A 210307-nucleotide genomic window follows, 5' to 3' on the forward strand; every position below is an offset into this window, starting at 1 on the left:
TTCCGAGGATGAAATGGAATGTCCCCCAAGAAGACCCACCTTGCTGCTGCACTGACATTGGCGCTGAACGGACTAACGGCTCAACACGTGCTGGCTCAGGACTTACGACACCGACAAATTCTAGAACCAGGCGCCTACACGAAAGTCAGCACAGCGCCCACCTCTGCCGGCGTTTTTCTGGTCAAGCCTCACGCGGGCCCAGGGGGAGCCTATGAGGCATACATCCAGCCCGACGGTTCTGCTGTTCCGGTATACACACCTGCGCTCCCGCCACCCTGCCTGTCATGCATGCCTCCAAATGTCGCCGTCCCTCCATTACAAGTCAGCCAGCCAACGCCAATATTCAGCCGGCCTGTCAACCCGAATGCCAGGTACCTCGGAACGACCGCAGAGGGCGGTACGTGGTGGGAAGCTCCGATTGCCCCCACTTCGCAGCCACCGCTCTCTCAAGGGACGCCGGCGCCCCAGCCTATCGCCACGAACATCGGTATTGTCGAAACCAATCTGAGCAATATCGCGGCCAATACGGCTGCTATCCAAGCCAGCGCCCACAGCATCGCAGGCCATGACAAAAGGATCACTGACAACACCACCGCCCATCAAACCAACGCCAGCAACATCGCGGACCATGACAAAAGGATCACCGACAACACCACCGCCCATCAAACCAACGCCAGCAACATCGCAGGCCATGACAACAGGATCACCGACAACACCACCGCCCATCAAACCAACGCCAGCAACATCGCGGACCATGACAAAAGGATCACCGATAACACCAGCGCCCATCAAACCAACACCAGCAATATCGCGGGCCATGACAACAGGATCACCGACAACACCACAGCCCATCAAACCAACGCCAGTAGCATCGTGAGCCATGACAAAAGGATCACCGATAACACAAACACTATCGAAAGAATGGATGCCGAGGATAAAGCCTTCCGCGAAGAAATCAGGAAGAGTAATGCCCAACTGGAAAAACGGCTCACTGCCGCCGAAACCATAAACAAGCCTCAGCAGGATGATCCAAAAAAAGGAGGACAAGGCGGCAATGTCGGCAAGCCCATCCCCAAACCGATCGAATCCCCCCTGCAAGATTCCCTGGCCGGCCTGAACGCCACGGCCAAAAGAGATGCCTGGGCACAGCTGTCCGGCGCGGCCAACGCCAACCTTGGCCGGGCGACCCTCAAGGGCGCCAGCCAAGTGGGCAACAGTGCCCTCTCGGCCATGCGCCAGCTCGGCAACGCCCCCTCGGAGCGCCTGCTCGCTGGAGCAAACGGCGCGCCCGGCCAGGTCTCGCTGTCGGGTCATTCGCAGATCAAGCCCAATGACACCCGCCTGTGGGTACAGGCCCTGAACAACGCCAGCACCTTCGACCAGCCCACGGAAACAAAGGCTTTCGAACAGAACACCAAGGGCCTGGTGATGGGCGTCGACTGGGCCCTGGACAGTGAATGGCGGGTGGGCCTGCTGGGTGGCAAGTCGCAATCGGAGCATAAAGCCAACCGCTTCGAAGGCGATCTCGACAGCTGGCATGTCGGCACCTACGCCCTGCACCAGAGCGGGCCGGTGGCCTTGCGCCTCGGCGCGATCCATAGCGACCACTCCGGCAAGACCAAGCGCAACGTGGAGTTCGGCAGCTACAAGGACCGTCTCGCCGGCGACTACGACGCCACCAGCCAGCAGGCCTTCGCCGAACTCGGCTACAACCTGGGCAGCGGCAGCCTGATCGCCGAACCTTTCGCCAACCTCGGCTACGAGCGTTACTCGCGCAAGGGCTATACGGAAAAAGGCGGCGAAGCCGCACTGAAGGCCAGTACCCAGACCCTGGACAACTTCAGCACCACCTTCGGCCTGCGCACCGCCAGCATCAGGAACATGGACAGCGGCATGAGCCTGGCCCCACGCCTGAGCGCGGGCTGGAAACATCTGTACGGGGCGCTCGACGACACCAGTACCCAGGTCAACCAGGTGACCGGCAGAACCTTCAACACCAAGGCCATCGGCCAGGACCGCGACAGCCTGGTGGTCGAAGCCGGCCTGGACCTCAACCTGTCGGCCAGGCATTCCATCGGCGTGGCCTACAACGGCGAAATGGGCAGCAGCAGCCGCAGCAACGGGGTCATGGGCCAGTGGAAGATGGCTTTTTAAGCAGAACCCACCGCCCGCTCGGTTGAAAAAACGGGCGATTGAAAACACCCCATGACCCGTAGGAGCCGGCTTGCTGGCGATGGCGCCCGCCAGAACGCAGCAAGGCGCGCGGGCCTCATCGCCGGCGATCCGGCTCCTGCACGGCCCCTGTACGACCTCGACTGACCGCTGATCAGGACTGTCATTTCTGACAGTAGATGAGCCTCTCCAAACCCTCGTAGCCTGAAGACGTCGCCCGCTCGCCCACCCGGCAACGGGCATGGATGAACTTCAGCAATGAGGTGCGAAATGTTTGATAAGACACTACAAGACAGCCCCAAAGCCGATCTGCCCGAAGAGGCGATCGTGGGGAAGAGAGTCATGATCACGGGGCGGGCCGTCAACGCATTCAGCGGAATCCATGAGCTCGAATTTCGCGGCCCCGACGAAACCTTCTTCGTCCCCATCCACCGCTCGTACTGGGACAGCATCTCGTTCATCGTGCCCGACAAGCTCGGCGAGCACGTTGTCGAAGGGTACTATTCCAGTGGCACCTCCGTGCCGGAGGAGGCACACATCTTCGGAACGCTCGACATCAAGCCGGCGTGAGCCCGCCAGAACCTGATCATCAATGAATGTTCGATGCCGTCATCCAGGCCCGACCGTTGATCGGGGCTGTCATTTCGCAGGAGGTGCCAAATGATTACCAAAACACTGCAGGCAAAACCCAGAGTCGAACTGCCGGATAAAGCGACCGTAGGGGAGGTCCTCACGCTCAGGGGCCCAATCGTAAACGCATTCAGCGGGCTCTATCAGTTCCACTTCTCGAAGGGCGGCGACGATGCCCCCAATCTCGTCAGTTTCGACATCATCGATTGGCAAACCATCTCGTTCATCGTTCCCAACAAAGTCGGCGAGGTCACTGTTACAGGCTACTATGCCACCGTCAGCGCCGTGCCGGAGGAGATACAGCTGTCGGGGCGTATCACGATAGTGCCAGCCTGAATCCGCTGGGCAGCCGCGACGTTGTTGCTCCGGGCAGGAGGCAAAAAAAAGGGGGCACATGCCCCCCGAGGTATAAATCGTTGTGAGTCGAAGGCTGCTGTTCAGCCTTCGATCTCGATAAGGATTTCGCCAGGGTTGACCCGGTCGCCCTTGGCCACGTGGATGGCCGTGACCTTGCCGGCAACCGCTGCCTGCACTTCGGTCTCCATCTTCATCGCTTCGGTGATCAGGACGGCCTGGCCGGCTTTCACGGTGTCGCCTTCCTTGACCAGCACGTCGACGATATTGCCCGGCATGGTGGTGCTGACATGGCCCGGCGCGCTGGCCTGCTTGCGCTTGCTGCTGCCGCCACCGACGAATTCGTTGAGCGGCTCGAACACCACCTCTTCCGGCATGCCATCGATGGACAGGTAGAAGTGCCGCTTGCCTTCGGCCTTCACGCCGACACCGGTAATGTCGACGCGGTAGGTTTCGCCGTGCACGTCGATGACGAACTCGGTCGGTACGCCCTCGCCGCCTGCCGCACGCACGCCGCCGGCTTCAGGAATCGGCAGCAGCGCTTCGGGCACCAGGGTGCCGGCCTCGCGCTCTTCGAGGAACTTGCGCCCGATATCCGGGAACATGGCGTAGGTCAGCACGTCCTCTTCCGACTTGGCCAGGGCACCGATCTCGCCCCGCAGCTTGACCATTTCCGGCTTGAGCAGGTCGGCCGGACGCACGTCGATAACGTCCTCGCTGCCGATGGCCTGGCGCCGCAGCTTCTCGTTGACGGTACCCGGCGCCTTGCCGTAGCCGCCTTGCAGGTACAGCTTCACCTCGTTGGTGATGGTCTTGTAGCGCTCGCCGGCCAGCACGTTGAAGAACGCCTGGGTGCCGACGATCTGCGAGGTCGGGGTTACCAGCGGCGGGAAGCCGAGGTCTTCACGCACCCGCGGAATCTCCGCCAGCACTTCGCCCATGCGATTCAGGGCGCCCTGCTCTTTCAGCTGGTTGGCCAGGTTGGAGATCATCCCGCCCGGCACCTGGTTGACTTGCACGCGGGTGTCGACGGCGGTGAACTCGCTTTCGAACTGGTGGTACTTCTTGCGCACGGCGTAGAAGTACAGGCCGATTTCCTGCAGCAGTTCCAGGTCCAGGCCGGTGTCGAACTCACTGCCCTTGAGGGCCGCGACCATCGACTCGGTGCCCGGATGGCTGGTGCCCCAGGCGAAGCTGGAGATCGCGGTGTCGATGTGATCGGCACCGTTTTCCACTGCCTTGAGCTGGCACATCGCGGCCAGGCCGGCGGTGTCGTGGGAGTGGATGAACACCGGCAGCGACTGCTCGGCCTTCAGCGCCTTGACCAGTTCGCCCGTGGCGTAAGGGGTCAGCAGGCCGGCCATGTCCTTGATCGCCACCGAGTCGCAACCCATGGCTTCCATCTGCTTGGCCTGGGCCACGAACGCCTCGATGGTGTGCACCGGGCTGGTGGTGTAGGCGATGGTGCCCTGGGCATGCTTGCCCGCCGCCTTCACCGCTTCGATGGCCACGCGCAGGTTACGCACATCGTTCATCGCGTCGAAGATACGGAACACGTCGATACCGTTGACCGCCGCCTTGGCGACGAAGGCCCTGACCACGTCATCGCTGTAGTGGCGATAGCCCAGGAGGTTCTGCCCGCGCAGGAGCATCTGCAGGCGGGTGTTGGGCAGGGCCGCGCGCAGTTGGCGCAGACGCTCCCACGGGTCTTCCTTGAGGAAGCGCACGCAGGCATCGAAAGTCGCGCCGCCCCAGACTTCCAGGGACCAGTAGCCGACCTTGTCGAGCTTGTCGCAGATCGGCAGCATGTCTTCGGTGCGCATGCGGGTGGCGAGCAGCGATTGGTGGGCGTCGCGCAGGATGGTGTCAGTTACATGGATCTTCTTGGACATTGTCATATTCCTCACAGGCCTGCGTGGGCGGCAATGGCGGCGGCGATGGCCAGGGCCAGCTCTTCGGGTTTGCGCTTGATCGAGTAGTTGGTCAGTTCAGGATGGCTTTCAACGAAGCTGGTATTGAACTGGCCGCTGCGGAATTCCGGGTTGCGCAGGATTTCCTGGTAGTAGGCGGCGGTGGTCTTCACGCCTTGCAGGCGCATGTCGTCCAGGGCCCGCAGGCCACGGTCCATCGCTTCTTCCCAGGTCAACGCCCAGACCACCAGCTTCAGGCACATGGAGTCGTAGAACGGTGGAATGGTGTAGCCGGTGTAGATCGCCGTATCGGTGCGCACGCCGGGACCGCCGGGCGCGTAGTAGCGGGTGATCTTGCCGAAGCTGGGCAGGAAGTTGTTCTTCGGGTCTTCGGCGTTGATCCGGAACTGCAGGGCAAAACCGCGATGGATGATGTCTTCCTGCTTGACCGACAGCGGCAGGCCGGAGGCGATGCGGATCTGCTCACGGACAATGTCGATGCCGGTGATTTCTTCGGTGATGGTGTGTTCCACCTGCACCCGGGTGTTCATCTCCATGAAGTACACCTCGCCCTCGGCGAGCAGGAACTCCACGGTACCGGCGTTCTCGTAGCCCACCGCCTTGGCCGCGCGCACGGACAGGTCGCCGATATAGGCACGCTGTTCCGGGGTCAGCTGAGGGCTGGGGGCGATTTCGATCAGCTTCTGGTTGCGGCGCTGGATCGAGCAGTCGCGCTCGAACAGATGCACCACGTTGCCGAAGCTGTCGCCGAGGATCTGTGCCTCGATGTGCTTGGGATTGACGATGCATTTTTCCAGGAACACTTCCGCCGAGCCAAAGGCCTTGGTCGCTTCGGAAATCACCCGGGGAAACGCCTGTTCCAGTTCTTCGCGGCTGTTGCAGCGACGGATACCGCGACCGCCACCACCGGAGGTGGCCTTGAGCATCACCGGGTAACCGATACGGTCGCCTTCGGTGAGGGCTTCCTCGATACCCGAGACGTTGCCTTCGGTGCCCGGAGTGACCGGCACGCCGGCCTTGATCATGCTGCGGCGGGCTTCGGTCTTGTCGCCCATGCGACGGATCACTTCCGCCGACGGACCGATGAACTTGATTCCACGTTCGGCGCAGATGTCCGCCAGCTCGGCGTTTTCCGAGAGAAAACCATAGCCGGGGTGCAGCGCGTCGCAACCGGTTTCCACGGCCAGGTTCACCAGCTTGCGCGGGTTCAGGTAACCGGCCAGCGGCTCGGCGCCGATGCTGTGGGCCTCATCCGCGCGCTTCACATGCAGGGCATGGCGATCGGCGTCGGAATAGATCGCGACCGAGCGAATGCCCATCTCGGCGCAGGCACGCACGATTCGTACGGCAATTTCACCACGGTTGGCGATCAGGATCTTTTTTATCACTTGGAAATTCCTAAGCCGCTGGAACAAACGACCCGGTTTACAGCCGGAAAAACGGGTCGGCGCGTGACCAGATGTTTCAAGCCAGTCGCGTCATCACACTAGTCCTACCCAGCGATAAACCAAAATCAATAATTATTGGGTCGCTCATAAGCAATGACTTATAGTTGGCCGACCCGAGACCCGAGAGTGTTCGCCGAAAATGCGTAAGTCATTGATGCGTATGACATTGCGTCAACTGCAGATTTTCAATGAAGTCTGCGACCTGCGTTCCTATAGCCGCGCAGCCGACGAAATGTCTCTCACACAACCTGCCGTGAGCCTACAAATTCGTCAGTTGGAAGAGCTGATCGGCCAGCCCTTGTTTGATTATGTCGGCAAGAAGCTCTACATGACCGAGGCAGCTGAAGCGTTACAGCGCGCGAGCCGGGACATTTTCGGCCGCCTGGAAAACCTCGATATGCAGCTCTCGGACATGCAGGGTTCGCTGCAGGGGCAACTGAAACTGGCGGTGGAATCCAGTGCCAAGTACTTCGTGCCGCACCTGTTCGCCGCGTTCAAGCGCCAGCACCCCGAGGTCAACCTGCACCTGACGGTGGTCAACCGCGCGCAGGCGCTGCGCCGCCTGTCGGACAACCGCGACGACCTGCTGATCATGTCCATGGTGCCCCAGGACATGGGCCTGGAGTTCCTGCCGTTCCTGAACAACCCGATCGTGGCGGTGGCGCGTCCCGACCATCCGTTGTGCCACATGGGCCCGCTGCGCCTGCAGGACCTGGAGCCCTACACACTGCTGATGCGCGAACCGGGATCGGGCACGCGGATGGCCTGCGAGGAGTACTTCAAGGAAAAGCGCGTGCACTTCTCGCAGACACTGGAAGTGACCTCGGGCGAGGCCCAGCGCGAGTGCGTGGTGGCGGGGCTGGGCCTGGCGCTGTTGACGCGCCATGCCCTGAGCCTGGAACTGGCGACCGGCGTGCTCCGGGAACTGCCGGTGGAAGAACTGCCGCTCTATCGCAGTTGGTGCGTGGTTCAGGCCAGGGATAAACGCCTGTCACCGGTCGCCCATGCGTTCCTGGGGTTTATCCGTAGTGAACGCTTGCAGATCAGCGGGCTGGTTGAGCGCTTCGACGGTCGGATGCCGAGTCCGCCTGCCAGTAATTGAGTGCGGCGATTTCCTGTTGCAGTTGGCGCAGTTCGGTGCGGTCTTCGATCGCGCGACGGAATTCCATGCGGCGCTGATCTTCCTGCTGCCGACGGGTCTTGACGCTGCTTTGCTCTTCGTGGTGCCGGGCCATTTCGAGTCTCCCAGGGTAGGTAAGAGACTTTCAAGATGGACGCCGGGCGTTACGATTTGGCGGCAGGCGGGTGACAGGCAGATGAATATTGCCTTGGATAATGAAGCGCCTGTTCGGTCGTCTTCGCGGGCAAGCCCGCTCCTACAGGTTTTTTCGGGCTTTGTGGGAGCGGGCTTGCCCGCGAAGGGAGCACCGCGCACCCAACGGCTATCAGTCGTCCAGCGCCTTCACCGACTTGGGCGACAAGCGCAGGCTGCGCAAGCTGCGCTTGACGCTCTTGAGGTGGTTCACCAGGCTCGGGCCACGGGCCATGGCCACGCCCATCGCCAGTACATCGATCACCACCAGGTGGGCGATCCGCGAGGTCAGCGGCGTATAGATCTCGGTGTCTTCATGCACATCGATCGCCAGGTTGACCGTCGACAGCTCGGCCAGTGGCGTCTGGCTCGGACACAGGGTGATCAGGGTCGCGCCGCTTTCGCGCACCAGGTTGGCGGTGATCAGCAGGTCCTTGGAACGCCCGGACTGGGAAATGCAGATCGCCACGTCGGTGGGCTTGAGCGTGACCGCCGACATCGCCTGCATGTGCGGATCGGAATAGGCCGCGGCGGTCAGCAGCAGGCGGAAGAATTTGTGCTGGGCATCCGCCGCCACCGCGCCGGACGCGCCGAAGCCGTAGAACTCCACGCGCTGGGCCGCTGACATGGCCGTCACCGCCCGCTGCAGCGCGGCCGGGTCGAGCTTCTCGCGCACTTCCATCAGGGTATGCAACGTGGTGTCGAAAATCTTCAGGCTGTAGTCGGCGACCGAATCGTCTTCGTGGATCGCGAACTGCCCGAAGCTGGCGCCGGCCGCCAGGCTCTGCGCCAGCTTGAGCTTGAGATCCTGGAAACCCGAGCAGCCGATGGCCCGGCAGAAACGCACGATGGTCGGCTCGCTGATACCCACGCTGTGGGCCAGATCGGCCATGGAACTGTGCATCACCGCCGCCGGGTCGAGCAGCACGTGATCGGCAACCTTGAGCTCCGATTTGCGAAGCAGGTTGCGGGACTGGGCGATGTGTTGCAACAGATTCAAAGGACTGGACTCGATTGTTATGGGCGAACGCCTGGGATGTAGCAGTCTTGTAGTTATACTACATGAAATCGCCGATTGCCCGTTCCATTGCGTAACCAGGCTCCCTGTTGCCGCGCCGCATAGGCCATGTAGCCGCTGTGGCAAGCCACTCTCGCCGAGGCCCAACGGAATAAAAATTTCTTTCGGGACGATTTTCCATCCCTCGTTTCATCACGACCGGGTATCGCTGTCGGCGCGCAGCAACTGCACCAGTTCCGTCGCCTCCACCGGCCGACTGATCAGGTAGCCCTGCACCTCGTCGCAGCCATGCAGCTTGAGGAACTCCAACTGCTGCGGGTTCTCCACGCCCTCGGCCACCACCTTCAACCCCAGGCTGTGGGCCATGGCGATGATCGCGCGGGTGATCGCGGCGTCTTCCGAGCCCTCGTCCAGGCCGCGGATAAAGGTCTGGTCGATCTTCACGTAGTCCACCGGGAAGCGCTTGAGGTAACTCAAGGACGAATAGCCGGTGCCGAAGTCATCGATGGCGAGCTTCACCCCCAGGTCGCGCAACTGCTGGAAGGTCGCGATGATGTGCTCGACGCTGTCGAGCAACTGGCTCTCCGTCAGCTCCAGCTCCAGCAGGTGCGGGGCCAGACCGGTTTCCTCGAGCACCTGGCGCACCAGGCTGACCAGCTTGCCCTGGCGCAACTGGTGCACCGACAGGTTCACCGAAACCCGCACCGGCGCCAGGCCCTGGCGCTGCCACTCGCAGGCCTGCCAGCACGCCTGGCGCAGCACGAACTCGCCGATGGGGCCGATCAGCCCGGTCTCCTCGGCCAGCCCGATAAAGTCCCCGGGCGGCACCCGGCCCATGGACGGATGATCCCAGCGGACCAGGGCTTCGGCGGCGTTCAGCCGGCCCGTCGCGAGGCAGAGCTTGGGCTGGTAGAAGACTTTCAATTGTTGCTCGTCGATGGCCTTGCGCAGCTGGTTTTCCAGTTGCAGGCGTTCGAGGGTGCTGGCCTGCAGGCTGTCGGTGTAGAACTGGAAGTTGTTGCCGCCCAGGTGCTTGGCATGCTGCATGGCGATGTTCGACTGGCTGACCAGCGCCGGGATTTCCCGCGCACTGTCCGGCAACAGGCTGATGCCCATGGACGCGCTCACCACCAGCTCATGCCCCTCCACCGTCAGTGGCAGCCGCAGCTTGCCGAGCAGGCGGGTCGCCACCCGGGCCAGGCTGGAGAGATTGCCGTAGGCATCGAACAGCACGGCGAACTCATCGCCGGACAGCCGGGCGATGGTGTCCGCCTCCGGCAGTGCATTCACCAGGCGCCGGGCCATTTTCTGCAACAGCTGGTCGGCGACTTCATGGCCGAGGCTGTCATTGAGCAGCTTGAAGCGGTCCAGGTTGATATGCAGCAACGCCAGGCTGCGCCCGCCCTGCCGGGCGCGCTGGTTGGCTTCGCGCAGGCGTTCCTTGAACAGCGAGCGATTGGCCAGCCCGGTCAGCTCGTCGTAGTGGGTCAGGTAGCGCATGCGCTCTTCAGATTCGCGCCGGGCCGAAAGATCGGCGAAGAAGCCCACAATATGACTGACTTTTCCCCGAGCATCGCGCACGACATTCAGTTGCAGCCATTGCGGATACAGTTCGCCGTTCTTGCGCGCTTCCACCAGTTCGCCCTGCCAGCTGCCATGCTGCTCGAGGGACTGGTGGATCATCGAGTAGTGCCGCCGGGCATCGCGACTGCAGGGCAGTTCGACGACATTGCGCCCGAGCATGTCCTCGATCTGGTAGCCGGTCACCCGGCTGAAGGCCTGGTTGACCGCCAGCAGGGCGTAGTTCGGGTCGAAGATCACGATGCCTTCGCTGGCGGCCTCGAACACCGTTGCCGCCAGTTGTCGCTGCCCTTCCAGCTCCTTGTGGGAACTGATATCGCGGCGGGTGCCGACCATCCGTAGTACGCGACCACTGGCACTACGCTCCACCGCCCGTCCACGGTCTTCGATCCATACCCAGTGGCCGTCGCCATGGCGGACCCGGTATTCGATCAGGTAGTCCTCGGTGCGGCCCTTCAGGTGCTCCACCAGGGCGCGCTTGAGCGCCGGCAGGTCTTCGGGGTGCAGGCGCGGCTTGAGGTGACTGAGCATCGCCGTCACGTATTCGGGATCCAGGCCGAACAGTTCCTTGATCTGGGTGTGATGCACCTCGTCGGTCTGCAGGTTCCAGTCCCACAGGCCGAGTTCGCTGGCCTGCAGGGCCAGGGCCAGGCGCGTCTCGCTTTTGCTCAGGGCGCGGTTCGCCAGGTCCAGCTCCAGGCTGCGCTGGGCGACGCGGCTTTCCAGGCCGACCTGGGCTTCGCGCAACTCCAGCTCGGCGCGGCGCCGCTGTTCGACCTCCCGGGCCAGCTCCTGGTTGAGCTGCTCGCTGCGGGACTGGGCCTGTTGCAGGTTCTCGATCAGCGCCTGGTTCTGGAAACGCCGCAACAGGCCGCGCTGGATCAGCCGGTTGATCTGCAGGGCCACCACGCTCAGGGATACCAGCAGGATCAGGCCGAGCCAGCCCCAGCCCTGTTGCGCGCCGCTTCCGCCCCAGAACAGATAGGCGATGGCCGGCAGCAGGCAGGGCAAGGTGAAACTCAGGAAAGCCGTGATGCTCACGGCGTAGGCGACGCTGGCGGACAGGGTCGCTGCGCCGATCAGGCCGAAGACCCAGGCCTGCTCGAGAAAACTGTCGGTGGGCACCAGGGCGATACCGGCGCAGGCCAGGGTCAGGCCGCTGACGGCGGAGCCCAACAGGAACATGCGGCGCCAGATCGGCTGGGCCTGGCGGCTGGGAATCGCCGAATCGAAGGCCGCGACCTGGATCACCCGCAGGGCCACCAGCGCCATCAGCCATACCAGCCAGGTGCTGACCAGCAGGTAGCGCTGCGGGCTCCAGAGCAACCAGGCGCAGACCAGGCCATTGATCAGCATGAACAGAGTGGGCAGCAGCGAGCCCTGATACAACAGGCGCGTACGCTCGACCGCCAACTCGGTGGCGAACTGCTTGCGGATAACCCGCCCAGCCTCCACGGAGGGGCTCAGCGCATCGAAGCTGTGAGTCATGGGCATTGTTCTTATAATGATTGAGCCATAAACGTCGCAGGAGCATACACAAGCATCCGGTCGGACCAAACTGCTCCAGGTCATAAAATGCAACGGATTTACCCACGGCAAAACCCTTCGATACAGGGCGAAGTCAGAGCCGGCGCCGCCTGCGGGCAGTGACCGACCGGTCGTCATCGGCGCTGTTTTTTCTCCGGCCGGGCCTCTGGACCCGATTGCCCCCCTGCGACTGTCCGATATCGACCACCCGGCATTAGGGTTTGCCCGCCCGCAGCCAGCACCCTAGAATGCGCCGATGCGCGATGATCTCTCCCTTCTGCTGAACTCCCTCAACGATGCCCAACGCCAGGCCGTAGCAGCCCCCGTTGGCCGTCAGTTGGTCCTGGCCGGTGCCGGCTCCGGTAAAACCCGGGTGCTGGTGCACCGTATCGCCTGGTTGATCCAGGTCGAAAACGCCTCGCCCTACTCGATCCTGTCGGTGACCTTCACCAACAAGGCCGCTGCCGAGATGCGTCATCGTATCGAGCAGTTGATGGGCATCAGCCCCGGCGGCATGTGGGTCGGCACCTTCCACGGCCTGGCACACCGCCTGCTGCGGGCGCACTGGCAGGAGGCCGGCTTGAGCCAGACCTTCCAGATCCTCGACAGCGACGATCAGCAGCGGCTGGTCAAGCGGGTGATCCGCGAACTGGGCCTGGACGAACAGCGCTGGCCGGCGCGCCAGGCGCAATGGTTCATCAACGGCCAGAAAGACGAAGGCCTGCGCCCGCAGAATATCCAGGCCAGCGGCGACCTGTTCCTGGCGACCATGCGCGGCATCTATGAGGCCTACGAGGCCGCCTGCGCCCGCGCCAACGTGATCGACTTCTCCGAACTGCTGCTGCGCGCCCTCGATCTGTGGCGCAACAACGAAGGTCTGCTCAAGCACTACCAGAAGCGCTTCCGGCACATCCTGGTCGACGAGTTCCAGGACACCAACGCCGTGCAGTACGCCTGGTTGCGCCTGCTGGCCAAGGGCGGCGACAGCCTGATGGTGGTCGGCGACGACGACCAGTCGATCTATGGCTGGCGCGGGGCGAAAATCGAGAACATCTACCAGTATTCCGAAGACTTCCCGGACGCCGAGACCATCCGCCTGGAGCAGAACTACCGCTCCACCGCCGGTATCCTCAAGGCGGCCAACGCCCTGATCGCCAACAACACCGGGCGCCTGGGCAAGGAGCTGTGGACCGACGGCGGCGAAGGCGAGGCGATCAACCTCTACGCCGCCTTCAACGAGCACGACGAAGCGCGCTATGTGGTGGAAACCATCGAAAGCGCGCTGAAGACCGGCCTGGCCCGTAGCGACATCGCCATTCTGTACCGTTCCAACGCCCAGTCGCGGGTGCTGGAAGAAGCCTTGCTGCGCGAGCGCATCCCTTACCGGATCTACGGCGGCCAGCGCTTCTTCGAACGCGCCGAGATCAAGAACGCCATGGCCTACCTGCGCCTGCTGGAAGGCCGGGGCAACGATGCGGCGCTGGAACGGGTGATCAACGTCCCGGCCCGCGGCATCGGCGAAAAGACCGTCGAGTCCATCCGCGAGCACGCCCGCCACAGCGATGTGTCGATGTGGGAAGCCATGGGCCAGCTGATCGCCAATAAAGGCCTGACCGGTCGCGCCGCCAGCGCGCTGGCTGCCTTTATCGAGCTGATCGAGAACCTGGCCGCGAAAACCAGGGACACGCCGCTGCACCTGATGACCCAGATCGTCATCGAGCAATCCGGACTGATCGCCTATCACGAAGCGGAAAAAGGCGAGAAAGGCCAGGCCCGGGTGGAAAACCTCGAGGAACTGGTCAGCGCCGCGCGCAACTTCGAGGCCTCCGAAGAAGAGGAAGACCTGTCGCCGCTGGCCGCCTTCCTCGGCCACGCTTCGCTGGAAGCCGGCGATACCCAGGCCGACGAGCACGAAGACAGCATCCAGCTGATGACGCTGCACAGCGCCAAGGGCCTGGAATTCCCCTACGTGTTCCTGGTGGGCATGGAAGAAGGCCTGTTCCCCCACAAGATGAGCCTGGAAGAGCCGGGCCGTCTGGAGGAAGAACGGCGCCTGGCCTATGTCGGGATTACCCGGGCCATGCAGAACCTGGTCATGACCTACGCGGAAACCCGGCGCCTGTATGGCAGCGAGACCTATAACAAGGTGTCGCGCTTCGTCCGCGAAGTGCCGAAGGGACTGATCCAGGAAGTGCGGCTGTCCAACAGTGTCAGCCGCCCGTTCGGCGGCGGCCAGCAGCAGAGCAGCAGCCTGTTTGGCGGCAGCGATATCCCCGATACCGGTTTCAGCCTGGGCCAGGCGGTGCGTCACAGCGTGTTCGGCGACGGGGTGATCCTCAACTTCGAGGGCGCCGGCGCCCAGGCCCGGGTGCAAGTCAACTTCAGTGAAGGCAGCAAGTGGCTGATGCTCGGCTACGCCAAGCTGGAAGCCATCTGAGGCCGGTGGAACGATCCGTCGACGGAGAGCGCAATATCATGGGTTCGGGCTTTTTTTCCTCATGGACATTCTGGGCCCTGCTGTCGGCGACTTTCGCCGCCCTGACCGCGATTTTCGCGAAGATCGGCATCGATAACGTCAACTCGGACTTCGCCACCCTGCTGCGCACCGTGGTGGTCCTGATCAGCCTGGCCTTGATTTTGTACGCAACGGGCCAATATCAGTCATTGAGCTCGATATCCGCCAGGAGCTATCTGTTCCTGCTGCTGTCGGGCCTGGCTACCGGTGCCTCCTGGCTCTGCTACTTTCGCGCCTTGAAAGTCGGCCCGGCTTCGCTGGTGGCACCGGTGGACAAGCTCAGCGTGGTGCTGGTGGCGATCATCGGTGTCCTGCTGCTGGGAGAGAAGCTCGACCTGCGGCAGTGGGGCGGCATCGGGATGATTACGGCCGGCGTGGTATTGCTAGCTTTCCGACGCTAATCCAGAAGCTTTCATACAAAGCTTGATGACATGCATGACAGACCGATGAGTATTGGTCCTGTTGCCTTTCATGAAATGTTCAGCTTTGGAATGAGAGGATCAGGCAAAAGCCGGAAACACTCTCTCGCTAGCCAGTAACATTTCACCTGTGCAGTATGGCGCGCGTGCACTCCACAAACGGGAATTCCCTTATGCAACGTTTTCTTAGCATCGCCCTGGCGCTCTGCATCGGCCTGACGATGAGCCTCGACGCCAACGCCAAGCGCTTTGGCGGCGGCAAAAGCATGGGCTCGGCTCCGAGCCACCAGACCAGCCAGATGGCTCCTGCCGCTGGCGCAGCCGGCGGTGCGGCGGCTGTAGGTGCGGCCGGTGCCGCGGGCGCGGCGGCCAAGGCCGGCGGCGCCTCGCGCTGGCTGGGCCCATTGGCCGGCATCGCCGCCGGTGGCCTGCTCGCCTCCATGTTCATGGGCGGCGGCTTCCAGGGCATGCAGTTCTTCGACATCCTGATCATGGCGGTCATCGCTTTCGTGATCTTCCGCTTTATCGCCGCCCGTCGCCGCAAGCAGCAGGAGCACCTGGCTCCGGCCGGCGCGCCGTACCAGCGTGAAGTGTTCGAACAACCGGCCCCGGCACAGAACTCGATCTTCGGCGGTTCGGCTGCCCCGGCAGCGCCTCGTCGCGTGATCAACGCCCCGGCCTGGTTCAACGAGGAGCGCTTCCTGGAAGCCGCCCGCAGCCACTTCCAGTCGCTGCAGCAGCACTGGGACGCCAATGAAATGGACAAGATCGCCGAGTTCGTGACCCCGCAGATGCTGCAATTCCTCAAGCAGGAACGCGCAGACCTGGGCGACGGCTTCCAGTCCACCTACATCGACAACCTCCACGTGCAACTGGACGGCCTGGACGATCGCGCCGACAAGACCATCGCCACCCTGACCTTCAGCGGCGTGTCGAAAACCTCGCGCTTCGACCAGGGCGAGGCCTTCAGCGAAAGCTGGAACATGGAACGCCCGCAAGGCGACAACCAGCCTTGGCTGGTCGCAGGTATCCGCCAGAACGGCTGATCCAGGCGCTTTGCCTACAGCAATAAAAAACCCCGGACTTGTCCGGGGTTTTGCATTTCACGATTGCACTTGTAGCAAGCTACTGTATAAAACGCGTCATACACACCGCGCCATGAAGCAAGAGGATTGAGGCCGTGGAAGAAGTCATCGAACAATTGCGTGAAGCCAACGAACCGGTACCGGTGCCCCTGGAGTTGCCCGACGAGGACCAGTTGGTCGAAGTGGAAGAGGAGTTGTTCATCAACATTCCCTTCGTCTTCAAGGAATTCCTCCTGACCGTCAGCGACGTGGTCTATGGCAGCCTGGAGCCGGTGACCGTCACCGACCCGCAGTCCCATACCTACCTGCCCGACGTGGCCGCGAACGCCTGGGACAGCGGTGTACCGCGGGACCTGATCCCGATCTGCCAGGACGGCGACAACTACTACTGCGTCGAGGAAGACGGCACCGTGGTGCTGTGGTCCGGCGAAGAAGAGCTGATCACCGAGGAGTCCTGGGAATCGGTCTGGCACTGGGCGCGGGACGTCTGGCTGGAAAGCTGATCAACGCGACATCGCTGACCCGTGGGAGCCGGCTTGCCGGCGATCGCAATCTTGCGGGTGCCAGAGATCCATCGCCGCATGGCCGCCTGTGGCGGATCGCGAGCAAGCTTGCTCCCACAGGTGGAAATCGGTGCCTGGACCTCAGTGCCCTGCCGCATCCTTGTTGTTCTCCAGGGTCTCCAGCAGGGCGACCTGCATCCGCGTATGCACGCGGATGAACCAGCGCCACAGCACCGCCGCCACAGCCGCCGCGACCACGGCGATCAGCATGAGCAATTCGTTGGTCGGCAGGATGCTCGCCGACAGTGCCGACAGCAGCAGGAAAATCACCAGCAGCGAAAGGATCGGGATCACTTCGGCGATCACCCGGCGTACGCGCTGGGTATGCCGCCCGGCCATCTCCGGCTTCACCCCCATCTCCGCCAGCAACATCGACAGCGCCTTGAGCTTGCGATAGGCGGCGATCAGGAACGGCAGCGACAGCAGCAGCGCTCCGCCCCAGATCAATGCCTTGTGCCAGCTCGGCTCGCTGACCCAGCCTTCCAGGTAAGCGGCGATCGGCAGCGCAAAAAAGCCGCCGGCAAAGAAGATCGCCACCACCAGCGCCAGGTTGACCCCGACCTGCAGGAGGATTCGCCGGATCATCGAAGCCAGCAACGCGCCTTCGCCCTGGGGCTGAATGCTGCGCAACCACTCGCCGTAGAGGCTGAACACCCGCCCGATACGACGCGGCACCACCGCGGCCAGCTTCAGCGACAGCGGGTCCGCCGCCCGGATCAGGTAGGGCGTGAGCAAGGTGGTGATCACCGATACCGCCACGGCCACCGGATAGAGGAAGTGGCTGGTCACCTGCAGGGTCATGCCCAGCGCGGCAATGATGAAAGAAAACTCGCCGATCTGCGAAAGCCCCATGCCGACCCGTAGCGAAGTACGGCCGTCATTGCCGGCGATAAAGGCCCCCAGGCCGCAGGAGAGCATCTTGCCCAGCACCACCGCCACGGTGATCACGGCAATCGGCCAGGCGTAGTCGAGCAGCACCGCCGGATCGAGCATCAGGCCGATGGCGACGAAAAAGATGGCGCTGAACAGGTCGCGAACCGGCTCGATCAGGCGTTCGATCTTCAGCAACTGGCGCGATTCGGCCATGATCGCGCCGATCAGGAACGCCCCCAGCACCATGCTGTATTCGAGCCTCACCACCAGCAGGCAGAAACCGAAACACAGCCCCAGCACGGTGATCAGCAGCATCTCGTTGCTTTCGAAGCGGGCCACATAAGCCAGCAGCCGCGGCACCAGCAGGATCCCGATCACCAGGGCGACAATCATGAACAACGACAGCTTGCCGACGGTGGAGAAGACTTCGCCGGAACTCACCGTGCCGCTGACGGCGATGCTCGACAGCAGGGCGATGATGCCGATGCCGAGGATATCCTCGACGATCAGCACGCCGAAGATCAGCTGCGCGAAGCGCTGGTTCTTCATCTTCAGGTCATTGAGCGCCTTGACGATGATGGTGGTCGAGGAAATCGCCAGGATCGCCCCGAGGAACAGCGAATCCATGGTGTTCCAGTCGAACCAGCGGCCGATCTCGTAGCCGATCCAGATCATCAGGACGATTTCCAGGAACGCCGCGATAAACGCCGTCGCCCCGACCTTGAACAACTTGCCCAGGCTGAACTCCAGCCCCAGGCAGAACATCAGGAAGATCACCCCGAGTTCGGCCAGGGTCTTGATGGTCTCTTCGTCATGGATCAGGCCGAAAGGCGGCGTGTGCGGGCCGATGATGAAACCGGCGACGATATAGCCGAGGACCACCGGCTGCTTGAAGCGGTGGAACAGAATGGTGACTACACCCGCCACCAGCATGATCACGGCCAGGTCCTGAATAAAACTGATGGCATGCATGGCGTGACGCTCCTTGTGTTTTCGCGAACAACCGGACAACCGCTCACAACTCCATCAGTTGTGAGCGATCACCGTTCCAGGTGTAAGAATTTTCTATGGCATGGCTTTTTGAAGGTTAACACCGGGACTTCCGACAAAAAGCCGGTGCAATATGTAGAAACAGATCCCCGGGTGCGTGACGATGGCCCGATCGGCGGCGTCCCGTTATCGAGCGTCTGAGAAAATGAAGCAAGCGCCCGCAGAGGTGCCTGAACCCGTCCCTGCCTACCCTACCGTGAGCGTGCTATGGAACCCGGAAATGCCCAGCTGTCGATGACCGTTTTGATGACCCCGGATATGGCCAACTTCTCCGGCAATGTCCACGGTGGCACCCTGCTCAAGTACCTCGATGAAGTGGCTTACGCCTGCGCCAGCCGTTATGCCGGCCGCTACGTGGTGACCCTGTCGGTGGACCAGGTGATTTTCCGCGAGCCGATCCATGTCGGCGAGCTGGTGACCTTTCTCGCCTCGGTCAACTACACCGGCAACACCTCGATGGAGGTGGGCATCAAGGTGGTGACGGAGAACATCCGCGAGCGTTCGGTGCGCCATACCAACAGCTGCTTCTTCACCATGGTCGCGGTGGATGACCAGCGCAAGCCGGCGCCGGTCCCGCCGTTGCAGCCGCAGACCAGCGAGGACAAGCGGCGCTTCATCCAGGCGCAGCAGCGCCGGCAGATTCGCCAGGAACTGGAAAAGCGCTACCAGGAAATCAAGGCCGACGCACCCTAGCGGTAAGGGCCTGGGAGCTGTGCTTTCTGGGCGCAGTCTTGCGCAGGAACAGGCTTGTTGTGGGAGCAGGCCTGTGTGAGAGCGGGCTTATGTGGGAGCAGGCTTGTCTGAGAGCGGGCTTATGTGGGAGCGGGCTTGCCCGCGAAAGGGCCCTGAAGGGCGCAACAAGCTTCGCGGGCAAGCCCGCTCCCACAGGATCCAGACAACGCCCTACACGCTGATCGGCAACGCCTCGAAGCGCACCCGTGGATGGGCAATGCGATCCTGGGCGCGCACCAGTTCCAGTTCGTAACTGGCGCAGGCCTGGGTTTCCAGCAGGACCTCATGCACCGCGGCGGCCGTGAACTCGAATGCCGCCACCAGGCTGTCGCCCAGCAGCACGCGCGCCAGGAACAGGCCCGAGGTCAGGTCGCCGACACCCACCGGCTGGCGTGGAAACGCCAGCAACGGACGGCGCAGGTGCCAGTTGCCTTCGGCGGTCACCAGGAGCATTTCGAAGCTGTCCTCGGGTTTGCCCGGGTAGGCCAGGTGCTTCACCAGCACCACCTTCGGCCCGCGAGCCAGCAGGCTGCGCGCCATTGCCAGGCAATCGAACAACGACTGTGGCGAACGCCCGCAGAAACTGTCCAGCTCCAGCTGGTTGGGGCAGAGGATATCGGCCATCGCCGCCGCTTCCTGCAGCAGGAAATCGCTGACTTCCGTCGGCACGCTGCAACCCTTCTCCGGATGGCCCATCACCGGATCGCACAGGTACAGGGCCTTCGGGTTGGCCGCCTTGATCCGCGCCACACCGCTGAGAATCGAGCGGCCCTGGGCGGCACTGCCCAGGTAACCCGACAGCACCGCATCGCAGTTGCCCAGCTCGCCGATGGCGGCAATGCCCTCCACCAGTTCGGGAATCTGATGGGGCGCCAGCACCTCCCCGGCCCACTGCCCGTACTGGGTGTGGTTGGAGAACTGCACGGTGTTCAATGGCCAGACATTCACCCCGACTCGCTGCATGGGAAAAACCGCCGCACTGTTGCCGGCATGGCCGAAAACCACATGGGATTGAATGGCGAGCAGATGAGGAGTGCGTTTCATTCCGGATTCCCGAAAGGCAGATGGATTCAAGCCGCGCAGTATGCGACGAAACAGAGCCTGTACGACAGGCCGGCGAGCCAGTTAAGCTGCTCTCAACTTGTTGGAGTGGCGTTCATGCTGACCCTGGGAAATATGTTCGTGCTGATGTTGCTGGCGACCGGCGCAGCCTGGCTCTGGCACAACCACGGCCTGCGCGAACGGGCCCTGGAGCGGGTCAAGCAGCACTGCGCCCGACTGGATCTGGAATTGCTCGACGGCGCGGTAGCCCTCAAGCGTATCGGCTTCGTCCGCGACGCCAATGGCCGGCGGCGCCTGGCCAGGATCTACAACTTCGAATTCACCGTCACCGGCGACCAGCGCCATGTGGGCACCATTACCCAGTTCGGCGCCCACAGTGCGCAGATCGAGCTACCGCCCTACCCGTTCGACGCCAAGCCCGACCTGCCCAGCGCCGAGGTGATCGAGCTGAGCCAGTGGCGCCAGGATCATCCCAAGGACCACAGCCGGTCGCACCACTGAACCGTCGGGGTTAGCGCTGGTTTGCCAGCGATCGCGCTGCCGGTCTTATTGCCATCATCGCCAGCAAGCCGGCTCCCACCAGGGCCGGTCAAGGCAATATCTCTGCGGTGAAACACCGACCTGTGGGAGCCGGCTTGCTGGCGATAGCGATATCCCGCTCACCCTGATCAACCCTGCAAACGACAACCCGCCATTCCCGCCTTAAGCCGTTCGATCTCCTGCTTTTCAGCGAAAATCAGCTCAAGTCGCGAATCCCGCCGCCATTCACTGGGTTGCCAGTGCCACGACGAGTTATCCACAGCGTTGCTGGAAACCCACCCGGCGGGGCTGTGGATAACCAACTTGGCCCTGAGCCAGTCCAGGCCTGACAACCACTGGCGGATACGCTCGGGGTCCAGTTGCTGGCTCGGATGCCAGCGCCAGCCGATGCTCCAGTTGCCTTCCTGGACATGCTCCAGGCAGATCGGCTGGGTCGGATCGGTCCAGATCGCCGACAGCACCACGTTCGCCGGGGCCGCCGGCAATGTCTCCGGCTCATGCGCCTCGCCCGCTGGCGGCGCGGCCAGCGCCAACAACTCGCCCAGATCCAACGCCCCTTGCTCGGTCCAGCGCACCGGACATTCCGGCAAGCGTGCCAGGGCCCGCCCGCGTTCAACCTCGTCCAGCCCCTGCGACTTGTTCAACAGCAGCAGGCCGGCGAGCGCCAGGGCCTCCTGCTGCGAGTCGGGCAAGGGTTTGCCCGCCGCCAGCGCCCGCGCATCGAGCACCAGTACACAGGGCTGCAAGCTCAGGACCCCGAGCCAGGGCGCCGCCCCCAGCTGCCGGAGAATCTGTGCCGGATGACCGAGGCCGGAGGGTTCGATGAACAGTCGGTCCGGCCTGGCCTTGCGCAACAGCCGGCCGAGTCCGACCTGGAAGGGCGCGCCATTGACGCAACACACGCAACCGCCAGCCACCTCGCCCAGTGCGATACCATCGTCGGCCCGGGTCAGCAGCGCGGCATCGAGGCCGATCTGGCCGAACTCGTTGATCAGCACCGCCCACCGCTCGCCCTGGGGTTTCTGCGCCAGCAGGTGGCGAATCAGGCTGGTCTTGCCGGCACCGAGGGGACCGGCGATGACATGCGTGGGAATGTTCTGCAACATAAGTGGACCGATAGGCTTGAAGGGGTGAATGAATGATGCGGTCGATTGGCCTGGGGCTGCTGCTGGCGCTGGGTTCGAGCCAGGTCCTGGCGCAAGCCTGCGTAGTCCGCAGCCATGGCGAACGGCTCGACGTCAAAGTCTGCCAGGAAAACCTCAATATCCCGGCCAAGCTGTTCAGCGATGGCTTCTGCCAGCCGAACCTGCCGGGACAGAAGGTCGAGGTCGAATACGTCGAACAGTGTCCGGGCGGCTCGTTTGGCGTCTGCCGCAACGCCCAGGTAGCCAATATGCCTTACCGCCAGAATATTCACTATTACGGCGTGGCGACGGACGCGGCGTACCTCAGGCCGTTCTGTGAAGGCCAGAGCGGCGGACAGTGGCAAACGCCATAGCGACCGCGGCTCAGGCCAGCCAATCCAGGGTCAGGATCAGACGGCGCCCGCCTTCGGCCACCTGCGGCGAGCGGTGCACCAGGCCAAAGCCTTCGTTGCCATGCCAGCGTTCCCCCTTGAGCAACGCCACCGCACCGCTGTCCACCTGGCGGATCAGCGCCGCCGCCGTGGGCTCTGCCGCCGGATTGCCCAGCTGCCGGCGATCGATCGCGCCCTCCTCCAACCATTCGCTGCCCACCCCGGCGTAGGTGGTGATCAACCTGACCGGCACATGGTCGACGTGAAAGCGCGGGCACATGGCCTTGTCCAGCACCCGCAGGCGCAAGCCGATCCGCCGCGCCCCCAGCAGGCAGGCGTAGGCACTGACCAGCCAGGACACGTCGGTCAGAAAACCTTCGTAGCCTTCCAGGTCATTGAAGCCCGACGCCAGCCCCTGCAGATTCGGCATGGCGTCGTCATCGGCCATCTCCAGGATCAGGGACTCCGCCAGCGGCTCGCCCAGGGACAGCAGCAGGTGGGCGAAATCGGCGATATGGCTGGGCAACTGGCGCTGCCAGACTGCCAGGTTGACGCCATCTTCAAAGATCTCGCCGAGTACGGTGGGGGTCTCGCCCCGGACCTGGCGAACCGATGTCTGCGCCTGCAAGCGCGGCGCCAGCATCAGGCGGCCGCCTCTTCGTCGTGCCACGGCCCGAACGGATCGCGCAACCGTTGCCAGCCTTCGACCCCCAGGGCCATCTCGTCATCGGTCAGCAGGCAGGTGTCGAGGCGCGCGGTCATCTGCGCGAAATCGATGTTCTGCCCGATAAACACCAGCTCCTGACGGCAATCGCCGGTGTCGGCGGTCCAGTTCTGCATGATCGCCGCCGTGCTTTCGGCGTCCTGCGGCCAGTGCTGCTTCGGCACGAAACGCCACCAGCGCCCGGCGAAACCATGCCGCATCAGCCCGCCGGCCTGGGACCAGCTGCCCGCCTCCTGGTATTTGCTCGCCAGCCAGAAGAAACCCTTGGAGCGCAGCAGCTTGCCGTTCACCCAGGGCCGGTTGATAAAGTCGAAGAAACGCTCGGGATGGAACGGCCGCCGCGCGCGGTAGGCGGTGGAGGCGATGCCGTATTCCTCGGTTTCCGGCACGTGTTCGCCGCGCAGCTCCTGCAACCAGCCGGGGGCCTGGGCCGCGCGCTCGAAGTCGAAACGACCGGTGTCGAGGATCTTCGCCAACGGCACTTCGCCCATCACCATCGGGATGATTTCGGCCTGGGAGTTCAGGCGTTCGAGGATCGCGATCAGCTCTTCGCGCTCCTGGCTGCTGATCAGGTCGATCTTGCTGACCAGGATCACATCGGCAAACTCGACCTGCTCGATCAGCAGGTCGGTGATCGAACGCTCGTCTTCCTCGCCGAGGGTCTCGCCACGGGAAGCCAGGCTTTCCGCGGCCTGGTAGTCGAGCAGGAAGTTCATCCCGTCGACCACCGTGACCATGGTGTCGAGCCGGGCGATATCGGCCAGGCTCTGGCCCTCTTCGTCGCGAAAGGTAAAGGTCTCGGCCACCGGCAGCGGCTCGGAGATACCGGTGGATTCGATCAGCAGGTAATCGAAGCGGCCGTCGCGGGCGAGCTTGCCGACCTCTTCCAGCAGGTCCTCGCGCAAGGTGCAGCAGATGCAGCCGTTGCTCATCTCGACGAGTTTTTCCTCGGCGCGGTTGAGGCTGACGTCGCGCTGGACCTCGCTGCCATCGATATTGATCTCGCTCATGTCGTTGACGATCACCGCCACCCGCAGGTTCTCGCGGTTGCGCAGGACATAGTTGAGCAGGGTACTTTTACCGGCGCCAAGAAAACCGGACAGCACGGTAACGGGAAGACGTTGGGTCATGGTTGATTCCTCATCAGGTCGGCCGGGTCAAAGCGCCCGTTTATGGCGTTCGCGCAGCTCTTCACGTTCTTTGGCTTCGATGCACAGGCTCGCGGTGGGCCGCAGCAGCAGGCGCTTGAGACCGATCGGTTCGCCGGTCTCGCGGCACCAGCCGTATTCGCCACGGGCCAGGCTGTCGAGGGTCTGGTCGATCTTGTCCAGCAGCTTCTTCTCCCGCTCCAGCAGGCGCAGTTGCCATTGCCGCTGCTCTTCGGCGCTGCCGATATCCGCCGGATCGCTGCTCGGTTCGTGTTCGCGCAGGACGTCGAACTCGCCGCTGATACGCTCCTGCAGCTCACGGCGCTGGCTCAGCAACAGCTCGCGGAAGAACCCTTGCTGCGCATCGTTCATGTAATCCGCCTCGGGCTGGGCGAGCAGTTCTTGTTCAGTCATGGGAGGTCAGGCGTCGGGGATTTATTTAATGTTATATTATAACAATGCAATTTAGCCAATCCCCGCTTGCTCGCCGCGACGAAGGGCGCAATGCTGGAGCCGATACCTTCCACGAGAACGCCGATGCGCCCTGTCCTGAAACGCTCGCTGCTGAGCCTGCTGCTGGTTGCCGCCAGCGCCTCGGCGCAGATCCCCGGCCCGCTGACCAACTGCACCCGCAGCGCCACGCTGCTGGCGTGCAAGGACGCCGCCGGCAACGCCTATGGCGTCGCCACAGTGGGCAAGACGATTTACCTGCAAGGTTTCGAAGTGATCGGCAAGCGCTACTGGGCGCAGACCAGCAGCCGCTACGGGCAACTGACCTTCTTCACCGGCATCGCCTCGGATGGCGAAGCCTGGGTGGGCTACAGCCGGCGCGTCGGCTGGACCACCCAGAACCGGTTTTCCAGCTCAGGCGGCTTGAGCAGGAAATTTGTCTGCGATCGGATGGTGGGCTGCTAGCGCCCTCGAGAAATGACGCCCTCCCGTGCAGGAGCCGGCTTGCCGGCGATGGCGGCCGAACAGTCGATGCAAGACTTGCCGGCCTCATCGCCAGCAAGCCGGCTCCTACAGGGGTAGCGGTTATCCAGACACCCCGCAGCGACGGATCTATACCAACCCTTCCTGCACCTGCTGTTGCCGCCAGGCGATATAGCTGTCCTGTGGCGGGTTCTTCTCGAAGTAGGTCTTCAAGCCCTGGAACAGGCCATCGGCAATCGCCTGCTGGTGCCGGGCGGTGACCAGGCGTTCGCTGTCGCGGACGTTGGAAATGAAGCCGGTCTCCACCAGGATCGACGGCACGTCCGGCGACTTCAGCACCGCGAAGCCGGCCTGCTCCACGCGTTTCTGGTGCAGGGTGGTGATGCCTTCCAGGCTGCCGAGAACGGTGTGACCCAGTTGCAGGCTGGCGGCAATGGTGGCGTTCATCGACATGTCGAGGATCACCCCGGCCAGCATCGGGTCCTTGTCCTTGAGGTTGAGCAGACTCTGGGCCCCGATCAGGTCGGCGCCGTTTTCGCGCTGGGCCATGAACCGCGCGGTGGTCGAGGTCGCGCCGCCTTCGGACAGGCAATACACCGAGGCACCCGATGCGGTGATGCGTGGCGCGGCGTCGGCATGCACCGAGATAAACATGTCGGCGTTGTTCTTGCGGGAAAACTCCACGCGCTTGCGCAGCGGCACGAAGAAGTCGTCGTTGCGCACCAGGCGCACATCGAAGCCCTTCTCGCGCTTCAGGCGCTTGGCCAGCAGTTGGGCGATGGACAGCACCACATCTTTCTCGCGCTGGCCCTTCGAACCCAGGGCCCCCGGGTCCTTGCCGCCATGTCCCGGATCGACCACCACCATGATGGCGCGCTTGGGATGCGGCTTGCCGGGCGCGGTTTCCTGCCGTACCTGGGGAGCCGCGGCCGCCGCCAGGGTCTGCGGCGCCACGCCGGCGGTGCCATTGCTGGTCAGGTCGAGCACCAGCCGATGGCCCTGGCCGTCCTGGGGCGGCAGCAGGAAGCTGTTGAGCTGGATCGGCGTCGCCAGGTCGAGGACGATCCGGGTGTCCCCCTGGCCGAAATGCCCGGAGCGGATCGAACGGATCACCGTGTTCTTCAAGGCCAGCTGGCTGAAATCGCCGGTCAGCTTCGCCCCGCTCAGGTCGATGATCAGCCGCTCGGGCGAGGTCAGGGAAAACGTCTTGTATTGCACCGGGCCGCTGAGATCGAGCACCAGGCGCAGCTTGTCGCCGGTACGCCACAGGCGCGCATTCTGGATCTGTGCCGCGGACAGGCCCAGGGGTATGAAGGCCGCACCGGCCAACAGGAAATTGAGCAGCTGACGTCTATGCATGAACCGATAACCAAAAATTAAGGGAGCGTCCGTACTCGATATCGCTGTGTGAAAGCCCCAGCAAAAAAGGCATCGTCGACCGAATAGTTATAATATAACATGTCATTTTATTTCCGACGATGGACCTGCTCATGAATGCGTTGACGCTGCCGGATATCGCCGCGCAGTCATCCCGGCAAGCCTTGCCCCTTGAGTGGGTGGGCATGTGCGGCATTGCTCTACCGGTCGCAATTGGCGGCCACCGTCTCAATGCGAAAGCCGACGCCGGCGTCAGTCTCGACGACGGCGAAGCGCGTGGCATCCACATGTCGCGCCTGTACCTGGCCCTGGAGCGCCTGGAACAGCAAGAGCTGACGCCCGCGCTGATCCGTGAGGTGCTGCAGCAGTTCCTCGACAGCCACGACGGCTTGTCCCACAACGCCTACCTGCGCATTCATACCGACCTGTTGCTCAAGCGCCCAGCGTTGGTCAGTCCGCTGGCCGGCTGGAAAACCTATCCAGTCAGTGTGTTAGCCGAACTGAAAAACGGAATGTTCCACGTGGAACTAAAAATTGACGTGGCTTATTCCTCGACCTGCCCCTGCTCGGCAGCCCTCGCCCGACAACTGATCCAGCAACAATTCGCCAACGACTTCGCCAACAAGCCTCTGGAGCACAGCGATATCCTCAGCTGGCTCGGCGGTACCCAGGGCATCGTCGCTACACCGCATAGCCAGCGCAGCATTGCACACCTGCAAATTCATCTTGATGAAAAAACGTATCGGTTTCCCTTCGAGGACCTGATCGACGACGTCGAGGCCGCCCTCGGCACCGCCGTGCAGACCGCCGTGAAACGCGCGGACGAGCAGGCCTTTGCCCTCGCCAACGGCCAGAACCTGATGTTCTGCGAAGACGCCGCACGCCGTCTCAACCTGGCGCTCAAGCGCTCGGAAGCGGTACAGGGTTTCCAATTGCGGGTGGTGCATGCCGAAAGCCTGCACGCCCATGACGCGGTGGCCGAAAGCCGCTGGAACTGGAGGCAGTCATGATCCGCTGCCAAGGCCTGCGCTGGGGCGCACCGGGCCAACCCCTCACGCCCGCGGTGGATTTCGAACTGGCCGCCGGTAGCCTGACGGGCGTGATCGGCGCCAACGGCACCGGCAAAAGCAGCCTGCTGAAGGTGATCGCCGGGCTGCAAAAACCCTTGGCGGGCAAGGTCATCCTCGATGTTCCACGGCGTGGCAACCTGTCTTTCCTGCCGCAGCAACAGCACCTCGACCGGCAATTTCCCATCAGCCTGCAAGAGCTGGTAGCGGCCGGCTTCTGGGGCATCAAGCTGACGCCGCAGCAACGTAGCGAACGCCTGGAGGCGGTGCTGGAAGACTGGTGCCTGAGCGGCCTGGAGCACCGTCCGTTGATGGCCTTGTCCGGTGGCGAATTGCAACGCGCCCTGCTCGCCCGCCTGAGCCTGGCCGAAGCGCCGATCCTGCTGCTCGACGAACCCCATGCCGCGCTCGACGAGGATGGCAATGCCCTGCTGTGGAAACATATCCATGCCTGGCACGCGGCGGGTCGCACCCTGGTGGTGGTCTGCCATGACCTGGCCTCCGTGCGTCACCACATCCCCGACGCCTTGCGAATCAAGAGCAGCGGCTGCGTGCTGGCCCCGAGCACCGAACTGATCGTGCAACAGCCGATCACGCGGGTGGCCTGATGCTGATGTTTGCCCACCATCTCTGGCAGCCGTTCCAGGATTTCGTCTTCATGCGCCGGGCGTTGCTCGGTGGCCTGGTGCTGGCCTGCAGTACCGCGCCGCTGGGGGTGTTCCTGATCCTGCGGCGCATGAGCCTGATCGGCGACGCGGTGGCCCACGGCATCCTGCCGGGTGCCGCCCTGGGTTTCTGGATCGCCGGGCTGAGCCTGCCGGCCCTGACCCTCGGCGGCCTCGGCGCGGGCATGGGCATGGCCGGCCTGTCGGCCTGGATCACCCGCCGCACCGGCCTGCGCGAAGACGCCAGCCTCGCGGCGATCTATCCGATCTCCCTGGCCAGCGGCGTGCTGATCCTCGGCATCGCCGGCAAGCGCCTGGACCTGCTGCACCTGCTGTTCGGCTCGGCGCTGGCGGTGGATGGACCGACCCTGACCGGCATGCTCTGGGTCTGCAGCATCAGCCTGGTGCTGCTGGCGGCGATCTACCGACCGCTGCTGCTGGACACCCTTGACCCGCTGTTCCTGCAGACCGTCAGCCGCCTCGGCCCGTTGGCCCACGGGGTGTTCCTGACCCTGGTGGTACTCAACCTGGTGATCGGCTTCCAGGCCATCGGTGCGCTGATGGTGGTCGGCCTGATGATGCTGCCGGCCATCGCCTCGCGTTTCTGGAGTCGGCGCCTGCCGGTGCTGATGGCGATCGCGGCGCTGATCGGCTGTGTCTCGGTCACCCTCGGATTATTGCTGTCGTTCTACTACTCGCTGCCCAGCGGCCCGGCCATCGTGCTGGTGGCAGGCGGCTTTTACCTGCTGTCCGTGGTTTTCGGTCCGGTGCACGGTCTGCTGCGCCGACCGCCCTTGCCTACATCCCAATGAGGTGTCACCCGATGCGCGCTTTACTCGTGTTGTTCAGCTCCATGCTGGCCTTGTCATTGAACCTGTCCAGCGCCCAGGCGGCGGACAAGCTTCCCGTGGTCGCCAGCTTCAGTATCCTGCGAGATATCACCCAACAGATCGGCGGCGATCATATCGAGGTCACCGGCATGGTCGGCCCGGATGCGGACGCCCACACCTACGAGCCGACCCCGGATGACGCCAAGGCGCTGCTCAAGGCCAAGCTGATCGTCAAGAACGGCCTGGGCTTCGAACCCTGGCTCGACCGCCTGGTGACCAGCACCGAAACCAAGGCCACCGTGGTCACCGCCAGCAAGGGCGTGATTTCCCACACCATGGAAGAGGACGGCGAGACCATTCCCGATCCGCACGCCTGGCACAACCTGGCGAACGCCGAGCTGTACGTGAACAACATCACCAAGGCGCTGATCCAGGTCGACCCGGCGAACAAGGACGACTACACCCGCAACAGCCAAGCCTACCTGAAGCAGATCTATCGTCTGCTGGCCGAAGCCAAGGTCAAGCTCGGCAACCTGCCTGCCGGCAACCGTCGCATCGTCACCTCCCATGACGCCTTCGGTTACCTGGGCCAGGCCTACGGTATCCAGTTCCTCGCTCCCCAGGGCCTGTCCACCGAGCGTGAACCCTCCGCCGCCGAAGTCGCCACGCTGATCACGCAGATCCGCAAGGACAAGGTCAAGGCCGTGTTCATGGAGAACATCAAGGACGCCCGCCTGCTCAAGCAGATCGCTGACGAGAGCGGCGCGCAGATCGGCGGCACCCTGTACTCCGATGCCCTCGCGGCCGAAGGCCCGGCGAGCACCTTTACCGGATTGTTCGAATACAACATGAACACCCTGCACGCGGCGCTGAGCAAATGACCGCGCGGCCGCCCCTGTCGATGCTCGATCTGGAGAGCGCGGCGACGGGCAGCCGCTGGCCCCTCGCGGCAGTGCTCGAGGCACTGCCGTGGAACGATGACGGCCTGATCGCCGCCATCGCCCAGCAACACGACAGCGGCGAAGTGCTGATGCTCGCCTGGATGAATCGCCAGGCCCTGGCCGAAACCCTCGAGCAACGCCAGGTCTGCTACTGGTCGCGCTCGCGCCAGCGGCTGTGGCGCAAGGGCGAAAGCTCGGGACATCGCCAGCGCCTGGTGGAGGCCCGCCTCGATTGCGACGGCGACGCCATCCTGCTGTTGGTCGAGCAACAGGGCCCGGCCTGCCATACCGGGCGCCCCAACTGTTTCTACAACGCGATTCGTGGTGGCGCGGTGGAAGTCATCAGCGCCCCCGAGGAGACCTCTGCATGATTCGCAAGAACCCTTCCGGCGACCTGCCGGTCATCGCCGAGTCCGCCTATGTGGACAAGACCGCGATCATCTGCGGCAAGGTGGTGATCGGCGAGAACGTCTTTGTCGGCCCCTACGCGGTGATCCGCGCCGACGAAGTGAATGAACGCGGCGAGATGGACCCCATCGTCATCGGCGCCAACTCGAATATCCAGGACGGCGTGGTGATCCACTCCAAGTCCGGCGCGGCGGTGACCATCGGCGAGTTCACCTCCATCGCCCACCGTTCGATCGTCCACGGCCCCTGCACGGTCGGCAACCGGGTCTTCATCGGTTTCAACAGCGTGCTGTTCAACTGCGCGGTGGGTGACGGCAGTGTGGTGCGGCACAACTCGGTGGTCGACGGTCGCGACCTGCCCCCTGGTTTCTATGTGCCCTCCACTACCCGCATCGGGCCAAGCACCGACCTGTCGCAGTTCCCTCCGGTGAGTGTCAGTGCCTCGGAGTTTTCCGAGGATGTGGCGCGCACCAACGTCGATCTGGTCCGGGGCTACAAGGCCCTGCAAAACGAGTTCTGAACATGAGCAGCCTGCTGATCCGCAATGCCCGCGTGGTGAACGAGGGCCGTGAGTTCGACGCCGATGTCCGGGTGCTCAACGGCCGCATCGAACATATTGCCCCACAGATCAGCAATGCCAGCGCCGACCGGGAAATCGACGCGGCCGGCGACTGGCTGCTGCCGGGAATGATCGACGACCAGGTGCACTTCCGCGATCCCGGCGCGCCGCACAAGGGCAGCCTCCATACCGAGTCCCGGGCGGCAGTGGCCGGCGGCATCACCAGCTACATGGACATGCCCAACACCCGGCCGGCGACCCTGACCCTCGACGCCCTGGCCGACAAGAAGCGGCGGGCGGCGATCAACTCGGTGGCCAACTACGGTTTTCATTTCGGTGTCAGCAACGACAACCTCGACACCGTGGCGGCCCTCGATCCGCGGCAGGTGGCCGGGGTCAAGGTGTTCATGGGCGCCTCGACGGGCAATATGCTGGTGGACGACCCACGGGTGCTCGAACGGCTGTTCGCCGAGGTCCCGACCATCCTGCTGGCGCATTGCGAACACACGCCGACCATCGACCAGCGCATGGACAATCTGCGCGAACTGTTCGGCGACATGATCCCGCCCGGCGCCCATCCGCTGATCCGCAACGCCGAGGCCTGTTATCGCTCCTCGTCGCTGGCGGTCGAGCTGGCCAGGCGACATGGCACCCGCCTGCATGTCCTGCACCTGACCAGCGAGCGCGAACTGGCACTGTTCGAAAACAAGCCGCTGAGCGAAAAACGCATCACCGCCGAGGTCTGCCTGCATCACCTGCTGTTCGATGACCGCGACTACCCGCGCCTGGGCAACCTGATCAAATGCAATCCGGCGATCAAGCACCAGTCGGATCGCGACGCCTTGCGCGAAGCGCTGCTGAGCAACCGCCTGGATGTGATCGGCAGCGATCACGCACCGCACACCTGGGAAGAAAAACAGCGGCCCTACAGCGAAGCACCTTCCGGCTTGCCGCTGGTCCAGCACGCGCTGCCGGCGCTGATGGAGCTGGTGGCGGCCAAGGTCCTGCCGCTGACCACCCTGGTGGCAAAGACCAGCCACCGGGTTGCCGACCTGTTCGCCATTCCCGAGCGCGGCTACCTGCGCGAAGGCTACTGGGCCGACCTGGTGCTGATGAACCGTCAGCCGGTGAACCGCGCGGTCAGTAACGAACCGATTCTCTACCAGTGCGGCTGGACCCCGTTTGTCGAACGCAGCTTTCGCCATCACGTCGGCACCACGGTGGTGTCCGGGCAGATCGCCTGGCATGCCGGACAGATCCATGACAACTGCCAGGGCCAGCCCCTGCAGTTTCTTCGCTGATCCACCTTTATCGCCTGATCGACCAAGGACACCCCTCGATGATCCGCATCACCCTCCCCGACGGCTCGCAGCGCGAGTACGACCAGCCGCTCTCGGTCTTCGAAGTGGCCGCCAGCATCGGCCTCGGCCTGGCCAAGGCGGCGGTGGCCGGCCGGGTCGACGGCAACCTGGTGGATTGCGCCACCCTGATCGAGCGGGATGCGCGCGTGAGTATCGTCACCGGACGGGACGACGAAGGCCTGGAAATCCTCCGGCACTCCTGCGCGCACCTGCTGGCGATGGCGGTCAAGCAACTGTATCCCTCGGCCCAGGTGACCATCGGCCCGGTGATCGAAGACGGCTTTTTCTATGACTTCGCCTACGAACGGCCCTTCACCCCCAAAGACCTGGAACTGATCGAAGCGCGGATGCAGGCCCTGGCCGCGACCAATCATTCGATACGCCGACGCACCTTGCCGCGCGCCGAAGCCATCGAGTACTTCGAAGCCCTGGGCGAGCACTACAAGGCCGAGCTGATCCGGGCGATACCGGAAGGGGAAACGCTGTCGCTGTACCGCCAGGGCGATTTCGAGGACCTGTGCCGTGGCCCCCACGTACCTTCGACCGGCATCCTCCAGGCGTTCAAGCTGACCAAGGTGGCCGGCGCCTACTGGCGCGGCGATGCGAACAATGCACCGCTGCAGCGGATCTACGGCACCTGCTGGGCCCGGCCTGCGGACCTCAAGGCCTACCTCACCCGCCTGGAAGAGGCCGGCAAGCGCGACCACCGCAAGCTCGGCGCACAACTGGACCTGTTCCACTTCGACGACTGCGCGCCGGGCTCGGTGTTCTGGCATGCCAAGGGCTGGACCCTGTTCCAGCAACTGATCGGCTATATGCGCCAACGCCAGGAACAGGCCGGCTATGTCGAAGTGAATACCCCGGATGTCATGGACCGTGGCCTGTGGGAAACCTCCGGGCACTGGCAGAACTACCGCGATCACATGTTCACCACCACGACCGAGGATGAGCGGGTATTCGCCCTCAAGCCGATGAACTGCCCCGGCGCGGTGTCGATCTTCGGCCACGGCCTGAAGAGCTACCGCGACCTGCCGTTGCGGATCGCCGAGTTCGGCAAGGTGCATCGCTACGAACCGTCCGGGGCCTTGCACGGGCTGCTGCGGGTACGCCACTTCACCCAGGACGACGCGCATATCTTCTGCACCCCGGCGCAGATGCAGGCCGAATGCGAAACGGCGATTGCCCTGGTGTTCGATATCTATCGCGAGTTCGGCTTCGAGGATGTCGTGGTGAAGCTGTCGACCCGCCCGCTCAATCGCATCGGCAGCGACGAGACCTGGGACCAGCTGGAAGGTGCGCTGATCGGCGCCCTGGGACGGATGGGGATCGAGTACCGGCTCAATCCCGGCGAAGGCGCCTTCTATGGGCCGAAGCTGGAATTCGTGTTGCGCGATGCCATCGGCCGCGACTGGCAGTGCGGGACCTTGCAGGTGGACCTCAACCTGCCGGAGCGTTTCGACATCGGCTACATCGGCGAAAACGGCGAGCGCCAGCGACCGGTGATGTTGCATCGGGCACTGTTCGGCTCGCTGGAACGGTTTATCGGGATCCTGATCGAGCACTACAGCGGTGCCCTGCCGCTATGGCTGGCACCCCGCCAGGCGGTGGTGCTGAATATCAGCGAGGGCCAGGCCGACTATGCCCGGGAGGTCGCCGAGGAGCTGAAGCGCCGTGGTGTCCGCGTCGTCGCCGACCTGCGCAACGAGAAGGTCGGCTACAAGATCCGCGAGCACAGCCTGCAGAAGGTGCCGTACCTGCTGGTGGTGGGTGAGAAGGAAAAGGCCGCGCAGCAGGTCAGCGTGCGCAGCCGGCAGGGCGAAGACCTGGGGACGATGGGCGTCGAGGCGGCGTTGCAACTCCTGGCTTCGTGACCTTGTCACCGGACTTCTGTGGGAGGGGGCTCGCCCCCGAAGCTTTTAGTGCCCTCAAGGCCCTCTTCGGGGGCAAGCCCCCTCCCACAAGGCCCGTTGCTGCCTGCAAGGCGATCAGGAACGGGGCTTGACCACGCCGCAATCCTGCCCCAGCCAGACGGCCTTGGTGTCCATGCTGCCGTTCTGCTGGACACCCGTGGCATTGAAGGTGCCGCTGACCTGGGTGGTGAACTCGCGATCACTGACAAAGTGCGCCGTGCCCGCCCCCTGGGCCTTCGGACAGCTGAACCTGAACTTCCAGTTCGGGCCGTTGCGCTCGGTAATCTGCTGGCTGCAGCCGGACTGCGGATCGGTCAGCGGAATCGAGTCGGAAGCCACCTGCTGTGGGGTCAGGCACATCCGGACACCCTGCCCGCCCAGATTGATGCCCTGCTTTTCCAGGGCCGCCCGCTGCTCCGGCGTGGTGTTCTGCTTGAGCACGCCGAGCAGCATGCCGACATCCAGCGACTGGTTTTCGACCTGCACATTGCTTGAGGTCAGCTCCCACAAACCGGGCTGCAGCACTTGCGCCTGGGCGACGGGAATCACGAAGGCACAGGCGATGGCCAGACCCGGCAGACGAAGGTTCATCGTATTGCTCCTAGAGAATTGTCCTGCTTAGACGTCAGAATGATGCTTGGGTTGCGTGATGAATTAAATAGCGACAATCGTGATGGAACATGGTCTGTTAGGCATTGGGAAATCAGGACCTGGAGCTTATGGATTATTTTGGCCCCCATGTTTTCGGCTATCTGATCGCACTGATTCATTCACTCGGGACCATCGCGGCAATCCACGCCGTGCTGACCGTGCGCACCGCACAGGGCTCGATTGCCTGGGCCCTGTCGCTGATCTTCATTCCCTATCTGACGCTGATTCCCTACCTGGTCTTCGGCCGTAGCACCTTCGACGCCTATATCAAGGCCCGGCGCCAGGCCAACGTGGAAATGCGCAAGGCCATCGCCGACCTGAACTGGCGCCCCTGGGTCGAGGAAGCGCTCACCGCCCGCAACTCCCAGGCCTATGCCGCGCTGCGGGCAATGCCCAAGCTCGGTCGCATGCCGTGCCTGGCGAATAACCAGGTCCGCCTGCTGATCAATGGCGAAGCCACCTTCGAGGCGATTTTCCAGGCCATCGGCCAGGCCCGACATGCCGTGCTGGTGCAGTTTTTCATCGTCCACGACGACAAGCTCGGGCGTCGCCTGCAAAGCCTGCTGCTGGAAAAGGCCGCCGAAGGCGTCGAGGTCTACCTGCTGTATGACGGCATCGGCAGCCATGCCCTGCCCCACGGCTACGCTGACGTCCTGCGCGAGGGCGGTGTGCGGGTGAAGGCCTTTGCCACCCGCAGCGGCTGGCTCAACCGGTTCCAAGTGAATTTCCGCAATCACCGCAAGGTGGTGGTGGTCGATGGCCTGACCGGCTTTGTCGGCGGACATAACGTCGGTGATGAATACCTCGGCTCCAGGCCGCCGCTGTCACCCTGGCGCGATACCCATGTGCAGGTCAGCGGCCCGGTGGTGGCCTGCCTGCAGGAGTCGTTCGCCGAGGACTGGTTCTGGGCTTCGCGACAGTTGCCGCCGCTGATCCTGCCGGATGCCTATCCGGATGACGGCGTGCTCTGCCAACTGCTCGCCAGCGGGCCGGCCGATCCCTTCGAAACCTGCTCGCTGTTCTTCGTCGAGGCGATCCACGCCGCCCGGGAGCGGGTCTGGATCACCAGCCCCTACTTCATCCCCGACGAAGCCGTGTTCGCCGCCCTGCGCCTGGCGGTGCTGCGCGGCGTCGACGTCCGCCTGCTGCTACCCTCGCGGCCGGATCACCGGATCGTCTACGCCGCCTCCAGCCTCTATGCCTTCGAAGCGGTGCGCGCCGGGGTCCGGGTGTTCCGCTATGGCCCGGGGTTCCTGCACCAGAAGGTGGTGCTGGTGGACAACGAAATCAGCGCCATCGGCAGCGCCAACCTGGACAACCGCTCGTTCCGGCTGAATTTCGAATTGATGCTGCTGACGGTCGACGAAGCCTTCGCCAGCGAGGTGGAAAACATGCTCTTGAAGGACTTCGACCTGGCCCGGGAGGTGACCCGCGAAGACAGCCGGGAAACCCACCGCCTGCAACAGCTCGGCATGCGGGTCGCCCGGTTGATCTCGCCGATCCTCTAGTGGCTTGTGGCGCCGGGGTTGACCGACAGAACAGGCCACCCGGTCAGCGGTACAGGTCCTCGCGGGTCCAGGGCAGGTCATGGCTGCCATCGGCGAAGGGTTTTACCGCGAGGATCTGGTGCAGGTTGATCCAGCCTTTCTCGAAGGCGTAGGCGCAACCGGCCAGGTACAGCCGCCAGATTCGCAGGGCCTTTTCCGGAACCTGCCGGGCGGCGGCCTCCAGGTTGTTTTCCAGGCGCTGGCTCCAGAAGTTCAGGGTCTTGGCGTAGTGCAACCGCAGGCTTTCGACATCGACCACTTCCAGGCCGGCCTCGCTGATAAACGCCGAAATCATCGACAGGTGCGGCAGTTCGCCATTGGGGAACACATAACGATCGATGAAGTCCCCGGCCCCGCGCCCGACCGGACGCCCGTCGGTGTGCTTGGCGGTAATGCCATGGTTCATCACCAGGCCGCCCTCGCGCACCGCGCCGAAGAGGATATCGCTGTACTGCTTGAGGTTGGCGTGGCCGACATGTTCGAACATGCCGACACTGACCACCTTGTCGAAACGCCCGTCCTGCGGTAGGTCGCGGTAATCGAGCAGTTGCAGGTCGACCTTGTCCTGCAGGCCTTCGGCGATCACCCGCTCCTTCGCCAGGGCCAGTTGCTCCTTGCTCAGGGTGATGCCGAACACCTTGACCCCGAACTCACGGGCCGCGAAACGCGCCAGGCCGCCCCAGCCACAGCCGACATCCAGCAGGTATTCGCCCGGTTGCAGGCGCAGCTTGCGGCACAGGTGACGGAACTTGGCCTGCTGGGCTTCCTCGAGGGTGGCGTCCTCGGTTTCGAAGTAGGCGCAGGAATAGACCATCTCGCGATCCAGCCAGAGCTGGTAGAACGCGTTGGACAGGTCGTAGTGATAGGAAATGGAAGCCGCGTCGGTTTCCTTGTCGTGGGCCTGGCGCACCGGAAGGCTGTCCCCTTCATCCTCCAGCAACGCCTGGCTCAACTCGTCACAGACCCGCACCACTTCGCTGACCGAGCCTTCGAGCTCCAGCTTGCCCTCGACGAACGCGCTGCCCAGCAGGTCCAGCGTGGGGTGCGTGAATTGCGCAACCAGCTGCGGGTCCTTGACGATGATGGTGACACTGGGTTCCGGCCCCAGATTGAATTCATGGCCGTCCCAGAGTCTCAGGCGTAGCGGAAGCTGAAGATTCTGTAAGGCCGGTGGAAGTTGCGCGAGCATGAGTGATCCCCCCTTGTTTCAGACGTCTGATTAAAGGGTAGCGCATCCACGGAAACTGTCAGCCTATCGAGATAATAGTCCCGAACTATGATGTTCGCCGCTGCACCAGGCCGTCGTTCACCCATTGTTTGAGCCAGGTCACGGCCTGCAAGGGCGCACCTTCGCCCAGACTCTGCGCCAGTTCGCCGCATAGCTGCGCGAAACTCCAGCCATCGCGGGCCATGCCGCCCAGGGCCAGGGCTTCGGCGGGCTCCAGGCTGCGGTAATGACAGACCAGGCCGGCGCGCCAGACCAGGCAGGTCTGTGGCGAATCCAGCGGCTCGCTGGCCGGAAAATCGGTTTCGGCCTTCACCGCCCGCCACATCGCCAGGCTGTTGAACGCGCATTCGAGCCAACGGACGCTGGGCACCAGTTCCAGTTGCAGCCCCGGCCAGTCCTCGGGCGGCAAGCTCGCCATGCGCTCCAGGGTCATGGGGTCGCCGGGCAAGGCATCGAAGGCCAGGGTGAAGGCCCATTCCAGGCGTATCAGGTCGGCCAGCGGCGCACTTTGCTCCGCTATCAGGTGACGCTGGACAAAGGCCTCGAACCCCGCGCCCAGCCAGCGCAGGCTGTAGCTGGACGAGGGACATTGACGCAGGTAGGCGTGGGTCAGCGCATCGAACTCATCGTCGCCCAGCCAGTTCCAGACCGTCGGAAAATCGCTGAGCAGGGTTTCCTGCAACCGCGAGCGGTAGGCATTGTGGTAGATCGCCAGGCCAGTCTCGACATCCAGCGTCGGACCGCCGATCAGGCTGCCACTCAGGGCCGCCTCGGCCTCGGACGCTTCGCCCAGCAGGTAGCGTTCAAAGGCCAGTTGCCAATCGTTCAGGCGCATAGCGGTCTCCGCGCCAGCGCGGCGGTGCCCAGCTCGCGGGCCTTGTCCAGTTCCGTCACCAGCTCTTGCAGCGGCGGAAAGTGATCGTCGCGCTCCAGCAGGGTCGCCACCGGCCCGAGGTATTCCAGGGTGCGCTGGTAGAGCTCCCATACCGGATCGCAGACCGGATGGTCATGGGTATCGATCACGTAGTCGCCATAGTCGGCATGCCCGGCCAGGTGCAACTGGCGGATCTTGCGCGCCGGCAGGCTTTGAATGAAGGTCCAGGGATCGAAACCGTGGTTTCGCCCGCTGACATAGACATTGTTGACGTCGAGCAGCAGCTCGCAATCGCTGAGACGGCTCAGGGCCTCGAGGAATTCCCATTCGCAGAACTCGTCGGAAGCGGCGCGCACGTAGCTGGAGACATTCTCCAGCACCAGCGGCTGTTGCAGCACGTCCTGCACCTGGCGCACACGGCCGGCGACGTAGTACAGGCTTTCTTCGGTGTAAGGCAGCGGCAACAGGTCGTGCAGTTGATGGGCGTTGCCACGGCTCCAGCACAGATGGTCGGAAATCCACGCGGGCTTTACCCGGTCGGCCAGCTGCTTGAGGTTCTTGAGGTACTGCGCATCGAGTTCATGGGGGCCGCCGATGGACAGCGACACGCCATGCATCACCAGCGGATAACGCTCGGCGATGGCGTCCAGGTAATACAGCGCCTTGCCGCCCTGGACGAGGTAATTCTCGGAAACGATCTCGAACCAGTCCACGGCGGGCGACTGCTCGAGAATCTCCTGGTGGTAGTGACTGCGCAAACCCAGGCCATAACCCAGGAAAGGACGGGAAGCGGACATGCAGGACTCCTCGCGAAGTGTCCGCAGCGGCGTGGGGGGGCCGGCCGCTGCGGGAGCACTCGGTCGCCGATTATTCGCCGACTTTACCGCCAGCCGCGTCGCAGGCCGACTTGCTCATTGCCTTGAAGCCCTGGCCTTTGCAGGAGCCCTGGCCTTTGCAAGCGTGATCCTTGGTCTTGCAGTCGTTCTGGCCCTTGCAGGCGTTGACGCCATAGCAGTGAACCTGAGCATCGGCAGCCGACGCCTGGGTAACAACGCCCGCAAACATGGTGGCAGCAGCGAGAGCGAGAGCAGCACCGGCAGCAGCAGTTTTGATGTTCATGTTTTGTTTCCTCGAAATGATCGCTAGGGGTGTCGGTCCGAACGGAATGTTCAGTCTCGACATAGCACTAGAGAGCGGTCGCTTTCGGCTGTTACAGCGCGCGACAAATATTTTCGAGAGAAACCCTGAGTCCTGCTTTTGGGGGGTGACGCGGAGCGTCACAGGCTGCATTCCCACGCAGAGCGTGGGAACGATCAAAGCCCTTTGTGTACCCTCGGAAAACAGTAAACCCTGTGGGAGGGGGCTTGCCCCCGAAGGCGTCCTCGGGAGCGCCAGAAGCTTCGGCGGCAAGCCCCATCTACAAGATCGAGGTCATTCGGGCAATTTGAGCAGCGGCTCCTGGAACCGCAGCAGGCGCCCGGCGTTGCCCAGCACCAGCAAGGTACTGAGGTTGTGCAGCAGCGCCGCGATCATCGCCCCTGCCGCCCCCAGCCAGCCGAAGGCCGCCGCCGCGACAATCGCCAGGGTCCAGCCGAGACCGATCACCACGTTGACCTGCAAGGTCCGCCGGCACTGGCGACTCAGCCGGACACAGGTCCCCAGCCGGCGCAGGTCGCTGCCGATCAGCACGACATCGGCCGAGGCCAGGGCGATATCCGCCCCGCCGGCCCCCATCGCCACGCCGACGACCCCGGCCTTGAGCGCCAAAGAGTCGTTGATGCCGTCCCCCACCACCATCGGCCGGAAACCGCTGCCGATCTCGCCGAGCACGCGGGTGAGCTTGTCCTCGGGCAAGGCCTGGGCCTCGATATCGCTGATCCCGACTTCCCGCGCCAGGCTGTCCGCCACACTCTGGCGGTCGCCGGTCAGCAGCAGTTGTCGACCCAGGCCCAGTTCGCGCAACTCGGCCAGTGCCTGCCGCGCCTCGGGCTTGACGCTGTCGGCCAGCAACAGCCAGGCGAGAAACTCGCCGTCGAGCGCCAGCCCGGCAATTGGCCCGTCGTGCTCGGGCACCGCCGGCGTGGCGATCGCCAACTGCTTGAACAGCTCGGGCCGACCCAGCGCCGCCTGCCCGTGGGCCGTACTCGCCACCACACCGAGGCCCTGGCGTTCATGGACTTCACTCAGTTCGATCCACTGCGTCGGCGCCACCAACCCGGCCAGCGCCCGGCTGACCGGATGGCTGCTGGCAGAACCGAGGCTCGCCGCCAGGCTCAGCAATGGCGCCTGATCGACAACCTCGGTCTGCAGGGACTGCAGGCGCAGGGTGCCGTAGGTCAGCGTACCGGTCTTGTCCACCACCAGCGAGGTCAGGTCCGCCAGCTCTTCGAGAAACGCCGAACTGCGAATCAGGATCCCGTGCCGTGCCGCCACGGCGATCCCGGCAATCGCCGTCGCCGGGGCCGACAGCACCAGCGCGCAGGGACAGGCCGCCACCAGCACCGCGAGCATCGCCTGGGCATCGTTGGTGATAAACCAGGTGACCGCGGCGATCATCAGCACCAGCACCATATAGCTGCCGGCATAACGTTCCAGCAGCCGGGTGATCGGCGGCTTCGAGCGCTCGGCGCTCTGCATCAGCGCGATCACCTTGCCCAGGGTCGACTCGTGGCCGGTGCGGGTCACTTCGATCCGCAGCAGCCCGTCGAGGTTGATCGCCCCCCCGAATACCTGGACCCCGGGGCTGGCCTCCAGCGGCACCGATTCGCCGGTGATCGGCGCAGTGTCGAGACTCGCCTGACCCGACAGCACCACGCCATCGGCCGGCACCCGGTCGCCGGCGCGCACTTCCACCTGGTCGCCGGCCTTGAGCGTGGCGTTGTCCACTTCCTCCACGCTGCCATCGGCCCGCACCCGGCGGGCGTGGCTGCGGGTCAGGCGGCCCAGGGCGCCGATGGCCTCCTGGGAGCCGATGACACTGCGTTCTTCGAGCACATGACCGAAGATCATGATGATCGGCAGCAAGGCGGCGGTCAGCAGGTCGCCGGTGGCCCAGGCACCGAGCATCGCCAGGGCGATCAACTGGTCGGTGATCCCGTGCAGGCTCGGGTAACGCAGGCTGTACCAGGCCGAGCGCATCACCGGCACGGCCACCAGGACCGAGGCGAAGCCCAACAGCAACTGGCTGACACCGACCTGTCCGGGCGCCAGCCAGCGCCACACCAGGCCCAGGCCGAGCAGGCCGAGGGCAAGCATCGCCAGCACCAACTGGCGCGCCGCGCTGCGTTGTTCGGCGCTGCTCAACAGGCTTGGCGCGGGGGTCGCAACGTGGCTACTCATTGTTCAGCTCCCTGAATGATCAGGCGGGAATCATCCCGTGGATCGACCGTGGTCACCGACCCGGCCTGACCGAGAATCTTCGGCAGGCGCTCGCGGTACAGGCGCAGCAGCATGCCCGGATCGCTGCCATCCTGTTGCGCCCTGGCCAGGCTCACCACCGTCGCCGTATCGGCCTGGGCCTTGGCCAGGCGCTCACTGGCCTGGGCCTCGGCGACCCGCACCAGGCGATCGGCGTCCTGGGTGGCCGACTGGCTGAGCTTGGCGGCTTCGTTATGGGCATTGGCGACCGCCTTGTCGGCCTGCTGGCTGGCGGTCAGCACCGCGTTGAAGGCATTCACCGCCGGGCCCGGCAGGCTCGACTGGACGTCGACCCGCGCCACTTCGACACCGATCCCCTGCCCCGTGGCCGCCAGTTCGGCCAGCCGCCGGTTGACGCCCTGCAACAGGTCGCCGCGCAGGCGCTCGCGGCGTTCGGCGGCCTGGCTGTCGCTGCCGATCAGTTCCGGACGGGCCACGAGAATGGTGTCCAGGTCGCGCGCCGCCGTCAGCGCCACGGCGCTGCGGGTGACGATGCGGTCGAGGGCCGGCAGTACATGCCCGGCCTGGAGGACGAAAGCGTAGGGGTCGGTGACCTTGTAGAACACCCGCACATCGAGCTGCACCACCCCGGCATCGCCGGTCAGCAGGTACCCGGAGCCGGCCAGCGCGTCGTTGACCGGCGTCGCCAGGGTCGCCTGGCGATCGGCCTGGAGGGCCGCGTCGGAGCGCAACAGGCCTTCGACCCGCCGCTCGATCACCCGGTCCGCCGCCGGCAAAATCACCACCTGCTCGAACGGTCGCGGCCAGGCCAGCAGCAGCCCGGCATTCTGGATCCGCTCCAGCGCACCGAGGCGCAGGACCACCGCGCGGTCCTGTGGATCGATCTGCCGGACATTGGAGAAGGCCCAGGCCAGCGCCGCCAGCACCGTCACCGCATACAAGCCGAGAAACGCCAGGCGCCCGGCCTGGATCCACGGGCTGCTCAGGCCCGCTTCCTGTTCAGGCCGCTCGCTCATGGCTGCGATCCGTTCTTGCCATCGGTGCCGGGAGGACCGTCCACCAGCACCCGGAACGGCGCCGCGTCGGTGCGCAGGATCAGCTTGGTGCCAGGGGTGACGATGGTGCCGAGGGTATCCAGCGAGCGCAGCAGGTTGTACAGCTGCGGCGAGCCGGCGTAGGCGCGACCGTAGATCTGCGCCGCCTCGACCCGCGACTGCGCCTCGATATCCGCCGCCTTGACCGTGGCATCGGCCTGCAGGATACGCGCGTCGCGTTCGGCGGCGGAGCGGATCTGCGCGGCTTCGCGCTTGCCGATCGCCGTGCGTTCGGTGGCGATGGTTTCCCGTTCGGCACGCATCCGGTCGACGGTGGCCGAGAGCGTGACCGACGGCAGGGTCAGGCGCTCGACGCCGACCTGCAGGACCCGCACGCCATAGGTCGAGAGCAGTTGCTGGTCGATCTGCTGGCGCAGTTGTGCTTCGAAATCGGCGATGCGCACCTGGCCGGCGTCGGTGTTGACCAGGCTCGACAGGTCGAAGCTGGCCGCGGTGGTTTCCAGCGCCGAGCCGACGAAGGTACGAATCTGCCGCGCCGCTTCGTCCGGCTGGTTCTGCACCGCCCGCATGAAGCGCTCGACGTTCTGCGGGTCGCCCTGGACCTGCCACGCGACATAGGCCTGGATGATGATGCGCAGGCCGTCACGGGTGCCGACATCCTGCAGGCCGCTGGAGGTGGTCCGCAGGCGCAGGTCGACCGGGATCGCCGCTTCGAACGGTGCCGGCCAGCGCCAGCCGAGGCCCGGCTCCAGCAGGACCCGCGACGGGTTGCCGAAACGGGTGATCACCGTGGCCTCGCCGGAGCGCACCTGGACCAGGCTCGCCGCCGCGACCGCGAACAGGATCAGCAGCAGTGCCCAGCCCATGCGTCGCCACGGAAAAGGCCCGCCACTCTCGCCCGCGCCATGGTGATGATGGTGGTGGCCGTGATGATGACCATGACCGGCGTGATCGTGGCCCGCGTGATCGTGATGATCGTGTGAATGAGACAGGCTCAAGGGGTGACTCCTTGCTGAACGGCTTTACGCGGCGGCGCGGGATCGGCCGGCGGCGTGAATGAACGCAGATCGATGGTGGGCGCGCTGTTGCCCCCCAGGCGATGATCGAGGATCAGCAGCCTGGCCTTGCCCAGCCCCTGGCTCAGTTGCGCCAGGTACTGCTCCAGCACGAAGGCCCGGCCGGCCTGGGCATAGGCTTTCTGTTCGGCGCTGAAACGCAGGTCGGCCGCCCGGGCGCCGGCCTGCACTTCGTGCGCCGTGGCCCGGGCCTGGTCGCGCACGATGCTGGCCTGCAGTTGCGCCTGGTTGGCCTGTTCGCTGGCAGCGCCGCGCTCGCGGGAGATCAGCGCCTGGGCGCTGATCTGCGCGGCCTGCACCGCGTGATAGGCATTGGCCGCGCCGGCCGGCGGGTGAATCGCCTCGACCACCGTGGCGAGGATCTCCACACCGCTGTCGAGTTGCCGCAGGTCGGCCTGCACCGCGCGGCCGATATCGTCGGCCAGGGCACTGCGCTGTTCGCCCAGCAGGCCATCGAGGGTGCGGGAAGCGAAGTCATGCACCAGCACCCGGCTGGCGGTGCTGCGGATCAGTGTCGGCACATCGGCGCTGTTATAGGTGGCCGCCAGGGCCGCCTGGTCGCTCAGGCCGATACGGTAGACAAACCGCACGTCCATGTTGACGATCTGGAAGCCCTGCTTGTCGCCGCTGCTGCTGGCGATCACCTGGGATTTTTCGTTCACATGGCTGGCATCCCACAGGCGGTTGGCGCTGGCCGGCGGCAGGCCTTCGGCCGGTTCGAGCTCGGCGGGGGCGGCAGCGTCGACGCTGGTCGCCAGCTCATGGACCACGCCGTTTTCCACCGCCAGCACGCGGCCCAGCGGCCAGGGCAGGCCGATGTGCAATCCGGGGCCGAAGACTTCCACGGGCTTGCCGAAACGCTCGTAGATGCCACGGCCCTGGAGCGGCACTTCGCTGATCCCGCTCAACAGCCAACCCACCGCGAGGACCACCGCCAGCACCGGGGCAAACGCCCGGCGCATATAGCTGAAGGCCCAGATCTGGCGCAGGTCGATGCCGAAGCGGTTGTGCAGTTCATGTTGCAATGCCATCAACGGCTGCGGCGGCCAGCGCAGCAGGCCGGCGACAAAGCTGGTGGCGATCAGCCGTGGCTCGAGGCGTTCACGGCGGGGGCTGAACAGCGACAGCAGCGCCCGCAGCAGCAACTCCGCCGCCACCAGGGCCGGCAACAGGCCGATCAGCGTGGCCAGGCGCGCCGGCCACAGGGTTTCCGGCCCCGTGAACAACAGGCACAGGGCACTGAGCACCAGCACCGTGATCGCGACCCTGATCACCTGGGCCAGGGCTTGCGCCTCCGGCCATTCGGCAACGTGGGCCTGGGCGAGCTGACGCTCCAGCACCAGCAGGGCGAATCCCAGCGACAGGCCCAGCGCCGCCGCGACGGAAGCGCTCAATCCCAGGCTCGCCCCGACCAGCGCCAGGTTCCAGCTCTGCTCGACGCTCAACAGCGCCAGCAGCGACCACCCGGCCAGCCACAGCGTGTCGGGGCCGATCTGCGCCAGGGCATTGCGCCAGGCACCGTTGAAGCGCTCGACCAGGCGCTCGTAGATTCCCACCGCCTCAAGCGCTGGCGACACCAACTCATCGCCCGCGACCGTGACGGGAGCCCTCGCCTGCTCGCGCCAACGCGCCACGCCGGCGGCCGACTGCAACGCCGCGACCACCACCAGCAGCGCGGCGGCGTTATTGCTCAGCAGGGTCGGCCAGATCGAAGCTGGCGCAAAGAGCCCGACAAAGAACCCCAGCACCAGGCCGCTGAGCGCGAGCACGGCCAGGCCGATGCCCAGGTGTCGCAGCCGGCGGGCGTGGAAGCCCGCCCGTTGGAAGCGCGGCAGACCTTCCAGATCGGCCCCCGGCGCTTCAAGATCCACTCGCATGTCCACTCCAGACCCGATGCAACCACCGAGGTCATCCATCGTCAAAATCACCGGTACACCGGCACGCACATCGAGCCGCCATGAGAGGCAGCGTCACCGGGCACCTTGAAGCATTTGGTTACGATATAACAGAAAGAGTGAATTTTCTGTTCACAGAACACTTTTTATTCACATCACCGACAAATCCCGACGGCGTTCCGGCCTGCCGCCAGAACCCATGGGCTTATTACACGAAGGATGTCGGCCCTGCACACCCGGTATCGCCCACGACGAATGGACAATAACCCGAACGACAGACTCCGGAAAAAGTCCGTTTTTATTTTTCTGTTATAAAACTTCAGAACTAACCTGCTTGCTCTTACATGGTCTTAAAACAGTTCCTACAAACCGACATATCCAGATAAATAGCCACACGATAAGACATTACCAATGTAACAAAATTCAACAACTACGCCGCTTGATTGACGAATCACCAGTGACTACCATCCTGCCACTTGAATATTTATATGACACCTTTTCCGCAGATTTCCCATTAAACACAAAGTCCCTGAAAAGGTTGAAGATAAAGCCTGCAAACTGATAACAGAGCGAAAAAAATGGCTGTTATCCGTTGCAGTATTCATGTAATCGAACAGATGAAATTCGATAACCCATAACTATAGGCCAAACGGCCAACACACTTGATACCCCTGTGCATGCCGGTGACCAATAATATCGCCAACACCCGGCATGTACCCCGAGCGACGGAGCCGCCATGAGTCGAGATCTGAGTCACTATCGTTATTTCCAACGGCCTACCCGGCCTGTGGGGCATTCCAGCAAAATGAATTGCCTGACCATCAATCAACCCGGGGCACGCCTGGCACTGAACAACCTGCTGGACCTGATCAGCCACGAGATTCGCCAGGAAGATGATGAAAAAGTTCATCGCCTGACCTTCAAGAGCGGACAGACACTGTGCATAACCGTCGAGGCCAGCCTGATTACGGTTCGAGGCCAGCGCATCGATTTCCACGCCGACTCGCATTATCCGTATACCACCTACCTTGAAGATCCTGCCTTGATCGGTAGTAGCAATAAGCTATCAATTTGATCTTCCCGCCCATGAATCCAGAGGCCTGACAGCTGGATTCAGGGTCCGGTCTGCGCGTTCTGCGCGGACTGCCCGAAGTTTGTTTCCCGAATATGTCCAACCGCACGCATTTTTATCCGGAAGCTGATGCCAGCCCCTGTCATTTGTGGCAATAATTCAGTTGCCCAAAAAGCAGGCGTGCCTGCTTGCGCAAATCCCCCGGACCCGCTTCCCTCCCAGACAAGGACCGTCGCTTCCATGCCTTCGATCTACCAGCTCAAGCCGCGCTTCCAGAACCTGTTGCGGCCCATCGTCCAGCGCCTCTTCGACAATGGCACCAGCGCCAACCAGGTCACCCTGAGCGCCGCGCTGATTTCCCTGCTGGTGGGTGCCGTGGTGGCGACCTTCGCCGTCCATCCCTGGGTGTTCGCGATCATCCCGCTGTGGATGATCCTGCGCATGGCCCTGAACGCCATCGACGGCATGCTGGCCCGGGAGTTCGGCCAGCAATCGCAGCTGGGGGCCTACCTGAACGAGCTGTGCGACATCATCGCCGACAGCGCGTTGATCCTGCCGTTTGCCTTGTTGCCCGAAGTCAGCCTGCTGGCGGTGCTGCTGGTGACCCTGCTGGCGCTGTTCAGCGAGTACGCCGGGGTGATGGGTCCACTGGTCGGCGCCTCGCGGCGCTATGACGGCCCCATGGGCAAGAGCGATCGCGCCTTCGTCCTCGGCGTTATCGCCACCGCCGTGGCCTTCGGCCTGATCAATGCCCTGTGGATAAACGGCTTGTTCCTGCTGATGGCGGCGCTGTTGCTGGTCACCCTGATCAACCGGGTACGCCAGGGCCTGAAAGAGGTCGCCACGCCGCCGACGCCATGACCGCGACTCAAGAATAACCCTGCAAACCTGCCCCCCAGGCTCTCCCCCCTGATCTGCGACACAGCACAAGGATATTGCAATGCGCGACGAGCAAGCCCTGACCTTCAGTACCCACGATGGCGTCGAACTGTTTTATCGTCACTGGCCGGCCAGCGCGCCCGTCGCCGGCGAGCCGCGCAAGGCGATCCTGCTGTTCCACCGGGGCCATGAGCACTCCGGGCGCATCGCCCACCTGGTGGATGAACTGAACCTGCCGGAGTTCGATTTCTTCGCCTGGGACGCCCGTGGCCACGGCCAGTCGCCGGGCGCACGGGGCGACAGCCCGAGCTTCGCCACCAGCGCGCGAGACGTACAGACCTTCTGCGATCACCTCGGCGCCACGTTCAATATCGCCGAGGAAAATATCGCCGTGGTCGCCCAGAGCGTCGGCGCGGTGATCGTCGCCACCTGGGTGCACGACTACGCGCCGAGGATCCGTGCCCTGGTGCTGGCCTCGCCGGCCTTCAAGGTCAAGCTCTACGTGCCTTTCGCCCGCCCGGGCCTGGCCCTGATGCGGCGCTTTCGCGGCAACTTTTTCGTCAACAGCTACGTCAAGGCCAAGTTCCTCAGCCATGACCCGGAACGCGTTGCCTCCTATGACAGCGATCCGCTGATCACCAAAGCCATTTCGGTGAATGTCCTGCTCGGACTCTACGAGGCCGCCGACCGGGTGGTCGCCGATGCCAATGCGATCCAGGTGCCGACCCAGTTGCTGATCTCCGGCGCCGACTTCGTCGTCCACCGCAAACCCCAGGAGCAATTCTTCCAGCGCCTGGGCAGCCTGAAAAAGGAACTGCACATACTGCCGGGGTTCTTCCACGACACCCTCGGCGAGCGCGACCGCCACCTGGCCGTCAGCCGGGCCAGGCGCTTCATCGAGCAGAACTTCCTTTCGCCGGTCAATCGCCCGGCCCTGCTCGACGCCGACCGCATCGGCGATACCTGCGCCGAATCCGAGGCCCTGGCCGCGCCCCTGCCGCACAACTCGCCACGCGATCTCTACTGGCGCCTGACCCGCGCCAGCATGGGCCTGGGCAGCAAGCTGTCGGCCGGGGTCAAGCTCGGCTTCGACACCGGTTTCGACTCCGGCAGTACCCTGGACTACGTCTACCGCAACACCCCCACCGGGCATACCGCCCTGGGCCGGATGATCGACCGGAACTACCTGAATTCGATCGGCTGGCGCGGTATCCGCCAGCGCAAGCTGCATGTCGAGGAACTGTTGCGCCTGGCCATGGCCCAGCTGCGCGAGCAGGGTCGCGAAGTGCGCATCGTCGATATCGCCGCCGGCCACGGGCGCTATATCCTCGAAGCCCTGCAAGGGGTCGAGCCGCTGCCGGAATCGATCCTGCTGCGCGACTACAGCGATATCAACGTGCGTGACGGCAGCGCGCTGATCGTCGAAAAGGGTCTGGAAAATATCGCCCGCTTCGTCAAGGGCGACGCCTTTGACCGCGCCGACCTGGCCGCGCTGGACCCCAAGCCGAGCCTGGCGGTGGTGTCCGGCCTGTACGAGTTGTTCGCCGACAACGGCATGGTCGGCAATTCCCTGGCCGGGCTGGCCGAGGCCTGCGAGCCGGGTGCCTACCTGGTCTACACCGGGCAGCCGTGGCACCCGCAGCTGGAACTGATCGCCCGGGCGCTGACCAGTCACCGCCAGGGCCAGGCCTGGGTCATGCGCCGGCGCAGCCAGGCGGAAATGGACCAGTTGGTGGAAGCCGCCGGGTTCCGCAAGATCACCCAGCGGGTCGATGAATGGGGGATCTTCAGCGTATCCCTGGCACAACGGGTGCAATGATGGGCGCCACCGCGCGCGAAGCCGGCCTGCTGAAGCGGGCCGTGCTCTGGCTGCTCCTGCTGGCGCCGTTGTTCTTCGCCAGCTACGGCTTTGCCACCTGGTACACCAGCCAGCGCAGCGATGTCGGCAGCTATGTGTTCGACTGGGAAAGCCACATGCCGTTCTGGGCCTGGACCATCGTGCCCTACTGGTCCATCGACCTGCTGTACGGCCTGTCGCTGCTGCTGCCCACGAGCAAGCGCGAACTCGACCGGCACGCCCTGCGCCTGCTCACGGCCCAGGTCATCGCCGTCTCCTGCTTCCTGCTCTGGCCGCTGACCTTCACCTTCGCCCGGCCGCCGCTGGACGGCGTGTTCGGCTGGCTGTTCGCGGTACTGGCGGGCTTCGACAAACCCTTCAACCAGGCGCCGTCGCTGCATATCGCGCTGCTGGTGATCCTGTGGGTCATGTACCGCCGGCATTTCGCCGGGGCCGGGCGCTGGCTGGTGCATGGCTGGTTCGCCCTGATCGGCGTGTCGGTGCTGACCACTTATCAACACCACTTTATCGATGTGCCCACCGGCGCCCTGGCCGGCTGGTTGTGCGTCTGGCTATGGCCGGACGATCGTTCCAGCCCCCTGGCCGTGGCGCGGCTGGCCCGTGACGGCAAACGCTTCAGCCTGGCCGTGCGCTATGGCCTGGGAGCGGTGCTGCTGGCTATCGCCGCCTTCGGCTTCGCCGGTGTCGCGTTGTGGCTGCTGTGGCCGGCGCTGGCCCTCGGGCTGGTGGCGCTCAACTACGCGCTGCTCGGTGCCCAGGGCTTCCAGAAGCGCGCCGACGGCAGCCTGAGTCCCGCCGCCCGCTGGTTGTTCGCTCCGTACCGGGCCGGCGCCTGGATCAACTCGCGGCTGTGGACAAGATCCCATCCACAACCCGACCAGGTTGTGGATAACCTCTGGCTGGGCCGCCTGCCGAGCCGCCGCGAGCTGCGGGCCGGTCCGTTCAGGGCCATTGTCGACCTGTGCGCGGAGCTGCCGCTGGCCGCGCAAGACCGGGCCTACCAGAGCATCCCGGTACTGGACCTGATCGCCCCGTCCGCCGAGCAATGCCGGCAAGCCGCGCTGAGTATCGAAGCGTTGCGCCAGCACGGGCCGCTGCTGGTCTGCTGCGCCCTGGGCTATTCACGCAGTGCCACGGCGCTGGCGGCCTGGCTGCTGCACAGCGGCCGGGCGGCAGAGATCGATGGCGCCCTGGCGCTGATCCGCGCGGCGCGTCCCGGCGTGGTCCTGCATCCGCAACATCGCCAGGCGCTGGAAGCCATGATCCACCTGGCGCCCGAGCCGGCGCCCGGCAGCCTGGGGGTCGCCGATGTCCGCTGACATGCCGCTGCAAGTGGTCGCCAGCCTGCTGCGCCGCGGCCGCTCGCTGGATCAGTTATCCACAGGGCTGACGGTCCTCGGCGTGCTGTCGGGACTGGCGCCGCTGCTGATCGGCACCCTCAGCTCCTGGTGCCTGCTGCTCAGCGCCTGGCTGGTGCTGACCGGCCTGCTGCAAAAATACTGGGCCTTGCGTGTCGCCTTCGATGCCGACCTGTTCCAGCTGATGGCCGGGGAACCCAGCGGCCTGGGCGACCGGACCGAGGCGCTGGACCAGGCGCTGCACGACCTCGGCCTGCAACCACGGCACACGCCCGCACGGCCCTGGGCCGAGCGCAGCCGTGGAGCGCTGGGTCTGCTCAAGCGCCAGGCACTGCTGCTGATAGTGCAAATTTCCCTGCCACTGATCGTCATTCTGGCCAGCCCCTGGCTGCCCTTCGCCAGATAAGGAATCGTCATGTTCGAACCCGTGGTTGCCACCCTGATCACTTCCGGCGCCCGCCTCGTCACTGGCGCCCGTAGCCTGTGGATAGGTTCCGGGCCCGATCCGGTGCAGCGGATCTACTTCGCCAACCACAGCAGCCACGGCGACTTCGTGCTGCTCTGGGCCTCGTTGCCGCCGGCGCTGCGCAAGCTGACGCGGCCGGTCGCCGGCGCCGACTACTGGAACAGGAGCGCGTTGCGCCGCTACATCATCCGGCGGGTGTTCAACGGCGTGCTGATCGACCGCGAGCGCAAGGAGCCTGGGGATAACCCGCTGCAACCGATGCTCGACGCGCTGGAACAAGGCCATTCTCTGATCATCTTTCCCGAGGGCACGCGCAACCAGGAAGACGGCCTGCTGCCGTTCAAGAGCGGGATCTTCCACCTGGCGCGAACTTATCCACAGGCGCAACTGATCCCTGTATGGATCGCCAACCTCAATCGGGTCATGCCCAAGGGCCGGGTATTGCCCCTGCCGCTGTTATGCACCACCAGCTTCGGTGCGCCGCTGCGGCTCGAAGAAGACGAAAGCAAAGAACACTTCCTGCAACGCAGCCGCGATGCGCTGCTGGCCCTGGCACCGGAGCAACACTGAAATGGATAGGCAGACCCTGATGTTGTTCGCCGGGATCGGCATGATCCTGGTCCTGGCTTCGCTGATCGGCTTCGTTCTGCAGTGGCGGACCCGCGGTACGCCGAACGCGGTGATCGACAACCTCAACGCCCGGATCAACGCCTGGTGGGTGATGGTGCTGGTGATCGGCGTGGCCTTCTGGCTCGGCACCGGCGCGGTGATCCTGCTGTTCTATGCGGTGTCGTTCTACGCCCTGCGCGAGTTCCTGACCCTGACGCCGACTCGCCGCAGCGACTACCCGGCACTGGTGGCGGCGTTCTACCTGGCCCTGCCGCTGCAGTACCTGCTGATCTATTCCGACTGGTACGGGCTGTTCTCGATCTTCATCCCGGTCTACGTGTTCCTGCTGCTGCCGATCCTCGCCTCGCTGGGCGGCGACAGCACGCACTTCCTGGAGCGGGCCTCGAAGGTGCAGTGGGGCCTGATGATCGCGGTGTTCTGCGTATCGTTCGTGCCAGCGCTGCTGACCCTGGACATTGCCGGCTACGAGGGCCGCAACCTGCTGCTGATCGCCTACCTGGTGATCGTGGTGCAACTGTCGGACGTGCTCCAGTACGTCTGCGGCAAGCTGTTCGGCAAACGCAAGATCGCCCCCAACCTGTCGCCCTCGAAAACCGTCGAGGGCTTTGTCGGCGGCATCGCCCTGGCCTCGCTGATCGGCGGCGCGCTGTTCTGGATCACCCCGTTCAACCCCTGGCAGGCGGTGCTGATCGCGTTGCTGATCAACCTGCTGGGCTTTGCCGGCGGCATTGTCATGTCGGCGATCAAGCGCGACCGCGGGGTCAAGGACTGGGGCCACATGATCGAAGGCCATGGCGGCATGCTCGACCGGCTCGACTCGGTGTGCTTCGCCGCGCCGATCTTTTTCCATCTGGTACGTTACTGGTGGACCTGAAGGAGCGGGGCTTGTCGGGACACCGCACCGCCGTGTTCCCGGCAAGCCAGGCTCCTTGTTCACCTTGATGGACAGACATTGAACCTGCCACCAGGGTGACTGCCTGGCCGCTTGACCGGCCCTGTTCAATACGCTCATATTATACTGATAATATTTTACTCCCTTCGCCCCAGGACTTGCAGGAGAACAGCCATGAGCAGCTACGACGTGATCATCATCGGCGGTGGACCAGGCGGTTACAACGCGGCCATTCGTGCCGGCCAGCTGGGCCTGAAGGCCGCCTGCATCGAGGGTCGGGAAACCCTCGGCGGCACTTGCCTGAACGTCGGCTGCATGCCGTCCAAGGCCTTGCTGCACGCTTCCGAGCTGTATGAGGCGGCCACCGGCGGCGAATTCGCCAACCTCGGGATCGAGGTGACGCCAAGCCTCAACCTGGCGCAGATGATGAAACAGAAGGATGACAGCGTTGCCGGGTTGACGAAGGGCATCGAGTACCTGTTCCGCAAGAACAAGGTCGAGTGGATCAAGGGCTGGGGCCGCATCACCGGACCGGGCCAGGTCGAAGTGACCGACGCCAGCGGGCAGAAGACGGCACTGCAGGCCAAGGACATCGTCATCGCCAGCGGTTCCGAACCGACGCCATTGCCCGGCGTGGAGATCGACAACCAGCGCATTCTCGATTCGACCGGCGCCCTGTCGTTGCCGCAAGTGCCCCGGCGCCTGGTGGTCATCGGCGCCGGGGTGATCGGCCTGGAGCTCGGCTCGGTGTGGCGACGGCTGGGCAGCCAGGTCACGGTGGTCGAATACCTCGACCGTATCTGTCCCGGGGTCGACGCCGAAGCCGGCAAGACCTTGCAACGCGCCCTCGCCAAGCAGGGGATCGACTTCAAGCTGGGGACCAAGGTGACCAGCGCCACGACGTCCGCCGATGCCGTGCAACTGCGGCTCGAACCGGCGGCAGGCGGCACAGCCGAGCTGATCGAGGCCGACTACGTGCTGGTGGCGATCGGTCGTCGCCCCTTCACCCGCGGCCTCGGCCTGGAAAATGTCGGCCTGGCCACCGACTCGCGCGGCCTGCTCGCCAACCACGGGCACCGTACCGAGGCCACCGGGATCTGGGTGATCGGCGATGTCACCTCGGGCCCGATGCTCGCCCACAAGGCCGAAGACGAGGCCATGGCCTGTATCGAACAGATCGTCGGCAAGGCCGGCGAGGTCAATTACGCGCTGATCCCCAGCGTGATCTACACCCGTCCGGAACTGGCGAGCGTCGGCAAGACCGAGGAACAACTCAAGGCCGAAGGTCGTGTCTACAAGGTCGGCAAGTTTCCCTTCAGCGCCAACAGCCGGGCCAAGATCAACCACGAGACCGAAGGCTTCGCCAAGGTCCTGGCCGATGCCCAGACCGACGAGGTCCTCGGCGTGCATCTCGTAGGACCGAGCGTCAGTGAAATGATCGGCGAATACTGCGTGGCCATGGAATTCTCGGCTTCCGCCGAGGACATCGCCCTGACCTGCCACCCCCACCCGACGCGCTCCGAGGCGTTGCGCCAGGCGGCGATGAATGTGGAAGGGCTGGCGACGCAGATCTAGTCGGGCAGATGATCCAGCGGCAGCGGTCCGGGCGTCTTCACCGCCTGGATCGCAAAGTTGCTGCGGATATCCCGTACCCCCGGCAACCTCAGCAACTCACCGGTGAGAAAGCGCTCGTAGGCGCGCAGGTCGGGGACCACCACCTGCAGCAGGAAGTCCGACTCGCCCGACACGAGGAATGCCGAGATCACCTGCGGCAAGGCCGTGACCGCCAGGCGGAAGGCCTCGGCGTCGGCTTCATGGTGCCGCTCGACCTTGACCCCGACAAACACCGTCAACCCCAGGCCGACTTCATCGCGGTCGAGGTTCACCTGGTAGCCCCGGATCACTCCCGCCTCTTCGAGCATGCGCACCCGCCGCAGGCACGGTGATGCCGACAGGCCGATCTGGTCCGCCAGCTCGACATTGCTCAGGCGACCGTCCCGTTGCAGTGCGGCGAGAATCTTGCGGTCGTAGGCATCGAGTTTTATTTTTGGCATATCCGACTACCCCTGTCGTCATGATTGGCATGAAGTGCCAAGTCTAAGGCTTTAACGGGTCGAATACGCAAGCACCTGCCCCGCTCTTCCAGCATAGACTTTTCCCTGGTTTCCCCTCGGGCTTTTACCCTGACCTCGGAGAATGGCAACGATGCTCCTCTACCTGCTCGCGCTGGCGATGATCTATCTGCTTCCCGGCCCTGACATGATCCTGCTGCTGCAAACCGGCGCCCGCCACGGACGCACCCTGGCCCTGACCACCGCGCTGGGCCTGGGCATGGCCCGCGCCTGCCATGTCGGCCTGGCCGCACTGGGCCTGGCGGCGCTGTTCAAGACCGCGCCCTGGACTTTCGATACGGTGCGCCTGGCCGGGGCCGCCTACCTGCTATGGATCGGCGTACGCATGCTGCGTCCCGGAACCCTGACCGCGCTGGGCACCGATACCGAAGGCGAGCGAGCGAACCGGCTGGGCTGGCGCGGGGCGTTGCGCCAGGGGCTGCTGACCAATCTGCTGAATCCCAAGGCGCTGCTGTTCTGTTCCGTGCTGCTGCCGCAATTCATCGACCCCCGGGCAGGGGCGGTCGGCACCCAGTTTCTCGGGCTCGGCGTGACGCTGGTGCTGGTCGGCCTGCTGTTCGACAGCTGCTATGCCCTGGCGGGAGCCTGGATCGGTCGCTGGCTGGATAACAGTCCTCGGGCCCAGCGCCTGCAACAATGGCTGTTCGGCGGCTTGCTGATCGGTTTCGCCGCCCGCCTCGCCTTTATCCAGCAGGCCTGACCGCCCCTGTAGGAGCCGGCTTGCTGGCGATAAGGCCTTCGTGCCGTGCGCCGCCGTATAGGCCGCCGTCGCCAGCAAGCCAGCTCCCACGGCACGGCTCCACCGAGGATGCACCAGAGCGCAAAAGAAACGCCGTTAGCAGGTGAGCCGACGGCGTTTTTCTTATACATTTTGCCCTTCCTTTCCTGACTAGTTTGCGAACCATGACCAGCACGCTCGATCGTCTTATCGCCGGCACTCCCATTCTCTACGCGGGTAACCGGGTTTCCCCGGTGCCGCCGGAATTGGCCGCGCGTTTCCAGCCGGGCGATCACCTGCTGGTCGACCAGGGCAGCGGTGAACTGCTGTTGATCCCGCAGGCGGTGCAACAGATCGCCGCCAGGGCCATCGACACCGCGCAAGGCGCGTTCGCCGCCCTGGCGCAGGTATCGGACGAAGCCATCAGCCGCTTCTTCGATCTGTTCGCCGGGCATCTGGAAGCGCCCGCCTCCTGGGCACTGATCGAAGCGGCGAACCAGGCCGACCTGGCCCGCGCCAAATCGCTGGGGCGCTCCACCACCCGCTTGCTGGCCAGCGAAGCCATGCGCCGCGACATGATCGCCGGACTGCGAGCCTGGCGCGATGCACCGCTGATTCGTGGGCGGGTCCGCGAGTCCGTGGAACATGCCGGCTGGAAGGTCGAGCAGGTGGTCGCGCCGCTGGGCGTGGTGGCGTTTGTCTTCGAAGGTCGGCCGAACGTGTTTGCCGATGCGGCCGGGGTCTTGCGTACCGGCAATACCGCCGTGCTGCGCATCGGCAGCGATGCCCTCGGCACGGCCCAGGCGATCGTCAAGCATGCGCTGGACCCGGCGCTGCGCGAGGCCGGCTTGCCGGCTGGCGCGGTATCGCTGGTGGAAAGCATCGACCGCGCGGCGGGCTGGGCGATGTTCGCCGACCGTCGCCTGTCCCTGGCCGTGGCGCGGGGCTCGGGCCATGCGGTGAAACAGCTCGGTGGCATCGCCCAGCAGGCCGGTACCGTGGTCAGCCTGCACGGCACCGGCGGTGCCTGGCTGGTGGCGCATCAGGATGCCGATGCCGCGCGTTTTGCCGAGGTGGTGCGCAACTCCCTCGACCGCAAGGTCTGCAACACCCTCAATGTCTGCGTGATCCACCGCCAGCGCGCGGCCGAACTGGTGCCGCTGTTTCTTGAAGCGCTGACCCAGGCCGGCGTGGCCCGTGGCCAGAGCTGCAAGCTACACATCGTCAGCGGTGACGAAGGTGTCCTGCCCGAGCAGTGGCTGAAGGCCCGCGTCCGAATCCAGCGCGCCGAAGGGTATCAGGAGGAAGCGCAGACCGAGTCCCTGGCCGAAGACCAGCTTGGCCGCGAGTGGGAATGGGAAGAGACGCCGGAAGTCAGCCTGAAGATCGTCGACGACCTGGACCAGGCCATCGGCCTGTTCAATCGCTACAGCCCGCAGTTCACGGTGTCGCTGATCAGCGCCGACCGCCAGGCCCACGACTACTTCTACAACAGCATCAATGCCCCGTTTGTCGGTGATGGCTTTACTCGCTGGGTCGACGGGCAATACGCGCTGAACAAACCGGAGCTGGGGCTCTCGAACTGGGAGAACGGACGGCTGTTTGCCCGCGGCGCCATTCTGTCGGGCGACGGCGTATTCACCCTGCGCAGCCGCATGAGCCAGATCGATACCGCTTTGCGTCGATAAGCGGTTGGAGCGGGCTTCTTTGGGAGATGCTTCTGCGGGAGTGGGCTTGCCCACGAAGAGGGCCTGGAGCCCGCTAAAAGCTTCGTCGGAATGCCGCCCAGACCAAGCCCGCTCCCACAGAAGCACCCACCACACACAAAAAACCACCAAGGGCGACTTCAGAGCTCCAGCACCAGCGGCTCCGCGCTACTGGCCGGGATCGCACAACAGATCAGCACCTGCCCCTCGCCCGGTAATTCGGCCGGGGGATAGGGGTAATGCACCTGTCCACTGATCAGGCGTGTGCTGCAGGTCCCGCATGAGCCGCCCCGGCAACTGAATTCCGGACGCAACCCACGGCTTTCCGCCAGTTCCAGCAGGCTGCCGCCCTCCGGCTGCCAGCGCGCCTCCTTCGCCGACTGATGGAAGATCACCGGTACCGCGACCGTGGCTGCCGGTGGCTGCTCGATCGGACTGAGCCCCGGGTCCAGTTGCCGCCGCAAGGTCGATGGGCCGAAGGTTTCTGCGTGGATATGATCATCGCGAATATCCATCCCGCGCAGTTGATCGTACATCCCCTGGGTAAAACCGCCCGGCCCGCAGAGCACGAAATCCACCGCGTCATAGTCCTCGATCAGAAACAACGAACGCATGACTTCGACACTCAGGCGTCCAGGCAGGTCGTAATCCTCGCCCAGCACCGCCTGCGGTTCAGGCTGGCTCAACAGGCGCAGCACCTGCACCGATTCGCCGCCGCGCTCGCGCAGTTCATCCAGTTCCTCACGGAAAGGCAATTCCGCCTGGGATCGGGCGCTGAGAAACAGCACGGTGGGCCGCATGCGCCGCGTGCGTTTGCCCTGGTAGACCACTTCGCGCAGCATCGACAGCAATGGTGTGATGCCCACGCCCGCCGCGAGCAGCACCAGTGGCCGTCGTTCATTAGCCTCTACGGTGAAGTGCCCCTGGGGAGCGCGGGCTTCGATCCTGTCCCCCACTCGCAATTGGTCATGGATATGCGAAGACACCCGGCCATCACGCTTGACGCTGATCCGCAGAAACGAATCCGAAGGTGCGCCGGACAGACTGTAGGTGCGGATGTGGGTTTGCCCGTCGATGTCGAATCGCAGAGGCAGATGCTGCCCGGCCAGAAACACCGGCATCCCCGCCCCATCGGTCGGCTCCAGGTACAACGAACGAATGGTCGCGCTTTCCTCGACAATCCGGCTGATCTGCAACGGCCGCCAACTGTTGCCCAGGGCTTCAGCCTGCAAACGGGCGGCGGCTTGCGGCCAGTTGCCGGTCATCAGGCTGTTGGGTGAAAAGCCTTCGAACTTCCAGCGCAGGGTCGTTGCAGCCGGACGACGCACACAATGTTCCACGTGGAACGTCCACAACCGCTCGGCACCCTGGAAGGCTTTCACCTGCGGTCCCTCAAGGATGACTTCCGTACGCCCGCTGAGCTGCAACAGATCACCCGTATTGAAGTCGATAAACAGCAGCCCGGCGCGGGGATTGAGCAGCAGGTTACCCAGGGTGTTGAAGAACAGGTTGCCGGCAAAATCGGGGATGGTCAGGCGGTCGCCTTCCACCCGGACAAACCCGGTCTGCCCGCCCCGATGGGAAACATCCACCGAGCGTTTACCGTCGATATCCACATAGCTGGCAACAAAGAAGGTGTCGGCATTGCAGATCATTGCCGTGGCCGCAGCGTCCAGGGTCTGGGAGCGGTGAACCACCTGAAGAGCCGGATCGACGACCGGCACCCGCTCGAACTGACGCAGCTGGATATATTGTGGGCAGTTGCCGAAGCTCTGCTCCACGGCGATCTCCAGGCCTTGGTCACCCAGGCTCTGGATATGCCCATTGAGGCGGTTGCGGCGCCGTGTGTGCAATTCGATCCCCAGCAAACCCAGGGCAGCGCCCGCTCGCAGCGCCGAGTACGCCGGGTCCTGGGGTTGCGCAAAGCTGTCGAGTTGCAGGTGCCTGGGGTCCGGGGAAACGGCAAAGCCGGGATCACCCTCGAACAGGCTTGCCCAGGGGCGCCCTGCCTCATCCACCGCACCAAACAACATGAAAGGCAGTTGGCGATAGAAGTCGCGATGCTGGTCCGGCATGTAGTCACGGACCACCCTGGAGCCCAGCTCAGCCATCCGTTCGGCCACGCCGACTTGCGTCTGCATCTGCCGTTCGCCTGCGTGCCAGGGTGAAACGCCGGGTTCGTTCATCGCGACTTCTCCACTGTAAGGGGCCCGGCCTGGATAAGCCGGGACTTTATCCGTCTCAGGCGGTCTGCAAACCGGCAACGGTCCGCGGCATCGGCACAAAACCTGGCAAGGCTTCGATACGCGCCAGCCAGGCCCGTACATTCGGATAGTCCGCCAGCGAGACATTGCCTTCCGGTGCGTGGGCGATGTAGCTGTAGCTGGCGACATCGGCAACGGTCGGCTCGCTGCCCGCCAGATACGGCGTATGGCTCAGTTCCTGTTCGATCACCTTGAGCAGGGCATGGGAACGGCTGATGGCTTCCTCGGCATCGAAGGCGGCACCAAACACTGTGATCAACCGGGCCCGCGCCGGACCGAAGGCGATCGGCCCCGCCGCCACCGACAACCAGCGTTGCACGCGGGCAGCGCCCACCGGATCGGTCGGCATCCAGCGACCGTTGCCGTACTTCTGCGCCAGGTACACGATGATCGCGTTGGAGTCGGCCAGGACCACGCCCTGGTCGTCGATCACCGGGACCTGACCAAATGCGTTCAGCGCCAGGTACTCGGGCTTCTTGTGGGCGCCGCTGGGCAGGTCCACATGGATCAGTTCGACCGGAAGGCCAAGCAGGGACAGCATCAATTCGGCACGATGGGCGTGGCCGGAACGGGAGAAGTTATAGAGCTTGATGGCGGTCTGGGACATGACGGACTCCGTGGGGCAGCGGCACGAACCGGGATGGATCGCGCCAATGGAGTTATCTTCCGCCTTCGATGAAAACAACAGAATCACCATAAATGGCAATCCAGTATTTCATCTGGTGAAATAAATCCCGCCTCTGTGGCTCAGCCTTTCAGCGCCGGATGTTCGCGCAGTGCCGCCACCACGAAGTCGACAAAACTGCGCACCCGGACCGGGGCCTTGCGCCCGCCCTGAAACACCACGTGGATCGGCAGCGGCGGCAGTTCGAAGGCGGCCAGCACCACCTCCAGTTCGCCGCAGGCCAGCTTGTCGGCCACCTGGTAGGACAGCACTCGGGTCAATCCCGCCCCCAGGCAGGCCGCACGAATCGCCGCCTGGTTCGCGGTCACCGCCAGGCGCGGGTCCAGGCGGATGCTCAGCGGCTTGTCGCCATCGACAAACTGCCAGGTGCGCACTTGGGACGCCGCCGAGGTCATGACGATCCGCGCCTGGCGCAGTTCGTCGGGATGGGCGGGCCGGCCATGCATGGCGAGGTAGGCAGGGGACGCACAGACCACCCGGCGCACCTGCCCTACCCGCACCGCGTGATGACCGCTGTCCGGCAATTCGCCGATGCGTATCGCCACATCGATGCCGTCCTCGACGATGCGCACCACCCGGTCGACCAACAAGGCGTTGATGTCGACGGCCGGGTACTGATCGAGATAACGCACCATCACCGGCGTGACGTACAACTCGCCGAACAACACCGGTGCGGTCACCGTCAGTTGCCCGCTGGGCTGGGCATGGCTGGCTGCCGCCGAAGCCTCGGCCTCCTCCATTTCACCGAGAATCCGCCGGCAATCCTCGAGGTAGCGCAAGCCGGGCTCGGTCAGGTGCACATTGCGCGTGGTGCGGATCAGCAACTGCGCGCCGATGCGTTTTTCCAGTGCCGCCACCGCCCGGGTGACGCTGGGTGCCGACAGGTTCAGGCGCCGCGCCGCCGCCGAGAACCCCTGCTCCTGGGCCACGGCAACAAACGCCTGCATTTCCTGGAATCTGTCCACGGCACGCCCTCGGTCAAATCAGTCAAGAAAAGAGCCGCATCGGCGGCTCTGTCTGTTCCATCAGCGTACCCAAAAGCCGGGCCGATTACCCGGGCAGTTTCGCCAGGAAAGCCAACAGTGCCTGGTTGACGAACTCCGGGTTCTCGATGCTGGAGATATGACCGGCCTCGGGAATGCCGATATACGGACACCCGATCAGCTCGGCCATTTCCCGTGCTTCGCTCGGTGGGCGCGGCTTGTCCTGCTCGCCACACATCACCAGCGTGGTCCCGGCATCCAGGGCTGCAAGCGCCGCCAGGCGATCGTCCCGGCCAAAGATCAGGCGGCCCAGGGGCACGATGCTGTTGCGCAGGCGCTCGCTGGAATAGGTCGTCAGGGAACTGCGGAAGGTCTGGTAGAACGAGGCTTCGGGGTCGACACCGGCCTTGAAGAAAATCGGCACGATGGCGTCGAGCAGCGGTGGCGGGATACTGCCGGCGTCCTCGATCGTCTTCAGCATCGAGAAATAATACTGCCGGGTGGCTTCCGGTTCGGCACCGGCGTAGGTATCCATCAGCACCAGCCCGCGAATACGCTGCGGTGCGGCCAGCGCCAGGCGCGCGCCCCACATGCCGCCGACCGACAGGCCGACCAGGCTGAAACGCTGGATATCCAGGTGATCGAGCAATGCCAGGGTCTGGTTGGCGAGATCATCCAGGCTGCGGGTACTTTCCGGCAGCGCTCCGGACTGCCCATGACCCCAGAGTTCCGGCACGATCACCCGGTAGTGCCGGGCCAGGACGGCGATCTGCGGTGCCCACATGGCGCTGTCCCACAGATAGCTGGAGCCGAGGACAACCACCTCGCCCGCGCCCTGGTCCAGATAATGAAGCGATTGCCCCTCGATAGTCACAACTGGCATTGAATCCCCCTGCGGTCATGAATCAGACAACGAATGCCCAAAGGCAGCGATAAAGTGATCGGACAGTATTGGCCGTCCATGTCGGGCGCGCCACAACCCTGATGTAACAGAACATCCGGCTGCAGATTTTTATTCCATGACGAGCGCACTTTTACACTTTGAAACCTTCGTTTTCCGCCTTGTCCAGACGACTGCGCTAACCTCGTGGGCTTTCCAGCACAGAAATTGCCTTCATGACTTCTACCCAGTTTCTCTGCGCTGTACTGCTGTTTTCGCTTGCCGGATGCGACCAGTCAACGGCCTCCAAGGACGTTGTTCCGAAAAGCGCTCTGTCAGATCAGGCGCTCAGCGATCCGGACTCGCCCTGGGCCCAAGCCAGAAAACGCAATATCAGCTTTCGCGCCGTGGGCAATGAACCGGGCTGGTCGGTGGAAATCGGCCGTGGCGAAACGCCGGAACTGCATCTGCAGATGAACTATGGCGAACAGAAGACCGACATCGCGAAAACCGAGGCGACGCCCGAGGGGTTCTTCGGCAATGCCGCCGACGGCACCGAGATCCAGGTGCTGATCGACAGGGAAACCTGCACCGACGATATGAGCGGCCAGGAATTCGAGGCGAGCGTGCTGCTCAAGGTGGGAGACAGGGACTACCGCGGGTGCGGGGTTTCCCTGGTGGACTGAAAGCGTTGGGGCATGGACCCGTCGCTGAGGAAGAGCTCCTGGCCTTCATTGCACTCCGGCAACGTTCCCCATCAACTGCTCCACATAAGCGATAAATGCCCGGGCCTTGGCGCTTGCCATGCGCCCGGTCGGGAAGATGGCCCAAAGGTCCATTTCGGGCAGTTCCCAATCCTCGAGCACCGGCACCACCTCGCCGCTGGCCAGCTCAGGCGCGAACATCCATTCCGAAGAGAGCGTAAGGCCGTAGCTCGACAAGACGGTGGTCCGCACGCCCTCGGCGGCGCTGACCCGGACACGACCGCTGAGAGTGACCAGCTGCTCGGCCTGGCCTTTTTTGAACAGCCATGACGCCCCTCCTCCGCCCAGCGAATAGATCACCGCTTCATGATCTGTCAGGTCCGCGGGGGATTCGGGTATACCACGCCGTTCAAAATAGGCGGGCGTTCCCAGCACAAGCCGTCGGCAGCGGGCGATCTTTCTCGCCGTCAAACCCGAATCGCTGAGGTTGCCCATTCGCAAGGCGACGTCGACCCCCTCTTCGACAAGGTTCACCGAGCGGTCATCCAGCAGCACATCGACGTCCAGCAGGGGGTGCATCTCCAGGAAGCCGCCCAGATGGGGAAGAATGTGCAATCTGGAGAACGTCACCGTGGTGGAGATGCGCAGTGTTCCGGTCAGCCCGGCACCCGCCCCGCGAGCGGCGAGCTCGGCTTCACCGGCCTCCTCGATGACCTTCCTTGCCCGCTCGAAAAACAGCGTGCCGGCCTCGGTCGCGGATAACCCGCGCGTCGAGCGGGTCAGCAGGCGAACCCCCAGGCGCTCTTCCAGCTGGGCGATGGTTTTCGAAACAGCCGGCTGCCCGACGTCCAGGCGCCTGGCTGCCGCGGAAAAAGAACCTGTCTCCACGACGTAGACAAAGGTTTCCATGGCAGCCAGCCGATCCATCCCGATTACTCCACGGTGACCGACTTCGCCAGGTTGCGCGGCTGGTCGACGTCGGTGCCCTTGAGCACCGCCACGTAGTACGACAGCAGTTGCAGCGGGATGGTGTAGAGGATCGGCGCCAGGGTGTCGTGGATATGCGGCATGGTGATGACGTGGGTGCCCTCGCCATTGCTCATCCCGGCCTTCTCGTCAGCGAAGACGATCAGCTCGCCACCGCGGGCTCGGACTTCCTGCAGGTTGGATTTGAGCTTCTCCAACAGCTCGTTGTTCGGCGCCACGGTGACGATCGGCATGTCGTTGTCGACCAGAGCCAACGGGCCGTGCTTGAGCTCACCTGCCGGATAGGCCTCGGCGTGGATATAGGAAATTTCCTTGAGCTTGAGCGAGCCTTCCATCGCCACCGGGTACTGCGCGCCACGACCGAGGAACAGGGTGTGGTGCTTGTCGGCGAACAGCTCGGCGATTTTCTCGACCTTGGCGTCCATCGCCAGGGTCTCGCCCAGGCGGGTCGGCAGGCGCCGCAGTTCGTCCACCAGCTCCGCCTCGACAGCCGGCGCCAGGGTGCCGCGTACCTGGCCCAGGGCCAGGGTCAGCAGCAGCAGGCCGACCAGTTGGGTGGTGAAGGCCTTGGTCGAGGCCACGCCGATTTCACGGCCGGCCTGGGTCAGCAGGGTCAGGTCCGATTCACGCACCAGCGAGCTGATACTGACGTTGCAGATCGCCAGGCTGCCGAGGAAGCCCAGCTCCTTGGCATTGCGCAGGGCCGCCAGGGTGTCGGCGGTTTCGCCGGACTGGGAAACGGAGACGAACAGGGTGTCCGGTTGCACCACCACCTTGCGGTAGCGGAACTCACTGGCGACTTCGACCTGGCACGGGATACCCGCCAGGCCTTCGAGCCAGTAACGGGCGACCATGCCGGCATGGTAGCTGGTGCCGCAGGCGACGATCTGCACATTGCGGACCTTGGCGAACAGCTCGGCGGCCTGGGGACCGAAGGCCTGGACCAGTACCTGGTTCTGGCTCAGGCGCCCTTCCAGGGTACGTTGCACCACCGACGGTTGCTCGTGGATTTCCTTGAGCATGAAGTGGCGGAAGGCGCCCTTGTCGGCGGCCTCGGCACCGTCGCGGTACTGCACGGCCTCGCGCTCGACGGCCTGGCCGTCGACATCCCAGATCTGCACGCTGTCACGGCGGATCTCGGCGATATCACCCTCTTCCAGGTACATGAAGCGGTCGGTCACCTGGCGCAGGGCCAACTGGTCGGAAGCGAGGAAGTTTTCCCCCAGGCCGAGGCCGATCACCAGCGGGCTGCCGCTGCGGGCCGCAACCAGGCGGTCGGGCTGCTGCGCGTTGATCACCGCCAGGCCATAGGCCCCGTGCAGTTCCTTGACCGTGGCCTTCAGCGCCTTGGTCAGGTCGCCGAGGTCCTTGAGCTTGTGGTTGAGCAGGTGGGCGATCACTTCGGTATCGGTGTCCGAGGTAAACACATAACCCAGGCCCTTGAGTTGCTCGCGCAGGACTTCGTGGTTCTCGATGATGCCGTTGTGCACCACGGCGATATCCGAGCCGGAGAAGTGCGGGTGGGCGTTGCGCTCGCACGGCGCGCCATGGGTGGCCCAGCGGGTGTGGGCGATCCCCAGGCGACCGGCCAGCGGTTGACCGGCGAGGGCCTGGTCCAGTTCGCTGACCTTGCCGGTGCGACGGGTGCGCTCCAGCGTGCCGTTATGGGTGAAGACGGCGACACCGGCGCTGTCATAGCCGCGGTATTCCAGACGCTTCAGGCCTTCGACCAGGATGGCCGTGATATTACGTTCAGCAACTGCACCGACAATTCCGCACATGCTCTTTTCTCCTAGCTGACAGCCGCGCAAATCAAATGTATGCCGCGGGCCTGAATCTGTTCGCGTGCCTCAAGCGGCAAGCGTTCATCGGTAATAAGGGTGTGGACGCTGCTCCAGGGCAGTTCCAGGTTGGGGATGCGTCGACCGATCTTGTCGGCCTCGACCATGACCACCACTTCCCGGGCGACCTGGGCCATGACCCGGCTCAAACCCAGCAATTCGTTGAAGGTGGTGGTACCGCGCTCCAGGTCGATGCCGTCGGCACCGATAAACAGCTGGTCGAAGTCGTAGGAACGCAGCACCTGTTCGGCGACCTGGCCCTGGAACGACTCGGAATGCGGGTCCCAGGTGCCACCGGTCATCAGCAGCACGGGCTCGTGTTCCAGCTCGCTCAGGGCCCGGGCGACGTGCAGGGAATTGGTCATCACCACCAGGCCGGGTTGCAGGCCCAGTTCCGGGATCATGGCGGCGGTGGTGCTGCCGCTGTCGATGATGATCCGTGCATGCTCACGCAGGCGCCCGACCGCGGCCCGGGCAATCGCCTGCTTGTACTTCGACACCGAGTGGCCGAGATCGCTGACCAGTTCATGGGGCATGCTGATCGCGCCGCCGTAACGACGCAGCAGCAAGCCATTGCTTTCGAGAGCGGCCAGATCCTTGCGAACCGTAACTTCGGAAGTTTCGAAGCGCCTGGCCAGCTCGTCCACGCTCACTTCGCCCTGCTCATTGAGCAAGGCGAGGATGCTATGGCGACGTTGAGGTGTATTGCGTTTCGACATGGGAGTCTAAGTTTCGATTCGAAAGATAACGAACGCAATCAAAACCTGAAATCGAAACTTCGTCAAGTGACAGATGCAAGAACTTACCGGCGAGAGGGCCTTTGAGGCTTGCAGCGCTCATGACACCCCATCGCTGGCAAGCCAGCTCCCACGGATAACTCAGCTCTTCTTGATCTTCACCGGCCGTTTCCAGCCTTCGATATTGCGCTGGCGCGCACGGGCCACGGCCAGTTGCCCTTCACCGACGTTCTGGTTGATGGTCGAACCCGCCGCCGTGCTGGCGCCGTTGGAGATATCCACAGGCGCCACCAGGGAGTTGTTGGAACCGATGAAGACGTCTTCGCCCAGCACCGTCTGGTGCTTGTTGGCCCCGTCATAGTTGCAGGTGATGGTGCCTGCGCCGATATTGGTCCGCGCGCCGATCCGCGCATCGCCCAGGTAGGCGAGGTGGCCGGCCTTGGCATCGTCGGCCAGGTGCGCGTTCTTCAGCTCGACAAAGTTACCCACATGGGCGCGGGCACCCAGCACGCTGCCGGGACGCAGGCGGGCGAAAGGACCGGCGTCGCTGCCTTCGCCGAGGATCGCGCCGTCGAGGTGGCTGTTGGCCTTGACCGTCACGCCCTTGCGCAGCGTGGTGTCCTTGATCACGCAGTTCGGACCGATCACCACATCGTCCTCGATCACCACGCGACCTTCCAGGATCACGTTGATGTCGATGAGGATATCGCGCCCCACGCTGACTTCACCGCGCACATCGAAGCGGGACGGGTCGCGCAGGGTCACGCCCTGGGCCATCAGGCGCAGCGCGGCGCGCTTCTGGTAGTGACGCTCGAGTTCGGCCAGTTGCTTGCGGTCGTTGGCGCCCTGCACTTCCATGGCGTCATGGGGTTGCTCGGTTTCCACCACCAGGCCGTCGCCGACCGCCATGGCGATCACGTCGGTCAGGTAGTACTCGCCCTGGGCGTTGTTGTTCGACAGGCGACTCATCCAGTCACCGAGACGCCGGGCCGGCAGCGCGAGGATGCCGGTGTTGCCTTCGGTGATGGCGCGCTGCGCCTCGTTGGCGTCCTTCTGCTCGACGATCGCACAGGCCTTGCCCTGATCGTTGCGCACGATGCGGCCATAACCGGTCGGGTCCGCCAGTTCGACGGTCAGCAGCGCCACCTGCTCAGGCGTGGCGTGGCGCAGCAGGCGCTGCAGGGTCTCCACTTCGATCAGCGGGACGTCGCCGTAGAGCACCAGCACCGTGTCGCCGGTGATGAAAGGCACGGCCTGGGCCACCGCATGGCCGGTCCCCAGTTGCTTGTCCTGCAACACGAAGTTCAGGTCGTCGGCCGCCAGTTGTTCACGTACCCGGTCCGCGCCGTGGCCAATCACCACGTGAATGCGCTGTGGATTCAATTGCCGGGCGCTGTGGATAACATGTCCAAGCATCGAATTGCCGGCTACGGGGTGAAGAACCTTCGGCAACGCCGAACGCATGCGAGTGCCTTGACCTGCAGCGAGGATAACGATTTCGAGAGACATGACTGGCTACCAATCCTGGGTGGTCAGCGGCTGCGACCAGGTGATGAACATCGGAAAAGAAAAAAGGGTAGCCGAGGCTACCCTTTTTAATCAATCACACAACAAGCAGCGGATTAACCGCCGAACTTCTTGCGGATCTGCTGGACGGTGCGCAGCTGGGCTGCGGCCTCGGCCAGACGTGCAGCAGCGGAACCGTAGTCGAAGTCCGCGCCTTTTTCATTCAGGGCCTTCTCGGCAGCCTTGACGGCTTCCTGAGCGGAGGCTTCGTCCAGGTCGGCAGCACGTTGCACGGTGTCGGCAAGAACCTTGACCATGTTCGGCTGAACCTCGAGGAATCCACCGGAGATGTAGAACACCTCGGCTTCCCCGCCCTGCTTGATCAAGCGGATCGGACCCGGCTTGAGATTGGTGATCAGCGGCGCGTGGCCCAGGGCAATACCCAGGTCACCCAGTGCACCGTGCGCAATCACCATCTCGACCAGGCCGGAGAAGATTTCCCCTTCCGCACTGACGATATCGCAATGGACTGTCATAGCCATCTGATTGCCTCAACCTAAATTAGCGCCCGTTGCCGGGCGCCGGGATTACAGTTTCTTGGCTTTCTCGATCGCTTCTTCGATGCCGCCAACCATGTAGAACGCTTGTTCTGGCAGGTGGTCGTAGTCACCGTTGAGGATGCCTTTGAAGCCAGCAATGGTGTCTTTCAGGGAAACGTATTTACCCGAGGCACCGGTGAAGACTTCAGCCACGAAGAACGGCTGCGACAGGAAGCGCTGGATCTTACGAGCACGGGATACCAACTGCTTGTCGGTTTCCGACAGCTCGTCCATACCCAGGATCGCGATGATGTCCTTCAGTTCCTTGTAGCGCTGCAGAACGTACTGGACGCCGCGAGCGGTGTCGTAGTGGTCCTGGCCGATCACGTTCGGGTCCAGCTGGCGCGAAGTCGAGTCCAGTGGATCGACCGCCGGGTAGATACCCAGGGAGGCGATGTCACGGGACAGTACGACGGTGGCGTCCAAGTGGGCGAAGGTGGTCGCTGGCGACGGGTCGGTCAAGTCGTCCGCTGGTACGTATACCGCCTGGATCGAGGTGATCGAACCTTCCTTGGTCGAAGTGATGCGCTCTTGCAGCACGCCCATCTCTTCAGCCAGGGTCGGCTGGTAACCTACTGCCGAAGGCATACGGCCCAGCAGTGCGGATACTTCGGTACCGGCCAGGGTGTAACGGTAGATGTTGTCGACGAACAGCAGAACGTCGTTACCTTCGTCACGGAACTTCTCGGCCATGGTCAGGCCGGTCAGGGCTACGCGCAGACGGTTTCCCGGCGGCTCGTTCATCTGGCCGTAGACCAGTGCCACTTTGTCCAGAACGTTGGAGTCCTTCATCTCGTGGTAGAAGTCGTTACCCTCACGAGTACGCTCACCCACACCGGCGAACACGGAATAACCGCTGTGCTCGATGGCGATGTTACGGATCAGTTCCATCATGTTTACGGTCTTGCCGACACCGGCACCACCGAACAGACCGACTTTACCGCCCTTGGCGAACGGGCAGACCAGGTCGATAACCTTGATGCCGGTTTCCAGCAGGTCGTTGCCGCCTGCCTGTTCGGCGAACGACGGCGCCGCGCGGTGGATACCCCAGCGCTCGTCGGTGTCGATCGGACCAGCTTCGTCGATCGGGTTGCCGAGGACGTCCATGATCCGGCCCAGGGTCGCTTTACCGACCGGTACGGAGATGGCAGCGCCGGAGTCGACAACGTCCAGACCGCGCTTCAAGCCTTCGGTGGAACCCATCGCAATGGTACGAACCACGCCGTCGCCCAGCTGCTGCTGAACTTCCAGGGTGGTTTCCGCGCCTTGTACTTTCAGCGCGTTGTAGATGCTCGGTACGCTGTCGCGTGGGAATTCCACGTCGATAACGGCGCCGATGATTTGAACGATACGTCCGCTACTCATAGCTGGATCCTCTGAATATTTGAACCGTTAAACCGCGGCAGCGCCGCCGACGATTTCCGAGATCTCTTGGGTGATCGCAGCCTGACGCGCCTTGTTGTAGATCAGCTGCAAATCGCTGATCAAATCACCGGCGTTGTCGGTAGCGTTCTTCATCGCGATCATCCGCGCAGCTTGTTCGGCCGCGTTGTTCTCGACCACCGCCTGGTACACCTGCGACTCCACGTAGCGCACCATCAGGCCGTCAAGCAGCTCTTTGGCGTCCGGTTCGTAGAGATAGTCCCAGTGGTGCTTGAGTTCTTGATCCGGGGTTGCCACCAGTGGAATCAACTGCTCCACGGTAGGCTGCTGGGTCATGGTGTTGATGAACTTGTTGGACACCACGGACAGGCGGTCAATACGGCCATCCAGGTAGGCATCCAGCATCACCTTGACGCTGCCGATCAGGTCATTGATCGACGGCTCTTCACCCAGGTGGCTGATAGCTGCAACGACGTTACCGCCGAAGTTGCGGAAAAACGCCGCACCCTTGCTACCCACTACACACAGATCAATCTCGACGCCGTTTTCGCGGTTTACCGCCATGTCCTTGACCAGGGCCTTGAACAGGTTGGTGTTCAAGCCGCCGCACAGACCACGGTCACTGCTCACCACGACGTAACCGACGCGCTTGATTTCGCGGTCGATCATGAACGGGTGGCGGTATTCCGGGTTGGCGTTGGCCAGATGCCCAATTACCTGGCGGATACGCTCCGCATAAGGACGGCTAGCAGCCATGCGCATTTGTGCCTTGCGCATTTTGCTGACCGCCACTTTTTCCATGGCGCTGGTAATTTTTTGCGTGCTTTTGATGCTCGCAATCTTACTGCGAATCTCTTTTGCGCCTGCCATGTAACACCTATCAGGTTAGCAAGCGGGAGCCTTGCGGCTCCCGCTGCGGCTTACCAGGTTTGGGTGGCCTTGAACTTCTCGATACCGGCTTTCATGCCAGCGTCGATTTCGTCATTGAAGTCACCCTTCACGTTGATCTTGGCCAACAAATCGGCGTGATCGCGGTTGAAGTAAGCAATCAGCGCTTGTTCAAAGCTGCCGACCTTGGCGATTTCGACGTCAGTCAGGAACCCACGCTCAGCGGCATACAGCGACAGCGCCATGTCAGCGATCGACATTGGTGCGTATTGCTTCTGCTTCATCAGCTCGGTAACGCGCTGACCATGCTCAAGTTGCTTGCGGGTCGCTTCGTCCAGGTCAGAAGCGAACTGGGCGAATGCCGCCAGTTCACGGTACTGGGCCAGGGCGGTACGGATACCACCGGACAGCTTCTTGATGATCTTGGTCTGAGCGGCACCACCTACACGGGATACCGAAACACCGGCGTTCACAGCAGGACGGATCCCGGAGTTGAACATGGCCGATTCCAGGAAGATCTGACCGTCGGTGATGGAGATCACGTTGGTCGGAACGAACGCGGAAACGTCGCCAGCCTGGGTTTCGATGATCGGCAATGCGGTCAGGGAACCGGTTTTGCCAGTCACTGCGCCGTTGGTGAACTTCTCGACGTACTCTTCCGAAACGCGGGATGCGCGCTCCAGCAGACGGGAGTGGAGATAGAACACGTCGCCTGGGTAGGCTTCACGGCCTGGTGGACGGCGCAGCAGCAGGGAAATCTGGCGGTAGGCCACTGCTTGCTTGGACAGATCGTCATAAACGATCAGCGCGTCTTCACCGCGGTCGCGGAAGAACTCGCCCATGGTGCAACCGGAGTACGGTGCCAGGAACTGCAGCGCAGGAGATTCGGAAGCACTGGCGGCCACGATGATGGTGTTGGCCAGGGCGCCGTTTTCTTCCAGCTTGCGAACCACGTTGGCGATGGTCGATTGCTTCTGACCGATCGCGACGTAGACACAGAAGATGCCGCTGTTTTTCTGGTTGATGATCGCGTCGATCGCCAGAGCGGTCTTACCGATCTGACGGTCACCGATGATCAGCTCACGCTGGCCACGGCCGACCGGGATCATGGCATCGACAGCCTTGTAGCCAGTCTGTACAGGCTGGTCTACCGACTTACGCCAGATCACGCCTGGAGCAACTTTCTCGACCGCGTCGGTCTCGGTGTTGTTCAGCGGACCTTTGCCGTCAACTGGGTTACCCAGTGCGTCGACAACGCGACCCAGCAGTTCCTTACCAACCGGAACTTCGAGGATGCGGCCGGTGCACTTGGCGCTCATGCCTTCAGCCAGACTGGTGTATGCGCCCAGTACCACGGCACCTACGGAGTCTTGCTCCAGGTTGAGGGCCATACCGTAGACGCCGCCCGGAAACTCGATCATCTCGCCGTACATGACGTCGGCCAGACCGTGAATCCGCACGATACCGTCAGATACGCTGACGACAGTGCCTTCGTTACGGGCTTGGGAGGTCACATCGAGCTTGTCGATGCGGCCCTTGATAATTTCACTTATTTCGGAAGGATTGAGTTGCTGCATTGCTCTGCTGCCCCTTCAAACTCAAGATTTCAATGCTTCGGCCAATTTCGCGAGTTTGCCGCGAACTGAGCCATCGATAACCAGGTCGCCGGCGCGAATGACTACACCCCCGATGAGGGATGAATCTTCCGCAACTTGCAGGCGCACTTCCCGGTCGAGTCGTGCACTGAGAACCTTGGCGAGTTTGTCTTGCTGTTCTTGGTTCAATGCAAAAGCACTGGTGACTTCCACGTCTACCGATTTCTCTTGCTCGGCCTTGTACAGGTCGAACAGAGCGGCAATCTCCGGCAACAGCGGGAGACGGTCGTTTTCAGCAACGACGTGGATGAAATTCTGTGCCTTGGCATCGAACTTGTCGCCACACACGTCAATAAACGTGGTGGCCTTGTCTGCGCTCGTCAGTCGCGGGGCCTTGAGCACGCGCCGCATGGTGTCGTCTTGCGACACCGCTGCAGCCAGGCCGAGCATGGCTGACCAATTGGCCAGTTGCTGGTGGGCCTGAGCGTGCTCGAAGGCCGCCTTAGCGTAAGGTCGGGCCAACGTGGTCAGTTCTGCCATGATCGCCCTCGCTTAAATTTCAGCAGCCAGTTTGTTAACCAGCTCCGCGTGCGCGTTTTGATCGATTGTGGCACCCAGGATCTTCTCGGCACCGCCAACGGCCAGGCTACCCAATTGGGCGCGCAGCGCGTCTTTGACGCTGTTCAGTTCCTGTTCGATCTCGGCCTGAGCCGAAGCCTTCACGCGTTCAGCTTCGACGCGGGCTTTATCAACAGCCTCTTCGACGATCTGGTTACCGCGTTTCTTGGCTTGCTCAATGATCTCGGCTGCCTGTGCTTTTGCATCGCGCAGTTGGTGACCCGCTTTCTCTTGGGCCAACTCCAGGTCGCGAGCTGCACGGGTGGCAGCGTCCAATCCATCCGCGATCTTCTTCTGACGTTCGTGCAAAGCCGCGATGACCGGAGGCCACACGAACTTCATGCAAAACAGTACAAAAATGAAGAACGCAACGGACTGGCCAATCAGGGTTGCATTAATGTTCACGCCAACACCTCGCTCGTTCGTTGTCCATCACACCAATCAACTCGAAAATTCGAGTGATCAGCCAGCGAGTTGACCAACGAAGGGGTTCGCGAAGGTGAAGAACAGAGCGATACCAACGCCGATCATGGTTACGGCGTCGAGCAGACCGGCCACGATGAACATTTTAACTTGCAGCATTGGAACCATTTCTGGCTGACGCGCTGCGCCTTCCAGGAACTTGCCGCCCAGCAGGCCGAAACCAATTGCGGTACCCAGTGCGCCCAGGCCGATCAACAGTGCAACAGCGATAGCGGTTAGACCAACTACAGTTTCCATCTTTCCTCCCGACTTTTACGTCGTATGGTTTAGGTTTTTTAGATTTTAAAGCGGTAAAACAAATCGTTTCATAGCCCAGGAGGGCCACCTTCCCGTTTTACCGGGAAGGACATCAGACTAGTCGAGACTGGTCTTAATGGTTTTCTTCGTGCGCCATCGACAGATAGACGATGGTCAGCATCATGAAGATGAACGCCTGCAGGGTGATGATCAGGATGTGGAACACGGCCCACGCCCACTGCAGTACGACGCCCAGGCCACTGAGCCAGAGCAGGCCGCTGCCGAACATCACAGCGATCAGGATGAATACCAGCTCACCGGCGTACATGTTGCCGAACAGACGCAGTGCCAGGGAGATCGGCTTGGCGATCAGGGTGACGAATTCCAGCAGGAAGTTCACCGGGATCAGCAGGGCCTGGATGAAGATGTTCTTGCTACCGAAAGGATGCAGGGTCAGCTCGCCGATGAAACCGCCGATGCCCTTGACCTTGATGCTGTAGAAAATGATCAGCGCGAACACCGAGAAGGCCATGGCCAGCGTGGCGTTCGGGTCGGTGGTCGACACGGCGCGGAACGGAATCTCGTGGTTGCCGGAAATGGCCGCGGCCAGTTGCGGGATCCAGTCGACCGGTACCAGGTCGACGGCGTTCATCAGGAACACCCAGACGAAGATGGTCAGCGCCAGCGGTGCAATCACCGGGCTACGGCCGTGGAAGCTGTCTTTCACGCTGCCGTCGACGAATTCGACCAGTACTTCGACGAAGTTCTGCAGGGCGCCCGGCTGACCGGAGGTCGCCTTTTTCGCCGCCATGCGGAACAACAGGATGAAGATCAGCCCCAGTGCGACAGACCAACCCAGGGTATCCAGGTGGAATGCCCAGAAGCCCATTGCCTTGGCTTCTGCTGCGGAATGGGCAAAACCCCAGCCGCCGGTAGGTAGCTGACCGAAGGTCAGGTTCTGCAAGTGGTGCTGGATATAGCCCGAAGCGGATTCTGCTGCCATGGTTGCCTCAAACGCCCTAAGGTCTCGAAAGTCTTGTTTTCATTAGCAGGGGAGCGAACCAGCTGACCGACTGGGTCAGCACGAAGACGCCGAAGACTGCTATCGGCGCCAGTGGCTTCACACCTGCGAACGTCAGTGCAAACAGCACTGCCGTCAAAATTAACTTGCCCGCCTCGCCGGCATAAAAAGACCGGACGATGGACTGGGCTGCTCGGGCGCCGGAAAACCGAAAGGCCCTGTGAGCAAAATACACATTGGGTAGCAAGGCTATCAGGCCTCCGCAGAGTCCTGAGTATCCGGCAACGACACCGTGCCATTGCCAAAGCGCCACCGCGGCCACCAGCAATACGACCAATTGAGCCAATAAAACCGGAAATACCGCCAAGCGATGGAACGGCAACCTGTTTGGCCTGCGGGTTTCCATCACTCACGCTCCTCAAGGGTCGGCTGCCAGAAATCAATAACTTGGCATAAATTGTGCCGACAAAATGCGCGCAGAGTATAGGGGCGGTTCAGCCCCTATTCAACTGCCGGGTAGTGATTTCCGACTGCGCGCTACATGAGGAAATGTTTCAGCGGATGTGGGCAAGTACCCCTTGTAGTTCATCCAAGGAGTTATAGCGAATCACCAACTGACCTTTTCCCTTCTGCCCGTGGCGAATCTGCACCGCAGAGCCCAGGCGCTCGGCGAGGCGCTGCTCGAGGCGGCTGATGTCCGGGTCAGCCTTGGGGGGGTCGACCGGGGCCGGTTTGCCGCTCAGCCACTGGCGAACCAGTGCCTCGGTCTGGCGCACGGTGAGGCCGCGTGCGACAACATGTCGCGCCCCTTCGACCTGCCGGTCATCCGGCAAACCGAGCAAGGCACGGGCATGTCCCATTTCCAGGTCGCCGTGGGACAACATGGTCTTGATGACTTCGGGCAACGCGATCAGGCGCAGCAGGTTGGCCACGGTCACGCGGGACTTGCCCACGGCTTCGGCGACCTGTTGCTGGGTCAGCTGGAATTCCTGCTGCAGACGCTGCAGGGCCACGGCTTCCTCGATCGGATTGAGGTCTTCGCGCTGGATGTTCTCGATCAGCGCCATGGCGATGGCGGTTTCATCCGGCACATCGCGGACCATGGCCGGGATGGTTTCCTGGCCAGCCTGCTGGCTGGCACGCCAGCGGCGTTCACCGGCAATGATTTCAAAGCGCCCGCTGCCGATCGGACGGACCACGATCGGCTGCATCACGCCCTGGGCCTTGATCGAGTTCGCCAGTTCCTCCAGCGCCTGCGGGTCCATGTCGCGGCGCGGCTGGTATTTGCCGCGCTGGATCAGGTCCAGCGGCAGGTGCTGCAGTTCACGTTCGTCGGCCTGGACGGCCTGCTCTTCCAGCGAGCTGACGGTCGGACCACTCAGCAGTGCATCCAGTCCACGTCCGAGACCTCGTTTCTTGACGGCCATGGGGATTCCTTAAGTTGCCGGAGCGGCGGCGCGTGAATTTTTACGTTGCCGACGAACCATCTCGCCGGCCAGGGCCAGGTAGGCCACGGCACCACGGGATTGCTTGTCGTACGCCAGGGCCGGCATGCCGTAGCTCGGGGCTTCGGCCAGACGGATGTTGCGTGGAATCACGGTGTCGTACAGCTGGTCACCGAAATGTTCCTTGAGCTGTGCGGAAACGTCGTTCATCAGACTCAGGCGCGGGTCGTACATGGTCCGCAGCAGGCCTTCGACCTTCAGTTCCGGATTGAGCAGTTCGGCGATGCGCTTGATGTTATCCACAAGGTCGCTCAGCCCTTCGAGGGCAAAGTATTCACACTGCATGGGGATAATCACCCCGTCAGCGGCGACCAGGGCGTTGAGGGTCAGCATCGACAGCGACGGCGGACAGTCGATCAGGATGAAGTCGTAGTTCTCGCGGATCGGCGCCAGGGCGCTGCGCAGACGGCTTTCCTTCATCTGCATTTCCAGCAGCACCACTTCGGCCGCCGTCAGGTCACGGTTGGCCGGCAGCAATTGATAACCGCCGTGTTCGGAGAAGTGCATGGCCTGCGCCAGATCGCATTCGCCGATCAGCACATCGTAGATGGAGTTTTCCAGGCCGTGTTTATCCACACCGCTACCCATGGTGGCGTTGCCCTGTGGATCGAGATCGATCAACAGCACCCGGCGCTTGGTCGCGACCAGGGATGCTGCGAGGTTGATGCAGGTGGTGGTCTTGCCCACGCCACCTTTCTGGTTCGCTATCGCGAATACCTTAGCCATTCTTGCTTGTGTTCCCAATCATGCCGTGCGGCGCAGTATCAGCAGATGACGTTGGCCTTGGCAACCGGGTACGGCCAAGGCGTGTTCGCTATCGAGGTGGAAGTCTGCCGGCAATGCTACCAGCTCATCCGCCGGATGGACGCCCTTCATTGCCAGCCAGCGTGTGTCAGTGTCGCCGAGATGGCGGGTCCAGTTGCTGAAGTTCTCCATGCTGCTGAACGCCCGGGAAATGATCCCGTTGAACGGCTGCGGCGGCTGGAAGGCTTCGACGCGACTGTGGATAACTTGCAGGTTATCCAGTTGGAGTTCGAGTTTGACCTGGGTCAGGAAGCGGGTTTTCTTGCCATTGCTGTCCAGGCAGGTCACTGGCGACCGGGGAAACAGGATCGCCAGGGGAATACCCGGCATGCCGCCGCCGCTGCCAACGTCGAGCCAGCGGCCGTCTTCGACAAAGGACATCACGCTCAGGCTGTCGAGCAGGTGCCGTGAAACCATTTCGTCCGGATCGCGCACCGCGGTCAGGTTGTAGGCCTTGTTCCACTTGATCAACAGGGCCAGGTAGCCCAGCAACTGTTCGTGCTGGGTTGCGCTCAGGTTGACACCGAGCTGGCGAGCACCTGTGGATAACTCTTCGGCGTGTTGCGAGGTGACCAACGAACTCAAGCGCTTTGCTCCAACTGACGGCCCGCGCCGCGTTTTTTCAAGTGAATCATCAACAGGGAAATCGCCGCCGGCGTCACACCGGGGATCCGCGAAGCCTGGCCCAGGGTCTCGGGCCGGGTCGCGCCGAGCTTGCTCTGGATCTCTTTCGACAGGCCGGAGATGTTCGAGTAATCGATATCCACAGGCAACCGGGTGTCTTCGCTGGCCCGCAGCCGGGCGATCTCGTCCTGCTGGCGGTCGATGTAGCCGGCGTACTTGGTCTTGATCTCGACCTGCTCGGCGACCTGTGGATCCTGCGCGCCCTGTCCGGTCACTTCGACCAGACCAGCGTAGTCGATTTCCGGACGGCTCAGCAGATTCAGCAAATTGTATTCATGGGTCAGCGGCGTACCGAACTTCTCGGCGATGGCATCGCCCTGCTCGGTGCCCGGGCGTACCCAGGTGCTTTTCAGGCGCTGTTCTTCCAGATCGATGCTCTCGCGTTTCTTGCAGAAAGCCGCCCAGCGCACGTCATCCACCAGGCCCAGCTCGCGACCTTTTTCGGTCAGGCGCAGGTCGGCGTTGTCTTCGCGCAGGATCAACCGGTATTCGGCGCGGGAGGTGAACATCCGATACGGTTCCTGGGTACCTAGGGTGATCAGGTCGTCGACCAGTACCCCGATGTACGCCTCGTCGCGACGCGGACACCAGCTGTCCTTGCCCTGGGCACGCAGCGCGGCGTTGGCGCCGGCCAGCAAACCCTGGGCACCGGCTTCTTCGTAACCGGTGGTGCCGTTGATCTGGCCGGCAAAGAACAGGCCGCCGATCACCTTGGTTTCCAGGCTGTACTTCAGGTCACGCGGATCGAAGTAATCGTATTCGATGGCATAGCCCGGACGAACGATATGGGCGTTTTCCATGCCACGGATCGACTGGACGATCTGCAACTGCACGTCGAACGGCAGGGATGTGGATATCCCGTTCGGATACAGCTCGTGGGTGGTCAGGCCTTCCGGCTCGATGAAGACCTGATGGCTTTCCTTGTCGGCAAAGCGATGGATCTTGTCTTCGATCGACGGGCAGTAGCGCGGGCCGATCCCTTCGATCACACCGGAATACATCGGCGAACGATCGAGGTTGGCCGCGATGATCTCGTGGGTCCGGGCGTTGGTGTGGGTAATCCAGCAACTCACCTGGCGCGGATGCTGCTCTTTCGAGCCCATGAACGACATCACCGGAATGGGCGTATCACCCGGTTGCTCGCTCATCACCGAGAAATCCACGGAACGGCCGTCGATCCGCGGCGGCGTGCCGGTTTTCAAGCGACCGACGCGCAATGGCAGTTCCCGCAGGCGGTGAGCCAGGGCAATCGACGGCGGATCGCCGGCGCGGCCACCGGAATAGTTCTGCATCCCGATGTGGATAAGTCCACCGAGGAAGGTCCCGGTGGTCAATACCACGGATTCGGCGAAGAAACGCAGGCCCATCTGGGTCACGACACCACGAACCTGGTCCTGCTCGACGATCAGGTCGTCGGCGGCCTGTTGAAATATCCACAGGTTCGGCTGGTTTTCCAGGATTTCACGGACGGCGGCCTTGTACAGCACGCGGTCGGCCTGTGCACGGGTTGCACGCACGGCCGGGCCCTTGCGGCTGTTGAGAACCCGGAACTGGATGCCGCCTTTATCGGTGGCGATGGCCATCGCGCCGCCGAGGGCGTCGATTTCCTTGACCAGGTGGCTCTTGCCGATGCCACCGATGGCAGGGTTGCAACTCATTGCACCGAGGGTTTCCACGTTATGCGTCAGCAACAGGGTTTTTGCCCCCATGCGTGCTGATGCTAGTGCTGCCTCGGTACCGGCATGACCGCCGCCGATGACGATCACTTCAAAACGGGAAGGGAAATCCACCACGCACCTCGTGCCTGCTTCCAGGTAGGTAAATAAGAAAAATTTGGACTGAATGAACAAGTATAGGGAATTCGCCCTTCCTAAAGAACCCTTTGCACAAAATTTAACCAGCTGTGGATAATCGGAGGTAATAGAAATTAAAAAGAGAGAAATTTATTAAAGCTTTGTTTTTATGTTTATTCTTAGTGAGCACCCATTCTGTGGATAAGGTTCTACAGACCTTGTTTTACGGTGTGTACAGAGATTCATAAGTCTGTGGTCATGTGCCAGGGAGGGTTTGGGATAACCGATGTAAGCCTGTGGATTAAAGCGCCGCTTATCCACAAGCGGGTTCATCCTCAGTTTTCAGGCCTGGTTATCAACCGAGCTGAAGGGCAGTTATTCACAGGGCTTAATCCACAGAAAATCGCTTTCCCGGTGAATCGCAGGCACGCGCAAACCCTCCGCGAGCCGGAATTCATCAAGAGAGCGGAAGGATCAGTGCAGCAGAAAGAGAGGAGACGCCGGGATCAGGCCCGGCCCCCATGCAAGACAGGAAGTGGAATCAGACATCGTCCCAGCGATGAAATACGGCAGCCTGGCCGTGAATCACGCCTTCGGCATCCTGCAATTGCCAGACAAGGCCTTCGCGGATCCAGAAGCGCCTGCCCGTCCTGGAGATACGGATCCCGGTGTAGCCGCTGGCATAACCCTGTTGATGGACGCGATCCAGCAAGGACTGGCGTTCCGCACGGTTCGGCGCCTCGGCGGACAGTCGCGAGGGCAACTGGGTGAACTGCGCCCAGTCATAATCGAAACAGTGCTGCGCAGCCCGATTGGCATAGATGAAACGTGGATCGGCATCGGTGTTGTGGGACAGCACGCAAAAGGGCGCCCGCTCGTACAACCAGGTCGCATCACTGCCCTGCGGCACCAGTGGCTGACCGACAAGCCGTTGATAACTCCCGGTCAGAAGCTCGAAAAAGGCTGGATCAATGGACAACGAACTCATCATTTCCCCGCTACGTCGGTGTGTAAGGTTCAAGGACGCCCTCCCTGTCCCGTCGTGCTCCTGATGCGTTCACGGCAACTGTGGATAACCGGACCGTCTCCGCTTGGTCATTTCCCGATACAAAAACTCGAAAAGATTCTTCCCAGCAGATCGTCGGAGCTGAAGGCACCGGTGATTTCCCCAAGGAATTGCTGTGCCTGACGCAAATCTTCGGCCAGCAGCTCTCCGGCACCTGCCAGGGTCAACTGTGCATGACCGTGCTCGAGGGCCGAACTGGCGAAGCGCAGGGCTTCCAGGTGCCGGCGGCGAGCGCTGAAGCTGCTTTCCGATGTCTGTTCATAACCCATGCAGGCCTTGAGGTGGTCGCGCAGCAGCTCCAGGCCATCGCCACCGGCCTTGGCGCTGAGGCTGATGGTGACGTGGCCATCCGCGCTGACCTCCAGGGCGATGCCCTCTCCCGTCAGGTCGGCCTTGTTGCGGATCAACGTGACTTTCGCCGGATCCGGTCGCTGTTCGAGAAACTCCGGCCACAAGGCAAAAGGATCCACAGCCTCCGGCGCGGTGGCGTCCACCACCAGCAATACCCGATCGGCCTCGCCGATGGCCTTGAGGGCTCGTTCCACACCGATCTTTTCCACATGATCGTCGGTATCCCGCAATCCGGCCGTGTCGACCACGTGCAGGGGCATGCCGTCGATGTGGATATGTTCGCGCAGGATATCCCGGGTGGTCCCGGCGATCTCGGTGACGATTGCCGCTTCGCGACCCGCCAGGGCATTGAGCAGGCTCGATTTGCCGGCGTTCGGCCGTCCGGCGATGACCACGGTCATGCCATCCCGCAGCAGTGCCCCCTGCCCGGCCTCGCGGATCACTGTGGATAACTCGTCGCGCACGGCGTCGAGCATCGTCAGCACATGGCCGTCGGCGAGGAAGTCGATTTCCTCCTCGGGAAAATCGATGGCCGCCTCCACGTAGATCCGCAGGCCAATCAATTGTTCGGTGAGGTTATGCACACGCTGGGAGAACGCCCCTTGCAGCGAGCGCAAGGCATTGCGCGCGGCCTGGGCCGAACTGGCCTCGATCAGGTCGGCGATCGCCTCGGCCTGGGCCAGGTCGAGCTTGTCATTGAGGAATGCGCGCTCGCTGAATTCACCGGGGCGAGCCAGCCGACAGCCCAGCTGCAGGCAACGCTGCAGCAGCATGTCGAGGACGATCGGGCCGCCGTGGCCCTGCAGTTCCAGGACATCTTCGCCGGTGAACGAATTCGGCCCCGGAAAATACAGCGCGAGGCCTTCATCGAGTACTTCGCCGGCGTCGCCGTGGAACGGACCGTAGTGGGCGAAACGCGGTTTCAGCTCACGACCGCTGATGGCCAGCGCCGCACTTTGCGCCAGAGGCCCGGAAATACGGACGATGCCGACCCCGCCACGGCCCTGGGCGGTGGCAACGGCGGCGATGGTTTCCCGAGGGACGTTCATGGAGCGGGCCTCAAAGCAGAAAGTGACAGATAGCAAAACGCCCCACTAGGGGGCGTTTTGAGTGGTTATCCACAGAGTAAGTTACGCAGCGGCTTTTTTGGTAGCGGCTTCGATCTTACGTGTGATGTACCACTGCTGGGTGATCGACAGGCAGTTGTTCACAACCCAGTACAGCACCAGACCGGCAGGGAACCACAGGAAGAAGAAGGTGAAGATGATCGGCATCAGCTTCATCACCTTGGCCTGCATCGGATCCGGCGGAGTCGGGTTCAGACGCTGCTGGATGAACATGGTCGCGCCCATGATGATCGGCAGGATGAAGAACGGGTCCTTGATCGACAGGTCGGTAATCCACAGGATGAACGGTGCCTGACGCATTTCCACGCTTTCCAGCAGAACCCAGTACAGCGAGAGGAAGACCGGCATCTGCACGAGGATCGGCAAGCAACCCCCCAGCGGATTGATCTTCTCCTTCTTGTACAGCTCCATCATGGCTTGCGACATTTTCTGCCGGTCATCGCCATGTTGCTCTTTCAGCGCAGCCAGTTTCGGAGCAACGGCACGCATGCGCGCCATCGACTTGTAGCTGGCGGCCGACAAGGGGAAGAAAAGCCCTTTGATCAGCATGGTCAGGACGATGATCGAGAAGCCCCAGTTGCCGAGCAGGCTGTGGATATGTTGCAGCAGCCAGAAGATCGGCTGGGCAATGAACCACAGGATGCCGTAGTCAACGGTCAGTTCCAGACCCGGGGACAACTCTTTCAGCACCGCCTGGCTCTTCGGACCGGCGTAGAGGACCGCGCTGGTCTCGACTTTCTGGCCTGGAGCCACGGTCAGCGAAGGACCGGTGTAGCCGATGATGTAGTTACCCTGGCTGTCCTTGCGGGTGGTCACGACATTGCTGTCGCCCTTGGCAGGGACCCACGCGGTCACGAAGTAGTGTTGCAGCCAGGCAACCCAGCCACCCTGGACGGTTTCTTTCAGCGGGCCCTTGTCGATATCTTTCATCGACACTTTCTTGTACGGCTCGGAACTTGTCCACAGGGCGGCGCCCAGGTAAGTCGCGGTACCGGTGGCGGTGCTGGAAGAAGGATCGGCGCTGGCGTCGCGTTTCAGCTGGGCGAACATCGCGCCCGACCATGGCTGGGCGCTTTCGTTGTCGATCAGGTAGGAAACGGTCACGTCATACAGGCCGCGCTTCAGGCTGAAACGCTTGATGTAGTTGACGCCGTTTTCGCTGAACTTCAGGTCGACGACCAGTTTGTCCTGACCGTCAGCCAGTTGATAACTCTTCTGTTCGGAGGAGTACAACGGGCGACCGGCGGAGCTGGAGTCCGGGCCGTTGGCACCGATCAGGCCGCTTTGAGCCAGATAGGTACGCTCGCCACCGTTGTCGAACAGCTGGAACGGAATTTCCGGGTGATCCTGGCGACGTGGATAAAGCGGCAACTTCAGTTGCGCGACATCCCCACCTTTTGGATCGATAGCCAGGTCGAGCACATCCGTCTTGATATGGATGAGGTCTTTGCTGGCGGCCACCGGCGCTTCAACAGGAGCACTGGTGTCATTGGCAGCTCGTGGAATGTCATCACTGGCGGCGGCATTGCTGCCGGTTGCCGTATCCGGCAAGCCAGAAACGGTGGTGCTGGCAACATTCTGAGTCGGCAGGGCAGCCTGACCGTAGTCCTGGTTCCATTTGAGAACCATGACGTAGGACACGATTGCCAGGGCGACGATCAGGATCGTGCGTTTGATATCCATGATTACTCGGCCATCGAAGAAGAACGGGAGGTAGGGATAGGTGGAACCGGGTCATAACCACCGGCATTCCACGGATGACAGCGACCTAAACGACGAAAGGTCAGCCAGCCACCGCGCAGGAGTCCATGAGTTTCGATGGCTTCGTACGCGTAGCAGGAACAACTGGGGTAGAAACGACAGTGACTGGCCATCAGGGGACTGATGGCATAGCGGTAAAACTGGATCGGAACGAGCGCCAGTTTACGCATCTGGACTGTCTACCCCTGCAGGTTCGGTTTTGACGGTGGCTGCCGGCGCATTACGGGCCAGGCGTTTCCACAGTTTGCCGAAATGCTGAATCAATTCGGGGTTTTCTACGTCCCCCAAACCTTTGCGCGCGACGATAACAATGTCCCAGCCGACCAGTGAATCCTGGTGCAGACGGAACGATTCGCGCATCAGACGTTTGAGGCGATTGCGCTCAACGGAGAGCTTCACGCTCTTTTTACCGATAACCAGCCCCAGGCGGGGATGATCGAGGTCGTTGTTGCGCGCAAGGAGCAGGAGATTTTTCCCCGGAACCTTGCCGGTAGGGGAGTCAAAGACTGCCTTGAAATGTCGTGGCGTAAGCAGACGCTTTTCCCGACTGAAGTCCTGACTCACCACCAGTGCCGGATTATCAAACTGCCAGACGAGCGCGGCCTTTGGCGCGACGACGCGACAGGACGGCACGGCCGTTCTTGGTTGCCATGCGAGCACGGAAACCGTGGGTGCGGGCGCGTTTGATAGTGCTGGGTTGGAAAGTACGTTTCATGGCGTTGCTACCTGGTTCGTCACAACGGGCCGGAATGGCCCCCGTTTTAAGAGACCGGGGATTCTAGAGAAAGCAAGCCTCTAGGTCAATTTCCAACCAGCTTTTACTTCATATAGGTATTCAGGGTCCGTGCGCTTGATCGGCTCGCGACCTAGATATAGAAATAAAGAAGGGAATTATTTAAAGCTTTTCTGTAAAGCTTATAAAAGCTTAGGAAGCCATCCTCTGTGGATAAGTGCCCCGAGGCCTTTAACTGCCTACTGTACAGAGAATGACAACACGGTGGGGAAACGGTGTCCTGCCTGTGCTGCGCTGTCGGATAAGCTGTGTGTGGAATGGCATGTTATCCACAGGCCGGTTACCCACAGACTTTCGACCCCACTTGTGCAACGACCTCAAGGGCGGTTATCCACAGAGCTTATGCACATACCATTTGTCGCTTTGTTCACAGATAAGATGTTGATTCCTTGGGTTCTCCCTTCAATCGACGTGTGGATAAGTGCTCTGCCTGCCGGTACAATGGCCGCTTGTTTTTGCCTCACCGGCTTTCAACTTAGGGGATATCCGTGTCAGTGGAACTTTGGCAGCAGTGCGTGGAGCTTCTGCGTGATGAGCTGCCTGCCCAGCAATTCAACACCTGGATCCGTCCACTACAGGTCGAAGCCGAAGGCGACGAGTTGCGTGTCTATGCACCGAACCGTTTTGTGCTCGACTGGGTGAATGAAAAGTACCTGGGACGTTTGCTCGAACTGTTGAACGAGCATGGCAATGGCCTGGCGCCTGCCCTTTCCTTATTAATAGGCAGCAAGCGCAGTTCCGCTCCACGGGCGGCTCCCAATGCACCATTGGCCGCTGCCGCCTCCCAGGCCATGGCGGCCAGTGCCGCTCCGGCACCGACACCTGCGGCCACACCGGCACAACCTGCCCCGGCGCAGAAACCGGTGGTCGAAGTCAGCGAAGAACCGTCCCGCGACAGTTTCGACCCCATGGCCGGCGCCAGCTCGCAGCAGGCCCCGGTGCGTTCGGAGCAACGGACCGTCCAGGTCGAAGGTGCGCTCAAGCACACCAGCTACCTGAACCGTACCTTCACCTTCGAGAACTTCGTCGAGGGTAAGTCCAACCAGCTGGCCCGCGCTGCGGCCTGGCAGGTGGCGGACAACCCCAAGCACGGCTACAACCCGCTGTTCCTGTATGGCGGCGTCGGCCTGGGTAAGACCCACTTGATGCACGCCGTGGGTAACCACCTATTAAAGAAGAACCCGAATGCCAAGGTGGTCTACCTGCATTCGGAGCGTTTCGTCGCGGACATGGTCAAGGCGCTGCAACTCAACGCCATCAACGAATTCAAGCGTTTCTACCGTTCGGTGGACGCCCTGCTGATCGACGACATTCAATTCTTCGCCCGCAAGGAACGTTCCCAGGAAGAGTTTTTCCACACCTTCAACGCCCTGCTCGAAGGCGGTCAGCAGGTGATTCTCACCAGTGACCGCTATCCGAAGGAAATCGAAGGGCTGGAAGAGCGCCTGAAATCGCGCTTCGGCTGGGGCCTGACGGTAGCGGTCGAGCCGCCGGAACTGGAAACCCGGGTCGCGATCCTGATGAAGAAGGCCGACCAGGCCAAGGTCGAACTGCCTCACGATGCGGCGTTCTTCATCGCCCAGCGTATCCGTTCCAACGTCCGTGAACTCGAGGGCGCCCTGAAACGGGTGATCGCCCACTCGCACTTCATGGGTCGCGATATCACCATCGAGCTGATTCGCGAATCGCTGAAGGATCTGCTGGCACTGCAGGACAAGCTGGTGTCTGTGGATAACATCCAGCGCACCGTGGCCGAGTACTACAAGATCAAGATTTCCGACCTGCTGTCCAAGCGCCGCTCGCGCTCGGTGGCACGTCCGCGTCAGGTCGCGATGGCCCTGTCCAAGGAACTGACCAACCACAGCCTGCCTGAAATTGGTGATGTCTTTGGCGGACGCGACCATACTACGGTCTTGCATGCATGCCGCAAGATCAACGAACTTAAGGAATCCGACGCGGACATCCGCGAGGACTACAAGAACCTGCTGCGTACACTGACCACTTGAGAACTGCAGCGCAGCTTACTAAGGCAAGGGACTAGACCATGCATTTCACCATTCAACGCGAAGCCCTGTTGAAACCCCTGCAACTGGTCGCAGGCGTCGTCGAGCGCCGCCAGACCTTGCCGGTGCTCTCCAATGTGCTGCTGGTCGTCGAAGGCCAGCAACTGTCGCTGACCGGTACCGACCTGGAAGTCGAGCTGGTCGGTCGCGTCCAGCTCGAGGAGCCCGCCGAGCCGGGGGAAATCACCGTGCCGGCGCGCAAGCTGATGGATATCTGCAAAAGCTTGCCGAACGACGCCCTGATCGACATCAAGGTCGACGAGCAGAAACTGGTGGTGAAGGCCGGCCGTAGCCGCTTCACCCTGTCGACCCTGCCGGCCAACGATTTCCCGACCGTGGAAGAAGGCCCGGGCTCGCTGACCTGCAGCCTGGATCAAAGCAAGCTGCGCCGCCTGATCGAGCGCACCAGCTTTGCCATGGCCCAGCAGGACGTGCGCTACTACCTCAACGGCATGCTGCTCGAGGTCTCTGCCGGGGTGATCCGTGCCGTGGCCACCGACGGCCACCGTCTGGCAATGTGCTCGATGCAGGCCGATATCGGTCAGCCCGACCGTCACCAGGTGATCGTGCCACGCAAGGGTATTCTTGAACTGGCGCGCCTGCTGACCGAACCGGAAGGCAATGTCAGCATCGTGCTGGGCCAACACCACATTCGCGCCACCACCGGTGAGTTCACCTTCACCTCGAAGCTGGTCGACGGCAAGTTCCCGGACTACGAGCGCGTGCTGCCCAAAGGTGGCGACAAGCTGGTGCTGGGCGATCGTCAGGCGCTGCGCGAAGCGTTCAGCCGCACCGCGATCCTGTCCAACGAGAAGTACCGCGGTATCCGTCTGCAACTGGCCAATGGTCAGCTGAAGATCCAGGCCAACAACCCGGAGCAGGAAGAAGCCGAAGAAGAAGTGGGCGTCGACTACAACGGCGGCTCCCTGGAAATCGGCTTCAACGTCAGCTACCTGCTGGATGTACTGGGCGTGATGACCACCGAGCAGGTTCGCCTGATCCTGTCCGACTCCAACAGCAGTGCGCTGGTCCAGGAATCGGATAACGACGACTCGGCCTACGTCGTCATGCCGATGCGTCTGTAACGGTGCCTCGCCTCTCCATGTCCAGCACACGCTAGATGTCCCTCAGTCGTGTTTCGGTCACCGCGGTGCGCAACCTGCACCCGGTGACCTTCTCTCCCTCCCCGCGTATCAATATCCTTTACGGCGCCAACGGCAGCGGAAAAACCAGCGTGCTGGAAGCCATCCACTTGCTGGGGCTTGCCCGTTCGTTCCGTAGTACCCGCCTGTTGCCGGTGATCCAGTACGAGCAACTCGCCTGCACGGTATTTGGCCAGGTCGAGCTGGCCGAGGGTGGACACAGCGCGTTGGGGATATCCCGTGATCGCCAGGGTGAATTCCAGATCCGCATCGACGGCCAGAACGCCAAGAGCGCGGCGCAGCTGGCGGAGATCCTGCCGCTGCAACTGATCAACCCGGACAGCTTTCGCCTGCTGGAAGGCGCGCCGAAGATTCGTCGACAGTTCCTCGACTGGGGAGTGTTCCACGTGGAACCACGATTCATGTCGACCTGGCAGCGCCTGCAGAAGGCCCTGCGGCAGCGGAACTCGTGGCTGCGGCATGGTACACTTGACGCCGCTTCGCAAGCGGCCTGGGACCGGGAATTGTGCCTGGCCAGCGCCGAAATCGATGAATACCGCCGCGCTTATATCAAAGCCTTGAAACCAGTCTTTGAGCAGACCTTGAGCGAGCTAGTCGAACTCGAGGGCTTAACGCTTAGCTATTACCGTGGTTGGGACAAGGACAAAGAGCTGAGTGCAGTGCTCGCCTCGTCCCTGCATCGGGACCAGCAAATGGGTCATACCCAGGCCGGACCACAACGAGCTGATTTGCGCCTCCGATTGGGTGCACACAATGCCGCGGACATCCTGTCGCGGGGTCAGCAGAAATTGGTGGTCTGTGCATTGCGTATCGCTCAGGGGCACCTGGTCAGTCAGGCCCGGCGCGGCCAATGTATTTATCTGGTGGATGACTTGCCGTCCGAGCTGGACGAGCAACACCGTCGCGCACTGTGTCGCTTGCTTGAAGACTTACGCTGCCAGGTCTTTATCACCTGTGTAGACCACGAATTATTGAGGGAAGGCTGGCAGACGGAAACGCCAGTCGCTTTGTTCCACGTGGAACAAGGCTGTATCACCCAGACCCACGACCATCGGGAGTGAAGGCATGAGCGAAGAAAATACGTACGACTCGACCAGCATCAAAGTGCTGAAAGGTTTGGATGCCGTACGCAAACGTCCCGGTATGTACATTGGCGACACCGATGATGGCAGCGGTCTGCACCACATGGTGTTCGAGGTGGTCGATAACTCCATCGACGAAGCACTGGCCGGTCATTGCGACGACATCAGCATCATCATCCACCCGGATGAGTCGATCACCGTACGCGACAACGGTCGCGGCATTCCGGTCGACGTGCACAAGGAAGAAGGCGTTTCCGCGGCCGAGGTCATCATGACCGTGCTGCACGCCGGCGGTAAGTTCGACGACAACTCCTACAAGGTATCCGGCGGCCTGCACGGCGTGGGTGTGTCGGTGGTGAACGCGCTGTCCGAACTGCTGGTGCTGACCGTACGTCGCAGCGGCAAGATCTGGGAACAGACCTACGTCCACGGTGTGCCTCAGGAACCGATGAAAATCGTCGGCGAGAGCGAAACCACCGGTACCCAGATTCACTTCAAGGCTTCCGGCGAAACCTTCAAGAACATCCATTTCAGCTGGGACATCCTGGCCAAGCGGATTCGCGAACTGTCCTTCCTCAACTCCGGTGTCGGCATCGTCCTCAAGGACGAGCGCAGCGGCAAGGAAGAGTTGTTCAAGTACGAAGGCGGCCTGCGTGCGTTCGTTGAATACCTGAACACCAACAAGACTGCGGTCAACCAGGTGTTCCACTTCAACATCCAGCGTGAAGACGGCATCGGCGTGGAAATCGCCCTGCAGTGGAACGACAGCTTCAACGAGAACCTGTTGTGCTTCACCAACAACATCCCGCAGCGCGACGGCGGTACTCACCTGGTGGGCTTCCGTTCTGCACTGACCCGTAACCTGAACAACTACATCGAACAGGAAGGTCTGGCGAAGAAGCACAAGGTCGCCACCACCGGTGACGATGCCCGTGAAGGCCTGACCGCGATCATTTCGGTGAAAGTGCCGGATCCGAAGTTCAGCTCCCAGACCAAGGACAAGCTGGTTTCTTCCGAAGTGAAGACCGCGGTCGAACAGGAAATGGGCAAGTATTTCTCCGACTTCCTGCTGGAGAATCCGAACGAAGCCAAGCTGGTGGTCGGCAAGATGATCGATGCCGCCCGTGCCCGTGAAGCGGCGCGTAAAGCCCGTGAGATGACCCGCCGCAAAGGTGCGCTGGATATCGCCGGCCTGCCGGGCAAACTGGCCGACTGCCAGGAAAAGGACCCTGCCCTTTCCGAACTGTACCTGGTGGAAGGTGACTCTGCTGGCGGTTCCGCCAAGCAGGGCCGCAACCGTCGTACCCAGGCGATCCTGCCGTTGAAGGGCAAGATCCTCAACGTCGAGAAAGCCCGTTTCGACAAGATGATCTCGTCTCAGGAAGTGGGCACGCTGATCACCGCACTGGGCTGCGGTATCGGGCGCGAAGAGTACAACATCGAGAAGCTGCGTTATCACAACATCATCATCATGACCGATGCTGACGTCGACGGTTCGCACATCCGTACCCTGCTGCTGACCTTCTTCTTCCGTCAGTTGCCGGAGTTGATCGAGCGTGGCTACATCTACATCGCCCAGCCACCGTTGTACAAGGTGAAGAAAGGCAAGCAGGAGCAGTACATCAAGGACGACGACGCCATGGAAGAGTACATGACGCAGTCGGCCCTGGAAGATGCGAGCCTGCACCTGAACGAAGATGCCCCGGGGATTTCCGGCGAGGCGCTGGAGCGCCTGGTGAACGACTTCCGCATGGTGATGAAGACCCTCAAGCGCCTGTCGCGCCTGTACCCGCAGGAACTGACCGAGCACTTCATCTACCTGCCGGCGGTGAGCCTGGAGCAGTTGGGCGATCACGCGGCGATGCAGGAATGGCTGGCCAAGTATGAAGTCCGCCTGCGCCTGAACGAGAAGTCCGGACTGGTCTACAAGGCCAGCCTGCGTGAAGACCGTGAACGTAATGTCTGGCTGCCGGAAGTCGAACTGATTTCCCACGGCCTGTCGAACTACGTCACCTTCAACCGCGACTTCTTCGGCAGCAACGACTACAAGACCGTGGTGACCCTGGGCGCGCAACTGAGCACCCTGCTCGACGAAGGCGCCTACATCCAGCGTGGCGAACGCAAGAAAGCCGTGACCGAGTTCAAGGAAGCCCTGGACTGGCTGATGGCCGAAAGCACCAAGCGCCATACGATCCAGCGCTATAAAGGGCTGGGTGAAATGAACCCGGATCAGCTCTGGGAAACCACCATGGACCCGGCGGTCCGTCGCATGCTGAAAGTGACGATCGAAGACGCCATCGGCGCCGACCAGATCTTCAACACCCTGATGGGCGACGCGGTAGAACCCCGCCGCGACTTCATCGAAAGCAACGCGTTGGCGGTGTCCAACCTGGACTTCTGATCAGGTAGCCTGGCTGTAAGAGAAACTCCCCGGTCCCGACGGTCCGGGGAGTTTTTTATTGGCTGTTGAATAACCCCCTGCTCTGTGGCCCGGGACTTTAATTGGCCAACAGGACATCCTGCTCTTTCGCGCACAACGCCAACAAGAAATCCCAAACCACCCTCAGCCGCACCGATTTGTGCAGTTCCCTGCGGGTGCTCATCCAGTAACTGCGCTGGATCGTCTCCTGGGGCAGTATGCGCACCAGTTCAGGATCGTCCTTGGCCATGTAGTTGGGCAGCACCGCGATGCCCAGGCCGGCCCGTGCGGCGATCTGCTGGGCAATCACGCTGGTGCTGCGGAAGGTCACGTTCGGCGAGCGGCAGAAGTCGTCGAGAAACAGCAGCTCCTGGCTGAACAGCAGGTCGTCGACATAGCCGATCCACTGGTGTTGCGAGAGGTCGTCGCGATTCGCCAGGCGCGGTGCCCGGGCCAGGTACGCCGGGCTGGCATAGAGGGCCAGGCGATAGTCGGTGAGCTTGCGGGTGATCAGCATATCGGCGTGGGGCCGGTCGAGGTGGATGCTGATCTCGGCTTCGCGGTTGAGGATGCTGACGAAGCGTGGCACCGCCACCAGTTCGACTTCCAGTCCGGGGTAACGCTCGAACAGGCCGCCCATGCGCGAAGTGAGAAACATGATGCCGATGCCTTCGGTCACGCCCAGGCGAATCTTGCCCAGCGGCGCGATGGCCTGGGTGATTTCCTCCTGGGCCAGCAACGCAACGTTCTCCATGGCCTCGGCGTGCTTGAGCAAAGCCTGGCCCGAAGGCGTCAGTTCATAACCCTGGGCGTGCTGGACGAACAACGCGGTGCCCAGGCTCTGCTCGATGGTTTCGATATGCCGGGCGACGGTGCTGTGGGTGGTATTCAGCCGTTTGGCCGCGGTCAGCAAACGTCCGCTACGCTGTAGTTCGAGGAAAAATCGCAGGTCGTTCCAGTCAAACATAGGGCTCCTTGTGAATCGTCGGGTTCACTTGCCTTGCTTGAAAACGCACAGCACTTGCGCAAAAACGAACGTTTTCATCTCGAAATTAATCAATAACATGAGCTGATACAAGAACAATAAACGGCGAGGTCGCTGATGCCATCTGCCCATTTGCCTTATGACTATGTGATCGTCGGTGCCGGACCTGCCGGCTGCGTGCTGGCCAACCGGCTGTCCGCCGACCCGCAGAACAATGTGCTGCTGCTCGAAGCCGGCGGCCAGGATAACTACCCATGGATTCATATCCCGGTCGGCTACCTGTTCTGCATCGGCAATCCCCGCACCGACTGGTGCTTCAAGACCGAGTCCCAGCCCGGCCTGCAAGGTCGCAGCCTGAGTTACCCACGGGGCAAGGTGCTCGGTGGCAGCTCGTCCATCAACGGCATGATCTATATGCGTGGCCAGGCCGGCGACTATGATCGCTGGGCCGAACAAGGCAATCCGGGCTGGGCCTGGAAAGATGTGCTGCCGCTGTTCAAGCACAGCGAAAACCACTTCGGCGGTGCCGGCGAATTCCACAGCGACCAGGGCGAATGGCGGGTGGAACAGCAACGCTATTCCTGGCCGATCCTCGACGCCTTCCGCGACGCCGCCGCTGAAAACGGCATTGCCAGCGTCAGCGATTTCAACGCCGGGGATAACCAGGGCTGTGGATATTTCCAGGTCAACCAGCGTTCCGGCGTGCGCTGGAATTCAGCCAAGGCGTTTCTGCGACCGGTACTCAAGCGCCCCAACCTGACCATCCTGACGGGCGTGCAGGTCGACCGGGTCAGCCTGGAAAATGGTCGGGCGACGGCGGTCCTGGCACGGTGGCAAGGTGAGGAACACCTGTTCCCGGCCCGCCGGGAAATCATTCTCTGTGCCGGCTCGGTCGGATCTCCGGGGATCCTGCAACGCTCCGGCATCGGTCCGCGGCCGCTGCTGGAAAACCTCGGGATTGGCGTACGCCACGAACTGCCGGGCGTAGGCGGCAACCTGCAGGACCACCTGCAACTGCGGCTGATCTACAAGCTCAGCAATGCCCGCACCCTCAACCAGGTGGCCAACAGCCTGTGGGGCAAGGCCGGCATGGGCCTGCGTTATCTCTATGACCGCAGTGGCCCGCTGGCGATGGCGCCGAGCCAGCTGGGAGCCTTTGTGAAATCGAACCCGGAGCAGCCTTCGGCCAACCTGCAATATCACGTGCAGCCATTGTCGCTGGAGCGTTTCGGCGAACCGCTGCACCGCTTCCCGGCATTCACCGCCTCGGTCTGCAACCTGCGTCCGCTGAGTCGTGGCCGCATCGATATCCGCTCGGCCAACCCGGACGACGCACCGCTGATCGATCCCAACTACCTCAGCGATCCCGAAGACCTGAAGGTCGCCGCCGAAGCCATTCGCCTGACCCGGCGCATTGTCGACTCCCCTGCTCTGCGCGTGTTCAAGCCCGAGGAGTACCTGCCCGGCGCGTCCCTGCAAAGTGAAGAGCAACTCTACGAGGCCGCCGCGAAGATCGGCACCACCATCTTCCACCCCGTCGGCACCTGCCGCATGGGTAACGGTCCGCAGGACGTCGTCGACTCCCGGTTGAGGGTGCATGGCGTACCCGGATTGCGCGTGGCGGATGCCTCGATCATGCCGCAGATCACCTCCGGCAATACCTGCTCGCCGACGGTGATGATCGCTGAAAAAGCCGCGCAGATGATTCTGCAAAGTCGCCAGGCGACCGATGAAGGAGGATTGGGCATCACCCGTGAAACCGCACTACCGACCGCCTGAACGAGGCGATCGGGATCAGGATTCCGGTGGCAGTCAGCCGGAATTCACAGTGGAACAACAACAATAATCACTGTGGCCCACAAGGCCGAGGACATAACGCATGTCGGACTATATCGAGCAACAGTCAACGCCGGTGGCTGCCAGCACGGGCAAGGAAGAACGAAAGATCATTTTTGCGTCATCCCTCGGGACCGTTTTCGAGTGGTATGACTTTTTTCTCTATGGCGCCCTGGCGGCGGTGATCAGCAAGCAGTTCTTTGCCGGGGTCAACGACACCACTGCGTTTATCTTCGCCCTGATGGCCTTTGCCGCCGGCTTCCTGGTGCGACCGTTCGGCGCGCTGGTGTTCGGTCGGCTGGGGGACATGATCGGGCGCAAATACACCTTCCTCATGACCATCATCCTGATGGGCCTGTCGACCTTCGCCGTCGGCCTGTTGCCCACCTACACCACCATCGGCATCGCCGCGCCGATCATCCTGGTGCTGTTGCGCATGCTCCAGGGCCTGGCGCTGGGCGGTGAATACGGCGGTGCCGCGACCTATGTGGCCGAGCACGCGCCGGCCGGCAAGCGCGGTTTCCACACCGGCTGGATCCAGTCCACCGCGACCCTCGGCCTGCTCCTGTCGTTGCTGGTGGTCCTGGCCAGCCGCTACATCAGTGGCGATCAGTTCGAAGTCTGGGGCTGGCGCCTGCCGTTCCTGCTGTCGATCTTCCTGCTGGCGATCTCCACCTGGATCCGCCTGAGCATGCACGAGTCGCCGGCCTTCGTGAAAATGAAGGCCCAGGGCAAGGTCAGCAAATCGCCGATCCGCGAGTCCTTTGGCTCCTGGCCGAACCTGAAGATCGTCCTGACCGCGCTGTTCAGCATCAACGCCGGGCAGGCGGTGACCTTCTACACCGCCCAGTTCTACGTGATGTTCTTCATGACGCAGATGCTCAAGATGGACCCGACCCAGGCCAACACGCTGCTGATTATCAGCGTGGTGATCGGTGCGCCGTTCTTCGTGCTGTTCGGCTGGCTCTCGGACAAGGTCGGGCGCAAGCCGATCCTGATGCTCGGCCTGCTGCTGGCGACAGTCTGCTACTTCCCGCTGTTCAAGGCGCTGAGTCACTACGCCAACCCGCAGGTGGATGCCGCCAGCCGGCAGGCGCCCATCGTCGTGATGGCCGACCCGGCCGGTTGCACCTTCCAGTTCGATCCCGTGGGCAAGGCCCGTTTCGACAGCCCTTGCGACAAGGTCAAGACCTTCCTGGTCAAACAGGGTCTGCCGTATGACTCCCAGGCCGCGGCGCCGGGTTCGACGGTGACGGTTGCGGTGGGCGAGCAGAAGATCAACGGCTTCGACGAAGCGGCCATGCGCGCGGCCATCACCCAGGCCGGCTACCCGGCCAAGGCTGACGCCGGGTCGGTGAACGAACCGATGGTGGTCCTGCTGATCGTGCTGCTGATCCTGATCGCCACCATGACCTATGGCCCGCTGGCGGCGGTGATGGTCGAATTGTTTCCGACCCGGATCCGCTATACCTCGATGTCGCTGCCCTACCATATCGGCAACGGCTGGTTCGGCGGATTCCTGCCCACCGTCTCGTTTGCGCTGGTGGTCTACACCGGGAATATCTTCTACGGGCTCTGGTATCCGGTGCTGGTAACCGGGATCAGCCTGGTGGTCGGGCTGTTCTGTCTGAAAGAAACCCGGGATGTGGATATCGATAAGGTCTGAGGTTTTCGCAGGCATGAAAAAACCGGCATTAACGCCGGTTTTTTTATCGCCGAGAAAAACTTATGCACGATTTTGGTTGAAAAGTCATACCGAGAAATAAGTATTTAAATCAGCTACTTACGACATTTTTTCGGAAGAAATCCAAATCTTGTGCACAAGTTATCCACAAAACCGTCAGGCCGCGCTCGGCGTTTCCGCCACCGCGTGGGGCGGTAATGAACCCATCTCGCGCTGGGTGTTCTCGTTCCAGGCCTGGACCCGGTCGTTCAACTCGGCAATGGCCCGTGGGCCGCTGCCTTCGGCGAACATCGGGGCACCGATCACCACGGTGATGGTGCCGGACTTTTTCGCCCAGCCGGTCTTCGGCCAGAACTTGCCGGCATTGTGGGCAATCGGCAGCACCGGCAGCTCGGCGTTGACTGCCAGCGCCGTACCGCCGCGGGAAAACTTGCCGACAGTACCGAAGGGCACGCGGGTGCCTTCCGGGAAGATCAGCACCCAGACGTTGTCCTTGAGCAGTTCATCGCCCTTCTTCGCCACGTGCTTGAGCGCCGCCTTCGGGTTGTCGCGGTCAATGGCGATTGGCCGCAGCATGGCCATGGCCCAGCCGAAGAACGGCACATAGAGCAGTTCACGCTTGAGCACCTGGCTCAACGGCGAGAAATAGGCCGACAGGAAGAAGGTCTCCCAGGTGCTCTGGTGATTCGACAGGATCACGCAAGGGCGCTCGGGCACATTCTCGGCACCCTTGATCTCGACCGTGATGCCCAGGAAGACTTTGGTCAGCCACAGGGCGCAGCGGCACCAGTACACGTTGATGAAGCGATAACGTGCCTTGAACGGCAGGAACGGGGCGATAAAAAAGCTCAGGGAGCACCACAGCAGCGAACTGGTGCCCAGCAGCAGGTAAAAGAAAAAGGTTCTGATGGCCTGCAGGATCGACATAGCGGCATTTACCGTTGCGGGCACTGCCCGCCTGTTAATAAGTGCACCCCCGAACAGTCCTTGGTCAGGAAGTCAGAGAAGCGCTAATTGTGGATAAGTTCAGCGGCAACCGCCGCCAGATCGTCAAAAATCAAAGTGCCCACCGGCAGGGTTTTCCCCAGTGTCTTCTCGCCTTTACCGGTTTTAACCAAAACTGGCTGACAATCGACGGCGCTGGCGGCTTCCAAGTCACCCAGGCTGTCTCCGACAAACCATAGCCTAGACAGATCGACGCCGTAATGCGCGGCGATGGTCCTGAGCATGCCCGGCTTGGGCTTGCGGCAATCGCAGCCCTCGTCCGGACCATGGGGACAGTACACCACCAGGCCGAGCTCGCCACCCTGTTGCGCCACCAACGAACGCAGGCGCTCGTGCATGGCGTCCAGGGTCGCGAGATCGTAGTAACCGCGAGCGATGCCGGACTGGTTGGTAGCGACGGCTACCGTCCAGCCGGCCCGGCTCAACTGCGCGATGGCCTCGATCGAGCCGGGGAGTGGAATCCACTCCTCCAGCGACTTGATGTAAGCGTCGGAGTCGTGATTGATCACTCCGTCCCGATCGAGAATCAGCAGCTTCAAGACCTGTCCTCAGCCCAGCAGCGAAATGTCGGCGACGCCGAGGAACAGGCCCCGCAGGCGTGCCAGCAGCGCGTAGCGGTTGGCCCGCACATTGGCGTCGTCGGCATTGACCATCACCGCTTCGAAGAACGCGTCCACCGGCTCGCGCAAGGCGGCCAGGCGGGCCAGCGATTCGTTGTACTGGCGCGCTGCGGCCATCGGCTGGACAGCCTGGTCCGCTTGCTGGATCGCCGAGTACAGCGAGAACTCGTTGGCGTTGTCGAAGTACTTCGCCTCGACGGTCGTCGGGATGTTGCCTTCGGCCTTGCTCAGCAGGTTCGATACGCGCTTGTTCACGGCGGCCAGGGCTGCGGCTTCCGGCAACTGGCGGAATTTCTGCACCGCTTGCACGCGCTGGTCGAAGTCCAGGGCCGAACCCGGCTTCAGGGCACGTACCGACAGGTAGGTCGCGACGTCCACGCCTTCGTCTTCGTAACGGGCACGCAGGCGGTCGAAGATGAACTCCAGCACCTGTTCCGAGAGGCCGGCGGCCTTGACCTTGGCACCGAAAGCGCTGACCGCGAAGGCCACGGTTTCGATCAGGTCGAGGTCGAGCTTCTTGTCGATCAGGATCCGCAGCACGCCCAGGGCGGCACGGCGCAGGGCATAGGGGTCCTTGCTACCGGTCGGCAGCATGCCGATACCGAAGATGCCCACCAGGGTGTCGAGCTTGTCGGCGATCGCCACGGCCGCACCGGTCAGGGTGGTCGGCAGTTCGGCACCGGCACCGCGCGGCATGTACTGCTCGTTCAGGGCCAGGGCGACGTCTTCCGGCTCGCCGTCATTGAGGGCGTAGTAGTAACCGGCGATACCTTGCATCTCCGGGAACTCGCCGACCATCTCGGTCGCCAGGTCGCACTTGGACAGCAGGCCGGCACGGGCCGCGCGCTGGGCGTCGCCGCCGATCCGTGGGGCGATGAAGGCGGCCAGTTTCGAGACGCGCTCGGCCTTGTCGTAGACGCTGCCCAGCTTCTCCTGGAACACCACGTTCTGCAGGCGCAGGTTGAAGTCGGCGAGCTTCTGCTTCTTGTCCTGCTTGAAGAAGAACTCGGCGTCGGTCAGGCGCGGGCGTACGACTTTCTCGTTGCCGGCGATGATCTGCTGCGGGTCCTTGCTCTCGATGTTGGCGACCGTGATGAAACGCGGCAGCAACTTGCCATCGACGTCCAGCAGGCAGAAGTACTTCTGGTTGTCCTGCATGGTGGTGATCAGGGCTTCCTGGGGCACGTCGAGGAAACGCTCTTCGAACGAGCACACCAGCGGCACCGGCCATTCGACCAGGGCGGTAACTTCGTCCAGCAGGGCCGGCGGCACGATGGCGGTGCCTTCCTGCAGGGTCGCCAGCTCCGCGGTACGCTTGCTGATCAGCTCGCGACGCTCGTTGGCGTCGGCCAGCACGTAGGCGCCGCGCAGGTCGTCGAGGTAGCTGGCCGGCGAACCGATACGCACGCTTTGCGGATGATGGAAACGGTGGCCACGGGAATCGCGACCGGCCTTCTGGGCGAGGATGGTGCAGTCGATGACCTGGTCACCGAGCAGCATCACCAGCCATTGGGTCGGACGGACGAACTCTTCCTTGCGCGCGGCCCAGCGCATGCGCTTGGGAATCGGCAGGTCGTTCAGCGAGTCTTCGACGATGGTCGGCAGCAGGCTGGCGGTCGGCTTGCCGGGGATGTTCTGGCTGTAGCGCAGCTTCGGCCCGCTCTGGTCGATTTCGCTCAGCTCGACGCCGCACTTCTTGGCGAAGCCCAGGGCGGCCTGGGTCGGGTTGCCTTCGGCATCGAAGGCGGCCTGGCGTGGCGGGCCGTCGAGGTTGATGCTGCGGTCTGGTTGCTGGGTCTGCAACTGGCTCAGCAAGACGGCCAGGCGCCGTGGCGCGGCGTAGACCTGCTTGGCTTCGAAGCTCAGGCCGGCGCTCTGCAGGCCTTTTTCGATCCCGGCGAGGAACGCCTCGGCGAGGGTATTGAGGGCCTTGGGTGGCAGTTCTTCAGTGCCCAGTTCTACCAGAAAATCTTGCGCACTCATTGTGCCGCCTCCAACTTAGCCAACACTTCATCACGCAGGTCCGGGGTTGCCATCGGGAAGCCCAGCTTGGCGCGTGCCAGCAGATAGGCTTGGGCGACGGAACGCGCCAGGGTGCGCACACGCAGGATGTACTGCTGGCGTGCGGTCACCGAGATGGCCCGGCGCGCGTCCAGCAGGTTGAAGGTGTGCGAGGCCTTGAGGACCATTTCATAGCTCGGCAACGGCAGCGGCTGATCCAGTTCGATCAGGCGCTTGGCTTCGCTTTCATAGAAATCGAACAGTTCGAACAGCTTCTCGACGTTGGCGTGTTCGAAGTTGTAGGTCGATTGCTCCACTTCGTTCTGGTGGAACACATCGCCATAGGTCACCTTGCCGAACGGACCGTCGGCCCAGACCAGGTCGTAGACCGAATCGACGCCCTGCAGGTACATCGCCAGACGTTCGAGGCCGTAGGTGATTTCGCCGGTGACCGGGTAGCACTCGATGCCGCCCGCCTGCTGGAAGTAGGTGAACTGGGTGACTTCCATGCCGTTGAGCCAGACCTCCCAGCCCAGGCCCCAGGCGCCGAGGGTCGGCGATTCCCAGTTGTCTTCGACGAAACGGATGTCGTGCACCAGCGGGTCGAGGCCGACGCGCTTGAGGGAGCCCAGGTACAGTTCCTGGAAGTTTTCCGGGTTCGGCTTCAGGACCACCTGGAACTGGTAGTAGTGCTGCAGGCGGTTCGGGTTTTCGCCGTAGCGGCCGTCAGTCGGGCGGCGGCTGGGTTGTACGTAGGCGGCGTTCCAGGTTTCCGGGCCGATGGCGCGCAGGAACGTGGCGGTATGAAAAGTGCCGGCGCCTACTTCCATATCGTAGGGCTGAAGTACCACACAACCTTGCTCAGCCCAGTATTGCTGGAGGGCGAGGATCAAGTCTTGGAAGGTACGCACGGCTGGCGTAGGCTGGCTCACGAAATTCACCTGTTACTTGGGCTGCGATTTAAAAGGCGGGAGTATACCCGATTCGGTCGCGCCTCCACCCCCTTGGAGCCTTATGCCACGCTGCTTTTGGTGCAACGACGAGCCTTTGTACATGGACTATCACGATCAGGAGTGGGGCGTACCGCTGCGCGACGAGCAGCGATTGTTCGAGTTGCTTTTGCTCGAAGGGTTCCAGGCCGGGCTTTCGTGGATCACGATCCTGAGAAAACGCGAGCACTATCGCAAGGTCCTGTTCGGCTTCGACGTGCGCGAAATCGCGCAAATGAGCGACGACTACATCGAGACCCTGATGCTCGATCCGGGCATCGTGCGCAATCGCCTGAAGCTCAACGCGGCCCGGCGCAACGCCCGGGCCTGGTTGCAGACGAAGGACCCGGTGGCCCTGCTCTGGTCGTTTGTCGGCGGCCTGCCGCGGATTCACCACTTCAAGGATCGCAGCGAGGTCCCGGCCGTCACGCCCGAGGCCGAAGCCATGAGCAAGGCCCTGAAGAAGCTCGGCTTCAGCTTTGTCGGCCCGACCATCTGCTACGCCTTCATGCAGGCCTCGGGGATGGTCATGGACCACACCACCGATTGTCATAGCTATGCCGCGCTGGCCGTGCCACGGCTACAATAGCCGGCTGACGAGTGAGCACACCGGGAGTGACCTGTGGAAAAGTTTAAAGGCGCCATGCTGGTGGGGGCGTTGCGGTTGTTCGCGATGCTGCCCTGGCGTGCCGTGCAGCGTGTCGGCGCGGCCATCGGCTGGCTGATGTGGAAGCTGCCCAACCGTTCCCGCGAAGTGGTGCGGATCAATCTGGCGAAGTGTTTCCCCGAGCTCGACCCGGTGGCCCGCGAGCAACTGGTCGGACAGAGCCTCAAGGACATCGGCAAGTCCCTGACCGAAAGCGCCTGTGCCTGGATCTGGCCGGCCCAGCGTTCCATCGACCTGGTGCGCGAAGTCGAAGGCCTCGACGTGCTCAGGGACGCCCTGGCCTCGGGCAAGGGCGTGGTCGGCATCACCAGCCACCTGGGCAACTGGGAAGTGCTCAATCACTTCTACTGCAACCAGTGCAAACCGATCATTTTCTACCGCCCGCCCAAGCTCAAGGCGGTCGATGAGCTGCTGCGCAAACAGCGGGTGCAACTGGGCAACCGGGTGGCGGCCTCGACCAAGGAAGGCATCCTCAGCGTCATCAAGGAAGTGCGCAAAGGTGGTGCGGTGGGCATCCCCGCCGACCCGGAACCGGCCGAATCCGCCGGGATCTTCGTGCCTTTCCTGGGCACCATGGCCCTGACCAGCAAGTTCGTGCCGAACATGCTCGCCGGCGGCAAGGCGGTCGGAGTGTTCCTGCATGCGCTGCGCCTGCCCGACGGTTCGGGTTTCAAGGTGATTCTCGAAGCGGCTCCAGAAGCCATGTACAGCGCCGATACAGAGACTTCGGCGGCAGCCATGAGCCAGGTCGTCGAGCGTTATGTGCGGGCCTATCCGAGCCAGTACATGTGGAGCATGAAGCGCTTCAAGAAGCGTCCGGCGGGTGAACAACGCTGGTACTGAAACACCTCATTGGCATGATCTGTGGATAAAATCGCCAGTGATTTATCCACAACGGCTTTATCCAAGGGCGCAATAGATGTCCGATAACAAGAATTACCTGCGTATCAAGATCCAGCACCCGAGCATTGGCGAATGCCTGGGGCAGACGCGCAATCTTTCCAGCAAGGGTGTATACGTGCAGCACCCGGGCCTGTCGCGCCTGCCGACCGGGACGGTGGTCTATGGCCAGGTGCAGGACTTGCCGGTGGCCGCGCCGCGTATTCGCATGGAAGTGATCCGGGTCGACGCCGAGGGCATCGGCCTGCGCTTCATCGATCTTTGAGCGCGGCCTTTTCCAGCTTTTTCAGGAACACCGTCATTTCCTTTTCCGCCTGCTTGTCGCCATGGGCGCGGGCGGCGTCCAGTCCCTGTTCCCAAGCCTGTTTCGCGGCGTCGGTGTCGCCGGCGGCCTGATGGGCCTTGCCCAGCAGTTTCCAGGCGGCGGAGTATTTCGGATCGAAGGTCACGCAGTGTTGCAGGTGCTCGGCGGCCCTGGCGTTGTCGCCAAGATCCAGGTAACCCTTGCCCAGGCCGAAGCGCAGCAACGAGTTATCCACACCCTTGGCGAGCATTTTTTCCAGTGATTCGAGCATCGGTGCCTCCCTTCAGAAAAAACTCAGGCCGACGTGGAACAGCTTTTCCACATCGCGGATATGTTTCTTGTCCACAAGGAACAGGATCACATGGTCGCCGGCCTGGATCACCGTATCGTCATGGGCGATCAGCACTTCTTCGTCGCGGATGATCGCCCCGATGGTGGTCCCGGGCGGCAGCGCGATATCTTCGATGGCCCGGCCGATCACCTTGCTCGACTTCGCATCGCCATGGGCAATCGCCTCGATGGCTTCCGCCGCGCCCCGGCGCAACGAGTGCACGCTGACGATATCGCCCCGCCGTACGTGGGCGAGCAAGGTGCCGATGGTCGCCAGTTGCGGGCTGATGGCGATGTCGATATCGCCGCCCTGGATCAGATCGACATAGGCCGGGTTGTTGATGATGGTCATCACCTTCTTCGCCCCCATGCGCTTGGCCAGCAGCGACGACATGATATTGGCCTCGTCGTCGTTGGTCAGGGCCAGGAACAGGTCGGCGTCGTTGATGTTCTCTTCCATCAGCAGGTCGCGGTCCGAAGCGCTGCCCTGCAGGACCACCGTGCTGTCGAGAGTATCGGACAGATGACGGCAGCGTGCCGCGTTCATCTCGATGATCTTCACCTGGTAGCGGCTTTCGATCGCTTCGGCCAGGCGCTCGCCGATCTGCCCGCCGCCGGCGATGACGATGCGCTTGTAGCTCTCGTCGAGCCGGCGCATTTCGCTCATCACCGCACGGATATGCGCCTTGGCGGCGATGAAGAACACCTCGTCATCGGCTTCGATCACCGTATCGCCCTTGGGCATGATCGGCCGGTCGCGACGGAAGATCGCCGCCACCCGGGTGTCGACATTCGGCATGTGCGCGCGCAACTGGCGCAGTTGCTGGCCTACCAGCGGCCCGCCGTAGTAGGCCTTGACCGCCACCAGCTGGGCTTTGCCCTCGGCGAAGTCGATCACCTGCAAGGCGCCGGGGTATTCGATCAGGCGCTTGATGTAATGGGTGACCACCTGTTCGGGGCTGATCAGTACGTCCACCGGGATCGCGTCGTTGTCGAACAGGCCGGCGCGGGTCAGGTAGGCGGCCTCGCGCACCCGGGCGATCTTGGTCGGGGTATGGAACAGGGTGTGCGCGACCTGGCAGGCGACCATATTGGTCTCGTCGCTGTTGGTCACCGCCACCAGCATGTCGGCGTCATCCGCGCCGGCCTGGCGCAGGATCGTCGGGAACGAGGCACGGCCCTGGACGGTACGGATATCCAGGCGGTCGCCGAGGTCGCGCAGGCGCTCGCCGTCAGTGTCGACCACGGTGATGTCGTTGGCTTCGCTGGCCAGGTGCTCGGCCAGGGTGCCGCCGACCTGTCCCGCGCCGAGAATGATGATTTTCATCGGATGACTCCGTTCAACCCGGTTAGCCGCGCGCGGCAGCGATCTTGATCAGTTTGGCGTAGTAGAAACCATCGTGGCCGCCTTCCTGGGCCAGCAGTTGGCGACCGTGGGGCTGCCTGATGCCGAACGGACCGGCGATATCCAGCTCGCGGGCCCCGGAGGTGCGGGCCAGGAACGCTGCGATCACCTCGGTGTTTTCCGTCGGCAAGGTCGAGCAGGTGGCATAGAGCAGGATGCCGCCGACGTCGAGGGTCGTCCACATCGCGTCCAGCAGCTCGCCTTGCAGGGCGGCCAGGGCGGCGATGTCGTCGGGTTGGCGGGTCAGCTTGATATCCGGATGGCGACGGATCACCCCGGTGGCCGAGCATGGCGCATCCAGGAGAATCCGCTGGAACGGCTTGCCATCCCACCAGGTCGCGGTGTCCCGGCCATCGGCGGCGATCAGCTCGGCGGCCAGGCCCAGGCGCTCGAGGTTCTCGCGCACCCGTACCAGGCGCTTGGCCTCCAGGTCGACGGCGACCACACCGGCCAGTCGCGGCTCGGCTTCGAGGATATGACAGGTCTTGCCGCCAGGAGCGCAGCAGGCATCCAGCACCCGTTGGCCGGGGGCCAGGTCCAGCAGGTCGGCGGCCAGTTGCGCGGCTTCGTCCTGGACACTGATCCAGCCTTCGGCAAAGCCCGGCAGGTTGCGCACGTCGCAGGCTTCGTCGAGGACGATGCCGTCGCGGCTGTAGTCGCAAGGCCGGGCGGCGACCGCGGCATCGGCCAGCAGCTTGAGGTAGGCATCGCGGCTGTGGTGACGGCGGTTGACCCGCAGGATCATCGGCGGGTGGGCGTTGTTCGCCGCGCAGATGGCTTCCCACTGCTCGGGCCAGAAGGCCTTCAGGGATTTCTGCAGCCAGCGCGGGTGGGCGGTACGCACCACCGGGTCGTGTTCCAGCTCGGCCAGCAACGCTTCGCTCTCCCTTTGCGCGCGACGCAGTACGGCGTTGAGCAGGGCCTTGGCCCAGGGCTTCTTCAGTTTTTCCGCGCAGCCGACGGTTTCGCCAATGGCGGCGTGGGCCGGGATGCGGGTATAGAGCAACTGGTAGAGACCGACCAGCAGCAGCGCCTCGACATCGGCGTCAGCGGCCTTGAAGGGTTTCTGCAGCAGCTTCAGCGCCAGCGCCGACAGCCGAGGCTGCCAGCGGGCGGTGCCGAACGCCAGGTCCTGGGTCAGGCCACGGTCGCGGGCCTCGACCTTGTCCAGTTGCAGCGGCAACGAACTGTTGAGCGAGGCCTTGCCGTTGAGCACGGCGGTCAGGGCCTTGGCGGCGGCCAGACGCGGATTCATTGGCCGAACACCGTGCCGAGGGCGAATTTCTCGCGGCGGCTGTTGAACAGATCGCTGAAGTTCAGGGCCTTGCCGCCGGGCAGTTGCAGGCGGGTCAGGCACAGGGCGGCGGCACCCGTGGCGACGATCAGGCCGTCCTTGCTGGCGGCGAGGATTTCACCCGGCCGGCCCTGGCCTTCGGCGACGCTGGCGGCGAGGACCTTCACCGCTTCGCCGTTGAGGCTGCTGTGGCACACCGGCCAGGGATTGAAGGCGCGAACGAGTCGTTCCAGCTCGACCGCCGGACGGCTCCAGTCGATGCGCGCCTCGTCCTTGTTCAGCTTGTGGGCGTAGGTGGCCAGGCTGTCGTCCTGGACTTCACCGTCGAGGGTTCCGGCGGCCAGGCCGGCGATGGCTTGCAGGACCGCCGGCGGGCCGAGTTCGGCCAGGCGATCATGCAGGCTGCCACCGGTGTCTTCGGCGCTGATCGGGGTGACGGTCTTGAGCAGCATCGGCCCGGTGTCGAGTCCGGCTTCCATGCGCATCACGGTCACGCCGCTTTCGCGGTCGCCGGCTTCCACCGCGCGCTGGATCGGCGCGGCACCGCGCCAGCGCGGCAGCAGCGAGGCGTGGCTGTTGATGCAACCCAGGCGCGGGATATCCAGCACCACCTGCGGCAGGATCAGACCATAGGCGACCACCACCATCAGGTCCGGCTCAAGTGCCGCCAGTTCGGCCTGGGCGTCGGCGTTGCGCAGGGTCGGCGGCTGCAGCACGGCGATGCCGTGTTCCAGGGCAAGTTGCTTGACCGGGCTCGGCATCAGCTTCTGCCCGCGCCCGGCCGGACGGTCCGGCTGGGTGTAGACCGCGACGATCTCGTAAGGGCTGTCGAGCAGGGCCTTGAGGTGTTCGGCGGCGAACTCGGGGGTGCCGGCAAAGACGATGCGCAATGGCTCAGTCATAGATAAAGCTCGCTTGAAAAAGAAAAGGCTTGCCGCAGCAAGCCTTTGGGATGAAGGGATCAGGCGTTCTGGCGGTGTTTCTTTTCCAGCTTCTTCTTGATCCGGTCGCGCTTGAGCGTGGACAGGTAATCGACGAACAGCTTGCCGTTGAGGTGATCGCATTCATGCTGGATGCACACCGCCAGCAGGCCATCGGCCTCCAGTTCGAACGGCTTGCCGTCGCGGTCCAGGGCCTTGATCCGTACGCGTGTCGGGCGTTCGACGTTCTCGTAGAACTCCGGCACCGACAGGCAGCCTTCCTGGTACTCGCCCATTTCGTCGGTCAGCGGTTCGAACTCGGGGTTGATGAACACCCGTGGCTCGCTGCGATCTTCGCTCAGGTCCATGACCACGATACGTTGATGCACGTTGACCTGGGTGGCCGCCAGGCCGATGCCCGGGGCTTCATACATTGTTTCAAACATGTCATCGATCAGTTGCCGCACCTTGTCGTCCACCACGGCCACGGGCTTGGCGATGGTGCGCAGGCGCGCGTCTGGAAATTCGAGGATGTTTAAAATGGCCATAGGCGTAATTGCTGCACATGTGAGGTAAAGTCAGAGACGGCTGCCGAATATCCCGGCGGGATTCGGCTACCGTTGTAAAACGTTCTCCCTGGGAGCGAGCCGCGGGGGCTCTGGCGTTTCACGCGAAGGCACATAATAAAGGGATTCACTGCATGAGGAAAACACTACTCGCCCTGCTGCTGGCCTTTACCGGTGTCGTGCAGGCGCAAGTGCAACTCAAGGACGGTTATCCACAGCGCTATACCGTGGTGCGTGGCGACACACTCTGGGACATTTCCGGGAAATTTCTCCGCGAACCCTGGAAGTGGCCGGAAATCTGGCACGCCAACCCACAGATCGCCAATCCGGACCTGATCTACCCGGGCGACATCCTGACGCTGCAGTTCGTCGACGGCCAGCCGCGGCTGGTGGTCGAGCGCGGCGCTTCGCGCGGCACCATCAAGCTGTCGCCGCAGGTGCGCAGTTCGCCGGTGGCGGACGCGATCCCCAGCATTCCGCTGGAAAAGATCAACGCGTTCCTGCTGAGCAACCGCATCGTCGACAGCCCCGAGGACTTCAAGAAAGCCCCGTATATCCTCGCCGGCAGCAACGAGCGGGTGCTCAGCGGCATGGGCGACCGGATCTATGCCCGTGGCGCGTTCGACCCGACGCATTCGGTGTATGGCCTGTTCCGCCAGGGCAAGGTCTACACGGATCCACAGACCAAGGAGTTCCTCGGCATCAACGCCGACGACGTCGGCACGGGCGAGCTGTTGGCGACCGAAGGCGATGTCGGCACCCTGACGCTGCGCCGCACCACCGAGGAAGTGCGTCTCGGCGACCGGCTGTTCGTCAGCGAGGAACGGCCGATCACCTCGACCTTCATGCCCAGCGCTCCCCAGGCGCAGATCAGCGGCGTGATCATAGATGTGCCACGGGGTGTTACACAGATCGGGGTCATGGACGTGGTCACGATCGACAAGGGCCGCCGCGATGGACTGGCCGAAGGCAATGTTCTCGCGGTGTACAAGACCGGCGAGACGGTTCGCGACCGCGTCACCGGGCAGCCGGTGAAGATTCCCGACGAGCGTTCGGGCCTGCTGATGGTGTTCCGCACCTACGAAAAGCTCAGCTATGGTTTGGTACTCAATGCCACGCGGTCGCTGGCAGTGCTGGACAAGGTGCGCAATCCGTAATGCCTGTCTGTGGGAGCTGGCTTGCCAGCTATGACTGTGGTGAATCTTGCATCGCTATCGCTGACAAGCCAGCTCCTACAGGTGTCTTCAGCTTGGGCGGATTTCGTTAGCAGGCTAAACAGGTTACTCACAGAGTTATCCACAGCTTGTTCCTGCCGGATCACGACCGCCACGGATCAAGGATGATCGAATGTCGCTGTCTGTGAGTCCCTCCCTGTCGCCGGCGGAACTGGAAGCCCGCCTGCGCCTGCATCGCCTGCCGGATATCGGTCCGAGGCGCTTTCGCACGCTGATCGAAACCTTTGGCTCGGCCTCTTCCGCCCTGAGCGCGCCCGCCGCCGCCTGGCGTTCGCTGGGGTTGCCCGCGAGCAGTGCCGAGGCCCGCCGCAGCCCTGCCGTGCGCGACGGCGCCAGCGCTGCATTGGGCTGGCTAGAGCGCTCGAACCAGCATCTGCTGATGTGGGACCAGGCTGATTATCCGGCCTTGCTCGCCGAGGTGGACGATGCTCCGCCGCTGCTGTTCGTGGCCGGCGACCCGACGATCATGGACAAGCCGCAACTGGCGCTGGTCGGCAGTCGGCGTGCCTCGAAGCCGGGCATGGACACTGCCACAGCGTTCTCCCGCAGCCTCGCCGGAGCCGGTTTTGTCATCACCAGCGGCCTTGCCCTGGGCATCGATGGCGCTGTCCATCAGGCCGCGCTGGATGTCGGCGGGCTGACCATCGGCGTGCTCGGCACCGGCCTCGGGAATTTTTATCCACAGCGCCACCGGACGCTGGCGCAGGCCATGATCGAGCGCGGCAGTGCGGTGGTTTCCGAGTTCCCCCTGGATACCCCGCCGCATCCGGGCAACTTCCCCCGGCGCAACCGGATCATCAGCGGCTTGTCCCTTGGCGTGCTGGTGGTGGAGGCCAGTGTCGCCAGCGGCTCGCTGATCACCGCCCGGCTCGCGGCGGAACAGGGCCGCGAGGTCTACGCGATTCCCGGATCCATCCACCATCCCGGTGCACGGGGCTGTCACCAGCTGATCCGCGATGGCGCGGTGCTGGTGGAGACGGTCGACGATATCCTGCAGAACCTGCGCGGTTGGCAGCGGGTTGCCGCCAGCACGCCGTCCGCCGCCTCCGATCACCCGCTGCTGGCCTTGCTGCACGCGGCGCCGCACACCAGCGAAGGCCTGGCGCTGGCCTGTGGCTGGAACCTGTCGCGGGTGCTGGCGAGTCTGACCGAGCTGGAACTGGAAGGCCGGGTTGCCAATGAAGGCGGACGCTGGTTAGCTCGCATGAGGTAGCCGTACCTGAGTAAACTGCGAGCAGCGTTGAATCCGGAGAAACGAGCAATGGTCAAGAGTTGGCGTGTGCAAGAAGCCGCACGAGAAGTTCGCGCAGGAGCGGTGATTGCCTATCCAACCGAGGCGGTCTGGGGCCTGGGCTGCGATCCCTGGAACGAAGAGGCGGTGGATCGGCTGCTGGCGATCAAGAATCGCTCGGTGGACAAGGGCCTGATCCTGGTCGCCGACAATATCCGGCAGTTCGATTTCCTGTTCGAAGACTTTCCGGAAACCTGGCTCGATCGCATGGCCAGCACCTGGCCGGGGCCCAATACCTGGCTGGTGCCGCATCAGGATCTGTTGCCGGAATGGGTGACCGGCCAGCACGACACCGTGGCACTGCGGGTGAGTGATCATCCGTTGGTACGCGACCTGTGTTCGCTGGTGGGGCCGCTGATTTCCACTTCCGCCAACCCGCAAGGGCGCCCTGCGGCGAAGACCCGTCTGCGAGTGGAGCAGTATTTCCGCGGCCAGCTCGACCTGGTGCTGGGTGGCCGCCTCGGCGGGCGCAAGAACCCGAGCCTGATCCGCGACCTGGCGACCGGCAAGGTGGTGCGCCCGGCCTGAGTCCGGTGTGAGCAGATTCATTGATCGTTCCCACGCTCTGCGTGGGAATGCAGCCCGTGACGCTCTGCGTCACAACAGCGGACGCGGAGCCTCCCAAGAGGCGTTCCCACGCGGAGCGTGGGAACGATCGATGCGGATGCCTCTGTCTTAAGGCAACAGCACCGTCGAGCCAGTGGTCCGCCGTGCCGACAGCTCGGTCTGCGCCTTGGCCGCCTCGGCCAGGCTGTAGCGCGCGCCGATCTCGATCTTCAACTGCCCGCCGATAATCAGCCCGAACAACTCATCGGCCATGGCCTGCAGTTGCCGCGGGTTGCTGGCGTAGGTGCCCAGGGTCGGCCGGGTCACGTACAGCGAGCCCTTGGCCGCGAGGATCCCCAGGTTGACGCCGTCCACCGCCCCGGAGGCGTTGCCGAAGCTCACCAGCAGGCCCCGTGGCGCCAGGCTGTCGAGGGACGTCAGCCAGGTGTCCTTGCCGACCCCGTCATAGACCACCGGGACCTTCTTGCCGTCCGTCAGCTCCAGCACCCGCTTCGCCACGTCTTCATGGCTGTAGTCGATGGTTTCCCAGGCCCCGAGGGACTTGGCATAGGCCGCCTTCTGCGGCGAGCTCACGGTACCGATCAGCTTCGCCCCGATGGCCTTGGCCCACTGGCAGGCCAACGCCCCGACCCCGCCAGCCGCGGCGTGGAACAGCACGGTTTCGCCGGCCTTGAGCTCATGGGTCTGGCGCAGCAGGTACTGCACCGTGAGGCCCTTGAGCATGACGGCCGCCGCCTGTTCGAAGCTGATCTGTTCGGGCAGTTTGACCAGGTGGGCCGCCGGCAACAGGTGGAAATCGCTGTAGGCGCCCAGCGGGCCGGTGCCATAGGCGACGCGGTCGCCGACCTTGAACCCGGTGACTTCGCTACCCACCGCGTCGACGATGCCCGCGCCCTCGCCACCCAGCCCGGACGGCATGCTCGGCGGTGCATACAGGCCGCTGCGCCAGTAGGTGTCGATGAAATTCAGGCCGATGGCCTTGTTCTGTACCCGTACCTGCTGCGGGCCTGGCTCGGCGGGGGTGTAGTCGACATATTCGAGGACTTCGGGGCCACCATGGGCACGGAACTGGATGCGTTTGGCCATCGATACTCTCCTTGGGCAGTTTTCATCTTGAGGCTGCGCGAAGAGTCTATCGGACTCTTTCATTTGACCTTCGTCAACTGCGACGGTGGCGAGGGCAGTGTTATGCTACGCCCCCCCTTGCCGCCGGCCGCCCGACGTGCCGCGTAGCTTTGCCCGATTCAAGGTGATGCCATGACTACCCGCACCGAGGCCGTTAAAGCCTATTTGCTCGACCTGCAAGACCGTATCTGCGCTGCGCTGGAAGCCGAAGATGGCGGTTCGCGCTTCGTCGAGGATGCCTGGACGCGCCCCGCCGGCGGCGGTGGCCGGACCCGGGTGATCGAGAACGGCGAGGTCATCGAGAAAGGCGGGGTGAATTTCTCCCACGTCTTCGGCAGCGGCCTGCCGCCGTCCGCCAGTGCCCACCGGCCCGAGCTGGCCGGGCGCGGTTTCGAGGCGCTGGGGGTGTCCCTGGTGATTCACCCGCACAACCCCCATGTGCCGACGTCCCACGCCAACGTGCGGTTCTTCATCGCCGAAAAGGCCGGTGAAGAACCGGTCTGGTGGTTCGGTGGCGGCTTCGACCTGACGCCCTACTACGGCAACGAAGAGGACTGCGTGCACTGGCACCGCGTGGCCGAGCAGGCCTGCGCACCGTTCGGGGCGGATGTCTACCCGCGCTACAAGGCCTGGTGCGACAGCTATTTCCATATCAAGCACCGCAACGAGCCACGGGGCATCGGCGGCCTGTTCTTCGACGACCTGAACGAGTGGGACTTCGACACCAGCTTCGCCTTCATGCGTGCCATCGGCGATGCCTATATCGAGGCGTACCTGCCCATCGTGCAGCGGCGCAAGGCGGCGGCCTGGACCGAACAGCAGCGCGAGTTCCAGGAGTTCCGCCGTGGCCGTTACGTGGAATTCAACCTGGTCTATGACCGCGGCACCCTGTTCGGCCTGCAATCGGGCGGGCGTACCGAATCGATCCTGATGTCGCTGCCGCCGCAAGTACGCTGGGGCTATGACTGGAAAGCCGCTCCGGGCAGCGAAGAGGCACGCCTGACCGACTACTTCCTGCAGGATCGCGACTGGTTGGCGCAGGGGGCTGCCTGATGGATCGTTATGTCGTCTTCGGCAACCCCATCGGCCACAGCAAGTCGCCGCTGATCCACCGTCTGTTCGCCGAACAGACCGCCCAGCAACTGGACTACAGCACCCTGCTGGCGCCGCTGGATGACTTTTCCGGCTGTGCCCGGGCGTTCTTCCAGGACGGGCGCGGCGCCAACGTCACGGTGCCGTTCAAGGAAGAGGCCTTTCGCCTGGCCGCCAGCCTGACGCCACGGGCGCAGCGCGCGGGAGCGGTGAATACCCTGAGCAAGCTGGCCGATGGCAGCCTGCTGGGCGACAACACCGACGGTGCCGGGCTGGTCCGCGACCTGACGGTGAATGCCGGCTTCAGCCTGCAGGGCAAGCGCATCCTGTTGCTGGGCGCCGGTGGCGCGGTGCGCGGGGTCCTGGAGCCGTTGCTGGCGCAGCAGCCCGCATCGGTGATCATCGCCAACCGCACCGTCGAGAAAGCCGAGTTGCTGGCCGAACTGTTCGCCGACCTGGGGCCGGTGTCCGCCAGCGGCCTCGACTGGTTGCGCGAACCGGTCGACCTGATCATCAACGCCACCTCGGCCAGCCTGTCGGGCGATGTGCCGCCGATTGCGCCGAGCCTGATCGAGCCGGGCAAGACCTTCTGCTACGACATGATGTACAGCAAGGAGCCGACCGCGTTCTGCCGCTGGGCCAGCGCGCAGGGCGCGGCCGTGGCGATGGATGGCCTGGGCATGCTGGCCGAGCAGGCGGCGGAAGCCTTCCTGCTGTGGCGTGGCGTGCGCCCGGACACGGCGCCGGTGTTGGCGGAGCTGCGGCGCCTGCTTGCCCTTTGAGCCGAAACCTTCTGAACTGAAACCTGTGAGAGCGGGCTTGTCGGAACGCCGCTCCCACAGGATGAGTGTCTGAGGGGACGAGTGCGTTCAGTCCTCGAAGCGGATCGGGCACTTATCCACACCCTCCAGCTTGACCAGTTCCTCGATCACCGGGGCCCGTGCCTTTCTCAGGGTCAGGCTGCGCCCGTCCCGCGCCAGGCGCCGGGCTTCCTGGTGCAGCATTTCCACCCCGGAATAGTCGATGAAGTTGATCTGCTGCGCCTCGATCACCACCCGCGGGCCATGCAGCCGTTGCAGGCGCACCTGCAGGTAATGGCTGGCGCCGAAGAAGATCGACCCGCCGACCCGCAGCACATCTTCGTCGCCATCGCGCCAATGCTGCACCCGTGGCTGCGAGGTGCGCTTGAGGTAGAAGAACAGCGACGCCAGCACCCCGGCATAGATCGCCGTCTGCAATTCCAGGAGCAAGGTCGCCACGCAGGTCAGGGCCATCACCGCGAACTCGGCATGACTGACCCGGAACAGCGCGCGGATCCCGCGATGATCCACCAGGCCCCAACTGATCAGCAAAATACTGCCGGCCATGGCCGGAATCGGAATATGGGCGATCAGCGCCGAGCCGCACACCGCGAACAACGCCACCCATAACGCCGAGAACACCCCGGCCAGCGGCGAGCAGGCCCCGGCTTCGTAGCTCAGGGCGGCGCGGGTGAACGAGCCGGCGGACAGGTAGCCGGAAAACAGGCTGCCGACAATGTTCGACAGGCCCTGGGCGCGGACTTCCTGGTTGGCGTCGAGCAATTGCTGGGAGCGCGCGGACAGCGACCGGGCGATCGACAGGCTGGTCACCAGTCCGAGCATACCCACGGCGACGGCACTGGGCAGCAGCCGCAGGACCGTCTCGATATCCAGCGGCAGCGGGCTGAACGGCGGCAGGCGCCCGGCGAAGCCCTTGACCAGCTGCACATGGCCGAACATCCCCGGCCACAACCAGACCAGCAGGCTGGCGAGGACCAGGGTGATCAGCAGGGTCGGCCAGCGCGGCAGCAGCGACTTGAGGCCGAGGCCGACCAGCAGCGTGCCGAGCCCGAGGGCCAGCGACGGGCGATCCAGCTCGCCGACATGCCGTACCAGCGCCAGCAGGCTGTTGAGGGCGGTGGCCTGGTTCGCCACGTCGATGCCCAGCAGGTTGGGCAGTTGTCCCAGGGCGATGACCACGGCGGCACCCAGGGTGAAGCCGAGCACCACCGAATGGGAGACGAAGTTCACCAGGGCGCCGAAACGCAGCATGCCCAGGAGCCACTGGAAGATGCCGGCGATAAAGGTCAGCAGCAGGATCAGGGTGATGTAGTCCTGGCTGCCGGGCACCGCCAGGGGGCTGACACTGGCGAACAGGACAATGGAGATCGCGGCGGTGGGGCCGCAGATCAGGTGCCACGACGAGCCCCAGAGGCAAGCGATCAGCACCGGAATGATCGCCGCGTACAGCCCGTATTCCGGCGGCAGGCCGGCGATCAGGGCGTAGGCGACGGATTGTGGCAGCGCGAGAATGGCGCCGCTGAGCCCCACCACCAGGTCACGGCGGACGCTGGTGCGGGTTTGCCGGGGCAGCCAGCTGAGAAATGGCAGGATTTTGTGGCGGTTGGTCCAGCCCATGGGTCTCTCGGTTGGTTGAGTCGGCGTCAGGGTGAAGGGTGTTTGTGACAACCGCGAGGGCGCCCGCGCGCCTGCAGAAGCCGGGCTTGCCCGCGCAGCGGCCGTTGAGGCCGCTGAAAAGCTTCGCGGGCAAGCCCGCTCCCACATTGAGGCCTGCGGTGTGTCGGGAAGCGCGTCAGAGCTTGGCTTTCACCACCGGCAACGCGTCCTGGCCATCGGCGGTCTTGACGCCGTCCAGCCATTTGTCCAGCACCGCCGGATTGGCCTTGATCCAGGCCCTGGCCGCATCGGCATTGCTCAGCTTCTTGTTCGCCACTTCGGCCATGATGCTGTTTTCCATGTCCTGGGTGAAGCTCAGGTTGCTCAGCAACTTGCCGACGTTCGGGCAGGCCTGTGCATAACCCTTGCGGGTCACGGTGTAGACGCTGCCGGTATCGCCGAAATATTTCTCGCCGCCCTTGAGGTAGTGCATCTTCATCTGCACGTTCATCGGGTGCGGAGTCCAGCCGAGGAAGACCACGAACTTCTGCTTCTTCACCGAGCGGGCCACCTCGGCCAGCATCGCCTGTTCGCTGGACTCCACCAGTTTCCACTGGCCCAGGTCGAACTCGTTCTTCTTGATGATCTCCGCCAGCGAGGCGTTGGCCGGCGCACCGGAGCCGATGCCGTAGAGCTTCTTGTCGAACTTGTCGGCGTATTTGTTGAGGTCGGCGAAGTTATGCACACCCGCGTCCCAGACATAGTCCGGGACCGCCAGGGTGAACTCGGTGCCTTCGAGGTTCTTCGCCAGCTGGGTGACATCGCCGCTGGCCACGAACTTGTCGTAGAAGCCCTGCTGCGCCGGCATCCAGTTGCCGAGGAACACGTCGACCTGGCCGTCCTTGAGGCCGCCGTAGGTGATCGGCACCGCCAGGGTGTCGACCTTGGCCTTGTAGCCCAGGCCGTCGAGCAGCAGGCTGGTGATGGCGTTGGTCGCGGCGATATCGCTCCAGCCCGGATCGGCCATCTTCACCGTGTCGCAACTCTGCTCGGCGTACGCGCCCAGGCTGCTCACGGCCAGCAGCCCGGCGGTCAGTACTGTGGATAACTTCTTCATGGCCTTCCCCTTGTGTTCGTTATTGGTTTTGGCAGGGTTGTGGATAACGAGCCTTGCGCTCCAGATCGTCGAGGTCGATATGGTTGCGCATGTATTGCTGACTGGCGTCTACCATCGGCTGGTGGTCCCAGCTCTTCAGCTTTCCGAGGGTCAGGGCGTCGGCGACGAAACGCCGGCGTCGCTGACTGGCGAGCACCTGTTGGTGGATCGCCGGGATATTCCATTTCGCCCGGGCTTCGGCCAGGAAGTCGTTGAACAGCGTCTGGTGCCGCGGTGACTGGCTGAGCTCTTCCTCCTCCCGCGGATCGTTGTGGACATCGAAGAGCAGGCAGGGATCGTCTTCGCTGTAGATGAATTTGTAGGCGCCGCGGCGAATCATCATCAACGGGCTGATGGTGCCTTCGGCCATGTATTCGCCGAACACTTCGTCGTGCCCGCCCTCGCCTCGCAGATGCGGCAGCAGCGAACGGCCGTCCAGCGGCAGTCGCTCGTTCAGGTTGCCACCGGCCAGTTCCACCAGGGTCGGCAGCAGATCGGCGGTGGAGACCGCGGCGCTGACCCGTGCGGCGGCGAATTGCCCCGGTGCGCTGATCAGCAGCGGCACCCGCGCGGCCATCTCGAACCAGTGCATCTTGTACCAGAGGCCGCGCTCGCCGAGCATGTCGCCGTGATCGCCGGAGAACACGATGATGGTGTCGTCGGCCAGGCCGGTGTCTTCGAGGGTCTGCAGGAGCTTGCCGACATTATGGTCGATGTAGCTGCAGGCGCCGAAGTAGGCCCGGCGGGCATCGCGGATCTTGTCCACGGGCAGCGGCTTGTCCCACAGGTCGTAGACCTTGAGCAGGCGTTGCGAATGCGGGTCGAGACTGTCCTGGGCCGGGGTCTGCGGCAGCGGGATATCCTCGTCGCGGTACAGGTCCCAGAACGCCCTGGGAATGGTGTAGGGGTCGTGCGGGTGGGTCATCGACACGGTCAGGCAGAACGGCTGGTCGCCGTCTTCACGGATATGGTCGAACAGGTACTGCTGGGCCTTGAACACCACCTCCTCGTCGAAGTCCAGCTGGTTGGTGCGCACGCAGGGCCCGGCCTGCAATACCGAGGACATGTTGTGGTACCAGCTGGGGCGTACGTCCGGCTCGTCCCAGTTCACCGCCCAGCCGTAGTCGGCCGGGTAGATGTCGCTGGTCAGGCGTTCTTCATAACCGTGCAACTGGTCCGGCCCGCAGAAGTGCATCTTGCCCGACAACGCGGTGCGGTAGCCGAGGCGACGCAGGTAGTGGGCATAGGTCGGCACATCGGCGGGGAAATCGGCGGCGTTGTCATAGGCGCCGATCTTGCTCGGCAACTGGCCGCTGACCAGGGTGAAGCGCGAAGGCGCGCACAACGGGCTGTTGCAGTAGGCGGAGTCGAATACCACGCCGTCGGCGGCCAGGCGGTCCAGGTTGGGCAGCTTGATCGGCGACGGACCGTAGAACGGCAACAGGGGCGCGGCCATTTGATCGGCCATGATGAAGAGAATGTTCTTGCGCTTCATGGTGTCGCGGCATTCCATAGTGAATTGTTATGCGATAGTGCTGCGATCCAGCATGTGGCCCACGCCATGTGCGGTAAAGCCCATGCCACACAATGACTAGGATAAGTACAGCTTATGTTTGATGCGTTGGGTGACCTGTCCCTCGACATGCTCCGGGTTTTCGAAGCGGCAGCCCGTCATCGCAGCTTTACCGCGGCAGCGGTGGAACTGGGCACCACCCAGCCGGCCATCAGCCAGCAGATCAAGCGCCTGGAAGAACAGCTGGCGACGCGCCTGTTTGACCGCATCTACCGTGGCATCGAACTGACCGAGGCCGGCTCGATCCTGTTCGAGCAGGTGCAGGCCGGCTTGCAGAGCATCGACAGCGGCCTGAGCGCGGTGACTGCCCACAGCCAGCATGAGGTGTTGCAGGTCGCCACCGACTTCGCCTTTGCCGCCTACTGGCTGATGCCGCGCCTGCACCGCTTCCACGCGGCCAATCCGCAGGTCGATGTCAGCCTGGTGACCAGCGAGCGCAGCCACAACATGCTGCGCACCGATATCGACGTGGCGGTGCTGTTTGGCCAGGGGCGTTTCAAGCAGGGCGAGAGCCATTGGCTGTTCAGCGAGGAAGTGTTCCCGGTGTGCAGCCCGCAACTGCTCCAGGGCCGCGAGCGACCGCTGTCGACCCAGTGCCTGCTGGATTTTCCCTTATTGCACCTGAAGGGCGAGAACAGCAGCCACTGGTTCGACTGGAGCGGGGTATTTCGCGAACTCGGCCTGACCACCGCGCCGGCCCCGGGGCAGCTGCGCTTCGACAACTACACGTTGCTGATCCAGGCGGCGATCGGCGGCCAGGGCGTGGCCATCGGCTGGCGGCACCTTGTGGATAACTTGCTGGAGCAGGGATTGTTGTGCCGGCCGATCAACGAGACGGTGCTTTCGACCTTCGGTTATTACGTGGTGCTGCCGCCGCGCAAACGCCGGGGGCCGTTGATCCAGCGCTTTTTCGACTGGCTGATGGCCGAGCAGGCCAACAGCGCCCAGTCACTGGTGGGACTGGGATTGCCGTCGATTGCGGTGTAGCGTTGAGCCATTACTGAGGATCAATGAAAGAGAGCGGTATGCAACGTATCAAGGGCTACCACGCCCATGTCTATTTCGATGCTTCGACCATCGATCAGGCCCGTGAACTGTGCGAGCTGGCGGCGGCGACCTTTCCGTTGCGAATGGGGCGCATGCATGAGCGTCCGGTGGGGCCGCATCCGGACTGGAGCTGCCAGCTGGCCTTCGACGCCGAGTACATAGGCGTCGTCCTGCCGTGGCTGGCGCTCCATCGCAAGGGCCTGGTGGTGTTCCTGCACCCGTTGACCGGCGATGATCGGGCGGATCACAGCGACCATGCGATCTGGATGGGCGCGATACGGCCGCTGGACCTGTCGATATTCCGGTGATCCCGCCTGCAAGGGATCGTGGTAGGCGATCAGATCAATAGAGCACGCTGTTGAGCACCTCATAGACGATCCCCGTGCCCACCTCGATCAGCGCGACATCGCCGCCGACCCGGCGCCACTCATAGCCATGGTAGGCCGGCAGGCGCGCCACGGCGCGTGGGTCCAGGCGTTCGCCGTAGTACCCGTGGGGCAGTGGCTGGCCGCGCACGACACGGATGCCTGGCGGTGGTGGCGCGCCACGGGTGAAGTGTTCGCGGTCGTCATGGATGATCTGGCGAACCGGGCCGAAATCCTGTGGCGGACGGCGCCAGTTCTGCTCCCCCGGGCCCCGGTCGGGGCCTCTTCCCTGCTCCTGTTGGCCATGACCGCCGCGATCGTGATCCGGACCGCGTCCGTCATCCTGCGGTGCCGCTTGCAGCAGCGAACTGGCACCGAGCATCAGCACGCCAAGACCGGCAACCAGGCGTTTGGGCATTTTCATCGGGGTATTCCTCACACACAGCCAATACAGCGAAAAGAGGTTTGAAGACAGGGCTTCAAACCTCCAGGGTCTTGCTGTTTAGTCTGCGTGCGAAAGCATAGATTCCTTTGTATCAGGAACTTTACCTTGGCCGACTGCGGTGGTTATCCACAACGTCGAAAACAGGAAGTAACGCCCTCGGATTCAACCCTTGGCCATCGAGCTCCTTACCTGCCGCAGGTGAATGTGAGTCTTGCCATCGTCCTCGACTTTCACCGACTCGGGAATGTACCTGCAGCCATGTCTGAATACCTTGTAGCGGCTGCCGCCGACCTCGGCCTCACTGGGAGCGCCCTCGATAATGAGCACGACATTGGTATCCTTCCCGGCTGAGGGCGCGGGCTCTACCGGCATGAATTTGTCGATGAGAACGGAGCCCTTGTCGCCTATCCGGTTTTTGTACAGATTGATTTCCTTTTTGGATAAACACGTCTCATAGCGATAGGTGCTTGTCGATTCCGAAGTGCGATCCGAAAACCCGTCATTCAAAAGTTGTATGATATCGTTACGAGAAACATTTTTTAGAATCTCTGGAAGTTTCGGCTTTTTATCTGCTTCCCTGTTCAAGTAGTCGACGGTGCCCGGTTCGACGAATAGATGGAAAGCGGCCTGGGTCATCTCCTGTTTAATAGCCACCCGCTCCTGGTACTTTTGTTCTTTCAGGTATTTTTTATCCAAGGCATTTTCATGCTTGTGCATGCAGGTTTCGTTTTTTTCCAATGCCCTGCGCTGTATATTGACGTTGGATATCTCTTCAAGAATATCGATAGGTGTTCTTTTTTCGACACCATCGATTCTCGCTCCCAGGTACTCATTAAGCTGGCTTATCTTGGCAGAGGCCTGATTGTATCCACCGTCATACTTTGAGGGGGCGACAGTTAGTTGAGTGTTGAACGCTCTGTCAAGTTTTTCTGCCCAATATATCTTTACTCCTTTTCGTGGGGTTATATATATCTGATTATTTTTATGGCGAACGAAAGGGCGTGTGTTCTCGCTCAATTTCCAGAAGGATGTATATTTCCGATAGGACTTGCAGCGTGATCTGGCATCGGCTACGGCACCTTTCAGCTCGCTGGCAATGGCCCTGTGTTCAACGATGCGCTTTTCTTGTTCGACGATTATCCTTTCGCGGTTACGGACATGTTCCAGCCCTGCCACCAGATTACTGATCTTGTCTTGGCATTTCTTGAGGTCCTGAGGGGCGCTCAGTATGTCCTGAATATTACGGCTTCCGATTCTGAATGGCATATTCAACTCTTTTATCGGGAAGTGAAAAGCGGGCGGGAACAACCATTACCAAAGATAATGGCTTTCCCCCCCTTTTTTATTTTTCGAAAAGCTTTATGGGTTACTGCTTACCTGTTAGCTCTGTCGAACCTTCCTTGCTTTTGTTTTCCCAGAAAGTTTTCAGTTGGTTGACCTGGAGCCGCGTTGGTTCGATTGTCTCGTTTGTAGAGGGGCTCTGGCTTTTCTTCAAGTCTTTCAGACCATCTATGAATCGTGGTGGTCGAATGGGTGTAGAGCTCGTGCCGACTTCCGAAGCACTACGTTTGACGGGTTGCTCTTTCAGCGAATTCTGGTGCACAGCGTCATTGGCTATTGGATCGCTATTAGACAGACCAAACACTGACTGCTCCGGTTTGGCTTGTGGGCTATTGGCAGGATCGCTCAGGCTTCTATCCATAACTCTTTTACGTGGTTTTGGGATTGGCGCGATGCCAGGGACAGCGTCCGAATCGATACCTGTGTCTGACGACGAGATGGAGTTTGGAGAATTGAATGCATCATTTTTCAGGCTCTCAGCTGAGACCGATCTTAGCTTTTTCTGCTGGGCGGCGTCGATTTCAACAAGACCCTCTCTCAGTTCTTTACTACGGTTTCTGTGAAGATCCAAGCATTCTCTGAGATTCTTCTGAATGGTGATGCATTTTATTTTTTTGCCAAACTCGGCGAGCTTAAAGTCTTTCATGTATTGAGGTGCTTCTGAGGCACCGCCATCACGGAGCTTGAGCGTTTCCAATATGCTTCTATTGGGGCTGAAATACAGACCGCCGTTGTCTTTATTAAAACGGAGGTAGCCGCCACCTTTTTTGTTTTGAACTTCACTGACCTCTTTTACCAGTCTTTCAAGAAGCTTTATATTACCTTGGTTAACCTTGAACTCGGCATCAAATTCGGTGCGCTTTATGCTCCCTGACTGACTGAACCACTCAGTATTTTGAACCGCGCCTGCGGTAGATATTGAACCTGGACCCATTTTATAAACTCCTCTGCCCTATTCCATTATGGATGTCTTTCATTCTCCGAACGGACATGAAAGACAAGCAGAAGATGCTCAGCCACTTTTGTCCCTCAGCGCTTTCAATAAACGCACACCGAGGCAATGGCCGGCTTATTCACTCATGAAAAAAGGCCTCGGCGCTGTAGCGCCGAGGCCTTTTGAGTATTGCCTGTGACCCGATGGGTCAGTGGCGTGCGGTACGTACCCCTTGCGCCAGTGCCGCGCAGAGGCTCAGCACGCCATCGACGGCCTGTTCGTCGCTGGTGGCGTTGGCGATATGGTCGATCAGCGCCGAGCCGACTACCACGCCATCCGCCAGCCGGGCGATGGCCGCGGCCTGTTCCGGGGTACGGATGCCGAAGCCGATGCTGATCGGCAGGTCGGTGTGGCGACGCAGGCGGCTCACCGCTTCTTCGACGTGTTCCAGGGTCGCCGAGCCGGCACCGGTCACGCCCGCCACCGACACGTAGTAGACGAAGCCGGAGCTGCCGTTGAGCACGGTGGGCAGGCGCGCATCATCGGTGGTCGGCGTGGTCAGGCGGATAAAGTCCAGGCCGGCGGCCTGGGCCGGGTCGCACAGCTCGCCGTTATGTTCCGGCGGCAGGTCGACCACGATCAGGCCATCGACACCGGCGGCCTTGGCGTCGGCGATGAAGCGCGGCACGCCGTAGTGGTGGATCGGGTTGAAGTAACCCATCAGCACCAGCGGGGTCTCGGTGTTGTCGACGCGGAACTCGCGAACCATCTGCAGGGTTTTCGCCAGGTTCTGTTTGGCGGCCAGGGCGCGGATGTTCGCCAGCTGGATCGCCGGGCCGTCGGCCATCGGATCGGTGAAGGGCATGCCCAGTTCGATCACGTCGGCACCGGCCCTGGGCAGGCCCTTGAGGATCGCCAGGGACGTGTCATAACCCGGATCGCCGGCGGTGACGAAGGTCACCAGGGCGGCGCGGTTCTGTTGTTTCAGCTCGGCAAAGCGCGTTTGCAGGCGGCTCATCAGTGTTTCTCCTGCTGGGATTGCTGCATGTGGTGCATGACGGTTTGCATGTCCTTGTCGCCGCGACCGGACAGGTTGACCACCATCAGGTGATCCTTGGGCAGGGTCGGTGCGCGCTTGAAGACTTCGGCCAGGGCGTGGGCGCTTTCCAGGGCCGGGATGATGCCTTCGAGGCGGCAGCACTGGTGGAACGCGGCCAGGGCTTCGTCATCGGTGACCGAGGTGTACTGGACGCGACCGATATCGTGCAGCCAGGCGTGTTCCGGGCCGATGCCGGGGTAGTCGAGGCCGGCGGAAATCGAGTGGGCGTCGATGATCTGGCCGTCGTCGTCCTGCAGCAGGAAGGTCCGGTTGCCGTGCAGCACGCCCGGTACGCCGCCGTTCAGGCTGGCCGCGTGCTTGCCGGTCTCGATACCGTGGCCGGCGGCTTCGACGCCGATGATTTCGACGCTGGTGTCATCGAGGAACGGGTGGAACAGGCCCATGGCGTTGGAGCCACCGCCGATGCACGCCACCAGGCTGTCGGGCAGGCGCCCTTCCTGGGCCTGGAGCTGGTCGCGGGTTTCCTTGCCGATCACGGCCTGGAAGTCGCGGACCATGGCCGGATACGGGTGTGGACCGGCGACGGTGCCGATCAGGTAGAAGGTGCTGTCGACGTTGGTCACCCAGTCGCGCAGGGCTTCGTTCATCGCGTCCTTCAGGGTGCCGGTACCGGCCACGACCGGAATCACTTCGGCGCCCAGCAGCTTCATGCGGAACACGTTGGCCTGCTGGCGCTCGATGTCGGTGGTGCCCATGTAGATCACGCAGTCCAGGCCGAAGCGCGCGGCCACGGTGGCGGTGGCCACGCCGTGCATGCCGGCGCCGGTCTCGGCGATGATGCGTTTCTTGCCCATGCGCCGCGCCAGCAGGATCTGGCCGATGCAGTTGTTGATCTTGTGGGCGCCGGTGTGGTTCAGCTCTTCGCGCTTGAGATAGATCTTCGCGCCGCCGCAGTGTTCGGTCAGGCGTTCGGCGAAATACAGCGGGCTTGGACGACCGACGTAGTCGCGCTGGAAGTAGGCCAGTTCCTCGATGAACGCCGGATCGGTCTTGGCGGCTTCGTATTCACGATTCAGGTCGAGGATCAGCGGCATCAGGGTTTCGGCCACGTAGCGGCCGCCGAATGCGCCGAACAGGCCGTTGGCGTCGGGGCCGTTGCGCAGGTTGGACTGGGTCATGGGAGGCTCCAGGTGGGCGATTGAACAAGCGATGGGTTCACTCTAACCATGACAGGCCCGGATGAAAACCGATAAGATTGCCGTAACCTGTCAGGAAAACTCACAGATACCATGAGCCGCGACCTGCCCCCGCTCAATGCCTTGCGCGCCTTCGAGGCCACGGCCCGGCTGAACAGTGTCAGCCAGGCCGCCGAACAACTGCACGTGACTCACGGCGCGGTCAGCCGGCAGTTGAAAGTCCTTGAGGAACACTTGGGGCTGAGCCTGTTCGTCAAGGATGGACGCGGCCTGAAACTCACAGATGCCGGCATTCGCCTGCGCGACGCCAGCGCCGAGGCTTTCGAGCGCCTGCGGGCGGTGTGCGCCGAGCTGACCCGGGATTCGGTGGATGCGCCGTTTGTCCTGGGGTGTTCCGGCAGCCTGCTGGCGCGCTGGTTTATCCCGCGTCTCGGCCGCCTGAATGCCGACCTGCCGGACCTGCGCCTGCACCTGTCGGCGGGCGAAGGCGATCTCGACCCGCGCAAGCCGGGGCTCGATGCCCTGCTGCTGTTCGCCGAGCCGCCATGGCCGGCGGATATGCAGGTCCAGGAGTTGGCGAGCGAGCGCATCGGGCCGGTGATGAGCCCGCACTTCGCCCGCTACGCGGCCTTGCTCGAGGCGCCGGCACGGGAACTGGTGGGCGAGCCGCTGTTGCACACCACCTCGCGGCCACAGGCCTGGCCCAGCTGGGCACGGCAAAACGGCATCGAGGCGACGCAGCTGAAATACGGGCAGGGATTCGAGCATCTGTACTATCTGCTCGAGGCGGCGGTAGCGGGGTTGGGCGTGGCGATCGCGCCGCAACCGCTGGTGGCGGATGACCTGCGTGCCGGTCGCCTGGTGGCGCCCTGGGGCTTCGACGAAACGCCCGGGCGACTGGCGCTGTGGCTGCCCCGGCGCGCCGCGGACGGGCGCGCCGGACAGTTGGCGCAATGGCTCAAGACCGAGCTGGAAAACAGCGTTAGCTGACAGCACCGGACCTTATGCAGGAATCGGCTTGCCGGCGATGGCGTCCGCAAAGGCGGTGCAAGGCTCAAGGCCCCCTTCGCCGGCAAGCCGGCTCCCACAAGGGTGCGCGTTCTGTCTGGTCACCGCGTTTGCACGGCAGGACGAGGCCTCCATCGCCGGCAAGCCGGCTCCCACAAGGGCGTCAGGCGTGTCGCTCAATCCCCGCGTTTGCACAACAGGTAGGCGGCCAGCAGGCCGAGGGCACCGACCGCGACACCAGCTGTCGTCCATGGGTGTTCCTGGGCGTAGTCGCGGGTGGCGATCCCGGTTTCGCGGGTCTTGACCTTGACCTCTTCGTAGGCGTCGCTGAGCAGGTGACGGGAGTGCCGCAGGGCGCTCTCGGCATTGCTCTTGAGGGCCTTGAGGGTTTTGCGCGACTCGTCCGAGGCGTCGTCCTTGAGGCTTTCCAGAGACTTGAGCAGGCTCTCGATCTCGGCTTCCATGCTTTGCAACGAAGCTTTACGTAATGATGAACTGGCCATGTTGGCTCTCCTGCAGTGATGAGTGGCGTGTGAGGATTGGGACTGCACGGGTTTGCGAAAGTGCAGAAAATCTGTCGCCCGCCTGCTCCGGGCCATCCGGGAAATCACTGCTAGGCTGTGTCTACAGCCCCCGAGAGCCCAGGAGAACGCCATGAGTGATCATCACACCTACAAGAAAATCGAACTGGTCGGTTCGTCGCCCAACAGTATCGAAGAGGCGATCAACAACGCCCTGGCCGAGGCCGGCAAGAGCATCAAGCACCTGGAGTGGTTCGAGGTGCTCGACACCCGCGGCCATATCAAGGACAACAAGGCGGCGCATTTTCAGGTCACGTTGAAAGTCGGCTTCAGGATCGCCAATAGCTGAACAGATACTGGCCTTTTGAACTTCCACACTGGCCGACTGCCATATTGATTGCTATACAGAAGGCTCTATCTAGCCTCATGTGCGTCGCCCAAAAGCCGACGCACTTTTTTTGATTCGACCAGGGAATGCGAGCGATGAAAAAACTTCTATTGGCGGTAGGTTTGTTGAGCATTGCGGGCACTACCCTTGCTGCGGGTAAGCCATGTGAAGAGCTGGAAGCGGAGATCCGGGCAAAGATCGAGGCAAAGGGCGTGCATGGTTATGCGCTGTCGATCGCCGATAAGGGGACGGGCGCCAGCGCCGGAGAAGTCGTCGGCAGGTGTGAAGGCGGGACCAAGGAAATCGTCTATACGCGCAAATAAGCGCGGGCGATCCTGCAAGCCGGCGCAGCGCGCCGGCTTTTTCATGGGCGTCGATAACGCTTCAGCCCTTCATCACCTGCGCCAGCAACTCGTAGGAATGCAGCCGGTCGGCATGCTCGTAGAGGTCGCAGGTGAAGATCAGCTCATCGGCCTGGGTCTGCTCGATCAGCACGTCCAGCTTCGCGCGGATTTTCGACGGGCTGCCGACCATCGCCAGGCCGAGGAAATCTCCGACCGCCTCGCGCTCATGGGGCAGCCACAGGCCGTCCATGGTCTTCACCGGCGGTCGCTGGACCAGGCTCTGGCCGCGCATCAGCGCGAGGATGCGCTGGTACACCGAGGTCGCCAGGTAATCGGCCTGCTCGTCGGTATCGGCGGCCACCAGCGGCACGCCGAGCATCACGTAGGGCTTGTCGAGGACTTCGGACGGCTTGAAGTGGTTGCGGTACACGCGGATCGCCTCGTGCATGAAGCGCGGGGCGAAATGCGAGGCGAAGGCATAGGGCAAGCCGCGTTCGCCGGCCAGTTGTGCACTGAACAGGCTCGAACCGAGCAGCCAGACCGGCACGTTGGTGTTGGTGCCCGGCATGGCGATCACCCGCTGGTCCGGGGTGCGCGGGCCGAGGTACTTCATCAGTTCGGCGACATCTTCCGGGAAGTCGTCGGCGCTGCCCGAACGCTCGCGGCGCAGGGCGCGGGCGGTCATCTGGTCGGAGCCGGGGGCACGGCCCAGGCCCAGGTCGATCCGGCCCGGATACAGGCTGGCCAGGGTGCCGAACTGCTCGGCGATCACCAGCGGCGCATGGTTGGGCAGCATCACGCCGCCGGAACCGACACGGATGGTCGAGGTGCCGCCGGCCAGGTAGCCCAGCAGCACGGACGTGGCCGAACTGGCGATACCGTCCATGTTGTGATGCTCGGCGACCCAGAAGCGGGTGTAGCCGAATTTTTCTACGTGCCGGGCCAGGTCCAGCGAGTTGCGCAGGGATTGCCCCGGGCTGCCGTCCTGGCGCACGGGCACCAGGTCGAGGGTGGAAAACTTGACGTCGGACAGTCGCTTCATAAGCCTGCTACTCCTTCTTGGGGCACAGGCTTCCGTCGCGTGGCGAAATACCTGGCAATGTGTTCTTGGCAATATGGGCATATACCCGAGTTTCAAGAGCAGGCGGAATTTTTAGCCTGCAAAAAACGCAGATGGCTATTGCCAGTCCGGATCGTCCCCACGCTCCGCGTGGGCATGCAGCCATGAAATTGCGCGTCACAAAGCGGACGCGGAGCGTCCGGAGAGGCGTTCCCACGCTGGAGCGTGGGAGCGATCATCACGACAGGGTGAACTTTGCAGGGCCGACTATCCTCAGAACCCTAGGTTCGGCGCGAACCCTCGCGCCGGCTTTTGAGGAGGCAGCTATGAGTATCACGAAGAAAGCATCGGCTCATTGGGAAGGCGACCTGAAAACCGGCATCGGCTCCATCTCCACGGAAACCGGCGTGCTGCGCGAGGCGCCCTATGGCTTCAAGGCCCGCTTCGAAGGCGGTCGGGGCACCAATCCCGAGGAACTGATCGGCGCGGCCCACGCGGGCTGCTTTTCCATGGCCCTGTCGATGATCCTCGGTGAGGCCGGGCTCAAGGCGGACAGCATCGATACCCAAGCGGAGGTAACGCTGGATCAGGTCGACGGCGGTTTTGCGATTACCGCAGTGCACCTGATCCTCAAGGCGAAAATCCCCGGCGCCAGCCAGCAGCAGTTCGATGAGCTGACCCGGAAGGCCAAGGAAGGTTGCCCGGTATCCAAGGTCCTGAACGCGAAGATTTCGCTGGATGCGACCTTGCTGGGCTGAGGGTGAAAGATCGATTGGCCCTGTGCAATAGGGCCTTGCATGTGGGAGCGGGCTTGCCGCGAAGAGGCACCTGAAGCCAGAAAAAGCTTCGCGGGCAAGCCCGCTCCCACATTCTCCCCGAGTACCTTCCCCCCGGGTAACACTCCAAGCAAATACCCGGGTTTGCGCAACTGTGAGCTGGGTCAGAACTTGGCTCGCCCGGTTGTGGTCCAATCTGGTGTGGCAACCCAGTGCGTACGCCCTTGCGACGCGTTGCCGCGAAGGAGCCTGACCATGAAACGCATCGCCCTGGGATTTTTCTGTTGTGCACTGGCTGCGTCGGCCCTGGCGGCCCCGAAAGACTGCGAGGAGCTGAGGAAAGAAATCGAGGTCAAGATCCAGGCCAACGCCGTGCCGTCCTACACCCTGGAGATCGTCTCCAAGGAGGAGGCCGAGAAGCATGACGCCGCCATGGTGGTCGGGACCTGCGAAAACGGCACCAAGGCAATCATCTACCAGAAGAACGATATCTGAGGCCGGCTACGGCATGCACAGCACCGTACGGTCGCCGGCGATCTGTTCGCCCTTGTCGTTGTAGAGCCGGGCATTGGCCTGGAAGCCCAGGGCAACGCCTTCCAGGCGATAACGCCGACCGGCTTCGAAGTGATCGTAGGGCACCGTGATGTAGCAGATGCGCTCCAGTGGATCGGTGTTCATCGCCATGCCGCCGACATACACATCGAAGTCGAAACGCACGGTCAGTTCATGGGCACCGGGGGTGACCTGGAAGAAGCGCCCGTCATCCAGGCGTTTTTTATCCACGCTTTCGGCCATGACCAGGGTGCCGGTACGGGTACCCACGTCGATCCAGGCCATTTGCGGGTCGACCGCCGGCAGTGGGCTGACGCAGCCGCCAAGGCTGGCGAGGGCAAGGAGGGAAAGAAGCTTGCGCATGATGGATTTCGCTCGGTGATATGAGGTTCAGCATACCCGTGATCGATGCCTCGGGTCGCCTTGGCCAACATCCGGTGAACACCTGACCCTCGACAATCATTCATGATTATTTTCCGCCCCACGCGATAGTCTTGCAGCAAACCCCGACCGGAAGACTTCCCCATGGTGCACAGGTGGTGCTCAGCCCCTGGGCGACTCACGCCCATTTTACGTCCCGCGCTCGCCGGCCTCCTGCTTTTGCTGGTCGGCGGTTGCAGCAGCGTGAGTTATTACAGCCAGTTGGCCGGTGGGCAGTTGAGCCTGTTGCGGGCCCGGGAGCCGGTCGCCGCGGTGATCGCCGATCCGAGCCGCGATCCCAGGCTGCGCGAGCACCTGGTGCATTCCCAGGAGGCGCGGACTTTCGCCAGCCAGCAGCTGCATCTGCCGGATAACCGCAGTTACCGCCTGTATGCCGATATCAAGCGGCCCTATGTGGTCTGGAATGTCTTCGCCACGCCGGAGTTTTCCCTGACCCCGCAGAGCCACTGTTTCCCCATCGCTGGCTGCGTGGCCTATCGCGGTTACTACGACCAGGGCGCGGCCCGGGGCGAAGCCGCCCTGCAACGCCAGCAGGGCCTGGATGTGTACATTGGCGGCGTCGAGGCCTACTCGACGCTGGGCTGGTTCGACGATCCGATTCTCAACTCGATGCTGAACTGGGGCGACGAGCGCCTGGCGACGCTGATCTTCCATGAGCTGGCGCACCAGCGTTTCTATGTGAAGGACGACACCGAGTTCAACGAGTCCTACGCCAACTTCGTCGAGCAGGAAGGCACGCGCCAATGGCGAGCGGCGCGGGGCTTGCCACCGGCCAAGGCCAATGACGTGGCGCAGAAGGATCAGTTCATCGAACTGGTGCTGCACACCCGTGAACGCCTGCAGGCGCTCTACGCCCTGCCCTTGCCGGCCGAGCAGATGCGCGAGCGCAAGGCCGCCGAATTCGAGCGCCTGCGCCAGGAGTACCGGCGCGTGCAGGCGACGCAGTGGGCGGGGGACAAGCGCTATGACGCCTGGATCAACTCGCCGCTGAACAACGCCAAGCTGCTGCCCTTCGGTCTCTATGACCAGTGGGTGCCGGCTTTCGCCGCGTTGTTCAGGCAGGTCAACGGTGATTGGCCGGCATTTTTCACGGCGGTGGAGAGGCTCGGAAACCTGCCGGTCGCCGAGCGCAAGGCGGCGTTGCGTCAATTGATGCCAGGCTGAAAGGCGCTTTCGCGGGCAAGCCCGCCCCCACAAAGACAGGCCCATGACACCGGCGCTACGGTGGGAGCGGGCTTGCCCGCGAACGAAGGCGACTCGCCCTGGCGCCCTACACAAACGCCCGATGCAGGTCGGCCAGGGTCTGGAAGTGATACGCCGGCTGTTCGCCCTCCAGCTCCGCGAAGCTGCCGAAACCATAACCCACCGCCGCCGCATCCAGGCCGTTGCGTCGGGCGCCGATCAGGTCATGCTTGCGGTCGCCGATCATCAGCGTATTGCCCGGCTCCAGTTTTTCCTCGGCGATCAGGTGGGCGATCAGCTCGACCTTGTCGGTCCGGGTGCCGTCCAGCTCGCTGCCGTAGATCATCTTGAAGTGCCGGGCAAAATCGAAATGCCGGGCAATCTCGCGGGCGAACACCCAGGGCTTGGACGTGGCGATGTACAGGGTGCGGCCTTGTCCGCCGAGGGTTTCCAGCAAGGGCGTGACCCCATCGAACACCCGGTTTTCATACAGCCCGGTGACCTTGAAACGCTCGCGGTAGAAATTCACCGCTTCCCAGGCCCTGGCCTCGTCGAAACCGTAGAACTGCATGAACGCCTGCAACAGCGGTGGCCCGATAAAGTGTTCGAGCTTGCTCAGGTCCGGCTCGTCGATGCCCAGCTTGCCTAGGGCGTACTGGATCGAGCGGGTGATGCCTTCGCGCGGGTCGGTCAGGGTGCCGTCGAGGTCGAACAAAATCGTCTGGTAGTGCATGAAATACCCCAATCTGTACAAAAAACGATCAGTCAGCCTGGTGGTAGCCTTCGGCGATATGCTGATCCTTGAGCTTCACGTAGTTCGAGGCGCTGTAGGTGAAGAAAGCCTTCTCCTTGTCCGTCAGGGCGCGCACCTGCTTCACCGGGCTGCCGACATAGAGAAAGCCGCTGGCCAGGCGCTTGCCCGGCGGTACCAGGCTGCCGGCACCGACGATCACCTCGTCCTCGATCACCGCGCCATCCATGACGATGCTGCCCATGCCGATCAGGATCCGGCTGCCGACGCTGCAACCGTGCAGCATGACCTTGTGGGCGATGGTCACGTCGTCACCGATCAGCAGCGGGAAACCCTCCGGATTGAAGGGCCCGGCATGGGTGATGTGCAGCACGCAGCCATCCTGCACGCTGGTGCGGGCGCCGATGCGGATGCGGTGCATGTCGCCACGGATCACTGTCAGCGGCCACACCGAGCTGTCGGCGCCGATCTCGACATCGCCGATCACCACCGCCGACGCATCGACAAAAGCCCCGGCGCCAAGGGTCGGCGTGTGATTCTGATAGGTGCGAAGGGTCACGATAGGCTCTCTCTCTGTTGCTGATAGCTGCGGTAGGCATTGATTGTAATTAAGATGGCCCCATCTTTGTTCTTACATGTTTCTCCAGCCAAGGTACCCACCGTGAGCGCGAACAACCCTCTTCTGCAGTCCTACGACCTGCCGCCGTTCTCGGCGATCCGTGCCGAGCACGTGCAACCGGCCATCGAGCAGATTCTCGCCGACAACCGTGCCGCCATCGAAGGCATCCTGCAAAGCCAGGGGAAAAATCCGAGCTGGGCCGGCCTGGTCCTGGCCATGGACGAGCTCAATGACCGCCTGGGCGCCGCCTGGAGTCCGGTCAGCCACCTCAACGCCGTGTGCAACAGCGCCGAGCTGCGCGAAGCCTATGAGGCCTGCCTGCCAGCCCTGAGCGCCTACTCCACCGAGTTGGGCCAGAACCGCGCCCTGTTCCAGGCCTTCGAGGCGCTGGCCAACAGCCCCGAGGCCGCCGGCTTCGACGTGGCGCAGAAGACTATTCTCGAACATTCCCTGCGTGACTTCCGGCTCTCGGGTATCGACCTGCCGGAGGCCGAGCAGAAGCGTTACGCCGAAGTGCAGAGCAAGCTGTCCGAACTGGGCAGCCGCTTCTCCAACCAGTTGCTCGATGCGACCCAGGCCTGGACCAGACACATTGTCGACGAGGCCGGCCTCGCCGGGCTTAGCGCCTCGGCCAAGGCACAGATGGCCGCCGCCGCCCAGGCCAAGGGCCTCGACGGCTGGCTGATCACCCTGGAATTCCCGAGCTACTACGCGGTGATGACCTACGCCGAGGACCGCGCCCTGCGCGAAGAGGTGTACGCCGCCTACTGCACCCGTGCGTCGGACCAGGGCCCGAACGCCGGCCAGAACGACAACGGCCCGGTGATGCAGGAAATCCTCGACTTGCGCCAGGAGCTGGCGCAATTGCTCGGCTTCGCCAGTTTCTCCGAGCTGAGCCTGGCGACCAAGATGGCCGACTCCAGCGACCAGGTGCTGACCTTCCTGCGCGACCTGGCCAAGCGCAGCAAGCCGTTTGCCGCCCAGGACCTGCAACAGCTCAGGGCCTACGCCGCCGAGCAGGGCTGTGCCGAACTGCAAAGCTGGGACAGCGGGTTCTACGGCGAGAAGCTGCGTGAACAGCGCTACAGCGTTTCCCAGGAAGCCCTGCGCGCCTATTTCCCGATCGACAAGGTGCTCGGCGGCCTGTTCGCCATCGTCCAGCGCCTGTACGGCATCGAGATCGCCGAGCAGAAAGGCTTCGACACCTGGCACCCGGATGTCCGCCTGTTCGAGATCAAGGAGAACGGCCAGCATGTCGGCCGCTTCTTCTTCGACCTCTACGCCCGCGCCAACAAGCGTGGCGGTGCCTGGATGGACGGCGCCCGCGACCGTCGCCGTACCGTCGATGGCGTGCTGCAGAGCCCGGTGGCGAACCTGGTGTGCAACTTCGCCCCGGCCGACAGCGGCAAGCCTGCGCTGCTGACCCACGATGAAGTGACCACCCTGTTCCACGAATTCGGCCACGGCCTGCATCACCTGCTGACCCGCGTCGAGCACGCCGGTGTCTCCGGCATCAATGGCGTGGCCTGGGATGCGGTGGAATTGCCGAGCCAGTTCATGGAGAACTGGTGCTGGGAGCCGGAAGGCCTGGCGCTGATCTCCGGCCACTACGAAAGCGGTGAGCCGCTGCCCCAGGACCTGCTGGAAAAGATGCTCGCGGCAAAAAACTTCCAGTCCGGCCTGATGATGGTCCGCCAGCTGGAGTTCTCGCTGTTCGACTTCGAACTGCACGCCACCCACGGCGACGGCCGCAGCGTGGCGCAGGTTCTCGAGGGCGTGCGCGACGAGGTCTCGGTGATGCGTCCGCCGGCCTACAACCGCTTCCCCAACAGCTTTGCGCACATTTTCGCCGGCGGTTACGCGGCGGGTTACTACAGCTACAAGTGGGCTGAAGTGCTGTCGGCCGATGCCTTCTCCAGGTTCGAGGAAGAAGGCGTGCTCAACGCCGAGACCGGTCGCGCGTTCCGCGAGGCCATCCTGGCCCGTGGCGGCTCTCAGGCGCCGATGGTGCTGTTCGTCGACTTCCGTGGCCGTGAGCCGTCGATTGACGCACTCTTGCGCCACAGCGGCCTGAGTGAGGACGCGGCAGCATGAGTGAGGCACCCGTGACCAGGACCAAGAAGCGCTTTATCGCCGGGGCGGTCTGCCCGGCGTGCAGCGAGCAGGACAAGCTGATGATGTGGAGCGAGGACGACGTTCCGCACCGTGAGTGCGTGGCCTGTGGCTATGCCGATACGCTGAACGAGCAAGGCTTGTCGGTGCCCAGGGAGTTGGGTACGCGGGTCAACACGCCAGTGGTGAAGGTCGCCGACAAGAAAGTCCAGACCGTGCAGTTTTTCCCCAATCCGAAGCTGAAGAAGGCCGAGGACAAGTAACCTCCCGCGTGCCGGTCTCCCGAGGCGTTTCGCGCCCGGGAGACCGCGTTCCTATTTGCCGAACGGGATGATGAATTTCAGCCACAGTCTTTCGCCCTGGGGCCGATATTCGCTTTCGAACTCGTGCTGCCAGGTGGCGATTATCTGCGCCGGTCCGGCGTTGTACCTGATCGCCGGTCCCAGGGCGAAGGCCTGGCCCTTCAGGCCGTCCAGGCTGTCGATGACATCCTGCGTCGCCCGGTCGCTGACGTGGTCGTCGGTGGTCTGTTTGTAGTAATAGCCCGAGACCCCCACCTGCCACTGGTCGATGTTGTAGCCGGCGGCGAAGTCGACGTGCAATTCCTGCCCGGAGCGGTAGTCGCTGCCGGTCGGGTTCAGCCCGGTGATCTGGGCGGAGGTGTTCTTCTGGTTGAAGTCGTACATGAACTTCATGTCCAGGGCGAAGCCGTTGGGGTCGTAATAGGCAAACGCCACGACCGGTTCGAAGTTCCAGTAGTGCCGGCTGAAGTTGGCCTGGGCGTTGCGATCGTAGCTGCCGATGGGCACGTTGATGTCCAGGCCGGTGGTGAGATGCAGACCATTGTCGAAATGCCAGCCCATGATCAGCGGGTTCACGGTGATGTCCCCGACACCCCGGCGATGATCGTTGACCCCCGCCGCATCGACCTCCAGATCCACCAGCGGGACGATGAGGTGGCCGCCCCAGTTCGCGCCCATGAAGGTCTTGTCGCTGACATAGACGGTTCGCGAGACCAATGCATCGGCGCGGACCTTGAAGTCCGGGAGAAAGCCGGAATGGCCGTTGCCGTCATTGAAGCGGTTGGCGCTGTATTGCGTCAGGTAGGTCAGCTCATAGAGACCGGGCGGCGGCAGTGCCCCGGCCAGGTAGTTCTCTGCACCGTTGGGATACACACCGCCTCCGGTTTCCGTTGCCTGCGCAGTGTTGATCAGGCCGAGCGAGGCACAGAGTGTGGTGGCGATGCCGATGTGTCTGATAGTCATGGTTCGATCTTCTTATTAGTGGCCGGTCATACGCCCGGCAGCCGTCGGCCGAGCGCATGGAAGGCAATGGGTTGCGGTGGTCTTTTCGCAGTTACAGCGGGTAATGGCGCGGTTGCTGCTGGATGGTCAGCCAGCGCAGGTCGGTGAACTCGGCGACCCCGGCCTCGCCACCGAAGCGACCATGGCCCGAAGCCCCCAGGCCACCGAACGGCGCCTGTGGTTCGTCGTGGACCGTGGCGCCGTTGATGTGGCAGATTCCCGAGCGGATCCGCCCGGCGACGTCCATCGCGCGGGAAATGTCGCGGGTGAACACGGCCGCTGACAGGCCATATTCGCTGTCATTGGCGATGCGGATCGCGTCTTCCTGGTCCTTGGCCCGGATCACCGAAACCACCGGCCCGAACGATTCCTGCGTATAAAGCCGCATGGCCGGGGTGACCTGGTCGATGACATTCGCCGGGATCAGCACGCCCTGCCCGTCGTCACCGGCCAGGCGTGTCGCGCCGGCCGCCAGGGCATCGGCGATCAGTGTCCGGACCCGCTCCGCGGCCTGGGGGTCGATGACCGAGCCCAGTGGCGTCGAGTGCTTGCGCGGGTCGTCTGCGCGCAATGCCATGGCCCGCTGTGCCAGGCGTTCGACGAAGGCTTCGGCGATGCCAGGGGTGACGATGACCCGCTCGGTGGACATGCAGATCTGTCCTTGATTCATGAAGGCGCCGAAGATCGCGGCATCCACGGCCGTTTCGAGATCGGCATCATCGAGCACCAGCAACGGCGCCTTGCCGCCCAGTTCCAGCAGCGCCGGCTTGAGCTGGCGCCCGCAACGTTCGGCGATCAGCCGGCCGACCCGGGTCGACCCGGTGAAATTCACGCGTCGCACCGCCGGAGCATCGATCAGGGCATTGACGATGGCGCCGGCGTCCTCCGGGGCGTTGCTGAGGACATTCACCACCCCCTTGGGAAACCCCGCCCGCAGAAAGGCCTGGCCGATCAGCGAGTGCGTCTGCGGGCAGGCTTCCGAGGCCTTGAGAATGACACTGTTGCCACAGGCCAGTGCCGTGGCGATTGCCCGCACCCCGAGGATCACTGGCGCGTTCCAGGGAGCGATCCCCAGCACGACGCCGGCGGCCTGGCGGATCGACATCGAGAAACAGCCGGGCATGTCCGACGGGATGGTTTCGCCCCGGACGGCCGTGGTCAGCGAGGCCGCCTCGCGCAGGATCGATGCGCCCAGGGCGATGTTGAACGTGGCCCAGCCCTGCGTGGCACCGGTTTCCCGGGCCATCGCCGCCGTCAGTTCCGCGCTGAGGCCGAGCAGCTCCCGGGCCGCCTCCAGCAGCAGGTTGCGCCGGTAGTCCGGGCCGCTCCGCGACCAGCTGACAAAGGCCTGGGCGGCGGCTTCGACCGCGCTGGCGGTGTCGTCGAGGGTGGCGGCGGCGGCGGTGGTGGCCACGGTGTCCGCGACAAAGTCGTGGCGCACGAAGGTCGCACCGTTCGAGGCGGGCCGCAGCTCGCCATTGATCAGTAACAGGGTGTTCGACATTTTGCGAATCTCTGGTTGGGAAGAAGCGATTGCGTGGTCCGTGTCTCGCCGGTTTCAGGGCGCCACGGTCCCGGCTTCCTTGCGCCGGGTGCGTTCGTTCGCGGCCTGGACGAGGCGTGGCGCGGTTTCGCGCAGCAGCAGCGCCAGGCAGGTACCAATGGCCAGGCCGACCATGGGAATCCAGAACACCTGGCCGATCCCGAAGTGCTGGGCGACGAAGCCGGCGATCACCGGGGCCACGCCGCCGCCGAAGAATTCGCCGGCCCCGGAGACGAAACCGATGGCCGAGGAAGTCAGTTGGGGGGATACGGCCTCGGTCGGGATGGGCCCGGTGAGGATGGAAGCCAGGCCGAGGCCGAAGAACGCGGTAAGCGCCAGCCAGATGAACAGCGTCACGCTGTCCGCCGGGGCATGGAAAAAGCACCAGGTACCGATGGCGGCGCCGATAAACGCGATGACGGTCGCCAGCCGCCGGCCGATGATGTCCGACAGTCCCGAGATGGCGAACTCACCGAGGAACCCGCCCCAGCCCATCGCGGACAGGACAAAGCCCATGGTGGCGGGCGTCAGGTGCAGTTGGTCCACCAGATAGCTGGGGACCATCGCGCCCATCACGAATACGCAGCTCATGGTGCAGAACAGGCAGGCAGCGGCCAGCAGCGCATTGCGTGACTTGAGCACCTGCAGCCATGACGGCTTGTCGGCCGCCAGCGTTGCGGCGCGTGCCTGGCGGGTGAGGTGTGGCGGCTCGCGCAACACGCGATAGAGCAGATAGGCCACCACCAGCCCCGGCAGGGCGACGAGCATGAACACCTCGCGCCAGGACGGCACGACGGCCAGCAGTTGCGTGGCGAGAATCGGTGCGATGCCAAAACCGAACAAGGCGAAGGTGCTCAGTTGCAGGCCCTGGTTCAGGCCGCGTCGGCGCGGGTGGGAGGCCTCGGCGGTGGCGGCCACGCTGACCGGGCAGAAGGCGCCCTCCGCGGCCCCCATCACGCCACGGACCAGCAGCAGCGAGAGAAAGCCGGTGGCCATTCCGGAGAAGCCCGACAGCACGGAAAAGATCAGCAGTGCGGGGATCAGGATGGCGCGTCGGCCGACCCGGTCGGACACGTTGCCGATCAGGATGGAGAAGGCTCCCCAGGCCAGGGCCAGGGCGCCCACCAGCGTGCCGAGCTGGCTGTAGCTCAGGTGCAGGTCCTGCATCATGGCGGGAAACAGCGGGGCGAGAATCCAGCGGTCCAGGCCCACCAGGCCAAAGCCCAGGGCCAGCAGGAGGACGGCTTTCCATTCGTATCGCGAGTCGTGCGGTGTGGCGGATGTCTGATTATTGTTATTCATTTTTCTCTCCGGAAGCGGCCCGCCCGTTCTGTCGCGGGCACGCATCGGGGAGATTACGGCGTTGCCCGCGCGGTGCTTTGCCGCCAGGGAACGCCGGGTTTGTCGAGCGTGAACGCCGCCTCAGTGAGTGGCGTTCGACACGTCGGGCACAGCTATCGACGACAGGACATCGGCCCGATAGCGGGTGGGGGTCAGACCGAACCGGGCCTTGAACGCCTTGCTGAAATGCGCGGCATTGTTGAACCCCCACTGATAGGCGATTTCGGTGACCGAGCGGCTGGCCAGGCGACCGTCGCCGAAGGCGTCGCGGACACGCTCCAGGCGCGACTGCCAGATGAACTGGGCCAGGGTGCTCTCGTCGTCGCTGAATGCCTTGTGCAGGTTGCGTTTGCTGCAGCGGAAGCGGCTGGCGATCAACTCGACGTTCAACTGCGGGTTCATCAGGTTCTGTTGCACGAAGTCGTGGACCTGCAAACGCAGGATCTCGCGGCTGGAGGACGTTGCCGACTTGTGCCCGGATTCGAGCAAGGCCATGCGCAGCAGATGGGTGGCGATGGTGCCGAGTTCGGCGCGGGAACTGTGCTCGACTTCGTCGATCTCCGAAAACAGCCGTGCCAGATAGGTCGGCAGCATGCGTTCGATACCCGCGCACCGGCCGAAGCCGCGGGCGGTCAGGGCGCCGACTGCACCATGGCGCAGGCCCAGTTCCGAGCGTGGTACCAGCATCACCAGTTGGCGAACCTGCGTGAGGTTGGTCACGCTGTAGGGGCGCCGCGTGTCATACAGCGCCCACTGGCCCGGCTCCAGGCATACCTCGCGGTCGCCCTGGGCAAAGATCGCCCGCCCACGTTGCTGCACCACCAGCTTGACCAGGTCGCGATCGTCACGGGAGATCATCGCCTGGCCACGTTCGACCCTGTGGGGCGTGGCGTCCAGCCGGCAGTACTGCAGGGTTCCGGCGTGACCGAACATGGCCGAGGCCTCGAAAGGGCCGTCACCGATCACCTGGGTATCGAGTCGACCGACCACGTCCCAGATCAGGTTGCTCCACTGGTCGAGCTTTTCCCTGAGGGTTCCCACCGTGTTGAACTGAGAGGATGGCGTCATTCGGCATTTCTCCCGGCTTGCGGTTTATTGTTGTTTTATCGGCGCAGCGGTCCCGGCATTCGGCTGTGGTGCGCTAGCGGGCCAGCGCCTGGAGGATGGCCCCGGCCAGTGCGGCATCGTCATCGGAGTTCGCCCCCGCGACACCGATGGCCCCCTGCAACCGACCTTGGGCAAGGACCGGCAACCCACCCCGTAGCGCAAGGATTCCCGGCAGTCCCAGGTAAGTCGTGTTGCCCTGCTGCACGGCATCCTCCAGCACCTTCGTATCCATGCCGTAGGCGGCCGCGGTCCGGGCCTTCTTGGTCGCCGCATCGCCCATGCCGCTCGGTACGCTGGCGGGACGGGTGAAGTACAGCAGGTGCCCACCGGCATCGACGATACTGATGGCGACCCGGTCCGGGTGGAACGCCGGTTCGTGACCGACGGCCTCGATGGCGGCGGTCGCCGACTTCAGGCTCAGCTCCGCGGCCATGCCTGGCGGGCTCGTCAGCAGGCCCAGCGACAGGCTCAGGGTGGCGCAGACAGCGAGGTAGGAGGGCTTCGGGCGACGGTAAAGAGGCATGGCTTGATCTCGTTCTCAGGGCATTGTGCCAAAGGCAGCCCTTTCATCATCGCCGTCGCCGACAGTGTGGAGAAGAGCCGCCTTGCGCGGAATGCCTCACTCCTACAGAGTGAGCCGGGTATGCCTGGACCACACGTAAAAGGCATAGTATCGATGCCGGACAGCGGTGCCCGTCAGCGTGCGGCAAGGGGGGCTGCCCGAGGAGGAAAGCATGCTCGATCGAATCACCGGAATGCAGATCTTTACCCGTGTCGCCTCCTCCGGGAGCCTGTCGGCGGCGGCCAGGTCCCTGGCAATTTCCCAGACGCTGGCCACCAAGCACATCGCCGCCCTCGAACAGCAACTCGATATCAAGCTGTTTTTGCGCAGCACCCGCGGCTTGAAACTGACTGCCGCCGGCGAGCGTTATCTGGCGGGCGTGACGCGGGTGTTGCGGGATATCGAAGCGCTGGAAGAGGACGCCGCTGCCGATGACGCGGCCGTACGCGGCTTGCTGAGATTGAATGCCCCGGCGTCGTTCGGGCATCGGATCCTGGCGCCGTTGCTGGCCGGGTTCTCCCAGCGTTACCCCGGGCTGAACATCGACCTGAGCCTCGACGACAAGCGCGTCGACCTCGTCGAGGAGGGGTGGGATCTGGTCATCCGGATCGGCAAGCTGAAAAGCAATACCCTGCGCGCGCGTCGCCTGGCTCCTTGCGAGCTGGTGGTCTGCGCGGCGCCCAGCTACCTGGAGCGCCGCGGGGTGCCCGCGACGATCGAGGAACTCATCAACCATAACTGCATCGGCTATACGCTTTCGGAACACCTGGGTCCGCGCCGGTGGACGTTCGGGGCACAGGGCGAACGCTCGGTGCCGATCCGTGCGACCTTGTCCATCAACAACGGTGACGCGATCGTTGCCGCTGCGCTCGAAGGCTACGGCATCATCTACAAGCCCTTGTTCATGGTGCACCAGCATTTGCAGGACGGCCGCCTGGTGGCCCTGCAACTGAATCATCCGCCCCTCGGGCTGCATGATGTGTTTGCGGTGTTCCAGGGGGCGCGCAAGCCGCCGGAGAAGGTGCGGGTGCTGATCGACTTCCTGCTGGAGCAGCTTCAGGCACCCCTGCCCTGGATCAGCGGCAGGCCTGCCCTGGTCAGTGGGCGTTGGCCGACTTGAACCAGTTCTGCACGTTGCAGGTGGCAAATGGGCTGGTGCTGCAATCGCCGTTGGCCAGGGCCGTGCGCAGTTTCTCGATATCGGCCTTCATCATGTAGCGGATGCCGTCCTTGAAGTGCGAGCTGTCGCCGAACCCGCCCTGGGTCATCTCGCTCAGCGCGTCTTCCTTGCTCCAGCCCTCGACGACCACGCGGTACATGGCGGCCATCAGGCCGGTGCGGTCGGAGCCGTGCTTGCAGTGCATGAGCACCGGGCCGTTGGCCTGCGCGTCCTTGATCGCCCGCAACGCAGCCAGCACGTCGGCATCGTCGACGTGGTTGGTCCGGTACGGCAGTTGCACCTGCTTGATGCCCGGCGCGAACAGCCAGCTGGAGTCCGACTCCGGCAGGAAGTTGATCACCGTGCCGATCTTCAACCGCTCCAGCAGCGGCAAGGCGTCCTTGTCCGGCAGGGCGCTGCGGTAGAGCGTCGGGCTCATTTCGTTGAGGTTGTACTTGTCGCCGACGGGCTGGGCCCATTGCGCCGGACGTTCGGCGGGCGCGCTGTCGGCCTGGGCCAGGGGCAGCAGGAGCAGGGTGGTCAGGGCCAGGCCAAGGGTGGAGAGGGTACGGAGCAGCGACATGGGAAAGTGACCGAGAGAGGGACAATGGGCACAGCATGTCCTGGCGTCGGTCAAGAGCCTGTGAGGCGGGCGTCAAAGATTTGTGATCGGGACGGGGGCGCCTGCCCGACGGTGCTAGGCAGAATCGCCCGACTCCATTACTGTATATAGATACAGTAATGGAGCATTCTCCAATGTCCACCCCTCTCCCGCCCCGTGGCCGTGGCACGGCGACCAACCCGCACAACCGCTTCGCGCCGAACCGCTCGGTGGCCGAGGACGACGGCTGGTACCAGGAAGTCCCGCTGACCCAGGGCACCGAGGTGCGCATCGAGACAGCGAAGACCATCATCACCCGCAACACCTCCCCCGACCTGCCCTTCGACCGTTCCATCAATCCCTACCGCGGCTGCGAGCATGGCTGCATCTACTGCTATGCGCGGCCCAGCCATGCCTACTGGGACATGTCGCCGGGCCTGGATTTCGAGACGCGGCTGATCGCCAAGAGCAATGCGCCGCAGGTGCTGGAACAGCAGTTGTCGAAGCCGGGTTATCGCTGCGCGCCGATCAACCTGGGCTCCAACACCGACCCCTACCAGCCGATCGAGCGCGAGCACCGGTTGACCCGGAGTACCCTCGAAGTCCTGCTGCGCTACCGGCACCCGGTGACGATCGTGACCAAGGGCTCGCTGATCCTGCGGGACCTCGACCTGCTGGTGGAACTGTCCCGGCAGCGGCTGGTGGCGGTGATGATCAGCCTCACGACCCTGGACGACGAGCTCAAGCGCATCCTCGAACCCCGGGCGGCGGCCCCCAAGGCGCGTTTGCGCGCTATCCGGGTGATGCGCGAGGCGGGAATCCCGGTCGGGGTGCTGTGCTCGCCGATGATTCCGATGATCAACGACAGCGAGATCGAAAGCCTGCTCACCGAGGCCCACGCCGCCGGTGCCCAGAGCGCGGCCTACATGATGCTGCGCCTGCCCCTGGAGGTGGCGCCGCTGTTCGAGGAATGGCTGGCGGCCCATTACCCGCAGCGTGCGGCCCACGTCCTGAGCCTGATTCGCCAGAGCCGTGGCGGGGAATTGTATGACAGCCGTTTCGGTGCGCGGATGCGTGGTGAAGGTCCGTTCGCCGACCTGCTGGCCCAGCGCTTCGCCAAGGCCCTCAAGCGCCTCGGGTTGAACCGCCGGGAAGGATTCAACCTCGATTGCAGTCTTTTCTGCCCGCCGGGAGCGCAGATGTCACTGCTCTGACGTAAGCTGCTGGAGCAGGAGTAGCGTGGCTTTCCGATTGTCTTTATCGGTTGTAGGGGAAATCCTTCGAGCGATGTGGAACACCCGTCCTAGAGCCTCTGATTCAGTTTGAGTTAAGTTTTTGAGGGTATGGTGATTTCGCCTGTTTCCTACAAATGACAGGCAGTGTTCAAGGAATCGGGCGTGCTGACCCGAAGAACGCTGGCTCTGAGCAAGCCAAATCAGGAAAATCCCCTTCAATCCGTCAGAAAAGAGGATGAATCATGAGTGACAAGGATAAACAGCCATTGGCTGCGTCGGCTTCAGCGCTCCCCGAGACCGAAAGCGCCGATGCAGCACTGCAGCATATCGTCGATGGCTTTCTGCATTTTCATCATGAAGTCTTTCCGCAGCAGCAAGAACTCTTCAAGAAGCTCGCCACGGCGCAGCAACCGCGGGCCATGTTCATTACCTGTGCCGACTCGCGCATCGTTCCCGAACTGATCACCCAGAGCTCCCCCGGCGACCTGTTCGTCACCCGCAATGTCGGCAACGTGGTGCCGCCCTACGGGCAGATGAACGGTGGCGTCTCGACCGCTATCGAATACGCCGTGCTGGCCCTTGGCGTGCAGCACATCATCGTCTGCGGGCATTCGGACTGCGGGGCGATGCGCGCGGTGCTGACCCCCGAAAGCCTGGAAAAGATGCCGACGGTCAAAGCCTGGTTGCGTCACGCCGAAGTGGCGAAGACCATGGTCCAGGAAAACTGCGATTGCGCCAATGAAGGCGAAAGCATGCAGGTGCTGACCGAGGAAAACGTGATCGCCCAGTTGCAGCATTTGCGCACCCATCCGTCGGTGGCCTCGCGCATGGCCAACGGGCACCTGTTCATCCACGGCTGGATCTACAACATCGAAACCAGCGAAATCAAAGCCTATGACGCGGATCGGGGCTGTTTCCTGCCTCTGGACGGCACTCGTCCAATCCCGAGCGCGACGCCCAAGGCCCGCTTCTGAAGCCTGAAGCTTTTCTCAATCGATAGGGTTCTGCCACGACTGCCATAGAGCGGTCTGGCTTTGCCATGCCTGAAGAAATCCTCAGGAGATTCATCATGCGTGCAGCACAACTGAAAGCTGTTTTACCCCGGGAGCTGCTGGCTTCCGTGGTCGTATTCCTGGTGGCCCTGCCGTTATGCATGGGCATCGCCATTGCTTCCGGCATGCCGCCGGCCAAGGGCTTGATCACCGGGATTGTCGGTGGCCTGGTGGTCGGCTGGCTGGCGGGTTCGCCGTTGCAGGTCAGCGGTCCGGCCGCCGGGCTGGCGGTGCTGGTGTTCGAACTGGTGCGCCAGCACGGTATCGCCATGCTGGGACCGATCCTGCTGCTGGCGGGCTTGTTGCAACTGATCGCCGGGCGCCTGCGCCTGGGCTGCTGGTTCCGGGTCACCGCCCCGGCGGTGGTGTACGGCATGCTCGCCGGGATCGGCGTGCTGATCGTGCTCTCGCAGATCCATGTGATGTTCGACGGCGCTCCCCTGCCCTCGGGCCTGGACAATCTGCTGGGCTTTCCCGAAGCCCTGGGCAAGGCCTTGCCGATGGTCGGCGGCGGCCTTGGCTGGCAGGCCGGTCTGCTGGGCTTGCTGACGATCCTGGTGATGTGGCTGTGGGAGAAGTTCAAGCCCCATGCCCTGCGCTTCGTGCCGGGCGCCCTGCTCGGCGTGGGCCTGGCGACACTGGTGAGCCTGTTGCTGGCCTTGCCGGTCAAGCGGGTGGAGGTGCCGGATAACCTGGCGCAGGCCATCGACTGGTTGCGCCCGGCGGACCTGCTCAACCTGGCGGATCCGGCGCTGTTGATAGCGGCCTTTGCCGTGGCCTTTATCGCCAGTGCCGAAACCCTGCTGTCGGCGGCGGCGGTAGACCGCATGCACGACGGCCAGCGCTCCGATTTCGACCGTGAACTGTCGGCCCAGGGGATTGGCAACATGCTCTGCGGCCTGCTCGGCGCGTTGCCCATGACCGGCGTGATCGTGCGCAGTTCGGCCAACGTCCAGGCCGGCGCGCGGACTCGCCTGTCGACGATATTCCACGGCCTCTGGCTGCTGGCCTTCGTGCTGTTGCTGTCCAGCGTGCTGCAAAGCATTCCGGTGGCGAGCCTGGCGGGCGTGCTGGTCTACACCGGGCTGAAACTGGTGGACCTCAAGGTCTATCGGGGCTTGTCGCGCTACGGGCGGATGCCGATGCTGACCTACGCGGTCACGGCGCTGGCGATCATTTTCACCGACCTGTTGACCGGTGTGCTGATTGGCTTCGGCCTGACCCTGGCGAAACTGGCATGGAAGGCCTCGCGACTGAAAGTCAGCCTGGTGGATTTGCCGGGCGAGGGGGAAAAGGAGCTGCGACTGACGGGGGCGGCGACCTTCCTCAAGGTCCCGGCGCTGACCCAGGTGCTGGCGACGGTGCCGCCAGGCAGCACGGTGCATGTGCCGCTGAACAACCTGACGTATATCGACCATTCCTGCCTGGAGCTGCTTGAGGAATGGGGACGTGCCAACGCAGCCAAGGGTTCGCGGCTGGTGATCGAATCCCGAGGGTTGAAACGGCGTCTGGAGGGTCGCCTGCGCACTACGACCGGTATCGGGTCGACGGCTTAGTGCGCAGCGGCAAGGTCAGGCGGCTGGCTGTTCCAGTTCCAGCTCTACGCCCAGTTGGCGGGACAGGCACGGCCAGCGCTTCCACGCGGCCTCGGTGTCCGGGTCGTTGAGGCGGTCGCGGTAGGCTTCCACCGATTCAAGGGCAAAGCTTTCTTCGTCGAGCATTTCATCGACGGCATGGTGCACCGCTTCATCCAGTTGGTTGGCGAAGTCCTCGCCGATCAGCTGGTGGGCGATCAGGTTGGCCACGGTGGTGTTCAACGGGATCAGCGACTGGCCGAAATGCACGATGTACAGATCGTTGACCTCTTCCACCAGGCGATGTGCCAGGTACGCCTCGTCCAGCAGGCTGTCGAGACCGACATGGCCATCGAGGATCGTCGGCGGTTGCAGGAAAAACTGCTCGGCGATTTTCAGCACCGGCTTGATCTGCGACTCGATACCCGCTTCACGGGCAACTTCATTGGCGGCATCCAGCAGGTCCGGGACCAGATCGATATAAGCGGTGACAAACCGGGTCATGACTCCCTGGGCATCGACTTCCGGTAGTTGAATGGCGGGATGAAGGTGCGGCAACTGTACTTCCAGTTGGCGCGTCAATTGACCGGTAGCGGCCTCGTGTTGATGTGCACGTTGTATCTGCTCGCGCAATGCGGCGGTGTTCATGAAGGCTCCAGGATGGAAAACAAAGGGAAAAGGGAGAACATAAGGTAGCTGGGTTATAAAAGTTGCTAAGACGTATTTGTCATAATTATTTCATGGTTATATGTCTGCGTTATATCGGTTTGCCATCATTTCTCGCTATCCCACGCCGTCCGTGGCCTCTGGCCCAATCACCGGTTCATTTTCCTTATCGCGTTGCGTGGTCCCGGTCGCTGTCTATACTCGGTTTTGTATGGAGTTAGCTGATGACGCCCGGCTGCATGTTCCGGCAAGACCGAATGGTCCGCTTGCGTAGTCCGACCATTCCCCTTTGCCCCAGGTGAAAGCCGGCGGGATAACAAGAACGATAAGGGGAACCCGCAATGATGCGACATCCACGGGTCTGGATGGGCCTCCTGTTGTGGTCGTTATTCAGCCAGGCACAAGCCGCCTGGACCACGAATATGACCCAAGGGGCAACCGAGGTAAGCCACGCGGTCTTCGATCTGCACATGACCATCTTCTGGATCTGTGTGGTCATTGGCGTCATCGTCTTTGGTGCCATGTTCTGGTCGATGATCCTTCACCGCCGTTCCACCGGGCAGGTCGCCGCCAAATTTCACGAAAGCACCACGGTGGAAATCCTCTGGACCATCGTGCCTTTCCTGATCCTGGTGGCCATGGCGATCCCGGCAACCGCCACGCTGATCAAGATGTACGACGCCAGTGAATCGGATGTGGACATCCAGATCACCGGATATCAGTGGAAGTGGCACTACAAGTACCTGGGCCAGGATGTCGAGTTCTTCAGCAACCTCGCCACGCCCGCCGAACAGATCCACAACCAGGCCGCCAAGGGCGAGCACTACCTGCTCGAAGTCGACCAGCCGCTGGTGCTGCCGGCGGGCGTCAAGGTGCGTTTCCTGGTGACCGCCGCCGACGTGATCCACTCCTGGTGGGTGCCGGCCTTCGCGGTCAAGCGCGATGCGATCCCCGGTTTCGTCAACGAGGCCTGGACCAAGGTCGACAAGCCGGGCATCTACCGTGGGCAGTGCGCCGAGCTGTGCGGCAAGGATCACGGCTTCATGCCGATCGTGGTCGAGGTGAAGTCCAAGGCCGACTACGACACCTGGCTCGGCGAGCGCAAGGCCGAAGCGGCCAAGCTCAAGGAGCTGACCACCAAGGAATGGACCCTCGACGAGCTGGTGGCCCGTGGCGACAAGGTCTACCACACCACCTGCGTGGCCTGTCACCAGGCCGAAGGCCAGGGCCTGCCGCCGATGTTCCCGGCCCTCAAGGGCTCGAAAATCGCCACCGGACCGAAAGAGGGTCACCTGAGCCTCGTCTATCACGGCAAGCCGGGCACCGCCATGGCGGCCTTCGGCAAACAGCTCTCCGAAGTCGATATCGCCGCGGTTGTCACCTACGAGCGTAATGCCTGGGGCAACAACAAGGGCGACATGGTCACGCCGAAAGACGTGCTGGCCCTGAAACAGGCGGAAAGCAAATGACCAGGTCAATGACGTGTGCCCTGAACTGGCCTGGGTCATGCCCCGGCCGCCCGGTTCAACCGTTTGCAGGAGACAGGACATGAGTGCTGTGATCGATGACCATGGCCATGCCGGCGACCACGCCCACGGCCCCGCCAAGGGTTTGATGCGCTGGGTGCTGACCACCAACCACAAGGATATCGGCACGCTGTACCTGTGGTTCAGCTTCGCCATGTTCCTGCTGGGCGGATCGTTCGCCATGGTGATCCGTGCCGAGCTGTTCCAGCCCGGATTGCAGATCGTGCAGCCGGCGTTCTTCAACCAGATGACCACCATGCATGGCCTGGTGATGGTCTTCGGCGCGGTGATGCCGGCCTTCGTCGGCCTCGCCAACTGGATGATCCCGCTGATGATCGGGGCGCCGGACATGGCCCTGCCACGGATGAACAACTTCAGTTTCTGGTTGTTGCCCGCGGCCTTCCTGTTGCTGGTGTCGACCCTGTTCACCGCCGGCGGCGGACCTAACTTCGGCTGGACGTTCTATGCCCCGCTGTCGACAACCTACGCGCCGGAAAGCGTGACCTACTTCATCTTTGCCATCCACCTGATGGGCATCAGTTCGATCATGGGCGCGATCAACGTGGTCTCGACCATCCTCAACCTGCGTGCCCCGGGCATGACGCTGATGAAGATGCCGCTGTTCGTCTGGACCTGGCTGATCACCGCCTTCCTGCTGATCGCGGTAATGCCGGTACTGGCCGGTTGCGTGACCATGATGCTGATGGACATCCACTTCGGCACCAGCTTCTTCAGTGCCGCCGGCGGTGGTGACCCGGTGCTGTTCCAGCACGTGTTCTGGTTCTTCGGTCATCCCGAGGTGTACATCATGATCCTGCCGGCCTTCGGTGCCGTCAGCTCGATCATCCCGACCTTCTCGCGCAAGCCGCTGTTCGGCTACACGTCGATGGTCTACGCCACGGCGAGCATCGCGTTCCTGTCGTTCATCGTCTGGGCGCACCACATGTTCGTGGTCGGCATCCCGCTGGTGGGCGAGCTGTTCTTCATGTACGCCACGCTGCTGATCGCGGTGCCGACCGGGGTCAAGGTGTTCAACTGGGTCAGTACCATGTGGCAAGGCTCGCTGACCTTCGAGACGCCGATGCTGTTCGCCGTGGCGTTCGTCATCCTGTTTTCCATCGGCGGTTTCTCCGGCCTGATGCTGGCGATCGCCCCGGCGGACTTCCAGTACCAGGACACCTACTTCGTGGTGGCGCACTTCCACTACGTGCTGGTGCCGGGGGCGATCTTCGGGATCTTCGCCTCGACCTACTACTGGCTGCCGAAATGGACCGGCCACATGTACGACGAAACCCTCGGCAAGCTGCACTTCTGGCTGTCGTTCGTCGGCATGAACCTGACCTTCTTCCCGATGCACTTCGTGGGACTGGCGGGCATGCCGCGGCGGATCCCGGACTACAACCTGCAGTTCGCCGATTTCAACATGGTTTCGTCGATCGGCGGCTTCATGTTCGGCACCACCCAGCTGCTGTTCCTGTTCATCGTGATCAAGTGCATCCGTGGCGGTCCGGTGGCTCCGGCCAAGCCATGGGACGGGGCCGAAGGGCTGGAGTGGAATATCCCGTCGCCGGCGCCGTACCACACCTTCACCACGCCACCGGAAGTGAAATGACACGGAGGGCTGTCCGATGAGCGACTCGATCGCACTCAAGCGCCTGGTCACGCGCCTGCTGCTGGTGGTGGTGGCGATGTTTGCCTTCGGCTTCGCCCTGGTGCCGATCTACGACGTGATGTGCAAGGCCTTCGGCATCAACGGCAAGACCGCCGGCCAGTACGAGGGCGAACAGGTGGTGGATGCATCGCGCAGGGTCGGGGTGCAGTTCCTCTCGACCAATGCCGTGGACATGGTCTGGGAGTTCTATCCCAAGGCCGACCAGATCAGCGTCAATCCCGGCGCGGTCAACGAAATGATCTTCATCGCCTACAACCCCACCGACCATGTGATGAAGGCCCAGGCGATCCCGAGCATTTCACCCGGCAATGCGGCGATGTACTTCCACAAGACCGAGTGCTTCTGCTTTACCCAGCAGACGCTGCAACCCGGGCAGCGGATCGAGATGCCGGTACGTTTCATCGTTGATCGTGACATGCCCAAGGACGTGAAGCACCTGACGCTGGCCTACACGCTGTTCGATATCACTGCCCGCAACCCACCCGTGGCCCACTCGGGCGGGTAGGCCATCCAGCGTGCCCGATAAGGAGAACAATAAAATGGCAACTCCAACCCACGAGCATTACTACGTTCCCGCCCAGAGCAAATGGCCGATCATTGCCACGCTGGGCATGCTGACCACTGTCTATGGCCTGGGCACCTGGTTCAACGACCTGAAGGCGGCGCGCCCGGAATCCCATGGCCCGCTGATCTTCTTTGTCGGCGGACTGCTGCTGGCCTACATGCTGTTCGGCTGGTTCGGCACGGTGATCAAGGAAAGCCGCGCCGGTCTCTACAGCGCCCAGATGGACCGTTCGTTCCGCTGGGGCATGAGCTGGTTCATCTTTTCCGAGGTGATGTTCTTCATCGCGTTCTTCGGCGCGCTGTTTTACGTGCGGCACATGTCGGTGCCATGGCTGGCCGGCGAAGGCGGTGCCAAGGGCCTGGCGCATATGCTCTGGCCGGACTTCCAGAACGTCTGGCCGCTGCTGCAGAACCCGGACTCGAAACTCTTCCCGCCGCCCAAGGCCACCATCAGCCCGTGGGGCCTGCCACTGCTCAATACCATCCTGCTGGTCAGTTCCAGCGTGACGGTCACCATCGCCCACCATGCCTTGAAGAAAGGCCATCGCGGGGCGCTGAAGATCTGGCTGGCGCTGACGGTGCTGCTGGGGCTGGCGTTCCTCGGCTTCCAGGCCGAGGAATACCTCCACGCCTACCACGAACTGGGCCTGACCCTGGGCTCGGGCATCTATGGCGCGACGTTCTTCATGCTCACCGGGTTCCACGGCGCCCACGTGACCATCGGCACGCTGATCCTGTTCGTGATGCTGGTACGGGTCATGCGCGGGCACTTCAACGCCGAGCATCAGTTCGGCTTCGAGGCGGCGAGCTGGTACTGGCACTTCGTCGATGTGGTCTGGATCGGCCTGTTCGTTTTCGTCTACGTGCTGTAGACGCGGCGCCGTTACCAGGGGGCGTTGGATACCAGCTGGCCGCTGTAGAAGCCCCAGGTGATCAACGCCAGGGTGGCGACGGCGAGACCGACCCGCACCGTCAGCGCGGTAAGCAGGCGGTGAGACGGTCCTTCGTCCTTGACCAGAAAAAACAGGCCGCTGAACAGGCTCACAACCGTGGCTATCAGCATCAGGACTATCGCCGCTTTGAGCATGGTGAGACTCCGGGGGAGATGCGCGTGTACTTGAGTATAGCGAGTCCGAATGCTGCCAATGGGGTGCCGTCGTGAGGCGCTTTCGCCCCGGCATGGCACCGACCCTGGTGGTGCTGGTGTTGCTGCCGCTGCTGGTGCTGCTGGGTTTCTGGCAGTTGGGACGGGGCGAGCAGAAGCGCGTGCTGCTGGAAAGTTATGCCCAGCGCCGCACGGCCGAGCCGTTGAGTGGCGAGCAGTTGAAGGGCAGTGCCGACCCGGCCTTTCGCCGCGTGCAACTGCGCGGCCAGTTCGATGCCGGGCACAGCTACCTGCTGGATAACCGGGTGCGTAATGGCCAGGTCGGCGTCGAGCTGATCCAGCCGTTTCACGACCAGGCCAGCGGGCTCTGGTTGCTGGTCAACCGCGGCTGGCTGCCCTGGCCGGAACGGCGCACGCCGCCGGTCTTCGGCACGCCCGAACAGGCGCTGAATATCGACGCCTGGGTCTATGTCGCCCCGGGCGCCACCTTCCAGCTCCATGCCGACCCGCTGAACGCACCCTGGCCGCGCGTGGTGACGACGATCGAGCCCGGCAAGCTGTGGACGGAACTGGGTCGTGAAGGCTTCGCCTACGAGCTGCGCCAGGAGCCCGGCCCCGGTGCCTATGAAACCGGCTGGCCGGTGGTGGCCGAAGGCATGGGCCCGGAGAAACACCTCGCCTATGCCGTGCAGTGGTTCGCCATGGCCCTGGCGCTGTTCGGCCTTTACCTCTACCTCGGATGGCATAACGCAAGGGAGAAACACCATGGGAGCGGCCATGAATCGACTCAACACAGCTGAAGCCCGGCAGCCGGGGGGACGCGCCCGTGGGCGCTGGCAGTTGATCCTGATCGTGCTGATGGTCATCGGCCCGATGATCCTTGCCACCGGCATGTACAAGCTGCAGTTCTGGGTGCCGGAGAGCCGCAGTTATCACGGCGAGCTGATCGGCAATGGCCAGGGCCGTGCCGACCTCGGCGTGCAGGCCGACGAGCAACGCTGGCAGATGCTGGTGACGGCGCCCCAGGAGTGCTCGGTGGATTGCCAGCAACTGGTCTACCTGGCGCGGCAGATCCAGATCGGCCTGGGTCGTGACGCTTCCCGCGCCAGCCACGCCCTGGCGACCGCGCAGCCGCTGGACAGCGACTATGCCGCCAAGCTGCAACGCGAATACCCGCAACTGCAACGCTACCCGCTCGACCTTCCCGCCTACACCCGGGAAGCCCGTGGCAATGGCGCGCCGCAGCTGTGGATCATCGATCCCCACGGCAACCTGGTGCTGCGCTACGACGCCCGGGTCAAGGGCAAGGACTTGCTCAACGACCTGCGCCAGCTGCTGAAACTGTCGAATATCGGATAAGGGCATCGTCATGGCCAAACCTGGATTTCGCCTCGCCTTGTTCGCCACCCTGCTGGCACTGATCGTCGTGCTGCTCGGCGCCTATACCCGCCTGACCCATGCCGGCCTCGGCTGTCCGGACTGGCCGGGCTGCTACGGCTTTATCAGCGTGCCCAAGAGCGAGGCCCAGCTGGCCCATGCCGAGCTGCACTTCCCCGATACGCCGGTCGAGGCCCACAAGGGCTGGAACGAGATGATCCACCGCTATTTCGCCGGGACCCTCGGGCTGCTGATCGTCGTGCTGGCGGCCCGTTCCTGGATGGAGCGGCGGCGCGAGGGGCAGCCGCTGAAGTTGCCGCTGTTTCTCCTGGCGGTGGTGTTCGCCCAGGCCGCGTTCGGCATGTGGACGGTCACCCTCAAGCTCTGGCCGCAGGTGGTGACCGGGCATCTGCTGGGCGGCTTTGCCACCTTGAGCCTGTTGTTCCTGCTGACCTTGCGCCTGTCCGGCGTGCTGCCGGCACTGGCCGTGCCGCGACGGCTGCAACGCTGGGCGACGGCCGGACTGTTGCTGGTGATCCTGCAGATCGCCCTGGGTGGCTGGGTCAGTTCCAACTATGCCGCCGTGGCCTGCATCGACCTGCCGACCTGTCACGGCCAATGGTGGCCGCAAGCGGACTTCGCCAACGGTTTCCACCTGACCCAGCATATCGGTCCGAACTATCTCGGCGGCCAGCTGGACAGCGATGCCCGCACGGCGATCCACCTGACCCACCGTATCGGCGCCCTGCTGGTGACGCTGGTGCTGCTGGGGCTGGCCTGGCAGTTGCGGCTGGTCGGCATGACCCGGCTGGCCGGGCTGCTGCTGATCGCCCTGGCGGCACAGATCTGCCTGGGCCTGAGCAACGTCTACTTCCATTTGCCACTGCCGGTGGCCGTGGCCCACAACGCCGGCGGCGCCGCCCTGCTGCTGACCCTGGTGCTGATCAACTACCACGCACGGACCGCCCTGGTCCGGGTCCGGCAACAGGCTCCCGTGCGCTGGCGGCTCAGCCCGCGCAAACCCGCCCACGGTCCGATAACAATAAAAGGAGAAATGCCATGGCGACTGTAGTCAGTGAGCGTCACCGCCAGGCGATCTGGCGCGACTATCTGGAGCTGACCAAGCCCAAGGTGGTGGTGTTGATGCTGATCACCTCGCTGGTGGGCATGTTTCTCGCGACCCGTGCCGGCGTACCCTGGACAGTGCTGGTGTTCGGCAACCTGGGCATCGGCCTGTGCGCGGGCGGCGCGGCGGTGGTCAATCATGTGGTGGACCGGCGCATCGACGCGGTCATGGCGCGGACCCACAAACGGCCGCTTGCCGAAGGACGGGTATCGCCACTGGCGGCGCTGACCTTCGCCCTGCTCCTGGCAGTGCTCGGGCAGGCCGTGCTGCTGGCGTTCACCAACCCGCTGACGGCCTGGCTGACCCTCGCCTCGCTGCTCGGCTACGCGGTGATCTACACCGGTTTCCTCAAGCGCGCCACGCCGCAGAACATCGTGATCGGCGGCCTGGCCGGGGCGGCACCGCCGTTGCTGGGCTGGGTCGCGGCGACGGGGCATGTGAGTGCCGAGCCGCTGTTGCTGGTGCTGATCATCTTCGCCTGGACGCCACCGCACTTCTGGGCCCTGGCGATCCACCGCAAGGAGGAATATGCCAAGGCCGATATCCCGATGCTGCCGGTGACCCATGGCGAGCAGTACACCAAGGTGCATATCCTGCTGTACACCTTTGCCCTGCTGGCGGTCAGCCTGCTGCCGTTCGTGATCCACATGAGCGGCGTGCTCTACCTGCTCTGCGCGCTGGGCCTCGGCGCGCGCTTCCTGCAATGGGCTTGGGTGCTGTACCGTGGCATCCAGCCGCATGCGGCGATCAACACCTTCAAGTACTCTATCTACTACTTGTTCCTGCTGTTTATCGCGCTGCTTGTCGATCACTACCTATTGTTGAATCTATGACTCGAACCCAGAAAACCGTCTTTATTCTCGTCGCGCTGGTGGCCCTGGTCCTGGGGCTGACGGTCAACAAGGTCCTGAGTGGCAAGGGCCAGGGCGATCCCACGGCGATGATCGACGCGGGGATTATCCTGCTGCCGCAAAGCCGCTCCCTGCCGGATGTGAAGATGACCGACCAGGACGGCCAGCCGGTGCAGGTCAACCAGTTGAAGGACAAGTGGACGATGCTGTTCTTCGGCTACACCTTCTGCCCGGACATCTGCCCGACCACCCTCGCCCAGTTGCGCCAGATCAAGAGCGAATTGCCTAAGGACATCGTCGGCAAGCTGCAGATCGTCCTGGTCAGCGTCGACCCCAATCGGGACAACCCCAAGCAGCTCAAGCAGTACCTGGGCTACTTCGACCCCGAGTTCAAGGGGCTGACGGCGTCCTCCATCGAGGACCTGCAAAAGCTGGCGAACGCGGTGAGCATTCCGTTTATCCCGGCCGATACCAGCAAGCCGAACTACACCGTCGATCACAGCGGCAACCTGGCGATCGTCGGGCCCGATGGCAGCCAGCGCGGCTTTATCCGCGCACCGTTGAACAACCAGAAACTGGTGGCGCAGTTACCGGAGCTGCTCAAGCGCCAATAGATGGGGTGGCAGGGCCGGCCCTTTCGCGGGCAAGCCCGCTCCCACAATAGTTAGCGCGGAGTGCCGCCCGGCTCCCTCCCACAATATTTGTGCGCAGGGCTGCCGGGTCCGCTCCCATGATGTTCAAGTTTTCCTGGATATTGAGGGGCCCTGAGGAACCTGTGGGAGCGGGCTTGCCCGCGAAAAGGCCCTGGAGGCCTCTGCCGATCACTTGGCAAACATCTGCCCGATATCCCTGAAGGCCTTGAACTCCAGCGCATTGCCGCACGGGTCGAACAGGAACATGGTGGCCTGCTCACCCACCTGCCCCTTGAAACGCACGTAGGGTTCGATCGCGAATCGCGTCTCCCTGGCCTTCAGACGCTCGGCCAGGGCCTCCCACGTCTCCCACTCCAGCACCACGCCGAAATGCGGCACCGGCACATCGTGGCCGTCCACCGGGTTGCTCAGTGCCTGTTCCTGGGCGGCGTTCCTGGCCTGGTGGTGGATCACCAACTGATGGCCGAAGAAATCGAAGTCCACCCAATGGTCGCTGCTGCGTCCTTCCGGGCAGCCGAACACGTCGCCGTAGAAATGTCGGGCCGCGGCCAGGTCATGGACGGGGATTGCCAGATGAAAGGGAGAGAGCGCCATGGCGGATACCGGAAAAGGAAATGAGCTTTCAGTCTAGAGACGATTATTTTGTTGAAAAGCGCATATTCTTGCCGTCGAGCCCAAATAATTTTGCTAGGTAAGTGTTCCATGCTGCGTGAACTCAAGACCTTTATCCGCGTGTCCCGGGAAGGCACCTTCGTCGCGGCCGGCCAGCAGCTCGGCTTGACCCAGTCGGCGGTCAGCGCGCAGATGCGCGTGCTCGAGCAGCACCTGGGCGTACGCCTGTTCGACCGCAGTGGCCGCGCGGCGGTGCTGAATGCCGCCGGACGCCATGCGCTGCCGCTGGCCGAGCAGATCCTCGCGTTGTATGGCGCGATGGCCTTGCCCACTGCCGCGGCGGAATGGCAGGGCGAGCTGCGCATCGGTGCCATCGCCACGGTCCAGACCGGCCTGCTGCCCCAGGCCCTGCCGAGGTTTCGGCAGGCGGCGCCACGGGTCGACCTGAAGCTGGTGCCGGGGGTGTCGCTGAATCTGTTGAGCCAGGTCGATGCCGGCGAGCTGGACCTGGCGCTGCTGATCAAGCCGCCCTTCGAGCTGCCCAAGGAGTTGCTGGCGATCCCGCTGGCCCGCGAGGCCTTTGTGCTGATCGCGCCGTTGCAACTGGCGGGCGACGATCCGTTGCAACTGCTCGCCGAGCAGCCGTTCGTACGCTATGACCGGGGTTCGTTCGGCGGTCGCCTGGTCAGCCAGTTTCTGCGCGAACAACGGATCCAGGTGCGCGATGTGCTGGAGCTGGACGAGATCGAGGCGATTGCGCGGATGGTGGAGTGCGGACTGGGGGTGTCGTTGGTGCCTAGGGCCGGGCTGTGGTTGCAGCGGGCGGATCAGTTGCGGGTGATCGAGTTGGGTGAGCTGACCTTCGAACGTCAGCTGATCGCGGTGTTGCGCCGCGCCCAGCGCCAGCCGGCACTGGATTGCCTGCTGGAGTGCCTGAGTGAAGCTGATCGTTCCCGCGCGGAGCGTCTGCTGTTGTGACGCAGAGCGTCGCGGGCGGCGTTCCCACGCGGAGCGTGGGAACGATCGTGGCGTCCTGAAGGGCCTCATCGCCCCCCAGGGTATTTTGTCCGGCCGGGTATCAGCCTGTGGCTTAGAACGCTGGAACGATCGAGCCCTTGTACTTCTCGAGGATGAAGGCTTTCACTTCAGGGCTGTGCAGCGCCGTGACCAGCTTCTTCATGGCGTCCGAATCCTTGTCGTCCTCGCGGCCCACCAGGATGTTCACGTATGGCGAGTCGGCACCTTCGATGTACAGCGCGTCCTTGGACGGATCGAGCTTGGCTTCCAGGGCGTAGTTGGTGTTGATCAGCGCCAGGTCGACCTGGGTCAGCACGCGCGGCAGGGTCGCGGCTTCCAGCTCGCGGATCTTCAGGTCCTTGCTGTTTTCGCTGATGTCTTTCGGCGTCGACAGGATGTTGGTCGGATCCTTCAGCTTGATCAGGCCGGCCTTCTGCAGCAGCAACAGCGCACGGCCACCGTTGGTGGCGTCGTTCGGAATCACCACGGTGGCGCCGCCCGGCAGGTCTTCGAGTTTCTTGTACTTGCTGGAGTAGGCGCCCAGCGGCTCCACGTGCACCGCAGCGATGCTGATCAGGTGGGTGCCCTTGGCCTTGTTGAATTCATCGAGGTACGGCTGGTGCTGGAAGAAGTTGGCGTCCAGGCGTTTCTCGGCCACTTGCACGTTCGGCTGCACGTAGTCGGTGAAGACCTTGACCTTCAGGTCCACGCCTTCCTTGGCCAGCGTCGGCTTGATGAACTCGAGGATTTCCGCGTGGGGCACCGGCGTGGCGGCAACGCTCAGGGTCTCGGCGGCATGGGCGGAGAACGCCGCGACGGCGGCAAAGGCAGCAAGCAGTTTTTTCATCTTACGACTCCATGTGAGCAGGCACCTGCCGACGTGACGCCGGCTGATTCCAGGTTGCTAAAGCGTGTTTTTATTGACGATGGTCATTTACGGGAGAAGCGTGCCACCAGCTTGTCGCCGATGGTCTGCAGTACCTGGACCAGTACCACCAGCATGACCACGGTCACCAGCATGACATCGTTCTGGAAGCGCTGATAACCATAGCGGATCGCCAGGTCGCCGAGGCCGCCGGCGCCGACCACACCGGCCATGGCGGTGTAGCCCACGAGGGTGATGGTGGTCACGGTAATGGCCGCCAGGATGCCCGGGCGGGCTTCCGGCAACAAGGCATTGAAGACGATCTGGCGGGTGGTCGCGCCCATGGCCTGGGTCGCTTCGATAATGCCGCGATCGACTTCCCGCAGCGCGGTTTCCACCAGGCGCGCGAAGAACGGTGCGGCACCGATCACCAGCGGCGGAATGGCACCGGCCACGCCCAGCGACGTGCCGGTGAGGAATACGGTGGTGGGGATCAGCACGATCAGCAGGATGATGAACGGCAGCGAACGCACCACGTTCACCACGAAGGCCAGGGCCCCATAGGTCGCCTTGTGTTCCAGCAGCTGGCGCGGGCTGCACAGGAACAGCAGCACGCCCAGCGGCAGGCCGAGCAGCACGGTGAACAGCAGCGAGCCGCCCAGCATCAGCATCGTGTCGCCGGTGGCTTCCCAGATGTCCGCCCAGTCGATATTGGCGAAAAAGCTCAGAAACAGGTCCATCAGCGCAGTACCTCCATATGGACGTCCGCCGCGGTGAAGCGGGCGAACGCTGCGTCCATGTCGCCGCCGGTGACGGCGAGCGTCAGTTGCCCATAAGGGGTGTCCTTGATGCGGTCGATGCGCCCGGCGAGGATGCTGTAGTCGACGCCGGTTTCACGGGCGACGGTGCCCAGCAGGGGCGCGTAGGTGGCGTCGCCCTGGAAGGTCAGGCGCACGATGCGGCCCGGCACATGGGCGAAGTCGTCTCGCTGCTCGCTTTCGTCGATCTGTTCGTCTTCCTGCACGAAGCGTCGGGTGGTCGGGTGCTTGGGGTGCAGGAACACCTGCGCCACCGGCCCCTGCTCGACGATCACCCCGGCGTCCATCACGCCGACCACGTCGCAGACCCGACGGATCACATCCATCTCATGGGTGATCAGCACGATGGTCAGTTTCAGTTCGCGGTTGATCTCGGCCAGCAGTTGCAGGACCGACGCGGTGGTCTGCGGGTCGAGGGCACTGGTGGCCTCGTCGCACAGCAGGATCTTCGGCTTGGTCGCCAGGGCGCGGGCAATGCCGACGCGCTGCTTCTGGCCGCCGGACAACTGGGCCGGGTACTTCTTCGCGTGGTCGGACAGGCCGACGCGCTGCAGCAGCTCGGCGACGCGCTGGTCGATTTCCCGACGGGACAGTTCACCGGCCAGGGTCAGCGGCAGCGCGACGTTGTCGGCGACGGTCTTGGAGGCCAGCAGATTGAAGTGCTGGAAGATCATCCCGACCTGCTGGCGGAAGCGCCGCAGGCCGCCGGCGTCGAGGGCGGTGACTTCCTCACCGTCCACCGTGATCGTACCGCCGCTGGGAGCTTCCAGGCGGTTGATCAGGCGCAGCAGGGTACTTTTGCCCGCGCCGGAATGACCGATCAGGCCGAACACCTGGCCATCCTCGACACGCAGGCTCGTCGGATGCAGGGCGGGAATATCCTTACCGGCGACCCGGTAGGTTTTATGGACGTTATGAAACTCGATCACGTAGCGAACCTTGTGGGGCGCAATGGAAATGGGTCAGCGGTTAGCCGGGCGCGCATTTTAGCCTGTCCGTATAGAGGCGATTAGCATTTATTTCGCATTCAACCTGTCATTTGGCAATAACGCGATCAATGGTCAGAAAAAAGGAACGGCGCAAATCGGCGGCAGTCACTCCTAAGGCAACTCGAATCTCGCCCATTGTCCGGTATGGCCGGGCGACTGCAAACGAGGAGTCTGTCTGATGAGTACCAAGAAAACCCCTGCTACCCAGCGCGCGGCCACCAAGAGCCAGCTGGCGGGAACCGCTACCCTGGATCGCGGCAACAGCAATGACAAGCTCGAAAGCCTCGAGCCCTTCCGCTCGGATGCCACCGGGCAGGCCTTGCGCACCAACCAGGGGGTCAAGGTCGCCGATAACCAGAACACCCTGAAGGCCGGCGCGCGGGGGCCTTCCCTGCTGGAAGACTTCATCATGCGTGAAAAGATCACGCATTTCGACCATGAGCGGATTCCCGAGCGCATCGTTCACGCCCGGGGTACGGCGGCCCATGGTTATTTCCAGAGCTACGGCAACCATGGGGCGCTGACCAAGGCCGGCTTCCTCCAGGACCCGACGCTCAAGACGCCGGTCTTCGTGCGTTTCTCCACGGTCCAGGGCCCGCGCGGCTCAGGCGATACGGTGCGCGACGTGCGCGGTTTCGCGGTGAAGTTCTTCACCGAAGAGGGCAACTTCGACCTGGTCGGCAACAACATGCCGGTGTTCTTCATCCAGGATGCGATCAAGTTCCCCGACTTCGTCCATGCCGTCAAACCCGAACCCCACAACGAAATACCCACGGGGGGCTCGGCCCACGACACCTTCTGGGACTTCGTCTCGCTGGTGCCGGAGTCGGCGCACATGGTGATCTGGGCCATGTCCGACCGGGCGATCCCGAAAAGCCTGCGGGCCATGCAGGGTTTTGGCGTGCATACCTTCCGCCTGATCAATGCCGAGGGCCGCTCGAGTTTCGTCAAGTTCCACTGGCGCCCCACGGTCGGCACCTGTTCGCTGGTGTGGGACGAAGCACAGAAGCTGGCGGGCAAGGACACCGATTTCCATCGCCGCGACCTCTGGGAGTCGATTGAAAGCGGCGACTACCCCGAGTGGGAGTTCGGCGTGCAGATCATTGCCGAGGAGGACGAGCACGCGTTCGACTTCGATATCCTCGACCCGACCAAGCTGGTCCCCGAGGAACTGGTGCCGATCACACCACTGGGCAAGATGGTGCTCAACCGCAACCCGGACAATTTCTTCGCCGAGACCGAGCAGGTGGCGTTCTGTCCGGGGCATATCGTGCCGGGGATCGACTTTTCCAACGACCCGCTGCTGCAGGGCCGGCTGTTTTCCTATACCGATACGCAGATCAGCCGATTGGGCGGCCCGAACTTCCACGAGATCCCCATCAACCGGCCCGTGGCGCCCTTCCACAGCAGCCAGCGCGATGCCCAGCACCGCACGGTGATCGACAGGGGGCGGGCCGCCTACGAGCCCAACTCGATCGACGGCGGCTGGCCGAAGGAAACCCCGCCTGCTGCCCGTGACGGCGGCTTCGAGAGTTATCCGGAGCGGATCGACGCGGCCAAGATCCGCCAGCGCAGCGAGTCCTTCGGCGATCACTTCTCCCAGGCGCGGCTGTTCTTCAACAGCATGAGCCGCCATGAGAAGGAACACATCATTGCCGCCTACAGCTTTGAGCTGGGCAAGGTCGAGCGGGAAGCCATCCGCGCCCGCCAGGTCAACGAGATCCTGGCCAATATCGACCTGGAACTGGCCGGGCGTGTCGCTGCCAACCTCGGCCTGCCTGCGCCGAAAAGCGGCACCGTGACGCCGCGCAAGACCGACCTGGCGCGGTCGCCGGCGTTGAGCCAGGCGAACCTGCTGCCGGGGAATATCAAGACGCGCAAGGTGGCGATCCTGGCGGCCAACGGTGTCGATGGTGCGGCGATCGCGGCGCTGAAGAAGCTGCTGGCGGCAGAGGGCGCCCATGCCCGGCTGCTCGGGCCGACGTCGGCGCCGGTGACCACGGCCGATGGCAAGAGCCTGGCGGTGGATGGTTCGATGGAAGGCTTGCCGTCAGTCGCCTTCGACGGGGTCTACGTGCCCGGTGGCGCGGCGTCGGTCAAGGCCCTCGCCGGCAACGGCGTGGCCCTGCACTACGTGCTGGAGGCCTACAAGCACCTGAAGGCGATTGTCCTGCACGGGGAGGCGAAGCAGTTGCTGGAGGTCCTGCATCTGCAGGCGGACTCGGGGTTGATCGTCGGCAGCGATGCCAAGACGCTCAAGGCGTTCGTCGCGGCGCTGGCCCAGCACCGGGTCTGGGAGCGCGAGGAACGGGCCAAGGCCGTGCCGGCTTGAGAGCGGGGTTGTGGGAGCCGGCTTGCCGGCGATGGCGGCCGATCAGGCGATGCAAAGCTTCAGGGCCTCATCGCTGGCAAGCCAGCTCCCACAGGGCGTTGTGGCGAACACCGGTTTGGCGGACGACACAAACCTCCTGTAGGAGCCGGCTTGCTGGCGATGGCGTCCGGATGGGCGGTGCAGGGCTCAGGGCTTGCGCGGGCTCAAGACCACCTGGGCCTGCACCTGCCGGTCGATCTGCTTGTCCATCTGCAAGGCGAAGCCAGGGTCGAGCTTCTTCACCCGTTTCTCCAGCAGGGTCGCCAGCCACGGGTAATCCAGGGTGCGCGGGACCTGGAAGGTGACCGCGCACTGGTAATTGACCACGTCCGCCGCCAGCGCATCCATCTGTTTGCGCAGTTGCGCGATGTCCTGGATATTCAGGGCGATGGTGCTGTTTTCGGCGCTGGGATCGATCAGCCGGGCAGCCGGCCTGGCTTCGGCGGCCTTGAGGGCGGCTTCGGCTTTCTCCAGCTCGGCCTTGCGCGCCTGGGCAATGGCGCCGTTGACCCCGCCGGTCAGGGCCGGGGCCTTAGGCATCAGGGCCCGGGCGCGGCTCAGGGCGGTGGCGGCAGCATTGACGTCACCCTTCTGCAGCACGATCTGGCTGCGTTGCAGATAGGCTTCGGCCAGTTGCCGCTGGTAGGGCACCAACTGCGGGTCGTCCGCAGACTGCGCCTGCAAGGCGGCCAGTTGATCTTCGGCGGTGGCCAGCTCGTTGCTGTTGATGTTCTGCTCCAGCGCAGCAATCGCCGTGGCCCGGGCATCGGGCACTGCGGTAGCGGCCGGCGGGGTGCTTTGGCACGCACCCAACAGCAGGGAAAATGCGACAAGGAGCAGATAACGGGAGGCGGACAGCTTCATTCCTGCGACTCTCTAATTGCGCAAAAAACGAGCAAGTCTACACCCCTCTGCGTGGCAGGACAAAACTCAGCAGAAACAGCCCGGCGGCGGTGACCACGATCGACGGGCCGGCGGGGGTGTCCTTGAACCAGGAAAGCGCCAGCCCGCCGCATACCGCGAGCATCCCCAGGACGCTGGCGCCGAGGGCCATCTGTTCCGGTGAGCGGGCATGACGCTGGGCCGCCGCCGCCGGAATGATCAGCAGCGAGGTGATCAACAGCACGCCGACGATCTTCATCGCCACCGCGATCACCACGGCGATCAGCAGCATAAGGGCCATGCGCAGGGTCGCGACCGGCAGGCCTTCGACCGTCGCCAGTTCCTCGTGCACGGTGATCGCCAGCAGCGGCCGCCAGAGGCTGACCAGCAGTACCAGCACCGCCGCGCTGCCGCCGAGGATCCAGGCCAGGTCGGTGCTGCTGATCGCCAGCAGGTCGCCGAACAGGTAGGCCATCAGGTCGATGCGCACTTCGTGCATGAAGCTCAGGACCACCAGGCCAAGGGACAGGGTGCTGGGGGCGAGAATCCCCAGCAGCGTGTCGGAAGCCAGTGGCTGGCGCTGTTGCAGGGTCACCAGCAGCACCGCCAGCAGCAGGCAGCCGACGGTCACGGCCAGGGTCGGGCTGACATCCAGCAGAAAGCCCAGGGCCACGCCGAGCAAGGCGGCGTGGGACAGGGTGTCGCCGAAATAGGCCATGCGCCGCCAGACCACGAACGAGCCCAGCGGGCCCGCCACCAGCGCCAGGGCCAGGCCTGCGAGCAGGGCGTAGAGCAGAAAATCAGCCATGCTTGCAGCTATCTCCGTGAACGTGGACGTGGGCCGCCGGGGCCTCTTCGCTGACCACCGCGCCATGCAGGTCGTGGGCGTGGTCATGATGGTGGTGATAGATCGCCAGGCTCTGCGCGTTCTTGCCGAACAGCTCGACGAAGGCCGGGTCGCCGCTGACCTGCTCGGGATGGCCGGAGCAGCAGACATGACGGTTGAGGCAGACCACCTGGTCGGTGGTGCTCATCACCAGGTGCAGGTCGTGGGAGACCATCAGCACGCCGCAGCCATGGCGGTCGCGCAACCGGGTGATCAGGCTGTAGAGCTCGGCTTGCCCCGCGACGTCGACGCCCTGCACCGGTTCGTCGAGCACCAGCAGCTCGGGTTCGCGCAACAGCGCCCGGGCCAGCAGCACGCGCTGCATTTCGCCGCCGGAGATGCTTTGCACCGGACTGTCGATCACCTGTTCGGCACCGACTTCGCCCAGGGCGGCCAGCGCCCGGGCACGGTCGACCCCCGGCACCAGCCGCAGGAACCGCAGCACCGACAGCGGCAGGGTCGGATCGACGTGCAGCTTCTGCGGCATGTAGCCGACCCGCAGCTTCGGCTTGCGCCAGACACTGCCGCGGTCGGGCTTGAGCAGGCCGAGCACGGCGCGTACCAGAGTGGTCTTGCCGGCACCGTTGGGGCCGATCAGGGTGACGATCTGCCGGGGTTCGACGCTCAGGTGAATGTTGTCGAGCACGTTCTGCCCGGCAAAGGTCACGCCCACCTGCTCAAGGCGAATCAGCGCAGTGCTCATCAGGCCCCCTGGCAGCCCGAGCAGAGCCCGACCACTTCGACGGTCTGGGCTTCGACGATGAAGCCGACATCCCTGGCGCCCTGGATGATCGCGTCGCTGATGGCCTTCTGTTCGAGCTCGATGGCCGCGTGGCAACTGCGACAGATCAGGAACTGGCCCTGGTGGGCGTGCTCCGGATTGTTGCAGCCGACAAAGGCGTTGAGCGAGGCGATGCGATGGACCAGGCCGTTGTCCAGGAGGAAGTCCAGCGCCCGGTAGACCGTTGGTGGCGCGGCGCGGCGTCCGTCCTGCTCGCTGAGTACGGCGAGGATGTCGTAGGCGCCCAGTGGCTTGTGGCTCTGCCACACCAGTTCCAGCACCCGCCGCCGCAGGGCGGTCAGGCGCAGGCCTTGCCGCGCGCACAGGGCATCGGCCTCGGACAGCGCGCTGTGCACGCAGTGAGAGTGATCGTGGGGACGACTGGCAAGGGGTGTTTTAGGCATGAGAGCGGCGACGATTGTTGTGAGAGACGTTATTATGTTACCTGTTCCTGCCGCCTTGAGTGCCCATCGTGTCCCGTCTTTTTACCTTTTTTGTCGCTTTAAGCGCCGGTTTGTTCGTGATCGGCCCTGTCCAGGCCCAGGTCAACGTCCTGACCAGCATCAAGCCCCTGCAACTGATCGCCGCCGCGGTGCAGGACGGCGTGGACACGCCCGAGGTGCTGTTGCCGCCGGGGGCTTCGCCGCACAACTACGCGCTGCGGCCTTCCGACGTGCGCAAGGTGCAGTCGGTGGACCTGCTCTACTGGATCGGGCCGGACATGGAAAGCTTTCTGCCACGGGTGCTCAAGGGCCGCAGCCTGCCGGCCGTGGCGGTGCAGGACCTGCCGGGCATGAAGCTGCGCCGTTTCGCCGAAGACAGCCATTCCCATGCCGAAGACGCCGATGAGCACGACCACGACCACCGCCCGGGTTCGCTGGATGCACACTTGTGGCTGTCGACGGTGAATGCGCGGGTGATCGCCGCGCGCATGGCCGCCGACCTGAGCAAGGCCGATCCGGCCAACGCCCAGCGCTACCAGCACAATGTCGAGGCGTTCGACGGGCGCCTGGATGCGCTGGATGCGCGTCTGAAAGCGCGCCTGGCCGGCGTTGCCAACAAGCCGTACTTCGTTTTCCACGAGGCATTCGATTACTTCGAGGACGCCTACGGGCTCAAGCACACCGGCGTGTTCAGCGTGGCCGCCGAAGTGCAGCCCGGTGCCCAGCATGTCGCGGCGATGCGTACGCGCCTGCAGGAAGTCGGCAAGACCTGTGTGTTCAGCGAGCCGCCGTTGCGCCCGCGCCTGGCCGAGACCCTGGTCTCCGGCCTGCCGGTGAAACTGGCGGAGCTGGATGCCCTGGGCGGTTATACACCGGCGGCTGCCCATGGTTACGAGCAGGTGCTGGAGAAACTCGGCAACGACCTGGCGGGTTGCCTGGAATCCCTGTAGGAGCTGGCTTGCCAGCGATGAGGCCCTGAGGCCTTGCATCGCCTGATCGGCCGCCATCGCCAGCAAGCCGGCTCCTACAGGAGGCGTGTGTCGTCTGCCACTTCGGTGTTCGCCACAACGCCCTGTGGGAGCTGGCTTGCCAGCGATGAGGCCCTGGAGCCTTGCATCGCCTGATCGAGCACCATCGCCGGCAAGGGGAACGGTTTTACAGGGCAAACGGCAGCGGTGTGCTGATCTTCTGCCGCTGCGCCAGGCGCAGCTGGAACTCCATCGGATCGTGAATCAGCACGTCCTGTCCGGCAAAGGACTCGGCGGCGATCAGCCGGGACAGCCAGAAGCGCACGCACGCCACCCGCAGCAGTGTCGGCCACAACTCGGCCTCGGCCGCGGTAAAGGGCCGCAGGCCGGCGTAGGCCCCCAGCAGCGCCCGTGCGCGTTGGCCGTCGATCTGGCCGGCGTCGTCCGAGCACCAGTCATTCAAGGCAATCGCCACGTCATACAGCATCGGCCCGGAGCAGGCGTTGTAGAAGTCGATCAGGCCGGTCAGGTGCGTGCCTTCGAACATCGTGTTGTCACGGAACAGGTCGGCGTGGATGTTCGCCCGTGGCAGGGCGAGGATCTGCGCCTTGAGCCGGGTGATCTCATCCAGTGCCGCCTGCAGCAGGGCCTGGGGCTCGGCGCTCAGGTGCGACATGAACTGGGCGCCCTCTTCGAGCATCCAGTCCAGGCCGCGATCGGTGCGACGTTCGAGGATTCTGTCGCGGGTCGCCAAGTGCAGGTGGCCGAGCAGTTCGCCCACCTGCGCGCAATGCTGGGCATTGGCCTGCTTGATGTGCTTGCCGGCCAGGCGCGGTTGCAGCAGCGCCGGCTTGCCGGCCAGCTCGCGCAGGGCCTCGCCATCGGTGGTGCGCAGGGCGTAGGGCACCGGCAGGTCGGCGCCATGGAGCACGTCCAGCAGGTCGATGAAGAACGGCATTTCCTGGACCGGCCCGCGCTCCACCAGGGTCAGGACGTATTCGCCCTTCTCCAGGCTGATAAAGAAATTGGTGTTTTCGCTACCGGCGGCAATTCCCTGGAAATCGAGCAAACGACCGAGCCCGTAAGGGGCGAGAAAGGTTTCCAGCTCAGGCCGAGCCAGGGGGGTGAACACAGACATGGTTAGAACTGCCAGTACGGGCGCCGCGATTGAGCCGGCGCCGATCAAGGTTAAAGGGCTATTTCCATTCGAAGATCTTCCATGACGGAATCAGCATATCCGGCTGGTCCGAACGGATAAAGTTTGCATCACTTCCGTCGGCGCGTACCAGGAAGTAAGGCGGGGCACCCTTGGGGGTGACCTTGATGGCGTACAGAAAGCCATTTTGCCGGTACTCCTGGATGACTTTATCGCCTTCCGTGCGGATGGTGACTTCCGGATCGGCCGAGGGTGCGTCATCCGCGGCGATGGCCGCCAGCGGAGTGATCGCAAACAGGCCGGCCAACAACAGGCGATTGAGCGTGCGCATGATAACCTTGTCCCTTTGTCGTCAACGGTCCCGCTATTCTAGCGCCGGACCCGCCGAAAAGGTTGATCGTGCTCATGAGCAAAGCCCCTCTCGTCCTGGTGGACGGTTCTTCGTACCTCTACCGCGCGTTTCACGCGATGCCGCCGCTCACCACTTCCAAAGGTCTGCCGACCGGCGCGGTGAAGGGCGTCCTGAACATGCTCCGCAGCCTGCGCAAGCAGTACCCGGACAGCCCGTTTGCTGTGGTGTTCGACGCCAAGGGCGGGACCTTTCGCGACGAGATGTACGCCGACTACAAGGCCAACCGTCCGAGCATGCCCGATGACATGCGCGTGCAGATCGAACCGCTGCATGCCAGCGTCCGTGCCATGGGCTTCCCGCTGCTGTGCGTGGAAGGCGTGGAGGCCGACGATGTGATCGGCACCCTCGCCCGCAGCAGCGCGGCGGCGGACCGCCCGGTGGTGATTTCCACCGGCGACAAGGACATGGCGCAGTTGGTCGACGGGCACATTACCCTGGTCAACACCATGAACGAAACGTCCATGGACGTGGCTGGCGTGAAGGCGAAGTTTGGCGTCGCTCCCGAGCAGATCATCGACCTGCTGGCGCTGATGGGCGACTCTTCCGACAACATCCCCGGGGTCAAGGGCGTGGGCGAGAAGACTGCCGTCGCCCTGCTGGTGGGGGTCAACGGTGGCCTCAAGGAACTCTACGCCAACCTTGACCTGGTACCGACCCTGCCGATCCGTGGGGCGAAAACCCTGCCGGCCAAATTGCTCGAACATGAAGAAATGGCCTTCCTGTCCTACCGGCTGGCGACGATCAAGGTCGATGTGCCGCTGGATATCGGCCTGGAGGACCTGCACCTGGGCGAGCCGGACCGGGAAAAGCTCGCCGAGCTGTATGCCACGCTGGAGTTCAAGAGCTGGATCGACGAGTTGCAGCGCGAAGCCAAGCGCGCCGAACTGCAGGCCGTTGCCGAGTCCGCCCCGACAGCCCCCGAGCCGGCCGCCGCGGATGGTGTCGCAGCGGTGGAGCCGGTGTCCGGCGAGCCGCGGTACGAAACCATCCTCGACCAGGCCCGCTTCGATGTCTGGTTGCAGAAGCTCAAGGACGCCAGGTTGTTCGCCTTCGATACCGAAACCACCGGGATCGACGCCCAGCAGGCGCAGCTGGTCGGGCTTTCCTTTGCCGTGCAGGCCAATGAAGCGGCCTATATCCCGTTGACCCACTCCTATATAGGCGTGCCGGAGCAACTGGACCGTGACAGCGTGCTGCTGGCGCTGAAACCGCTGCTGGAAGACCCGGACAAGCTCAAGGTCGGCCAGCACGCCAAGTTCGACATGAATATCCTGGCCAATTGCGCCATCGGCGGCGACCCTTCGCAGGGCATCACCGTGCGCGGCATTGCCTTCGACACCATGCTCGAATCCTACGTGCTGAATTCCACCGCGACCCGTCACGACATGGACAGCCTGGCGAAGAAGTACCTCGACCACGACACCGTCAGCTTCCAGGACATCGCCGGCAAGGGCGCCAAGCAACTGACCTTCGACCAGATTCCCCTGGAACAGGCCGGCCACTATGCGGCGGAAGACGCCGACGTGACCCTGCGCCTGCACCAGGCGCTGCATGAGCAACTGGCCGCTATTCCGAGCCTGGCCAGCGTGCTCAGCGATATCGAGATCCCGCTGGTGCCGGTACTGGCCCGGATCGAGCGCCAGGGTGCCCTGGTGGACAAGGACCTGCTGGGCGTCCAGAGCATCGAGCTGGGCAACAAGATGGTCGAGCTGGAGCGCCAGGCGTTCGAGATCGCCGGTGAAGAGTTCAATCTCGGCTCGCCCAAGCAGTTGGGGGTCATTCTCTACGAGAAACTCGGCTTGCCGGTGCTGAAGAAGACTGGCAAGGGCCAGGCCTCCACCGCCGAGGAAGTCCTCGCCAAGCTGGCCGAAGACGACTATCCGCTGCCCAAGGTGCTGATGCAGTACCGCTCCATGAGCAAGCTCAAGAGCACCTACACCGATCGCCTGCCGGAGCAGATCAACCCGCGCACCGGGCGTATCCACACCTCCTATCACCAGGCCGTGGCCGCCACCGGGCGTCTGTCCTCCAGCGATCCGAACCTGCAGAACATCCCCGTGCGCACCGCCGAGGGGCGGCGCATCCGCCAGGCGTTTGTCGCCCCTAAGGGCTACAAGCTGCTGGCGGCGGACTATTCGCAGATCGAGCTGCGGATCATGGCCCACCTGTCGAAGGACGAAGGTCTGCTCAATGCCTTCCGCGACAACCTCGACGTGCACACGGCGACGGCGGCCGAGGTATTCAAGGTCGAGCTGGACGAGGTCACTTCCGACCAGCGGCGCAGCGCCAAGGCGATCAACTTCGGCCTGATCTACGGCATGGGCGCGCAGAAACTGGGCAAGGACATCGGCGTCGACACCAAGACCGCCAAGGCCTATATCGATGTCTACTTCGCCCGTTACCCAGGCGTTCGCGAGTACATGGAGCGCACCCGCGGCCAGGCATCGGAACAGGGCTACGTCGAGACCCTGTTCGGCCGCCGGCTGTACCTGCCGGATATCCATTCCAACCGGCCCCAGGAGCGCGCGGCGGCCGAGCGCACGGCGATCAACGCGCCGATGCAGGGCACCGCGGCGGACATCATCAAGAAGGCGATGGTCAAGGTGGACGACTGGCTGACCAGTTCCGGCCTGGATGCCAAGGTCATTCTCCAGGTGCACGACGAACTGGTGCTCGAGGTGCGTGAGGACCTGGTGGCCGAGGTCAGCGAGAAGATCCGCGAGCACATGAGCGGCGCGGTGCAGCTGGACGTGCCGTTGCTGGTCGAAGTCGGGGTGGGCAACAACTGGGACGAGGCGCACTGAGCCCGGATGCGCCGCGCTCACCTGTAGGAGCCGGCTTGCCGGCGATGAGGCCCTTGAGCCTTGCGGCGCCCATCCGGACGCCATCGCCAGCAAGCCGGCTCCTACGGAAACAGCATCGAAATGCCATTAGTTCTGAAATGTTCAGGGGCTATGCCAAATAGTTTTTGAAACAGTTCGGAACTAAACCGGTGAAACCGGACTCAGAGTTACTGAATGGCTGGTGAAGCCCTTCGATGCTCCTATGTTGTGTTAAGTGTTGGCAGATATCTGGACCCCGCCCTAGCGGTCCGGAACTTGGACCCCGAACTTCCCCTCCCCATACGAAGTCCGGGGTTTTTTTTGTCCCGAACGACCTGTGGTGCGCCCAGGCTGCGTTGAAAACGGACGAAAAACGCTCATTCAGGGCGCTGAACGCCGCTTTTTCGTCCGCGCTGGTCATTGATCGTTCCCACGCTCCGCGTGGGAATGCCGCCCCGGACGCTCCGCGTCCGCTCTGGTTATTCGGCCTGCGCTTCGCTTCCCTTGTCCGCCAGTTCCATCCAGTCCGCCAATACAGTGTAGGCCTCTTCCAGGCCCATGCGCTTGGGCGCCGAGAACAGCTGGATGGTCACCGCGTCGCCCCAGCCCTTGCGGATTTCCGCCTGGACCTTGAGCAGGGTGTTCTTCGCCGCGCCGTAGGTCAGCTTGTCCGCCTTGGTCAGCAGGATGTGCATCGGCATGCCGCTGGCGATCGCCCAGTCGAGCATCAGCAGGTCGAAGTCGGTCATTGGATGACGGATGTCCATCATCAGGATCAGGCCCTTCAGACTCTCGCGGCTGCCCAGGTAGGCTTCCAGGTGACGCTGCCAGTGTTGCTTGAGCGGGATCGGTACTTTTGCATAACCGTAGCCCGGAAGGTCGACCAGACGGCGTTCATCGTCTAGCTTGAAGAAGTTCAACAGCTGTGTGCGTCCCGGTGTTTTCGAGGTACGCGCCAGGCTGGCGTGGGTCAGGGTGTTCAGCGCACTGGACTTGCCGGCATTGGAACGGCCGGCAAAGGCCACTTCAAAGCCTTCGTCGTCCGGGCACTGGTCGACTTTGGCCGCGCTGAGCATGAAGGTGGACTGTTGGCACAGGCCGAGAATGGGATTCTTGAGTTGCATGGGATTTCCGATGTGGGCGGTGCCGGGGGGCGCGACAAGCTGTGTCGTTTCCGTTTCAGTAGCGCCAGTATATAATGCCGCAGATTTTGTGTGCGCTTTGTCCCAACGTAGGATGAAGAACACGGGGACGATTGACCCAGGCTGCGCAATAGAACGCGGCACGTTCCCAACCCTGAAAAGGTCGTTTCATGACTAGATGGCTGCTCGTTGTCGGTGTCCTGATACCGCTTTGCGGCGCTCAGGCTACACAGGATCCGGAAGCCGTGTACAACCGTGTTTGCAGTGCCTGTCATGCCGGACAGCTGCCGATGGCCCCGAAGAAGGGCGATCAGGTCGCCTGGAAGCCAAGAATGGCCCAAGGCATGGACGTGCTGGTGCAACACGTGACTCAGGGTTTCAAGGCGATGCCGCCGCGTGGTTTGTGCATGGACTGCAGTGCCGAGGATTACCGAAGCATCATCCAGTGGATGAGCGAGTAAGCCCGGTCCATAACTCTTAACCCTTAGCCGTAGTTGGATTAGCTGATGAACAAATTGATCGTGAGTCTGCTGTTGACCCTGGGGATCACCGGCCTCGCCCATGCCGCAGGCGACGCCGCTGCCGGTCAGGCAAAAGCCGCTGTGTGTGGTGCCTGCCATGGTCCTGATGGCAACAGCATGGCGCCCAACTTTCCGAAACTGGCGGGCCAGGGCGAGCGTTACCTGGACAAGCAACTGCACGACATCAAGTCGGGCAAGCGTACCGTCCTAGAGATGACCGGCCTGCTGACCAACCTCAGCGACCAGGACATTGCCGACGTCGCCGCCTATTTCGCCAGCCAGAAGGGCAGTGTCGGCGCCGCCGATCCGAAGGTCGTGGCTCGCGGTGAAGAGTTGTTCCGTGGCGGCAAGCTGGACCAGGGCATGCCGTCCTGCACCGGTTGCCACTCGCCCAACGGCGCGGGCAACGCCGCCGCCGGCTTCCCGCACCTGGGCGGCCAGCACGCGCAGTACGTCGCCAAGCAGCTGACCGACTTCCGCGAAGGGACCCGCACCAACGACGGCGACAGCAAGATCATGCAGAGCATCGCCGCGAAGCTGAGCAACAAGGATATCGAGGCGGTTTCCAGCTACGTGCAGGGCCTGCACTGAGTTGGAGTCGGCCGGCGGGATGAAAGAGGCGTATCTTTCCCCGCGTTAATGATCGATTAATCCTTCGCTGCAACGATAAAAGGGTGGCCTTGGCCGCCCTTTTTTGTGGCCGCTGCCGTTACACTAACGAACTAAGAGCCCGCTCGGTCTGTCTGAAATACAGGTCGCGACGGAAGCGACGTCTTAATGTCCAGGAGTAAAGCATGCGTAATCTGATCCTCAGCGCCGCACTCGTCACCGCCAGCCTGTTCGGCATGACGGCCCAGGCAGCCGACGTACCGTTGAAACCCGGTGAGACCTATGTGGAGCTGGCGAACCCGGGACAGGTTGCTGTTCCCGGCAAGGTCGAAGTGATCGAGTTTTTCTGGTACGGCTGCCCGCATTGCTATGCTTTTGAACCGACCATCAATCCGTGGGCCGAAAAGCTGCCTGCCGATGTGAATTTCGTGCGTATCCCGGCCATGTTCGGCGGTGCGTGGGATGTTCATGGTCGTCTGTTCCTGACCCTCGACACGATGGGCGTGGAAAGCAAGGTGCATTCCGCCGTCTTTGATGCGATTCAAAAGCAGCACAAGCGTCTGCTCCTGGACATCGACAAGGATACGAACGACGCCGCTGTTATTCCCGATGATCTGGCCGAGCTCCTGGCAGCCAACAATATCGACAAGGAGAAGTTCCGGCAGACCTTCAACTCCTTCGCCATCAAGGGCAAGATTGTCCAGGCTAAAAAGCTGGCCACCCAGTACCAGATCACTGGCGTACCGACCATGATCGTCAACGGCAAGTACCGCTTCGACCTCGGCACCGCCGGCGGTCCGGAAGCGGCGCTGAACGTGGCCGATCAGCTGATCGCCAAAGAGCGGGCGGCCGGCGCGACAGCCGCCAAGTAAGGCGCCCGGCCATGGCTCGCTGGGGTTCGGAACGCATCGTTGGCCTTCATGAGCCGAAGGTCAACGAACACCATCTGGAAGCCAGCGGCCTGCCGGCGGACAACCGCCTGAGGCTGCTCAGCTTCAATATCCAGGTCGGTATCAGCACCCAGCGTTACCGGCATTACCTGACCCGTGGCTGGCAGCACCTGCTGCCGCACACCGGGCGGGCCGACAACCTGCAGAAGATCGGCGGCCTGCTCGGCGATTTCGACCTGGTGGCCCTGCAGGAAGCCGATGGCGGCAGCCTGCGCTCGGGCTACATCAATCAGGTCGAGCACCTGGCCCAGCTCGGGGCCTTTCCCTACTGGTACCAGCAACTCAATCGCAACCTCGGTCGCCTGGCCCAGCACAGCAATGGCGTGCTCAGCCGCCTGCGTCCCTGGGCGATCGAGGATCATCCGCTGCCCGGTCCCGCCGGTCGCGGCGCCATCCTGGTGCGGTTCGGCGAAGGCCCGGAGGCGCTGGTGGTGGTCATGATGCACCTGGCACTGGGCGCCCGTACGCGGACCCGGCAACTGGCGTATATCCGTGAGCTGATCGGCGGCTTCAAGCACCAGGTGCTGATGGGCGACATGAACACCCATGCCAGTGACCTGCTGCAACACTCGCCCCTGCGTGACCTGGGGCTGGTTGCACCGCAGGTCGAGGCGACCTTTCCCAGCTGGCGTCCGCAACGCTGCCTTGATCATATCCTGCTCAGCCCGACCCTGACCCTGGAGCGGGTACAGGTGCTGGCCCAGCCGATTTCCGATCATTTACCGGTTGCCGTGGAAATTCGCCTGCCAGGTTCCATCGGTTCTGATACGTTGCCGGCCTTGAGTAGCTAAATCTCGCGGACGCCGTGCAATGAGCAGCGAAGAAGCCCAGCGCTGGAAAGAGAAGTACCTTAAAAGCATCGAACAACAGGAAAAGCTCGAGCGCCGCTGGGATGCTCGCCTGGACCTGCTTCGCCGTGGGCTGGTGCGCAGCACCCTGGCGGCGGAAGGTACCGATCGCGCGGTCGACCAGTGCATGAAGGAAATGCGCGAGGTGGTGCGCACCGACGATATGGACGGCCCCCTGGCGGCCCTGTTGCCACGCCTGGAAAAAGCCGTGCTCGACTCCGAGCAGCGGCGCGAGACCCGTGTCGAGCAGATCAGCACCGCCTTGACGGCCCTGGTGACCCAGTTGCAGTCCCTGCCGCTGCCGCGAGAAGTCAGCCGGCCACTGAAGAACTTCGCCAAGCAGCTCGATGGCCGGGTCGGCCAGGCCCGCGAGATTCCCCTGCTGCTCAGCGAACTGAGCGGCTTGCAGGGCAAGGCCCTGACCCAGCTTGAACAGCCTGCCGGGCCGGAGCGTCCGGGACTGTTGCAGCGTTTGTTCGGCTCGAAAGAACCGGTGGAACCAGCGACTGACGCCGCCCCGCCCCAGGCGCCTGTCGCCGCCCCTCCAGCCGCGGTGCCGGTTGCTTCGCCGCTGTCGGTGGAGCCTGCAGCGAAGATGGATAGCGCGTCACCCGCGCCCGAGCATGTCACTCCAGTCGTGGCGGTTGCGTCCGTTGCCGACGCTCCCGCAGTCGCGGCTAGCGAGCCGGAGCCGCAGGTCGAGACGGTGTTGCCGGCGGTCCCCGCCGAAGTGGTTGCCTACGCGCCGCCCGTGGTGCTTTCCGGGCCGGTCCCGGCGCCTGCCAGCGCACCGGCACCGGACGCGCCGGCAGCCAGCGATGCCGTGGTCGCGCCAGTGGTCGAGGTGGCACCCGCGGCGCCGGCGGAACCCGCGCCTGCCACCGTTGAAACCCCCGACCAGCCCGAGGCGGTCACCCCCGTGCCGCCTCCTGCTCCGGCATTCCTCGACAGCCTGCCGTTGCCGCCGGTGATGGCCGAGGCCCTGGCGGCGGTCGATCCCGAAGCTGCCGAGCCGGATGTGCTGTATGCGCTGCCGGAATCGCCGGAACCGTCCTACAGCTCCGTGGCCGAGCATATCGAGTCCACCCTGCTCGGCCTGCTGGACGACCTGACGCTGCCCGAGCGTCATCGCCCCCATGCCGAAGCCATGCGTCATCGACTCGAACATGGGCTCAATTGGTACGAGTTGCTGCCGATCCTCGACGATCTGGCGGTGCTGATGCTGGCGATCAACGACAGCGGCCAGCATGAGTTCGAGGTGTATCTCAAGCAGCTCAACGAACGGCTGGAGTCGTTCCAGAGCCATCTCCAGGCGGCCAGCGAGGGCCATGCCGAAGGTCGCTCGGTGGCGAATGAATTGCACAGCCAGTTGCGTGAGCATGTCGGTGGCCTGCAGAGCAGCGTGCAGGACGCCGCCGATCTCGACAGCCTCAAGCATGTGCTGGAAAACCGCCTCGAAGGTCTGCTGGGCACCATGGACCAGCATCAGCAGCAACGCGATCTGCGCGAACAGGAAGTCGCCGCCCGCCTGCAAAGCCTGGCCGAGCGCGTCGCGCACATGGAGCAGGAAGCCCAGGGCTATCGCGATCACCTCGAAGAACAGCGGCAAAAGGCCCTGATCGATCCGCTCACCGGCCTGCCCAACCGCGCCGCCTGGAGCGAGCGCCTGGACCATGAGGTCGCGCAATGGCAGCAGCATGGCAATACCCTGCTGATCGCTATGCTCGATCTCGATCATTTCAAGCGCATCAATGACAACTACGGCCACCTGGCCGGTGACAAGGTGCTGAAGATCATCGCCAGCGTATTGCGCAAGCGTCTGCGCCCCAGCGACTTCATCGCCCGTTTCGGCGGCGAGGAATTCGTCCTGCTGGTGCCGGGGACGCCAGTGGCGGCGGGACTCAAGCTGGCCGAGAACCTGCGGGCGGCCATTGAAGCCTGCCCTTTCCACTTCAAGGGCGAGCGCGTCACCATCACCGTGTCGATCGGGGTCTCGGCGTTCAAGGCCGGCGAGCGTAGCGATCATGTGCTCAAAAGAGCCGATGAGGCGCTCTACCGGGCCAAGGATGCCGGGCGCAACCGGGTGGAGCTGGGCTGAACGGGACCTGTCGTTTTGTGACAGAGTCTTGCTTTGGCCGGTGCCGGCGCCTTCCGTACGTTATGCTAGTGCGCTACTGCCCTGGCTTGTCGTCTCTCTCATGAAATTGCTCCCTCTTCTTTTCGCGGCCCTGGTGCTGGCGGGTTGCTCCAGCGGCCCGCGCATCGATAGCAGCCACCCTTCGGTCAATCACGATAACCGCGTGCAATTCGTCGTCGTCCACTACACCTCGGCGAACATGGAAAATTCGTTGCGCCTGCTGACCCATGGCCAGGTCAGCAGCCATTACCTGATCGGCGACGACAATCCCGCGACCATCTACAAGCTGGTGGATGAAAGCCAGCGCGCCTGGCACGCCGGGGAAAGCGAGTGGCAGGGGCGCACCTGGCTCAACTCCAGCTCGATCGGCATCGAAATCGTCAATCCGGGTTTTCGCGATACACCGACCGGGCGCGTCTGGTATCCCTACAGCGAAGCCCAGGTCCAGGCCCTGGTCGTCCTGCTCAAGGACATCGTCAAGCGCAACCATATCGAGCCACGCCATGTGATCGGCCACAGCGATATCGCGCCGTTGCGCAAACAGGATCCCGGGCCACTGTTCCCCTGGAAGCGCCTGGCCGCCGAAGGCCTGGGGGTCTGGCCGGACGAGCAGGCTGTGGCGCGCCAGCAGGAGGTTTACGCCTATCAGTTGCCGAGCGCGACCTGGTTCCAGCAGCAGCTCCAGTACCTGGGCTACAGCACGCCGCAGACCGGCGAATGGGACGTGGCCACGCGGCATGTGCTGGCGGCGTTCCAGATGCACTTCCGTCCGGGGCGTTTCGATGGCGTCGCCGATGCACAGAGTGCGGCGATCCTGCAGGTGCTTAACCGGTCAAAATAATGTCACCGCCGGACGGTTAGCGCTATTTTGCCAATCAGTTGCTATAACTCATTGGTAATTCTTCGGATATTCCATGATGCCGGCCGCTCGCGAGACGTTGCGCTCCTGGTTCCATCGTCCCTGGTCGCTGGCGTTGCTCGCGGCCACGATCAGTACTGCCTTGCTGCTCAGCGGCAGCCTGGGTGTGGTGGTGCGCCAGGTGCGGCAGCATGAAAGCGAGCAGATGAATGCCCAGGGCCAGCGTTTCCTCGAGCGCCTGGAGCAGCTTTTCGGCCAGTTGCGTGAAGGCCTCGATCTGCTCGAGGCCCAGCCCCTGCGCGATTGCGACGCGCAGATGATCGATACCCTGCAGCAACTGAGCTTCAGCTACCGGTTTATCTACGAAGCGTTCTACATCGATGCCGTGCAGTCCTGTTCCAACCGGCCCCGACAGGATTCACAGGTCTCCTCCCGGGCGCCGGATATCCGTGGCCCGACCTACAGCTACTGGCTCAACACCTCGACCCAGCCCAACGATAACCTCGCGGCCCTGATGCTCGGGCGCGGCAACTTCCGGGTCTCCACCTCCCGCGGCCATCTGACCGATGTCGTCGAACTGCCGCCCGGCGCCAGCCTGCTGGTGGTGGTCAATCACGGCAAGCGGGCGATTCCGGTCCTGGGGCCGGTGCAGGATTGGCCGCCGCGGGGCTGGACGACCCAGGGCAAGGACCCGCTGCTGATCACTGATCAGGAATTGATCTATCGCATGCCGACCCGAACCCCCGAGTACCAGTTGGTGATGGTGGCCCCGCGCAGTGCCATGCAGTTGCAGTTCAACCCCCTCTGGTGGTGGCTGCTGCCCGCCAGCCTGTTGATCGCAGCCTGTATCGGCGGCCTGACCCTGCAGTTCGCCCGGCAGCGGCAATCGCTCAATGGCGAGTTGCAGGGGGCGTTGCGTCGGGGCGAGTTGCAGGTGCTCTACCAGCCGATCTTCGAGCTGAGCAGTCGCCATTGTGTCGGTGCCGAGGCGCTGATCCGCTGGCGTCGCCCGGACGGCACGCTGACCAGCCCGGACCTGTTCATTCCCCTGGCGGAAGACACCGGACAGATCCGCCAGATCACCGACTTTGTCCTGCAGCGCCTGCTGGAACAGCTCGGGCCGGTGCTGCGGGCCAATCCGCAGCTGTATATCTCGGTCAACCTGGCGGCCTGCGATGTGATGGTCCCGCGTATCGGCGAAGTCATCGGCCGCCTGCTGCGGGCGCACCGGGTGGCGGCCAGCCAGATTGCCTTCGAGGTGACGGAGCGCGGCCTGATCGATGTCGTGGTGGCGCGGGACAACCTGCAGGCCCTGCGCGATGTCGGGCACCAGGTGCTGATCGACGACTTCGGCACCGGCTATTGCAGCCTCGCCTACCTGCAGACGCTGCCGGTGGACTGCCTGAAGATCGACAAGGCGTTTATCGATGCACTGGGGCACGACGCGGCCAGCAGCGGTGTCGCGCCGCACATCATCCGCATGGCCCATGCCCTGCAGTTGCGGGTGATTGCCGAAGGTATCGAGTACGAGGCCCAGGCCATGCTGCTCAGCAGCGAAGGCGTCAACTACGGGCAGGGCTGGCTGTTCGCCCAGGCGCTGACGGCGGTGCAATTCATCGAGATGATCACCCGTGGCCGGCGCCTGACTGCGAGGCGTATCGACGACGAGGCTTAGGCCCTAGAGTGGCAGCGCCATATAGAACTGGGTGCCCTGCCCCGGTCTTGAGTAGACGCCCATGCGTCCGCCGTGCAACTGGACGATTTCCTTGCACAGGGCCAGGCCCAGGCCGGCCCCGCCTTTCTTGCGTCCGACCTGGACGAAGGGTTCGAAGATCCGCCCCTGCTGGCCGTAGGCGATGCCCTCGCCGTTGTCTTCGACACTGATGATCACCCGCTCGCCATGCCGCCGCGCCTGCAGGCGGATCTGTCCGCCGTCTGCGGTGTGGCGCAGGGCGTTGTCCAGCAGGTTGTCGATCACCCGTTCCAGTTGCGGATGGTCGGCGTGCAGGCGCGGCAGCGGCGGCTGGACCTCGATCTGCAGGTCGATACCCTGGCGCAGGGCCTGGTCGGCAAAACGGTCGCGGGCTTTTTCCAGCAGTTCTTCAATGTCGCAGGGCGCCAGCGTGAGCTTTTGCAGGCCGTTCTGGTAGCGCGAGAAATTCAGCAGGTCGTTGATCAGCTGCATCAGGCGCTGCATTTCTTCGTTGACCGTGTTCAGCAGGTCCGCTTCCCGCGATTCGCTGTCGAAGTGCACGCGCTCCTGCAACAGGCCGAAGGCCATGTGCATGCCGGTCACGGGGGTGCGCAGCTCGTGGGAGGCGCGCAGGACGAACTCGCTGCGCACACGCTCGAAGGCCCGCTGCTCGGTGACGTCGTGCAGCACCATGACCGCACCGAGGATATGTCCCTGGGGATGGCTGACCGGCGTCAGGCTGTAGGTCAGCAGGCGGGATTCGCCTTCGACCTCCACCTCGAGGTCCTCCGGTGCCCGTTCCAGGCTGCCGCCGCGCAGGATCAGGCTCAGTTGCTCGTCCAGCTCCGGCCGCCCGAGGGCGTCGCCCAGGCCCTGGCCGAGACGCTCGGCATCCCAACCCAACTGGCGTTGGGCCACCGGGTTGAGGTGTTCCAGGTGACCCTGGCGATCGATCATCAGCAGCCCGTCGTCGATGCTGTCGAGCACCGATTGCAAGCGCTGCTGGCCGGTCAGCAGCTCATCGATATTGGTTGCCTGGTGCTGGCGCAGGGCCTCGGCCATGATGCCGAAGCGGCGGGTCAGCTGGTTCAGTTCATCGGCGGAGGAAATCGGCAGGGTGACTTCGAAGTTGCCCTGGCCGATATGGTCCGCCGCCTTGGCCAGCGCCTCGATGGGCGCGCCGAAACGCTGGGCGATACCGTGGGCGGTGATAAAGCCGACGATCAGTACCGCCAGCCCGACCACGCCCAGCAGGCCGGCGATCAGCAGGGCGCGGTCACGGGCTTCGCTTTCCGTGGCGCTGATGTTTTCCAGGGCCTGCCTGTGTTCGACGATCAGGCCGTTGCGCAGGGTGTTGAAGCTCTCGGTGAGCTCGTCGTTGCCGGCCATACCGTTGCGGGAGCGGTCGAAGACCTGCAGGAAGTGCTCGTAGTCGATGCGGGCCTGGGCGAAGCCGCCGCGCAGGTCGCTGTTCTGTTCGTGGTCGATGCCTTCGCGCAGCAGTTCCTGATAGTGCGCGCGCGCGGCCTGGAGGGCTGCCTGGTCGGGCTTTTCGCTGAGCATGATGATCAACTGGTCGCCCAGGCTCTGGCGCAGCTTGAGGCCCAGGTCGAGGGTGGTGAAGTTGTCGCCGATCAATGACTCCTGGCTCTTGGCCATTTGCATCACGCCCACCAGGCCCAGCAGCAAGCCCAGCAGGGCCACGGTGATCAGTGCCGAAATGCTCAGGAACAGCCGGGTGCGCAACTTCATCGCAAGCTTCATGGGCGCTGGCTCACAGGTTGTACTGTTTGCGTTTGCGGTACAGCGTCGAGGCGTCGATACCCAGGGTCCTGGCGGCCTGGTCGAGGGTGTCGCTGGTGGCCAGGACCGCGCCGATATGGGCTTTCTCCAGCTCGTCCAGGCTCATCGAGGCACCGATGCGCGGGGCGTTGTTGGTCGGTTGCTCGGCCATGCCGAGGTGGCTGATCTCCACGCGTTCCTGCGGGCAGATGATACTGGCGCGTTCGACCACGTTGCGCAGTTCACGGATATTGCCCGGCCAGCGGTAGTTGATCAGCGCCTCGCGGGCCTCGTCGCTGAAGCCACGGGCGGGCCGGGCGTACTCCTTGACGAAGCGCGCGAGGAAACGGTCGGCCAGGGTCAGGATGTCCTCGCTGCGTTCGCGCAGGGGTGGCAGGTGCAGGGTGATGACGTTCAGCCGGTAGAGCAGGTCTTCGCGGAAGCGTCCGTCGCGCACCATGTCTTCCAGGTTCAGGTTGGTGGCGGCGAGGATGCGCACGTCGGCCCGGCGGGTCACGGGATCGCCGACCCGTTCGTATTCCTTGTCCTGGATAAACCGCAGCAGCTTGGGTTGCAGGGTCAGCGGGAAATCGCCGATCTCGTCGAGGAACAGGGTGCCGCCGTCGGCCTGGTTGACCCGGCCCAGGGTGCTTTCGCTGGCACCGGTAAAGGCTCCGCGGCTATGGCCGAACAACTCGCTTTCCATCAGTTCGGCGGTCAGCGACGGGCAGTTGATGGTGACGCAGGATTTCTTCGCGCGTTTGCTCCAGCCGTGGATGGCCCGGGCCAGTTCGCCCTTGCCGGTCCCGGATTCGCCGAGAATGAGAATGTTGGCGTCGGTACCCGCGACCTGGCGGGCGGTTTCCAGCACCGCCATCATCGACGGGCTGTGAGAGTCGAGGCCGTCCTTGGGCTTGCGCACTTCGCCTTCGAGGGCCTCCAGGCGTGCCGACAACTGCCGGACTTCCAGCTGCTTGGCCGTGGCCAGGCGCAGTTGATCGGGGCTGCAAGGCTTGACCAGGTAGTCGGCGGCGCCGGCCTGGATCGCGTCGACCGCGGTGTCGACGGCAGAGTGGGCCGTGACGATCACCACCCGCATCCACGGCGCCTGGATGCGCATCTGGGCGAGCACGTCGAGGCCGTTGTCTTCGCCCAGGCGCAGGTCGAGGAAGCACAGGTCGAATACCTGGCGCTGCAGCAGGGTGTCGGCCTGGGCGGCGCTGTTGGCCGTGGCGACGCTATAGCCTTCGTCTTCCAGGCAGTAGCGAAAGGTGCGAAGGATGGCGGACTCATCATCCACCAGCAGAATACGGCCTTGGTGTTCCGTGGCGGATTCCATGTCCCACGCTCCTTAATTATGAATGTTCCTGATGGATCCCGGACGGGTCGGGCAGGTTGCATGATCCCTTCTGATCGAGGCCATGACCTGCAGGGTAACGGTCTCTACCCCTGATTGCTAACCCGCTGATTTCGGGAATTTTTTGATCTCTTTGCTTCCGACAGCCGACGCCTCAGCTAATTCCGGCTGATTTGTGGCTGATTTGTTCCAGCATTCTAGGCGCTCTTGCATGAACCTATCGTGCATTTCGCACGACCACAATCCGGGCATCGTGCAGGATGCTGCTCCGCGTTGTTTTTGTTTGTTTATAACTCACTGATTTCATTGGTATTTATCTGACAAAAAAGCTGGCATGCAGGCTGCAATAGTCTTCTTGCCCGAGGTTGAACCGGCCCTCGCCGCGTCAACCCAGAATAAATACTGTGTCGGAGGAGCTTCAGGATGAATCGCCAACGTGCCGCGCAATTGCGTATCTCGCCACTGCACTTGCAGCAAGGGCTGTTTGCCCTCCTGGCGTTGCTCGTGACGCTGATCGCGGGCCAGGCGTTTCAACGCTGGAGCCAGCCGGTGGTCGAAGCGCGCCCCATGTTTTTCCATGCCCCGACCCAGACTCATTTCAGCGCTGCCGGACCGGCTTCGGTCGACCGCGGCGCCTACACCCTGATGCCGGTCGAGCAAGCCGAGTCGCCGGCCGATCTGCCACGGCAGGAGCGCTGGGTGTTCTAGGCAACAGGCGGAAAGCCGCAGGGCGTTTCGCAGCAGCAAGCAGTAACAGGCAGTAAAAGGCAGCAGCCAAAAAAATGCAGGTCTAGGTAAGGAGAATCATCATGTTGAGCTGGGCAATCACATTCCTGATCATTGCCATAGTCGCCGCAGTGCTGGGCTTCGGTGGTATCGCGGGCACCGCCACGGGTATCGCCAAGATTCTCTTTGTCGTGTTCCTGGTGATGTTTGTCGCGTCGTTCTTCTTCGGTCGGCGCGGACGGGGCTGAACATGTTCTTGCCAACCCTCAGGGTCCTCGTCGCCGGCGTGATGCTGGGCGGCGGCGGCCTGGCGCTGGCGGCCAACGACGGCCAGACTCGGGCCAACGAGCTCTTGAGCTCTTCCCCCGAGTACCGCCAGGCCTGGCAGGACGTGGTGAAGAAAGAGGAGCGCCTGCCGGAATGGGTGATGAACCTGTCGGGCAGCGCCGAGCAGATGAACGCGGTGCAGGAGGATGGCGACAAATACCTCGTCGGCCCCTTGTGCGAAACCGCGGACACTTGCCTCAACAAGCGCCTGATCGTCGCCTTCGGTCTCGACAAGAAAGACGCCTATGCGATGTTGGTGGAAGTGCCGGCCGGACTGCCCGCCGACAAGTCGCCAACCCGTCATGCCGACTATCGTTTCCTCGGCAAGCCGGACGCGGGCATGCAGGCACTGTTGAAGGAGCAACTGAAGAAAGACCCGAACTGGTACTGAGTTCGATGCATTGAAAGAGCAGAAGCCCGACATGGGTTTCTACCCCTGCACCGCCCGAGGACGGCGGGTGCATGACCAGGGGGCCGGGATGTTCTGATTGTTTCAGGATCGGAGCGACCTACGGGTACAGGGAGTGCCTGCGCAAGGGCCGGGTCAGGCGAAGGCAACAGGCGGCAATCTGCAGGGCGGTCCCTGTGGCTTGCCGCTGTTTCGTCGCTATGTCGTTCTGACATTAAGTGCTGATTAGTATCGGATCCAACCCGCGTCGCGACCGTATATCTAGAAAAATCCCTCGCTGGTGTTCTGCCAACCCTTGAATCTGTAAGACTTTTACGCAAGTTCTGTAGTCTTTTATTCGTCCCTTGAGATAAGAGTAATTGCTCTGGAATGGCCGGTTTACGGTAGTTTCAGCGGCAGAAACGTCTTGTTCTCGGTGCTGTGGAAGCCTGTTTCAGCCGACGTAGTCCATGCCGATTCGGCATAGGGTAGGCGTTTACGGCATTAGACGTGCCACCCTTGCATCGGAATAGTTGCGCCTTTTTTCGCCTGCCAAAGAGCCTTCAGGCTCGCTCGCGGTGACCTTCCATGAGGCAGATGCCCATCCTTTGCGCGCGCCAAGACGTGCGGGCAAGAGGCTTCTGCCCGAGTCAACTTGAAGTAAGGGTAATGACATGAAGAAGGCAAAGCTCAGCCTCGCCTGGCAGATCCTCATCGGTCTGGTACTGGGGATTGCAATCGGCGCGCTGCTCAACCATTTCAGTGCCGAAAAGGCCTGGTGGGTCGGTAATGTCCTGCAACCGGCGGGCGACATCTTTATCCGCCTGATCAAGATGATCGTGATCCCGATTGTCATTTCCTCGCTGGTGGTCGGCATCGCCGGTGTCGGCGATGCGAAGAAGCTGGGACGCATCGGCCTCAAGACCATCATCTACTTCGAAATTGTCACCACCATCGCCATTGTCGTCGGCCTGCTGCTGGCCAACGTGTTCCATCCGGGCACGGGCATCGACATGAGCACCCTCGGTACCGTGGATATCTCCAAGTACCAGGCGACTGCCGCCGAAGTGCAGCATGAGCATGCGTTCATCGAAACCATCCTCAACCTGATTCCCTCGAACATCTTTGCCGCCATGGCGCGTGGCGAGATGCTGCCGATCATCTTCTTCTCGGTGCTGTTCGGCCTCGGGCTGTCGAGCCTGCAGGCGGAACTGCGCGACCCGCTGGTGAAGATGTTCCAGGGCGTCTCGGAAAGCATGTTCAAGGTCACCCACATGATCATGAATTACGCGCCGATCGGTGTGTTCGCCCTGATCGCGGTGACCGTGGCCAACTTCGGTTTCGCCTCGCTGCTGCCTCTGGCCAAGCTGGTGGTGCTGGTCTACGTGGCGATCATCTTCTTCGCCTTTGTCGTGCTCGGCCTGATTGCCCGTCTGTTCGGGTTCTCGGTGCTCAAGCTGATGCGCATCTTCAAGGACGAGCTGGTCCTGGCCTACTCCACCGCCAGTTCGGAAACCGTGTTGCCACGGGTGATCGAGAAGATGGAAGCCTACGGTGCGCCGAAGGCCATCTGCAGCTTCGTGGTCCCGACCGGCTACTCGTTCAACCTCGACGGTTCGACCCTGTACCAGAGCATCGCGGCGATCTTCATTGCCCAGCTGTACGGCATCGACCTGTCCATCAGCCAGCAATTGCTGCTGGTGCTGACGCTGATGGTTACTTCCAAGGGCATTGCCGGCGTACCGGGCGTGTCCTTCGTGGTGCTGCTGGCGACCCTGGGCAGCGTGGGCATTCCGCTGGAAGGCCTGGCCTTCATCGCCGGTGTCGACCGCGTGATGGACATGGCGCGTACCGCCCTGAACGTGATCGGCAATGCCCTGGCGGTGCTGGTGATCGCCCGTTGGGAAGGCATGTACGACGATGCCAAGGGCCAGCGCTACTGGAATTCCCTGCCGCACTGGCGCAGCAAGGAGCCGCTGCCGGCCGGCGAGACCGCCAAGGGCTGATGACCGGGCATTCCCATGCTCCGCGTGGGAATGCTTCACCGGATGCTCCGCGTCCGGCTTTTCGGCGGCGACGCAGAGCGTCGAGGGCTGCATTCCCACGCGGAGCGTGGGAACGATCAGCGGTACAGACAAACCCCGGACTTTCCGGGGTTTGTTGTTTCCGGCCCGACCGCTATCATTCGCCGCATCTTCAAGGAGTTCTTTCGATGCTCAATGGCCTCTGGCTCGGCTTCTTCCTGGTGGCAATGGTCTCGGCCCTGGCGCAATGGCTGGTGGGCGGCAACAGCGGGATCTTCGCCGTCATGGTGGAAAGCATCTTCGCCATGGCCAAGCTGTCGGTCGAGGTGATGGTCCTGCTGTTCGGCACCCTGACCCTCTGGCTCGGTTTCCTGCGGATCGCCGAAAAGGCCGGGATCGTCGACTGGCTGGCCAGGGCCCTCGGCCCTCTGTTCAGCCGCCTGATGCCGGAAGTGCCGCGCGGCCACCCGGCCATCGGCCTGATCACCCTCAATTTCGCCGCCAACGGCCTGGGCCTGGACAACGCCGCCACGCCCATCGGCCTCAAGGCCATGCGCGCCCTGCAGGAACTCAATCCGAGCCAGACCGTGGCGAGCAATGCGCAGATCCTGTTCCTGGTGCTCAACGCCTCGTCGCTGACCCTGCTGCCGGTGACCATCTTCATGTACCGCGCCCAGCAGGGGGCGCCCGACCCGACCCTGGTGTTCCTGCCGATCCTGCTGGCCACCAGCGCCTCAACCCTGGTCGGCCTGCTCTCGGTGGCGGTGATGCAGCGCCTGCGCCTGTGGGACCCGGTGGTGCTGGCCTATCTGGTTCCCGGCGCGCTGATCCTCGGTGGCTTCATGGCGGTGCTGGCCGGCTTGTCGGCGACAGCCCTGGCGGCCCTGTCGTCGATCCTCGGCAACCTGACCCTGTTCGGCCTGATCATGCTGTTCTTGGTGATCGGCGCGCTGCGCAAGGTGAAGGTCTACGAGGCGTTCATCGAAGGCGCCAAGGAAGGCTTCGACGTTGCCAGGAACCTGTTGCCGTACCTGGTGGCGATGCTCTGTGCGATTGGTGTGCTGCGCGCTTCCGGGGCGCTGGACTTCGGTCTCGACGGCATTCGCCACCTGGTGCAGTGGGCCGGCTGGGACACGCGTTTTGTCGATGCGCTGCCGACGGCGATGGTCAAGCCGTTCTCCGGCAGTGCCGCCCGGGCGATGCTGATCGAGACCATGAAGACCCAGGGCGTGGACAGTTTCCCGGCCCTTGTGGCGGCGACCATCCAGGGCAGTACCGAAACCACCTTCTATGTGCTGGCGGTGTACTTCGGCGCGGTGAATATCCAGCGCGCCCGCCATGCGGTGGGCTGCGCCCTGCTGGCGGAGCTGGCCGGGGTGCTGGCGGCCATTGGGGTGTGTTACTGGTTCTTCGGCTAAAACCAGTGCTCGTCTGTGAGGGCGATGCAAGATTCAGCGGCCATCGCCGGCAAGCCAGCTCCTACAGTACGGAGTTCACCACGAAATAGCGTTGAGCCGAGAACCTTGTAGGAGCTGGCAAGCCAGTTCCCATGGTTCGGTGCCCCACCGCGAAATATGGTTGGGCCGGGAGCCCTGTGGGAACTGGCAAGCCAGCTCTCATGGTTCGGTGCCTCACCGCGAAATATCGTTGAGTCGGGAACCCTGTGGGAGCTGGCTTGCCAGCGATAGGGCCCTCAGCGTTTAGCCGAGCTCTCGCCTTGTTGCACCGCCCAGCCGATCACCTGCCCGGTCAGTTTGTCGCCGGCCTGGCCGAAGCCCGCGACCACGCCGGGCACCTGCTTGTCACCGATCGGCTGGCGCACTTCAAAGCGCCGGCTGGCGAGAATCCGCTGGTCACTGCCGCGCACCAGCCGCGCATCGAAGCGGATCACCACCTCGGCGTCCTGTCCGCGGTATTCGGTCTGGAACGCCTGCAACTCTCCGCCCAGCTCGAAATCCGCCTGCAGGTTGCTGTCGTCGGTGCTCAGCAGGCGCACCCGACCGTCGCGCTGGAAGGCGTCGAGAATACGGTTGCGCAGCAGCACCGGCGCCGGATCGCTCCAGCGCGAAGCCTTGTAGTGGCTGATCAGGTCGCCCTGGGGCACCACGGCGATGTTCGGGTTGTTCAGCGCATCGCTTGCAATGGGCTTGGCAATCCGCAACGACCAGTCGACCGGCAGGCTGTTGGCGGCCGGGAGGCTGTTCTGTGCCGTCGGCAGTCGATAGACATCCGCCGGTTCCGCCTGGGGTAGGATCGAGCAGGCGCTGCCCAGGGCCAGGCCGGTGATCAGGGTCAGTTGGCTCAGGGCGCGACGGGCAGGCCTCATGGGGTGAATTCCTTGTTCTTGTCACGGCCGAGCAGATAGCCGCTGGGGTTGGCGTTCAAGCGTTGCGAAATGGTCCGCAGGGTACTCAGGGTGTCACGCAGCTCGCGGATCGCCGGGGCCAGCTCATTGAGGCCTTGCAAGCCGCTGTTGACCGAATCCTGATTGTTGGCCAGCAGCTTGTTGATGGTAGCGCTGCTCTGTTCCAGCGATTGCATGGCGCGTTCGGCGCTGCCCAGGGCCTGGGTGCCCTGCTTGTCGAGCAGGTTGTTGGCGTTGCGCATCAGCAGCGAGGTCTGTTCCAGGGTGGCACTCACCTGCTTGCTGACCTGGGTCATCTGCTGCAGGGTCTGGCGGATATCGTCGCGCTGGCCGGCGATGGCGCCGGTGGTCTGCTGGAGGTTGTCGAGGGTCTGGCTGACATGCTCGACGTTCTCCCGGGAGAACATGGCGTTGGCGTTGTGCAGCAGCAGGTTGATGCCGCTCATCAGGTCGTTGCTGTCGTTCAGCAGGCGTGAAATGGGCGATGGCGTGGCGATGATCTCCGGCAGGTTGCCGTCCTTGCCCTTCAGCTCCGGGCTTTGCGGGGTACCGCCGCTGAGCTGGATCAGCGAGGTGCCGGTGATGCCGGTCAGAGCCAGCTTGGCCCGGGTGTCTTCCTTGATCGGGGTGTCGCCGAGCAGACGGATGCGCGCGAGGACCCGGCGCGGATCCTTCGGATCGAGGCTCAGTTGCAGCACGTCACCGACCTTGATCCCGCTGTACTGCACCGGGCTGCCCTTGGACAGGCCGCTGACCGCCTCGTTGAAGACCACCTCGTAGTCCTTGAAGGCCGTGTCGACGCTGGACTTGGCCAGCCACAGGCCGAAGAACAGGGCGCCGAGCACCACCAGTACGCTGAACAGGCCGATCATCACATGATGGGCACGGGTTTCCATCTCATCCCTCCTTGAGCGGTGTCGCCGCTTCGAATGCGGCGCGGCCACGGGGGCCATGGAAGTATTCGTGAATCCACGGGTCGTCGGTTTCGGCGACCCGTTCGATAGCGTCCGCCACCAGTACGCGTTTCTGTGCCAGCACCGCCACCCGATCGGTGATGGTGTAGAGGGTGTCGAGGTCATGGGTGACCAGGAACACGCTCAGGCCCAGGGCATCGCGCAGTGTCAGGATCAACTGGTCGAAGGCGGCGGCGCCGATGGGATCGAGGCCTGCGGTGGGTTCGTCGAGAAACAGGATATCCGGGTCCAGCGCCAGGGCCCGGGCCAGGGCGGCCCGCTTGATCATGCCGCCGGACAGCGAAGCCGGGTATTTGTTGGCGGCGGACAGCGGCAATCCGGCCAGGGCCAGTTTCACGCAGGCCAGATGCTCGGCGTCGACGCGACTGAGGCCGGCGTGTTCGATCAGCGGCAGGGCGACGTTCTCGGTGACGGTCAGCGAGGAAAACAGCGCGCCCTTCTGGAACAGCACGCCAAAGCGCCGCTCGACCTGCGAGCGGGCCTGTTCCGAGAGGCTCGGCAGGTCCTGGCCGAACACCCGCACCTCGCCCTCGCTGGGCCGGCGCAGGCCGATGATGCTGCGCATCAGCACCGACTTGCCGCTGCCGGAGCCGCCGACGACGGCGAGGATCTCGCCCTTGTACAGGTCCAGGTCGAGGTTTTCGTGCACGCTCTGGCTGCCGAAACGATTGCACAGGCCGCGGACCTGGATCACCGCTTCGCTCCTGATCGCCGCTTCGCTGGGCGGCCGCGCCACCCGGCTCACCAGCCCATCTCCATGAAGAACAGGGCGGCGACGGCGTCCAGCACGATCACGATAAAGATCGACTGGACCACGCTGGAGGTGGTGTGGGCGCCGACCGACTCGGCGCTGCCGCTGACCTTGAAGCCCTCCAGGCAACCGACGGCGGCGATCAGGAAGGCAAAGAAGGGTGCCTTCACCAGACCGACCAGAAAGTGCTGGGCGCCGATATCGGCCTGCAGCAGGGAAAGGAACATTGCTGGCGAGATGCCCAGCGACAGCGCGCAGACCACGCCGCCGCCGACAATCCCGCAGAGCATGGCGAGGAAGGTCAGCATCGGCAGCGCGATCAGCAGCGCCAGGACCCGCGGCAGCACCAGCAACTCCATGGGATCGAGGCCGAGGGTGCGAATGGCGTCGATTTCCTCGTTGGCCTTCATCGAGCCGATTTGCGCGGTAAAGGCGCTGGCGGTGCGGCCGGCCATCAGGATTGCGGTCAGCAGCACGCCGAATTCACGCAGGAAGGAGAACGCCACCAGGTCCACGGTGAAGATACTGGCGCCGAAGCTTGCCAGCACGGTCGCGCCGAGAAACGCCACCACGGCTCCCACCAGGAAGGTCAGCAGCGCAACGATGGGCGCGGCGTCGAGGCCGGTCTGTTCGATGTGGGCGACCATGGGCGTGATCCGCCAGCGCGAGGGGCGCAACAGGCTGCGGGCGAAGGTCTCGAGGATCAGGCCGATGAAGCCCAGCAGTTGCAGGGTGTCTTTCCACACCTGGTCGACGGCGCGGCCGATCCTTTCGAGCAACTGCATGCCGGCGGCCTGCTCCGGTTCCTTGACCGGTTCGCAGAAGTCCGCCAGCGAGCAGTACACGGTTTGCAGCAATGCTCGGTCGGCAGCGGACAGGTGCTCGGCATGGTCGGCCAACTGGCCGAGGCGTTCGGCACCCAGCAGTTCCACCAGCAACGAGGCGCCGGCGGTGTCGAGGGCGCCCAGTTGATCGAGGTCGACGGCCGCGGCGGCGTCATAGTTGCCGATCAGCCCGGCGGTGCGCTTTTTCAGCGCGGTGTAGTGGGCCAGCGTCCAGTCGCCGCTGATCCGCAGGCGTACGGGCGTGCTCGAGGTGTCCAATTGGGCATTGCCGGCCATCGCGCTGATGATCATGAGCTCCGTGCTGGATAGGCGTTTGCGCAAAGCACTTTAATAGCACGACCGGTTGGCGAATCACTAGGACCCTTGTGCGGTGTTTGCGGGTTGTTCCTGGTCGGTGATCTCGAAACGCAATACGCCGAGCATCTGCCCGTCCTCGGTGAGCACCCGCACCAGCCAGTGTCCGCTCGGGTCGGCCGGGAAGTTCTGCTTGTGGGTCCAGGCACGATAGCCCTCCTTGCGCCCACCGTGGATATCCAGGGCGATCCGGTCGACCTCCTGCCCGTTGAATTCCCAGACATGGTAGATCCGCTCGTCCAGCCCGCGCGGTGCGTTGATCGAAGTGTAGGCATAGAGCCCGGCGTTGCGCACCTGGCTGGCGCTGACCTGTTTCAGGCTGTCGCCGGGGGTGCGGTCCTGCAATTGCGTGGTCACCGCGACTTCGGTCATCCACAGGGTCGCGGGCGGGACCCACGAGCGCAGCAGCCAGCCCGAGCCGCCGATGGCCAGGGTCACGCTGACCAGCATCAGCCAGCCGCGCACGCTGCGCAGCGGCAGGCTGACCGCCAGGCTGGGGATCGACAGCAGCATGGCGGTGCCCAGGGCCAGCTTGTAGCTCTCGGCGGTGGTCAGGTGCAGGATGATTGGCAGCGCGGTGAGCAACGCGGCGAACAGCGTCAGGGTATGCAGGCCGAGCAGCAGCCAGCGTTTCGGCGCCAGCCACTTGTAGTACAGCGGGTCGGTGATCGACACCAGCGCCGCCGCGCCGAGCAGGCTGGTGAATACCAGTTGGCCGCTGTTCCAGGTGGTGGTGATGAAAAAGAATGGCAGGACGAAGAACAGGCTTTCCTGGTGGATCAATTGCGTCGCATAACGCAACAGCGGTTCCGGGATCTCGCGCTTGAACAGCCGGCTGAACAGTTGGGTCAGGGCGTTTTCCAGCATCAGCCAGAGCCAGCTCAGCAACAGCACGATGGCGATCAGGCTGGCCTTGCTCTGCTGGCGGTCGACCAGGATGAAACTGGCGATCCCCGAGCAGAAGCCAAAGGCCGCGATAACCCCCGGATAACGCTTCATCAGTTCGAGGAGGCGCTGGATCAAGAGGGTCAGTTTCGGCATTCGGCGATTCACAGGGCTGGCGGGAGAAATACCCTGACACAATACCGTTTTAACGCCGGGGATGGGAGCAAGCGTATTTGATGGCTCCTGGTGCCAGTGGTGATCGTTGCCACGCGCGGCAAAGCATGCAGCCCGTGACGCTCGGCGTCACAAAGCGGACGCAGAGCGTCCAGGGAGGCATTCCCACGCGGAGCGTGGGAACGATCCTTCACGGACGGGGGATCTGGTGGCGGCGCCAGGCGCGCCAGCCCAGCAGGCCGAGCACGATCAGCCCGAGCAGGCCCGCGCCCAGCCACAGCAACTGGTCATAGCTGAACAGCGGTTTCTCGATCCGCAGGTAGCCCGGCTGTTCGAACAGTTTCTGCAGGGCCTGGTTGGCATCCTTGAGCGTCACGGCCTGCAAGGCCTTGGCCGGGTTGCTGAAATGGCCGTCTTCGTAATCCCCCAGGGCGCCCCAGTAATAGTCGGCCAGGGCACTGTTACCCTGCACTGCCCAGGCCTGACGGGCAACGGCGGCCTGTTGCAGGCGGGCGAAGGTCGCCGGGTCGAGGCCGTCCTTGAGCAGTTGTGCCTTCAGCTCGGCCAGCACCTGCTTCGCCTCGCCGAGGTTGTCCCGTTCGACATCGGCATTCAGGCTGAAGAAGCCGACGCCGCCGAGCACCTCGCGTTCGCTCCACGGGCCATAGGACAGGCTGTGGGCCAACCGCAACTGACGGTAGAGCGCCCAGTCGAGGTAATCCTTGAGCAGGTCGAGGGCTTCGTCGGGTTGATCCTCCAGCACCGGCTCGGGAAACAGCCAGTGGATCTTCGCGCCGTTGCCGACCCAGCCACGGGTCAGGTCGCGCTGCGCGGCGCCGTGGTGGAGGATCTGCGGCAGTGGCAGGTGGTCGTTGGGCTCGACCGGCTGCAGTGCGCCAAAGGCCCGGTCCAGATAGGCCGGCAGCAGGCGATCGAGCTCGCCGACCATGATCAGGGTCATATTGTTCGGCGCGTACCAGTTCTTGCGTACCGCCTCCAGCTGTTCGCGGGTCAGGTGCTCGACCCCTGCCCGTCCGGGACATTTGAGGCCCAGTTCCACGGCCAGCTGATCGCTGCTGCGGTGCCCGCTCTCCTGAATATCCAGCCAGCGCTGCAAGTGCGAGTAGTGACCGCCGTCCTCGCGCTCGACCACCTGCTTGGCGGCGGCGATATCGGCGTCGCTGAAGCGGGTCCGGGTCAGGACGGCCAGCAGCAGGTCGAGGATCTTGCGCTGGTTGTTGGCCGGTGCCTCGATCACGAAGGTGGTGTCGGCATCGCTGGTGTAGGCGTTCCACTCGCCACCGAGGGCCTGCATGCGTTCCTCGAGGCCGCCCTCGCCGCTGCCGTCGATGCCGCTGAACAGCAGGTGTTCGAGCAGGTGCGGCAGTTCCTTGTCGGCGCAGGCGAAATCGTCGAAGCCGACGCCCACCACCAGGCGGATCGCCACATGCCCGCGTTCGCTGCCGGGCTTGAGCAGCAGTTGCAGGCCGTTGGGCAACTGATAACCCTCGACCTGGAAGCGATCAAGGGCATGGGCGGGGGCAAGGCTGAGCAGCAGGCACACGAACAGCAGGCAACGCATAACCATTTTCCGAGGACAGGTTCCTACGCACAGACAACGGTGAAACCGTGGACGTTCAAGGCGAGTGGGTGATATCGGCTGTTTCTTCCGAGGCCAGCGCGCCGGTCTCGGAGGTTTCCAGGACCACATAGGCGCTGCTGCAGAATAACGAATTCAGACGCTTCATGTCGGCAATCAGCTCCAGATGCAGGGAGCTGGTCTCTATGCTCTGGACGATCTTGCGTTGCAGGCGACTGACATGGGCGTGGGCCAGGCGCCGTTCCTGGGCGCGGAAGCGGCGTTTTTCCCGCAGCAACTGGCGGGCGCTTTCCCGGTCGGCGCTGAGAAACACCGAGAGGCCCAGGCGCAGGTTGTCGATCAACTGGCTGTGCAGGCCGGCCAGTTCTTCCAGGCCGACATCCGAGAACGAGCGGCGTTGCGCGGTTTTCTGTTGCTGGACCTTGCGCAGCATGCGCTCGATCAGGTCGGATGCCAGTTTCAGGTTGATCGCCAGCTCGATGATTTCCGCCCAGCGCCGGCTGTCCTGCTCGCCGAGGTCTTCCCGGGGCATCTGCGCCAGGTAGAGCTTGACCGCGCTGTAGAGCACTTCGACGTCGTCGCTCAGGCGGCGCATCTCGATGGCGACGGCGGTCTGCTTGCCCCGCAGCACGTCCAGCATGGCGGCGAGCATGTTGTCGATCAGGTCGCCGATGCGCAGGGTTTCGCGCACGGCGCTGGACAGCGCCAGGCTCGGCGTGTCGAGGGCAGCGGGGTCGAGGTGGCGTGGCTTGACCTTGCCGTTGGCCTCCGGCCGTTCCGGCAGCAGCCAGGCGCACAGCCGCGCCATGGGCCCGACGCTGGGCAGCAGCACCAGGCAGCGTACGGTGTTGTAGAGCAGGTGGAAGCCGATGACCATTTCCTGCGGGCTGAAGTCCAGGCTGTCGATCCAGTGCACCAGCGGGGTCAGCACCGGGATGATCAGCAGCAGGCCGATCAGCTTGTACAGCAGGCTGCCGAGCGCGACCTGGCGGCCCGCGGCGTTCTGCATGCTGGTGCCGAGGAAAGCCAGCACGCCGCTGCCGATATTCGCGCCGATCACCAGGCCGATGGCCACCGGCAGGCTGATCACTCCGGCGCCCGCCAGGGTCGCGGTGAGCAGTACGGCGGCGAGGCTGGAGTAGGAGATCATGGCGAACAGCGCGCCGACCAGGGCGTCGAGCAGGATATCGCCGGTCAGCGAGGCGAAGACCACCTTCACGCCCTGGGCGTGGGTGATCGGCGCGGCGGCTTCGACGATCAGTTGCAGGGCGAGGATGATCAGCCCGAGGCCGATGCCCACGCGGCCCAGTTGCCCGGCGCGGGTCTGTTTGCGCGAGAGGAAGAAGATCACCCCGAGGAAGATCAGCAGCGGCGACAGCCAGGACAGATCGAAGGTCAGCACCCGGGCCATCAGCGCGGTGCCGACGTCGGCGCCGAGCATGGTTGCCAGGGCCGGGGTCAGCGCCATCAGGCCCTGGCCGACAAAGGAGGTCACCAGCATCGCCGTGGCGTTGCTGCTCTGGACCATGGCCGTGACCAGGATACCGGCGACAAAGGCCAGCGGGCGCCGGGCCATGTTCTGGCCGATGACGTGGCGCAGGTTGGAGCCGTAGACCCGCAGGATACCGGTCCGGACGATGTGCGTGCCCCAGATCAGCAGGGTCACGGCGGAAAGCAGATTGAGCAGGGTGAGCATGAAGGGGCCCCCTGGAGTTCCAGTGCCCTGAACGGGCCAATGTATATACCGCGCGCCTTTCTACGACTTGTCCTTAAGCTTTAGTCGGCTATCGGGCCAAGCGCCAGCATCGCATAGTCAAAGCCTGCCTTGAAACAAAACTGTCACAAATTCAGCTTCCTGCGGACGCAAAAAAGGGGCAGCGAAGCCCCTTTCCTGTGGTTGCCGACGCTTCGGGTTTATTGACCCGGAACATCCTTGCGCAGTTTCACCGGGTCCTGCTGCTGTTTCTTTTTCTGCATCGCGGTGCGCATCTTGATGTTGATCGCTTCCACGGCCAGGGAGAACGCCATGGCGAAGTAGACGTAGCCTTTTGGCACATGCACTTCGAAGGCTTCGGCGATCAGCACGGTGCCGACCACGATCAGGAACGACAGGGCGAGCATCTTCAGCGACGGGTGCTTGTCGATGAAGTCGCCGATGGACTTCGAAGCCAGCATCATCACCAGCACCGCCACGACGATGGCCGCGACCATCACCGGCACATGGGAGACCATGCCGACCGCGGTGATCACCGAGTCCAGCGAAAACACGATGTCGATGATCGCGATCTGGATGATGGTGTAGAGGAAGTTGCCGCCCTTGCCCTTGGGTTCGTCGCCGACTTCCTCGTCTTCGCCTTCCAGGCCGTGGTAGATCTCCTGGGAGCTTTTCCAAAGCAGGAACAGGCCACCGAAGAACAGGATCAGGTCGCGTCCGGAAATGCCCTGGCCGAAGACCACGAACAGGTCGGCGGTCAGGCGCATGACCCAGGTGATCGACAGCAGCAGGAGGATCCGCGTGACCATCGCCAGGGCGAGGCCGAAGATCCGGGTGCGCTGCTGCATGTGCTTGGGCATGCGGCTGACCAGGATCGAGATCATGATGATGTTGTCGATGCCCAGGACAATCTCCAGGGCGGTCAGGGTGAAGAAGGCAACCCAGATTTCCGGGTTGGTCAGCCAGTCCATGTGTATTCCTTTGCGCGAGTGTTGGGCCGCCCTGGCGCCGACCTGTGCTTTACCAGGTCCGGTCGCCGGGGTGGCGGTGAATCGTTGTCTTTACAGACTGCCGAAAAACGGGAAGGTCCCCAGCAGTAGTGCTCCCACTAGTATGCACAAGCACACCAGCACTGCCCATTTCAGGGTAAACCGTTGGTGATCGCCAAACTCGATACCGGCCAAGGCGACCAGCAGGTAGGTCGATGGTACCAGCGGGCTCAACAGGTGGACGGGTTGGCCGACGATCGAGGCACGTGCCATTTCCACGGCGGTGATGCCGTAGTGGCTGGCGGCTTCGGCCAGCACCGGCAGCACGCCGTAGTAGAACGCATCGTTGGACATGAAGAAGGTGAACGGCATGCTGGCCAGCGCGGTGATCACCGCCAGGTAAGGGCCCAGCGCCGGTGGAATCACCGCCAGCAGGCTCTTGGACATGGCGTCGACCATGCCGGTGCCGGACAGGATACCGGTGAAGATGCCCGCGGCGAAGATCAGCCCGACCACTGCCAGCACGCTGCCGGCGTGGGCCGCGATACGGTCCTTCTGCTGTTGCAGGCATGGGTAGTTGACGATCATGGCGATACTGAACGCGACCATGAACAGGACCGGCAGGGGCAACAGCCCGGCGATCAGCGCGCACATCAGGCCCAGGGTCAGGGCACCGTTGAACCAGATCAGCTTCGGCCGACGGGCATCGGGGAATTGCGAGACGCTGATTTCACTGTGGTCGATATCGTCGCCGAGCACATGCAGTTCACCGAGGCGGGCACGCTCGCGCTTGCCGTAGAAGTAGGCGATCAGCAGGATCGCGACCACCCCGGCGCACATGGCCGGGATCATCGGCACGAAGATATCCGACGGGTCGACGTGCAGCGCGCTGGCGGCACGGGCGGTCGGGCCGCCCCAGGGGGTCATGTTCATCACGCCGCCGGCGAGAATGATCAGCCCGGCCATGATCCGCGGGCTCATGCCGATGCGGCTGTACAGCGGCAGCATGGCGGCGACGCAGATCATGTAGGTGGTGGCGCCGTCACCGTCGAGGGACACCACCAGGGCCAGCACGGCGGTGCCGACCGAGACTTTCAGCGGGTCACCCTTGACCAGCTTGAGGATCTTGCGCACGGCCGGGTCGAACAGGCCGGAGTCGATCATCAGGGCGAAATAGAGAATGGCGAACATCAGCATCACGCCGGTCGGCGCGAGCTTGGTGATGCCTTCGATCATCATCTTGCCGATGCTGGGGGCGAAGCCGCCGAACAGGGCGAAGATGATCGGCACGATGATCAGCGCGATCAGCGCGGACAGGCGCTTGGTCATGATCAGGTACATGAAGGTAATGACCATGGCGAAGCCAAGGAAAGTCAGCATGGGGATACTCCGGGCGTAACGCGGCTAGGGAAAGGCGAAGCGACTGGGGTCAGCGCAGGGCGGTCAGCGCGGGAGGCACGGGCGGAGTTGCAGCGAACAGGCGGGTCGTAGCGGACATCGGTATCACCAATTGTTGTTGTTGATTGGGCCGTTGAGCGTCTGCGGGACGCGCCACGGCCGACCGGTCTGGTGCCGGCGGTGAGGCGATGCTAATGGGGCAAGCTTTCAGCCAGCTTTCGTTGCTGAAAGTCGGACGGAAGGTCATGGGCGTTGTCTGGGCACCGCGCGCTGGTGGGAGTGGGCTTGTCCACGAAGGCGGGCGACGCGCAGCGACAGGCAGATCGCGTTATGGTTCTTCGCGGGCAAGCCCGGCTCCCACACACACATGCGGTCAGGGCAGTTCGAGCCCGCCCGCGGCCTTGTGCAGGCTGCGCAAGTGCTCGCCGACCAGCTTCAGGTTGGCTTCGCTGGCTTCGATCTCGGCCTCGCGCGCCGGGTCGAGGAGTTTGCGCACTTCCTTGTCCAGGTCGCCGGTGAGGCGTTGCAGCTGTTGCTGGCGCTGGCTGCTTTCGGCTTCCAGACGCTGCCATTCGCCCGGTTGCGGCAGGCCATAGCCACCACTGCCGAGCAGTTCCGCCGGGCGACTGAGGAAGCCGCTGTTGGCGAGGATGGCCTGCAAGGTTCGGTTGGCCTGGTCCATGCCGCCGTCCTTGATATCGCGTCCGCCCAGGTACTTCTGCTTGACCTCGTCCTGGGCCAGCAGCAGTTGCCGGCGATAGCCCGCCTGCTCCAGCAGCAGCAAGGCGGCGCTGGTGCGCAGGTCGGCCTGGGCGAACCAGGGGCGGCGTTCCTCAGGGGACAGCGACAACCAGTCCTCGACGGTTTCCTGCCTGATCGGCAGGTGTTTCTTCAGCACTTCGAACATCGCCTGGTAGCGGTCGCGGTAGGAGTCGAAGCGATACCCCAGGCGCAGGGCTTCACGCGGGTCGTCGAGCACGCTGGTGTCGGCCAGGCCACGGCCCTTGAGCACTTCCAGCAGACCGTTGGGCATGATGCTGTCCAGGCCCTTGAGCTGGGCATTGTCGGTGCCGCTGCGCAACAGCTTGAGGGTCTCGACCGCGCAGTTGTTGGTCACGAAGTAGTAGTTGCCGTCGTAGCTCCAGTGCATTTCGGCGGCGTGCTCGACGACTTCCTCGATTTCCCGGCGCGACAGTTTCAGCGGCACCGAGGCCAGGCTGCGCAGTTCGGTCTTGGTGTATTCGTCGATGACCTGGGCCAGCGGCAGGACGAACAGCCGCGACGGATAGGCACCGGTCAGGCCACCCCAGGTCGAGAGTTGCACATCGTTGACGAAGGCGCGGTACGACAGCACCAGGTGCTGGTCCAGGTCCAGCCGGCAATCCGGTCCGCGTGGACGGCCGGGGGCGCAGATCACCAGGCGCAACATGCTGTGGCCCCAGCGGCTGACCCAGTTCTGGTTGGCTTCGGCCAACAGGTAGTCGACTTCATAGACCCGCTCGGGATCGATCCGGCCCAGCGGGGTCTTGCCGAAATCGTTGCCGGCATTCAGGAACGGGAAGGCCTTGTCGCAGTTGTCCTTCGCCGGCGGCGCCCAGCCGAAGCGTTCCTGGTAATAGCGGTACAGTGCCGGCCGACGGCAGGCGTAGGCCGGGTCGAGGAGGAAGTACTCCATGTTGACCGCGACGAACTCCTTGGGATTGGTGGTCTCGTAGATATCCGGGCTGCGGGCGACCTGCTTGTTGTGCTGCTCGCGCTGGCCGCGGGTGCCCACCGACTGCTGCCAGCCGGCCAGGTCCAGCAGGCGCGGGTCGTCGCTGAGGGTAAAGCGTCGGTTGGTCTGGCCCCGGCATTGGTCGGGCAGGCCGATCAGGCCGGTGTTGCCGTTCTGTCGGCTGCAGCGCTGGATCAGCGTGCGTTCGGCATCGGGCCACAGGCGGGCGCGGTCATAGATGTGGGTGAGCTCATGGAGCACGGTGGCGAGCATTTCCTCGCGCACGGTGCCGTGGGGGCGGTTGGTCTTCTTGCTGGCCGCGGAGCCGTCCACCAGGCCGGGGAGCAGGTTGCGGTTGAGGTCCAGCTCCGCGACCAGGGTTGCCTGCCCGTAGGCATTGGCCGGCATATCGGTCGACCAGCCGACGTCGATGCGTCGGTCCAGCTGCTCGATAAAGCGTGGCGGCAGGTGCGCCATGGCCTCATCGAGCAGGACCTGGCTGGCACTCTGTTCGGCGGGGCTCAGGCCGTCGGTCTTGAGCCGCAGTTGCAGGCCGGCCTGGGCCGCGTTGCCACTGAGCAACAGCGCGCAGGCCAGCAGCCAGCCGGCAAGTGGCCTCACAGAGCGAGAATGGCTTCGGCGAGGGTCTGGTCGCTGGCGTCGCGGGCTTCCGGCACCTGGGTACGCAGGGCATTGAAGGCGGCTTCCAGTTGCGCTCCACGGATCTCGCCATGGCTGGCGACAAAACTGGCGGCATCGTCATGGGCTTCGCGAACCACTTTCGAGTCGCGGATCGAGGTGGTGGTGTCCGAGGTGAAATCGATGGTACGGCCCGAGGCACGCACGATGATGTTGCTGGTGGCCACCAGGGTATGCGCCGAAGCCACGTCGGCCAGCAACAACAGGCCGAGGGTAGCGGCGATCAGGGGGGTACGCATGAAGTGTCTCCGGGATACAGAAGTGACTATTGGACGAGAATTGCCTCGGCCAGTTCAAGGTCGCTGGCATGAAGTTTTGGCTGGGCCTGACGCAGCCAGGCCAGGGCCGACTCCAGTCGTGCGCCGCGTAACCGGCCGTCACTGGCGACAAAGGCTGCGGCATCATCCTGGGCCGCCAGTATCAGTTTATGGTCGAAGGGCGCGGTGGTCACCTGGCTGGTGGCATAACCGCTGATGACGACGCCTTGTGTGGTCAGGTCGAATGCGTGGGCCTGAGTGATCCAGCAGAGTGCTATGAGCAATAAGGATAGTGAACGCATGGGTCTCGAGGGCTGAATGAACGAGCGTCAAGGCTAGCGGAATGCGCGGACCAGAGCCAGCGCGCCAATTATCGATGAAATATCGTGCAACGTTGCACACCCTTTCAACACTCAAGCGCGGTCCCTCGTAGGAACCGTGCTTGCCCGCGAAGCTTTTGACGATTTCAACGGCCCCTTCGCGGCGATGCGCCGTCCTGACAAGCCCGGCTCCTGCAGATCATTCGGTTCAGATCGCCAGGATCGCCTGGGCCAGTTGTGCGTCGCTGGCTTGCAGTTGTGGCGCCTGGCGCCGAATCGTGTCGAATGCGCTTTCCAGCTTCACGCTGCGGATCTGCCCGTCGCTGGCGACGAAGCTGGCGGCGTCGTCCTGGGCGGCGCGCACGATCTTGTTGTCACGCAACGACGAAGTGGCATCGGACGTCGCGTCGGAAGTGGCCTTGAGGGCGCCGACCAGGGAGTCGGTGGTGACGATGAAGCTGCTGGCATTGGCCGTGGCGGCCAGGCACAACAGGGCAGCAGCGCTGAGCAGGCGAAGACGGGACATGGTGGATCTCCTGGACATGAGTAGGAACAGTGGCGCAAGGCAACAACGGCCACTGGGACGCGATAAGCGATGAACCTCAGACGCACATTCCGCGCTGCGGGCTACCTATGACCGCGATAGTAGGCGGAGTTCCCGGTGGACGGAAAGCCGGTTGTGTCGTCCTGATAGCCGGGCTAGAGCCTTTTCGTCGGATTTCATAAACTGTACCGGTTGTTTGTTGATTTATTTAAAACTGTACATGTCCGGGTGTTTTCCCATTCCATCGGGCAATCCCGGGGGCCGGAAACGACAAAGCCCGTCGCGGTTTCCCGCGACGGGCTCTGTTTTTTCAATTCGGGTGCTGGCGGTGGACCCGGTGGGTCAGGGCCAGCGAGCGCTGCTTAGCGCCAGAACGGCTTGCTCAACTCTTCGTAGCGCTGTGCTTCGCTGATACCGGCATCGGCCAGCAGGCGAGCATCCAGACGAGCCAGTTGATGGCGGCTGGCGATACGGCGCTGCCACAGCATCAGGTTGGCGAGAACGCGCAGAGGCAGGGCAGCTTGAGCGTTGGTAGCGGTGTTTTCGTAGAACAGGTCGGAACTGAGTGTACGTTCCATGATTGACATCCTTCCGCTTATGGCGGGATTAGGTAGTGGTTTAACTGATGCCAATGATCCTCCTCTTTGCCTAGTCTCTCTAGATACAGTTCATCTGTATTGTGAGGGACCAGTTAACTGTTTATAGGTGCTGTACTGCTCATAATTGAGGCAACTGTACCTGTCAGCACAGTATTGGTGCATTTTTGGTCGGGTGGGGGAAAGCGGGGGAGGTTTCAGCAGGAAAATGACCGGTACAGCAGTACAGTTTTTATCAGTTGTTTGGGGAAGGTGCTCCCGCTGACGAAACTGTGTTTGCGTCAGCGGGAAACTGTATCAATCAGTCGGCCAGCATTTTCCCGGTTTCTTCCAGGTTGATGTGCCAGCTCAGTGCATCGCGCAAAATGTGCGGTGTGTGGCCGCCCAGGGCGCAGGCACGTTCGAAGTAACTGTCGAGTGCCTCGCGGTACATCGGGTGCACGCAGTTGTCGATCACCGCCCTCGCCCGTTCCCGTGGCGCCAGGCCGCGCAGGTCGGCCAGGCCGATTTCGGTGACGAGGATATCGACGTCATGCTCGGTATGGTCCACATGGCTGACCATCGGCACCACGCTGGAGATCGCCCCGCCCTTGGCGATCGACTTGGTGACGAAGATCGCCAGGTGCGCGTTGCGCGCGAAGTCCCCGGAACCGCCGATGCCGTTCATCATCCGCGTGCCGCAGACATGGGTGGAGTTGACGTTGCCGTACAGGTCGAACTCCAGGGCGGTGTTGATGCCGATGATACCGAGGCGGCGCACCACTTCCGGGTGGTTGGAGATTTCCTGCGGACGCAGCACCAGCTTCTCTTTATAGCGTTCCAGGTTGCCGAACACATCGCTGTTGCGCCGGCTCGACAAGGTGATCGAACTGCCGGAGGCGAACGACAGCTTGCCCGCGTCGATCAGGTCGAAGGTCGAGTCCTGCAGTACCTCGGAGTACATGGTCAGGTCTTCGAACGGCGAGTCGATCAGGCCGCACATCACCGCGTTGGCGATATTGCCGATGCCGGCCTGCAGCGGGCCGAGCCTGTTGGTCATGCGCCCGTCGGCCACTTCTTCCTTGAGGAAGGCGATCAGGTGGTCGGCGATGGCCTGGGTGTCGGCGTCCGGCGGGGTCACGGTGGACGGCGAGTCGGGCTGGTTGGTGATCACGATGGCGACGATCTTGGCCGGATCGATCGGGATCGCGGTGCTGCCGATGCGATCATCGACCTTGACCAGCGGGATCGGCGTACGGGTCGGGCGATAGCTGGGGATATAGATGTCGTGCAGGCCTTCCAGGTTCGGGTTGTGCGCCAGGTTGATCTCGACGATCACCTGCTTGGCGAAGATCGCGAAGCTGGCCGAGTTGCCCACCGAGGTGGTCGGCACGATATGCCCCTGCTCGGTGATCGCCACGGCCTCGATGACCGCCAGGTCCGGCAGCTTGAGCTGCTTGTTGCGCAGTTGCTCGACGGTTTCCGACAGGTGCTGGTCGATAAACATCACTTCGCCGGCGTTGATCGCCTTGCGCAGGGTGCTGTCGACCTGGAACGGCATGCGCCGCGACAGGACACCGGCTTCGGTGAGCTGCTTGTCGAGGTCGTTGCCCAGGCTGGCGCCGGTCATCAGGGTGATCTTCAGCGGTGACAGCTTGGCGCGCTCGGCCAGTGCATGAGGGACGGCCTTGGCCTCGCCGGCGCGGGTGAAGCCGCTCATGCCGACGGTCATGCCGTCCTGGATCAGGGCGGCAGCGTCAGCCGCGCTCATCACCTTGCTGGAAAGAGAAGGCAAGCGAATACGATCACGGTACATGGAGTTTTTCTCGGGCAACGGAGGCAAGATGCGCAGTCTAGACATTTCAAAAGGTTTCGCCGCCCGACCAAGGTCGAATGCCAGGCCCCGATTCAGAGCCTTCGGTCGGTTTTCTGCGGGCAAAGAAAAAACCCACCCTACTAAAGGATGGGGTTTTCGGTATTGCGCTACGGCAAGGTTTTACTCGACAGCCTTGACCATGTCCTCGATCACCTTCTTCGCGTCGCCGAAGACCATCATGGTCTTGTCGAGGTAGAACAGCTCGTTATCCAGGCCGGCGTAGCCGCTGGCCATGGAGCGCTTGTTGACGATGATGGTCTTGGCCTTGAAGGCCTCGAGAATCGGCATGCCGGCAATCGGCGACTTCGGATCGTTCTTCGCCGCCGGGTTGACCACATCGTTGGCGCCGAGCACCAGCACCACGTCGGCCTGGCCGAATTCGGAGTTGATGTCTTCCATCTCGAACACCTGGTCGTAAGGCACCTCGGCCTCGGCCAGCAGCACGTTCATATGCCCGGGCATGCGCCCCGCCACCGGGTGGATCGCGTACTTCACGGTAACGCCGCGGTGGGTCAGTTTCTCGGTCAGTTCCTTGAGCGCGTGCTGGGCACGGGCCACCGCCAGGCCGTAGCCGGGCACGATGATGACCGTGTCGGCGTTGGTCAGCAGGAAAGTCGCATCGTCGGCCGAACCGGATTTCACCGGCCGCGCCTCTTTCGCACCGGCCGGGCCGGCGGCGTCCGCGCTGTTGCCGAAGCCGCCGAGCAACACGTTGAAGAACGAACGGTTCATCGCCTTGCACATGATGTACGAGAGGATCGCCCCGCTTGAGCCGACCAGCGAGCCGGCGATGATCAGCATCGAGTTGTTCAGCGAGAAGCCGATCCCCGCCGCTGCCCAGCCGGAATAGCTGTTGAGCATCGACACCACCACTGGCATGTCGGCGCCGCCGATGGGGATGATGATCAGCACGCCGAGCACGAAGGCCAGGGCCAGCATCAGGGCAAAGGCGCCGAGGTTGCCGGTCAGCATGAAGGTCACGCCGAGACCGAGGGTTGCCAGGCCCAGCAGCAGGTTCAGCTTGTGCTGGCCACCGAATTGTACCGGTGCGCCCTGGAACAGGCGGAACTTGTACTTGCCCGACAGCTTGCCGAAGGCGATCACCGAACCGGAGAAGGTGATCGCGCCGATCGCCGCGCCGAGGAACAGCTCCAGGCGGTTGCCCGCCGGAATCGAGTCGCCCAGTTGCTTGACGATGCCCAAGGATTGCGGCTCGACCACCGCCGCGATGGCTATGAAGACCGCGGCCAGGCCGATCATGCTGTGCATGAACGCCACCAGCTCCGGCATCTTGGTCATCTCGACGCGCTTGGCCATGATCGAGCCGGCGGTGCCGCCGATCAGCAGGCCGACGATCACATAGCCGATACCCGCGGTAGCCAGTTCGGCTCCCAGCTTATAGATGAGGCCGATGGTGGTGAGGATCGCCAGGGCCATGCCGAGCATGCCGAACAGGTTGCCGCGCCGCGACGTGGTCGGGTGCGACAGGCCCTTGAGCGCCTGGATGAAGCAGATCGACGCGATCAGGTAGAGCGTCGTTACGAGATTCATGCTCATTACTTCGGCGCCTCTTCTTTTACGGCTTTCGGGGCTTTTTTCTTGAACATCTCAAGCATGCGGCGCGTCACCAGGAAGCCACCGAACACGTTTACCGCGGCCAGGGCCACGGCCAGGGTGCCCATGGTCTTGCCCAGCGGGGTCACGGTCAGCGCGGCGGCGAGCATGGCGCCGACGATCACGATCGCCGAGATGGCGTTGGTCACTGCCATGAGAGGCGTATGCAGCGCGGGTGTCACGTTCCAGACCACGTGGTAACCGACATAGATAGCCAGCACGAAGATGATCAGGTTGTAGATACCGGGGGAGATAAGCTCTTCCATCGTCTGAATCCCTGCTTAGGCGTTTTTGCGGATGACTTGGCCGTCGCGGCACATCAGGCACGCGGCGACGATGTCGTCTTCGAGGTTCACTTCGAACTGGCCTTCCTTGTTGAAGACCAGCTTCAGGAAATCCAGCAGGTTGCGGGCATACAGCGCCGAGGCATCCGCCGCGACTTCACCGGCCAGGTTGGTCGGGCCGCAGATGGTCACGCCGTGCTCGACCACCACCTGGTCGGCCACGGTCAGCGGGCAGTTGCCGCCCTGGGCGGCGGCGAGGTCGATGACTACCGAGCCGGGCTTCATCTGCGCGACCGTCTCGGCGCTCAGCAGCACCGGTGCCTTGCGACCGGGAATCAGTGCGGTGGTAATGACGATATCGGCCTGCTTGGCGCGTTCGTGCACGGCCTGGGCCTGGCGCTGCATCCAGCTGGCCGGCATCGGCCGTGCGTAGCCGCCGACACCGACTGCGCATTCGCGCTCTTCATCGGTCTCGTAGGGCACGTCGACGAACTTCGCTCCGAGGGACTCGATCTGCTCCTTCACCGCCGGACGCACGTCCGAGGCTTCGATCACCGCACCCAGGCGCTTGGCCGTGGCGATTGCCTGCAGTCCGGCCACACCGGCACCGAGGATCAGCACGCGGGCGGCCTTCACGGTACCCGCCGCGGTCATCAGCATCGGCATGAAGCGCGGGTAGTGATGGGCGGCCAGCAACACGGCCTTGTAGCCGGCAATGTTGGCCTGGGACGAGAGCACGTCGAGGCTTTGCGCGCGGGAGGTACGTGGCGCGGCCTCCAGGGCGAAGGCCGTAATGCCCTGGGCCGCCAGCCTGGCGATGGTTTCATTGCTGAACGGATTGAGCATGCCCACCAGCACGGTACCGTGCCTGATCAGCGCCAGTTCACTGTCGCTGGGGGCGACCACCTTGAGAATCAGCTCGGCGGCAAAGGCTTCGGCGGCGCTGCCAATAGTGGCGCCTGCTGCCTCATACGCACTGTCGACAACGCTGGCGTTGAGCCCGGCGCCGCTTTGCACAGTGACCTTATGACCTTGGCCGACCAGCTTCTTGATGGTTTCCGGGGTTGCAGCAACCCGCGTTTCACCCGTCTGGGTTTCGAGAGGAACACCAATGTGCACGTCAAATCTCCTGCGTGATCTTTTTTATAAGAAGGCCAGCGCACTGCGGATGGTGCGACTGGAGCGGCCGATCAGCACGATCCCGCCGGTTTCGAGGCGGGGCGCGGCATTTTGCAGGCGAAAACTGCCCCCTTCAAGAGATTCTGAAAGGTGACGCAATATTAACTACAAGTCACCCTGTGACTGAATGTCGCACGGATTGGCCGCAGGCCCACAGAATAGAGGCCTCACATGGATTCTGGCTGGAAATGGAGAAATTTCGAATCGGCGACATGAATAAGTCGATATTGCAGGCGATATGGGCTGTAGCCCTTGCCATCAGGCACTTTCGTGCAAGATTGAGGGGCGTCGGTACAGTCTGCTTAAAGGCGACATATTCTTATATCTGTAGGGCTTTTGTTTTGCTGACTACGAGGTCAAGTAATGGCGGAAAGCCTTCAGGAAAGCAGGCTGTAGCCTTGTGCCTGGCTTACCAGCCAGTCACGAAAAGCCCGTAAAGACGCCGATTCGACTTTCCGGTCGGGAATCATCAGGTAATAGGCCTTGATGCTGGAGAGCGCATTGGGGTTGGCGATCACCAGGCGTTTCTCGGCCAGTTCGCGCTGGATCAGGAACGGTGGAATCAGCGCGATCCCCATCTCGTGCATGGCGGCCTGGGCCAGCATGGAGAATAGCTCGTAGCGCGGGCCTGTCATGTCGCGGGGGATATTCAGTTCCTGGGCGTTGAACCACTGGCGCCAGGCGTAGGGCCGTGTGGTCTGTTGCAGCAGCGGCAATTCGGCGATCTGCGTCGCGCTCAGGCTCTGGCGGTTGCCGAGCATGGCCGGACTGCATACCGGCATCGGGTTCTCGCCCATCAGGCGATGGGATTCGGTACCCGACCAGTCGGCATCGCCGAAGTAGATGGCGGCGTCGAAGTCGGTATCGGCAAACAGGAACGGCCGGGTGCGGTTGGTCAGGTTGACCGTGACTTCCGGGTGCTGTTGCTGGAAATCCTTGAGTCGCGGCAACAGCCATTGGGTGCCGAATGTCGGTACCACCGCCAGTTCGATCACATTGGTGCCCTGCTGGCCCATGACGGACAGGGTGTCGCGTTCGACTGCGTCCAGTTGCGTGGCGATACGGCGGCTGTAGGACAGACCTGCCTCGGTCAGCTTCACGCCCCGTCGTGAGCGTCGGAAGAGTTCGACACTGAGGAACTCTTCCAGGCTGGCGATCTGTCGGCAAATTGCGCCCTGAGTGAGGGAAAGCTCGACCGCGGCCTTGGTAAAGCTCTCATGGCGGGCGGCGGCTTCGAAGCTGACCAGCGCGGCGGTGCTGGGGATCTTCCTGCGCATATACGGCAACCTCACTAAATATGGGTCGAAAAGGCGTTCAAAAGGTTTTCGGAGTGAGAAATTAGCACAACAGCATGCGAAATCCTCGTTTGCCGGATCCTCGGGTGACGCCTAGGATCAATCCACGATATTTGACCTACTTCGCGAGGACTCTCCCATGGGCGGTAAAGCTAGCTTCAACTGGATCGATCCCCTGCTGCTGGATCAACAGCTCACTGAAGAGGAGCGGATGATTCGTGACACCGCCCAGCAGTTCGCCCAGGACAAGCTGGCGCCACGGGTTCTCGAAGCCTTCCGGCATGAAAAGACCGACCCGGCGATCTTTCGCGAAATGGGTGAGGTCGGCCTGCTGGGCGCGACCATTCCGGTCGAGTACGGCGGCAGCGGCCTCAACTATGTCAGCTACGGCCTGATCGCCCGTGAAGTGGAGCGCGTCGACTCGGGCTACCGCTCGATGATGAGTGTGCAGTCTTCCCTGGTGATGGTGCCGATCAATGAGTTCGGCACCGAGGCGCAGAAGCAGAAGTACCTGCCGAAACTGGCCTCCGGCGAATGGATCGGCTGCTTCGGCCTGACCGAGCCGAACCACGGTTCCGATCCCGGGGCGATGATCACCCGTGCGCGCAAGGTCGAAGGCGGCTACAGCCTGACCGGCAGCAAGATGTGGATCACCAACAGTCCGATCGCCGATGTGTTCGTGGTCTGGGGCAAGGACGATGCCGGCGATATCCGCGGTTTTGTTCTGGAGAAAGGCTGGAAAGGCCTGAGCGCCCCGGCGATTCACGGCAAGGTCGGCCTGCGCGCCTCCATCACCGGCGAAATCGTCATGGACAACGTCTTTGTCCCCGAAGAGAACGTCTTCCCGGATGTCCGTGGCCTGAAAGGCCCGTTCACCTGCCTCAACTCCGCCCGCTACGGCATCTCCTGGGGCGCGCTGGGCGCTGCCGAGTTCTGCTGGCACACCGCTCGCCAGTACACCCTGGATCGTCAGCAGTTCGGTCGCCCGTTGGCTGCCACCCAGTTGATCCAGAAGAAGCTGGCCGACATGCAGACTGAAATCACCCTCGCCCTCCAGGGCTGCCTGCGCCTGGGTCGGATGAAGGATGAAGGTACGGCGGCGGTGGAAATCACTTCGATCATGAAGCGCAACTCCTGCGGCAAGTCCCTGGACATCGCCCGCATGGCGCGGGACATGCTCGGCGGCAACGGCATCTCCGACGAGTTCGGGGTCGCTCGTCACCTGGTGAACCTGGAAGTGGTGAATACCTATGAAGGCACCCACGACGTGCATGCGCTGATTCTCGGGCGTGCGCAAACCGGCCTCCAGGCGTTCTACTGACAGGAGCTCGGCTCATGGGCGCGCTTTCGCATCTGCGGGTATTGGATTTGTCGCGGGTATTGGCCGGACCCTGGTCCGGTCAGATCCTCGCGGACCTGGGGGCCGAGGTGATCAAGGTCGAGCGCCCGGGCAACGGCGATGACACTCGCGCGTGGGGGCCGCCCTTCCTGAAGGACGCCTACGGAGAGAACACCAGCGAAGCGGCTTACTACCTGTCGGCCAACCGCAACAAGCAATCGGTCACCATCGACTTCACCCGGCCCGAGGGCCAGCGCCTGGTGCGCGAGCTGGCGATGAAGTCCGATATCCTGATCGAGAACTTCAAGGTCGGCGGGCTGGCGGCCTATGGCCTGGACTACCCATCGCTCAAGGCGCTCAACCCGAACCTGATCTATTGCTCGATCACCGGGTTCGGTCAGACCGGGCCTTATGCCAAGCGTGCCGGCTATGACTTCATGATCCAGGGGCTGGGCGGGCTGATGAGCCTGACGGGCAGGCCGGAGGGCGATGAAGGTGCCGGTCCGGTGAAAGTGGGCGTGGCCCTGACCGATATCCTCACTGGCCTGTACTCGACCGTGGCGATCCTTGCGGCCCTGGCCCATCGGGATCATGGCGGTGGTGGGCAGCATATCGACATGGCTTTGCTGGATGTACAGGTGGCATGCCTGGCCAACCAGGCGATGAACTACCTGACCACCGGGGTGGCTCCCAAGCGCCTGGGCAATGCCCATCCGAATATCGTGCCGTACCAGGACTTCCCTACCGCCGATGGCGACTTCATCCTGACGGTGGGTAATGACGGGCAGTTCCGCAAGTTCGCCGAGGTGGCGGGTCAGCCGCAATGGGCGGACGATCCGCGCTTCGTCACCAACAAGCTGCGGGTGGCCAACCGCGCGGTGCTGATTCCGCTTATTCGCCAGGCCACCATATTCAAGACGACGGCCGAGTGGGTGACGCAGCTGGAGCAGGCCGGTGTACCGTGCGGGCCGATCAATGATCTGTCGCAGGTGTTTGCCGATCCCCAGGTACAGGCGCGTGGGCTGGCCATCGAGCTGCCCCATGCCCTGGCCGGGCGGGTGCCGCAGGTTGCGAGTCCTATCCGGCTTTCCGAGACGCCGGTGGAATATCGTAATGCCCCTCCTCTATTGGGCGAGCACACGCTGGAGGTCCTGCAGCGGGTATTGAGCCTGACGCCGGAGACGGTGGCCGGATTGCGGGAAGCCGGGGTGCTCTAGGCGCCCTGCTCTCTTCTATATAGGTAGGAGAGCCGGCTTGCTGGCGATGGCGTCCTTTTGGGCGCTGCAAGGTTTGCTGGCCCCATCGCTGGCAAGCCAGCTCCTACAGGGTTGCGTGTTCTGACTTGGTTCTGCGCTGTTTCTGACCCT

The 210307-nt window shown here is 63.2% G+C and carries 201 protein-coding genes; 87 read left to right on the forward strand and 114 right to left on the reverse strand.

From position 1 onward, the window contains the following. Positions 1-315 precede the first annotated feature (315 nt). Positions 316-1206, reverse strand: a complete 891-nt coding sequence (locus HX881_RS25925; RefSeq protein ID WP_246356593.1) for a hypothetical protein — start codon at positions 1204-1206, stop codon at positions 316-318. Between HX881_RS25925 and HX881_RS25930 the strand changes: the two genes are divergently transcribed. The 3 genes from HX881_RS25930 (at position 1114) to HX881_RS25940 (ending at position 3138) form a co-directional block, all read left to right on the forward strand. Further along, on the forward strand, positions 1114-2154 hold the full coding sequence (locus HX881_RS25930; RefSeq protein WP_246356590.1) for an autotransporter outer membrane beta-barrel domain-containing protein: 1041 nt from the start codon (positions 1114-1116) through the stop codon (positions 2152-2154). The two genes, HX881_RS25925 and HX881_RS25930, sit on opposite strands and share 93 nt — an antisense overlap. Before the next feature lie 288 nt (positions 2155-2442). Continuing rightward, the gene (locus HX881_RS25935) at positions 2443-2742 is read left to right on the forward strand and encodes a hypothetical protein (protein WP_177087297.1); all 300 of its coding nucleotides are present in this window, start codon (positions 2443-2445) and stop codon (positions 2740-2742) included. Between the two features lie 90 nt (positions 2743-2832). Further along, positions 2833-3138, forward strand: a complete 306-nt coding sequence (locus HX881_RS25940; RefSeq protein WP_177087299.1) for a hypothetical protein — start codon at positions 2833-2835, stop codon at positions 3136-3138. A 101-nt stretch (positions 3139-3239) separates the two neighbouring features. On the opposite strand, the gene oadA is transcribed toward HX881_RS25940, so the two are convergent. Continuing rightward, a complete protein-coding gene (gene oadA / locus HX881_RS25945) occupies positions 3240-5048 on the reverse strand; it encodes a sodium-extruding oxaloacetate decarboxylase subunit alpha (protein ID WP_017129379.1) in 1809 nt (602 codons plus the stop codon). Positions 5049-5059: 11 nt separating this feature from the next. Further along, entirely contained in the window at positions 5060-6475 is a 1416-nt protein-coding gene (locus HX881_RS25950) for an acetyl-CoA carboxylase biotin carboxylase subunit (RefSeq protein ID WP_017129378.1), read from the reverse strand. 199 nt (positions 6476-6674) lie between these two features. Between HX881_RS25950 and HX881_RS25955 the strand changes: the two genes are divergently transcribed. After that, the gene (locus HX881_RS25955) at positions 6675-7637 is read left to right on the forward strand and encodes a LysR family transcriptional regulator (protein ID WP_177087301.1); all 963 of its coding nucleotides are present in this window, start codon (positions 6675-6677) and stop codon (positions 7635-7637) included. On the opposite strand, the gene HX881_RS32870 is transcribed toward HX881_RS25955, so the two are convergent. From HX881_RS32870 to HX881_RS25965, 3 genes are all read right to left on the reverse strand, one after another. Then, positions 7579-7770, reverse strand: a complete 192-nt coding sequence (locus tag HX881_RS32870) for a PA3496 family putative envelope integrity protein (RefSeq protein ID WP_083875491.1) — start codon at positions 7768-7770, stop codon at positions 7579-7581. The two genes, HX881_RS25955 and HX881_RS32870, sit on opposite strands and share 59 nt — an antisense overlap. Before the next feature lie 210 nt (positions 7771-7980). Next, positions 7981-8847: a transcriptional regulator HexR gene (hexR, locus tag HX881_RS25960; RefSeq protein WP_017129376.1), complete on the reverse strand. Its 867-nt coding sequence runs from the start codon at positions 8845-8847 to the stop codon at positions 7981-7983. A gap of 210 nt (positions 8848-9057) precedes the next feature. Further along, positions 9058-11934 carry a GGDEF domain-containing phosphodiesterase gene (locus HX881_RS25965; RefSeq protein WP_017129375.1) on the reverse strand — a complete coding sequence of 959 codons (2877 nt, stop codon included), beginning with the start codon at positions 11932-11934 and terminating at the stop codon, positions 9058-9060. A gap of 295 nt (positions 11935-12229) precedes the next feature. On the opposite strand from HX881_RS25965, the gene uvrD reads away from it, so the two are divergent. From uvrD to HX881_RS25985, 4 genes are all read left to right on the forward strand, one after another. Further along, positions 12230-14410, forward strand: a complete 2181-nt coding sequence (gene uvrD / locus HX881_RS25970; protein ID WP_017129374.1) for a DNA helicase II — start codon at positions 12230-12232, stop codon at positions 14408-14410. 38 nt (positions 14411-14448) lie between these two features. Then, on the forward strand, positions 14449-14889 hold the full coding sequence (locus HX881_RS25975) for an EamA family transporter (RefSeq protein ID WP_017129373.1): 441 nt from the start codon (positions 14449-14451) through the stop codon (positions 14887-14889). A 191-nt stretch (positions 14890-15080) separates the two neighbouring features. Then, positions 15081-15953: a Tim44 domain-containing protein gene (locus HX881_RS25980; protein ID WP_103032609.1), complete on the forward strand. Its 873-nt coding sequence runs from the start codon at positions 15081-15083 to the stop codon at positions 15951-15953. 134 nt (positions 15954-16087) lie between these two features. Further along, positions 16088-16495 carry an SMI1/KNR4 family protein gene (locus HX881_RS25985; RefSeq protein ID WP_017129371.1) on the forward strand — a complete coding sequence of 136 codons (408 nt, stop codon included), beginning with the start codon at positions 16088-16090 and terminating at the stop codon, positions 16493-16495. A 141-nt stretch (positions 16496-16636) separates the two neighbouring features. Here the strand turns inward: HX881_RS25985 and HX881_RS25990 are convergent, their stop codons facing one another. Continuing rightward, positions 16637-18400 (reverse strand): cation:proton antiporter, encoded by a 1764-nt coding sequence (locus HX881_RS25990; RefSeq protein WP_017129370.1) that lies wholly within the window; start codon positions 18398-18400, stop codon positions 16637-16639. 285 nt (positions 18401-18685) lie between these two features. Between HX881_RS25990 and HX881_RS25995 the strand changes: the two genes are divergently transcribed. Continuing rightward, positions 18686-19171: an acyl-CoA thioesterase gene (locus tag HX881_RS25995; protein ID WP_017129369.1), complete on the forward strand. Its 486-nt coding sequence runs from the start codon at positions 18686-18688 to the stop codon at positions 19169-19171. A gap of 210 nt (positions 19172-19381) precedes the next feature. Here the strand turns inward: HX881_RS25995 and pdxY are convergent, their stop codons facing one another. Next, entirely contained in the window at positions 19382-20254 is an 873-nt protein-coding gene (pdxY, locus tag HX881_RS26000; protein ID WP_017129368.1) for a pyridoxal kinase PdxY, read from the reverse strand. Between the two features lie 114 nt (positions 20255-20368). Here pdxY and HX881_RS26005 point away from each other — a divergent pair, with 114 nt between their 5' ends. Beyond that, positions 20369-20773: a DUF3301 domain-containing protein gene (locus HX881_RS26005; RefSeq protein ID WP_017129367.1), complete on the forward strand. Its 405-nt coding sequence runs from the start codon at positions 20369-20371 to the stop codon at positions 20771-20773. Between the two features lie 167 nt (positions 20774-20940). Here HX881_RS26005 and HX881_RS26010 read toward each other — a convergent pair whose 3' ends face one another. Continuing rightward, positions 20941-21918: a CobW family GTP-binding protein gene (locus HX881_RS26010; protein ID WP_177087303.1), complete on the reverse strand. Its 978-nt coding sequence runs from the start codon at positions 21916-21918 to the stop codon at positions 20941-20943. Between the two features lie 35 nt (positions 21919-21953). Here HX881_RS26010 and HX881_RS26015 point away from each other — a divergent pair, with 35 nt between their 5' ends. Continuing rightward, positions 21954-22310: a hypothetical protein gene (locus HX881_RS26015; RefSeq protein WP_042937067.1), complete on the forward strand. Its 357-nt coding sequence runs from the start codon at positions 21954-21956 to the stop codon at positions 22308-22310. A gap of 10 nt (positions 22311-22320) precedes the next feature. Here the strand turns inward: HX881_RS26015 and HX881_RS26020 are convergent, their stop codons facing one another. Genes HX881_RS26020 through dksA form a run of 3 tightly spaced genes read right to left on the reverse strand, consistent with a single transcriptional unit; the run spans position 22321 to position 24614 of the window. Next, on the reverse strand, positions 22321-22971 hold the full coding sequence (locus HX881_RS26020; protein WP_177087305.1) for a DUF1826 domain-containing protein: 651 nt from the start codon (positions 22969-22971) through the stop codon (positions 22321-22323). After that, entirely contained in the window at positions 22971-24182 is a 1212-nt protein-coding gene (gene zigA / locus HX881_RS26025) for a zinc metallochaperone GTPase ZigA (RefSeq protein ID WP_177087307.1), read from the reverse strand. Before zigA ends, HX881_RS26020 begins: the two co-directional genes overlap by 1 nt. Before the next feature lie 27 nt (positions 24183-24209). Further along, positions 24210-24614: an RNA polymerase-binding protein DksA gene (gene dksA / locus HX881_RS26030; RefSeq protein ID WP_017129362.1), complete on the reverse strand. Its 405-nt coding sequence runs from the start codon at positions 24612-24614 to the stop codon at positions 24210-24212. A 123-nt stretch (positions 24615-24737) separates the two neighbouring features. Between dksA and HX881_RS26035 the strand changes: the two genes are divergently transcribed. Then, the gene (locus tag HX881_RS26035; protein WP_177087309.1) at positions 24738-25115 is read left to right on the forward strand and encodes a glutamine synthetase; all 378 of its coding nucleotides are present in this window, start codon (positions 24738-24740) and stop codon (positions 25113-25115) included. 147 nt (positions 25116-25262) lie between these two features. Here the strand turns inward: HX881_RS26035 and HX881_RS26040 are convergent, their stop codons facing one another. Beyond that, entirely contained in the window at positions 25263-26492 is a 1230-nt protein-coding gene (locus HX881_RS26040; RefSeq protein WP_103032610.1) for an N-acetylmuramoyl-L-alanine amidase, read from the reverse strand. A 131-nt stretch (positions 26493-26623) separates the two neighbouring features. Here HX881_RS26040 and folE2 point away from each other — a divergent pair, with 131 nt between their 5' ends. From folE2 to thrS, 8 genes are read left to right on the forward strand one after another with little or no spacing between them, the layout of a single operon-like run. Beyond that, on the forward strand, positions 26624-27520 hold the full coding sequence (gene folE2 / locus HX881_RS26045; RefSeq protein WP_177087311.1) for a GTP cyclohydrolase FolE2: 897 nt from the start codon (positions 26624-26626) through the stop codon (positions 27518-27520). After that, positions 27517-28185 carry a metal ABC transporter ATP-binding protein gene (locus HX881_RS26050; RefSeq protein ID WP_017129358.1) on the forward strand — a complete coding sequence of 223 codons (669 nt, stop codon included), beginning with the start codon at positions 27517-27519 and terminating at the stop codon, positions 28183-28185. Before folE2 ends, HX881_RS26050 begins: the two co-directional genes overlap by 4 nt. 2 nt (positions 28186-28187) lie before the next feature. Further along, positions 28188-29054 carry a metal ABC transporter permease gene (locus HX881_RS26055; protein WP_042937065.1) on the forward strand — a complete coding sequence of 289 codons (867 nt, stop codon included), beginning with the start codon at positions 28188-28190 and terminating at the stop codon, positions 29052-29054. Positions 29055-29065: 11 nt separating this feature from the next. Further along, on the forward strand, positions 29066-29953 hold the full coding sequence (locus tag HX881_RS26060) for a metal ABC transporter substrate-binding protein (RefSeq protein WP_017129356.1): 888 nt from the start codon (positions 29066-29068) through the stop codon (positions 29951-29953). Then, positions 29950-30384, forward strand: coding sequence for a phosphoribosyl-AMP cyclohydrolase (gene hisI, locus HX881_RS26065; RefSeq protein WP_103032611.1), 435 nt, complete (start codon positions 29950-29952; stop codon positions 30382-30384). Before HX881_RS26060 ends, hisI begins: the two co-directional genes overlap by 4 nt. Continuing rightward, entirely contained in the window at positions 30381-30941 is a 561-nt protein-coding gene (locus tag HX881_RS26070; protein WP_017129354.1) for a gamma carbonic anhydrase family protein, read from the forward strand. The genes hisI and HX881_RS26070 overlap by 4 nt, the downstream gene beginning before the upstream one ends. A 2-nt stretch (positions 30942-30943) precedes the next feature. After that, a complete protein-coding gene (locus tag HX881_RS26075; RefSeq protein WP_177087313.1) occupies positions 30944-32281 on the forward strand; it encodes a dihydroorotase in 1338 nt (445 codons plus the stop codon). A gap of 38 nt (positions 32282-32319) precedes the next feature. Then, on the forward strand, positions 32320-34212 hold the full coding sequence (thrS, locus tag HX881_RS26080; protein WP_017129352.1) for a threonine--tRNA ligase: 1893 nt from the start codon (positions 32320-32322) through the stop codon (positions 34210-34212). A 114-nt stretch (positions 34213-34326) separates the two neighbouring features. Here thrS and HX881_RS26085 read toward each other — a convergent pair whose 3' ends face one another. Then, on the reverse strand, positions 34327-34842 hold the full coding sequence (locus HX881_RS26085) for a DUF3617 domain-containing protein (RefSeq protein WP_017129351.1): 516 nt from the start codon (positions 34840-34842) through the stop codon (positions 34327-34329). A gap of 128 nt (positions 34843-34970) precedes the next feature. On the opposite strand from HX881_RS26085, the gene cls reads away from it, so the two are divergent. After that, positions 34971-36410 carry a cardiolipin synthase gene (cls, locus tag HX881_RS26090; RefSeq protein WP_177087315.1) on the forward strand — a complete coding sequence of 480 codons (1440 nt, stop codon included), beginning with the start codon at positions 34971-34973 and terminating at the stop codon, positions 36408-36410. Positions 36411-36453: 43 nt separating this feature from the next. Here the strand turns inward: cls and cfaB are convergent, their stop codons facing one another. The 8 genes from cfaB to hflK (HX881_RS26130) all read right to left on the reverse strand — a co-directional run bounded on the left by cfaB (position 36454) and on the right by hflK (HX881_RS26130) (position 45937). After that, positions 36454-37638 carry a C17 cyclopropane fatty acid synthase CfaB gene (gene cfaB / locus HX881_RS26095; RefSeq protein ID WP_177087317.1) on the reverse strand — a complete coding sequence of 395 codons (1185 nt, stop codon included), beginning with the start codon at positions 37636-37638 and terminating at the stop codon, positions 36454-36456. 85 nt (positions 37639-37723) lie between these two features. Beyond that, positions 37724-38512 (reverse strand): HvfC/BufC N-terminal domain-containing protein, encoded by a 789-nt coding sequence (locus HX881_RS26100; protein WP_017129348.1) that lies wholly within the window; start codon positions 38510-38512, stop codon positions 37724-37726. After that, positions 38503-39348, reverse strand: coding sequence for an MNIO family bufferin maturase (gene bufB / locus HX881_RS26105; RefSeq protein WP_017129347.1), 846 nt, complete (start codon positions 39346-39348; stop codon positions 38503-38505). The genes HX881_RS26100 and bufB overlap by 10 nt, the downstream gene beginning before the upstream one ends. A 70-nt stretch (positions 39349-39418) precedes the next feature. Then, positions 39419-39670, reverse strand: a complete 252-nt coding sequence (gene bufA2 / locus HX881_RS26110; RefSeq protein ID WP_177087319.1) for a BufA2 family periplasmic bufferin-type metallophore — start codon at positions 39668-39670, stop codon at positions 39419-39421. Positions 39671-39982: 312 nt separating this feature from the next. Further along, positions 39983-41890 (reverse strand): cation-translocating P-type ATPase, encoded by a 1908-nt coding sequence (locus HX881_RS26115; RefSeq protein ID WP_177087321.1) that lies wholly within the window; start codon positions 41888-41890, stop codon positions 39983-39985. Next, positions 41887-42945 (reverse strand): protease modulator HflK, encoded by a 1059-nt coding sequence (hflK, locus tag HX881_RS26120; RefSeq protein WP_177087323.1) that lies wholly within the window; start codon positions 42943-42945, stop codon positions 41887-41889. The genes HX881_RS26115 and hflK (HX881_RS26120) overlap by 4 nt, the downstream gene beginning before the upstream one ends. Then, positions 42942-43982 (reverse strand): protease modulator HflC, encoded by a 1041-nt coding sequence (gene hflC / locus HX881_RS26125; protein ID WP_177087325.1) that lies wholly within the window; start codon positions 43980-43982, stop codon positions 42942-42944. Before hflC ends, hflK (HX881_RS26120) begins: the two co-directional genes overlap by 4 nt. After that, positions 43979-45937, reverse strand: a complete 1959-nt coding sequence (hflK, locus tag HX881_RS26130) for a protease modulator HflK (RefSeq protein ID WP_177087327.1) — start codon at positions 45935-45937, stop codon at positions 43979-43981. Before hflK (HX881_RS26130) ends, hflC begins: the two co-directional genes overlap by 4 nt. 754 nt (positions 45938-46691) lie before the next feature. Between hflK (HX881_RS26130) and HX881_RS26135 the strand changes: the two genes are divergently transcribed. From HX881_RS26135 to lpdA, 8 genes are all read left to right on the forward strand, one after another. Then, positions 46692-47030 carry a hypothetical protein gene (locus HX881_RS26135; protein WP_177087329.1) on the forward strand — a complete coding sequence of 113 codons (339 nt, stop codon included), beginning with the start codon at positions 46692-46694 and terminating at the stop codon, positions 47028-47030. A gap of 237 nt (positions 47031-47267) precedes the next feature. Beyond that, positions 47268-47888 carry a CDP-alcohol phosphatidyltransferase family protein gene (locus tag HX881_RS26140; RefSeq protein WP_177087330.1) on the forward strand — a complete coding sequence of 207 codons (621 nt, stop codon included), beginning with the start codon at positions 47268-47270 and terminating at the stop codon, positions 47886-47888. A 79-nt stretch (positions 47889-47967) separates the two neighbouring features. Next, positions 47968-49725 carry a bifunctional alpha/beta hydrolase/class I SAM-dependent methyltransferase gene (locus HX881_RS26145; RefSeq protein WP_177087332.1) on the forward strand — a complete coding sequence of 586 codons (1758 nt, stop codon included), beginning with the start codon at positions 47968-47970 and terminating at the stop codon, positions 49723-49725. Further along, positions 49722-51083, forward strand: a complete 1362-nt coding sequence (locus HX881_RS26150; protein WP_177087334.1) for a phosphatase PAP2/dual specificity phosphatase family protein — start codon at positions 49722-49724, stop codon at positions 51081-51083. Before HX881_RS26145 ends, HX881_RS26150 begins: the two co-directional genes overlap by 4 nt. Continuing rightward, positions 51073-51528, forward strand: coding sequence for a hypothetical protein (locus HX881_RS26155; RefSeq protein ID WP_177087336.1), 456 nt, complete (start codon positions 51073-51075; stop codon positions 51526-51528). Before HX881_RS26150 ends, HX881_RS26155 begins: the two co-directional genes overlap by 11 nt. A 9-nt stretch (positions 51529-51537) precedes the next feature. After that, complete coding sequence (locus HX881_RS26160; RefSeq protein WP_017129336.1) at positions 51538-52158, forward strand: lysophospholipid acyltransferase family protein; 621 nt, start codon at positions 51538-51540, stop codon at positions 52156-52158. A 1-nt stretch (position 52159) separates the two neighbouring features. Beyond that, positions 52160-53092 (forward strand): phosphatidate cytidylyltransferase, encoded by a 933-nt coding sequence (locus tag HX881_RS26165; RefSeq protein WP_177087338.1) that lies wholly within the window; start codon positions 52160-52162, stop codon positions 53090-53092. A 192-nt stretch (positions 53093-53284) separates the two neighbouring features. Continuing rightward, positions 53285-54685, forward strand: coding sequence for a dihydrolipoyl dehydrogenase (gene lpdA / locus HX881_RS26170; protein ID WP_177087340.1), 1401 nt, complete (start codon positions 53285-53287; stop codon positions 54683-54685). On the opposite strand, the gene HX881_RS26175 is transcribed toward lpdA, so the two are convergent. Continuing rightward, positions 54682-55155 carry an Lrp/AsnC family transcriptional regulator gene (locus HX881_RS26175; RefSeq protein WP_042937062.1) on the reverse strand — a complete coding sequence of 158 codons (474 nt, stop codon included), beginning with the start codon at positions 55153-55155 and terminating at the stop codon, positions 54682-54684. The genes lpdA and HX881_RS26175 overlap by 4 nt on opposite strands. Positions 55156-55306: 151 nt before the next feature. On the opposite strand from HX881_RS26175, the gene HX881_RS26180 reads away from it, so the two are divergent. Both HX881_RS26180 and HX881_RS26185 read left to right on the forward strand, forming a co-directional pair. Further along, positions 55307-55942 carry a LysE family translocator gene (locus HX881_RS26180; RefSeq protein ID WP_042937035.1) on the forward strand — a complete coding sequence of 212 codons (636 nt, stop codon included), beginning with the start codon at positions 55307-55309 and terminating at the stop codon, positions 55940-55942. A 203-nt stretch (positions 55943-56145) separates the two neighbouring features. Further along, the gene (locus HX881_RS26185; protein ID WP_177087342.1) at positions 56146-57648 is read left to right on the forward strand and encodes an aldehyde dehydrogenase family protein; all 1503 of its coding nucleotides are present in this window, start codon (positions 56146-56148) and stop codon (positions 57646-57648) included. Positions 57649-57806: 158 nt separating this feature from the next. Here the strand turns inward: HX881_RS26185 and HX881_RS26190 are convergent, their stop codons facing one another. The 4 genes from HX881_RS26190 to HX881_RS26205 all read right to left on the reverse strand — a co-directional run bounded on the left by HX881_RS26190 (position 57807) and on the right by HX881_RS26205 (position 62481). Continuing rightward, positions 57807-59852 carry a 2Fe-2S iron-sulfur cluster-binding protein gene (locus tag HX881_RS26190; RefSeq protein WP_177087344.1) on the reverse strand — a complete coding sequence of 682 codons (2046 nt, stop codon included), beginning with the start codon at positions 59850-59852 and terminating at the stop codon, positions 57807-57809. Between the two features lie 55 nt (positions 59853-59907). Continuing rightward, entirely contained in the window at positions 59908-60537 is a 630-nt protein-coding gene (locus HX881_RS26195; RefSeq protein WP_177087346.1) for a glutathione S-transferase family protein, read from the reverse strand. 140 nt (positions 60538-60677) lie between these two features. Next, positions 60678-61580, reverse strand: a complete 903-nt coding sequence (locus tag HX881_RS26200) for a LysR family transcriptional regulator (RefSeq protein WP_177087348.1) — start codon at positions 61578-61580, stop codon at positions 60678-60680. A gap of 85 nt (positions 61581-61665) precedes the next feature. Then, positions 61666-62481: an alpha/beta fold hydrolase gene (locus tag HX881_RS26205; RefSeq protein ID WP_177087350.1), complete on the reverse strand. Its 816-nt coding sequence runs from the start codon at positions 62479-62481 to the stop codon at positions 61666-61668. Positions 62482-62714: 233 nt separating this feature from the next. On the opposite strand from HX881_RS26205, the gene HX881_RS26210 reads away from it, so the two are divergent. Next, entirely contained in the window at positions 62715-63164 is a 450-nt protein-coding gene (locus HX881_RS26210) for a hypothetical protein (RefSeq protein ID WP_017129326.1), read from the forward strand. A gap of 45 nt (positions 63165-63209) precedes the next feature. Here the strand turns inward: HX881_RS26210 and HX881_RS26215 are convergent, their stop codons facing one another. The 23 genes from HX881_RS26215 to rpmH form a co-directional block, all read right to left on the reverse strand. Beyond that, positions 63210-64109: a LysR family transcriptional regulator gene (locus HX881_RS26215; protein WP_177087352.1), complete on the reverse strand. Its 900-nt coding sequence runs from the start codon at positions 64107-64109 to the stop codon at positions 63210-63212. Positions 64110-64114: 5 nt separating this feature from the next. Then, complete coding sequence (gene glmS / locus HX881_RS26220; protein WP_017129301.1) at positions 64115-65950, reverse strand: glutamine--fructose-6-phosphate transaminase (isomerizing); 1836 nt, start codon at positions 65948-65950, stop codon at positions 64115-64117. 11 nt (positions 65951-65961) lie between these two features. Then, a complete protein-coding gene (locus HX881_RS26225) occupies positions 65962-66729 on the reverse strand; it encodes a DeoR/GlpR family DNA-binding transcription regulator (RefSeq protein ID WP_017129300.1) in 768 nt (255 codons plus the stop codon). Between the two features lie 159 nt (positions 66730-66888). Further along, positions 66889-68256: a bifunctional UDP-N-acetylglucosamine diphosphorylase/glucosamine-1-phosphate N-acetyltransferase GlmU gene (gene glmU, locus HX881_RS26230; protein ID WP_042937022.1), complete on the reverse strand. Its 1368-nt coding sequence runs from the start codon at positions 68254-68256 to the stop codon at positions 66889-66891. Positions 68257-68369: 113 nt separating this feature from the next. Continuing rightward, positions 68370-68795, reverse strand: a complete 426-nt coding sequence (locus HX881_RS26235) for a F0F1 ATP synthase subunit epsilon (RefSeq protein ID WP_010447599.1) — start codon at positions 68793-68795, stop codon at positions 68370-68372. 45 nt (positions 68796-68840) lie between these two features. After that, complete coding sequence (atpD, locus tag HX881_RS26240; protein WP_017129298.1) at positions 68841-70217, reverse strand: F0F1 ATP synthase subunit beta; 1377 nt, start codon at positions 70215-70217, stop codon at positions 68841-68843. Between the two features lie 27 nt (positions 70218-70244). After that, a complete protein-coding gene (atpG, locus tag HX881_RS26245) occupies positions 70245-71105 on the reverse strand; it encodes a F0F1 ATP synthase subunit gamma (RefSeq protein ID WP_017129297.1) in 861 nt (286 codons plus the stop codon). Positions 71106-71155: 50 nt separating this feature from the next. Further along, on the reverse strand, positions 71156-72700 hold the full coding sequence (gene atpA, locus HX881_RS26250; RefSeq protein WP_017129296.1) for a F0F1 ATP synthase subunit alpha: 1545 nt from the start codon (positions 72698-72700) through the stop codon (positions 71156-71158). 21 nt (positions 72701-72721) lie between these two features. After that, positions 72722-73258, reverse strand: a complete 537-nt coding sequence (locus tag HX881_RS26255) for a F0F1 ATP synthase subunit delta (RefSeq protein ID WP_017129295.1) — start codon at positions 73256-73258, stop codon at positions 72722-72724. A gap of 12 nt (positions 73259-73270) precedes the next feature. Then, complete coding sequence (locus tag HX881_RS26260) at positions 73271-73741, reverse strand: F0F1 ATP synthase subunit B (RefSeq protein ID WP_017129294.1); 471 nt, start codon at positions 73739-73741, stop codon at positions 73271-73273. Between the two features lie 57 nt (positions 73742-73798). Then, positions 73799-74056, reverse strand: coding sequence for a F0F1 ATP synthase subunit C (gene atpE / locus HX881_RS26265; RefSeq protein ID WP_002555987.1), 258 nt, complete (start codon positions 74054-74056; stop codon positions 73799-73801). A 133-nt stretch (positions 74057-74189) separates the two neighbouring features. Beyond that, complete coding sequence (gene atpB, locus HX881_RS26270) at positions 74190-75059, reverse strand: F0F1 ATP synthase subunit A (RefSeq protein ID WP_017129292.1); 870 nt, start codon at positions 75057-75059, stop codon at positions 74190-74192. Positions 75060-75075: 16 nt separating this feature from the next. Continuing rightward, entirely contained in the window at positions 75076-75483 is a 408-nt protein-coding gene (locus HX881_RS26275) for a F0F1 ATP synthase subunit I (RefSeq protein WP_017129291.1), read from the reverse strand. 148 nt (positions 75484-75631) lie between these two features. Next, the gene (locus HX881_RS26280) at positions 75632-76504 is read right to left on the reverse strand and encodes a ParB/RepB/Spo0J family partition protein (protein WP_177087354.1); all 873 of its coding nucleotides are present in this window, start codon (positions 76502-76504) and stop codon (positions 75632-75634) included. 9 nt (positions 76505-76513) lie between these two features. Then, on the reverse strand, positions 76514-77308 hold the full coding sequence (locus HX881_RS26285) for a ParA family protein (RefSeq protein ID WP_042937020.1): 795 nt from the start codon (positions 77306-77308) through the stop codon (positions 76514-76516). Positions 77309-77326: 18 nt separating this feature from the next. Further along, complete coding sequence (gene rsmG / locus HX881_RS26290) at positions 77327-77971, reverse strand: 16S rRNA (guanine(527)-N(7))-methyltransferase RsmG (RefSeq protein ID WP_017129288.1); 645 nt, start codon at positions 77969-77971, stop codon at positions 77327-77329. Beyond that, positions 77968-79860 carry a tRNA uridine-5-carboxymethylaminomethyl(34) synthesis enzyme MnmG gene (mnmG, locus tag HX881_RS26295; RefSeq protein ID WP_177087356.1) on the reverse strand — a complete coding sequence of 631 codons (1893 nt, stop codon included), beginning with the start codon at positions 79858-79860 and terminating at the stop codon, positions 77968-77970. Before mnmG ends, rsmG begins: the two co-directional genes overlap by 4 nt. A 544-nt stretch (positions 79861-80404) precedes the next feature. Further along, on the reverse strand, positions 80405-80884 hold the full coding sequence (locus HX881_RS26300; RefSeq protein WP_245223111.1) for an MEKHLA domain-containing protein: 480 nt from the start codon (positions 80882-80884) through the stop codon (positions 80405-80407). 74 nt (positions 80885-80958) lie between these two features. Then, entirely contained in the window at positions 80959-82329 is a 1371-nt protein-coding gene (gene mnmE, locus HX881_RS26305; RefSeq protein ID WP_177087358.1) for a tRNA uridine-5-carboxymethylaminomethyl(34) synthesis GTPase MnmE, read from the reverse strand. Positions 82330-82410: 81 nt separating this feature from the next. Next, a complete protein-coding gene (yidC, locus tag HX881_RS26310; RefSeq protein WP_017129285.1) occupies positions 82411-84090 on the reverse strand; it encodes a membrane protein insertase YidC in 1680 nt (559 codons plus the stop codon). A gap of 2 nt (positions 84091-84092) precedes the next feature. Next, positions 84093-84338, reverse strand: coding sequence for a membrane protein insertion efficiency factor YidD (gene yidD, locus HX881_RS26315; protein ID WP_039792602.1), 246 nt, complete (start codon positions 84336-84338; stop codon positions 84093-84095). Then, positions 84331-84732, reverse strand: coding sequence for a ribonuclease P protein component (gene rnpA, locus HX881_RS26320; protein WP_042937055.1), 402 nt, complete (start codon positions 84730-84732; stop codon positions 84331-84333). The genes yidD and rnpA overlap by 8 nt, the downstream gene beginning before the upstream one ends. Positions 84733-84748: 16 nt before the next feature. Next, positions 84749-84883, reverse strand: a complete 135-nt coding sequence (rpmH, locus tag HX881_RS26325) for a 50S ribosomal protein L34 (RefSeq protein ID WP_003213577.1) — start codon at positions 84881-84883, stop codon at positions 84749-84751. 566 nt (positions 84884-85449) lie between these two features. Between rpmH and dnaA the strand changes: the two genes are divergently transcribed. Genes dnaA through gyrB form a run of 4 tightly spaced genes read left to right on the forward strand, consistent with a single transcriptional unit; the run spans position 85450 to position 91670 of the window. Then, positions 85450-86967, forward strand: coding sequence for a chromosomal replication initiator protein DnaA (gene dnaA / locus HX881_RS26330; protein ID WP_042937012.1), 1518 nt, complete (start codon positions 85450-85452; stop codon positions 86965-86967). 38 nt (positions 86968-87005) lie between these two features. Beyond that, complete coding sequence (gene dnaN / locus HX881_RS26335; protein ID WP_017129282.1) at positions 87006-88109, forward strand: DNA polymerase III subunit beta; 1104 nt, start codon at positions 87006-87008, stop codon at positions 88107-88109. Positions 88110-88144: 35 nt separating this feature from the next. Then, the gene (gene recF, locus HX881_RS26340; protein ID WP_017129281.1) at positions 88145-89248 is read left to right on the forward strand and encodes a DNA replication/repair protein RecF; all 1104 of its coding nucleotides are present in this window, start codon (positions 88145-88147) and stop codon (positions 89246-89248) included. Positions 89249-89252: 4 nt separating this feature from the next. Continuing rightward, positions 89253-91670: a DNA topoisomerase (ATP-hydrolyzing) subunit B gene (gene gyrB / locus HX881_RS26345; protein ID WP_177087360.1), complete on the forward strand. Its 2418-nt coding sequence runs from the start codon at positions 89253-89255 to the stop codon at positions 91668-91670. A 97-nt stretch (positions 91671-91767) separates the two neighbouring features. Here the strand turns inward: gyrB and HX881_RS26350 are convergent, their stop codons facing one another. Beyond that, the gene (locus HX881_RS26350) at positions 91768-92655 is read right to left on the reverse strand and encodes a LysR family transcriptional regulator (RefSeq protein ID WP_017129279.1); all 888 of its coding nucleotides are present in this window, start codon (positions 92653-92655) and stop codon (positions 91768-91770) included. Between the two features lie 135 nt (positions 92656-92790). Here HX881_RS26350 and HX881_RS26355 point away from each other — a divergent pair, with 135 nt between their 5' ends. Together HX881_RS26355 and HX881_RS26360 are read left to right on the forward strand one after the other, a co-directional pair. Next, on the forward strand, positions 92791-94452 hold the full coding sequence (locus tag HX881_RS26355) for a GMC family oxidoreductase (RefSeq protein ID WP_177087362.1): 1662 nt from the start codon (positions 92791-92793) through the stop codon (positions 94450-94452). 100 nt (positions 94453-94552) lie between these two features. Next, complete coding sequence (locus HX881_RS26360) at positions 94553-96175, forward strand: MFS transporter (protein WP_017129276.1); 1623 nt, start codon at positions 94553-94555, stop codon at positions 96173-96175. Positions 96176-96349: 174 nt separating this feature from the next. Here HX881_RS26360 and HX881_RS26365 read toward each other — a convergent pair whose 3' ends face one another. The 4 genes from HX881_RS26365 to glyQ form a co-directional block, all read right to left on the reverse strand. Further along, a complete protein-coding gene (locus HX881_RS26365; protein WP_177087365.1) occupies positions 96350-97120 on the reverse strand; it encodes a lysophospholipid acyltransferase family protein in 771 nt (256 codons plus the stop codon). Positions 97121-97203: 83 nt separating this feature from the next. Continuing rightward, positions 97204-97737 (reverse strand): D-glycero-beta-D-manno-heptose 1,7-bisphosphate 7-phosphatase, encoded by a 534-nt coding sequence (gmhB, locus tag HX881_RS26370; RefSeq protein ID WP_017129274.1) that lies wholly within the window; start codon positions 97735-97737, stop codon positions 97204-97206. Between the two features lie 9 nt (positions 97738-97746). After that, the gene (gene glyS, locus HX881_RS26375; protein ID WP_177087367.1) at positions 97747-99801 is read right to left on the reverse strand and encodes a glycine--tRNA ligase subunit beta; all 2055 of its coding nucleotides are present in this window, start codon (positions 99799-99801) and stop codon (positions 97747-97749) included. After that, positions 99798-100751, reverse strand: coding sequence for a glycine--tRNA ligase subunit alpha (glyQ, locus tag HX881_RS26380; RefSeq protein ID WP_042937010.1), 954 nt, complete (start codon positions 100749-100751; stop codon positions 99798-99800). Before glyQ ends, glyS begins: the two co-directional genes overlap by 4 nt. Positions 100752-100833: 82 nt before the next feature. On the opposite strand from glyQ, the gene HX881_RS26385 reads away from it, so the two are divergent. From HX881_RS26385 to HX881_RS26395, 3 genes are all read left to right on the forward strand, one after another. Next, positions 100834-101397 carry a DNA-3-methyladenine glycosylase I gene (locus tag HX881_RS26385; RefSeq protein ID WP_042937008.1) on the forward strand — a complete coding sequence of 188 codons (564 nt, stop codon included), beginning with the start codon at positions 100834-100836 and terminating at the stop codon, positions 101395-101397. A gap of 33 nt (positions 101398-101430) precedes the next feature. Then, positions 101431-102318: a lysophospholipid acyltransferase gene (locus tag HX881_RS26390; RefSeq protein ID WP_017129270.1), complete on the forward strand. Its 888-nt coding sequence runs from the start codon at positions 101431-101433 to the stop codon at positions 102316-102318. A 76-nt stretch (positions 102319-102394) separates the two neighbouring features. After that, positions 102395-102640: a PilZ domain-containing protein gene (locus HX881_RS26395; RefSeq protein WP_017129269.1), complete on the forward strand. Its 246-nt coding sequence runs from the start codon at positions 102395-102397 to the stop codon at positions 102638-102640. Here HX881_RS26395 and HX881_RS26400 read toward each other — a convergent pair. Genes HX881_RS26400 through def form a run of 5 tightly spaced genes read right to left on the reverse strand, consistent with a single transcriptional unit; the run spans position 102627 to position 107176 of the window. Continuing rightward, positions 102627-102950: a tetratricopeptide repeat protein gene (locus tag HX881_RS26400; protein WP_177087369.1), complete on the reverse strand. Its 324-nt coding sequence runs from the start codon at positions 102948-102950 to the stop codon at positions 102627-102629. The two genes, HX881_RS26395 and HX881_RS26400, sit on opposite strands and share 14 nt — an antisense overlap. A 12-nt stretch (positions 102951-102962) precedes the next feature. Then, positions 102963-104336 (reverse strand): Trk system potassium transporter TrkA, encoded by a 1374-nt coding sequence (trkA, locus tag HX881_RS26405; protein ID WP_017129267.1) that lies wholly within the window; start codon positions 104334-104336, stop codon positions 102963-102965. A 22-nt stretch (positions 104337-104358) separates the two neighbouring features. Beyond that, complete coding sequence (gene rsmB / locus HX881_RS26410; RefSeq protein ID WP_017129266.1) at positions 104359-105669, reverse strand: 16S rRNA (cytosine(967)-C(5))-methyltransferase RsmB; 1311 nt, start codon at positions 105667-105669, stop codon at positions 104359-104361. After that, positions 105666-106610: a methionyl-tRNA formyltransferase gene (fmt, locus tag HX881_RS26415; protein WP_042937005.1), complete on the reverse strand. Its 945-nt coding sequence runs from the start codon at positions 106608-106610 to the stop codon at positions 105666-105668. Before fmt ends, rsmB begins: the two co-directional genes overlap by 4 nt. Before the next feature lie 59 nt (positions 106611-106669). Continuing rightward, the gene (gene def / locus HX881_RS26420) at positions 106670-107176 is read right to left on the reverse strand and encodes a peptide deformylase (RefSeq protein WP_017129264.1); all 507 of its coding nucleotides are present in this window, start codon (positions 107174-107176) and stop codon (positions 106670-106672) included. A 152-nt stretch (positions 107177-107328) separates the two neighbouring features. Here def and HX881_RS26425 point away from each other — a divergent pair, with 152 nt between their 5' ends. The 3 genes from HX881_RS26425 (at position 107329) to tsaC (ending at position 110248) form a co-directional block, all read left to right on the forward strand. Continuing rightward, the gene (locus tag HX881_RS26425) at positions 107329-108351 is read left to right on the forward strand and encodes a LysM peptidoglycan-binding domain-containing protein (RefSeq protein ID WP_177087371.1); all 1023 of its coding nucleotides are present in this window, start codon (positions 107329-107331) and stop codon (positions 108349-108351) included. 190 nt (positions 108352-108541) lie between these two features. Further along, the gene (gene dprA, locus HX881_RS26430) at positions 108542-109642 is read left to right on the forward strand and encodes a DNA-processing protein DprA (protein ID WP_177087373.1); all 1101 of its coding nucleotides are present in this window, start codon (positions 108542-108544) and stop codon (positions 109640-109642) included. Positions 109643-109690: 48 nt separating this feature from the next. Continuing rightward, a complete protein-coding gene (tsaC, locus tag HX881_RS26435) occupies positions 109691-110248 on the forward strand; it encodes an L-threonylcarbamoyladenylate synthase type 1 TsaC (protein ID WP_042937003.1) in 558 nt (185 codons plus the stop codon). A 147-nt stretch (positions 110249-110395) separates the two neighbouring features. On the opposite strand, the gene HX881_RS26440 is transcribed toward tsaC, so the two are convergent. Further along, positions 110396-111373 (reverse strand): NADPH:quinone reductase, encoded by a 978-nt coding sequence (locus HX881_RS26440; RefSeq protein ID WP_017129260.1) that lies wholly within the window; start codon positions 111371-111373, stop codon positions 110396-110398. 171 nt (positions 111374-111544) lie between these two features. Between HX881_RS26440 and hemF the strand changes: the two genes are divergently transcribed. Continuing rightward, positions 111545-112465 carry an oxygen-dependent coproporphyrinogen oxidase gene (hemF, locus tag HX881_RS26445; protein WP_177087375.1) on the forward strand — a complete coding sequence of 307 codons (921 nt, stop codon included), beginning with the start codon at positions 111545-111547 and terminating at the stop codon, positions 112463-112465. Next, entirely contained in the window at positions 112465-113286 is an 822-nt protein-coding gene (gene aroE, locus HX881_RS26450; protein ID WP_177087377.1) for a shikimate dehydrogenase, read from the forward strand. Before hemF ends, aroE begins: the two co-directional genes overlap by 1 nt. Before the next feature lie 87 nt (positions 113287-113373). Here aroE and HX881_RS26455 read toward each other — a convergent pair whose 3' ends face one another. The 3 genes from HX881_RS26455 to betC form a co-directional block, all read right to left on the reverse strand. Continuing rightward, positions 113374-114942 (reverse strand): SulP family inorganic anion transporter, encoded by a 1569-nt coding sequence (locus HX881_RS26455; RefSeq protein WP_017129257.1) that lies wholly within the window; start codon positions 114940-114942, stop codon positions 113374-113376. Between the two features lie 175 nt (positions 114943-115117). After that, positions 115118-116038, reverse strand: coding sequence for a choline ABC transporter substrate-binding protein (gene choX, locus HX881_RS26460; protein WP_017129256.1), 921 nt, complete (start codon positions 116036-116038; stop codon positions 115118-115120). Positions 116039-116057: 19 nt separating this feature from the next. Continuing rightward, positions 116058-117572: a choline-sulfatase gene (gene betC, locus HX881_RS26465; RefSeq protein WP_042937054.1), complete on the reverse strand. Its 1515-nt coding sequence runs from the start codon at positions 117570-117572 to the stop codon at positions 116058-116060. A 114-nt stretch (positions 117573-117686) separates the two neighbouring features. On the opposite strand from betC, the gene HX881_RS26470 reads away from it, so the two are divergent. Continuing rightward, positions 117687-118637 carry a choline sulfate utilization transcriptional regulator gene (locus HX881_RS26470; RefSeq protein WP_017129254.1) on the forward strand — a complete coding sequence of 317 codons (951 nt, stop codon included), beginning with the start codon at positions 117687-117689 and terminating at the stop codon, positions 118635-118637. Positions 118638-118675: 38 nt separating this feature from the next. Continuing rightward, positions 118676-119005 (forward strand): DOPA 4,5-dioxygenase family protein, encoded by a 330-nt coding sequence (locus HX881_RS26475; RefSeq protein ID WP_177087379.1) that lies wholly within the window; start codon positions 118676-118678, stop codon positions 119003-119005. Between the two features lie 34 nt (positions 119006-119039). Here the strand turns inward: HX881_RS26475 and HX881_RS26480 are convergent, their stop codons facing one another. From HX881_RS26480 to trpB, 5 genes are all read right to left on the reverse strand, one after another. Beyond that, on the reverse strand, positions 119040-119486 hold the full coding sequence (locus HX881_RS26480; RefSeq protein WP_017129252.1) for an anti-virulence regulator CigR family protein: 447 nt from the start codon (positions 119484-119486) through the stop codon (positions 119040-119042). Positions 119487-119669: 183 nt separating this feature from the next. Then, positions 119670-120773, reverse strand: a complete 1104-nt coding sequence (locus HX881_RS26485; protein WP_177087381.1) for a hypothetical protein — start codon at positions 120771-120773, stop codon at positions 119670-119672. 100 nt (positions 120774-120873) lie between these two features. Beyond that, entirely contained in the window at positions 120874-121782 is a 909-nt protein-coding gene (locus tag HX881_RS26490) for a hypothetical protein (RefSeq protein ID WP_146049131.1), read from the reverse strand. 208 nt (positions 121783-121990) lie between these two features. Next, the gene (gene trpA, locus HX881_RS26495; protein WP_017129250.1) at positions 121991-122800 is read right to left on the reverse strand and encodes a tryptophan synthase subunit alpha; all 810 of its coding nucleotides are present in this window, start codon (positions 122798-122800) and stop codon (positions 121991-121993) included. Then, positions 122800-124020, reverse strand: a complete 1221-nt coding sequence (trpB, locus tag HX881_RS26500; protein ID WP_017129249.1) for a tryptophan synthase subunit beta — start codon at positions 124018-124020, stop codon at positions 122800-122802. Before trpB ends, trpA begins: the two co-directional genes overlap by 1 nt. A 111-nt stretch (positions 124021-124131) precedes the next feature. On the opposite strand from trpB, the gene HX881_RS26505 reads away from it, so the two are divergent. Further along, positions 124132-125028: a LysR family transcriptional regulator gene (locus HX881_RS26505; protein WP_177087383.1), complete on the forward strand. Its 897-nt coding sequence runs from the start codon at positions 124132-124134 to the stop codon at positions 125026-125028. A 194-nt stretch (positions 125029-125222) separates the two neighbouring features. Here the strand turns inward: HX881_RS26505 and HX881_RS26510 are convergent, their stop codons facing one another. After that, the gene (locus tag HX881_RS26510; protein ID WP_017129247.1) at positions 125223-125549 is read right to left on the reverse strand and encodes an ElaB/YgaM/YqjD family protein; all 327 of its coding nucleotides are present in this window, start codon (positions 125547-125549) and stop codon (positions 125223-125225) included. A gap of 151 nt (positions 125550-125700) precedes the next feature. Between HX881_RS26510 and HX881_RS26515 the strand changes: the two genes are divergently transcribed. After that, positions 125701-125916: a dodecin gene (locus HX881_RS26515; protein ID WP_017129246.1), complete on the forward strand. Its 216-nt coding sequence runs from the start codon at positions 125701-125703 to the stop codon at positions 125914-125916. Positions 125917-126050: 134 nt separating this feature from the next. Beyond that, positions 126051-126278, forward strand: a complete 228-nt coding sequence (locus HX881_RS26520; protein ID WP_177087385.1) for a DUF1161 domain-containing protein — start codon at positions 126051-126053, stop codon at positions 126276-126278. Between the two features lie 61 nt (positions 126279-126339). Here the strand turns inward: HX881_RS26520 and HX881_RS26525 are convergent, their stop codons facing one another. Beyond that, positions 126340-127341 (reverse strand): LLM class flavin-dependent oxidoreductase, encoded by a 1002-nt coding sequence (locus HX881_RS26525; protein ID WP_017129244.1) that lies wholly within the window; start codon positions 127339-127341, stop codon positions 126340-126342. A 344-nt stretch (positions 127342-127685) separates the two neighbouring features. Between HX881_RS26525 and HX881_RS26530 the strand changes: the two genes are divergently transcribed. Both HX881_RS26530 and HX881_RS26535 read left to right on the forward strand, forming a co-directional pair. Further along, positions 127686-128117: an OsmC family protein gene (locus tag HX881_RS26530; RefSeq protein ID WP_017129243.1), complete on the forward strand. Its 432-nt coding sequence runs from the start codon at positions 127686-127688 to the stop codon at positions 128115-128117. Between the two features lie 273 nt (positions 128118-128390). Next, positions 128391-128630 (forward strand): DUF1161 domain-containing protein, encoded by a 240-nt coding sequence (locus tag HX881_RS26535; RefSeq protein WP_177087387.1) that lies wholly within the window; start codon positions 128391-128393, stop codon positions 128628-128630. Positions 128631-128636: 6 nt separating this feature from the next. On the opposite strand, the gene HX881_RS26540 is transcribed toward HX881_RS26535, so the two are convergent. After that, a complete protein-coding gene (locus tag HX881_RS26540; RefSeq protein WP_017129241.1) occupies positions 128637-129050 on the reverse strand; it encodes a PA0061/PA0062 family lipoprotein in 414 nt (137 codons plus the stop codon). Positions 129051-129212: 162 nt separating this feature from the next. Here HX881_RS26540 and HX881_RS26545 point away from each other — a divergent pair, with 162 nt between their 5' ends. Continuing rightward, positions 129213-130292 carry an aminopeptidase gene (locus tag HX881_RS26545; RefSeq protein ID WP_177087389.1) on the forward strand — a complete coding sequence of 360 codons (1080 nt, stop codon included), beginning with the start codon at positions 129213-129215 and terminating at the stop codon, positions 130290-130292. A gap of 106 nt (positions 130293-130398) precedes the next feature. Here the strand turns inward: HX881_RS26545 and HX881_RS26550 are convergent, their stop codons facing one another. Together HX881_RS26550 and HX881_RS26555 are read right to left on the reverse strand one after the other, a co-directional pair. Continuing rightward, a complete protein-coding gene (locus tag HX881_RS26550; protein WP_103032993.1) occupies positions 130399-131043 on the reverse strand; it encodes an HAD family hydrolase in 645 nt (214 codons plus the stop codon). A gap of 28 nt (positions 131044-131071) precedes the next feature. Next, positions 131072-131620: a gamma carbonic anhydrase family protein gene (locus tag HX881_RS26555; protein ID WP_177087391.1), complete on the reverse strand. Its 549-nt coding sequence runs from the start codon at positions 131618-131620 to the stop codon at positions 131072-131074. 54 nt (positions 131621-131674) lie between these two features. Between HX881_RS26555 and prlC the strand changes: the two genes are divergently transcribed. Both prlC and HX881_RS26565 read left to right on the forward strand, forming a co-directional pair. Then, complete coding sequence (gene prlC, locus HX881_RS26560) at positions 131675-133774, forward strand: oligopeptidase A (protein ID WP_177087393.1); 2100 nt, start codon at positions 131675-131677, stop codon at positions 133772-133774. Then, a complete protein-coding gene (locus tag HX881_RS26565; RefSeq protein ID WP_017129236.1) occupies positions 133771-134055 on the forward strand; it encodes a YheV family putative zinc ribbon protein in 285 nt (94 codons plus the stop codon). Before prlC ends, HX881_RS26565 begins: the two co-directional genes overlap by 4 nt. A 51-nt stretch (positions 134056-134106) precedes the next feature. Here HX881_RS26565 and HX881_RS26570 read toward each other — a convergent pair whose 3' ends face one another. From HX881_RS26570 to HX881_RS26590, 5 genes are all read right to left on the reverse strand, one after another. Beyond that, a complete protein-coding gene (locus HX881_RS26570) occupies positions 134107-135057 on the reverse strand; it encodes a SphA family protein (protein ID WP_177087395.1) in 951 nt (316 codons plus the stop codon). A 91-nt stretch (positions 135058-135148) separates the two neighbouring features. Beyond that, positions 135149-136600 carry an aldehyde dehydrogenase gene (locus HX881_RS26575; RefSeq protein WP_103032994.1) on the reverse strand — a complete coding sequence of 484 codons (1452 nt, stop codon included), beginning with the start codon at positions 136598-136600 and terminating at the stop codon, positions 135149-135151. Positions 136601-136654: 54 nt separating this feature from the next. Further along, positions 136655-137941, reverse strand: coding sequence for an MFS transporter (locus tag HX881_RS26580; protein WP_177087397.1), 1287 nt, complete (start codon positions 137939-137941; stop codon positions 136655-136657). 120 nt (positions 137942-138061) lie between these two features. Beyond that, positions 138062-139048: an AraC-like ligand-binding domain-containing protein gene (locus tag HX881_RS26585; protein WP_017129232.1), complete on the reverse strand. Its 987-nt coding sequence runs from the start codon at positions 139046-139048 to the stop codon at positions 138062-138064. A 73-nt stretch (positions 139049-139121) separates the two neighbouring features. Continuing rightward, positions 139122-139610 carry a GlcG/HbpS family heme-binding protein gene (locus HX881_RS26590; RefSeq protein ID WP_177087398.1) on the reverse strand — a complete coding sequence of 163 codons (489 nt, stop codon included), beginning with the start codon at positions 139608-139610 and terminating at the stop codon, positions 139122-139124. Between the two features lie 211 nt (positions 139611-139821). On the opposite strand from HX881_RS26590, the gene HX881_RS26595 reads away from it, so the two are divergent. Then, a complete protein-coding gene (locus HX881_RS26595; RefSeq protein WP_177087400.1) occupies positions 139822-140769 on the forward strand; it encodes a LysR family transcriptional regulator in 948 nt (315 codons plus the stop codon). Here the strand turns inward: HX881_RS26595 and HX881_RS26600 are convergent. After that, complete coding sequence (locus HX881_RS26600; protein WP_017129229.1) at positions 140747-141391, reverse strand: phosphatase domain-containing protein; 645 nt, start codon at positions 141389-141391, stop codon at positions 140747-140749. The two genes, HX881_RS26595 and HX881_RS26600, sit on opposite strands and share 23 nt — an antisense overlap. A 173-nt stretch (positions 141392-141564) precedes the next feature. Between HX881_RS26600 and HX881_RS26605 the strand changes: the two genes are divergently transcribed. The 3 genes from HX881_RS26605 (at position 141565) to HX881_RS26615 (ending at position 145252) form a co-directional block, all read left to right on the forward strand. Continuing rightward, positions 141565-142623 carry a PA0069 family radical SAM protein gene (locus HX881_RS26605; RefSeq protein WP_177087402.1) on the forward strand — a complete coding sequence of 353 codons (1059 nt, stop codon included), beginning with the start codon at positions 141565-141567 and terminating at the stop codon, positions 142621-142623. 263 nt (positions 142624-142886) lie between these two features. Continuing rightward, positions 142887-143618, forward strand: a complete 732-nt coding sequence (locus HX881_RS26610; protein WP_017129227.1) for a carbonic anhydrase — start codon at positions 142887-142889, stop codon at positions 143616-143618. A gap of 95 nt (positions 143619-143713) precedes the next feature. Continuing rightward, the gene (locus HX881_RS26615) at positions 143714-145252 is read left to right on the forward strand and encodes a SulP family inorganic anion transporter (RefSeq protein ID WP_177087404.1); all 1539 of its coding nucleotides are present in this window, start codon (positions 143714-143716) and stop codon (positions 145250-145252) included. A gap of 15 nt (positions 145253-145267) precedes the next feature. Here the strand turns inward: HX881_RS26615 and HX881_RS26620 are convergent, their stop codons facing one another. Then, positions 145268-145918 carry a hypothetical protein gene (locus tag HX881_RS26620; protein ID WP_017129225.1) on the reverse strand — a complete coding sequence of 217 codons (651 nt, stop codon included), beginning with the start codon at positions 145916-145918 and terminating at the stop codon, positions 145268-145270. 359 nt (positions 145919-146277) lie between these two features. Between HX881_RS26620 and coxB the strand changes: the two genes are divergently transcribed. From coxB to HX881_RS26640, 4 genes are all read left to right on the forward strand, one after another. Further along, positions 146278-147405, forward strand: coding sequence for a cytochrome c oxidase subunit II (coxB, locus tag HX881_RS26625; RefSeq protein WP_042936996.1), 1128 nt, complete (start codon positions 146278-146280; stop codon positions 147403-147405). 79 nt (positions 147406-147484) lie between these two features. Next, positions 147485-149074, forward strand: coding sequence for a cytochrome c oxidase subunit I (gene ctaD / locus HX881_RS26630; protein ID WP_017129223.1), 1590 nt, complete (start codon positions 147485-147487; stop codon positions 149072-149074). Between the two features lie 16 nt (positions 149075-149090). Further along, positions 149091-149639, forward strand: a complete 549-nt coding sequence (locus HX881_RS26635; protein WP_017129222.1) for a cytochrome c oxidase assembly protein — start codon at positions 149091-149093, stop codon at positions 149637-149639. A gap of 34 nt (positions 149640-149673) precedes the next feature. Further along, entirely contained in the window at positions 149674-150570 is an 897-nt protein-coding gene (locus HX881_RS26640; RefSeq protein ID WP_017129221.1) for a cytochrome c oxidase subunit 3, read from the forward strand. 11 nt (positions 150571-150581) lie between these two features. On the opposite strand, the gene HX881_RS26645 is transcribed toward HX881_RS26640, so the two are convergent. Beyond that, complete coding sequence (locus HX881_RS26645) at positions 150582-150785, reverse strand: twin transmembrane helix small protein (protein ID WP_017129220.1); 204 nt, start codon at positions 150783-150785, stop codon at positions 150582-150584. A gap of 71 nt (positions 150786-150856) precedes the next feature. Between HX881_RS26645 and HX881_RS26650 the strand changes: the two genes are divergently transcribed. Genes HX881_RS26650 through HX881_RS26670 form a run of 5 tightly spaced genes read left to right on the forward strand, consistent with a single transcriptional unit; the run spans position 150857 to position 154771 of the window. Further along, positions 150857-151603: an SURF1 family cytochrome oxidase biogenesis protein gene (locus tag HX881_RS26650; protein ID WP_177087406.1), complete on the forward strand. Its 747-nt coding sequence runs from the start codon at positions 150857-150859 to the stop codon at positions 151601-151603. Beyond that, on the forward strand, positions 151569-152162 hold the full coding sequence (locus HX881_RS26655; protein ID WP_042936994.1) for a hypothetical protein: 594 nt from the start codon (positions 151569-151571) through the stop codon (positions 152160-152162). The genes HX881_RS26650 and HX881_RS26655 overlap by 35 nt, the downstream gene beginning before the upstream one ends. A 10-nt stretch (positions 152163-152172) precedes the next feature. After that, positions 152173-153252, forward strand: coding sequence for a COX15/CtaA family protein (locus tag HX881_RS26660; protein WP_177087408.1), 1080 nt, complete (start codon positions 152173-152175; stop codon positions 153250-153252). After that, positions 153240-154139 (forward strand): heme o synthase, encoded by a 900-nt coding sequence (gene cyoE, locus HX881_RS26665; RefSeq protein ID WP_177062051.1) that lies wholly within the window; start codon positions 153240-153242, stop codon positions 154137-154139. Before HX881_RS26660 ends, cyoE begins: the two co-directional genes overlap by 13 nt. Then, positions 154136-154771, forward strand: coding sequence for an SCO family protein (locus HX881_RS26670; RefSeq protein WP_017129215.1), 636 nt, complete (start codon positions 154136-154138; stop codon positions 154769-154771). The genes cyoE and HX881_RS26670 overlap by 4 nt, the downstream gene beginning before the upstream one ends. 207 nt (positions 154772-154978) lie before the next feature. Here HX881_RS26670 and HX881_RS26675 read toward each other — a convergent pair whose 3' ends face one another. Then, on the reverse strand, positions 154979-155404 hold the full coding sequence (locus HX881_RS26675) for a VOC family protein (RefSeq protein WP_017129214.1): 426 nt from the start codon (positions 155402-155404) through the stop codon (positions 154979-154981). 108 nt (positions 155405-155512) lie between these two features. On the opposite strand from HX881_RS26675, the gene HX881_RS26680 reads away from it, so the two are divergent. Further along, a complete protein-coding gene (locus tag HX881_RS26680; RefSeq protein WP_177087410.1) occupies positions 155513-156400 on the forward strand; it encodes a LysR family transcriptional regulator in 888 nt (295 codons plus the stop codon). 112 nt (positions 156401-156512) lie between these two features. Here HX881_RS26680 and HX881_RS26685 read toward each other — a convergent pair whose 3' ends face one another. From HX881_RS26685 to HX881_RS26695, 3 genes are all read right to left on the reverse strand, one after another. Then, entirely contained in the window at positions 156513-157286 is a 774-nt protein-coding gene (locus HX881_RS26685) for a MetQ/NlpA family ABC transporter substrate-binding protein (RefSeq protein WP_177087412.1), read from the reverse strand. A gap of 83 nt (positions 157287-157369) precedes the next feature. Continuing rightward, positions 157370-158044 carry a methionine ABC transporter permease gene (locus HX881_RS26690; protein ID WP_017129211.1) on the reverse strand — a complete coding sequence of 225 codons (675 nt, stop codon included), beginning with the start codon at positions 158042-158044 and terminating at the stop codon, positions 157370-157372. Continuing rightward, complete coding sequence (locus tag HX881_RS26695; RefSeq protein ID WP_017129210.1) at positions 158044-159051, reverse strand: methionine ABC transporter ATP-binding protein; 1008 nt, start codon at positions 159049-159051, stop codon at positions 158044-158046. The genes HX881_RS26690 and HX881_RS26695 overlap by 1 nt, the downstream gene beginning before the upstream one ends. Positions 159052-159289: 238 nt before the next feature. Between HX881_RS26695 and katE the strand changes: the two genes are divergently transcribed. Continuing rightward, on the forward strand, positions 159290-161443 hold the full coding sequence (gene katE / locus HX881_RS26700) for a catalase HPII (protein ID WP_177087413.1): 2154 nt from the start codon (positions 159290-159292) through the stop codon (positions 161441-161443). Positions 161444-161629: 186 nt separating this feature from the next. Here the strand turns inward: katE and HX881_RS26705 are convergent, their stop codons facing one another. Genes HX881_RS26705 through zur form a run of 4 tightly spaced genes read right to left on the reverse strand, consistent with a single transcriptional unit; the run spans position 161630 to position 164435 of the window. Beyond that, complete coding sequence (locus HX881_RS26705; protein WP_177087415.1) at positions 161630-162346, reverse strand: PA5502 family lipoprotein; 717 nt, start codon at positions 162344-162346, stop codon at positions 161630-161632. Between the two features lie 37 nt (positions 162347-162383). Beyond that, positions 162384-163172: a zinc ABC transporter permease subunit ZnuB gene (znuB, locus tag HX881_RS26710; protein WP_017129208.1), complete on the reverse strand. Its 789-nt coding sequence runs from the start codon at positions 163170-163172 to the stop codon at positions 162384-162386. Further along, positions 163165-163953, reverse strand: coding sequence for a zinc ABC transporter ATP-binding protein ZnuC (gene znuC / locus HX881_RS26715; protein ID WP_017129207.1), 789 nt, complete (start codon positions 163951-163953; stop codon positions 163165-163167). The genes znuB and znuC overlap by 8 nt, the downstream gene beginning before the upstream one ends. Further along, positions 163953-164435 (reverse strand): zinc uptake transcriptional repressor Zur, encoded by a 483-nt coding sequence (zur, locus tag HX881_RS26720; RefSeq protein WP_042936988.1) that lies wholly within the window; start codon positions 164433-164435, stop codon positions 163953-163955. The genes znuC and zur overlap by 1 nt, the downstream gene beginning before the upstream one ends. A 59-nt stretch (positions 164436-164494) precedes the next feature. Here zur and HX881_RS26725 point away from each other — a divergent pair, with 59 nt between their 5' ends. Next, positions 164495-165424, forward strand: coding sequence for a metal ABC transporter solute-binding protein, Zn/Mn family (locus HX881_RS26725; RefSeq protein WP_177087417.1), 930 nt, complete (start codon positions 164495-164497; stop codon positions 165422-165424). A gap of 205 nt (positions 165425-165629) precedes the next feature. Here HX881_RS26725 and HX881_RS26730 read toward each other — a convergent pair whose 3' ends face one another. After that, a complete protein-coding gene (locus tag HX881_RS26730) occupies positions 165630-166580 on the reverse strand; it encodes a homoserine kinase (protein WP_177087419.1) in 951 nt (316 codons plus the stop codon). A 58-nt stretch (positions 166581-166638) separates the two neighbouring features. Continuing rightward, complete coding sequence (locus HX881_RS26735) at positions 166639-166929, reverse strand: DUF2782 domain-containing protein (protein ID WP_017129203.1); 291 nt, start codon at positions 166927-166929, stop codon at positions 166639-166641. Between the two features lie 74 nt (positions 166930-167003). Here HX881_RS26735 and polA point away from each other — a divergent pair, with 74 nt between their 5' ends. Continuing rightward, a complete protein-coding gene (gene polA, locus HX881_RS26740) occupies positions 167004-169814 on the forward strand; it encodes a DNA polymerase I (RefSeq protein ID WP_177087421.1) in 2811 nt (936 codons plus the stop codon). A 497-nt stretch (positions 169815-170311) separates the two neighbouring features. On the opposite strand, the gene yihA is transcribed toward polA, so the two are convergent. Beyond that, complete coding sequence (gene yihA / locus HX881_RS26745; protein ID WP_177087423.1) at positions 170312-170956, reverse strand: ribosome biogenesis GTP-binding protein YihA/YsxC; 645 nt, start codon at positions 170954-170956, stop codon at positions 170312-170314. A gap of 188 nt (positions 170957-171144) precedes the next feature. On the opposite strand from yihA, the gene HX881_RS26750 reads away from it, so the two are divergent. The 7 genes from HX881_RS26750 to HX881_RS26780 all read left to right on the forward strand — a co-directional run bounded on the left by HX881_RS26750 (position 171145) and on the right by HX881_RS26780 (position 178573). Then, the gene (locus HX881_RS26750; RefSeq protein ID WP_042936980.1) at positions 171145-171435 is read left to right on the forward strand and encodes a c-type cytochrome; all 291 of its coding nucleotides are present in this window, start codon (positions 171145-171147) and stop codon (positions 171433-171435) included. 45 nt (positions 171436-171480) lie between these two features. Then, complete coding sequence (locus HX881_RS26755) at positions 171481-172086, forward strand: c-type cytochrome (protein ID WP_017129199.1); 606 nt, start codon at positions 171481-171483, stop codon at positions 172084-172086. A gap of 203 nt (positions 172087-172289) precedes the next feature. Continuing rightward, the gene (locus HX881_RS26760) at positions 172290-172976 is read left to right on the forward strand and encodes a thiol:disulfide interchange protein DsbA/DsbL (protein WP_177087425.1); all 687 of its coding nucleotides are present in this window, start codon (positions 172290-172292) and stop codon (positions 172974-172976) included. Positions 172977-172987: 11 nt separating this feature from the next. After that, on the forward strand, positions 172988-173845 hold the full coding sequence (locus tag HX881_RS26765) for an endonuclease/exonuclease/phosphatase family protein (RefSeq protein WP_017129197.1): 858 nt from the start codon (positions 172988-172990) through the stop codon (positions 173843-173845). A gap of 19 nt (positions 173846-173864) precedes the next feature. Beyond that, a complete protein-coding gene (locus HX881_RS26770) occupies positions 173865-176000 on the forward strand; it encodes a GGDEF domain-containing protein (RefSeq protein WP_177087427.1) in 2136 nt (711 codons plus the stop codon). A 100-nt stretch (positions 176001-176100) separates the two neighbouring features. Continuing rightward, positions 176101-176880: an N-acetylmuramoyl-L-alanine amidase gene (locus tag HX881_RS26775; RefSeq protein WP_177087429.1), complete on the forward strand. Its 780-nt coding sequence runs from the start codon at positions 176101-176103 to the stop codon at positions 176878-176880. Positions 176881-176956: 76 nt separating this feature from the next. Further along, on the forward strand, positions 176957-178573 hold the full coding sequence (locus HX881_RS26780) for an EAL domain-containing protein (RefSeq protein ID WP_177087471.1): 1617 nt from the start codon (positions 176957-176959) through the stop codon (positions 178571-178573). 3 nt (positions 178574-178576) lie between these two features. On the opposite strand, the gene HX881_RS26785 is transcribed toward HX881_RS26780, so the two are convergent. Both HX881_RS26785 and algB read right to left on the reverse strand, forming a co-directional pair. After that, complete coding sequence (locus tag HX881_RS26785; RefSeq protein WP_042936974.1) at positions 178577-180355, reverse strand: KinB sensor domain-containing domain; 1779 nt, start codon at positions 180353-180355, stop codon at positions 178577-178579. A 10-nt stretch (positions 180356-180365) separates the two neighbouring features. Then, entirely contained in the window at positions 180366-181712 is a 1347-nt protein-coding gene (gene algB, locus HX881_RS26790; RefSeq protein ID WP_017129193.1) for a sigma-54-dependent response regulator transcription factor AlgB, read from the reverse strand. 441 nt (positions 181713-182153) lie between these two features. Here algB and HX881_RS26795 point away from each other — a divergent pair, with 441 nt between their 5' ends. The 5 genes from HX881_RS26795 (at position 182154) to HX881_RS26815 (ending at position 186613) form a co-directional block, all read left to right on the forward strand. Further along, positions 182154-182438, forward strand: a complete 285-nt coding sequence (locus HX881_RS26795; protein ID WP_017129192.1) for a hypothetical protein — start codon at positions 182154-182156, stop codon at positions 182436-182438. A 101-nt stretch (positions 182439-182539) separates the two neighbouring features. After that, positions 182540-182704, forward strand: a complete 165-nt coding sequence (locus HX881_RS26800) for a DUF1328 domain-containing protein (RefSeq protein WP_007989444.1) — start codon at positions 182540-182542, stop codon at positions 182702-182704. A 2-nt stretch (positions 182705-182706) separates the two neighbouring features. After that, on the forward strand, positions 182707-183174 hold the full coding sequence (locus HX881_RS26805; protein ID WP_017129191.1) for an inhibitor of vertebrate lysozyme family protein: 468 nt from the start codon (positions 182707-182709) through the stop codon (positions 183172-183174). A 671-nt stretch (positions 183175-183845) separates the two neighbouring features. Further along, positions 183846-185177, forward strand: a complete 1332-nt coding sequence (gene gltP, locus HX881_RS26810; protein ID WP_177062104.1) for a glutamate/aspartate:proton symporter GltP — start codon at positions 183846-183848, stop codon at positions 185175-185177. 206 nt (positions 185178-185383) lie between these two features. Beyond that, positions 185384-186613: a nucleoside recognition domain-containing protein gene (locus tag HX881_RS26815; RefSeq protein WP_017129188.1), complete on the forward strand. Its 1230-nt coding sequence runs from the start codon at positions 185384-185386 to the stop codon at positions 186611-186613. A gap of 275 nt (positions 186614-186888) precedes the next feature. Here HX881_RS26815 and HX881_RS26820 read toward each other — a convergent pair whose 3' ends face one another. The 19 genes from HX881_RS26820 to HX881_RS26910 form a co-directional block, all read right to left on the reverse strand. Beyond that, positions 186889-187521 carry an ABC-type transport auxiliary lipoprotein family protein gene (locus HX881_RS26820; protein WP_177087431.1) on the reverse strand — a complete coding sequence of 211 codons (633 nt, stop codon included), beginning with the start codon at positions 187519-187521 and terminating at the stop codon, positions 186889-186891. Continuing rightward, complete coding sequence (locus HX881_RS26825; RefSeq protein ID WP_177087433.1) at positions 187518-188456, reverse strand: MlaD family protein; 939 nt, start codon at positions 188454-188456, stop codon at positions 187518-187520. The genes HX881_RS26820 and HX881_RS26825 overlap by 4 nt, the downstream gene beginning before the upstream one ends. Position 188457: 1 nt before the next feature. Next, on the reverse strand, positions 188458-189243 hold the full coding sequence (locus tag HX881_RS26830; protein WP_177087473.1) for an ABC transporter ATP-binding protein: 786 nt from the start codon (positions 189241-189243) through the stop codon (positions 188458-188460). A 32-nt stretch (positions 189244-189275) separates the two neighbouring features. Then, the gene (locus tag HX881_RS26835; RefSeq protein WP_017129184.1) at positions 189276-190421 is read right to left on the reverse strand and encodes an ABC transporter permease; all 1146 of its coding nucleotides are present in this window, start codon (positions 190419-190421) and stop codon (positions 189276-189278) included. Between the two features lie 63 nt (positions 190422-190484). After that, positions 190485-191525 (reverse strand): DUF5924 family protein, encoded by a 1041-nt coding sequence (locus tag HX881_RS26840; protein WP_017129183.1) that lies wholly within the window; start codon positions 191523-191525, stop codon positions 190485-190487. Positions 191526-191733: 208 nt separating this feature from the next. Continuing rightward, complete coding sequence (locus HX881_RS26845) at positions 191734-193125, reverse strand: M16 family metallopeptidase (RefSeq protein WP_103033002.1); 1392 nt, start codon at positions 193123-193125, stop codon at positions 191734-191736. Positions 193126-193180: 55 nt separating this feature from the next. Beyond that, complete coding sequence (locus HX881_RS26850) at positions 193181-194839, reverse strand: Na/Pi cotransporter family protein (protein ID WP_017129182.1); 1659 nt, start codon at positions 194837-194839, stop codon at positions 193181-193183. A 218-nt stretch (positions 194840-195057) separates the two neighbouring features. Then, on the reverse strand, positions 195058-195828 hold the full coding sequence (locus tag HX881_RS26855) for a TerC family protein (protein ID WP_017129181.1): 771 nt from the start codon (positions 195826-195828) through the stop codon (positions 195058-195060). Positions 195829-195918: 90 nt separating this feature from the next. Then, positions 195919-197226, reverse strand: coding sequence for a CitMHS family transporter (locus tag HX881_RS26860; RefSeq protein ID WP_177087435.1), 1308 nt, complete (start codon positions 197224-197226; stop codon positions 195919-195921). A gap of 391 nt (positions 197227-197617) precedes the next feature. After that, on the reverse strand, positions 197618-199579 hold the full coding sequence (locus HX881_RS26865; RefSeq protein ID WP_017129179.1) for a DUF7844 domain-containing protein: 1962 nt from the start codon (positions 199577-199579) through the stop codon (positions 197618-197620). Continuing rightward, entirely contained in the window at positions 199576-199896 is a 321-nt protein-coding gene (locus HX881_RS26870) for a DUF2388 domain-containing protein (RefSeq protein ID WP_017129178.1), read from the reverse strand. The genes HX881_RS26865 and HX881_RS26870 overlap by 4 nt, the downstream gene beginning before the upstream one ends. A 26-nt stretch (positions 199897-199922) precedes the next feature. After that, positions 199923-200216, reverse strand: coding sequence for a DUF2388 domain-containing protein (locus HX881_RS26875; protein ID WP_177087437.1), 294 nt, complete (start codon positions 200214-200216; stop codon positions 199923-199925). Positions 200217-200442: 226 nt separating this feature from the next. Then, complete coding sequence (locus HX881_RS26880) at positions 200443-200760, reverse strand: DUF2388 domain-containing protein (protein ID WP_017129176.1); 318 nt, start codon at positions 200758-200760, stop codon at positions 200443-200445. Between the two features lie 380 nt (positions 200761-201140). After that, on the reverse strand, positions 201141-201356 hold the full coding sequence (locus HX881_RS26885; RefSeq protein WP_017129175.1) for a DUF1127 domain-containing protein: 216 nt from the start codon (positions 201354-201356) through the stop codon (positions 201141-201143). Positions 201357-201675: 319 nt separating this feature from the next. Next, positions 201676-203169 (reverse strand): succinyl-CoA:acetate CoA-transferase ScpC, encoded by a 1494-nt coding sequence (scpC, locus tag HX881_RS26890; RefSeq protein ID WP_017129174.1) that lies wholly within the window; start codon positions 203167-203169, stop codon positions 201676-201678. A gap of 180 nt (positions 203170-203349) precedes the next feature. After that, positions 203350-204786 carry an NAD(P)(+) transhydrogenase (Re/Si-specific) subunit beta gene (locus HX881_RS26895; RefSeq protein WP_017129173.1) on the reverse strand — a complete coding sequence of 479 codons (1437 nt, stop codon included), beginning with the start codon at positions 204784-204786 and terminating at the stop codon, positions 203350-203352. Further along, positions 204786-205109: an NAD(P) transhydrogenase subunit alpha part 2 gene (locus tag HX881_RS26900; protein ID WP_003187010.1), complete on the reverse strand. Its 324-nt coding sequence runs from the start codon at positions 205107-205109 to the stop codon at positions 204786-204788. The genes HX881_RS26895 and HX881_RS26900 overlap by 1 nt, the downstream gene beginning before the upstream one ends. A gap of 15 nt (positions 205110-205124) precedes the next feature. Continuing rightward, entirely contained in the window at positions 205125-206246 is a 1122-nt protein-coding gene (locus HX881_RS26905) for a Re/Si-specific NAD(P)(+) transhydrogenase subunit alpha (RefSeq protein ID WP_017129172.1), read from the reverse strand. 437 nt (positions 206247-206683) lie between these two features. Further along, positions 206684-207583, reverse strand: a complete 900-nt coding sequence (locus tag HX881_RS26910) for a LysR family transcriptional regulator (RefSeq protein ID WP_017129171.1) — start codon at positions 207581-207583, stop codon at positions 206684-206686. Positions 207584-207740: 157 nt separating this feature from the next. Between HX881_RS26910 and HX881_RS26915 the strand changes: the two genes are divergently transcribed. Both HX881_RS26915 and HX881_RS26920 read left to right on the forward strand, forming a co-directional pair. After that, positions 207741-208922 (forward strand): acyl-CoA dehydrogenase, encoded by a 1182-nt coding sequence (locus tag HX881_RS26915; protein ID WP_177087439.1) that lies wholly within the window; start codon positions 207741-207743, stop codon positions 208920-208922. 14 nt (positions 208923-208936) lie between these two features. Beyond that, positions 208937-210157 (forward strand): CaiB/BaiF CoA transferase family protein, encoded by a 1221-nt coding sequence (locus tag HX881_RS26920; RefSeq protein ID WP_177087441.1) that lies wholly within the window; start codon positions 208937-208939, stop codon positions 210155-210157. Positions 210158-210307: the final 150 nt, after the last annotated feature.

The sequence above is a fragment of the Pseudomonas gingeri genome, assembly GCF_013386115.1.
Classification (GTDB): Bacteria; Pseudomonadota; Gammaproteobacteria; order Pseudomonadales; family Pseudomonadaceae; genus Aquipseudomonas; species Aquipseudomonas gingeri.

Bases quoted from the DNA above. Each gene is read 5' to 3' on its own strand.
- HX881_RS26835 (WP_017129184.1), bottom strand. From the start codon at position 190,421: ATGATCATCAGCGCGATGGCCGGCAATGCCCAATTGGACACCTCGAGC.
- HX881_RS26885 (WP_017129175.1), bottom strand. From the start codon at position 201,356: ATGGAACGTACACTCAGTTCCGACCTGTTCTACGAAAACACCGCTACC.
- atpD (WP_017129298.1), bottom strand. From the start codon at position 70,217: ATGAGTAGCGGACGTATCGTTCAAATCATCGGCGCCGTTATCGACGTG.
- HX881_RS26845 (WP_103033002.1), bottom strand. From the start codon at position 193,125: ATGCGTTGCCTGCTGTTCGTGTGCCTGCTGCTCAGCCTTGCCCCCGCC.
- HX881_RS26855 (WP_017129181.1), bottom strand. From the start codon at position 195,828: ATGGACTGGCTGACCAACCCGGAAATCTGGGTTGCCTTCTTCACCCTG.
- HX881_RS26770 (WP_177087427.1), top strand. From the start codon at position 173,865: ATGAGCAGCGAAGAAGCCCAGCGCTGGAAAGAGAAGTACCTTAAAAGC.
- HX881_RS26545 (WP_177087389.1), top strand. From the start codon at position 129,213: ATGGTGCACAGGTGGTGCTCAGCCCCTGGGCGACTCACGCCCATTTTA.
- HX881_RS26775 (WP_177087429.1), top strand. From the start codon at position 176,101: ATGAAATTGCTCCCTCTTCTTTTCGCGGCCCTGGTGCTGGCGGGTTGC.
- HX881_RS26570 (WP_177087395.1), bottom strand. From the start codon at position 135,057: ATGACTATCAGACACATCGGCATCGCCACCACACTCTGTGCCTCGCTC.
- choX (WP_017129256.1), bottom strand. From the start codon at position 116,038: ATGAAGAAGTTATCCACAGTACTGACCGCCGGGCTGCTGGCCGTGAGC.
- HX881_RS26910 (WP_017129171.1), bottom strand. From the start codon at position 207,583: ATGCGCAGGAAGATCCCCAGCACCGCCGCGCTGGTCAGCTTCGAAGCC.
- HX881_RS26235 (WP_010447599.1), bottom strand. From the start codon at position 68,795: ATGGCTATGACAGTCCATTGCGATATCGTCAGTGCGGAAGGGGAAATC.
- HX881_RS26185 (WP_177087342.1), top strand. From the start codon at position 56,146: ATGACCAGCACGCTCGATCGTCTTATCGCCGGCACTCCCATTCTCTAC.
- HX881_RS32870 (WP_083875491.1), bottom strand. From the start codon at position 7,770: ATGGCCCGGCACCACGAAGAGCAAAGCAGCGTCAAGACCCGTCGGCAG.
- HX881_RS26280 (WP_177087354.1), bottom strand. From the start codon at position 76,504: ATGGCCGTCAAGAAACGAGGTCTCGGACGTGGACTGGATGCACTGCTG.
- atpA (WP_017129296.1), bottom strand. From the start codon at position 72,700: ATGCAGCAACTCAATCCTTCCGAAATAAGTGAAATTATCAAGGGCCGC.
- HX881_RS26190 (WP_177087344.1), bottom strand. From the start codon at position 59,852: ATGAACGAACCCGGCGTTTCACCCTGGCACGCAGGCGAACGGCAGATG.
- atpG (WP_017129297.1), bottom strand. From the start codon at position 71,105: ATGGCAGGCGCAAAAGAGATTCGCAGTAAGATTGCGAGCATCAAAAGC.
- HX881_RS26660 (WP_177087408.1), top strand. From the start codon at position 152,173: ATGGCCAAACCTGGATTTCGCCTCGCCTTGTTCGCCACCCTGCTGGCA.
- HX881_RS26490 (WP_146049131.1), bottom strand. From the start codon at position 121,782: ATGGGTCCAGGTTCAATATCTACCGCAGGCGCGGTTCAAAATACTGAG.
- HX881_RS26355 (WP_177087362.1), top strand. From the start codon at position 92,791: ATGCCATCTGCCCATTTGCCTTATGACTATGTGATCGTCGGTGCCGGA.
- hisI (WP_103032611.1), top strand. From the start codon at position 29,950: ATGACCGCGCGGCCGCCCCTGTCGATGCTCGATCTGGAGAGCGCGGCG.
- HX881_RS26780 (WP_177087471.1), top strand. From the start codon at position 176,957: ATGCCGGCCGCTCGCGAGACGTTGCGCTCCTGGTTCCATCGTCCCTGG.
- glyS (WP_177087367.1), bottom strand. From the start codon at position 99,801: ATGAGTGCGCAAGATTTTCTGGTAGAACTGGGCACTGAAGAACTGCCA.
- HX881_RS26400 (WP_177087369.1), bottom strand. From the start codon at position 102,950: ATGCTCGAATCACTGGAAAAAATGCTCGCCAAGGGTGTGGATAACTCG.
- cyoE (WP_177062051.1), top strand. From the start codon at position 153,240: ATGGCGACTGTAGTCAGTGAGCGTCACCGCCAGGCGATCTGGCGCGAC.
- HX881_RS26750 (WP_042936980.1), top strand. From the start codon at position 171,145: ATGACTAGATGGCTGCTCGTTGTCGGTGTCCTGATACCGCTTTGCGGC.
- gltP (WP_177062104.1), top strand. From the start codon at position 183,846: ATGAAGAAGGCAAAGCTCAGCCTCGCCTGGCAGATCCTCATCGGTCTG.
- HX881_RS26610 (WP_017129227.1), top strand. From the start codon at position 142,887: ATGAGTGACAAGGATAAACAGCCATTGGCTGCGTCGGCTTCAGCGCTC.
- HX881_RS26800 (WP_007989444.1), top strand. From the start codon at position 182,540: ATGTTGAGCTGGGCAATCACATTCCTGATCATTGCCATAGTCGCCGCA.
- thrS (WP_017129352.1), top strand. From the start codon at position 32,320: ATGATCCGCATCACCCTCCCCGACGGCTCGCAGCGCGAGTACGACCAG.
- HX881_RS25940 (WP_177087299.1), top strand. From the start codon at position 2,833: ATGATTACCAAAACACTGCAGGCAAAACCCAGAGTCGAACTGCCGGAT.
- HX881_RS26920 (WP_177087441.1), top strand. From the start codon at position 208,937: ATGGGCGCGCTTTCGCATCTGCGGGTATTGGATTTGTCGCGGGTATTG.
- HX881_RS26115 (WP_177087321.1), bottom strand. From the start codon at position 41,890: ATGAGTAGCCACGTTGCGACCCCCGCGCCAAGCCTGTTGAGCAGCGCC.
- HX881_RS26795 (WP_017129192.1), top strand. From the start codon at position 182,154: ATGAATCGCCAACGTGCCGCGCAATTGCGTATCTCGCCACTGCACTTG.
- HX881_RS26475 (WP_177087379.1), top strand. From the start codon at position 118,676: ATGCAACGTATCAAGGGCTACCACGCCCATGTCTATTTCGATGCTTCG.
- HX881_RS26135 (WP_177087329.1), top strand. From the start codon at position 46,692: ATGAGTCGAGATCTGAGTCACTATCGTTATTTCCAACGGCCTACCCGG.
- HX881_RS26505 (WP_177087383.1), top strand. From the start codon at position 124,132: ATGAGCCGCGACCTGCCCCCGCTCAATGCCTTGCGCGCCTTCGAGGCC.
- HX881_RS26875 (WP_177087437.1), bottom strand. From the start codon at position 200,216: ATGCGTTCACTATCCTTATTGCTCATAGCACTCTGCTGGATCACTCAG.
- HX881_RS26210 (WP_017129326.1), top strand. From the start codon at position 62,715: ATGACTTCTACCCAGTTTCTCTGCGCTGTACTGCTGTTTTCGCTTGCC.
- HX881_RS26520 (WP_177087385.1), top strand. From the start codon at position 126,051: ATGAAAAAACTTCTATTGGCGGTAGGTTTGTTGAGCATTGCGGGCACT.
- HX881_RS25995 (WP_017129369.1), top strand. From the start codon at position 18,686: ATGGAACCCGGAAATGCCCAGCTGTCGATGACCGTTTTGATGACCCCG.
- HX881_RS26670 (WP_017129215.1), top strand. From the start codon at position 154,136: ATGACTCGAACCCAGAAAACCGTCTTTATTCTCGTCGCGCTGGTGGCC.
- zigA (WP_177087307.1), bottom strand. From the start codon at position 24,182: ATGACCCAACGTCTTCCCGTTACCGTGCTGTCCGGTTTTCTTGGCGCC.
- HX881_RS26805 (WP_017129191.1), top strand. From the start codon at position 182,707: ATGTTCTTGCCAACCCTCAGGGTCCTCGTCGCCGGCGTGATGCTGGGC.
- HX881_RS26645 (WP_017129220.1), bottom strand. From the start codon at position 150,785: ATGCTCAAAGCGGCGATAGTCCTGATGCTGATAGCCACGGTTGTGAGC.
- HX881_RS26285 (WP_042937020.1), bottom strand. From the start codon at position 77,308: ATGGCTAAGGTATTCGCGATAGCGAACCAGAAAGGTGGCGTGGGCAAG.
- oadA (WP_017129379.1), bottom strand. From the start codon at position 5,048: ATGTCCAAGAAGATCCATGTAACTGACACCATCCTGCGCGACGCCCAC.
- HX881_RS26765 (WP_017129197.1), top strand. From the start codon at position 172,988: ATGGCTCGCTGGGGTTCGGAACGCATCGTTGGCCTTCATGAGCCGAAG.
- HX881_RS26840 (WP_017129183.1), bottom strand. From the start codon at position 191,525: ATGCCGAAACTGACCCTCTTGATCCAGCGCCTCCTCGAACTGATGAAG.
- HX881_RS26255 (WP_017129295.1), bottom strand. From the start codon at position 73,258: ATGGCAGAACTGACCACGTTGGCCCGACCTTACGCTAAGGCGGCCTTC.
- glmS (WP_017129301.1), bottom strand. From the start codon at position 65,950: ATGTGCGGAATTGTCGGTGCAGTTGCTGAACGTAATATCACGGCCATC.
- HX881_RS26595 (WP_177087400.1), top strand. From the start codon at position 139,822: ATGCTCGATCGAATCACCGGAATGCAGATCTTTACCCGTGTCGCCTCC.
- atpB (WP_017129292.1), bottom strand. From the start codon at position 75,059: ATGGCAGCAGAATCCGCTTCGGGCTATATCCAGCACCACTTGCAGAAC.
- atpE (WP_002555987.1), bottom strand. From the start codon at position 74,056: ATGGAAACTGTAGTTGGTCTAACCGCTATCGCTGTTGCACTGTTGATC.
- trpA (WP_017129250.1), bottom strand. From the start codon at position 122,800: ATGAGCCGCCTGCAAACGCGCTTTGCCGAGCTGAAACAACAGAACCGC.
- HX881_RS26485 (WP_177087381.1), bottom strand. From the start codon at position 120,773: ATGCCATTCAGAATCGGAAGCCGTAATATTCAGGACATACTGAGCGCC.
- ctaD (WP_017129223.1), top strand. From the start codon at position 147,485: ATGAGTGCTGTGATCGATGACCATGGCCATGCCGGCGACCACGCCCAC.
- yidD (WP_039792602.1), bottom strand. From the start codon at position 84,338: ATGCGTAAACTGGCGCTCGTTCCGATCCAGTTTTACCGCTATGCCATC.
- HX881_RS26385 (WP_042937008.1), top strand. From the start codon at position 100,834: ATGCCACGCTGCTTTTGGTGCAACGACGAGCCTTTGTACATGGACTAT.
- HX881_RS26575 (WP_103032994.1), bottom strand. From the start codon at position 136,600: ATGTCGAACACCCTGTTACTGATCAATGGCGAGCTGCGGCCCGCCTCG.
- fmt (WP_042937005.1), bottom strand. From the start codon at position 106,610: ATGACTGAGCCATTGCGCATCGTCTTTGCCGGCACCCCCGAGTTCGCC.
- HX881_RS26165 (WP_177087338.1), top strand. From the start codon at position 52,160: ATGGATAGGCAGACCCTGATGTTGTTCGCCGGGATCGGCATGATCCTG.
- HX881_RS26615 (WP_177087404.1), top strand. From the start codon at position 143,714: ATGCGTGCAGCACAACTGAAAGCTGTTTTACCCCGGGAGCTGCTGGCT.
- HX881_RS26850 (WP_017129182.1), bottom strand. From the start codon at position 194,839: ATGCTCACCCTGCTCAATCTGCTTTCCGCCGTGACCCTGCTGATCTGG.
- dprA (WP_177087373.1), top strand. From the start codon at position 108,542: ATGTCGCTGTCTGTGAGTCCCTCCCTGTCGCCGGCGGAACTGGAAGCC.
- HX881_RS26900 (WP_003187010.1), bottom strand. From the start codon at position 205,109: ATGGAAGAGCTTATCTCCCCCGGTATCTACAACCTGATCATCTTCGTG.
- HX881_RS26635 (WP_017129222.1), top strand. From the start codon at position 149,091: ATGAGCGACTCGATCGCACTCAAGCGCCTGGTCACGCGCCTGCTGCTG.
- HX881_RS26815 (WP_017129188.1), top strand. From the start codon at position 185,384: ATGCTCAATGGCCTCTGGCTCGGCTTCTTCCTGGTGGCAATGGTCTCG.
- HX881_RS26480 (WP_017129252.1), bottom strand. From the start codon at position 119,486: ATGAAAATGCCCAAACGCCTGGTTGCCGGTCTTGGCGTGCTGATGCTC.
- HX881_RS26020 (WP_177087305.1), bottom strand. From the start codon at position 22,971: ATGCTGGCGCCGCGCTTGCAGGCGCAGACATCGGTTCGCCAGGTCCGG.
- HX881_RS26365 (WP_177087365.1), bottom strand. From the start codon at position 97,120: ATGTCGATCCTGCAGGCCATCAGAACCTTTTTCTTTTACCTGCTGCTG.
- hflK (WP_177087327.1), bottom strand. From the start codon at position 45,937: ATGCGAGTGGATCTTGAAGCGCCGGGGGCCGATCTGGAAGGTCTGCCG.
- HX881_RS26605 (WP_177087402.1), top strand. From the start codon at position 141,565: ATGTCCACCCCTCTCCCGCCCCGTGGCCGTGGCACGGCGACCAACCCG.
- HX881_RS25990 (WP_017129370.1), bottom strand. From the start codon at position 18,400: ATGCATGCCATCAGTTTTATTCAGGACCTGGCCGTGATCATGCTGGTG.
- HX881_RS26675 (WP_017129214.1), bottom strand. From the start codon at position 155,404: ATGGCGCTCTCTCCCTTTCATCTGGCAATCCCCGTCCATGACCTGGCC.
- HX881_RS25980 (WP_103032609.1), top strand. From the start codon at position 15,081: ATGCAACGTTTTCTTAGCATCGCCCTGGCGCTCTGCATCGGCCTGACG.
- HX881_RS26140 (WP_177087330.1), top strand. From the start codon at position 47,268: ATGCCTTCGATCTACCAGCTCAAGCCGCGCTTCCAGAACCTGTTGCGG.
- bufB (WP_017129347.1), bottom strand. From the start codon at position 39,348: ATGTCCGCTTCCCGTCCTTTCCTGGGTTATGGCCTGGGTTTGCGCAGT.
- HX881_RS26010 (WP_177087303.1), bottom strand. From the start codon at position 21,918: ATGTTGCAGAACATTCCCACGCATGTCATCGCCGGTCCCCTCGGTGCC.
- HX881_RS26915 (WP_177087439.1), top strand. From the start codon at position 207,741: ATGGGCGGTAAAGCTAGCTTCAACTGGATCGATCCCCTGCTGCTGGAT.
- uvrD (WP_017129374.1), top strand. From the start codon at position 12,230: ATGCGCGATGATCTCTCCCTTCTGCTGAACTCCCTCAACGATGCCCAA.
- HX881_RS26470 (WP_017129254.1), top strand. From the start codon at position 117,687: ATGTTTGATGCGTTGGGTGACCTGTCCCTCGACATGCTCCGGGTTTTC.
- polA (WP_177087421.1), top strand. From the start codon at position 167,004: ATGAGCAAAGCCCCTCTCGTCCTGGTGGACGGTTCTTCGTACCTCTAC.
- HX881_RS26160 (WP_017129336.1), top strand. From the start codon at position 51,538: ATGTTCGAACCCGTGGTTGCCACCCTGATCACTTCCGGCGCCCGCCTC.
- HX881_RS26015 (WP_042937067.1), top strand. From the start codon at position 21,954: ATGCGGTCGATTGGCCTGGGGCTGCTGCTGGCGCTGGGTTCGAGCCAG.
- HX881_RS26580 (WP_177087397.1), bottom strand. From the start codon at position 137,941: ATGAATAACAATAATCAGACATCCGCCACACCGCACGACTCGCGATAC.
- HX881_RS26620 (WP_017129225.1), bottom strand. From the start codon at position 145,918: ATGAACACCGCCGCATTGCGCGAGCAGATACAACGTGCACATCAACAC.
- HX881_RS26225 (WP_017129300.1), bottom strand. From the start codon at position 66,729: ATGTCGAAACGCAATACACCTCAACGTCGCCATAGCATCCTCGCCTTG.
- HX881_RS25975 (WP_017129373.1), top strand. From the start codon at position 14,449: ATGGGTTCGGGCTTTTTTTCCTCATGGACATTCTGGGCCCTGCTGTCG.
- HX881_RS26150 (WP_177087334.1), top strand. From the start codon at position 49,722: ATGATGGGCGCCACCGCGCGCGAAGCCGGCCTGCTGAAGCGGGCCGTG.
- HX881_RS26690 (WP_017129211.1), bottom strand. From the start codon at position 158,044: ATGGACCTGTTTCTGAGCTTTTTCGCCAATATCGACTGGGCGGACATC.
- HX881_RS26535 (WP_177087387.1), top strand. From the start codon at position 128,391: ATGAAACGCATCGCCCTGGGATTTTTCTGTTGTGCACTGGCTGCGTCG.
- HX881_RS26515 (WP_017129246.1), top strand. From the start codon at position 125,701: ATGAGTGATCATCACACCTACAAGAAAATCGAACTGGTCGGTTCGTCG.
- HX881_RS26860 (WP_177087435.1), bottom strand. From the start codon at position 197,226: ATGCTGACTTTCCTTGGCTTCGCCATGGTCATTACCTTCATGTACCTG.
- HX881_RS26755 (WP_017129199.1), top strand. From the start codon at position 171,481: ATGAACAAATTGATCGTGAGTCTGCTGTTGACCCTGGGGATCACCGGC.
- HX881_RS26640 (WP_017129221.1), top strand. From the start codon at position 149,674: ATGGCAACTCCAACCCACGAGCATTACTACGTTCCCGCCCAGAGCAAA.
- HX881_RS26360 (WP_017129276.1), top strand. From the start codon at position 94,553: ATGTCGGACTATATCGAGCAACAGTCAACGCCGGTGGCTGCCAGCACG.
- HX881_RS26075 (WP_177087313.1), top strand. From the start codon at position 30,944: ATGAGCAGCCTGCTGATCCGCAATGCCCGCGTGGTGAACGAGGGCCGT.
- folE2 (WP_177087311.1), top strand. From the start codon at position 26,624: ATGAATGCGTTGACGCTGCCGGATATCGCCGCGCAGTCATCCCGGCAA.
- HX881_RS25955 (WP_177087301.1), top strand. From the start codon at position 6,675: ATGCGTAAGTCATTGATGCGTATGACATTGCGTCAACTGCAGATTTTC.
- HX881_RS25935 (WP_177087297.1), top strand. From the start codon at position 2,443: ATGTTTGATAAGACACTACAAGACAGCCCCAAAGCCGATCTGCCCGAA.
- cls (WP_177087315.1), top strand. From the start codon at position 34,971: ATGGATTATTTTGGCCCCCATGTTTTCGGCTATCTGATCGCACTGATT.
- HX881_RS26590 (WP_177087398.1), bottom strand. From the start codon at position 139,610: ATGCCTCTTTACCGTCGCCCGAAGCCCTCCTACCTCGCTGTCTGCGCC.
- HX881_RS26060 (WP_017129356.1), top strand. From the start codon at position 29,066: ATGCGCGCTTTACTCGTGTTGTTCAGCTCCATGCTGGCCTTGTCATTG.
- HX881_RS26525 (WP_017129244.1), bottom strand. From the start codon at position 127,341: ATGAAGCGACTGTCCGACGTCAAGTTTTCCACCCTCGACCTGGTGCCC.
- HX881_RS26005 (WP_017129367.1), top strand. From the start codon at position 20,369: ATGCTGACCCTGGGAAATATGTTCGTGCTGATGTTGCTGGCGACCGGC.
- HX881_RS26600 (WP_017129229.1), bottom strand. From the start codon at position 141,391: ATGTCGCTGCTCCGTACCCTCTCCACCCTTGGCCTGGCCCTGACCACC.
- HX881_RS26585 (WP_017129232.1), bottom strand. From the start codon at position 139,048: ATGACGCCATCCTCTCAGTTCAACACGGTGGGAACCCTCAGGGAAAAG.
- HX881_RS26035 (WP_177087309.1), top strand. From the start codon at position 24,738: ATGCGCCCTGTCCTGAAACGCTCGCTGCTGAGCCTGCTGCTGGTTGCC.
- HX881_RS26895 (WP_017129173.1), bottom strand. From the start codon at position 204,786: ATGAGCATGAATCTCGTAACGACGCTCTACCTGATCGCGTCGATCTGC.
- znuC (WP_017129207.1), bottom strand. From the start codon at position 163,953: ATGAGCACTGCGCTGATTCGCCTTGAGCAGGTGGGCGTGACCTTTGCC.
- coxB (WP_042936996.1), top strand. From the start codon at position 146,278: ATGATGCGACATCCACGGGTCTGGATGGGCCTCCTGTTGTGGTCGTTA.
- HX881_RS26155 (WP_177087336.1), top strand. From the start codon at position 51,073: ATGTCCGCTGACATGCCGCTGCAAGTGGTCGCCAGCCTGCTGCGCCGC.
- HX881_RS26455 (WP_017129257.1), bottom strand. From the start codon at position 114,942: ATGGGCTGGACCAACCGCCACAAAATCCTGCCATTTCTCAGCTGGCTG.
- HX881_RS26050 (WP_017129358.1), top strand. From the start codon at position 27,517: ATGATCCGCTGCCAAGGCCTGCGCTGGGGCGCACCGGGCCAACCCCTC.
- rsmB (WP_017129266.1), bottom strand. From the start codon at position 105,669: ATGAATCCGCGTCTGGCCGCCGCCAAGGCCCTGACCGCCGTGCTCAAC.
- algB (WP_017129193.1), bottom strand. From the start codon at position 181,712: ATGGAATCCGCCACGGAACACCAAGGCCGTATTCTGCTGGTGGATGAT.
- dnaN (WP_017129282.1), top strand. From the start codon at position 87,006: ATGCATTTCACCATTCAACGCGAAGCCCTGTTGAAACCCCTGCAACTG.
- dksA (WP_017129362.1), bottom strand. From the start codon at position 24,614: ATGACTGAACAAGAACTGCTCGCCCAGCCCGAGGCGGATTACATGAAC.
- gyrB (WP_177087360.1), top strand. From the start codon at position 89,253: ATGAGCGAAGAAAATACGTACGACTCGACCAGCATCAAAGTGCTGAAA.
- bufA2 (WP_177087319.1), bottom strand. From the start codon at position 39,670: ATGAACATCAAAACTGCTGCTGCCGGTGCTGCTCTCGCTCTCGCTGCT.
- HX881_RS26145 (WP_177087332.1), top strand. From the start codon at position 47,968: ATGCGCGACGAGCAAGCCCTGACCTTCAGTACCCACGATGGCGTCGAA.
- trkA (WP_017129267.1), bottom strand. From the start codon at position 104,336: ATGAAAATCATCATTCTCGGCGCGGGACAGGTCGGCGGCACCCTGGCC.
- HX881_RS25965 (WP_017129375.1), bottom strand. From the start codon at position 11,934: ATGACTCACAGCTTCGATGCGCTGAGCCCCTCCGTGGAGGCTGGGCGG.
- pdxY (WP_017129368.1), bottom strand. From the start codon at position 20,254: ATGAAACGCACTCCTCATCTGCTCGCCATTCAATCCCATGTGGTTTTC.
- HX881_RS26685 (WP_177087412.1), bottom strand. From the start codon at position 157,286: ATGAAAAAACTGCTTGCTGCCTTTGCCGCCGTCGCGGCGTTCTCCGCC.
- HX881_RS26085 (WP_017129351.1), bottom strand. From the start codon at position 34,842: ATGAACCTTCGTCTGCCGGGTCTGGCCATCGCCTGTGCCTTCGTGATT.
- yidC (WP_017129285.1), bottom strand. From the start codon at position 84,090: ATGGATATCAAACGCACGATCCTGATCGTCGCCCTGGCAATCGTGTCC.
- hflK (WP_177087323.1), bottom strand. From the start codon at position 42,945: ATGAGCGAGCGGCCTGAACAGGAAGCGGGCCTGAGCAGCCCGTGGATC.
- trpB (WP_017129249.1), bottom strand. From the start codon at position 124,020: ATGACCCAGTCCAACCTGCGCAACGGCCCCGACGCCAACGGCCTGTTC.
- HX881_RS26100 (WP_017129348.1), bottom strand. From the start codon at position 38,512: ATGCGCCTGAACGATTGGCAACTGGCCTTTGAACGCTACCTGCTGGGC.
- HX881_RS26540 (WP_017129241.1), bottom strand. From the start codon at position 129,050: ATGCGCAAGCTTCTTTCCCTCCTTGCCCTCGCCAGCCTTGGCGGCTGC.
- HX881_RS26070 (WP_017129354.1), top strand. From the start codon at position 30,381: ATGATTCGCAAGAACCCTTCCGGCGACCTGCCGGTCATCGCCGAGTCC.
- HX881_RS26825 (WP_177087433.1), bottom strand. From the start codon at position 188,456: ATGGAAACCCGTGCCCATCATGTGATGATCGGCCTGTTCAGCGTACTG.
- HX881_RS26705 (WP_177087415.1), bottom strand. From the start codon at position 162,346: ATGAAGCTGTCCGCCTCCCGTTATCTGCTCCTTGTCGCATTTTCCCTG.
- znuB (WP_017129208.1), bottom strand. From the start codon at position 163,172: ATGGCTGATTTTCTGCTCTACGCCCTGCTCGCAGGCCTGGCCCTGGCG.
- HX881_RS26730 (WP_177087419.1), bottom strand. From the start codon at position 166,580: ATGTCTGTGTTCACCCCCCTGGCTCGGCCTGAGCTGGAAACCTTTCTC.
- lpdA (WP_177087340.1), top strand. From the start codon at position 53,285: ATGAGCAGCTACGACGTGATCATCATCGGCGGTGGACCAGGCGGTTAC.
- HX881_RS26395 (WP_017129269.1), top strand. From the start codon at position 102,395: ATGTCCGATAACAAGAATTACCTGCGTATCAAGATCCAGCACCCGAGC.
- betC (WP_042937054.1), bottom strand. From the start codon at position 117,572: ATGAAGCGCAAGAACATTCTCTTCATCATGGCCGATCAAATGGCCGCG.
- HX881_RS26820 (WP_177087431.1), bottom strand. From the start codon at position 187,521: ATGAGGCCTGCCCGTCGCGCCCTGAGCCAACTGACCCTGATCACCGGC.
- HX881_RS26350 (WP_017129279.1), bottom strand. From the start codon at position 92,655: ATGTTTGACTGGAACGACCTGCGATTTTTCCTCGAACTACAGCGTAGC.
- HX881_RS26565 (WP_017129236.1), top strand. From the start codon at position 133,771: ATGAGTGAGGCACCCGTGACCAGGACCAAGAAGCGCTTTATCGCCGGG.
- aroE (WP_177087377.1), top strand. From the start codon at position 112,465: ATGGATCGTTATGTCGTCTTCGGCAACCCCATCGGCCACAGCAAGTCG.
- HX881_RS26425 (WP_177087371.1), top strand. From the start codon at position 107,329: ATGAGGAAAACACTACTCGCCCTGCTGCTGGCCTTTACCGGTGTCGTG.
- yihA (WP_177087423.1), bottom strand. From the start codon at position 170,956: ATGCAACTCAAGAATCCCATTCTCGGCCTGTGCCAACAGTCCACCTTC.
- HX881_RS26180 (WP_042937035.1), top strand. From the start codon at position 55,307: ATGGCAACGATGCTCCTCTACCTGCTCGCGCTGGCGATGATCTATCTG.
- HX881_RS26785 (WP_042936974.1), bottom strand. From the start codon at position 180,355: ATGAAGCTTGCGATGAAGTTGCGCACCCGGCTGTTCCTGAGCATTTCG.
- rpmH (WP_003213577.1), bottom strand. From the start codon at position 84,883: ATGAAACGTACTTTCCAACCCAGCACTATCAAACGCGCCCGCACCCAC.
- HX881_RS26735 (WP_017129203.1), bottom strand. From the start codon at position 166,929: ATGCGCACGCTCAATCGCCTGTTGTTGGCCGGCCTGTTTGCGATCACT.
- HX881_RS26550 (WP_103032993.1), bottom strand. From the start codon at position 131,043: ATGCACTACCAGACGATTTTGTTCGACCTCGACGGCACCCTGACCGAC.
- hemF (WP_177087375.1), top strand. From the start codon at position 111,545: ATGACTACCCGCACCGAGGCCGTTAAAGCCTATTTGCTCGACCTGCAA.
- HX881_RS26760 (WP_177087425.1), top strand. From the start codon at position 172,290: ATGCGTAATCTGATCCTCAGCGCCGCACTCGTCACCGCCAGCCTGTTC.
- recF (WP_017129281.1), top strand. From the start codon at position 88,145: ATGTCCCTCAGTCGTGTTTCGGTCACCGCGGTGCGCAACCTGCACCCG.
- HX881_RS26655 (WP_042936994.1), top strand. From the start codon at position 151,569: ATGGGAGCGGCCATGAATCGACTCAACACAGCTGAAGCCCGGCAGCCG.
- HX881_RS26870 (WP_017129178.1), bottom strand. From the start codon at position 199,896: ATGCGTACCCCCCTGATCGCCGCTACCCTCGGCCTGTTGTTGCTGGCC.
- scpC (WP_017129174.1), bottom strand. From the start codon at position 203,169: ATGTACCGTGATCGTATTCGCTTGCCTTCTCTTTCCAGCAAGGTGATG.
- zur (WP_042936988.1), bottom strand. From the start codon at position 164,435: ATGCCTAAAACACCCCTTGCCAGTCGTCCCCACGATCACTCTCACTGC.
- glmU (WP_042937022.1), bottom strand. From the start codon at position 68,256: ATGTCTCTCGAAATCGTTATCCTCGCTGCAGGTCAAGGCACTCGCATG.
- mnmE (WP_177087358.1), bottom strand. From the start codon at position 82,329: ATGAACGTCCCTCGGGAAACCATCGCCGCCGTTGCCACCGCCCAGGGC.
- katE (WP_177087413.1), top strand. From the start codon at position 159,290: ATGAGTACCAAGAAAACCCCTGCTACCCAGCGCGCGGCCACCAAGAGC.
- HX881_RS26680 (WP_177087410.1), top strand. From the start codon at position 155,513: ATGCTGCGTGAACTCAAGACCTTTATCCGCGTGTCCCGGGAAGGCACC.
- HX881_RS26880 (WP_017129176.1), bottom strand. From the start codon at position 200,760: ATGTCCCGTCTTCGCCTGCTCAGCGCTGCTGCCCTGTTGTGCCTGGCC.
- HX881_RS26195 (WP_177087346.1), bottom strand. From the start codon at position 60,537: ATGTCCCAGACCGCCATCAAGCTCTATAACTTCTCCCGTTCCGGCCAC.
- HX881_RS26275 (WP_017129291.1), bottom strand. From the start codon at position 75,483: ATGGAAACCCGCAGGCCAAACAGGTTGCCGTTCCATCGCTTGGCGGTA.
- prlC (WP_177087393.1), top strand. From the start codon at position 131,675: ATGGCCCCATCTTTGTTCTTACATGTTTCTCCAGCCAAGGTACCCACC.
- cfaB (WP_177087317.1), bottom strand. From the start codon at position 37,638: ATGCTCGCGCAACTTCCACCGGCCTTACAGAATCTTCAGCTTCCGCTA.
- HX881_RS26040 (WP_103032610.1), bottom strand. From the start codon at position 26,492: ATGCATAGACGTCAGCTGCTCAATTTCCTGTTGGCCGGTGCGGCCTTC.
- HX881_RS26205 (WP_177087350.1), bottom strand. From the start codon at position 62,481: ATGCCAGTTGTGACTATCGAGGGGCAATCGCTTCATTATCTGGACCAG.
- HX881_RS26530 (WP_017129243.1), top strand. From the start codon at position 127,686: ATGAGTATCACGAAGAAAGCATCGGCTCATTGGGAAGGCGACCTGAAA.
- HX881_RS26510 (WP_017129247.1), bottom strand. From the start codon at position 125,549: ATGGCCAGTTCATCATTACGTAAAGCTTCGTTGCAAAGCATGGAAGCC.
- tsaC (WP_042937003.1), top strand. From the start codon at position 109,691: ATGGTCAAGAGTTGGCGTGTGCAAGAAGCCGCACGAGAAGTTCGCGCA.
- def (WP_017129264.1), bottom strand. From the start codon at position 107,176: ATGGCCATTTTAAACATCCTCGAATTTCCAGACGCGCGCCTGCGCACC.
- HX881_RS26215 (WP_177087352.1), bottom strand. From the start codon at position 64,109: ATGGATCGGCTGGCTGCCATGGAAACCTTTGTCTACGTCGTGGAGACA.
- HX881_RS26440 (WP_017129260.1), bottom strand. From the start codon at position 111,373: ATGGCCAAACGCATCCAGTTCCGTGCCCATGGTGGCCCCGAAGTCCTC.